Source organism: Methylobacterium sp. 142-1Y, assembly GCF_057747795.1.
On record NZ_CM173224.1, the window covers coordinates 6095107 to 6315880 of the forward strand.

The following is a 220774-nucleotide window of genomic DNA, read 5'->3' on the forward strand; positions in this document are numbered from 1 at the left end:
CCCGACGGGCCGGCGGAGGACCGCGCCGCCCCCCGCCGCCCGTCCCGCTCCGACGCCTCGCCGGGGCACGCGGGCGGCACGACCGGCGCCGCCCCATCCGGAGATGGAAGCGACCGGCGGGCCTGCCCCCGAGGCGGGGCGTAAGGGAGGGAATGGGTGAACATGGGCCCGACGCTAGGGCGCGGACGATTAAGAATTCACTGTAGCGACGACCGAAACGACTGCCCCGGCGATAGATTTATCCAACATTAACCATAACAGGATGGGCATGATCGGCGCGACCGTTAGGCTTAAGAAAGACGAAAGGCCTGTGCGGCGATGGTGACGGCGTCGTCAAAAAGACGCCTCGCCCGACGATCAAAAAGGTCGCCACCCATGTCCGACATCACCCTCTCGGCCGCCACCCGCCAGAACCTCCTGTCGCTCCAGGATACGGCCGCGCTGCTCTCCACGACGCAGACGCGCCTCTCGACCGGCAAGAAGGTCAACAGCGCGCTCGACAGCCCGGTGAACTACTTCACCGCCCAGAACCTGAATTCGCGGTCGTCGTCCCTGACGAACCTGCTCGACGGCGTGTCGAACGGCATCCAGACGATCCAGGCCGCCAATACCGGAATCACCAAGCTGCGCGGCCTGACCGACCAGCTCAAGGCCATCACCCAGCAGGCCCTCTCGGCCGCAAATGCCTTCACCGCCAAGGCCAGCATCGGCTCGACCGCCCTGAGCGGCGCCACCGCCAACAACCTCCTGTCGGTCGGTGCGACCACCGCGGTGGCCGAGGCGGCGATCGGCGGCGCCAGCGTGACGAGGCAGCAGGCGGTCAGCAACACCCTCGATTCCACCGGCATCGCGGCCATCTTCACCGCCGCCGGTGGCAGCACCGCGACCCTCTCGATCGATGGCGTCAACGTCACCCTGAACCAGGCCACCGACGGCACGAGCAGCCAGGCCGTCACCGACGCCATCAACAACCAGCTCAAGGCAGCCGGATCGGCCGTCACGGCGACCCTGGCCACGAACGTGATCACGCTCAAGGGTACCACCGACGGCGGTGCCTTCGCGCTCGGCACAGACTCGGTCACGACGTCCGCGTTCGCCACCGGCGCCAACCGGACGGCGGGTGTGTTCGTGCCGACCGCCACCAGCCTGGCCACCGGCGCCGGTTTCGTCGCCGGCGACACCTTCATGGTCAACGGCCAGGCCGTCACGGTCGGCCGCAGCGACACCCTGTCGTCTCTCGCCCAAAAGGTCAGCACCGCCACCGCCGGCGCAGTCAGCGCGACCTACGACGCCACCGCCAAGAAGTTCAGCTTCACGGCGGCGGACTCGGCGACCGGGATCGTGCTCGGCGATGGCAGCACCTCGACCGCGAAGATGTCGAACCTCGGCTTCTCGCTCATCAAGAGCTATGGCGCCGGGCAGGGCACCACGGTCGCGACGGCCGGCACCCCCCCGACCCAGACCTTCACCAAGAGTGCGCTCGACAGCAAGACGATCAGCGTCAAGGTCGCAGGCGGCAGCTTCACCAGCTTGACTTTCGGCACCGCTGCGGGCCAGATCTCGACCCTGAACCAGCTCAACGCTGCCCTGGCTCCGGCCAACGCAATGGCGAGCATCGACAGCACGACCGGTGCGCTGAAGATCAGCACCACCAACGAGGCGGGCGCCGACAACCTGATCCTGACGGCGACCGGCGCCGGCAACCCGTTCAGCTCCGGTAATTCGAGCGCGATCATCGGCGGTGACGGCGCCAATGCCCGTAACAACTTGGTCAACACCTATAACGGCCTTCTCTCCCAGATCGACCAGATGGCGGCGGATTCGGGCTTCAACGGCACGAACCTGCTGGCCGGCGACACCGTCAACGTCAGCTTCAACGAGCGCGGCACTTCCTCGCTCAAGGTGTCCGGTACGGCGGTGACGGCGTCAGGTCTGAACCTGATCGCGGTCGGCCAGACCGACTTCCAGGACAGCAACTCGATCAACGCCGTGATCGCCACGATCAACAGCGCGAACACCGCGCTCCAGAGCCAGGCCTCGACGTTGGGTGCCAACCTGGCGGTCGTGCAGAACCGGCAGGACTTCACCAAGCAGATGATCAACGTGCTCGATACGGGCGCGGCGAACCTGACGAATGCGGACCTGAACGAGGAGGCGGCGAACTCGCAGGCCCTCTCGACCCGCAACTCGCTCGGCATCTCGGCCCTGTCGCTCGCCAACCAGGCCCAGCAGGGCATCCTCCAGCTCCTGCGCGGCTGATCACGCGAGCGGAACAGGCTCAGGCTCCCCGCCTCTCGTGTGATACGAAATCCGGAAGATCACTTCCGGATTTCGTATCACCAGCCCGCGCGGCGCGTGAGCGAAGCCGATTTCCGCATCGCGAAGCGATCAGTCGGAAATCGTATGAGAGACGAGAAGCCTGAGCCTTTCGTGCATCCCGAACGGCCTCTCTACGACGGGCCACGGGACATGCGTGTCGTTGCTTCACGCCGTACGGCGCCGATTCCGAGAAATCCCAAGCAGATGCGTATGATGCGCATCTGCTTGGGATTCTTTCATTGTGCCCGAGCCCGCCCGAATCGTCGCGCCGATTACCGGCACAGGACACGACACAGCGGGTTGCGCAGTGTGGGAGAGACGGCCGAAAGCATGAACCCTCCCCCCACTGCGGGGGAGGGTTCATGCTCTCGGCCGTCGCTCTGGCACCCCGGCGGCCTCCCGCGTCGTGCAGTTCGAGTTATCTGCAGCAGACGTCGATATTTCTTCTCGCCATCCCGGGGCTCGTCGAAGATGAGAACCTGGGATGAAATGGACGGGTTGGCTTTTGTCGACCAACTCAAACAGGCCCTGACCATCTCTGTGAATGCATCCTCCGGCGATCGTGTCTCAGCGGATCGCAAAGGGTGCCGCCGAGCCTGATCTTGCAGGACGGGCAGCCAGATCGGCCAGCCACTGGAGCGGCTACGCTTGCCATGGACAGCACAGTGGCATGCTTCCAGTGGTCGCTGACGCCTGACGTGTCCTCAAGCAGCGCAACCCATTGCCACCCCTCATTCGATCCCTCGACCATTCGCTCTCAGCTGCGCGTGAATCATGGTAACTTCGGCATTAAGGTAAATCGATCAGTCGAGATGGGTACGGTCATTAACGTTCTGAAAGTCATGACCTTTGGAACCAGGGGAACGGAGGCCTTTTCAGCTTTGCGGTAAGGACCGGGCAAGGGCGACGGGGCCAATCTGACCTCGCCTTCAAAACACGAAGGTCTACCGATCAATAGGATCGCCCAATGTCTTCCGGAATCACCCTCTCGGCCGCCACCCGCCAGAACCTCCTGTCGCTCCAGGGCACCGCCGACCTACTGTCGACCACACAGTCCCGCCTTTCGACCGGCAAGAAGGTCAACACCGCCCTCGATAGCCCGAGCAATTACTTCACTGCTCAAGGCCTGTCCTCGCGTTCGTCGGCGCTGACCACCCTGCTCGACGGTGTGTCGAACGGCATCCAGACGATCCAGGCCGCCAATACCGGCATCACCAAGCTGCAGGGCCTAACCGACCAGCTCAAGTCCGTCGCTCAGCAGGCCCTCTCGGCCTCGAACGCCTTCACCGCCAAGGCCAGCGTCGGCTCGACCGCCCTGAGCGGCGCCACCGCCAACAACCTCCTGTCGGTCGGTGCGACCACCGCGGTGGCCGAGGCGGCGATCGGCGGCGCCAGCGTGACGAGGCAGCAGGCGGTCAGCAACACCCTCGATTCCACCGGCATCGCGGCCATCTTCACCGCCGCCGGTGGCAGCACCGCGACCCTCTCGATCGATGGCGTCAACGTCACCCTGAACCAGGCCACCGACGGCGCGAGCAGCCAGGCCGTCACCGACGCCATCAACAACCAGCTCAAGGCAGCCGGATCGGCCGTCACGGCGACCCTGGCCACGAACGTGATCACGCTCAAGGGTACCACCGACGGCGGTGCCTTCGCGCTCGGCACAGACTCGGTCACGACGTCCGCGTTCGCCACCGGCGCCAACCGGACGGCGGGTGTGTTCGTGCCGACCGCCACCAGCCTGGCCACCGGCGCTGGTTTCGTCGCCGGCGACACCTTCACGGTCAACGGCCAGGCCGTCACGGTCGGCCGCAGCGACACCCTGTCGTCTCTCGCCCAAAAGGTCAGCACCGCCACCGCCGGCACGGTGAGCGCCACCTACGACGCCACCGCCAAGAAGTTCAGCTTCACGGCGGCGGACTCGGCGACCGGGATCGTGCTCGGCGATGGCAGCACCTCGACCGCGAAGGTGTCGAACCTCGGCTTCTCGCTCATCAAGAGCTATGGCGCCGGGCAGGGCACCACGGTCGCGACGGCCGGCACCCCCCCGACCCAGACCTTCACCAAGAGTGCGCTCGACAGCAAGACGATCAGCGTCAAGGTCGCAGGCAGCAATACGATCAACCTGTCCTTCGGCACCGCTGCGGGCCAGATCTCGACCCTGAACCAGCTCAACGCTGCCCTGGCTCCGGGTAACGCGATGGCGAGCATCGACAGCACGACCGGCGCGATCAAGATCACCACCACCAACGAGGCGGGCGCGGATAACCTGACTCTGTCGGCGAGCGGCGCAGGCAACCCGTTCAGCTCTGCAACCTCGAGCGCGATCATCGGCGGCGACGGCGCCAACACCCGCAGCAACCTGGTGAGCACCTACAACAACCTGCTTTCCCAGATCGACCAGATGGCGGCGGATTCGGGCTTCAACGGCACGAACCTGCTGGCCGGCGACACCGTCAACGTCAGCTTCAACGAGAAGGGCACCTCCTCGCTGAAGATCGCCGGCACTCAGGTCTCGGCCTCGCTGCTCGGCATGGTCGCGGTTGGCCAGACCGACTTCCAGGACAGCAACTCGATCAACGCCGTGATCTCGACGATCAACAGCGCGTCGAGCCAGCTGAAGAACCAGGCCTCGACCCTGGGCGCCAACCTGGCGGTGGTGCAGAACCGGCAGGACTTCACCAAGCAGATGATCAACGTGCTCGATGCGGGCGCGGCGAACCTGACGAATGCGGACCTCAACGAGGAGGCAGCGAATTCGCAGGCTCTCTCGACCCGCAACTCGCTCGGCATCTCGGCCCTGTCGCTCGCCAACCAGTCGCAGCAGGGCATCCTCCAGCTCCTGCGCTGATCGGCGAACAACACCTCACGAAAGAAGCGGCCGGGGCTCACGCCCCGGCCGTTCCCGTTTCGGGGGGCTCTCAGGCGAGACCCGCCAGCCCCTCCGGCTTCTTCACCTCGATCTCCACGAAGGCGATCGGGTGGTCGGAGCCGTTCTGGACGTCGTGGCGGATGCCGGCCGGGCGGCGGTAGGACTGGCCGTGGGCGAGCGGCACCTCGGTGACGGTCGTGCCGTCGTGGACCCGCAGGGTGCCGGCGGTGATCATCACCACGAAATAGGGCCAGCCGTGCTCGTGCCAGCCGGTGACCGCGCCGGGCGAAAAGTCCCAGCGCGTGATGCGGACCGTGTCGTCGTCGTGCTGGACGGTCGGGATCGCGGGAATCGTGCAGGCGAAGGCCATCGGGCGAAAAACTCCTCAGCGGGCGGATTCGAAGCCGGCGAGGACCGCCGTCAGGTTTTCCCCGAGCAGGTCGGAGAGGTAGCCGCCCTCCTGCACCAGCACGGTCGGCAGGCCGAGACGCGCGAGCGCCGCGCCCATGCGGCGAAAGCCCGGCGTCGTGATGGCGAGGCCGGCGAGCGGATCGTGCTCCGAGGCGTCGAGGCCGAGCGCGACCACCAGCGCCGTCGGGGCGAAGGCCTTCACCGTGCGGCTCGCCACGCCCTCCAGCACGTCGAGATACGCATCGTCGCCGGTGCCGAGCGGCAGCGGCAGGTTGAGGTTGGCGCCGATCCCCTCCCCTTCCCCGCGCTCGTGGGCGTAGCCCCAGACGAAGGGGTAGAAGCCGCGCGGATCGGCATGGAGCGAGACGGTGAGCACGCTCGGATCGCGGTAGAAGATGCCTTGCGTGCCGTTCCCGTGATGCACGTCGACGTCGAGCACCGCGACCCGGGCGTGCGTCTGGCGCAAATGCGCGGCGGCGACCGCGCTGTTGTTGAAGTAGCAATGGCCCCCGGCCCGGTCGCGATAGGCGTGGTGGCCGGGCGGGCGGCAGAGCGCGTAGGCCGCGTCCTCGCCGTCGAGCACCAGTTGCGCCGCGCTCGCGGCGACGTCGGTGGCGCTCGCCGCCGCCGCGTAGGTGCCCGGGCCGATCGGGCAGGCGGTGTCGACCGTGTGCCAGCCCAGCCTGCCGACGATGTGGGTCGGGTAGGTCGCGGCCTCGCGCACCGGGTGGATGTTGGCGATCATCTCCGCCCCGTGGTCGGGCAGCGTCTCCCATTCCTCCCAGGCCTCCGCCAGGAAGGCGAGGTAATCGGGGCTGTGCACCCGCGCCCGCGCGCCCGCGCCGTGGCCTTGCGGCGCCACGATCGCGTGGTTGCCGGCCTTGAGCCCGGCGAGCAGCCGGTCGGCCCGTTCGGGCTGATCGGCGGCGGGCCTCACCTGGCCGCGCACCAGGAAGAACTTCGGGTCGTGGCGGCGGTGGTCCTCGGAATGGACGGCCTTCATGGAATCTCCCGTGTTTCTCAGGGTGTGGGGGCGAGGCTTTGCACCAGCCGGACGACCTCCCGGCGGGCGACGCCGAGATGGTGGTCGACATGGGCGACGATCCGCTCCGGGTGGCCGGCCTCGATGGCCTCCAGCACCGGCTCGTGGGTGCGGGCGATCTCGTCCGGGTCGTCGTAGAGCCGCCCGATCAGCCCGATCACGATCCGCAATTCCGAGGCCAGCCCGTCGAACAGGCGCAGCACCCGCGCATTGCCGGCGGCCTCGCAGATCAGGCGGTGGAACTGGTAATCGGCCTCGACGATGGTCGCCGGATCGTCGCGCCGGGCGAGATCCCGCATCAGGTCGAGCTGGCGGCGCAGGGCGGCGCGGATCTCCGGCGTCTGGCGCCGCGCCGCCTCCACCGCCGCGTGGCGCTCGATGCAGAGCCGCAAGGCGTAGAGCTCGTCCACGTCCTGCGCCGAGAGTTCGCGCACGAAGAAGCCGCGCCGCGGCGAGGCCCGGAGCAGGCCCTGGCTCTCGAGGAGGCGGGCCGCCTCCCGCACCGGCGCCCGGCTGATGCCGAGCTCGCGGGCGACCGCCGCCTCCGCCACCTTGGCGCCGGGAGCGAGCTGCCCCTGCACGATCGCGTCGGTGAGCCGGCGCGCGACCTGGCGCACGAGATCGCTCTCGGCCAGCAGCGGCAATCCGACGGGTGGGGACATCGCGCGCATCGCACCTCCGTCCGGGCATTGTGCAATGCGTAGGCGTCGATTGTCGACACTTTCAGCTTGATCGTCACGCAAGGCCGGGTCAGTCTAGGCTCATGCCGGGTGATGTCGTGGTCCGACCGGCCCTGCATCCGGCCGTCGTCGCGCATATCTTCGCGCCGCGCCGTCCGTAGACGTGAAGATGTCGTGGCGCACGAACCCGCCGCGAACCTGTCCGCGAGGAGGTCCGATGTCGTCATCCGCTCATCCGCAGGCCGACGAGGTGCAGCGCATCCGCGTCGACCTCGCGGCTGCCTACCGGCTGATCCATCGGCTGGGCCTCGACGACAGCATCTACACCCATATCTCGGCCCGGCTGCCGGGACCGGAACACCGCTTCCTGATCAATCCCTACGGCTTGCGGTTCGAGGAGGTGAAGGCCGGCAACCTCGTCACCGTCGATCTCGAGGGCCGCGTGGTCGACGACCCCTGCGGGCTCGGCATCAACCCGGCGGGCTTCACCATCCACAGCGCCGTCCACGCCGCCCGGGAGGATGCGCTCTGCGTGCTCCACACCCACACGGTGGCGGGCGTCGCCGTGTCGTGCCAGGAAGAGGGTCTGCTGCCGCTCAACCAGTGGTCGATGCAGTTCGCCGGCCGCCTCGCCTACCACGATTACGAAGGCATCGCCCTCGACCTCGACGAGCGCCAGCGCCTGGTGGCCGATCTCGGCGACAAGCCGGTGATGGTCCTGCGCAACCACGGCATGCTGACCTGCGGCCGCTCGGTAGCGGAGGCGTTCAAGCTGATGCACAACCTGGAGCGCTCGTGCCGGGCGCAGCTCGCGCTCCAGGCCGCCGGCGCCCCGCTGATCCGCCCGTCAGTGGCGGTGGCCACGAAGACCGCCGGGCAATACGCCTCGTTCTACGACAAGATGGAGACGGGCGGGATTCCCGACACCGAGTGGGACGCCTTCAAGCGCATGCTGGAGCGCAGCGACCCGGATTATAGAGAATAGGGCGACGCCCGACCCGCCCGCTGCCGAGACGAGCGCGGGTTTCCCCTCTCCCCGCAGGCGGGGAGAGGGGAGATGCGCGCAACCCGCGCGTTCACCGTCTCACGACGCCGCCACAGGGACCAACGGGGACACTCTCGATGCTCAAGACGCTCATGGCCGGCACCGTGCTCTCCCTGGCGCTTGCCGGCACGGCCTTCGCACAAACCCCGAAGCCCGGCGGTACCGCCAACGCGGTGATTCAGCCCGAGCCGCCCGGCCTGATGCTGGCGATGGTGCAGAACGGCCCGACCCAGATGGTGGCCGGCAACATCTACGAGGGGCTGCTGCGCTACGATTCCGCCCTCAAGCCCCTGCCCGGCCTCGCCGAGAGCTGGAGCATGAGCGACGACGGCAAGACCTACACCTTCAAGCTCGTCAGGAACGCCACCTGGCACGACGGCAAGCCGTTCACCGCCGACGACGTGGTCTTCTCGGTCGAGCTCCTGCGCCAGACCCATGCCCGCGCCCGCGGCAACCTCGCCCGCGTCGCGAGCGTGACGGCGCCCGATCCGTACACCGTGGTCTTCACCCTCTCCGAGCCGTTCGGCCCGTTCCTCGGCATCTTCGAGGTCGGCTCGCTGCCGATGGTGCCGAAGCACATCTATGCCGGCACCGACTACAAGACCAATCCGGCCAACAACACGCCGATCGGCACCGGCCCCTACATGTTCAAGGAGTGGAAGAAGGGCTCATACATCCGGCTGGTCAAGAACCCGAACTACCACGTCGCCGGAAAGCCCTATCTCGACGAGATCTACTGGCACGTGATCCCGGACGCCGCCGCCCGCTCGGTGGCGTTCGAGACCGGCAAGGTCGACATCCTGCCCGGCGGCTCGGTCGAGAATTTCGACGTGCAGCGCCTGTCCGCGCTCAAGGGGGCCTGCTCGACCACCAAGGGCTGGGAGTTCTTCAGCCCGATGTCCTGGCTCTGGCTCAACAACCGCAAGGGCCCGATGGCCAACAAGGCCTTCCGCCAGGCGGTGTCCTACGCGCTGGACCGCGACTTCGCCCGCGACGTGGTGTGGAACGGGCTCGGCAAGCCGGCCACCGGCCCGTTCGCCTCCACCGTGCGCTACCACGATCCGAAGGCCGCGAAGTATTCCTACGATCCGGCCAAGGCCAAGGCGCTCTTGAAGGAATCCGGCTACAAGGGCGAGACCGTGCGCCTCCTGCCGCTGCCCTACGGAGAGACCTGGCAGCGCTGGGCCGAGGCCGTGAAGCAGAACCTCGAGGATGTCGGCATCAAGGTCGAGCTGGTGGCGACCGACGTCGCCGGCTGGAACCAGAAGACCTCCGAGTGGGATTACGACATCGCCTTCACGTATCTCTACCAGTACGGTGACCCGGCGCTCGGGGTGGGCCGCAACTACGTCTCGTCGCAGATCGCCAAAGGCTCGCCGTTCAACAACGTCGAGGGCTACTCCAACCCGAGCGTCGACGAGGCCTTCGCCAAGGGCGCGGTCGCGGTCGGCGACGACCAGCGCCGGCCGATCTACGACGCGGTGCAGAAGATGCTCGTCGAGGACGCGCCGGTGGCCTGGCTCCTGGAGCTGCAATTCCCGACCATCACCCGCTGCAAGGTCCACGACCTCGTCACCACCGGCATCGGGGTCAATGACGGCTTCCGGGACGCCTGGATCGAGCGCTGAGGGATCGTAACGGCATGGTCGGCTTCGTCGCGCGGCGGATCGCGAAGGGCATCGTGGTGCTCCTCGCCATCGTGGTCCTGAACTTCTTCCTGATCCGCCTCGCTCCCGGCGATCCGGCCCTGGTGATGGCCGGCGAGGCGGGGGCGGGCGACGAGGCCTTCATCGCCCAGCTGCGGGAAAAATTCGCCCTCGACCAGCCGCTGCCGAGCCAGCTCGGCGCGTATCTTCGCAGCATGGCCGGGCTCGATCTCGGCTATTCGGTGCGCCAGCAGATGCCGGTGGCGACGCTGATCGGCGAGCGGCTGCCGGCGACCCTGCTGCTGACCGGCAGCGCCTTCGCGATCTCGCTCTCCCTCGGGGTGCTGCTCGGCGCGCTGGCAGCCCGGCGGGCCGGAACGCTCGCCGATACCGCGATCACCGGCGTCGCGCTCCTGTTCTATGCCACGCCGCTGTTCTGGGTGTCGCTGATGGCGATCCTGCTGTTCTCGGTCCGGCTCGACTGGCTGCCGAGCTTCGGCTTCGAGACCGTGGGGGCGGGCTATACCGGGCTCGGTCGTGCCCTCGACATCGCCCACCACCTAGTGCTGCCGGCCATGACCCTCGGGCTGTTCTTCATGGCGGTCTACGTGCGGATGACCCGCTCCTCGATGCTGGAGGTCTCGCGCCTCGACTTCGTGAAGACCGCGCGGGCCAAGGGCCTGACCGAGGGGGTGATCCAGCGCCGGCACATCCTGCGCAACGCGCTCCTGCCGGTGGTGACGCTGGCGGGCCTCCAGGCCGGCACGCTCGTCGGCGGCGCGGTGCTCACCGAGACGGTGTTCGCCTGGCCGGGGATCGGGCGGCTGATGTACGAGGCGCTGCTCCAGCGCGACTACAACCTGCTGCTGGGCGTCTTCGTGGTCTCCTCCGCGATGGTGCTGGTCTTCAACCTCGTCACCGACGTGGTCTACCGCGCGGTCGATCCCCGCATCGAGGTGGCGTGATGGAGAATGCCGTTCCGCTCGCCGCCCCGGTCCGGTCGCGCCGCCGCGGGCCGCTCGCCGCCTTCCTGCGCCATCCGGGCGCGGTGTTCGGGCTCGTGATCCTGACTCTCGTCGTCGCCGCGGCGCTGCTGGCGCCGGTCCTCTACCCGACCTCGCCCTGGCGCATGGTGCAGCGGCCCTTCGTGCCGCCCTTCACCCTGGAGCGGGTGCCGCTCGGCACCGACGCGCTCGGGCGCGACATCGCCGCCGGGCTGATGCACGGGGCCGGCGTCTCGCTGATCGTCGGCCTGGTCTCGACGCTCGCCGCCCTGCTGATCGGCGTGCCGCTCGGCGCGCTCGCCGGCTATCTCGGCGGCCGGGTCGACGACGCCTTGATGCGCTTCACCGAGCTGTTCCAGACCGTGCCGAGCTTCGCGCTCGCCATCGTGCTGGTGGCGATCCTGCAGCCCTCCCTGTCCTCGATGATCCTCGCCATCGCGCTGGTGAGCTGGCCGCCGGTGACCCGGCTGGTGCGGGGCGAGGTGCTGAGCTTGCGCTCGCGCGAATACGTCCAGGCGGCGATCGTGACCGGCCAGACCACCTTCACCATCCTGCGGCGGGAGGTGCTGCCCAACACCCTGTCGCCGATCGTGGTCCTGGCCTCGCTGATGGTGGCGACCGCGATCCTGCTCGAATCCTCGCTGTCGTTCCTCGGCCTCGGCGACCCGAACCGGATGTCCTGGGGCTTCATGGTCGGGGCCGGCCGCACGGTGATCCGGCAGGCCTGGTGGATCACCGCCTTTCCGGGCCTGCTGATCCTGCTCACCGTGCTCGCCCTCAACCTGATCGGCGAGGGGCTGAACGATGCCCTCAACCCGCGCCTGTCCCGGGAGCGCTGAGATGGATTCCGACACCCGCCGGGTCGCCGCCTCGGTTCGATCTCTAAGCCTCGCCCTGCCGGAAGGCGGCGACCGGCCGAACGCCGTCGACGGCGTGTCGTTCGATCTCGTGGCCGGCGAGATCCTGTGCCTCGTCGGCGAGTCGGGCTCCGGCAAGTCGATGTGCGCGCACGCCCTGATGGGCCTGTTGCCGAAGGCGGTGCGGCCGGTCTCCGGAGCGATCCGCCTCGGCGAGACCGACCTCTTGGGCCAGAACGAAGCCGGCTGGCGCGACACCCGCGGCCGGCGGATCGCGATGATCTTCCAGGAGCCGATGACGGCGCTGAACCCGCTGATGCGGATCGGCGACCAGATGGCCGAGATGTTCGAGGCCCATGGCCAGCTTAACCCCAAGGAGCGCCGCGCCCGGGCGGTGGCGCTCGCCGGCGAGGTCGGGCTGCCCAACCCCGAGCAGATCGTCCGCTCCTATCCCCACCAGCTCTCGGGCGGCCAGCGCCAGCGGGCGATGATCGCGATGGCGCTGGCCCTCGAACCCACCGTCCTCGTCGCCGACGAGCCGACCACGGCCCTCGACGTCACGACGCAGGCCCAGATCCTCAAGCTGATCCGCGACCTTCAGACCCGCCGCCACATGGCGGTCCTGTTCATCACCCACGATTTCGGCGTGGTGGCGGAGATCGCCGACCGGGTGCTGGTGCTGCGTCACGGCCGGGTGGTGGAGGAAGGCCCCGCGGCCGCCGTGCTCGGCCGGCCGCAGGCCGCCTATACCAGGACCCTGCTCGCCGCCGTGCCGACCATGGAGCCGCCGACCCGCCCTCCCCTTTCGGGGCCGAAGGCGATCGAGGTGACGGGCCTGCAAAAGACCTACGTCACCGGCGGCGGGCTGTGGAAGCCGAAGCGCCGCACCGCGGCGGCGCGGGACGTGGCCTTCACGCTCCACCGCGGCGAGACGCTGGGGCTCGTCGGCGAATCGGGTTCGGGGAAATCCTCGGTCGCGCGCCTCGTCATGCGGCTGATCGACCCCGATGCCGGGGCCGTGCGCCTCGGCGACACCGACCTCACGGGGCTGAAGGGCGAGGCCCTGCGCCGGGCCCGCAGCCGGATCCAGATGGTTTTTCAGGATCCCTTCGCCTCGCTCAACCCGCGCCGCAGCGTGGGTCAGATCATCGCCGACGGGCCGGTGGCGCACGGGGTCTCGGTGACGGAAGCGACGGAGCGGGCACGCCGCCTCCTCTCCCTCGTCGGCCTCGACGAGAAGGCGCTGGAGCGGTTCCCGCACGAATTCTCCGGCGGCCAGCGCCAGCGCATCGGCATCGCCCGGGCGCTCGCGCTCGAACCCGAGGTGCTGGTCGCCGACGAGGCGGTCTCGGCCCTCGATGTCTCGGTCCAGGCCCAGGTGCTGGCGCTGCTGGAAGATCTCAAGGCGCGCCTCGGCCTGTCGATGCTGTTCATCACCCACGATCTGCGGGTGGCGGCCCAGATCTGCGACCGGATCGCGGTGATGCGCCAGGGCGAGATCGTGGAGCTGAAGAGCGCGAGCGCGCTGTTCGCCAATCCCGAGCATCCCTATACGCGCGCGCTTCTCGAGGCGGTGCCTGGCCGGGTGCGGCAAGCGGCGTGAGGGTCCCGTGATCCCGTTTTTCCAATCACCGACCTCATCCTGAGAGTCTGTTTGAGCAGGATCGTCTTCCATAAAGCTGGAAACAGCAGGGCATATCCTACCCACGACCTCATCCTGAGGTGTCAGTTCATCGGAGATGGACTGACCTCGAAGGAGGGCTCCAGAACTCTCCGAGCGAGCTGGAGCCCTCCTTCGAGGCTCAGCGATCTTCGATCGCCCGCACCTCAGGATGAGGTCGTGGATGGGACATTCCACCCACTTCCCGAATTCGACCACACCTCTGCCCGAACAGATCTGACAATGGACCGCCTTCCCTGCGTGCTCTTGAGCGCGACCACCGACCTGCGCGGATTGTTCGGCGCGGCGCTCGCCGGGATTTCCGATCACGTCGAGATCGTGGATCACCCCGCACCGAACCCCGAGCGGGTGCGTCTGGCGCTCGGCTGGCGCCCGCCCGCCGACGCGCTGGCGCGCTACCCCAACCTCGCGGCCCTGTGCTCGATCGCAGCGGGGGTCGACAATCTCCTCGCCTGTCCCGGACGTCCGCCGGACCTGCCGGTGGTGCGGGTGGTCGATCCCGACCAGGCGCGGGCGATGTCGGGCTTCGTGCTCTGGCACGTCATCGGCCACCAGCGCCGCTTCGCCACTTACGCCGAGAACCAGCGCGACCGGATCTGGCGCCGCCTCTATCCGCGCGATGCGAGCGCAGTGCCGGTGGGCCTTCTCGGCTACGGCAAGATCGGCCGACGGGTCGCCAGCGACCTGGCCGCCCTCGGCTTTCCGGTCCGGGCCTGGAGCCGCAGGCCACAGGAGGCGGACCTTGGTGTCACCCACCATCACGGCCCGGACGGGCTCACGGCCATGCTCGGTGAAACGGAAGTCCTGGTGAACCTGCTGCCGCTGACGCCGGAGACCCGCGCCATTCTCGATGCGCGCCTCTTCTCGTCCCTGCGCCCCGGCGGCGTCCTGATCCAGGTCGGCCGCGGCGAGCACCTGATCGAGGCCGATCTCCTGGCGGCGCTCGAATCCGGCCGTCTCGCGGGCGCCGCCCTCGACGTGTTCGCCACCGAGCCGCTACCGCCCGAGCACCCGTTCTGGGACCATCCGGCGATCCGCATCACCCCGCACGAGGCCTGCGAGGCGAGCCCCCAGGCGGTCGCCCGCACCCTGCTCGCCGCGGCCGAGGCCGTGCGCGCGGGCCGGGTGCCGCCGGACACGGTGGATGCGGCGCGGGGCTACTGACGGCTTCCGGCCCCCACGCCCACGAGCGGCTCCCAATCCGTATAGGCCGTCGGTGGTCGCTGGCCCACGGCGCCGGGCGCAAGCTCGGGCGGCACGAGACGAAGGCCAAGCCAAGAACCGCCTGCTCTGGGAGGACTTGGCACGTCCCCCCTCGGCAGGGCGGCGGTCTGCGTCCCTGCGAGGCCGGATGTCAGGCGGGAGCGGTGAGCGCCGCGGCTCCGTTACGCATCGTTAACCATTCGGCGTGCAGGATCGCTGTGGCCGGGTTGACACGTCGCAGCGATAATTTCGAGCGGGTGGCTTCGTTTCGCCGTGTTGCGGGGATAAGCTCCGCCATGGCCCACGGCCGAAGGGGGATGGACATGCTCGGGACAGTGACGGCCTTCATGGCGATCCTGATGGTTCTGGCCCTGCGCAACCTCGCCAAGGCGGCGTTGCTGCCGGTCTATGCCGTGCGCGACATCCACCGCGGCCGCTACGTCCGCGGGCTGGTGCTGCTCTCCTGCTCGGGCCTCGCCGCCTGGTCGATCTGGGCCATGACCCACACCGCCCGCCCGAAGGCCGCCCCGGTGGCGGCAGTGATGTATACCGGCTGAGCGCCGCACCGCTCCGCATTTTCCTGCACTGCGGCATCGACGCTGGCGCTTCGCGCTGGCGTTCGGCGTCGTTCGGGCCCATATCCTCGCTCGCGTCGCGCGCCCGCCCCTTCGAGGCAGGCCCCCGGCCGAGTGCCCGAAGGACCGCCGTCACTCGATCGATCCTCCCCCTCGCGGCGCGGGCCGCATGTCAGCGTGGCCTCACGGGCCGCGTTGTCGTGCCGTGTGCCCCGCCGCCAAGAAGAGTCAACGACCATGCTGCGTTCGAAGCAGAAGCCGAAAGTGCAGGATACGGGCTACGTCCTGTTCGACGTCTACTACGAGGACGGCTCGCGCCGCTCCAACCGCCGGGTGCCCCGGACCGCCACGCTCGAGCACGACGTCGATGGCGCCGTGCGCCAGGTGATCGAGGAGCAGGACCGCGACATCGCGGAAAAGTCCGGCAAGCCCCCGCTCGCCATTACCAAGATCGTGCGCTCGGCCGATTGAGCCGCCCGCTCGACCGATCGGTGCCGGCCCCGGGCCGGCATCCGCCCCCAAGCAGACTTGCGTTGGCAGGCCAACGCTTCGTCCGCTCAGGTTCTTGTTTTGTCGCAGATTTTTGTCGCAAAACCGGTCACCACCTTTGCGAAATCTGCTCAGCGTTTCGCGCCGACCCTCGCGGCGGAGGGTTTCGACAGATCGCGGTGGAGCCGCCTCAACCCCGCATCGTCCCGGGCGCACAGGTCGTGCCGCGTCATCGCGTCGAGGTAGCGTTGCGTCCGGTCCGGCGAGCCGGCCTGGGCCGCCCCGGTGAGCCACAACGCGCCGAGCACGGCCGCCCCACCGATCCCGATCCACGCGCCCATGCCGCTCTCCGTTCGACGTGACCGAGCGTCGCCTGCGAGGCGTGAACGACTCCTCAACGGCAGGACCGGTGCGGCCGCTCAAGGCTGGAGCAGGGCGTAGACATCCCCGGAATTCGCCGCCTGCGGCAGCGCCATCAGATACGCCGCCATCGCGTCGCGGCCGACAGGATGGCCGAAGCTCAACGCCTGGCTCTCGCCGAGCGCGACATCGAATCCGTAGGCGCCGAGCGAGGCCAGCCGGTCGAGGCAGCGGAGCGCCACGTCCCGGGCGATGGTGGTGAACTCGAAGGACAGGGCGGGGAGCGGCACCGACAGGCCCGCCAGCACCCGGTCCTCGAACCCCTCGACGTCGATCTTCACGAAGGCCGGGCGCCCGTGCCCGGCCACCAGCCGGTCGAGGGTCGTGGCCGGCACCGTGATCGTCCGGTCCCAGACCTGCCCCTCCCAGCCCGGCGCGCCCGAAGCCCCGGCGACGAACTCCGCCGAGACCGAGGACACGGTCGGGTTGGCCGAGTTGAGATGGAACACGACCTCGCCCGCTTCATCGCCGACCGCCGCCGCGACCAGGATCACGCTCGCGTCGCGGCCGTGGAGCAGGCGCAAGGCTCGCATCGGCCCGGGCTGCGGCTCCAGCGCGACGACCCGGGCGCCCAGGCGCCGGAAGGCCGCGACGCGATCCCCGACATGGGCGCCGACATCGAACACCAGGTCGCCCGGCCGCACGAAGCGGGCATAGAGCGCGTCCATGGCGGCGTGGGGCGCAGCCCCGCCGCGATAGAGCCGCAGCGAGCGGCCGGTCGCGGCGGCGGTTCCCTTCGGGCGGGTCATGCTCGGGCGGATCATGGGGGTGCTCCGGGTTCTCGCCCGGAGCCCTATCATATGAAATCCGATTGATCGCTTCGCGATGCGGATTTCGACTTCGCTCAAGCGCCGCGCGGGCTTGTGACGCTCTGTCCGGAAGACTCCTTCCGAACAGAGCGTCAGTAGATCGCCGGCTCGGGCACCGGGGCGCCGTACTCGGTGCGCAGGAAGTCGAAATCGCAGCCCTCGTCGGCCTGCTGGATGTGGCGCGAGAACATCACGCCGTAGCCGCGCTCGTAGCGCGGGGCCGGCGGGGTCCAGGCGGCGCGGCGCTGCGCCAGTTCCTCGTCCGAGACCTCCATGCGGATCGCCCTGGCCTCGACGTCGATGCTGACGATGTCGCCGGTGCGCAGCAATGCCAGCGGCCCGCCGATGAAGGATTCCGGCGCGACGTGGAGCACGCAGGCGCCGTAGCTGGTGCCGCTCATCCGCGCATCCGACAGGCGCAGCATGTCGCGGTGCCCCTCCTTGAGCAGCTTCTTCGGCATCGGCAGCATGCCCCATTCGGGCATGCCCGGCCCGCCCTGCGGCCCGGCATTGCGCAGGACCAGCACGTGATCGGCGGTCACGTCGAGAGTCTCGTCGTCGATCGCCGCCTTCAACGACGGGTAATCGTCGAAGACGAGGGCCGGGCCGGAATGCTTGAGGAAGCGCTGGTCCATCGCCGCCGGCTTGATGACGCAGCCGCTCGGCGCGAGGTTGCCCTTCAGCACCGCGAGCGAGCCCTGGCCGTAGACCGGGTTCGACAGCGGCCGGATCACGTCGGCATTGTGGACACCCGCCCCCTCGATCGTCTCGCCGAGGGTCCGGCCGCTCACCGTCAGGCAGTCGAGATGCAGGTGCTCGCGGATCTCGTTCATCAGCGCGCGGATGCCGCCGGCGTAGAAGAAATCCTCCATCAGGTAGGCGTTGCCGCTCGGGCGGACGTTGCCGATCACCGGGACGATGCGGCTGTAGCGCTCGAAATCGTCGAGGCCGATGGCGTGGCCGGCCCGGCGCGCCATGGCGATCAGGTGGATGATGGCGTTGGTCGAGCAGCCCATCGCCATCGCGACCGCGATGGCGTTCTCGTAGGCCTCCCGGGTCTGGATCCGCTGCGGGGTCAGGTCCTCCCACACCATGTCGACGATGCGCCGGCCGGATTCCGAGCACAGCCGGATATGCCCGGCATCGGCCGCCGGGATCGACGAGCCGCCGGGCAGCACCATGCCGACGGCTTCCGCGATCGCCGTCATGGTCGAGGCGGTGCCCATGGTCATGCAGGTGCCGTAGGAGCGGGCGATGCCGCCCTCGATCCCGAGCCAGTCCTGGTCGGTGATCTTGCCGGCGCGCAATTCGTCCCAGTACTTCCAGCTGTCGGAGCCCGAACCCAGCACCTTGCCCTGCCAGTTGCCGCGCAGCATCGGGCCTGCGGGGATGTAGATCGCCGGCAGGTTCATGCTGGTGGCGCCGAGAAGCAGGCCCGGCGTGGACTTGTCGCAGCCGCCCATCAGCACCGCGCCGTCGACGGGGTGCGAGCGCAAGAGCTCCTCGGTCTCCATCGCCAGCATGTTGCGGTAGAGCATGGTGGTCGGCTTGACGAAGCTCTCGGAGACCGAGATCGCCGGGAGTTCGACGGGAAAGCCCCCCGCCATCAGGATCCCGCGCTTCACGTCGTCGACGCGATGCTTGAAGTGGGCGTGGCAGGGCTGGAGGTCGGACCAGGTGTTGAGGATCGCGATGACCGGTTTGCCGGTCCATTCCTCGGGGGCGTAGCCCATCTGCATCGCGCGGGAGCGGTGCCCGAAGGAGCGCAGGTCGGCCGGGCCGAACCAGCGGGCGGAGCGCAAGGAGGCGGGGTCGCGGCGCTGCCCTTGCGGGCCGTCCGGGATGGTGCCGGGTTCGAGGTCGGGCGGGGGGAGCGGGTCGCGGGCCATGAGTGAGGCTCCTGTTGGTTTCGTTCGTTCGATGAATCGCGGCGCCCGCCCCCTCCCCCCTCTGCGCTAGCGGATTCACACTTCTCGTCAGAGAGCTAACCCAACGTAAAGGTGCGCGCTTTCCCCTCCCCCTTGTGGGGAGGGGTTAGGGGTGGGGGTGGTGCCAGAAGAGCCTCGCGCTCTACGCGGCACCACCCCCACCTCCAACTCCTCCCCACAAGGGGGAGGAGAGGCGCGCTACCTTCAAAGGAAGAAGCGTTCAAACCGAGATGTGTGAACACGCTAGCCCCTCTGCGGGGGAGGGTTCAGGGCGGCGTACGCGTCAGTGCTGCAAGCCCCATTTCTGCACCGTCCGCCGCTCCAGCGTGCGGAAGATCAGGTTCTCGACCACGAGGCCGATGATGATCACGGTGAGCAGTCCCGCGAACACCGCCGGGATGTCGAGGAGGTTGCGGTTCTCGAAGATGAACCAGCCGAGGCCCCCGGCCCCCGACGACACGCCGAAGACGAGTTCGGCGGCGATGAGCGTGCGCCAGGCGAAGGCCCAGCCGATCTTGAGGCCGGTGAGGATGCTCGGGAACGCCGCCGGGATCAGGATCTTGGTGACATAAGGGAGCCCCTTGAGGCCGTAATTGCGCCCGACCATCCTGAGCGTGTTCGAGACGCCGCGGAAGCCCGAATGGGTGTTGAGCGCCACCGCCCACAGCACCGAATGGACCAGCACGAAGACCAGGCTGCCGTTGCCTAAGCCGAACCAGATCAGCGCCAGGGGCAGGAGCGCGATGGCCGGCAGGGGATTGAACATCGCCGTCATCGTCTCGAGAAAGTCGGTGCCGATGCGGGTCGAGATCGCCAGCATGGTCAGCGTCGCGGCAAGCCCGATGCCGGCGACGTAGCCCATCAGCAGCACCTTGATCGACGCGAAGGCCCGGCTCGGGATCGTGCCGTCGATCGTCTGGTCGTAGAGCGTCGTGACGGTGTCGGAGAAGGTCGGGAACAGGAGCGGGTTGTCGAGGATCCGGGCATAGATCTCCCAGACCAGCGCCAGCACGACGATGATCACGGTCTTGCGGACGAAGCCCGAGTTCCACAGGATCTCGGCGGTGCCGAGCTGGCGCTCGACCGCGCCGTCGGCGGCGGGCGCCGCCTCGCTCATGATGATGCGGGCCGGCATGGCGGGGCGCGTCATAGTGCCCGTCGTGGTGCTCGTCGTGGTGCTCATGGCTCGATTCCTCGACGATCGCTCAATGGTGGCCGGGTTCGTCGGAAAACAGCAGGTCGTGGATCTGCTGCTCGAGCTGGCCGGCGCTGCCGTCCTGGGCCGAGACCTTGTCGACATCGAGCACCTCGGCCTTGACCCGACCCGGATGGGGCGAGAGCAGGAGGATGCGGTTGCCGATCTTGATCGCCTCGGCGATCGAGTGGGTGACGAAGAGCACCGTGAACTTCGTCTCCTCCCAGAGCTGCAGGAGCTCGTCCTGGCAGGTGCGCCGGGTGAGCGCGTCGAGCGCCGCGAACGGCTCGTCCATCAGCAGGATGTCGGGCTCCATCGCCATGCCGCGGGCGATCGCCACGCGCTGCTTCATGCCGCCCGAGAGGGTGTGGGGGTAGCTGTCGATCGCCCGCGTCAGGCCGACCTTCTCGATATAGGCCCGCGCCCGCTCCTCCGCCTCGCGGCGGGACATCTTGCGCGCGTTGAGGAGCGGGAAGGTGACGTTCTCGAGCACCGACTTCCAGGGCAGGAGCTGGTCGAATTCCTGGAACACCATCATCCGGTCGGCGCCGGGCTCCTTGACCACCCGGTCCTTGATGCGGATCTCGCCCTCGCTCGGATGCAGGTAGCCGCCCACCGCCTTGAGCAGGGTGGACTTGCCGCAGCCGGACGGCCCGAGCAGCACGAAGCGGTCGGAGGTATCGACCTGGAAGCTGACGCGCTCGGTCGCGGTGACCAGCACGTTGGGGGTCTTGTAGCGGAGCGTGACCCCGCGGACGTCGAGGAGGGTACTCATAGGGCGTGTCCTCCCGTCAGCTGCCGCTGAGGTCGTGGGCGACCGGCAGGTAATAGTCGGTCCAGGCCTTCGGCTTGGTCCGCAGGGTGCCGATCCGCGCAAGATGCTCGGCGAAGCGCATCGTCCCTTGCGGCTGGAGGTTGAACTCCATCATGCCGGGCTCACGCAGATAGCCCAGCAGATCCTCGACGCTGGTCTTGTCGCCGGTCACCTCGCGGTAGATCTCGACCGCTTGGCGCGTGTCCTGGCGAATGAGATTTTGAGCCTCTTCCGAGGCCGCGCGCACGGCCTGGACGATCTTCGGGTTGGCGTCGGCGAACTTCGTGGTGGTGAAGAACTGGCCTTGCGTCAGCGGCCCACCGATGATGTCGGGCGAGCGGGCGACGATGTGGGCGCCCGGGACATTGCGCAATTCGACGTACTGGAAGGGGGGTGCCGCGAAATGGGTCTTGATCTCGTGGGTCGGGTTGGCGAGCGCGATCGCCGCGTCCGGATGGCCGAGCTGTACCGTGTTGGCGTCGAGCCGGCCGGACTGGTCGGCGCCGTAAGCCTCGCCCGCCGCCATCTGCAGGAGGATCGCCTGCGTCGAGACCTTCACGGTCGGCACCGCGATCTTGTCGCCGGCGGCGATGTCCTTGATCGTCCTGATCTTCGGGTCGCGGCTGACGAGCAGCAGCGGCAGCGCCGAGGTGGCGACGATGCCCTTCACGCCGCCCCGCGTGCGGTCCCAGAGCAGCAGCAGGTTGCCGGTGCCGGTATTGACGATGTCGACGTTGCCGGCGAGCAGCGCGTCGGTCTGGCTGCCGCCGCCGGTGAAGGTGAGCCACTTCGTCTTCACGCCCGGCACGCCCAGCCGCGCGGCGTGCTTCTCGATCAGCCCCTGCTTCTCGATGATGTGGGTCGGCAGGTAGATGATGCCGGGCTGGCGGGTGATCGCGATCTCGCTCTTCTGCTGCGCCAGGGCCGGGACCGCCCCGGACAAGCATGCACCGGCAGCGAGAAGCCCCGCCGCGAAGGCGCGGCGCGCGGGCGAGTGGATCATGAGCGTTCTCCCGAGGCCGCGAGGGGGCGGCGCATGCCGGCTTGTTGTCGAAGCACCGGTCTGGCCTCCTCACTAAAATGGTAATGCATTAGTATGTCAACCCGAGCGAGCCCGTGCTAGGCTTGTGGCCGGGCCCGCTCCGGCGGCCCGCGTCGTCTCCAGAGTGCGACCGTCATGAACGCCGTCTTCGCCGGTGCGCAGCGTCTCCGCGACCGCTCGCGTCACGCCGCTCCGCAGGTCTTCGATCTCATCCGGGAAAAGATCGTCTCGCTCGATCTCGCGCCCGGCACAGTGCTGTCGCGCCCGGAACTCCAGGCGAGCTTCGGCCTGAGCGCCACCCCGATCCGCGACGCGCTGCTGCGGCTCCAGGAAGAGGGGCTGGTCGACATCTTCCCGCAATCGTCGACGGTGGTGAGCCGCATCGACCTCGCGGCCGCCCGCCAGGCGCAGTTCCTGCGCCGCGCCGTCGAGCAGGAGGTGGTCCGCACCCTTGCGCAGGCGCCCGACCGGGCACTGTTCACCCGCCTCCAGGCCTTCGTGGCCGAGCAGGCGATCTTCGCCGACGAGGGTGATTTCGCCCGGCTCTCGGCCAGCGACGAAGCCTTTCACCGGGCGTTATGCGAGGCCGCCGTCGTCCCCGACCTGTGGGACCTGATCCGCCGCCGCAGCGGCCATATCGACCGCCTGCGCCGGCTGCACCTGCCGGTCGAGGGCAAGGCGCAACAGATCGTGGCCGATCACCGGCGGATCGTGGCGGCGCTCAGTGACGGTGCGCCCGAGGCGGCGCAGGAGGCGTTGCGCGATCACCTGTCGAAGTCGATCGCGCTCGGGGACGAGATCCGGGCGCGCTGGCCGGCCTATTTCGCCTGACCCACGCGCGCGCTTGTGCAGGGGCCTGTGCAGGGCAAGTGCCGCGACGCGGAACGCGCTTCCGGCTCTCCGTCCGCCAGGATCGATACTCGAGCGGCGCGGCCACGAGCGGGACAGTCGAGGGCGGGACGCCGGCTTTGCCGGTGCCGCCACGACCGGGCGGTCCATGATCGACCCGATGCCGCCGCCGATGGGCGCGTCACCCGCAGGTGTGAGCAGTCGTCGACGCGCGCGCGCGAAGCCGCGCATCGAAGCTTCGGGCCAGCTCGGCGAGGCTGATCGCCCCCAGCCGCGCGATCAGCAGCGCCTCGGCCTCGCGCAGCGTGCCCTCCACCGCCTCGTTGACCACCTTCTCGACGGCGCAATCGGGGTTCGGATGATCGCTGCCGATCGCAAAGATCCGCGGGCCGCCCACCGCGTGATGCACGTCGAGAAGCGACACGTCCGCCAGGTTCGCGGCGATGGTCCATCCGCCGCCGTGTCCCTTCTCCGATGTCACGTAGCCCGCCTCTCGGAGCCCCGCCATCGTCCGGCGGACGACGACGGGATTCGTTCCCAGCATCCGCCCGATCGCCTCGGACGTCATCGGCCCGTCGTGGCGTGCCATGTGAAGGAGAACGTGGAGCGTTCGTGAGAGACGGCTGTCGGTGCGCACCCGGCGATCCTCCACGCCCCGGTCGAGATTGGCAAGCGCCGGCTCTTACGATACTTATGAAGTTACATGATATCGGAGGCCAGGTGATGCGAGAGCTCGAAAACCCCGGTCGGTGGGACAAGGTCGCCCAGCATTACGAGACGACGGCCCATCCGTTCACGGTGCGCTTCGCCGAGGCGGCGCTGGCGACCGTGCCGCTGACGCCAGACAGCCGGGTCCTCGACGTCGCGACGGGGACGGGGGCGCTCGCGCATGCGGCGGCGCGGACGGGCGCACAGGTGACCGCCATCGATTTCTCGCCCGGCATGGTCGCCCGCGTGGCGGCGGCAGGGCGGCCCAACGTCGATGCGAGGGTCATGGACGGACAGGCCCTCGCCTTGCCCGACGCCCGCTTCGATGCCGTGTTCTCGATCTTCGGCGTGATCCTGTTCCCCGACTGGCGCAAGGGGCTGGCCGAGATGGCACGGGTGACACGCCCCGGCGGCGACGGGGTTGTCGCAACGTGGCAGGAGCAGGGTGCTTCGACGTTCCTGCTCCTCGGCCAGATCCGCCGAACGCTGTTCCCCGAGCGCGAGAACGCGGCCATGCCCGCAGGGGTGGTGGCCCTGGGCGATCCGGACCGGCTGGCGCGCGCAATGATCGCGGCCGGCTATCGCGCGCCGCGCATCCACGATGTGACCTTCGACTATCACCTCGACGTCGCGACTCTGGACGATCCCGAGACCGTCTTCGGCATGTCGCCCGACTGGATCGACCTGAGCGACGGGGAGAAGGCGGCCGTCATCGCCGAAGCACGGTGCATGGCCGGCGACCGGGCCGTCCTGCCGATCCCGTCGACGGCGCTGATCGGTGTCGCGAAACGCTGAGGCGCAGGCCCTCCCGAATGGACCCCGGTGCTCCCGGCACCCGGGACCGGGCGGGCTGGACGGCTACCCCCGCCCCACCACCGTCCGGATCGCGAAGCTCGACTGGATCCGCGCCACCCCCGGCAGGCGCGACAAGACCTCCTTGTGCAGGCGCTCGTAATCGCCGGCATCCGCCACCTCGATCCGCATCAGGTAATCGGACAGGCCGGTCATCAGGTAGCAGTCGCGCACCTCCGGGCAGCGGCGCACCGCGGCCTCGAAGCGGTTGAGCGATTCTTCCGTCTGCCGCTCCAGGGTGATCTGGGTCAGCACCACCATGTGGTGCTCGCGCTCGTCGGCCTCGATCAGGGCGGTGTAGCCGCGGATGGTGCCGTTCGATTCCAAGAGCCGCAGGCGGCGCAGGCAGGCCGAGGGCGACAGGCCGACCTTGGCGGCGAGATCGGCGTTGCTGATGCGCCCGTCGTCGCGCAGGACGCGCAGGATGCGCGCGTCGATCTCGTCCCGTCCCGCCATGGCGCAAGTTCCTGTCGTTCCGTCGCAGATCGTTGCGTATCGTAGCATAGTCTCGCAGAGCCTGCGACGATCCGGCGGGACATTCGGCGATCCTTGCGCGACAGTAGGGGCATCGACCGGGCGCCGGGTCGGGCATGGACGAGCAGGGCGCAACTCAAGGAATTTTTCGCGATGCGCGTTCTGATCCTCGGCGGCGGCGTGGTCGGCGTCACCTCGGCCTATTACCTCGCCAAGGCCGGCCACCAGGTCACGGTGCTCGATCGCCAGCCGGGCGCCGGCCTCGAGACCAGCTTCGCCAATGCCGGCCAGGTCTCGCCCGGCTACTCGGCGCCCTGGGCCGCCCCGGGCATCCCGGTCAAGGCGATGAAGTGGCTGATGATGCGTCACCGCCCGCTGGTGCTGTGGCCGAGCCTGGAGCCCAAGCTCTACGGCTGGCTCGCGAAGATGCTGGCGAACTGCACCGAGGATGCCTATCGCCGCAACAAGGGCCGGATGGTGCGGCTCGCTGAGTATAGCCGCGACGTGCTGCGCGACCTGCGCACCGAGACCGGCATCACCTACGATCACCGCGAGAAGGGCACGCTCCAGCTCTTCCGCACCCAGAAGCAGCTCGACCATGTCGGCGACGATACCGGCGTGCTCGACGAGTACGGCGTGCCCTACGAGGTGCTCGACCCGGCGGGCTGCATCGCCGCCGAGCCGGCGCTGGCCCGGGTCGCCGGCAGCTTCGTCGGGGGCCTGCGCCTGCCGGGCGACGAGACCGGCGACGCGCATCTCTTCACCCAGCGCCTCGCCGCGATCTGCGAGAGCATGGGCGTCACCATCCGCTACGGCGCGACGATCACCTCGCTCCGCCAGGAGGGCGGCCGGATCGCCGGCGTGGGCCTGGCCGGCGGCGAGGTGCTGACGGCGGACGCCTATGTCGCCGCCATGGGCAGCTACACCCCGATGATGCTGAAGCCGCTCGGCATCGAGATTCCGGTCTATCCGGTGAAGGGCTATTCCCTGACCCTGCCGGTCACCGACGCGGACGCCGCCCCGGTCTCGACCGTGATGGACGAGACCTTCAAGGTGGCGATCACCCGGCTCGGCGACCGCATCCGGGTCGGCGGCACGGCGGAACTCGCCGGCTTCAGCCAGGCCTTGCGCGGCCCGCGCCGGGCGACCCTGGAGCGCTCGGTCCTCGACCTCTTCCCGGCGGGCGGCGACGTCTCGCAGGCGAAGTTCTGGACGGGCCTGCGCCCGATGACCCCGGACGGCACCCCGATCGTCGGCGCCACGGCCTACGACAACCTCTACACCAATACCGGCCACGGCACGCTCGGCTGGACCATGGCCTGCGGCTCGGGCCGCCTGCTTGCCGATCTGATCGGCGGCCGGGCGCCGGAGATCGACCATCGGGATCTGGCCGAGTCGCGCTACGCCAAGGCGGCGTGACGCACTTCACTCTCCTCCACGGTTCCTGAATAGAAACTCGCGATCCAGGGTGGCATTTGCCACCCTGGATCGCGAAACTGTTTCATTCGCCAGGGACCGCGAAGCTGGTGAACGACTGATACCCTCCGGGTCGTCCCGGGGCCGCGAAGCGGAGCCCGGGATCCGTATCACTGCCGCGACCTCGACCTGAACGCATCCCACGACGGCAAGTCGTCCTCTCCAACCCGGAACCTCATCCTGAGGTGTTAGCCGACTGAAAATCGGCTGACCTCGAAGGAGGGCTCCGGAAGTCTCAGTGATGTCTGGAGCCCTCCTTCGAGGCTCAGCGATCTTCGATCGCCCGCACCTCGGGATGAGGTCGCGGGTTGGAAGAACGATCCCGGCAAAGACGCGCTTCGCGACAACCGCCCTCCCCGCCCTAGATTCCGCCCCGAGCAGGGGAATCGGCGCATGCCATGGGTCGCAGGGGTGGACGGGTGCCCGGGCGGCTGGGTCGCGGTCTTGGGGCCGAGCGACGGCGGGTCCGAACAAATCCGCATCCGGGTCCTGCCGAGCCTCGAGGCGATCTGCGACGCCCCGGAAGCTCCGATGATCGTGGCGGTCGACATCCCCGTAGGCCTGCCCGATCGCGTCGGCCCCGGCGGCCGCACGGCCGAGGTGCTGGTGCGGGCGCTGCTGGGGCCGCGGCGCGCCTCGGTCTTCCCGACCTCGGCGCGCAGCGTCGTCTACGCGCCGGACTATACCGCGGCCATCGCCCTGTCGCGCCGGCCCGAGACCCAGCCCTTCGCCCCCTCCCCGCCCGCCAACGCCATCTTCCCGCGCATCCGCGAGGCGGACGCCCTCCTGCGCGCCCGGCCCGAGCTTCAGGCGCGGGTCTACGAGGTGCATCCGGAACTTGCCTTCCAGAGCCTCAACGGCGGCACGCCCCTGCCCGAGCCGAAGCGCAAGCCCGCGGGCGCGGCCCTGCGGCGCGGCCTCCTCATCCGAGCAGGCCTGCCCGCCGACCTCGTTCCGCCGCGCGGCGCCAAGCCCGACGACCTCCTCGACGCCCTGGCGGCCTTGGCCGTGGCGCGGGCCATCGCCAAGGGGCGCGGCGTGCCCTATCCCGATCCGCCGGAGCGCGACGCCCACGGCCTGCCGGCCGCGATCTGGACGCTTCCCCTCGGCGAGGCCCACGGATGACCGATCCCATGACCGATCTGCCCACCCGCGACATCGCCCGCGCCCTGGTGCTCGACCCGGCCGGCCGCCTCCTCTTGATCGCCTACGAGGCCTCGCGCGACGTCGACCCGGGCCGGCCGGGGGACCGGACCTTCTGGTTCATGCCCGGCGGCGGGATGGAGCCCGGCGAGACGCCGGAAGAAGCCTGCCGGCGCGAACTGGAAGAGGAAATCGGCGTGAAGGACGTCCCCCTCGGCCCTCAGGTCGCGCGCTGCGACGGGCCGTTCACGCTGTTCAACAAGTCGCGCTTCGCCCGCGAGCGCTACTTCGTCGTGCGGCTGCCCGACGATAAGGTCGATACCAGCCGGCTCGCCGAGACCGAGGACAATCCCGTTTACGGCACCCGCTGGTGGCCGCTCGACGAGCTCGCCGCAACCGTCGAGCGCGTCGAGCCGCAAGGGCTCGCCGCCCTGGCCAAAAGGCTCGTGGCCGGCGAGACGATCCCGGAGGTCGTGACGTTGTCCTGGGGCCCGGGCGCAGCGTAATCCTGTCTCGGAATCTTCCTGAGGAGCGCGAAACCATGGCCGACGCGACCCCCTTCCCGCAATCGCTCACGGAGGGCTACCGCGCCTTCCTCGACGACCGGTTCGTGCGCGAGCAGGACCGCTATGCCAGCCTCGCCGAGGGGCAGAGCCCCGAGATTTTGATCATCAGCTGCTGCGACAGCCGGGTCTCGCCGGAGGTGATCTTCGACGCGCGGCCGGGCGAGTTGTTCGTGGTGCGCAACGTCGCCAACCTGGTCCCGCCCTACGAGACCGGCGGCGAGTATCACGGCACCTCGGCGGCGCTCGAATTCGCCGTGCAGGCGCTCAAGGTGAAGCACATCGTGGTGCTGGGGCATGCCCGCTGCGGCGGCGTGCGCGCCTACGCGGACGACGCCGCGCCGCTCTCGCCCGGCGACTTCATCGGCCGCTGGGTCTCGCTGATCCGCCCGGCGGCGGAAGCGCTCGGCGACGAGCCGCGGGGGCCCGACTACCTCGAGCAGCTCGAATTCGCCACGGTGACGAACAGCCTGCGCAACCTGATGACCTTCCCTTGCGTGAAGATTCTGGTCGAGCGGGGCAAGCTCCAGCTCCACGGCGCGCATTTCGGCATCGCCACCGGGCAGTTGCGCATCCGCGACCCGGAGACCGGCGAGTTCCGCCTCGCCGAGCCCGACCGGGCGGCGGGGGCGACCAAGCTGATCCGCTGCCAGGACGAGGCGGGCAGCGGCGGCTGAGATCGCCCTTCGCCTCGACCATTCCCCTCACCCTGCGTCGCGGCGGTCCCGGGCAAGCCCGGGATCGCCCGAGAGGGGATCCTGCGCCTTGTCCGGCCGTGGGACGCGTGATCGGGGCACGCATCCACCCCTCTCGTCAGCCATGCCCGATCCGCGCCGCCAGAGCCGGCGCCAACCCGGTGCTCGGCTTCGCGTCCGGCCGGCGGAAGGTGCCGGCCGTGGCCTTGCGGGGCGCCTGCGCCACCACGGCCTCGGCGAGCTTGACCGCTGCCACCACCTGATCGACCACCGGCACCGGCAGACGGTCGCGCACCCGGGCGCCGAGGCCCGACAGGGGCGCGCCGGCGAAGATCAGAACGTCGGCGCCGTCCTCCTCGACCGCCGCGTGGGCGAGATCGATCAGTTGCGCCTCCTTCTCCTCCTGGAGGCCGGAGAGCGTGGAAAAGCGCCCCTCCAGCGCCCGTACCCCGGCGCAGCGCCGGCTCAAGCCGTGGGCGGCGACGGTTTCCTCGTACCAGGGCACCAGGGCCCGGGCGAAGGTGACGAGGCCGAAGCGGCGGCCGAGCAGGCAGGCCGACAGCATCGCCGCCTCGGCGAGGCCGATCACGGGAAAATCGAACAATTCGCGGGCACCGAACAGGCCCGGATCGCCGAAGGCCGCGATGATCGCGGCATCGACCGGCGGCGCCTCGGCCAGCATCTCGAGGGCGATGGCGCCGCCGATCTGCGCCTCGGCCCGGGTCGCGATGTAGGGCACGCCCCGGGGCGCCGTCGCGGTGAGGATCTCGGTGCCGGGAGCGGCGGCGGCAGTGCCGGTGGCGCGCATCAGCTCGGTCACGTCGCGGCTGGTATTGGGGTTGAGGAGCAGCAGGCGCATCGGGATTCTCTCAAAGATCAGGCCGCCAAGGATCAGGCCGCCAAGGATCGGGCAGACAAGGATCAGGCGGCATCGGACCGGGCGAGGCCGGCGAGCAGGGCCGTGCCGGTATGGCCGACATGGTCGGCGAGCAGCCGGCCCGCGCCCGCGGCGTCGCCGGCCGCGAGGGCGGCCAGGATCGCCCGGTGCTCCGCGACCGATTCGTCCCAGCGCGCCCGGCTGTCGAGGGCGCGGCGGCGGGCGATCTCGGCCCTCGCATGCAGGACCTCGTGCGCCTCCCGCAAGGGACCGTTGCGGGCGCAAGCCACGATCAGGGCGTGGATCCGCTGGTTGAGGGCGAAATAGGGAGCGAGCGCCCCGGCGGCGTGATGCGCCTCCATCTCGGATTGCAGCCGGCGCAGCCGCTCCAGATCGGCGGGCGTGATGCGCAGCGCCGCCAGTTCCGCCGCCGCCCGCTCGATGGCGGCGATGGCCTCGAACAGCTCGGTCACGGCCTCCGCGCGCAGTTCCGCCACCCGGGGTGAGCGGTTGGGGCGCAGCTCCACCAGCCCTTCGACGGCGAGCAGCTTCAGCGCCTCGCGCAAAGGCGTGCGCGAAATGCCCAAAGCCGCCGACAGCTCGGTCTCGACCAGCGCGCTGCCGGCCGGCAGCGTGCCCGCAACGATCAGCCCGCGCAGGCGCTCCACCGCCTGGTCGTGCAGGCCGCGGCGCGGCCCGAGGGCGGCGGGCTCCAGCAGCACGGGTTTTCGCGGGCGCCCGCGGGGGCGCCGGACCGGGTCCATGCCTGTCCTCTCCATTGTCGTCCGGCGTGGACCATAGCCGCTCCGACCGGCAGCGGGCGCATCAATTCCAGGCATTTCTGCTGCCTGCCTCGGCATTTGGCATTAATTGCATGCAGAGCACGAAAAATGAATTGCACCGCGCCCGAGCCCGTCACACCCTGGCTCTGCGGCGGTTGCCCGTCGCCCGCTCACAAGACGCCGCCGCAGCGCCCGGACCGAGTCCGGCGCCCCTCTAGCGAGGTCATCGACCATGCGCCGCCATCTCGGCCCCCTGCTGGCCGCCGCCATCTGGTCCTTCTCGCCCGGGCCCCTCTCGCCGGCCTCCGCCCAGGACGCGCCGGTGAAGGTGGGTTACGCCAAATGCGCCCATTGCCTGCCGGTCGCCCTGCTGCCGGGGTTCGCCAAAGGCGCGACGATCGACGCCACCGGCTTCAATTCCGGCAACGACGTGCTGACGGCCTTGATCGCGAAAAGCCTCGACGTGGCGCAGGTCACCTATCTCCACTACGTCACCGCTCTCGACAAAGGCTTCGACATCGTGGCGGTGGCCGGCGAGGTGAATGGCGGCTCGGAATGCCTTTCCGCCAAGGCGCTGAACCTGAAGGCCGACGACTGGGCCGGGTTCAAGGCGGCGGTGGAGAAGGCGAAGGTGGCGGGCACCCCGCTCAAGGTGGCGGCCTCCCGCGGCAACGCGCAGGACATCCACATGCGCGGCGCCTTCCTCAAGCAGGGCATCAACCCGAACAAGGACGTGCAGTTCGTCAACATCCCGAACCCGTCCGACCACCTCGCGGCGATGCAGCGGGGCGAGATCGACATGGTCTGCTCTGTCGAGCCCTTCGCCTCGCAGATCCGCATGGCGGGGGCCGCCACGCATTTCGTGCTGCCCTACGACCAGGCGGCCGGCAACCTGACCAACCTGATCGTCACCCGCTCCGACGTGATCGCCAAGAACCGCGCCGGCGTGCAGGCGGTGGTCGATGCCGACGTGGCCCTGGTCGAGACGCTCAAGGCCGACAAGGGCGTCTGGATCGACGTGATCAACCAGAAGACCGGCCTGTCGAAGGAGGTCGCCGCCGCGGCGATCCAGAACGCCGAGCCGGATTACCGCATGCACCGCGCCAAGACCCAGGCGATCGCCGCGATGATGCGGGACCTGAAATACATCAGCCGCGACGTCTCGGCGGATGTCGAGACGCACATGGACTTCTCGTTCCTGGAGGCCGCCACCAAGAAGACCCGCGATGGCCTCGGCTACTGAGACCGCGCCGCTCACCCCCGCGGCCCCGGCCCCCGCCCGCCGGCTGCCCCGGCGCCTCGTCGCCTTTTTCGAGCGGGCGGCCCTGCCGCTCCTCCTCGTCGCCGGCTGGGAGGCGTTCGCCCGCTCCGGCGCACTCCCGGCGGCGCTCCTGCCGGCGCCCACCGCCGTTCTGCACGCGCTGGGCGACTGGCTCTTCGGCCTCGACGAGAGCACCCAGACCTATTCCGGCCATTGGGTGCCGGATGCGCTGGCGAGCCTCACCCGGGTCGCGGCCGGCTACGCCATCGCGGCTTTGTCGGCGATTCTGATCGGCGTCGCGATCGGCTGGTGGCGGCTCGTCGAGCGCACCGTCGAGCCGACCCTGCAGATGCTGCGGCCGATCCCGCCGGTCTCGTGGATCCCGCTCGCCATCATCTGGTTCGGCATCGCCGACAAGCCGGCGATCTTCCTGGTCTTCCTCGGTGCGTTCTTTCCCGTCCTGATGAACACCATCCACGGCGTGCGCGGGGTCGACCGCAACCTGATCCGGGCCGGCGCCATGATGGGCGCCTCCGAGCGCCAGCTCCTCACCGACATCGTCCTGCCGGCCGCCCTGCCGTCGATTTTCTCCGGATTGCGCATCGCCATCGGCTCGGCCTGGATGCTGACGGTGACCGCCGAGATGGTCGCGGTGAAGAGCGGGCTCGGCTACGTCCTGTGGGATTCCTACTACTTCCTGCGCTACGACATCGTGCTCGCCGCGATGATCTCGATCGGGCTGCTCGGCTACCTGTCCGATCTCGGCCTCAAGGCGCTGATGGCCTCGGTGCTGCACTGGCAGAAGGGCACGACGGTGCAGGGGCGGTGAGCCGCCCCTCCCCTTCCTCACGGAGATCTCCATGAGTGCGATCGACCTCGCCGACGTTCAGAAAGTGTTTCGCGACCGCGACGGGCGCGACCTCGTGGCGGTGGACCGCACCCGGGCCACGATCGAGGCGGGCGAGTTCGTCTGCCTGCTCGGGCCGTCGGGCTGCGGCAAGTCCACCCTGCTCAACATGATCGCGGGCTTCGAGGCGCCCACCTCCGGCGAGGTTCGCGTCGCGGGACGGCGGGTCGAGCGGCCGGGCGCCGATCGCGGCGTGGTGTTCCAGCAGCCGACGCTGATGCCCTGGCTCACGGTGATCGACAACGTCGCCTTCCACCTCAAGCTGAAGGGCGTGGCGAAACCTGAGCGGCACGCGCGGGCCAAGACCTATATCGACCTCGTCGGGCTCACCGGCTTCGAGCGGCATTATCCGGCGGAGCTGTCGGGAGGCATGAGCCAGCGGGTCGGCATCGCCCGGGCGCTCCTGATGAACCCGGCGGTGATCCTGATGGACGAGCCTTTCGCGGCCCTCGATGCCCAGACCAAGATCGAGATGCAGGAGGAACTGGTCACGATCTGGCAGCGGGTCGGTGCCACGGTGGTCTTCGTCACCCACTCGGTCGACGAGGCCCTGGTGCTCGGTAACCGCATCGCCGTGATGAGCCGGCGCCCCGGCCGCATCCGCGAGTTCATCCCCTTCGATCTACCCCGGCCGCGGGACGTGACGAGCCCGGAATTCAACGACATGAAGCGGCGGGTGCTCGCGATGATCCGCGAGGAATCGAGCCGGAAGGCCGCGGCATGATCCGGCTCGGGATGCTGACCCCGTCCTCGAACACCCGGCTCGAACCGGCGACCGCGGACCTGCTGCACGACACGCCCGACGTCACGGCGCATTTCGCGCGCTTTCGCGTCACCGAGATCACCCTGTCGGCGGCCGGGCTCGGGCAGTTCGACGAGGCGCCGATCCTGAACGCGGCCTCCCTCCTCGCCGACGCCAAGGTCGACGCGATCGCCTGGAACGGCACCTCGGCGGCCTGGCTGGGCTTTGCCCGCGACGAGGCCCTGTGCGCCCGGATCACCGAGGCCACCGGCATCCCGGCGGCGACGGCGGTGCTCGGCTTTCGCGAGGCCTTCACCCGCGCGCGTATCCGGCGGGTCGGGCTCGTCACGCCCTATACCGGCGACGTGCAGGCGAGGATCCAGGCGAATTGGGGCGCGGCCGGGTTCGACTGCTCGGCCGAGCGGCATTGCGGCCTGTCCGACAACTTCTCCTTCGCGGAGGTGCCGGACTCGGAGGTGGCCGCGATGGCCCGGGCGGTGGCGGCGGAGGGCGCGCAAGCCGTGGCGATCGTCTGCACCAACATGGCGGGGGCGGCGATGGTCGAAACCCTGGAAGCCGAGCTCGGCATCCCGGTCTTCGATTCGATCGCCGTCACCCTGTGGGCGTCCTTGCGGGCGGCAGGCGCCGATCCCGGCCGGATCACCGGCCGGGGCGGGCTGTTCCGGCTCTAAAAGCATGTTTCGATGTGATCGGTCGCTCGATTCCCGCCCACGACCTCATCCTGAGGTGTCAGTCGATTGAAAATCGACTGACCTAGAAGGAGGGCTTCAGAAAGCTCTGAGATCCCTGGAGCCCTCCTTCGAGGCCGCTACGCGGCACCTCAGGATGAGGTCGTGGATGGGAAAGAGGATACGAATCTGCTTATTTTTACCAATCAACAGACTTTGATCCTCAGCGATCCGCCTTGCTGCCGCTGATCGTCAATTCGAGGTAGCGCCGCGTCGTAGGCCGCACGAGGTCGGCCATCTTTTGGGCCATCGCCAGCTCTTCCCGCAGCGACATCTCGAAGGCCGGCAGCCGGGCGCTCTCGCCGGCGGCTTCCGCCAGCGTGATCAGTGCGTCGTAGGCCGCCGCCTCGTAATTCTCGAAGGCGCGGTTGGCGAAGGCGTTCTTCAGGATCTCGTCCTGGGCCGGGGTGTGGGCGAGCGCCGCCATGTTGCCCATGAAGCCGAGCACGCCTTCCTTCAAGGCCGAGGGGCTCTCGGACATCGCCGCCAGCGCTTCGTCGAGCCGGTCGCGCTGGCCGTGCGTCTCGGTGATGTGGCGGCGTAGAGCCGCTTCCATGTCGGGATAGCGCTTCAGCCGCTCGACCTGGCGCTCCATGATCTGGAGCGCCTGCAATTCGAGCGCGTGGGTGTTCTTCAGCGCGGTCACGTAGAGCGATTGGACGTCCTCGGCCATCGGGGAATCCTTCCTGTCGGGGGGTCTGCGTGGGTGTCGTGGTGTCCGGGCCAACGCCCTCCGCCATCGCCGGTTCGCCTTGAATACTCATACTATGACAAAGTATCCGAGCGGGCCGGTCCGAGGCGGAACGCCGGCAGGCAGCGGGCGTTGATCGCCCTCTTCGGCGGGGGCCTCGAACCCTTCGCCGCCGGATCAGAGGGAGATCGCCATGACCGCGTCACCGCCCCCCGTGCCGCCGGCCAACCGCTCGGACAAGGGCCCCGGCAGCGCCGAGCGCGCCCCGACCGCGACCGGGACGAAGGATGCGGGCCAGGCCAAGGATCCGGACAAGATCGGCCAGGCCGGCAACGCGAAGGTGAACACCACCCACCAGGGCCATCAGCAGGATCGGTGAGCGCATGAGCACCTCGCACAAGACCGACGCCGCCAACCGCCATCATGGCGGCCCCGGCAGCAGCCACCAGGCTCCCGACCGGCCAGACCCCACGGCGAAGGGCGGTCCGAACCCGGGCGCCGCCACCGGCGACAGCCGCTCCCACGTCTCGGGCGGCGGCGGCGAGCACGACCGGCACCACACGCACGATCCCGATCGCAAGGGGCACTCGCCGCGCTCGCATTGAGGCCGGCGGCGTCCGTCCCCGGCACCGGGAGACATCCGTTAAGGATGTTTCCCGTGAAACGAGGGGGCGGGCGCCCCGATCCGGCCACGACCCCAGCGTGTTATCGCCAAGGTCAGGTCTCACAGGAACCTCCCTGACGAACCGCGCAGGGAGCCTGCTCATGTCCGACCCCGCCCTTCTTCAGCCCGGCCTCACCCGTCGCGCCGCCCTGATCGGCGCGGCGCTCGCCGCCTGCACCGCCCGGAGCGCGCAGGCCGCGGAGGACGCGGCGGCCAAGCTCGCGCAGCTGGAGCGGCGCGACGGCGGGATGCTCGGGGTCGAGGTCCGCGACACCGCCACCGGCCGCCGCTTCGGCCACCGGGCCGACGAGCGCTTCCCGATGTGCAGCACCTTCAAGGCGATCGCCGCCGCCGCGGTGCTGGCCCGGGCCGACAAGGGCCAGGACGACCTGAACCGGCGCATCGCCTACGGCCGCGAAGCGCTCCTCAGCTACGCCCCGGTGACGTCGAAACACGTCGAGACCGGCATGACGCTGGCCGAACTCTGCGCCGCCGCCGTGGTGTGGAGCGACAACACCGCCGCCAACCTGATGCTCGACACGCTGGGCGGTCCTTCGGGCATCACCGCCTTCGCCCGCGCCCATGGCGACACCGTCACCCGGCTCGACCGCACCGAGCCGACCCTCAACACCGCGATTCCCGGCGACCCGCGGGACACGACGAGCCCGGCGGCGATGGTCGGCCTCCTCGACAACGTCCTCCTCGGCCACGCCCTGTCGGCGGAATCGCGCGCCCGGCTCACCGGCTGGATGCAGGAGAGCCCGACCGGCCTAAAGCGGGTCCGCGCCGGCCTGCCGGACGGGTGGCGCACGGCCGACAAGACCGGCACCGGCGAGAACGGCACCGCCAACGTGGTGGCGCTGATCCACCGGCCGGACGGTGCGCCGATCCTGGCGGCGGTGTATCTCACCGGATCGCCGGCCGAGCCCGCCGCGCGTGACGCCGTGCACGCCGAGGTGGGCCGGCTGATCGCCCGGAGCTTCCCGGGCGCCTGACCCCGCTCGAAGACGCCCATCGATGTCGAAGACCACCCGCGCCACCCAGGCTCTTGCCCGCGCCGGCATCCCCCACACCGTCCACACCTACGACTACGACCCGGAGGCGACCCGCATCGGCCTCCAGGCGGCGGAGGCGATGGGCGTTGCCCCGGGCGAGGTGTTCAAGACCCTGATGGCGGCGATCGACGGCAAGCCGGTCTGCGTGCTGGTGCCCTCCGACCGGGAGGTGTCGCTGAAGAAGCTCGCCGCCGCCTTCGCGGGAAAATCCGCCGCGATGATGCGCCCGGCCGAGGCGGAGCGGCTGACCGGCTATCATGTCGGCGGCATCAGCCCGCTCGGCCAGAAGCGATCGGTCCCGATCCTGGTCGATGCGGCGGCCCTCGGCTTCTCCGAAATCTTCGTCAATGGCGGCCAGCGCGGGCTGCAGGTGCGGGTGAGGCCCGACGACCTCGTGCGCGTGCTCCAGGCCCGGACCGAGGCCGTCACCTGACGGAAACGCTGCCTTAACCATGATCCGCCAAGGCTGAAGAGGAGAACGGACGAGGGGGCGGACGGATGCGGTACGGCGTGGGGCTGGTTGCGGGCGCGGTCGCCCTCGGCCTCGCGGGGCCGGCGGGAGCGGCCGACATGCCCGAGCCCGGCTATTGGCCGGTGCCGCGGGCCGCACCGGGTCCCGTCCCGCCGCCGCGCTACTTCCCCCGCGGCGACAGCGACGCCTCAGCCCCGACGCGGGGCGATCCCGGTTGCCAGGTCTTCGTGCCGACCAACACGCCGGGCGATCCCACTTACGTCGGGTCGCCCTTCGGCATCGGCAAGCCGAGCTATTACGGCTTCCCGCCCCCGCGCGGCGTCGACGACCCGTACGGGCGCCGGCTCGTCCGAGGGTGCTTCTGAGCACCAGGCTCGGATCGGATTCACCCCGACTGACCTTGTCGCCCCGGTCCCGACGGGTAAACCGGCCCCGTCGCCGCCGGACCGTCTCCCATGCCCCGCATCGCCTGCCTTCACACGATCGACAGCAATGCCGCCGTTTTCGACGCGGCGCTGCAAACCACCGGCCTGACCGGAATCCACCTGTACCACACCGTGCGCGCCGACCTGCTCGCCGCCGCCGAGCGCGAGGGCGGCCTCACGCCGGCTATCGCCGCCGAGACCGCCGCGCTTCTGCGCGACCTGTCCGCGCAAGCCGATGCGGTCCTGCTGACCTGCTCGACCCTGGGCCCGGCCGTGGAATCCGCGTCTCGCGACGTCGCGGCGCCGGTCCTGCGGGTCGATGCGGCGCTCGCCGCCGAAGCCGTCAAGGCGGGCGGCCAGGTGGTGGTGCTCTGCGCCGTCGCGACCACGGTCGAGCCGACCCGGCGCCTCTTCGAAGCCGCCGCGCGGGCGACGGGCGCGCAAATCGGCGTGGAGGTGGTCCCACAGGCCTGGGAGGCCTTCAAGGCGGGCGAGTCCGACCGCTATCGGGCACTGGTCGCCCGCGCCGCCGACGCCGCGCGAGACGCGGGTGCGAGGCAGGTCGCCCTGGCGCAGGCCTCGATGGCCGGCGCCGCCGCCCTGCTCCCCGCAGATGAGACGCCCCCTCACCAGCCCGACGGTCGGCCTCGCCGCGGCGATCGCCGCCGCCCGGGCAGGGTCGCCGATCCGCGTGACGGCGGAGAGGGCCGGTCGAGAAGGCCCTTGACCCGGCCCCTGCGGCCGGTCCGATGGAAGTCAGGTTCGACCCACCGAGGTGAGCCATGACCCCGTCGCAGAAACCGTCGTTCCGTTGCCTCACGCCCGCGCAGGCCGGCGCCACGCTCGGCGTCTCCGCCAAGGCCTTGCGCCTCTACGAGCAGCGCGGCCTGCTCGCGCCCGACCGCACCCGCACCGGATGGCGTGCTTACGACGCGGCCGCGATGGCGCGGGCCGCCGAGATCGTCGGCTTGCGCCGTCTCGGCCTGAGCCTCGCTCAAGTGGCCCGCGTGCTCGACGGGGAGCCGCGCGACCTCGATGCGGGCCTCGCGGCGCATGAGGCCCGCCTGAGCGAGGCCGGCCAGCGGACCGCCGCCGCCCTCGCCCGGGTGCGGGCGCTGCGCGCGGATCTTGCCCGCGGCAGCCTTCCGGCGCCCGCTGCGGTGACGCGCGCGCTGGTCGAGAGCGCACCCCTGGCGATCGGCTTCGTGCTGCCCTGGCCGTGGGACGGAGAATGGTTCGCCCTCCACGACCTTCCCCGGCTCTCCTTCCTCACCGGGCCGCTCGGCAGCGGCAAGACCCGCTTCGCGCGAGGCCTCGCGGCGGCCCTGCCCGATGCCGCCTTCCTCGGCCTCGACCGCCTGGGCGATCCCGACCTCGCACGACGCCTGGCGGAGGACGCGCCCCTGGCGGAGCGGGTCGAGCGCCGGTTGGCGTGGCTGGTCGAGGAGGGTGCGGAGCGATCGGAGGCACTGACCGCGCTCGTCGTCGCGCTGGAGACCGACGCCCCCGCATCGCTCGTGATCGACATGGTGGAGGAGGGCTTGAGCGCGGCGACGCAGGTCGCCCTGATGGCGCATCTGCGTCTGCGGGGCACGGACAAGCGGGCCCTCGTGCTGATGACCCGGTCCTCGTCCATCCTCGACCTCGACGCCCTCGCGCCGCAGGAGGTCGTCATCCTGTGCCCGGCCAACCACGACGTGCCCCTGCTCGCCGTGCCGCATCCGGGCGGGCGGGGCTACGAGGCCGCGGCGACCTGCCTCGCCGCTCCCGACGTCAGGGCGCGCACGGCCGGAATGATGGCCGTCCGGCCCGCCTGAAGGCGACCGTCAGCCGTCGAGGGTCGAGCCGCCAGGGTCCGGCCCCTCCACGCGCGGCGCCATGCGCGCCCGCGTGCCCTCGTCGAGCACGGCGCGGATCGCCGCCGTCAGCGGGTGGCGGGCGGTGTGCTTGGCACCGTAGGCGAGGTTGAAGGCGTAGTCGAAGCCCGGCGGGTTGCGGCCCTGGTTGTGCTGGAGGATCGTCTCCAGCTTGTCGAAGCCCTTGGCCAGGACCGCCTCCGGCGAGGTGCCGGCCTCGTACTCCTCCCACAATCCCACGATCTCGTCCCGGCGCGCCGATGGCAGCGTCGCCGTGAGGGCGAGGAGATCCCGGCGCTCCTGGAGCCCCTTGTCCGCCGCGCGGGGATCGGTCGCCGGGATGTCGCCGCCGACCGCCTCGCCGAGATCGTGGACGAGGGACATCTTGAGGAGCTTGAGCGCGTCGATCCCGTCGATGCCGTCGGTCAGGACCATCACCATCAGGCAGAGCCGCCAGGTATGCTCGGCCGTGCTCTCCTGCCGGCCGGAGGCGGTGGTGCCGTTGCGCAGGGTGCTCTTGAGTGCTTCGGCCCGTTGCAGGAAATCGAGCGTGCCGGCGAGTTCGTCCGGGGTCACGGGTGCAAGGCCTCCTCGCTGAGCGTCGCCTCGAAGGCCGTGCCCGATCCGGTTCCGCAGGGCAACATGCGTCGCCCTGTCGACGGACCGGCACGTGCGAATCCATCGACCGACCCTCGTCTTCCCGTACGTCCCCCAATCGAAAAATCTTACAATATGACTATTGCGTCCCCGCTTCCCCTGTCTCATGCTCCGGATCACGCACGCAGATGCGCCACGACAAGGATCGAGGGAGCCGCCCATGCCCGGTGCCAGCACGCATCGTCCCAAGATGCTTCGCCACAAGATGCTTCGCCCCAAGATGCATCGTCTTCTTCTCGCCGCCACGCTCCTCACGGGCTTCGCCGCCTCGACTGCGTCGGCGGCCGGCCTGACGGTGGGGTTCTCGCAGATCGGCTCCGAATCCGGCTGGCGCGCCGCCGAGACCTCGGTCACCAAGTCCGAGGCGCAGAAGCGGGGCGTCACCCTGAAGATCGCCGACGCGCAGCAGAAGCAGGAGAACCAGATCAAGGCGATCCGGTCCTTCGTGGCGCAAGGCGTCGACGCGATCTTCCTGGCGCCCGTGGTGGCGACGGGCTGGGACGCGGTGCTGAAGGAAGCGCGCGAGGCGAAGATCCCGGTCGTGCTCCTCGACCGCGACATCGACCCCTCCGGCAAGGACCTCTATCTCACCGCCGTCACCTCCGACAGCGTCCACGAGGGCAAGGTCGCGGGCGACTGGCTGGTGAAGACCGTCGGGTCGAAAACCTGCAACGTCGTCGAATTGCAGGGCACGGTGGGCGCCAGCGTCGCGACCAACCGCAAGAAGGGCTTCGAGCAGGCCATCGCCGGAACACCCACCATCAAGGTCGTACGCAGCCAGACCGGCGACTTCACCCGCTCCAAGGGCAAGGAGGTGATGGAGAGCTTCATCAAGGCCGAGGGCGGGGCTAAATCGATCTGCGCGGTCTACGCCCACAACGACGACATGATGGTCGGCGCGATCCAGGCCATGAAGGAAGCGGGACTCAAGCCCGGCAAGGACATCCTCACCGTCTCGATCGACGGCGTCCCGGACATCTTCAAGGCGATGATGGCGGGCGATGCCAATGCCACCGTCGAGCTGACCCCGAACATGGCCGGCCCGGCCTTCGACGCCGTCATCGCCTACAAGACCAAAGGCACCGTCCCGCCGAAGTGGATCCAGACCGAATCGAAGCTCTTCACCGCGGCCGACGATCCGCAGAAGGTCTACGATTCGAAGAAGGGGCTCGGGTATTGAGGCGAGTTTCGCCTGAGTCGTTCGATTAGAATTTAAGTTTATATCCGCCGTCCTGCTCGGGAAGAGCTGTCCAGGGAAAAGGATGGCACGGGTTTCTCCCTCCCCTCTCTGCGGGGGAGGGTGCCCGGCTGCGAGTGCGAAGCACTCGTGCGCCGGGCGGGAGAGGGGCAGCGCGACGCTGTTCCAGCGAGCGCCTTTCACGACGGTTCCGCCATATCCTGAAGCGGCGTCCCCTCTCCCGGCTCGCTCCGCTCGCCACCCTCCCCCGCAGAGGGGGGAGGGAGAAATCCGCGCCTTTTCCTTTCCCCGAGGAACGGGAGAGAGGGAAAAGCTGCGCTAGACTTGTCGGGATCGAGTATATGTCTTCGGCACAAACGGACGGCGCCCCCCTCCTCGCGATCCGCGGGCTCACGAAGAGCTTCGCGGGCTTCCCGGCCCTCCAAGGCGTGGACTTCACGCTGAAGGCCGGCGAGATCCACGCGCTGCTCGGGGAGAACGGCGCCGGCAAGTCGACGCTGATCAAGACGGTCACGGGCATCGTGACGCGCGATGCCGGGACGGTAACGCTCGACGGCACCGCCATCGCGCCGCGCTCCGGCGAGGCGGCACAAAGTGCGGGCATCGCCACCGTCTACCAGGAGGTGAACCTGCTGCCGAACCTCTCGGTGGCGCAGAACCTCTTCCTCGGCCGCGAGCCGACCCGGTTCGGCCTCGTGCGCCACGGCGAGATGCGGCGGCGCGCGGCCGCCATCCTCGCCGAGTTCGACCTCGCGGTCGACCCTGGCGCGCCGCTCGGCGACCATTCCGTCGCGGTGCAGCACCTCGTCGCCATCGCCCGCGCCGTCGACCTGTCGGCCCGGGTGCTGATCCTCGACGAGCCGACGGCGAGCCTCGACGCGCACGAGGTCGAGATCCTGTTTCGCGTGATGCGCCGCCTCGCCGCGCGGGGACTGGGCATCGTCTTCGTCACCCACTTCCTCGACCAGGTCTACGCCGTGACCGACCGCATCACGGTGCTGCGCAACGGCCGGCTCGTCGGCACCTGGGCAAGCGCGGACCTCCCGCGCATGACGCTGATCCAGGCGATGCTCGGGCGCGAGCTCAGCGAGGCCACCGCCGAGGCGGGGCCTGCGGACCGGCACCAATCCGGCGCCGCCGGGAGCGAGGTCGCGCACTTCGAACAATTCGGAAAACCTGGATACGTCGCGCCGTTCGACCTGACGCTCCGGCGCGGCGAGGTCGTGGGCCTCGCCGGCCTCCTCGGGTCCGGCCGCACCGAGACCGCCCGCCTCCTCTTCGGCGCCGAGATCGCACAGACGGGGCGGGCGCGCATCGACGGCACGGAGGTCCGGCTGCGCACGCCGCGCGACGCCATCCGGCACCGCTTCGGCTACTGCCCGGAGGAGCGCAAGACCGAAGGCATCATCGCCGAGTTGTCTGTTCGCGACAACATCATCCTGGCGCTCCAGGCCCGGCGCGGGCCGTTCCGCCCGATCCCGCGGCGGGAGCAGGAGGCGCTGGCGCGCCGCTACATCGCGATGCTGGACATCCGACCGCCCGATCCGGAGCGCCCGATCGGGCTGCTCTCGGGCGGCAACCAGCAGAAGGCGCTGCTCGCCCGCTGGCTCGCCACCGAGCCGCAGGTGCTGATCCTCGACGAGCCGACCCGCGGCATCGATGTCGGGGCGCATGCGGAGATCATCCGGCTGATCCGGCGGCTCTGCGACGAGGGGCTCGCCCTCGTGGTGATCTCCTCGGAGCTGGAGGAGATCGTCACTTACGCCGACCGGGTCGTGGTGATGCGCGACCGGGCCCAGATCGCCACCCTCGAGGGCGAGGCCGTCGACGTCACCGCCATCCTCAAGGCGATCGCCGGCGACGAGGCCGCGGAGGCCGCCTGACCCATGCAAGCCCTGTCCCTTCGCCTCCCCGCCCTCCGCCTTCCCCGGCGCGGCGCCCCGCAGATCCTCGCCTTCGCGACGATCCTGCTGGTCGACTGGCTCGTCTCGCCGCAATTCTTCGACCTGCGGATGCAGGGCGGCCGGCTGTTCGGCAGCCTGGTCGACGTGTTCAACCGGGGCGCGCCGGTGGCGCTCCTGTCGATCGGCATGGTCCTCGTCGTCGCGACCCGCGGCATCGATCTGTCGGTCGGCGCCGTCATGGCGATCACCGGCGCGGTCGCGGCGACGCTTGCCGACAGCCACGCCCTGCCGGTCGTGCTCGCGGCGTCGCTCGGCGCCGGCATCCTGTGCGGGGCCTGGAACGGCTTCCTCGTCGCGGTGCTCGGCATCCAGCCGATCATCGCGACGCTGATCCTGATGGTGGCGGGACGCGGCATCGCGCAGCTTCTCACCGAGGGGCGCATCGTCACCTTCAGCGCACCCGGGCTCGCCGCCTTCAGCAACGGCGCGGTTTTCGGCCTGCCCGCCCCCATCGTCCTCACCTTGGGCGTCCTTGCCGTCACGGTCCTCGTCGTGCGCGGCACGGCTTTCGGCCTCCTCATCGAGGCGACCGGCGCCAATGCCCGGGCGAGCGCGCTCGCCGGCGTCAGCACGCGCACGACGACGCTCGCGGTCTATGTCTGGAGCGGGTTCTGTGCGGCCCTCGCCGGCCTCGTCACCACCGCCGACATCCTCGGGGCGGATGCCAACAATGCTGGCCTGTGGCTCGAACTCGACGCGATCCTGGCGGTGGTGATCGCCGGGACCTCGCTCCTGGGCGGCCGCTTCAGCGTGCCGCTCGCGGTGCTCGGCGCCTTCATCATCCAGGCGATGAATACCGGCATCCTGCTCTCGGGCCTGCCCTCGGAGCTGAACCTTCTCGTCAAGGCGGTGGTGGTGCTCGCGGTGCTCCTCGTCCAGTCGCCCCGGCTCGCCGGCCTGTCCCTGCTGGTCCGGCGGAGGCCGTCGTGAACCGATATCTCCCCGTCCTGGTCACGGCGCTGGTCTTCGCGGCGGGCTACGCGCTCTGCGCCGCGCAGTTCCCGGCCTTCCTGTCGACCCGGGTCGTCGGCAACCTCCTCACCGACAGCGCCTTCCTCGGCATCGTCGCGGTCGGCATGACCGTCGTGATCGTGTCGGGCGGCATCGACCTGTCGATCGGCTCGGTGATCGCCTTCACGGGCGTGTTCCTGGCCATCGCGATCGAGCGCTGGGGCCTGCCGCCGCTCGCCGCCTTCGCCCTCGCGCTCCTGATCGCGGCCGCGTTCGGGGCGGCGATGGGCGGGATCATCGCCTTCCTCGACCTGCCCCCCTTCATCGTCACGCTCGCCGGCATGTTCCTAGCCCGCGGCGCGAGCTTTCTCCTCTCCACCGAATCGATCCCGATCACAGCGCCGTTCTACGAGGCGGTGAGCGAGGCGAGCCTGCGGCTTCCCGGCGGCGGACGGCTCACCGTGGTGGCGGCGATCATGCTGGCGGTCTTCGTCGGCGGCGGCCTCGCCCTGCACCTGACGCGCTTCGGCACCGCCGCCTACGCGCTCGGCGGCAACCGCGTCTCGGCCCGGCTGATGGGCCTGCGCGTCGGTGCGAACACGGTGGCGATCTACACCCTGTCGAGCGTGCTGGCGGGGCTCGCCGGGATCGTGTTCTCGCTCTACACCTCGTCGGGCAATTCGCTCTCCGCGGTCGGGGTCGAGCTCGACACCATCGCCGCGGTGGTGATCGGGGGCACGCTGCTCACCGGCGGGCAGGGCCTGATGGTCGGCACCTTCCTCGGGGTGATGATCCAGGCCTTGATCGGCACCTACATCACCTTCGACGGCACGCTGTCGAGCTGGTGGGCGAAGATCGCCACCGGCGCGCTGCTGTTCGCCTTCATCGCGCTCCAGCAGGGCCTGTCCGTCCTGGCGCGACGGGCCCGCCGCCCCGGCCCGGCCGCGCCCGGCCGGGCTCCGGCCTCCGCTCCCCTGCCCGCTCGTGCGCTGCCGTGAGCGCGAGCGTTCGGCGTCCTGCACGATCCGGTTGCCGAAGAGCAGCCGGGGGTCGCAAGGCGCGTGCGGTCAGAGACCCAGCTGCTGAAGCCACGCACCGAGCTGCCGGCCGGTCCCGGATTGAAGCGGCTCGGCCGCCCGGCGCATGGCCACGTCGCGCGGCAGGCTGCCGAAACGCCGCTTGAAGGCGCGGCTGAAGCTTCTCTCGTCCGAGAAGCCCGTCGCATAGGCGACGCTCGAGATCCGCGGTCGCACGCCATCGGGCGGGGCCGTCAGCAGCCGCATCGCCTGAGCCAGGCGGCAATTGCGGACGTAGTTCTGGACGCCGTCATCGGCCGCGAACTGGCGGTACAGCGTCGCCCGCGACAGGCCGAACTGGGCACAGATCATCTCCGGGCCCAGATCCTTGGCACCCAGATTGTCCTGGATGAACGTCCTGACGGCGAGGCTGATGCGGCGCTCCGTGACGGCGGCATCGCCCGAGGGGTTCGGGAGCGCGGTGGCGCAGAGCGAGGCCGCCGCCTGGGCGATGCCCGCCGCGTGCTGGGTCGTCAGGTCGTTGCAGCCGGCCACCACCTCGCACAGATAGGAGGCGAAGATCTGCGCCACCCGATCGCGCGCGGTGCTGAACACGCTGCCGTGCAGGCTGTCGATCTGCCCGCTGCGGTGGCCGAGAACAGCCCGGGGAACGAGGATGTTGGTGGCGTCCACGGCCGACGCCTCGACGGAAACCGGCTGAGCCAGGTCGTAGATGACGAAGTCGGAAGGGCCGATCCGGGCTTGCGCCCGGTCCGTCCGGATCACGCTGGTGCCGCGCCGGTAGAACTGGATCAGGACATGGTCGATGCCCTGGTGCGCCGCAGTGCGGCCGCTCCGCTCGAGCATCTGGGCGGGCGCCGACACCTCTCCGACGAGGATCGAGCCGAGATTGTAGCTTCGCATCCCGACCTCGGGGCCCGCATGCGTGTCCGGTACCGGACGCGCATCGAAGATCGGCGCGAGGTGCTCTGCCCATGATTTCCAGGCCGCCGCCGGATCGCAATCCGGCGCGAAGTGTTCGACAGGAATACCCGACATCGTGACCGCTTATCGTTGGGGCCGTAAGAACGAGGCTTCCTCGGACATTCATGACCTGACGCGATTGCTCGGGAACCCGGCCTTCAGGATCATGGAGGCGACGACTCATCTACGTCTTGCTCTATCCACCCGATTCCGCAGCGACAAGCGCGTCGGGTGACAAATTTTGCGACGATCGGGACGGTCTTTGAGACGATCGCCACCGGGAGGAGGATCGGCGGCCGCACCGGCCCTCACCGGGCTCATCGCGAGGATTTCGGCGACACGAGGCACGGGTCGCGCCGTCGCCGCCTCGGTCCGGGTCCGATCGGCAAGGGAACATGCGGGTTGCGGAGGGAAATCGTATCGCTACGGGAAGTGGACCTCCTCGCGGATACCCTTGCGGGTGACGCCATCCTGTTTGCAGGTCGGATCCGTCGAATTCTTCGCCTTGGATCGACGGCCTGTCCAACCTTGCACCTTTACCCACCACAGATGACGCAGTATGCATCAGGCGATACACGGATGCCTGAGCACATTCAGATTTGATTGCGTCATTTTAACTTTTCGTAAGCACAGCAAGGCCCGTGCATCGACCTGGTGCTCGCCTGCCCGGGGACTGGCCTGCCTGAGATGGGACACGATATGGATTCGCAAGACATGGTCGCCCATCATACAGTGGAAGAAATATTGTCGCATCCGCGATTTCAAGAAAGTCGCATGCTTTACATCAATAACTGCATCGATGTCTACAAACTGGATGGGTTTCCCGGAAATTCCGGCGCCGATGCCGGCCGCGTCACGACGCTGGCGATCATCGTCTGCCTGCATGCGCGCTACATCGAAGACGATCGCGAAACGTGGCCGACCTTGAAGCGGCTCAAGGATACCGTGGCGGATTTCGGTTTCGCCAGCCCCCGTTTCATCGACGACTTCGTCGCTCGCCTGGTCCAGACCCAGTTCCTGGAGCTTCGCCATCACCCTGCGGATAGCCGCGTCCGCCTGCTCGTCCCCACCGAGGCGTTGCTGCGATGGGACCGCGAGTGGATGGCGGCGCATTTCGAGCCGCTGTCGATCCTGTTTCCGGAGCCCGGATACGCGCTCGCCCTCGATCGCAGCCCGGCCTTCCAGAGGGCCCACGGCAGCGCCTCCGTTCCCGTGCTCGAAGGTGCCGTCAAGGTGGCGTGGCGCAACCTCGCCGTCGTCTTCTTCCTGGCCGCGACCAGTGCCCTCTCGATCCTGTTCACCCTGTGCCGCCTCGGGGGGGAAACCACGGACAGCGCCGTGCGGGAGGCCGATCTCGCGGCGCTCGCCCCCCGGTTCGGGGTGTCCCGCTCGCATATCCGGAACATGCTGCTCGCCGCGGAGCAACACGGCTTCCTCGCGCGCCACGGTGACAAGGGACAGTTCATCGTCCTGACACCGCTCTGGATCGACGCGTTCGACCGCTTCATCGCGGATTCCCTGTCTTACAGCGATCTCACATATCGCCTCGGTCGCGAGGCCTTGATGAAGCAGCAACAGCTCTGACGCCGTTCCGCTGGGGACGTGCACTATTCGACACTCTCGAGTCCCGGCAGCGGCCGGCGCAGAGGCGGGGGATCTTCCCCGCATCTCGGCGCGGCGCGACCCTGGCGCCCGGCTCCCGCCCCGATTACGGTCGCGCCGGTTCGACCGACCGGAGATCGACGATGACCCTATCACCGTCCCCTGCCCACTCCACCCCCGTTCTCCGGCTGACCGACGTCGCCGCCCTGCGGGCGCAGGTGCGGGGCTGGCGGGCGGCCGGGGAGGGCGTGGCCCTGGTGCCGACCATGGGGGCGCTGCACGAGGGGCACCTGTCCCTGGTGCGGCAAGCGCAGGCGGGAAGCCGGCGGGTCGTGGTCAGCATCTTCGTCAACCCGACGCAGTTCGGCCCCAACGAGGACTTTTCACGCTATCCGCGCGTCCTGGAGGCCGATCTCGCCCTGCTCGCCGCAATCGGGGCCGATGCCGCCTTCCTGCCCGACGTCGACACCATGTATCCGCAGGGCTTCTCCACCACCGTGACGGTGGCGGGACTGACGGAGGTCCTGTGCGGCCCCTTGCGCCCCGGGCATTTCGCCGGCGTCGCCACCGTGGTGACGAAGCTCCTGCTGCAAGGCCTGCCCGACCGGGCGATCTTCGGCGAGAAGGATTTTCAGCAGCTCCAGGTGATCCGGCGCGCCGCCCGCGACCTCGACATCCCGGTCGCGATCGAGGGCGCGCCGACCCTGCGCGAGCCGGACGGCCTCGCCCTGTCGTCGCGCAACCGCTACCTCTCGGAGGGGGAGCGGCGGGCCGCGCCGGCGATGCATGCCGTGCTGCAACGGGTGGCCGAGGCGGTGCGCAACGGGGCGGCGACGGCACCCGCCCTGGCGGAGGGCCGGGCGGCGCTGGAGGCGGCGGGCTTTGCGCCGGTGCAGTACCTGTCGGTGAACGATGCCGAGACCCTGGCGCCGCTGGAGCGGGTCGAGGGTCCGGCGCGGGTGCTGGCGGCGGCCTTCCTCGGCCGCACGCGCCTCATCGACAACGTCGCGGTCTGAAAGACGAGACCGCGACGCTGGGGAAGACTCATACCGACGGCCCAAGATGCTGACGCATCGATTCGATCTCGGGCAGGCCCCAGATCGACGGGACCGTCGACCCATCTCGAATTGTCGACACCAAGCCCAGAAGTCCGGGACCTCGGGCTTGGCGTAAATTCGAGGCTTGGCGAAAATTCGAGGCTTGGCGAAAATTCGAGACCGGAACCAAGGGTCGCTTTCAACGACCGTTGGTATCAGTCCCGCAGGAGCTCGTTGATGCCGGTCTTGGCCCGGGTGCCGGCATCGACCCGCTTGACGATGACGGCGCAGTAGAGCGACGGGCCGGGGGTGCCGTCCGGCAGCGCCTTGCCGGGTTGGGTGCCCGACACGACCACCGAGTAGGGCGGCACCCGGCCGTAGGTGACCTCGCCGGTGGCCCGGTCGATGATCTTGGTCGAGGCGCCGATATAGACGCCCATCGAGAGCACGCTGCCCTCGCCGACGATCACGCCCTCGGCCACCTCGGCGCGGGCGCCGATGAAGCAATTGTCCTCGATGATGACCGGGTTGGCCTGGAGCGGCTCGAGCACGCCGGCGATACCGGCGCCGCCGGAGATGTGGCAGTGCTTGCCGATCTGGGCGCAGGAGCCGACCGTGGCCCAGGTGTCGATCATCGAGCCCTCGCCGACATAGGCGCCGAGATTGACGAAGGACGGCATCAGCACCGCACCGGGCGCGATATGGGCGCCCCGGCGCACCACCGCACCCGGCACCGCTCGGAAACCGGCGGCGCGGAAGCGCGCGGCGTCCCAGCCCTCGAACTTCGACGGCACCTTGTCCCACCAGCCGCCGCCGCCCGGCCCGCCCTGGATCAGCGACATGTCGTTGAGGCGGAAGGAGAGCAGCACCGCCTTCTTGAGCCACTGGTTGACGTGCCAGTCACCGCCCTCGCTCTTCTCGGCGACCCGGGCCTCGCCGGAATCGAGGAGCACCAGGGCGGCCTCGACGGCCTCGCGCACCGGCCCGCGCGTATCGGCGCCGATGCCGGCGCGGTCCTCCCAGGCGGCTTCGATGGTCCGGGCGAGATCGGCGTGCGACATGGGAGGCGTCCAGGCGGGAGTTCGTTTCGTTGCGGCGTCCCCTCTACCAAAGCCCCTGCCGTGCTGTCACGTCGGGTCGGCGGCGCGGCTGTCGGCGAAGGCGCGGGTGAGCGCGGCGAGCTCGTCGGCGAGCGCATCGTGGATGACCGCGGCGGCATCGGGGAACACTTCGAGCATCCGGCGCATCACCGCCTGGGTGACGACCATGACCTCGACCGGGCCGTCGCCGGCCCGCGCGGTGGTCGGCCGCTCCAGGGTGAAGAACAGGGCGGCCTGGCCGATCAGCGCGGCGGGCCCGGCCTCGACCGGGGCGCCGCGGGGCCCGCGGGGCTCCAGCACCACCGTGCCGCGGGTCACCACGAAGCCGCCCTCGGCGGTGTCGCCGCGGGTGAACAGCACGGCGCCCGGCGCGAGTTGCCGGCGCTCGGCGGCGAACGAGATCAGCCGCAGGGCGTCCCGGTTCATCAGGCCGAACAGCGGCGCCGCTTCCAGAATCGCGATGTCGTCGTCGAGCGCCAACGGCCCCGCTCTCCCCGTGATGCGCCTCGCGCGGTCCTCACGCGTCCGTCCGGTCCGCCCGAGCGTCAAGCTCCGCGCAGACAAGCTCTAAGCAGACTCCTCTAAGCAGACTTGCGTCGGCGCGCCACCGTCAGTCTGCGCAGCGTCACGCGACCCGCACGGCCTCCGCGCCGCCGGGTCGCGCCACCACGCGGTTGCGCCCCTGGCGCTTGGCCTCGTAGAGCGCCGCGTCGGCGGCGGCGAAGGACTGCCCGGCGGTCTCGGCCAGCTGCACCTCGGCGACGCCGAGGCTCACGCTGACGACACCGCCCTCGTTGCCGACATGCGGGATCTGCAGGCGGGCCAGGGCCTGGCGGATGCGCTCGGCCCGGGCCGCGGCCTCGGCACCGGACGCCCCCGGCAGCAGCACGGCGAATTCCTCGCCGCCGATCCGGCAGGCGGTCTCGTCCGGCTCGCCGACCTGGCGCTGCAGCACACGGGAGACGGCGCGCAGCACCTCGTCCCCGGCGAGGTGGCCGTAGGTGTCGTTGTAGCGCTTGAACCGGTCGGCATCGAGCAGGACGAGGGAGAGAGGCACGCCCGTCCGCGCGACCTCCGCGCGCGCCCGCGCGAAGGCCTCGTCGAAGTGGCGCCGGTTCGGCAGGTTGGTGAGTCCGTCGGTATGGGCGAGGCGGGCGAGGTCGCGGTTGGCCGCGAGCGCTCCCTCCTCGGCGCGGGCCCGCCGTTCGAGCTCGCGCTGGAGCACCAGGGTCAGCCCGATCATGCCGCCGCACAGGAAGGCCACCACGGCCACGATCGCCATTGCCCTGGGCCGCCACAGCTCGGCGATGGCCCGCGTGGGCACCACCACCGCGGCGATGAGCGGGCGGTCGCCGATCCGGCTGTAGCTGAACAGACCCTCGATCGCCTCGGTGTAGCCGGTCGCGACGAACTGTCCCGAGCGGTGCTCGAGGAAGTTCCGGAAATGCGGCGCCGCCGTCAGGTCCTTGCCGATCGCGTCCTCCATCACCGGGCTGCGGACCAGAAGCTCGCCGCTCTCGCGGAAGAAGGCGATGCGGGTGTGGTCGCCGAGGCTGAGGCGGCCGAACAGGGCGTTGAAGTAGCCGATGTCGATCGTGCCGACGACGACGCCGGCGAAGGCCCCGTCGGCATAGGCGAGGCGGCGGCTGAGCGGGATCACCCAGCGCCCGTCCGGCTTCGTCCGGAACGGCTTGCCGATATAGAGGCCGACATCCCCCCGCTCCTTGTGGACTCGGAAGAAATCCGCGTCGGGAAAGCTCAGCCGGCGGGGCACCGGATCGGTCGAATCGGCGAAGGCCTGCCCCTGCGCGTCGAGGGCCAGGATGGCGCCGAGGCCGGTCGCCGTGGCGGCCCGGTCGAACAGCACGACCTGACGCAGGCTCGGCGCGATGCCGTCGGCCTCCGGGTTGTGCAGGCCTTCGACCACGGCCTGGAGCGACAGGTCATAGAGTTCGATGTTGCGGTCGACCATGTGCTCGACCGATTCGAGCAGGTTCTGCGACACCCGGCCGACCTGATCCCAGGCGCTCGCGCGCATCTGCATGACCGTCAGGCCGGAAACCGCACCAATCACCAGGGTGGCAACCACGATCGATCCGGCCAGCGTGCGGGACGCGGTGGAGGGTCGCCTGCGGGGTCCGGACGGCATCGACGCTCCGTTGCGCGGTGCTGGGATGTTCTCTCTCTAGTAGCGGATTTCTAACATTGGGTTGCCCGGCGGAAACGGAGGGATGCCCTCATGTGGATGGCTGACGTGCCCGAGGTGGCACAGACGGCCGCGGCCGGCGCATCCTGCGGCGGGGCACATGCCGGCTCGTCGAGGAGAAATAATCTCAATATCAAAGACATAGCCAAGATCGAAGATCCAGCATGGTACCGATTGCAACGCGATCGAGGGCTGCTCTAGGTCTTTGATTTTGCCGCATTTTCTGCGACGAACCGGCATCCACTTCGTCGGAAAATGCTCTAGGATCCGGCCCGCGAAAGAACCGCCGCCAGGAGGGACCACGATGCGTGCCGACACGATTGCGCCGACGCCCTGCCGGGATGCGCCGCGATGCTGAGCCCCGCCTTGCGCGAGGAGATCGCCCGCCGCCACGGCACGCCGGCGGTGGTGATCGACCTCGACCGGGTGGCCCGCAACATCGCCCGGCTCCAGGCCGCCTGCGACGCGGCCGGCCTCGCCAACCGCCCGCACATCAAGACGCACAAGAGCCCGGTGCTGGCCCGGATGCAGATCGAGGCCGGCGCAAGCGGCGTCACCTGCCAGAAGATCGGCGAGGCCGAGGTGATGGCCCGGGCCGGGATCGACGACATCCTGGTGAGCTACAACCTGATCGGCCCGCACGCGCTCGGGCGCCTCGGCCGGCTCCTGCGCGAGAGCGCTGCCCGGATCACCGTCGCGGCCGACAACGCGATCACGGTGGCGGGCCTGCACGAGGCCGCGCAAGCGGGCGGGCGCACTCTCGACGTGGTGGTGGAATGCGACACCGGCCGCAAGCGCGCCGGCGTCGAGACCCCGGGCGAGGCGGTGGCGCTCGCCCGCGACATCGCCGCCCGGCCCGGCCTCGCCTTCGCGGGCCTGCTCCTCTATCCCCCAGCCGGCGACGCCGACGGCGCGCAACGCTTCCTCGACGCGGCGCAAGCGGGGCTCGCCGAGCATGGTCTGACCGCCCGCATCGTCTCGACCGGCGGCACGCCGAACCTGCCGGAACTCGGCCGGGTCCGCGGCGCCACGGAGCACCGGGCCGGCACGGTGATCTTCAACGACCGCATGATGATGGCGGCGGGCGTCGCGACACTCGACGATTGCGCCCTCGCGGTGCTCGCCCGGGTGGTGAGCCGGGCAGGCCTCGAGCGCGGCATCCTGGATGCCGGTTCCAAGACGCTCACCAGCGACGCCGGCGGCGGCCTCGACGGGTTCGGCCTGCTGCCCGACCATCCCGGCGCCCGGATCGGCGCCTTCGCCGAGGAGCACGGCTTCCTCGACCTCTCGGCCTGCACCTCGCGGCCCCCGGTCGGCACCCTGGTCGAGGTGGTGCCCAACCACGTCTGCGTCGTCGTCAACATGGTCGACGAGCTGGTGGCGGTGCGGGACGGGGCGATCGTCGGGACGTTGCCGGTCGAGGCGCGCGGGATGATCGCTTGACGAATGGAGCATCCGTTCCGGCGTCGTTCCCATTCACGCCCTCATCCCGAGGTGTCATACCAACGGTCGTTGGAAACGACCTTTGGTTCCGCTCTCGAATTTTCGCCAAGCCTCTGGCTTGAAATCGAAAATTCGAGATGGATCAATGGCCCGATGCGTCAGCATCTTGGACCATTGGTATCAGTCCATCGTCGATCGCTCCACACCTCGGGATGAGGTTGCGCGTGGGATGATCCTGGGACTTTCGATGACCCACGGTCACCGACCGGCTCAGCCATCCCCCCGTGCCTATGGCAGCAGCTTGTACCCGCCGCCCTCCGTCACCAGGATCGAGGCGGTCGCCGGGTTCGGCTCGATCTTCTGGCGCAGGCGGTAGATGTGGGTCTCGAGCGTGTGGGTGGTGACCTGGGCGTTGTAGCCCCACACCTCGGCGAGCAGGGTGTCGCGCCCGACTACCTGCCGTCCGGCCCGGTAGAGGAAGCGCAGGATCGCGGTCTCCTTCTCGGTGAGCTTCAGCTTCGAGCCGCGCTCGCCGACGAGGAGCTTGGCGCCCGGACGGAAGGTATAGGGGCCGATCTGGAACACCGCGTCCTCGCTCGCCTCGTATTGGCGCAACTGGGCGCGGATGCGGGCGAGCAGCACCGCGAACTTGAACGGCTTCGTCACGTAGTCGTTGGCGCCGGCATCCAGCCCCTGCACCGTGTCGGCATCCGAGACCTGGCCGGTCAGCATGATCACCGGGCCGCGAAAGCCGCCCTGGCGCATCTGCCGCACCGCCTCGCGCCCGTCGAGATCGGGCAGGCCGACATCCATCACCACGAGATCGACGCGCTCGGCCGCGACCCGGTCCATCGCGCCCCGCGCGGTCTCGGCGGTCGCCACCTCGAAGGCGTCCGACAGGGCGAGCTGCTCGGTGAGGGTGTCGCGCAGGGTCGGATCGTCGTCGACGACGAGCAGGCGGTGGGCGTTCGACATCGAACCGGCACTCTCGAGGAAGGCGAACGGGCGACCCGCCGCCGGCCGGGGCGGCACTCCCGGACGGAGCGCAGCCTGGCAGCTTGCGGGGCAGAGTAGCGGAGCGCCAAGCCGCGGCAAGGGCCGGGGACCGGCCTGTCCACGGCCGCCGGCTCACGGACGGGGCGGCAAGGGGCCGTCCGGGCGCGGCGGAGCCGGGCGCAGGTTGCTCGGCGCGGCAAGTTCCGGGCGCGCCACCGCCACCGGGCAGGCCTGGAGCCAGAGATAGGCCCGAAGCGCCAGCCAGGCATCCTCCAGCGCACCGTGGCGGGCACCGACCCGGGCGATGCCGATGCGCCGGCACACCGCGTCGAGGGCCGCCCTCCCCTTCTCGCCCCGGCGGCGATAGGCCTCCATGGTGCAGTAGACCTTGGCGGCGACCGGCGGCAGCCCGGCGGCGGCCAGCTCGCGGTCGAGAAAGCCGAGATCGAAGGCGGCGTTGTGGGCCACGATCAGGTCGGCCCCGGCGAGGAGGTCCGCCAGGGCGCCCGCATGGGCGCCCACCGGGTCCTGGTGGCGCAGGAGCCAGTCGTCGTAACCGTGCACCGCCTCGGCCATCGGATGGCTCGCCCGCCCGGGATCGAAGATCAGGTGGTGGCAGGCGATCTCAGGCGTTCCGGTGGCCAGCGAGGCGGTGGCGAGCGCCACGGCGCCGAAGCTCACCACCCGGTCGGCTCCGGACAACCCCGTCGTCTCGACATCGACCGCGACGAGGCGCGGCGGCAGCCAGCCGAGCCAGTCCGGGACGGCATCGAGGACGGAGAGAGATTCGGGCATGGCGACGGCTCGGATACGGGGTCTCAGCGCCATTCTCCGCCGGACCCCGCCTCCTGTCACGCTCCCCTCGACGGGTCCCGCGACGGCGCCGTAAGACGGTGCTCATGAAGCGCACCACCCTCCGGCACCTGCGGGTCCGCCCCGATCCCCTCGACCGCCGCCGCGGCACGCTGATCGCCGGCCCGGTGCTGATTCCCTGCGCCCTCGGCAAGGGCGGCCAGACCCACCGGAAGCGCGAGGGCGACGGCGCCTCGCCCCGCGGGACCTTTCGCCTGCGCGGCGGCTTCTACCGGCCCGACCGGCTCGGGGGTCGGCCCGCGACCCTCCTCCCCTTGCGCCGCATCCGCCCTGGCGACGGCTGGTGCGACGAGGCCTACGACCGGCGCTACAACCGCCCGATCCCGCTCCCCGCCCCGGGCATCAGCGCCGAAGCGATGTGGCGCGACGACGGGCTCTACGACCTCGTGATCGACCTCGACTACAATCGCGGCCCGATCCGTCCCGGACGCGGCAGCGCCATCTTCCTGCACGTCGCCCGCCCCGGCTTCCGGCCGACCGAGGGCTGCGTGGCCCTGCGCCGCCCCGACCTGATCCGGCTCCTGCGCCGCCTCGGGCCCGGCACCCGCCTCACGATCTAGGCAAGCTGTTCTCCGGCAACGCGAACAATTCGACGGGATCTTCTCGTCGAATCATGCTGCGTAGCACAAAAAACTCTTTCATTTTGGTAACGCTGCCACACTCGCGCAGCGCGAAAACATCCTGTAGGGTCTGGCTTGCCACACAAAAGCCTTATCGGACGCAGGGGAGAGACGCATGCTCGACGCCTACACCGCGACCGAGATCGTTCGTGCCCGACAGATCCACGCGGCGGAGGGCGCGCGCGGTACCCTCTGGGATTTCGGCGCCCGCTATCGCGACGGGCTGCCCAACTCTCCCATCCTGCTCACGGACGAGGACCGTGTCCGCTTCCTGGAGCAGGCGCGGGAGGAGATCCGCTGCCTGCACGCCAACTGACTGAGGTTGCGCGTCAGCCCTGCGGCTGGCGCGCCCCGAAGATCGCGCTGCCGACCCGCACATGGGTCGCGCCCATCTGGATGGCCGCCGGGTAGTCGGCACTCATCCCCATCGACAGGATCGGCAGGGCATGGCGGCGGGCGATTGCCGCCAGCAAGCCGAAATGCGCCGAGGGCGGATCCGCCGCCGGCGGGATGCACATCAGCCCCGAGACGGTGAGGCCGTGCGTGTCCCGGCACTCGGCCAGGAAGGCATCGACCGCGCCCGGCGCCACGCCCCCCTTCTGCGGCTCCTCGCCGGTATTGACCTGCACCAGCAGCCTCGGGTGCCGGCCGCTGCGCTGAATCTCCTTCGCCAGGGCCGCCGCGAGCGAGGTCCGGTCGAGGGTATGGATCACGTCGAACAGCTCCACCGCCTCGCGGGCCTTGTTCGATTGCAGCGGGCCGATCAGGTGCAGCTCGGCTTGCGGATATTCCTCGCGCAAGGCGGGCCACTTCGCCTTGGCCTCCTGCACGTAGTTCTCGCCGAACAGCCGCTGGCCCGCAGCCAGGGCCGGGCGGATCCCCTCGGCGGCAATCGTCTTCGACACGGCGATGAGGGCGACGTCTGCCCGATCGCGTTCGCTGTCTTGCGCGGCGCGAGCGATCTCGCCCTGTACCTCGGTCAGGTTCGCCACGATGGTCTGCGGGTCGATCATGACCGCTATCCTTCCCGGCGGCGCGCCGCCTTGCTTGATTGTTGACCCTCGGGACCAAACCGTGTCCTAGTCCGCCGGCGCCGCGCCGAGCAAGCTCAACCGTTTGCGGCCGTGACGTTTTCCCTTCATCCCTGCCGCCGGTGCTCTCGGCGCCGGCGCCGACCGGTCGCAAAGACGCCGCCATGGCCGAACGTTACAACGCGAAGGATTCCGAGCCCCACTGGCAGCAGGTGTGGGCCGAGCGGGAGATTTTTCGCACCCGCAACGACGATCCGCGCCCGAAATACTACGTGCTCGAGATGTTCCCCTACCCGTCGGGGCGCATCCATATGGGCCACGTGCGCAACTACGCGATGGGCGACGTGGTCGCCCGCTACAAGCGCGCCAAGGGCTTCAACGTCCTGCATCCGATGGGCTGGGACGCCTTCGGCCTGCCGGCCGAGAACGCCGCGATGCAGAACAAGGTCAACCCGCGGGAGTGGACCTACGCCAACATCGCGACGATGCGGGCGCAGCTGCAATCGATGGGCCTGTCGCTGGACTGGAGCCGCGAGATCGCGACCTGCGATCCCGACTACTACAAGCACCAGCAGCGGATGTTCCTGGACTTCCTGAAGGCCGGGCTGGTCTCGCGCCGCACCGCCAAGGTGAACTGGGACCCGGTCGATCACACCGTGCTCGCCAACGAGCAGGTGATCGACGGGCGCGGCTGGCGCTCAGGTGCGCTCGTCGAGCAGCGCGAGCTGACCCAGTGGTTCTTCAAGATCACCGACTTCGCCCAGGACCTCGACGACCGGCTCGACACGCTGGAGCGCTGGCCGGAGAAGGTCCGGCTGATGCAGCGCAACTGGATCGGCCGCTCGGAAGGGCTGGAGCTGCGCTTCGCCCTGGAGGCGGTGCCGGAGGGCGCAAGCTCCGAGGTCACGGTCTACACGACGCGGCCCGATACGCTGTTCGGCGCCAAGTTCCTGGCAGTCGCCGCCGACCATCCGCTTGCCGCCGCGGTGGCGAAGGACAACCCGGCCCTGCAGGACTTCATCGCCGAGTGCCGGCGCATGGGCACCGCCCAGGCTGCGATCGATACGGCGGAAAAGCTCGGCTTCGACACCGGATTGAGGGTGCGCCACCCCCTGGACCCGTCCTGGACCCTGCCGGTCTACGTCGCGAATTTCGTGCTGATGGAGTACGGCACCGGCGCGGTGTTCGGCTGCCCGGCCCACGACCAGCGCGATCTCGACTTCGCCAACAAGTACGGTCTCGGCAACACGCCGGTCGTCTGCCCGCCGGACCAGGATCCCGCCGCCTTCACGATCACCGACACCGCCTATGACGGCGACGGCCGGATGATCAATTCGCGCTTCCTCGACGGGATGAGCACCGACGAGGCGTTCAAGACCGTCGCCGATCGCCTGGAGACCGAGACCCTCGACGGCGCTTCGGTCGGCAAGCGCCGGGTGCAGTTCCGCCTGCGCGACTGGGGCGTCTCGCGCCAGCGCTACTGGGGCTGCCCGATCCCGGTCATCCATTGCGACGCTTGCGGCGTCGTGCCGGTGCCGGTCGCCGACCTGCCGGTGCGGCTGCCGGAGGAGGTCTCGTTCGACGTGCCCGGCAACCCGCTGGAGCGCGATGCGGCCTGGCGCAACGTGCCGTGCCCGTCCTGCGGCAAGCCGGCCCGCCGCGAGACCGACACGATGGACACCTTCGTCGATTCGTCCTGGTACTTTGCCCGCTTCACCGCCCCGTGGCTCACGGACGCGCCGACCGACAAGGCGGTGGCCGATCACTGGCTGCCGGTCGACCAGTATATCGGCGGCATCGAGCACGCGATCCTGCACCTGCTCTATTCCCGCTTCTTCATGCGGGCGATGCGCCAGACCGGCTGGGCCGGGCTCGACGAGCCCTTCGCCGGCCTGTTCACGCAGGGCATGGTCGTCCACGAGACCTATCGCGACGAGGCCGGAGCGTGGGTGCAGCCGGTCGACGTCAAGCTGGTAACCGAGGATGGAACGCGCAAAGCGTTTCACGTGAAAACCGACGCGCCGATCGCCATCGGGGCGATCGAGAAGATGTCGAAGTCGAAGAAGAACGTCGTCGATCCAGACGACATCATCGCCTCCTACGGCGCCGATACCGCCCGCTGGTTCATGCTCTCCGACTCGCCGCCGGAGCGCGATGTGATCTGGACCGAGGATGGCGTGCAAGGCGCGTCGCGCTTCGTCCAGCGCGTCTGGCGCATGGTGAGCGAGATCGCGGAAGGCGGTTCCGAACCCGCTGCCGCCGGCAGCGAGGCCGCGCTGAAGGCGGCGCACAAGGCGCTGGCGGCGGTCGGCGACGACATCGAGCGCCTGCGCTTCAACCGCTGCGTCGCCCATATCTACGAATTGGCGAACAGCCTGCAGGAGGCGGTCAATGCCGAGCGCGGCCATGCCCCCTCCCCTGCCCTGCACCAAGCAACGCTGATCCTGGTGCAGCTCATCGCCCCGATGATGCCGCACCTCGCCGAGGCCTGTTGGACGGCGCTCAAGCAGGACGGCCTGGTGGCGGAGGCTTCCTGGCCGTCCGTCCGTCACGACCTGCTGGTGGAGGACAGCGTCACGATGCCGGTGCAGATCAACGGCCGCAAGCGCGCCGACGTCACCGTGCCGCGCGATGCCGATCAGGCGGCGGTGCAGGATGCGGTCCTGGCCCTCGAGCCCATTCAGCGGGCGCTCGAAGGCAAGCCGCCCCGCAAGGTGATCGTGGTGCCGTTGCGCATCGTCAACATCGTGGTCTGAGCGGGCGTGACGGATTGATAGAGACGAGGGCCCGGCGATCTCCCGATCGCCGGGCCCTTCTCGTTTTCACTCCGGTCGTCTTATGCCCGATTTCCACCATCCGACCGGCCGACGGCCCTGCTGTCGCCGCAGAGATTCTTTAGATCGCCGGCTCTATCCTGGGAGCCCGCGGGGCGTGTTCACTCCACTTGGCAGAACCCCTTGGCAGAACCTCAGCGTAGCGGTAACCGCGTCAGCGTCGCGGTGACGAATCAAGCGGTGGCAGGACGGACCTTCATGGCAGGCAGCACGGCGAAGACGGCGCGGAACCTCACTCTCGTCGCCACCCTGGCTCTCGGCCTCTCGGCCTGCTTCCGGCCGCTCTACGGGCCGACCGCCTCCGGCGCGCCCCTGAGCGCCGTGCTCGCCTCGATCCAGGTCGAGCCGGCCAAGACCGCGCAGGGCCAGGAGCGCCTCGGTCATTACCTGCGCAGCGAGCTGGTCTTCGACCTCGACGGCTCAGGGACGCCGGCGGAGAAGAAGTATCGCCTGACCCTTGCGGCGAGCGAGACGGTGCAGACGCCGATCGTCAGCTCGATCACCGGCCGGGCGGAAGCCGCGACGCTGGTCGGCACCGCCTCCTACAAGGTCCAGACGCTCTCCGGCGACCGCACCATTACCGAGGGCGTCGCGCAAGGGACCGCCACCTACGACCGCTCGGCCCAGCGCTTCGCCAGCCTGCGCGCCGCCCGGGATGCCGAAATCCGGCTGGCCAAGCTCCTTTCCGACCAGATCAAGACACGCGTCGCCGCGATCCTGGCGACCCAGCCCTGAGCGCATGATGACCGCCGGAGGCTTGTCGTGACCGCCGTGAAGGCTGGCGAGGTCGAGGGCCTGCTGCGCCGCGGCCCCGACCCGCGCATCGCCGTGATCCTGGTCTACGGCCCGGATACCGGTCTCGTGACCGAGCGTGCCCGCCTCCTGGCCGAGAAGGCGGTCGACGATCCCTCGGACCCCTTCGCGCTGGTGAAGCTCGACGGCGACGTGCTGGCGAGCGATCCCGGCCGCCTCGTCGACGAAGCCGCCACCGTCGGGCTGTTCGGCGGCAAGCGGGCTGTCTGGGTCCGTCCTGGCAGCCGCAACTACGCGCCGGCGGTCGACGCCGCCCTCAAGCACGAGAGCGCCGACACGCGGATCGTGGTCGAGGCCGGCGATCTCGCCAAGTCGGCGCCCTTGCGCGTGATCTGCGAACGTTCGCCACGGGCGCTCGCGATCCCCTGCTACCCGGACGATGCCGGCACCCTCGCCGACCTGATCGACAAAACGTTGCGGGCGGACGGCTTGCGCATCACCCGCGAGGCCCGCGACCTGCTTGCCAGCGGCCTCGGTGGTGACCGACGGGCGAGCCTCGGCGAGATCGAGAAGCTGGCGCTTTACGCTCGCGGCCAGGGCGAGATCGGCATCGACGATGTCGAGGCAATCGGCAGCGACGTTTCCGGATCGATGCTCAACGCGCTGATCGATGCAGCTTTTGCCGGACGGATCGCCGAGACCGAGCGCAGCTATCGGCGCTTCCAGATCGAGGGCATGGACGCCTCGGTGATGCTGGGCGGAGCGCTCCGCCACGCTCTCACCCTTCTCGCCACCCGCCTCGATGGCGAGGGCAAGAGCCCGAGCGCGATGGTGGCGGGATGGCGTGGCCTGCATTTCCGGCGTCAGAAGATCGTCGAGACGCAACTCGCCCGCTGGAGCCCGGCCTCGTTACGTCGGGCGGTCTCGCTGTTGCAAGACGCGGTGCTCAATGCCCGCCGGGCCGGGGGCGACTTCTCGCACGCCATCGCGGCCGATCTCTTCCTGCGCCTGGCGAGCGAAGCGGCGAGAAGGGGCTGACGCGCCCCCTCCCCTCTCATTCCAAGGCCGAGCCTGAAGCTTGGCCTTGCGATCCTTACGCTTCCAGGCGCCGGCACAGTCCGTCGAGCTGATCGAGGCTGGCATAGCGCAAGCGAACCTCGCCGCCGGCGCCCTTGGCCTCGATCGACACCACGACCCCGAGAGCCTCCTCCAGGCGCCGCTCGAGGGCGCGGGTATCCGCATCCTTCTCCACAGCCGCCTTGCGCGGACGGCCCGGGCGTGGGCCGGTACCGGTCTGCTCGCCGGCGGCCAGGGCTTCGACCTCGCGCACCGTCATCCCGTCCTCGATCACCCGGCGGGCGATTCCCTCCGGGTCCTTGACGGCGAGGAGCGCCCTTGCATGGCCGGCGGTGAGCGTGCCGGTTATCACGTGGTCCTGCACCCCGGGCGGCAATTGCAGCAGGCGCAGGGTGTTGGCGAGGTGGCTGCGGCTCTTGCCGATGATCTCGGCGAGCTCGGTCTGGGTGTAGCGGAACTCGCTCATCAGCCGCTCGTAGCCCGCCGCCTCCTCGATGGCGTTGAGATCGGCGCGCTGGACGTTCTCCAGGATCGCGTATTCGAGCGAGGTGCGGTCGTCGATCTCGACCGTGACCACCGGGACGTCGTGCAGGCCGGCCCGCTGCGCCGCCCGCCAGCGCCGCTCGCCGGCGACGATCTCGAACGCGTCGGGCACGTTGGCGAGCGCCCGGACCACGATCGGCTGGATTACACCGCGGGTGCGGATCGAGGCCGACAGCTCCTCGAGCTCGGCCTCGGCGAAATGGCGACGCGGGTTGCGTGGATTGGGCCGCAGGAACTCGATCGGCACGCGCCTCTGGCCGGCCCTCGGCTTTTCGGCGGCCGCGGGAGTCTCCTCGCCGAAATCGCCGATCAGCGCCGCGAGACCTCGCCCGAGGCGCGGCCGCGCTCCCTCCTCCGCCATACCCTTCATCCTCTCATCGACTCCATTACGCTGGTTCAGGCGGCGGCCGGAAGACGGCCCTCACGTTGGATGATCTCGGAGGCGAGCCGCAGATAGGCCTGCGAGCCGGCGCATTTGAGATCGTAGAGCAGCACCGGCTTGCCGTGCGACGGCGCCTCGGAGACGCGCACGTTGCGGGGGATCATGGTCTCGTAGACCTTGTCGCCCATGAACTCGCGCACGTCGGCGACCACCTGCGCCGACAGGTTGTTGCGCGGATCGAACATCGTCAGCACCACGCCCTGGATCGCCAGGCCCGGGTTGAGGGCGCCCTTGACCTGCTCGACGGTACGCAGGAGCTGGCTCAATCCTTCGAGGGCGAAGAACTCGCATTGCAGCGGCACCAGCACCGCATGCGCCGCCGCGAGGGCGTTGAGGGTCAGCAGGTTGAGCGAGGGGGGGCAGTCGATCAGCACGTAGGTGAAACGCTGATCCTCCGGCATGTCGCCGAGATCGAGCGGCTCGAGGGCCCGGCGGAGGCGCTGCGCCCGGTCCGGCGCGCTCGCCATCGCCATTTCGAGGCCCAGCAGGTCCATCGTGGATGGGATCAACGAGAGACGCGGCACCGCGGTGGCTTGTACGGCCTCGGTGAGGGGCGCCTCGCCGGCGAGCACGTCGTAGGTCGAGAGGCGGCGCTGGCGCCGGTCGATGCCGAGGCCGGTCGAGGCGTTGCCCTGCGGGTCGAGGTCGACGATCAGCACGTGCTCGCCGATCGCCGCCAGGGCGGTGCCGAGGTTGATTGCCGTCGTGGTCTTGCCGACGCCGCCCTTCTGGTTGGCGAGCGCGATGATGCGCAGGGGCCGCGGGCTGCCGCTCGCCTGCGACTCGGGGGGGTCCGCGATCATGGGAGAAGGCCGCTCACGCTGGAGACGCGGACGATTCTGGCATCAGAATCGGTCCGGCTCGGGATCAGATCCGCGGCAAATCTCCACCTTTCCTCGGCCTCGGTCAATTCGGTTAAGACATCACGCCCTTTCGGAAAAAGCCCGATCGCGCCATTTTTCAACAAGGGTGCGGTCCAGATGATAAGCTGCGAAAGCGGCGCGAGAGCCCGGGCAGTCACGATCTGCGAATCAGTGAAGCCCGCGATCACCGTCTCGATGCGCGCGACGTGGATTTTGGCCGGTGCGCCAGTGAGGCGCGCCGTCTCCTGCAGGAACGCGCCCTTGCGGCCGTTGCTCTCGACGAGGTCGACGCGGAAGCCGGGACGGTCGCGCCCGGCGATCGCCAGGATCAGGCCTGGGATACCGGCGCCGCTGCCGAGATCGAGCCAACGCGTCGCATCGGGGGCGAGGGCCAGGAGCTGAAGCGAATCCGCGACGTGCCGGGTCCAGACCTCGGCCAGGGTCGAGGGTCCGACGAGGTTCTTGATCGACTGCCAGCGGGTGAGCTGGGCGACGTAGAGATCGAGGGCAGCGGCTGTTTCACGTGAAACGCCGGCATCTCGCAGGACGGCGTCTCGGCCGGAAGGAGACTTCGTCAACGGGGATTTGGTCATTCGGCCGGAACCTCGGCGGTAGCGCCGCGACGGGCATGGGCAGCGAGCAGGGTGAGGGCGGCAGGAGTGACGCCCTCGATGCGGGCAGCTTGGCCGAGGGTGAGGGGACGCACTGTCCCGAGCTTCAGCCGCAACTCGTTCGAGAGCCCGGCGATGCTGCCGTAATCGAGCATGGCGGGGAGCACCACCGCCTCATCGCGCCGGAAGGCCGCGATGTCGGCCCTCTGCCGGTCGAGATAGACCGCGTAAGTCGCATCCGTGCAGACACGGTCGGCCAGGGCAGGGGGGATGTCTCGGAGCTGCGGCCAGACTGCCAGGAGCCGGTCCCAGGTGATCTCCGGATAGGAGAGCAACTGAAAGGCCGAGCGGCGAATGCCGTCACGGTTGAGGGCAATGCCGTAGCGCTGCGCCTCCGTGGGCGTGAGGCTCAAGCTCTCCAGCGTCTGGCGAGCGTCCTGAAGCGCCTCGCGGCGCGCCGCATCACGGGCAGCCCGAGCCGACGAGATACAGCCGAGGGCGAGACCGCGACCGGTCAGGCGCTCATCGGCATTGTCGACCCGCAGACTGAGTCGATATTCCGAGCGTGAGGTGAACATGCGGTACGGTTCGCTGACCCCGTGGGTCACGAGATCGTCGATCATCACGCCGATATAGGACTCGGCCCGGTCGAACACCGCGAGATCGGCGGCGCCTGCCAAACGGGCGGCGTTGAGTCCGGCCACCAGCCCTTGGCCGGCCGCCTCCTCGTAGCCGGTGGTGCCGTTGATCTGGCCGGCCAGGAACAGGCCGGCGATGCGGCGGGTCTGAAGCGTCGGGTCGAGCTCGCGCGGATCGACGTAATCGTACTCGATCGCGTAGCCCGGGCGCAGGATCACCGTTCGCTCGCAGCCCGGGAGCAGGCGGACGATGCCGGCTTGCACCTCCTCGGGAAGGGAGGTGGAGATGCCGTTCGGATAGACGGTCGGATCGTCGAGGCCTTCCGGTTCAAGGAAGATCTGGTGGCCGTCGCGGTCGCCGAAGCGAACCACTTTGTCCTCGATGGACGGGCAATAGCGCGGCCCGCGGCTGGTGATGCCGCCGGAATACATCGCCGAGCGATGCAGGTTGGCCCGGATCAGGTCGTGCGCCGCCTGGCCCGTCCGGGTCACCCCACACTCGATCTGCGGCGTGGTGATCCGCTCGGTCAGAGTCGAGAACGGCACAGGCTCGTCGTCGGCCGCCTGCTTGTCGATCCCGTGCCAATCGATGGTGCGGCCGTCGAGGCGCGGCGGCGTACCGGTCTTCAGGCGACCGAGGGCGAAGCCGTGGCGATCGAGGGTCGCGGAGAGGCCGAGCGCCGGCTTCTCGCCGATCCGTCCGGCCGGCGTCGTGACCTCGCCGATATGGATCAGCCCGCGCAGGAAGGTCCCGGTGGTGAGGACCGCGGCGCGGCAGGGGAGGGCGCGTCCATCGGCGAGCGTTGCGCCGACGACCCGACCTTCGATGACGGTGAGATCCGCGACCTCGCCCTCGACGATGGTGAGGTTCGGCGTCTCGCTCAGAAGCGTCTGCATCGCCCGGGCGTAAAGCTTTCGATCGGCCTGGGTGCGTGGTCCCCGCACCGCCGGTCCCTTGCGGCGATTGAGCAGTCGGAATTGAATCCCTGCCCGATCCGCCACCCGGCCCATCAGCCCGTCGAGGGCATCGACCTCGCGCACGAGGTGGCCCTTGCCGAGGCCGCCGATGGCCGGGTTGCAGGACATCGCCCCGAGCGTATCGCGGCGATGGGTGACCAGGGCGGTGCGGGCACCGTAACGCGCGGCGGCGGCGGCCGCTTCGGCGCCCGCATGGCCGCCGCCGACGACGATCACGTCGTAGGGGGGAGAATCGTGGGAGAGCATGAGGTGATTAGGGGATGCCCGGCGGCGGCGTCAATCACGCTCTCGGGCCGTCCCGCGTTTCACGTGAAAACACGACCCCGGGCGGCTCACTTGCCGATGCAGAAGCTGGAAAACAACCGATCGAGCATCTCCTCGACACCGATGCGCCCGGCCACCTCGCCGAGACCGCGGATGGCGAGGCGCAGATCCTCCGCCACCAGTTCGGCCGGGAGTTCGGCTCCATGAGTCACGACGCGATCGAGGTGGTGAAGACACCGTTCGAGGGCGAGTCGCTGCCGCTCGCGCGTCACCAGAGCGTCGCCGCTGCCGAGAGACGTCTCGGCAGTGCGCTCGATCTCGGCGAGGAGCCGGTCGAGCCCGGTGCCGGTCCGGGCCGAGATCGCAATCGCGCCGTCGGGCGACGAGGCGGATAGATCGTCCTTGGTGGCGACGACGAGCGTGGGCACGGAAAGGGGAGGGGGAGCATCACCGCCCGGCTCGCGCAGCCAGAGTACCAGATCGGCCTGATCGATGCGGCGACGGCTGCGCGCCACGCCCTCCACCTCGATCGCGTCGGTACCCTCGCGCAACCCAGCCGTATCGACCAGCAGCACCGGTAGTCCGCCGAGATCGCATCGCACCTCGATCGCGTCCCGCGTGGTGCCGGGGATATCCGAGACGATCGCGACGTCGCGGCGGGCGAGCGCGTTGAGAAGCGTCGATTTGCCGGCATTGGGTGCACCGGCGAGCACAACGGTGAACCCGTCTCGCAGGCGTTCGCCCCGGCGGCCATCGGCGAGGGCGGCCCGGATTGCGTCGCGTATCTCGAACGCGACAGCACGCCCGGCCTCCGTCAGAGCCTCGTCATCGACGTCGCCCTCGTCGGAGAAGTCGAGGGCAGCCTCCGTGCCGGCGAGCACGCCGAGAAGGGCGTCCCGCCACGCCTCGACGGCTCGACCGAGGGCACCGTCGAGTTGACGCACCGCTTGGCGCCGTTGCGCCTCGGTCTCGGCATCGATCAGGTCGGCCAGCCCCTCGACGCCGGTCAGGTCCATGCGGCCGTTAAGGAAGGCCCGGCGGGTAAAAGCGCCGGGCTCCGCCGGGACGAGACCCGGGATGGTGCCGAGGCTGCGCAGCACCGCCGCTCGCACAGCAGGCCCGCCATGGACGTGCAGTTCCGCCATGTCCTCGCCCGTGGCGGTGCCGGGTCCGGGCAGCCAGGCGACCAAGGCGTGATCGAGGAGGTCTCCGGAAGCCGGCTCGCGCAGGACGCGCAGCGACAGGCGGCGCGCCGGCGGAAGGGGCACCCCGATCAGCGCCGAGAGGGCAGGGCCGGCCTGCGGGCCGCTGATCCGCACGACCGCGACGGCGGTGCGGCCATGGCCGGTGGCGGGAGCGAAGATGGTGTCGAGGGGAAGCATGGAGGAGTCACGGAAGGGCCGAGGCCGGGTTACGGCACCGGGATGGCGTCGCGGACCGTGGCTAGCACGATCCGGCGATCGTGCCGATTCGGCGAATGCCGCGGAACACGCGCCTCCGATCATGTCGAACAGGGCAGGACCTCCAAGGAATTCCCTCCCGTTCGGAGCGCCTTCCCGAGTGCTGCCGGTGGATGCAGCATCGAGGAACGGCTCCAGAGGTCTCGGAGCTGCCTGGCGCCCTCCTTCGAAGCCGCTTCGCGGTAGCTCAAGATGAGGTCGCGGGGAGAAAAAGAGGTCCGGGGCGCCGCGGACCAATGGCCCTCTCGGAGACCGTGGGGCCGCGCAGACGCCGCGAGCCATCTCTCAAACAGCAACGGCGCCCCTTTCGGGGCGCCGCGCGACAACGTCCGGGAGATCGCGACCGGCGGGTCGGGTCAGGTGTTCATCGAGTCGAAGAAGTCGCCGTTGCTCTTGGTCTGGCGCAGCTTGTCGAGCAGGAACTCGATCGCGTCGGTGACGCCCATCGGGTTGAGGATGCGGCGGAGCACATAGGTCTTCTTGAGCGAGTCCGGCGGGACCAGCAGTTCTTCCTTGCGGGTGCCGGAGCGGGTGATGTCGATCGCCGGGAAGATGCGCTTGTCGGAGACCTTGCGATCCAGGATGATCTCGGAGTTGCCGGTGCCCTTGAACTCCTCGAAGATCACCTCGTCCATCCGCGATCCGGTGTCGATCAGCGCGGTGGCGATGATGGTCAGCGAGCCGCCCTCCTCGATGTTGCGGGCGGCACCGAAGAAGCGCTTGGGCCGCTGCAGGGCGTTGGCGTCGACGCCGCCGGTCAGCACCTTGCCGGAGGACGGCACCACGGTATTGTAGGCGCGGCCGAGCCGGGTGATCGAGTCGAGCAGGATGACGACGTCGCGGCCGTGCTCGACCAGACGCTTGGCCTTCTCGATCACCATCTCGGCGACCTGGACGTGGCGGGTCGCCGGCTCGTCGAAGGTCGAGGCGATCACCTCACCCTTCACCGAGCGCTGCATGTCGGTGACCTCTTCCGGCCGCTCGTCGATGAGCAGGACGATGAGGTAGCATTCCGGGTGGTTCAGGGTGATCGACTGGGCGATGTTCTGCATCAGCACCGTCTTGCCGGTCCGCGGCGGCGCCACGATCAGGGCGCGCTGGCCCTTGCCGATCGGCGCGACGATGTCGATGATCCGGGGCGAGAAGTCCTTGCGGGTCGGCTCCGACAGTTCGAGCTTGAAGCGCTGCGTGGGGAACAGCGGCGTCAGGTTGTCGAAATGGACCTTGTGCTTGATCTTGTCCGGGTTCTCGAAATTGATGGTGTTGACCTTCAGCAGCGCGAAGTAGCGCTCACCGTCCTTCGGGCCGCGGATCGGCCCCTCGACGGTGTCGCCGGTGCGCAGGCCGAAGCGGCGGATCTGCGTCGGCGAGATGTAGATGTCGTCGGGACCCGGCAGGTAGTTCGAGTCGGAGGAGCGCAGGAAGCCGAAGCCGTCCTGCAGCACCTCGACGGTGCCGGCGCCGATGATCTCGACGTCCTTGGCAGCGAGCTGCTTCAGGATCGCGAACATCAGCTCCTGCTTGCGCATGGTCGAGGCGTTCTCGACCTCGACCTCCTCGGCGAAGGTGAGGAGTTCGGTCGGCGTCTTCGACTTGAGATCCTGCAGCTTCACCTCACGCATGGCGGGGGCGGCCGGGGTCTCGATCGGGGCGAGAGTGTCTTCGATCATGGGATATCGGGGTGCGGGGGCGAAGCTGGGGGGCGTCATGTCGGGACAAGTCCGGCTGCCGCAGGATGCGGCATCGAGCGGAAGCAACGGGGTGACCGAAAAAGGGGCACCGGTCGCGAAGTCGTCGCCTGATTGTCCCGGAGGTCGCGCGGGAGAGCCGGAGGGCCCTGGATGCGACGTGACGTGACGATGGAGGAGGGAACGACTTTATGTAACGGGTCCTCGTCGTCGACTCAAGTCCCCCGTGGGGAAAAGTGGGGAAAGGCGCGGAGCGGCAGCCCCGCAGGAGACGAAGGACCCGGCGCGGATGCTCCGGCTGTGCCCTCAACAGGGCGAACTATCGGCGCAGTCGTCGCGTCGCCGCATTAACATTTGGCGGATCTAACCTCGACGCCACCACGCCGATCATCTGCCCGTCCGGCGAGCTCAAGCTTCTCCATGGTGCAAGCGACGTATTCCGCCAATACGGCGCAGTATCCCCATGAGCGGGGTGACCGGCGATGCGGTCGGAGCCACACGGATCAGCGACGACGCAGGCGGATATAGAGGGCACCACCGCCGCCGTGATGGTGGGCGGCCTCCTCGAACCCGACCACCAGGGTGCGCAACTCGGGCAGGCGCAGCCAATGCGGCACGCTGCGGCGCAGCACGCCGCGCTCGGAATACGGATCGCCCCCTCCCTTGCCCGTGACGACCAGGACCACGGCGTGGCCGGAGGCTCGGGAGCGGTGCAGGAAGCCGATCAGGGCCGCATGGGCCTCGGCCTGGCGCATCCCGTGCAGGTCGATCGACGCATCGACGCTGCGTGAACCGCGGCGCAGGGCGGTGCGCACCCGCCGTTCGAGCGGTGCCAAAGGCGGCAGGGCCGGCGCGGGAGGAGGCGGAGCCGGAGGGCTCGGGGTCTTCTTGGGGGCACCGCGCGGGGCCGGGCGGGCCGGCCGCACCAGGGCGGCCGGCGGCGCAGGCGCGAGCGGCGGCTCCGGCGGCGGGGGAGGGGAGGGGACGGACGGCAAAGCCCGGCCGCGCAGGGGCGTGACCAGGCGGGCGATCTCGCCCCAGAGCCGGCTCTCTTCCGAGGAGAGACGGCGCAGCCGGCGGGGACGGCGCGGCTCGGTCACGGCGCGCCTCCCGCGGGATTCTGCTTCGGCAGCAGCACCACGAAGCGCGCGGGATCGCGCAGCAGGCCGGCGACCGCACCGGCCCGGGCCCCGGTGCCGAGATAGAGATCGCCGCGAGCCGGGCCCAGAATCGCCGAGCCGGTATCCTGCGCCACCACGAGGCGACGCAACGGCGCGGTGCCGCCCTCCGGGTCCGGCAGCGACCCGTCGAGCCAGAACGGCAGCCCGTAGCGCCACAGGGTGGCGTCGACCGCGAGGCTGCGTCCGGCGGTCAGCGGCACCCCGGCCCCGCCGCGCGGGCCGGCGCCCTCCGGGACCCCGTCGTCGATGCGGAAGAAGATGTAGGAGGCATTGCGGCGGATCAGGTCACGGGCGAGGCCTGGGTTGTCGCGCAGCCAGCCGGTCCAGCGGGCGAGCGTCAGGCCTTCGAGCGGCAGGTGGCCGCCGGTGACGATGAGGCGGGCGACCGAAGTGTAGGGCCGGCCGTTGCGGCCGTCATAGGCCAGGCGCACCGAACGGCCGTCGGGCAGGCGCACCCGGCCGGAGCCCTGGACCTGCAGCACCAGGAGGTCGACGGCGTCGCGCAGCCAGAGCAGCGGCCGGGCGCCGGGCCCGAGCGCCCCGTCCTCGATCGCCGCCCGGTCCGGATAGGGCCGGAAGGCGTCGCCGTCGCGGCGCGCGGCGCGCAAGGTGGGGTCGAGGCCGGGCCGGGTCTCGCCGGGCTCGAGCGAGACCAGGTCGTCGGGGCGTGCGAGCGCCGGCACGATGAAGTCCGGGGTCTGCACCGGCGAGCCGGCAAGCTCGGGCTCGAAATAGCCGGTGAGGAAGCCGGCCTCGCGCTCCGCCGCGGCGTCGCGGTTCGGCCGCAGGACGCGATAGGCGGAGAAGAACTGCTGGAAGAAGTCCTTCGCGCCCTCGGGCGGCACGCCGGCGGCGGCGGCGCAAGGGCGTGCGAGATCCTGGCCCGGCGCACCCGGCGCCGCCTCGGCGAGGACCGGGCCGGCTTGGGCCGCGCAGGTCGCCCGGAAGGTCGCGAGGGCGGCCGCGAGGTCGTCGCCGGAAAAGCCCGGCAGGGCGCTGAAGGGGACGGGATCGAGCAGGGCCTCGCCGACCCGCAAGGGGGCGGATTTCGCACCATCGGCGCCGCCGATGAGGAGAGCGGCGAGGAAGAGGACGGCGGGACGAGCGGCGAATCGGGGGAAGAGGGCCGGCGGCATGGGCTTGTCGGGCTCCGGCCCCGGAATGCTGTGCTCGAGAACGTGTCGCTAGGGCACGAGGTGGCTCTGGCGACGCGCCATTGTCGTCGAGGGCCGGCGGCCGATCAAGCCGCCGGACGGTCGCGTCCGACTACCCGGCCCTCACTGTCCGGCTTCGGTGGCGACGAGCTGCCAGTTCGGATCGCGGCTGCCCAGCGTGCGGGCGAAGGTCCAGACGTCGGTCACGTCGACGACCTTCTCGGGGCTGCCGTCGACGACCTGGCCTTGCGGGCCGCGGGTGGCGGTGATCAGCTTCGAGAGGTAGCGCACGGTGACCTGAGCCACGCGGTTGCGCACGTCGACCCCGACGATCTCGGCCCGGTCGATCGACACGAAGGTGGTCTCGACGGTCTGGCCGGCGCGCTCGCGGCCCTGGATCGCCCGCTCGAACCCGTCCGCGACCTCGCGCGAGAGCAGGGTCTTGAGGGTCTTGCGGTCGCCCTTGGCGAAGGCCGTCACGATGGTCTCGTAGGCGGTCTTGGCGCCGTCGGTGAAGGCGCGGGGATCGAAGTTCGGCTCCTGCTGGAGGATCAGGTCGAGGCCGCGGGCGGCGGGCGAGTTCGGCTCGACCACGCCCTTCCAGTTGCGCGGCACCGCGGTCGCCACCGGCGCGGCGCCGCCGCGCTCCGGGCCGGCACCGGGCAGCCGCACGACGTTATCGCCGTCGCGGGGGGCGGCCGGCGGCTCCTCGCGCCGGGCCAGCGGGTTGAAGGGCGGCCGTTCGCTCCCGGTCTTCTGGCCGAGGACCGAGCGCAGCTTCCAGATCACGAAGACCGCAAGCCCGAGGAAGATGAGGGTCGTAAGGTCGAGGGAGTCCTGCATCATCGATCCGTTCATCGATCCGTTCTTGACGGCTTCCTTGGCGGCTTCACGCCGAGCATCCCTGACCGCCTCGGCACAGCTTGCGACATCGCCGGCTTTGGCACCGGGACCGGGGCAAGGCAAGCGTCCGGCCGGCGCCGCGTCGCAGGCCATTCGACGGATATGGGGCCGGGGCCTCGCGGTATCCAGGCGCCCGCGCGCGAGGAGGCGGCGTTCGTGCCGCAGAGGTCGTCGCCCGGAGGAGGTCGTCGCCCTGGATGTCGCCGCCGCCGAGGCCCCTGCTGCGTCGTCCTGGACGGAAGGCCGGCCGTCGGCACGAGGAGGCGGAGAGCCATGACGCGGGAAGGATGATCGGCGCCTCTGCTTGTTCACGCGTTACGGGCATGATAGCCGCAACGCCGCCGTCGCGCGCGCCGTTTTTCGCGCCAGCGCGCGCCGGCCCGTCGTTTACGTCCAGCCCTCGAAGGAACCCTCCGCCATGGCCGATTCCCCGGTCCCGAACGGTAACGGCGGCGCCGCGGCGCAGCCCGACGATGTCACGCCGACCCTCAACGCCCTGGCGCAATACGCCAAGGACCTGTCCTTCGAGAACCCGAACGCGCCGCGCTCGCTGCAGCCGCAGCAGCAGGGCCCGCAGATCAACATCCAGGTCAACGTCAACGCCCGGCAGCTCGCCGAGGAGGATTTCGAGGTCGACCTGCGCCTCGAGGGCGATGCCAAGATCGGCGCCGAGGTGCTGTTCGCCTTCGAGCTGACCTATTCGGGCATCTTCCGCCTGCGCAACATCCCGCAGGACCAGATGCACCCGGCGGTCATGATCGAGTGCCCGCGGCTGCTGTTCCCGTTCGCCCGCCAGATCATCGCCGACGCGGTCCGCAACGGCGGCTTCCCGCCGCTCTACATCGACCCGATCGATTTCGTCGGCCTCTACCGCCAGAAGGCCGCCGAGGCCCAGATGCAGGGCGGCAACGCGTAACGCCGGCACGCGCGCGGGCCGTCTCCCCGGCCCGCGCGTCGTCGGAAAAGTGTTTCACGGGAAACGCGGCCGTTTCCCCTTGCTCCGCCGAGGCCGGCACGAAGCGGCCTTGCGTTGGCGGACCGGCGCTTCGCCCGCCGAGATCCTTGTGTTGTCGCCGATTGTTATCGCAAAGCCGGCGGCCACTTTCGCGAAATCTGCTCAAGGCACGCCATCCGCGGCCCGGCCATGGCGAGGTCGAGAACAGCCGCAAGGCCCGCCGGGTCCTCCGCACCCGGGCATCGGGCGCTCACGCCCTTTGCTGCCGGCCCCACGATCCTCATCGTCGCGCGGGTGCTCTCGTTTCGAGCGAACCCTGGGTCAGGTGACCGCAGGACGGTCCAGTCCGTCCCCCCTGGACTCCCCCCCCGGATCGGGCGATGGGGGCGCGATCGTGTGATCGGCGTCCGGAAGATTCCTTCCGGACGCCGTATCACCAGCCCGCGCGGCGCCTGAGCGAAGCCGGTTTCCGCATCGCGACGCGATCAATCCGGAAACCGTATGAGAGGGACGAGAACGGGATGGCGTACTGGCTCTACAAATCCGAGCCCTCGGTCTGGTCGTGGGACGACCAGGTCGCGGCCGGGGAGGCGGGGACGTACTGGAACGGGGTGCGCAACCACGTCGCCCGCAAGAACCTCGAAGCGATGCGGCTCGGCGAGCAGGGCTTCTTCTATCACTCGAACGAGGGCAAGGCGGTGGTCGGCATCGTGGAGGTGATCCGCATCTATTATCCCGACCATACCGACGAGAGCGGCCGCTTCGGCATGGTCGACCTGAAGGCGGTCCAGGCCCTGCCCAGACCCGTCACCCTGGAGGCGATCAAGGCCGAGCCGGCTCTGCGCGAGATGGTTCTCGTCAACAATTCGCGCCTGTCGGTGCAGCCGGTCAGCGAGGCGGAATGGGCGCTGGTGCGCCGGATGGGCGGCCTCTGATGGGGTATCGATGAGGGGCGGCGCGTGAGGCGCGCGTTCATCGGGACCCTGGCCGAGACCGTGGCCGGAGCCTGCCCCGTCCTCGTGCTGCTGGTCTTCGTGCTTCTCGTGAGCCCGGCCTCCATGGGTCCGGCCGTCGCGCAGAAGCCGAAGGCGCTGCCCAAGCCCGCCATGCCGGCGAAGGTCCTGACCTGCGGATCCTTGGCCAACCTGCGCATCCTGCTGGCGGAGACGGCGGGCGACCCGGCCGCGATCAGGGCCCGGCTTGCGGACCCGAAGGCCGATCACCTCGGCTGCAGCCGGGTCGGCCGCGACCGGATCGAGGGCAATGCCGAGCGGGTGGTGATCGGCGGCACTGCCTACGATTGCCTGGCCGTGAAGGAGACGAGCCTGTGCCGCTGGGCCCTGTCGGGCGTGCCGGCGGAGGCGCCGTGAAGCGTCTTCCGCCGGATGCGTCAGATGCTCCAGTACGGCGTGGCGTTGAAGTAGCGGTGGACGTGCTCCTCCCATTTCCGGTCGTAGGAGGGATCGTTGCCCTCCGGCGAAGCCGGCGGCGCGGCGCGGAGCTGCTCCTCGGTGAGGTCGAGCACGTAGGCGTCCAGCTCCGGCGCGAAGCGCAGGGTCGACCACGGGATGGTGTAGTAGCCTTCGCCGATGCCGAGGAAGCCGCCGAAGCTCATCACGGCGTAGACCACCTGGCCGGTGGTCTTCTCGATCATCAGGCGCTCGATGCGGCCGATGCCGTCGCCGTTGGGACGGCGCACGGTGGTGCCCTCGACGCGGTCGCTGGCGATCAGCTTGCTGGTCTCGCTGGTGGTGGTGCTGCCCATGTCGGAGCGGTCGCCGATGGTCGGCGCGACGGTGGTCATCGGAATGCCTCCGGGTCGGAGTTTCGAAAGTCAGGGCCCCGTATGGATCGCGGTCCTTGCCCTCCGGCAACGCTTCCGCGGCGGAACCTGTTCCGGCGCCGTGCGATGCGGCGAATGGCGGAGCAGCGGGGCCATTCACACCGGGCGATCGGAGCGCTAGCCTCCGATTCATGCTCCTGCGTCCCACGCCGATCCGCCGCGCCGCCCTCCTGACGGCTCTCCTGGCTCTCGCCGCGCCCGCCTTTGCGCAGGATCGCGGCACCCTCACCCCGAAGCCGCTGCCGCCGCTCGCCAACCCGGACGATCCGTCCACGCCGGCGAAGGCCCTGTTCGGCCGCGCCACGACGCCGGCGGCCCTGCCGCCGCAATCGATCGGCGGCTATGCGCGGGGCTGCGTGGCCGGCGCCGAGGCGCTGCCGATCGACGGCGCGACCTGGCAGGTGATGCGCCTGTCGCGCAACCGGAACTGGGGCCATCCCCGGCTCGTCGCCTTCCTGGAGAAGGTCGCCGCGGAGGCGCCGCGCAAGGCGGGCTGGCCGGGGCTGCTCGTCGGCGACATGTCCCAGCCCCGGGGCGGGCCGATGCTGACCGGCCACGCCTCGCACCAGCTCGGCCTCGACGCCGACATCTGGCTGACCCCGATGCCGGACAGGCGCCTGACGCGGGCCGAGCGCGAGGAGATGTCGGCCACCAACGTGGTGCGGCCGGACCGGCGCGACATCGACCCAGAGGTCTGGCTGCCGGAGCACCTGCGGCTGATCAAGATGGTGTCGCGCGAGCCCGAGGTGGCGCGGATCTTCGTCAATCCGGCGATCAAGAAGGCCCTGTGCCGCGAGGCGGGGTCGGACCGGGGCTGGCTCACCAAGGTGCGGCCGATCTACGGCCACAACTACCACTTCCACATCCGGCTCGAATGCCCGGCGGGCGATTCGGCCTGCCACGACCAGGACCCGCCGCCCTCCGGCGACGGCTGCGGCTCGGAGCTCGATTACTGGTTCTCCGACGCGGTGCTGAACCCCAAGCCCCGCCCGCCCGGCAAGCCGCGCCCGCCGATGACCCTGGCGGGGCTGCCGGATGCCTGCCGTACGGTGCTGAAGGCGCGGTAACGACGGGACGGGACCGGCCTCGGCCGGTCCCGGGTCGCTCACTCGGCCGCGACGCCGACCCCGATCGGGCAGGACACGCCGGTGCCGCCCAAGCCGCAATAGCCGCCCGGATTCTTCGCCAGGTATTGCTGGTGATACGCCTCGGCGAAGTAGAACGGGCCGGCGTCGCGGATTTCCGTGGTGATCGGTCCGTAGCCCTGCGCCTTCAGGGCGGCGGCGTAGGTATCGCGGGACGTCTCGGCCTCGGCCCGGCGGGTCTCGTCGGGCAGGTAGATGCCCGAGCGGTACTGCGTGCCGACATCGTTGCCCTGGCGGAAGCCCTGGGTCGGGTCGTGGCTCTCCCAGAAGGTCTTGAGCAGGGCTGCGAGCGGCATCACCGCCGGGTCGTAGGCGACCAGCACGACCTCGTTGTGCCCGGTCAGCCCGGAACAGACTTCCTCGTAGGTCGGGTTCGGCGTGGTGCCGGCGGCATAGCCCACCGCCGTGACGAAGACGCCGTCGCCGAGTTGCCAGAACTTGCGCTCCGCGCCCCAGAAGCAACCGAGGCCGAACACGACCGTCTCGACTCCGTCGGGATAGGGGCCCTTGAGGGGGTGGCCGTTGACGAAGTGCCGCTCCGCCGTCGGCAGGGGCATGGGCCGCCCCGGCAGAATCTGGTCGGGGGCCGGCATCTCGGCGCGCTTGCGGAAGAACAGCATCGGGTCGCTCCGGTGTTCGGAACGGAGCCTCTCGGCTCCGGAGGCGAGGCGCCTCTGATCGCGACTGATGTGGGGTGCCGAGCCTCGTTCCTGAAGAGTACCTTGCCTGAAGAGTACCTTGCCTGAAGAGTACCTTGCCTGAAGAGTACCTGCCTGAGGAGCGCCGCTTCAGCGCAGGACCGGTGCCTGGTCCGGGGCGGATTGGGTCGAGGCCAGTTCGGTCGCTTGGGTCGAGGCGACACGGGCCGGGGCGTCGGGCCCGAAGGCGGTGCTGGGATCGAAGAAGGCGCAGCGGGCGGTGATCAGCCCGGCCGCCAGGGCCCAGAACAGCACGGCGCCGACGATCCGCCGGGTCCGGACCGGCCGGCGACGCGGCGCGGCGCACCCGGCCTGAAGGTCCAGGCGCTCGCCGAACGGATCGAAGATGGCAGGACGCATGGTCGAATCCGGATGACGCACGGCTCCGCGGATCGGAGCCGTCGAGACTGTAGATAGGTCGTGCGCAGGCTTCGCAGCAATAGATGTGGTTTTCTATTTTTCACGACAGAAGAGAAGATGTTTTCTGTCTCAAAGCCCCAAGGGAGAAATTTTATTTTGTTCCCCGTCGCGCCGACGATCCGGTGCAGCGTCGTGACGCATCCGGGCCGTCCGGTTGCCCTCGGGCCGCCCTCCGATCTCCGGCCCGAACACGACGGAGACCGGCCCCGGCGACGCAACCGGCGGCGGCAAGGCATCGTTATCGCACAAGCGTGTCGGATGCCGCACTCGCCCGCGCGAGGTTGAAATGGCGTGATTGTTTGGCGTACAATTGAATGGTGCTACGGTGTATTCGCCTGGCCGCAGCCGAGCGCACTTGCTGAATATTAGGAAGATTTGCCTTGAAGAGTGGACTTCGCACGCCTGTGGCGCGGGCGGGGCTCGGCCTGAGCCGGAGCCTCGCGCCGGGTCGGCGGGGCCGGGACCCGGCACGGGTCGGCCCCCGATGACGCCGCGCGCTCCGGACCCGCACGCGGCCCTTCGGTCGGCGGACCTGTCGTCCCGCGAGTTCATGCGGCTGATCGAGGCGTTCGGCCTCACCGGCGCGTGGCGCTGGGACTTCGTCTCCGGCCGGCAGGTGTGGTCGTCCGGGCTCTACCGCCTGGCCGGGCTGCCGGAGGGCGAGCCGGCGAGCTACGAGCGGCTGCTCGGCCTCGTCCACCCGGCCGATCGCGACGTGCTCGAGGATGCGGCCCAGATCGTCCAGGCCGGCATCCTCGGCAGCCACACGGTCCGGCTGATCCGGCCGGACGGGACGGCGCGCACGGTGGTGAGCCGCGGCGAGGTCTTCTTCAGCCCAGAGGGGCGCCCGCTCGCGGCGACCGGCGTGCTCCTCGACGTGACCGACCGCGAACGCCTGGCCGACCTGCACCGCCTGGAGCAGCAGCGGCGGTCCAGCCTGGCGCAGCAGGCGCAGGTCTTCATCCATACCGAGCCGACCCTGCCGCCGACCGAGTACGGCCCCGACTTCCTGGCCCTCGTGGGCTTGCGCCGCGAGGAGGTGCGGGCGGACTGGCTCGGGCCGATCGTGCCGGAGGAACGGCCGCGCTGGCGCGACGAACTGCCCCGCCTTGCAGCAGGGGGGCGGCCGTTCAGCATCACGCCGACGCTGCGCCGGGCCGATGGCGCGGCCGCACCGTTCCGGATGACGATGGTGCCCTTGCGTGACGATGCCTTGCGCGATGCCCCCGCCGATCCGATCTGCTGGACCGTCGTGGTCACCCCACTGGAGACCGAGGCGGATATGGTGCCGGAACGCCCCTCGCCGCGGGCCGAGCCGGCGATCAAGGGCTGCCACCTGCGGGCGGCCCGCGGCCTCCTCGACTGGACCCTGAACGACCTCGCCCGGGAGAGCGGCGTCTCGCTCTCCACCGTACGGCGCCTGGAGGAGGAATCCGAGGGAGCGGCCTCGCGCTCGCGCCCCCACGTCTTGGCGGCCCTGCGCAAGGCCGGCATCGTCTTCACCCTGGTCGAGGGCGGCACGGTGGCGGTGGCGCGGGCGGAGGGCTAAGCAGACTTGCGTTGGCAGGCCAACGCTTCGTCCGCTTAGATCCTTGTTTTATCGCAGATTTTTTCCGCAAAACCGGGGGCCACTTTTGCGAAATCTGCTTAGCGCGGTTTCCGTCGGAGCGGACACCGGTTCGTCGCAGAAAATTCCGAAAAATCAAAGATATAGAGCAGCGTCCGATGGCAACGCGATCGGGTGCCGCTCCGGATCACCCCACCCGGTACACGCTCAGGCCGACATGGTCCGGCGCCCGCGCCCCGGTGGCGAGGAACAGGCTGGTCTGCATCCAGCCGAGCGCAGGGGACGCGGTCTCGAACCGGGGCGCGGTGCGGAAATAGATCAGGCCGGGATCGACCGGCTCGCCCCGGCGCAGGCGCTCCAGTGCCTCGGGCGGGCCGAAGCGCAGGCCCGTATTCTCGACATAGACCAGGGCGCCATCCGCGGCCTCGATCACGTAGCGGGCGTGGAGCTGGGTCAGGCCGTCGCCTGCGATGGTCTGGTAATCGGCCCCGCCGGGCAGAATCCGGCCGGTGAGACCCGGGCCCGTCACGGTGCCGCCCGTGATGGCGATGACCCGCCGGCTGCCGGCCGTGGTGACGCCGACCTCGACCGGCACCGTCACCGCGATACGGGCATCGAAGACGTGGGCGAGGGTGGGGGCTGGAATGGTCACGGATCGAGAGGTCATGGCTTGCCCTTCACCAGCGGGCAGTCGCTCTCTTCGATCGGCCGGAACGCCTCCTCGCCGGGCAGCGTCGCGATCCGCTCCATCACGTCCCACTCCCCCTTCGATTCCTCCGGCCGCTTGACGCGGAACAGCGAGACCGCGCGGATCACCCGGCCGTCGGGCCGCAGGCGCCCGGCCTCGGTCATGAAATCCTCGATCGGCATCTCGCGCATCTTCGCCATCACCGGCTCGGCCGCGTCGGTGCCGGCGGCCCGCACCGCCTTGAGGTAATGCATCACCGCCGAGTAGACGCCGGCCTGGTAGCTGTTCGGCATCGCCTTCTGGCGGTCGAAGAAGCGCTTGGCGAAGGCGCGGGTGGCGTCGTCGGTGTCCCAGTAGAACGCCTCGGCCAGGTAGAGGCCGCCGGCGACGGGGAGCCCGAGCGCGTGGACGTCGACCGCCGTCATGTAGAAGCCGGCGAGCTTCTGCTTGCCGCCGAGCACCCCGAACTCGGAAGCCTGCTTGACCGCGTTGATCGCGTCGCCGCCGACGTTGAACAGGGCGATCACCCCGGCACCGGAGGCTTGCGCCTGCAGGATCTGCGACGAGAGATCGGGCGAGAGCAGGGGGTGGAAGACCTGGCCCACCACCTTGCCGCCGCCCTTCGTCACCACCCGCGTCACGTCGGCGACGAAGGATTTTCCCAGCGTGATGTCGGCCACCACGTAGAACCAGGTCGTCTCGCCGGATTCCACCAGGGGCTTGGCGATGGCGCGGGAAAGGGCGTGGGTGTCGATGACCCAGAGCGCGCCGTTCGGCGAACATTGCGCCCCGGTGATCACCGTCGAGCCCGATCCGGTGATGAGGGCGAGCCGCCCCTTCTCCCGCGCCAGCGCCTGGACGCCCAGAGCCACCGCCGAGTTGCCGAGGTCGGTGATCATGTCGACCCCCTCGACGTCGTACCAGCGGCGCGCCAGCGTGCTCGCCACGTCCGGCTTGCTCTGGTGATCGGCGGCGACGATCTCGATCGGCTTGCCCAGCACCGTCGCGCCGAAATCCTCGACCGCGAGGCGCGCCGCGGTGACGCTGCCGGTGCCGTAATTGCCGGACATCGCCGTCGACATGTCGGCGAGCACGCCGATCTTGACGCGGTCGCCGGAGACGGCGCCCTCCGCATGGCTCAAGGCCGGCGCGAGGGTCATCAGGCCCGCCAGCAGGGCGGAGCGAAGGGCGCGCATCGTCGTCCCTCCCGTCAGACGGCCTTGAGGCCGAGGATGTCACGGGCCTCGGCCGGGCTCGCCGGCTCGTGGTTCAGTTCCTTGATGATCCGCACCGTGCGGGCCACCAGCTGCTCGTTGGTCGCGAGCTGGCCGCGGGAGTAATAATTGTTGTCCTCGAGCCCGACCCGGACGTGGCCGCCGAGCAGGATCGCCTGCGTCGTCGCCGGCAGCTGCGCCGGGCCGATGCCGGAGACGCAGAAGATCGATTGCGGCGGCAGCATCCGGATCATCGCCGCCAGGATGTCGTGGGAATAGGGCATCGCGCCCTGGAAACCCTTGTCGGCGCCGAGCACCATGTTGATGTAGTAGGGCGGCTTGTCGTAGCCCTTCTCGATCAGCCGGGTCACGTCCTGCAGGATGTGCTGGGGGCCGAACACCTCCCATTCCGGCTTGATGCCGCGCTCCTGCATGCGCTTCGCCAGCGCTTCGCAGCGGCTCGGCGTCGTCACCACCAGGATCTCGCGGCCGCCATGCACGTCCGCAAAGGTCATGCCGTCGAAGGTCGCCATCTCGGCCCCGGCCTCGCAGCCCTTCAGCCGCTCCTCGAAGCTCGATTCGAACAGCCCGTCGGGGCGCGGCACCAGCATGTCGCCGCTCGACCCGCCGCCGGTCGAGTTGTTGAGGATGATGTCGCAGCGCTCGCGGATGCGCCGGTTGATGTCGCGGTAGATCTCGGCGTTGCAGGTCGCCTCGTCGTCGGGCCGGCGGGCGTGGAGCGCCGCGATGGCCGCCCCTTCCTTCCAGGACTTGTGCACCGACTCGGCGATCTCCGCCGGCTGGGTCGGCAGGTTGTGGTTCTGCGCCTTCGAGGCCATGCCGCCGGTCGGCGCCACCGTCACGATCACCTTGGCCATGTTGTCCTCCCTTGAGTTGGTTGAGACGAGGGTTACGGCAGGTCCGGCGCCGCGCGCTTCTGCCGGACGAGGTCGACGAGGAGCCGGTCGCGCTGCGCCACCATCGCGTCGCGGTCGCGTCCTTCGAGCGCCTGTTCGAGGCCCTGGACGAGGGTCTGTTTCAGCTCGGGCGTCAGGCGCGGGTCACCGAGATCGGCCCACATCGCCTCCATCAGGGGCCCGAGATGGTCGAGGGTGTGGGCGAACCCTTTCGCGCCGCCCGAGAGGTGGTTGAGCAGGCACGGCCCCATCAGGGCCCAGCGCAGGCCCGGCCCATGGGCGATGGCGGCATCGATGTCGGCCACCGTCGCGGCCCCCGTCCCGACGAGGTGGAACGCCTCGCGCCAGAGCGCCGCCTGGAGCCGGTTGGCGACGTGGCCGACGAGCTCGCGCCGCAGGCGGATCGGCCGCTTGCCGATGCTCTCGTAGAAGCCCATCGCGGCGGCGACCGCGCCCTCGTCGGTGTGTTCTCCGCCCAGAACCTCGACCAGCGGTACCAGGTGGGGCGGGTTGAAGGGATGGCCGAGCACCACCCGGCCGGGATGGCGGCAGGCGCTCTGGATCGCGCTCGGGGTGAGGCCGGAGGAACTGGTCGCCAGCACCACGTCGGGCGCGGCCGCGGCGTCGAGCCGGCGGTAGGTCTCGTGCTTGATCTCCAGGCGCTCGGGCCCGTTCTCCTGCACGAAATCGGCGTTTGCCGCTGCCTCTTCCGGCCCGGCCACGAAGGTCAGGCGCTCGGGCGCGGCGCCGGGGCTAAGTCCGATCTGTTCGAGGACCGGCCAGTGCCGAGCGACCGTCTCGCGTAAATGCGCCTCCGCGCCGGGGGCCGGATCGGTGGCGACGACATCGAGGCCGCAACTCAAGAACTGCGACACCCACGACGCCCCGATGACGCCGGTGCCGATCACCGCCACCCGTCCGATGGCCGTGCGATAGTCGCCGGCCTGTCCGCTCGCGTCATCCATCGCGGCGCCCTCCCTGGTCGGGTCTCTGTCAGGGCTTGTCGCCCGATTGACCCGTTGAGATAGTTATATCACATTACAAATCATGTTTGGCAATCCGGCGCGAACGGCCGGAGCGAGAATCGGAGGAACGCCGTATGGCGGAGGACCTGTCGGGCCTCGGCACCGAGTCCCTGGTCGTCACCCGGCGGGACGCCGTGGCGATCGTCACCTTGTCCCGCCCGCACAAGCGCAACGCCCTCGACGACGGCATGGTGCTGGGGCTGGAGCGCGTCGCCCGGAACCTGCCCGACGACGTGCGGGCGCTGGTGATCGCCGCGGAGGGCCCGCATTTCTGCGCCGGGCTCGACTTGGCGGAACTGACCGAGCGCGACGCCCCGGCCGGGATGCTGCATTCTCGGATGTGGCACCGGGCCTTCCACGAGATCGAGTTCGGCCGGGTGCCGGTGGTCGCGGCGCTCAAAGGCGCGGTGATCGGCGGCGGGCTCGAACTGGCGCTGTCGGCCCATCTGCGGGTCGCCGAGGCTTCCGCCTTCTACGCCCTGCCGGAGGGCCAGCGCGGCATCTTCGTCGGCGGCGGCGCCTCGGTGCGGCTGCCGCGGCTGATCGGGGTCTCGCGGATGCGCGACATGATGCTGACCGGCCGGGTCCACGATGCCGAGAGCGGCGAGCGGCTCGGCCTGTCGCACTACGTCACGCCGCCGGGCGAGGGGCTGGAACGGGCGATCGCGCTCGCCACCCGGGCGGCCGAGAACGCGCCGCTGACCAACTACGCCCTGATCCACGCCCTGCCGCGCATCGCCGAGGCCGACCCGGCGACCGGGTACCTCACCGAGGCCCTGATGACCGCGGTGGCGCAGAGCGACGCCGAGGCGAAGCGGCGGCTGGCGGAGTTTCTGGAGGGGCGGGCGAAGAAGGTGCGGGAGTAGGGGAGACGCCTCTCGTTCCTTCGCTCCGCCGTTGCCACCCTCCGCGTCATTCCAGGGCCGCGCAGCGGAGCCCGGAATGACCCTGAGAGAATGCTTGAGCGAGATTTTCTACTTAAGACTTGAGGAGACCGAGACTGTCCTGCCCTCCTACCTCATCCTGAGGTGCGACCAACGGGAGCCTCGAAGGAGGGCTCCAGAAATCTCTGCGTTCCCTGGAGCACTCCTTCGAGGTCATTCGATCTTCGATCGACTAACACCTCAGGATGAGGTGTGAGGGTAGGATAAATCATCCCCACCATCAGATCTTGCCAAGCAAACCCCATTAAACAGTCTTTGAGAAGGGGAAGCGCGGCGCGCAACAAGTCAAGCCTACTTCCCCTATCCCGTGTGGGAGAGAGGAGCCCGCGACTTCTCTTTATTCGCAAAGACAGAGATTTCCCGCAACTAAATCCCAGGAACCGGCATCAAGACCGGCCTCATCACCCCCGGAGGAAACCATGCCCCGTCGCCCCATCCGCCGGTTCGCCCCGGCTCTCGCCGCCCTCCTGTCCCTCCTCAGCCCGGCATTCGCCGCCGAGCGGCCGGTGAAGATCGGCGTCCTCAACGACATGTCCGGTCCTTACGCCGACTACCAGGGCCAGGGCTCGGTCATCGCGGCGCAACTCGCCATCGAGGATTTTGCAGCCAAGGCCGGGCGCCCGGTCGAGCTGGTCTCGGCCGACCACCAGAACAAGACCGATATCGGCGCCTCGATCGCCCGGCGCTGGTTCGACCAGGACGGCGTCGACCTGATCGTCGACGTGCCGAACTCGGCCGTCGCGCTGGCCGTCGCGAACCTGGCGCGGGAGAAGAACAAGGTGTTCATCGGCTCGGGCGCCGGCACCGCCGAGCTCACCGGCAAGCAATGCTCGCCCAACACCGTGCATTGGACCTACGACACCTGGTCCCTCGGCCATGCCCTGGCGAAAGCCCTGGTGCAGCAGGGGGCCAAGACCTGGTACTTCCTCACCGCCGACTACACCTTCGGCAAGGACCTCGAAGGCTCGGCCGCCGAGGAGGTGAAGGCCATGGGCGGCAGCGTGACGGGAGGCTCGCGCCATCCCCTCGGCACCGCCGACTTCTCGTCCTTCCTGCTCCAGGCGCAAGGGTCGGGCGCCGACGTGATCGGGCTGGCGAATGCCGGCGACGACACCTCGAACGCCCTCAAGCAGGCGGCGGAGTTCGGCATCGCCCCGGCCCAGCGCCTCGCCGGGCTGATCCTCAACATCACCAACATGCCGGCGCTCGGCCTCAAGGCGACGCAGGGCGTCTACATCGTCACGCCGTATTACTGGGACCTCACCGACGGCACCCGGGCCTTCGCGGCGCGCTATGCCGCCCGCCACCCGCGCCACGCCATGCCGAACGACATGCAGGCCGGCGTCTACTCGGCGGTAGAGCATTACCTGAAGAGCCTCGGCACCGTGAAGGATGCGGGCGACGGCCGAACTGTCGTGGCGGCCATGAAGGCGATGCCGACCGACGATCCGATCTTCGGCCCCGGCCGCATCCGCGAGGACGGCCGCAAGCTCCACCCGATGTACCTGCTGACCACCAAGACGCCCGCCGAGAGCAAGGGCGGCTGGGACTATTTCAAGCCGGTCCGCACCGTGCCGGCAGACGAAGCCTGGCGCCCGCTCGCCGAGGGCGGCTGCCCGCTGGTGAAAGGGTAGGGCGAATGGACACGCATCGTTTCACCGAGCGCGCCGACGGCAGCCTACTCGTCACCGCGACGGCCCCGCTGCCGCCCTACCCCGAGCGCCTGACCGCGCACCTGACCCGCCACGCCGCCGAGGCTCCGGAGAGACCGTTCCTGGCCCGGCGCGGGGAGGGGGGTGCGTTCGAGCCCCTGACCTATGGGGCGGCTCTTCATGCCGTCGAGCGGATCGCCGCCGCCCTGCTCGCCCGGAACCTCTCGGCCGAGCGGCCGGTGATGATCCTGTCCGGCAACGGCTTCGAGCACGCGCTCCTCTCGCTCGCCGCGCTGCATGTCGGCATCGCGGTGGCACCGGTCTCGCCGGCCTATTCCACCGTATCGCAGGACCATGCCCGCCTGCGGGCGATCGTGGACCTGCTCACCCCCGGCCTCGTCTTCGCGGCGGAAGGGGCCACTTACGCTCCGGCCATCGCGGCGGCCGTCCCGCCAGGAACCGAGGTGGTGATCGGCGATCGTGCGGCGATCGGCCGGGCCGCGACGCCATTCGCGGAGCTGATGCAAGCCCACGATCCCGATTCCGTGGCGGCCGCCCACGCGGCAGTGACGCTCGAGACGGTGGGAAAGCTCCTGTTCACCTCCGGCTCCACCGGCGTGCCGAAGGCGGTGGTGAATACCCACCGGATGCTGAGTTCCAACCAGGCGATGCTCCAGGCCCGGTTCCCGGCGCTCACGGCGGAGCCGCCGGTGATGGTCGACTGGCTGCCCTGGCACCACACCTTCGGGGGCAACCACAACTTCAACCTGGTGCTGGCGAATGGCGGCACCCTCCATATCGACGAGGGAAGGCCGACCCCCGGCGGCATCCGGGAGACCGTGCGGGCGTTGCGCGAGGTGGCTCCCACCCTCTACCTCACGGTGCCGAAGGGCTTCGAGGCGCTGGTACCGCACCTGCGCGACGACGAGGCGTTGCGGAAGAATTTCTTCAGCCGGCTCCAGGTCACCTTCTTCGCCGCCGCCGGCCTGCCGCAGCCGGTCTGGGACGCCATCGATGACCTCGCCCGGCAGACCATCGGCCGGACGGTGCCGATGGTGACGGGATTGGGGGCCACCGAGACCGCGCCGCTCGCCCTCGTCACCGACGACCGCCCGGCGAGGGCCGGCCAGGTCGGCCTGCCGGCGCCCGGCGTCGAGCTGAAGGTCGCGCCCGTCGGCGCCAAGCACGAGGCGCGGGTGCGCGGGCCCAACGTCACCCCGGGCTACTGGCGCCGGCCGGACCTGACCGCCTCGGCCTTCGACGAGGAGGGCTTCTACCGCCTCGGCGACGCCCTGGTGCCGGTCGATCCCGCCGACCGCAACCGCGGCTTCACCTTCGACGGGCGCCTCAACGAGGATTTCAAGCTCACCACCGGGGTCTGGGTCAGCGTCGGCCCCCTGCGGGCCGCCTTCCTCGACGCGTTCCAGCCGCTGGTGCGCGATGTCGCCATCGCGGGCGAGGCCCGGGACGAGGTCGCCGCCCTGGTCTTCCCGGATATCGCCGCCTGCCGGGCGCTCTGCGGGGAGGCGGGCGACGACGATGCCGTGCTGGCCCATCCGGCGCTCCGGCGCGACTTCGCCCGGCGCCTCGCGGCCTTCGCCCAAAGGGCCACCGGCTCGTCGAACCGCATCGCCCGGCTGCTGCTGCTGCCCGAGCCGCCCGCCCTCGACCGCGACGAGGTGACCGACAAGGGCTCGATCAACCAGCGCGGCGTGCTGCGCAACCGGGCCGACGCCGTCGCCCGCCTCTACGCCACGCCTCTCGACCCCGCCATCATCCTGCCGGAGACCGCATGACCTCAGCCCAAGAGCCGATCGCCGACCACGAGGGCTTCACCCATGCCCGCACGCTGACGGTGGAATGGGGCCATTGCGACCCCGCCGGCATCGTGTTCAACCCGCGCTTCTTCGACTTCTTCGACTGGTCGACGGCCCTGCTGTGCGAGGCCGCGACCGGATTGCCGAAGGCCGGGATGCTGGCGCGCTACGATCTCCTCGGCATCCCACTGGTCGAGACCGGGGCGCGCTTCCTCAAGCCCTCGCGCTACGGCGACCGGGTCGAGATCGTCTCGACGGTGGTGGATGTCGGCCGGTCGAGCTTCGCCGTGCGCCACCGCCTGCTCAATGCCGGCGACCTCGCCGTCGAGGGCCGCGAGCGCCGTGTCTGGGCCGGCCGCCATCCCCACGACCCGTCCCGGATGAAGGCGGCACCGATCCCGGAGGATCTGGTCAGGCGGTTTCGGGGGGAGTGACCGGCATCGGGATGCAATCCTCCGGAGATTGCCTCATCCGGTCTCCCTCGCTCCGCCTCACCACTCGGTACGACAGCCGCTCTTTGACGGTGGATACGTCGCACATCCGGCGTCTGTGATATGCGACGACAACATTTCGGATCAGCATCCGGTCGCAGCGCGACCGAATGCTGATCGTTTTGAGACTTAGTTCTTGTACTATTATTGATAATGCACCGAAACACGCTCCCGCAAAATAATATCTCTATTGTTTTCTCAATAGCCTTTTTCGGGTCGGGACTGCCATAACGTCGAATGCGCTCCGGTGTCATCCGGGGGAAACCCTTCGTCGGCGCGACCGTTGGAGTAATAATAAAGTGCGACCGATTTCCGCCACAAGTCGGGCGGACCCGCTATCGGCTCAGGCTGACCATGGTAGGAATCGCTGGTGGTCGAAAAAATTACCATCCTGTTGAAGACAGGAAGAACGCGCTGGATGCAGCCCTTCATCTCTCGATCCCACAACTCCAGCCAACCGCCATTTTCATCCGTCCAGCCTTCGTTGAGGTAGACGAGGAGATTCAGACGCCGATCGACTTTGAAAAACGGATGCTTGTTAAAATCGGCATGGATTGCAAGTTTTCCACCAGTCGCCGTGGCGTGCAACCCCCCTCCGAACATGTATGGATCGGGCATCAAGCCCCACATGCCAGTAACTTTCTCCAATGTCTTTAAGAAAGATGGGCCCGCCATCTCCGCAAAAAACTTCTGAGTGAAAGGACCGAACTTGGTTTTCCAGGTTGTTCCAAATTTTTTCTTCACATAAGTGCCGTCGTCGTGAAGCTCGGAGTCATTCCCCGACGAAGGCCACTCCTGCAAAATCATGCGCAGCATGTCGTTATTAAAAATATTGTCGATCACGAGATGTGGGAACGGGGACACCGAACGATAATTATCGATCTGCTCAAGACGGGCGATGCCATCTGGCGCGAAGATGCTCATCTCGGTTCCGGGAATGGAAGCTGCGACTTCCGGCTTGACGGTCTCAGAATTCAGCATGAGGCATCACGCAAGGCTATGAGGTGAAAGGCCATATGACGCCGCAGGTATAAGGTACGGTCGGCGGATCGTCGAGAGTTATGTCGGCTCGGTCGACTCGACCGAACACTTCCAGATAAAAATAGAAAAAATTTCTTCAACGATTTTCCCAGAAACTCACGAAAAGAATAGAGTCTGTGAGACAAAGCACTTCTTCCGAGCACCCGACGATCGCGTGCATCGCTAAACAGACGGAGGATTAGGTGACCGAAGCCTGCATCGACGCGGCCCGGCCTTGATGGCTTCCGTACATGCCGGGCGCTGGCAGGCGGCGATGGCAAGCCCGGTCGGCAGGACGGAGTGGCCGCAGTCCTCAGGACGCACGACGTAGCCGGAGTTCCGCGAGCGACCTCACTCCACGTCATCCGGTCCCGCTTCATCCCCCGCCACCTCCCGCGCCCCCTGCTCCAGCCGGCGCAGCAGGTCGAGGAGCGCGCTCCGTTCCTGCGGGTTCAGGAAGGCGGCGATGCGCTCCTCGTGGGCGGCCTCGCGGCGGTGCAGCTCGGCCATCAGGGCCTCGCCGGCCTCCGTGAGGAAGAGGGATTGCGAGCGCCGATCCGTCGGGTCGGGCTCGCGGCGCACCAGGGCGCGGGCTTCCAGCTCGTCGAGGAGCGGGCCGATATTCGCCCGCTTGATGCCGATCGCCGCGCCGACCTGGCTCGGCCGCAGGCCGGGGCTGCCCTCGATCACCGTCAGCACGCCGAGCTGGCTCTGGCGCACGTCGAGATCGGCGAACAGCTCGACGAAGCTGCGCGAGACCGCGACCTGCGCCCGCCGCAGGGTGTAGCCGATCAGGCCTTCGAGGCGGGCGAGGCCCGGGGAATCATCGCTCGGCAACGCTGGACGGGCTCTCGGTCGACCGTGGAACTGCCCGCCACCTGCCCGCGATCGGGCCCGGGCGCAAGCCGGGAGGCCGCGCCCGGGATGATCGGGTCAGCCCGCGGCGCCCTCCCGGTCCCACGCGGCCTCGACCTCCAGCGACTGCCTGTCCCGCTTGCAGGTGGCGAGCGCGGCGTCGCGGCCCTCCTCACGGTAGGTCACGGCGAAATCGCCCTTGCCGACATCGCCCTCAACCCGGACATCCTCCGCCGAGCCGGCATGGCCGACATAGCGCAGGCTGGTGCCGTAATGGCCGCTCCAGAAGAACGGCGTCTCGGTAAACGGCGCCGTCTCGCCGAGGATCACGCGGGCGACGTGCTGGCCCTGGCGCTGGGCGTGGACCCAATGCTCGACCCGCAGGCGCCGGCCGCTCCTCGGATCCGGATAGGCGGCGACGTCGCCGATGGCGTAGATTCCGGGCGCCGAGGTGGCGAGACGACGATCGACCGCGATGCCGCCGCCCTCGTCCTTGCCCGCCAGCGTCAGGCCGGCGGCCTCGGCGAGGTCGGTGCGCGGCGCCACGCCGGTGCCGAGCACCACGAGGTCGGCCTCGATCCGGCTGCCGTCGTCGAGGGCGAGCGCCGTCCCGTCGAAGCCCGTCACCTTGCGGCCGAGGCGGAAGATGACGCCCTTGTCCGCATGCAGGCCCTGGACGAAGCGGCCGACCGCCTCGCCGAGGATGGTGGCGAGCGGTATCGCCTCGGGCGCCACCACCGTCACCGCCTTGTCGCGAGCGATCATCGCGGCGGCGACTTCGAGGCCGATGAAGCTCGCGCCCACCACCGCGACCGAGCGGGCCTTCTCGGCCGCCGCGATCAGGGCGTCGGCGTCCTCAAGGCTGCGTAGGGTGTGCACGTTCGGACGCTCGAAGCCCGGCACGTCCGGCCGAAGCGGCGCGGCGCCCGTGGCGATCACCAGGGCGTCGTAAGCCAGGCGCTCGCCGCCCGCGGTCACGATCTCCTCGGCCCCGAGATCGATGGAGACCACCCGGTCGCTCAAGTAGCGGGGGCCGTCGCCGCCGTAGAAGCCTTCCGCGGCAAGCCGCGTCTTCCCGCGCGGCGCCTTGCCGGAGAGATATTGCTTCGAGCAGAAGGTGCGGTCGTAGGGCGGATCGGGATCGTCGCTCACCAGGATGACGGCGGCGCCGTGGCCGGCCCGGGCCAGCCACTCGGCGCAGGCATGTCCCCCGGCCCCGCCGCCGACGATGACGACCTTGCCGGGGGCCTTTACCCCCTTGCCGGGCGATTTGGCCGCGGCCTCGCGCCGTCCGGTCACGGTGATGCGGCCGTCGCGCTCCTCGGCGCGGTAGCAGGGCAGCGGATCGAAGGCCGGGGCACCGACCGCCTCGCCGGTCTCCAGGCTGAAGCGGGCATGGTGCCAGGGGCAGCGGATCTCGCCCTCCGCCACGATGCCCTTGGCAAGCGGTGCGCCGAGATGGGTGCAGCGGGCGCCGATCGCCGTCACCACGCCGTCGCGGCGCAGGAGCAGCACCTTGTCCTCGCCGAGGGTCCCCTCGACCATCGCCCCCTCGGGCAGGTCGCCCGACGGGATTCCGCGCGCGAAATCCGGTTTGTCCTGCTTGTCCTGTGTCTCGGCCATGGCCCGCCCTCAGCATCGTCGCTGCATCGTCGGCAGGCAACGCGCGGGTGCCGTAACGGTGCCTTCAGCCGATTCCATCGATATCGAGCAGGAGGCGCTTCGGACCGCGCAAGGACGCGCCGGGCCGGTAGGGCGGCGGGTCCTCGGCGAGGCGCGGCCCGCTGAGCCGGGCGGTCAGCGCCGTCAGAGCGGCCTCGGCCTCGATCCGGGCGAGCGGCGCGCCGACACAGTAATGCAGGGCGCCGCCGAAGCCGAAATGCTGGTTGTCGGTCCGGTCCGGATCGAACCGATCGGGATCGGGGAAGCGGGCCGGATCGCGGTTGCCGGCGGCAAACAGCAGCACCAGCGGCGCGCCCGAAGGGATCACCGTGCCGGCGATCGGGATCGGCGCCCGCGCGACCCGGGTGCGGAAATGCACCGGCGGCTCGTAGCGCAAGAGTTCCTCGATCACCCGCGGCGCCCGCTCCGGGTCGGCGCGCAGGCGCGCCAGTTCGTCGGGATGGCGCAGCAGCGTCAGCATCCCGTTGGTGATCAGGTTCACGGTGGTCTCGTGGCCGGCGATCAAGAGCAGGATCGCGGTGGCGATCAGGTCGGGATCGCTCATCCGCCCGGCCTGCGGGTCCTTGGCGGTGGCGAGCCCGGAGAGCATGTCGTCGGCCGGCGCCCGGCGCTTCTCGCGGACCAGGTCGCGCATGTAGTCGGCGATCGCGTCGAAGGTCTCGGTGTTGCGGGCGCGCAGGTCGGGGTCGTTGCGGCTCTCGGGCTCGAGCGCCGTGGCGAGCTGCGTCGCCCAGGCGTGGAAGCGCGGCTCGTCCTCGCGCGGCACGCCGAGGAGCTCGCAGATCACCGTGACGGGCAGCGGATAGGCGAGGTCGTCGACGAGGTCGAAGCGGCGGGAACCGGCACAAGCGTCCAGGCACTGCGCCACCAAGCTTTCCGTGCGCCGCTTCATGCCCCGCACCCGCGCCACCGTGAACTGCGCCATCACCTGGCGGCGCAACAGGCCGTGGTCGGGGGGATCGCGGAAGATGAAGGGGCGGTGGCGGTCGGTGATCCAGTCCTTCAGCGGGTTGACGATCCAGTCCTTGACCGGGTTGCCGGTGGCCGGATGCTCGGCCGGCGGCAGGTCCTCCGAGCTGACCCGCGGATCGGCGAGGAGGGCGCGGATCGCCTCGTAGCCGCTCGCCACGAATGTCCCGTCGTCCTGGCGCGCCACCGGATGGGCGCGCAGGCGGGCATAGAGCGGATAGGGATCGGCGCGGTGGGCGGGATCGCGGACCTGCGCGAACAGGGTACCGTCGGGGGTCTCGGTCATGATTGATCGCCTCGAGCGGTCGCGGGCGCCGGCAGGCCCGGCGATACCGGATCCGGGTCCGGCTGGTCGGCGCCGCCGGTGATCGGCGGGAAGGGCGCGCCGTCCCGGATCGGGCCCTCATAGGCGGGGAGCCAGCGCCCGGCATCGACCGAGACCGCGGCGATCGTCCGCCCGGCCCGGCCGTAGACCGCCAGGAACCGGCCGGTCCGCGGGCTGCCCTGCACGATCGCCACCGCGTCGGCCCCCTCGGTGAGGCCCAGCGACTTGATGTTGAGCCCGAACTGGCTCGACCAGAAGGCCGGCAGCTCGGCATAGGCGCCGGCCGCCTCCGGCCCGTCCAGCATCGCCCGGGCGGCGTGCGCGGCCTGCGCGACGGCGTTGCCCCAATGCTCCAGGGCGACCGGGCGGCCGCCGTAGAGCGGGTAGGGTACGCGCGCCACGTCGCCGGCGGCGAAGATGTCCGGGACCGGCCGCCCCGCCTCGTCGAGGGCGCGGCAGGCGGAATCGCAGGACAGCCCGCCCTCGTCGGCCCGGAGGCCGGACCCGGCGAGCCAGTCGGTGTTGCGCACGGCGCCCAACGCCACCACGACGCAATCGGCCTCGATCGTCCCGCCATCGTCGAGCCGGGCGCGCCGCATCACACATTCTCCTTGGCCGTCGCCCTCGAGATGCGCCACCTGCACGCCGAGGCGCAGATCGACCCCCGCCGCCTCCATCCGCCCGGCGATGAAGCCGCCGATGACGCGGCCGAGCGCCTGGGCGAGGGGCGCGGGCGCCGGATCGACCACCGTGACCGGCAGCCCGAGGGCGCGGATGCTGGAGGCGACCTCGCAGCCGATGAAGCCGGCGCCGAGAATCAGCACCCGCTTCGGCCGGGCCGCGAGCCCCGCCGCCAGGGACGCCGCATCGTCCCGGCTCCTGAGGGTGTGGATGCCGGACAATCGCGCCTCCTCGGGCTTCGGCCAGGGCCGGGCGCGGGCTCCGGTGGCGATCAGCAGACGGTCGAAGGCGAGGCGCTCGCCATTCGCCAGCAGGAGCGCCCGGCCGGCCCGGTCGAGGCCGCGCGCCTTCGCGCCGAGGCGCCACTCGGCCTCCACGGTGCCGACACCCGGCAAGGTGGTGGCGCCGGGCGCGATCTCGCCGGTGAGGACGTGCTTCGACAGGGGAGGGCGGTCGTAAGGGAGGTGGGGCTCGTCGCCGACGAGGATCAGGCGGCCGGCAAATCCGTGCGCCCGCAGGGCTTCCGCGCCGCGCAGACCCGCGAGCGAGGCGCCGGCGATCACGATCGTCCCGTCCCTCACGCCGCGCGCTCCGCCGGAGCGCGATCGTGCTCGACCCGGATGGCGCGGACCGGGCAGGCCTGCACCGCCCGGTCGACCGCCGCGCGGTCCGAGGCGGGCGGGGCCGGATCGTAGACCAGGATCTCGTCGCCCCGCAGCACGAAGCGGTCCGGCGCCGCGTAGCAGCACTGGGCATAGGCCTGGCAGCGATTCAGGTCGACGACGACGCGCATCCAGGCCTCTCCCGCACGATTCCCCGGTATCCGGCGGGAGAACCGCAGCGGCAGGACCGGGTTCCGGCCGCGGCCTCGCCCAATCGGGCAGCATGGCGATCGAACCCGCACGCGCTTGTTAGGTCGATCGATCTCTTGCTGGGGTTTTGTGATTTTTATCAACAGATAATCCTTGCCTTTTCGGGGACTGCGAACTTAAGGATAGGAAGCCGATTTTCAGTGATTCTCAGGGCGTTCCGGGATGGAAGAGACAGCCAACACTCACGAACAGATCGTCACGTTGACGGCCGATATCATCTCTGCCTATGTCAGCAGCAACCATTTGCAGAGCGCCGAGTTGCCGAAGCTGATCTCGGACGTCTATGGCGCCCTGAGCGAGATGGCCAAGGGGACCAAAGCTCCTCCCGAGCCGGTCCACCCCAAGGCGACCCCCGGGGAAATCCGCCGCTCGATCACCAACGACTTCCTGATCAGCTTCGAGGACGGCAAGTCGTACAAGACGCTGCGGCGCCACCTGACCTTGCGCGGCCTGACACCCGAAGCCTATCGCCAGAAATGGGGCCTGCCGCACGACTATCCGATGACCTCGGCGAGCTACTCCGAGCAGCGCTCCGAGCTGGCCCGCTCGCTCGGCCTCGGCCAGCAGCGCCGCCGCCCCGTACGGAGCGAGGAGGAAGAGGGGACCGAGGCGGTCGAGCCCTTTGCACCCGAGTCCTTTGCCCCCGAGACGCCGGCCGAACCGGCCGCTGCGCCCGAGGCTTCTCCTCCGGGCGAGGGCAAGCCGCGCCGCGGCCGTCGCGGCGCCTGAGGCAAGGATCGTTCCGCCGGGCGGCAGGGCGCTCTGGAGCCTCCTCCGAAAGATCAGGCGCTCAGATCGTCTCCTCCATAGGGGGCACAATGCGCCGTAGGAAGCTGTGCGGGTGCGGGAACGACGGGAAGCGCGTCTGACCCCTCCCCTCTGCGCCAGGGCTGTCCGGGGAAAGACGAGGCGCTGATCTTCCCCTCTCCCCGCGGGCGGGGAGAGGGCCGTGCCGCCGTTCAGGGGGCACGGCAAGCCCGAAGGGCGAGGGTGAGGGGGTCTCGACGAGTGAGGCTTCTCCGGCCCCCCCCTCACCCTCGCTCCGGCTTTCGCCTCCGCTCCTTTCGTCCCCGACAAGGGGGACGAAAGCCTCTCCCCGCCCGCGGGGAGAGGGGATTTCCAGCGCCTCGTCTTTCCCCGGACAGTCCTGCCCTCTGCGGAGCAGGCCGGGAGAGGGGACGCCGCTTCCGGAGGCGACCATGATGAAGGGCGCTCGCTGGATGAGCGTCGCGCTGCCCCTCTCCGGCCCGGCCCACGCGTGCTTCGCACTCGCAGCCGGGCACCCTCCCCCGCAGAGGCGAGCGGATTCACACATCTCGGTCTGACCGCCGTCCCCTTGCGAAAATTGCGCGCCTCTCCTCCCCCGTCGATCTCGGGCTTGCCCGAGATCGACGGGGCCGTTGACCCAACTCGAATTTTCGACACCAAACCCAGAAGTCCGGGACCTCGGGCTTGGCGAAAATTCGAGATCGGAACCAGAGGTCGTTTTCAACGACCGTTGGTATAAATCCGCTGGACCGCAGAGGGGGGAGGGTTCTTGCGCACGGCCGTCGCTCCCGCACCACGCGACCTGCTGTGTCGCGTACCGCGATACGAGAGCGGGGATCTTGGCGCCTCGCCTGAGCGAAGCCGGTTTCCGCATCGCGAAGCGATCAATCCGGCGACTGTATTGCCGGTCAAGGGCCAATCGGCAGTGCCGCGCTTGGTTTTAGCCGTATGGGGGTCAGATCGTTCACCGGCGCGAGCGCGTCAAGGCGGGCGCTGCGCGCCCTCGCGCTTCGCGCGACAAGGCCTTGACCCGCTCCCACCGGCGAACGCCAAGCTCGGTGAGAGGAGCGATGAAGACATCGCTCCTCTCGCTCGTCACGGATCGGATCCCGCAGGGGACGCGGCGTTCTCCTCCCCCCGACCGGCCTCTCCCTGCTGCAACTTGCTCGCCTCGAACGTCGTGTCGTCGCGCACCAGGGCGTTGGCCAGCACCACCAGGCGTCGGCCCGACGCCACGATCGCCACCTTGGCCGGCTTACCCGCCGTTCGCATCGCCCGGTACGGCTCGCGGAAGGCCGGACAGCTGCGCGCCGCCACCATCCCGGCCATGTAGAAGGCCGTGCGCAGGCAGGGACGCCCACCGGCAATCGCGTGGCGGCCCGGGTGAGCCCCGCTCTGGGTCGGATGAGGCGCCATCCCGGCCAGACTGGCCGCCGCCTTGCGGTCGAGCGTGCCGAGTTCGGGCATGTCGGTGATCACCACGCTGGCGATGCGCGAACCGATCCCGGGGATCGAGGTCAGGATCGCGCGCTTGCGCGCCAGGCCAGGCTCGGCGGCGATGCGTGCCTCGAGAGCGGCCTCGACCTCGGTGCAGGCAGCCGTCAGGGCCTTGATCACCGCCCTGTGGCTGTCGGCGATGGCCGGGTCGAGGGCCTGGGCCAGGCGGGTCTTCTCCATGGCGATCAGCTCGGTGAGCTGGCGGCGCCGGGTCGAGAGAGCCTTGAGGGTGATCTGGTCGGGGGTCGGGGCGGGGCGCAGGTGCTCGCTCATGCGCTGAGCAAAGCGGGCGATGAGGGCGGCGTCCAGCCGGTCTGTCTTGGCGATCAGCCCTTCGGCGGAGCGGAACGCCTTGACCTGGCGCGGATCGGCCAGGGCGACGTCGAGCTCGGCTTTACGCAGGGCGGCGATGAGGGGATAGGCGTAGGGGCCGATCGCCTCCAGGGCGACCGTGCGGATCCCGCGCTGCTTGAGCGTCGAGATCAGCTTGGCGATGCCGGTCTCCGTATTGTCCTGACGCACCGGCTTGGCCGCCGGGAAGAAGCCGAGATCGAGGAAGTGCTTGCCGACATCGATGCCGGCCACGGTGGGGATGGTGGCGCTGTGTGACATGGGTGATCCTGTCCTGTACGCGGACGCCTGCACGAGGCAGGGCCCGATCGACTGTCCGGAGCAGCCATCAGGACATCCGGGATCAGGCCGGAAGGCGATCGTGCGGCCATCGCCGTTGAGCGACAGGGGACGCAGACCGGGAAACCGTGAGACCGCCGGATGCCCTCGCCGTAGCAGCCTACGGCCACACATCAGGTACAGGATTCCGTATCACACGTCATTGCTCAGGCCCGCGCTGCGATGCCGGGAACGATCGGCCGGGGCCCATCGCCCGGGCTCTCGCACCGACCGTCGGCGTAGCTCAACGCCCTGCAGCCGCGGAGGCCAGGGCCTTGAAGGCACGGGCCACCGCGACCGCACCCGGATCCTCCACCCCGTCGAGGTCGGCGGCGGCGAGGTAGCTCGACCGGCCGGTGCCGGCCCGTGTCATCCGGGCGGTGGCGGCGGCTCCCGTTTCCGCCGCCCGCGCCGCCGCCGTCACGCCATCCTCGGACAGGGCCGCGAGGGCCGGCACCAGGGCGTCGAGCAGGGTGCGGTCGCCGGGCCGGGCGCCGCCATGGGCCTGGAGCCTGTCCGCCCCCCGGATCAGCGCCTCGGACCAGCCCAGCCCCTCCGCGAGGCCGGAACCGGCAGCGGCAAAGAAGATCGACATCAGTACCCCGCTCGATCCGCCGGCCACCCGGGCGAGGCGGTCGGAGAGCGCGCGGCACAGGGCGCCGGGCTCGGCCTGCGGCAGCCGGTCGAGATCGGCGAGCACGGCGCGGGCCGCCGCCGCGAAGGTGGTGCCGGTGTCGCCGTCGCCGACCCGCGCGTCGAGGGCGTTGAGGTCGGCTTCCGCCTCGATCCAGGCCGTGCAGACCGCCGTGATCGCACCTGCGACCGCGGGGTCTTGCGAGGGGGAGGCGGCCGAGCTTAGCCGCGCGACGCGATCAGGCAGGGGGCGGAGCGTCGCCGGCGTCACCGGCACCGCCAGCGGCCAGGCCGCCACCTCGGTCGCGGCTTCGAGCGCGTCCTGCGCCGCCGCGTCGAGAGGCATGACCGAGAGCGAGATGCCGTGCATGTCCAAAGCCGTCATCGCGGCGGTCGGTCCGAGGAGCAGGCGCACCCGGCGGCCGAGCGGCGTCGCCAGCACCGCGCCCGTCAGCACCTGCATCTCCAGGGCCGTGGTGCCGCCGAGGGTGTTGACGAGGAGGGCGAGCGGGCGATCGCCCGGCACGGCCTCGCCGAGGCGCGCCGTCATCAGTCGGGCGAGGTCGGCGGCCGGCGGCAGGGCGATGCGCTCGATGCCGGGCTCGCCGTGGATGCCGAGGCCGAGCTCGGCCTGGCCCGGCGCGAGGCGGGCTTCCGCCACCCCGCCCGGCATCGTGCAGCCCGAGACGGCGAGGCCGAGGGACTTGACCGCGGCGGCGGCGGCCCGCGCGGCCGCCGCGACCTCGGCGAGCGGCCGGCCGCCTTCCGCAGCGTGGCCCGCCACCTTGTGCACCAGGAGCGTGCCGGCGATGCCCCGGGCCTGCGCCGCCCCCGGGATGGCCACGTCGTCGGCGACCGTGACGGTCTCGACCGACAAGCCCATGGCCCGGGCGCGCTCGGCGGCGAGCCCGAAATTCAGCCGGTCGCCGGCATAGTTCTTGATGATGACGAGGCAGCCCGCCGGCCCGGTCACCGCCAGGATGCCCGCCAGCACCGCATCGACGGAGGGCGAGGCGAACACGTCGCCGCACACCGCCGCGGTGAGGAGGCCCCGCCCGACGAAGCCCGCATGGGCCGGCTCGTGGCCCGAGCCGCCGCCGGAGACGACCGCGACCCGGTCGGCCCGCCAGTCGGCCCGCAGCACGACCCGGATCGCCGGGTCGCCGTCGAGGCGGGCGAGCCGCCCGCCGCTGCCCGCGACGAGGCCGTCCACCGCCTCCGCCACCAGCGCGGCGCGGTCGTTGATGAAATGGGCCATCCGGTCCTCCCCTGCGGCGCGGCGCGGCGCTCGCGGCCGATCCTGCCAAAAGCGTAGGCCTCCCGCCATGGCGGGAGAGCCGCGCGGGCCGGCGCCGAACGGCTTTGCCGAATCGGTCGCTTCGGGCGATAAGACGCGACTCGTCCGGGCCGGCCTTCGCCCGGCGCCCGAACCGACTTTCGAGACCCGCCGGGCCGTGTCGCAGCGGCGTAGAGCCCGACCTTGCCCAGGTGAACCCGCCGCCCGCCGATGAGTGACCCCCTCCCATTCCTGGCCGGCGGCGGCCGCGCGGCCGCGATGATCCGTGCGCGCGACTGGTCGAGCCACCCGCTCGGGCCCCCCGAGACCTGGCCCGAGGCCCTGCGCACGGCGCTCTCGCTGGTGCTGAACTCGCCCGAGAGCATGATCCTGGCCTGGGGGCCGGACCTGCACTTCTTCTTCAACGAGACCTACTTCCCGCTGCTCGGGCCCCGGCTGGACTGGGCGATGGGCGAGCGCTTCGACCGGGTCTGGGCCGATGGCTGGGAGCAGGCCAAGCCCATCATCGCGGACGCCTTCGCGGGGAACAGCCGGCGCTTCGTCGACCTGCCCTGGACGCTCGATACCGACCGGGGCGAGGCCGAGACCTGGTGGACCTTCTCCTATTCGCGGGTCCTCGACGGGGAGGGCCGCGTCGCCGGCCTGTTCATCCTCACCAACGAAACCACCGCCCAGGTGACCGCGACCCGGCGCCTGCGCGAGAGCGAGGCGGTCGCCCGGGAGAACATCGAGCGGGTCCAGCTGGCGCTGGCGGCCGGCGCGATCATCGGCACCTGGCTCTGGGACCTGCCGAACGACCGCTTCACCGTGGACGAGGCCTTCGCCCGCAGCTTCGGCCTCGATCCGGCGCTCGGCCGCGAGGGATTGAGCCTGGAGCAGGTGATCGAGACCGTGCATCCGGACGACCGGGCCGGCCTGGTCGCGGCGATCGACGCGGTGGTGATCCGCGGCGGCGGCTATGCCCATCAGTACCGCACCCGGCGCGCCGACGGGCAGTATTACTGGCTGGAGGCCAACGGCCGGGTCGACCACGCGCCGGACGGCACGCCGCTGAGCTTTCCCGGTGTCCTCATCGACGTGAACGAGCGCCGCGCCGTCGAGGCGGAGCGCGACCGCGCCACCACGATGCTGCGGGCCCTGACCGAGACCCTGGAGCAGCAGGTGGCCGCGCGCACCGCCGAGCTGATGCGGGCCGAGGAGGCCCTGCGCCAGTCGCAGAAGATGGAGGCGGTGGGCCAGCTCACCGGGGGATTGGCCCACGATTTCAACAACCTGCTCGCCGGCATCTCGGGTGCGCTCGAGCTGATGCAGACCCGCATCGGCCAGGGCCGGCTCACGGAGGTCGACCGCTACATGGCGGCGGCGCAGGGCGCCACGAGGCGCGCCGCGGCGCTGACCCACCGGCTGCTTGCCTTCTCCCGCCGCCAGACGCTCGATCCCCGACCCACCGACGTCAACCAGCTAGTGGCCGGGATGGAGGAGCTGATCCGGCGCAGTGTCGGCCCGGCGATCGAGATCGCGGTCGACGGCGCGCCCGACCTCTGGACCGTGCTGGTCGATCCGCCGCAGCTCGAGAACGCGCTCCTCAACCTCTGCCTCAACGCCCGCGACGCGATGCCCGAGGGCGGGCACATCGCCATCGCGACCGCGAACCTGCGCCTCGACGAAGCGGCGGCCCGCGCGCAGGATCTGCCGCCCGGCGACTCCCTGCCGCCGGGCGACTACCTGTCGCTCGGCGTGACCGATACCGGGACCGGCATGGCCCCCGACGTGATCGCCCGGGTGTTCGAGCCGTTCTTCACCACGAAGCCGATCGGCCAGGGCACGGGCCTCGGCCTGTCGATGATCTACGGCTTCACCCAGCAATCCGGCGGCCAGGTGCGGATCGACTCGGAGGTCGGACGCGGCACCACCGTGCGCCTCGTCCTGCCGCGCCACCACGGCAGCTCCGAGGCGGATGCCGCACCCGCGACCCTCGCTGCGGCGCCCCGGGCCGAGCAGGGCGAGACGGTGCTGATCGTCGACGACGAGCCGACCGTGCGCATGCTGGTGACCGAGGTGCTGGAGGATCTCGGCTACACGGCGATCGAGGCGGCCGACGGCGCGGCGGGCCTCACGGTGCTGCAATCGGACGCGCGCATCGACCTCCTCGTCACCGATGTCGGACTGCCCGGCGGGATGAACGGGCGCCAGATGGCCGATGCGGGCCGCGTGCGGCGGCCGGGCCTGAAGGTGCTGTTCATCACCGGCTATGCCGAGACCGCGGCGCTCGGCACCGGCCGGCTCGGGCCCGGCATGCAGGTGCTGACCAAGCCCTTCGGGGTCGAGGCCCTGGCGTCACGCATCCGCGAGATGCTCGCCCGGTCCTGAGCGGGGTGGTCCATCGGGGCCCGCCCGACATGCGGCAGCCTGACGCGGGGTTACGCGAGGTGACATTGCGTTAAGCGCCCCGTGCTTGAACGGGACAAACGCCCACGATCGTCTGGGACAAAACATGTTCGCCTCCGCGCGCCGCTCCGGCAAGACCGCCAAGCTCGACGCCATCGAGCGCTCGCAGGCCACCGTGACCTTCGGCCTCGACGGCACCTTGATCGAGGCGAACGAGAACTTCCTCCGGCTGATGGGCTACACCCTCGGCGAGGTGCGCGGGCGCCACCACCGCCTGTTCGTCGATCCCGCCGAGGCGGCGGACCCGGCCTACGAGGCGTTCTGGGCGACCTTGCGCCGGGGCGAGTTCCAGACCGCCGAGTACCGGCGCCTGGCCAAGGGCGGGCGCGAGGTCTGGATCCGCGCGAGCTACAACCCGGTGCTCGACTTGACCGGCCGACCGTTCCGGATCGTGAAGTTCGCCCTCGACGTCACCGCCGAGAAACGGGCGGCGACCGACGCCGCCGGCCAGATCACGGCGATCAACCGCTCGCAGGCGGTGATCCACTTCGCCCCCGACGGAACCATCCTCGACGCCAACCCGCATTTCCTCGCGGCGATGGGCTACCGCGCCGACGAGATCGTCGGCCGCCATCACCGGATGTTCGTGACCGCGGACGAGGCCGAGGCGCCGGAGTACCGCGAGTTCTGGGCCCGGCTCGCCCGCGGCGAGTACCATGGGGGCGAGTTCAAGCGCCGGGGCAAGGACGGCGCCGAGATCTGGATCCAGGCGACCTACAACCCGATCCTCGACGCCGCCGGGCGCACGCTCAAGATCGTCAAGTACGCCACCGACATCACCGCCGCCAAGCAGCACGCGGCCGACACCGCCGGCAAGATCGAGGCGGCGCTCCGCTCGCAGGCGGTGATCGAGTTCGACATGGACGGCATCATCCTCGATGCCAACGGCCATTTCCTGACGGCGATGGGCTACACGCTCGACGAGATCGTCGGCCGCCACCACCGCCTGTTCGTCTCCCCCGACCAGGCCGTGAGCCGGTCCTACGCCGAGTTCTGGGAGTCCTTGCGCGCCGGACGCTACGCGTCGGCCGTGTACCAGCGCCTCGGCAAGGGCGGGCGGGAGGTCTGGATCCAGGCCACCTACACCCCCGTCCTCGACCTCAACGGGCGCCCCTCCAAGGTGATCAAGTTCGCCACCGACGTCACCCACAGCATGACTGTGCGGGCGGCGGCGATCGCGACGGCCGAGCAGACCCTGACCCGGGTCCAGGCGGTCTCGGGGGCGGCCGAGGAGCTGCACCGGACTTCCGTCTCGATCGCGACCCGGATGGGGGATTCGCGCCGGGCGGTGGACGAGATCCAGGAGCGGATGGGCACGGCCGGCGCCGCCACCGCGCGGCTCGACCAGGCCGCCCAGGCGATGAACGGGGTGGTGGAGGTCATCACGGCCATCGCCGAGCAGATCAACCTCCTGGCGCTCAACGCCACCATCGAGGCGGCGCGCGCCGGTGCCGCCGGCCGGGGCTTCGCCGTGGTGGCGGCGGAGGTGAAGAGCCTCGCCGGCCAGGCCAGCGCCGCGACCGGCCGGATCTCGGCCGAGATCGGCGCCATGCAGGGCGTGTCGCGCGAGGTCGGGGCGGCGCTCGGCTCGATCCGCGGCGCGGTCGATGCCGTCCAGGGCTTCATCGCCGACACCGCGGCGGCGAGCGAGCACCAGCGCATCACCACAGGCGAGGTCAACGCCAACGTCCAGACCAGCGCGGCGGGCGTCGCCGATATCGCCGCTACCCTCGACGAGTGGCTGGTCGGCCTCGAAGAGCGGCGGATCGACGAGCGGATGCGCACCTCGCTGCCCGGCCGGATCGCGCTGCCACCGGCGTCCGGGCCGGTGGAGTCGATGCCCTGCCTCGTACTCAATCTCTCGAAGTCCGGCGCCAAGCTCTCCCTCGAGCGCCCGGTGCGCCTGCCGGTCCGGATCATGCTGGAGATCGACGGCAAGGTCGACGGCAAGCCGGTGCGCGCGTGCGAGGTCATGCGCCAGCATGGATGCGAGATCGGGGTCCGCTTCGTGGATTGAAGCGAACACCCGATCGTTTTCCGTAAGAAAGTGTTTCGTTAGCCGGCTTTTTCCCACCCGCTCCGATCATCGAACCCTTCGCCGGTGTCGGTCGTCTCCGAAGCACGCGGCTCGGTCGTGCCGATGCCGGGCCGACCGGACGCGGCATCGCGCCGGCCTATAACCGCGGCCACCCGAGCAGCCGCCCCGGCGCGAACGGCGCCACCGGCACCGCCGGCGCCCGGCCGGTGGCGAGGTCGGCGACGAGCTGGCCGGTGATCGGGCCGGTCGAGAGGCCGATATGGCCGTGGCCGAACGCGAAGATCAGGCCGGGATGGCGCGGGGCGGGACCGATCACCGGCAGGCCGTCCGGGGTCGAGGGGCGCGAGCCGAGCCAGGGCCGGTTGTCGAGCGGCTGGCCGAGGCGCACCGTGCCGGAGGCCTCCCGCGCCGCCGCCTCGATCTGGGAATAGTCCGGCTCGGCATGGCGGTCGGCGACCTCGACGCCGGACAGCACCCGTACCCGTCCCTCGCCCATCGGCGACAGGATCGAGGCGGCACCGGTGTCGTAGATCGGGCGGGTGAGGGGCGGGCTGCCGGGGTGCAGCGCGTAATGGCGGTGATAGCCGCGCTCGGCCGCGAAGGCGAAGCGGTAGCCGAGGGGCCGGGACAGCTCGTTGGCCGCCGCTCCCGTCGCCAGCACCACCTGGCGCGCCCGGATCGCGCCGCCCGGATGGACGACGCGCCAGCCCTCCGGGCCCGGTTCGAGGCGGCTCACGGTGGTGCGGATCGCGCGCCCGCCCAAACCCGAGAACAGCCGCTCGGCCGCCTCGACGAGGCCGCCGGGATCCCCGACCGCGCCGGTCTCCGGCAGCAGCATCGCCCGGGCGAAGGGGCGGATCAGCGCCGGCTCCAGCGCCTGTACGCCCGCCCCGTCCAGGATCTCGAACGGCACGCCGTGCTGCGTCAGGATCTCGCGCTCGAGCGCCGCCCCGGCGAAGGCCTCTTCGGTGCGGTAGAGCTTCACCCAGCCGCATTCGCGCAGGAGGTGGGGCACGCCGGCCCGGTCGGCGAGGCGGCGGTGCTCCGGATAGGCGGCGTCGGTGAGCGGGGCCAGCGCGTCGGCGGCCCGGCGCCAGGCAGAGGTGCGGGCGCTCGCCAGGAAATGCGCCACCCAGGGCAGCACCCGCAGGAGGTGGAGGTGGCGCAGGCGCAAACCCGCATCGGCGTTGCGCAGGTAGGCCGGCAGCTTGCCCCACAGGGCGGGGCTCGCCATGGGCAGGATCGAGCCGCGGCTCACCACGCCGGCATTGCCGTAGGAGGTGCGCGCCCGGGCCTCGCCGGGATCGCACAGGACCACGTCCTGCCCGCGATCCTTCAGGGCGATGGCGCAGGACAGCCCCATCATCCCGCCGCCGACCACCACGATGTCGGCCGTCTGCTCGTCCTGCTGCATCGCTCTCGTCTCGTTCAATGGGGCAGGCCGGCGAGGTCGAGCACCGTGCCCAGAAGCACCCGCGTCGCCGCGTCGGCATCCTCCAGGGTGATCGATTCGGCCGGATTGTGGCTGATGCCGCCGCGGCAGCGCACGAACAGCATCGCGGAAGCGCCGAGCGCCGCCATCGCCACCGCGTCGTGGGTGGCGCCGGAGGGCAGAAGCAGGGGCGCGTGGCCGAGGCGCCGCGCCGCCCGGTCGAGGGCGGCCTGGAAGCCCGGATCGAGGGCGACCGCCGGGTTGTCCATGAAGGTCTCGGAGGAAAATCCCACCAGGCGCCGCTGCGCGATCGCCCGGCACTCGGCCTGGATCGCCTGGAACAGGCCCGCGCGGTCGGCATCGTCCGGCGCGCGCAGGTCGAGGCTGAAATCGACCCGGCCCGGGATCACGTTGACGGCGCCGGGCACCACCGTGAGGGACCCCACCGTCGCGACCGCGCCCGGCACGGCCTCGCCCAGGCGCTCGACGGCGAGCGCCATCTCGGCGGCGGCGGCGAGCGCGTCCCGGCGCAGGCCCATCGGCACGGTGCCGGCGTGGTTGGCCTCGCCCGTCACCGAGCAGCGCGCCCGGGTGAGCCCGACGATGCCGGAGACCACCCCCACCGGCTGCGCCGCCGCTTCGAGCGCCGGACCCTGCTCGATATGGATCTCGAGGTAGCCGGCGATCTCGTCGGGCCGCCGCGCGAGGGCCGGGATGCCGTCCGGGTCGCCGCCGAACGCGGCGAGCGCCTCGCGCAAGGTGGTTCCGGCGGCGTCGCGGCCCTCCAGCCACTCCATTCTATACTGCCCGGCCCAAGCCTTCGAGGTCGAGAGCGAGGTCGGAAAGCGCACGTTCTCCTCGTCGCCGAAGGCGACCACCTCCAGGGCGAAGGGGAGCGGAAGGCCGCGGGCGCGGATCTCCTGCGCCACGACCAGGCCCGCCGCGACCCCGAGCGGACCGTCGTAGCGCCCGGCATCGACCACGCTGTCGATATGCGAGCCGAGCACCAGGGCCGGCAGCCCCGGCTCGCGTCCCTCGATCCGCCCGACCACGCTGCCGGCGGCATCGATCCGGGCCGCGAACCCCGCCTCCCGCATCAGGCCGAGCACCGCCTCGGCCGTCGCCCGGTGGGCCGGCGAGAGGTAGAGCCGGGTCAGCCGGCCGGGCTCGTCGGTGTGGCGGGCGAGATCGTCGATCAGCGCCATCACGCGGGCGCCGAGGCGGGGGGTGGTCTCGGTCATGGCATCGGTCATGGCACTCGCGACCCTGCGGGCTTGGTGCCGGCGGTATGCAGGGTCGGTGCCGGTCGAGGCAACCCGCGGTGCATGCCCGCGTGATGTGGCGGGATGTCGGGGGACAGAGGCCCGGGCATCGTCCCTCCCCCGCAGAGGCAGGGCTGTTCGGGGAAAGAAAAGGCGCGGGTTTCCCCTCCCCCCGCGGGCGGGGAGAGGGCTGCTGACCCCTTGTCGGGTCAGCAGCAAGCGGAAGCGAAGCTGGAGCGGGGGTGAGGGGGCGGTGCCGGAGGAGTCTCATCCGGAAACACCCCCTCACCCCCGCCCTTCGGGCTCGCCGTGCCCCCTGAACGGCGGCACGGCCCTCTCCCCGCCCGCGGGGAGAGGAGGGAACCCGCGCTTCATCCTTCCCCGAACAGCCCTGCCGCAGAGGAGGGAGAACCCGCGCCGTTCTCGGCTCGATCAGTGTCCCGGACAGCCCCGCGCCCCGCGAGATCAGGCCTGCGCCGTGCGCTTGCCGTCCAGCGGCGCGAGCGCATCGGGAATCGCGGCGGGAACCCGGATCTTCCGGAGGTCCCGCGCAAGGCCGGCGAGGTCCGGCACCGGGGCATCGCCCTTGCCGAACAAGGCGGCATCGAGAGCGTCGAGGCGCGGAACGATCCCGGGATCGGTGCGCCACGCCGCCGCCAGGGCCGGATCGCGGCGGGCAGCCTCCGTGAGGGCAGCGTGGAAACCGCGTGCGTCGCGCCGCCGGGCAGCACGGGTCAGTGCCCGCAGGGCGGGGGCCGCCGGGGCCTCGCGGTGGCGCGAGACGCCCCAGGCACCGAGACCCAGCCCGAAGGCGGCGAGCCCCGCGGCGAGTGCGCGCCAGGGCGAGGCCGGGGGAGGGGGCGCCTCCTCGGTGACCTTGGCGGCCCTGCCGCCGACGATGCGGGCCGGGATCTCGGCCTCGCGCATCACCCGCGCCCGGGTGTCGAACCACGGGATCGCGATCGCCGAGAGCGTGATCGGCTCCGGCACGCCGGGGCGCACGTCCCAGCGATAGGTGACGCGCGCCACCGGCCCCGCCGGGGTGATGCGGGTCTGGCGCTCGACCGGGCCGGCGAAGGTGAGGACGCCGCGGGTGCGCAAGACCGGCCGCGGCGGCAGGGCATCGGCGGTGACGCCGCGGACGTCGAGCGTCACGGTGCGGCGGGCCGGCTCGCCGAGCTTGAGGGTCTCGGGCTCGGGCTCCCACTGGTCCGTCACCGTGACGTCCTGCGCCGCCAGCCACCAGGGCTCGGGGGCGTCCGGCCCGCCCGGTCCCTGCCAGGCCGCGACCTCGAGGGGCAGGGGGGAGGAGCGCACCTCGACCACCCGGCGCTCGCCGCCATCGACGATCGTCAGGCGATGCACGAAGGGATCGATGACGAAGCGGCCGGGGCCTTGCGGAAACACCGCGACGGTGCGCTCGAAGCCGCGCGCCTCCTGGCCCTGGATCGTGACGCGGGACCAGTGGTCGCGGCCGAGCTGGGTCCAGCCGAAATGCGGCAGGCTCGGCTGGCGCAGGTCTTCCAGGGCGATCTGCGCCCGGTAGGTGCCGCGGATGCGCAGCAGCACCATCTCGCGCGGGTAGGGCGTGGCGCCGCCCGGCACCTCGGCGGTGACGGTCAGGCTGAGATCGCCGTCCTCCAGGGCGAAAGCCGGTGTGACGGCCATGACCACCAGGGCGACGAGATACCCGATGGATTGCCTCACCATGGGTTGCTCCCGGGCTGGACGGCGGTGCCGGCCTCGCGCCGGCGGGTCTGCTCGGCCAGGACGCGCAAGGAGACGAAGCGCCCGGGATCGTCGGTCAGGGTCGCGAGCCAGTGCCGGTCCGGGCGGATCTCCCGGGCCTCGAAGCTCTTCGAGACCCGCCGCACCTCGCGTTCCACCACCTCGGACACGCTGGCATTGCCGCCGCCCCGGCGCCCGCCGCCCTCCGCGTCGCTGGCCGAGCCCCGGGCCTGGCCGCGGCCGGGATCGACCGCCCGCTGCTCGGCCCGGCCGGTGCGGGCAGCCTTGGAATTCCCCGGCGAATCGGCGGCCGACGAGGACTCGCGGTGGCCGGCGAGACCGTCGCCGGTGGACGCCGTGCCGGGATCGTTGGCGTCGGATTCGGTCTTGGTGGCGTAGCGGGTGGCGGCGTCGGCCTTGGCGTTCGCCTGGCCGGCGGTGCGGCCGCCGGGGGCGTCCGGCGTGTCGAGGAGGCGCGCGATGAGTTCGCGGTTCGCCTTGGCGTCCTCGTCCGACGGGTCGCGGGCGAGCGCCGCCTCGTAGGCGGCGAGCGCCCCTTTCAGCTCGCCGGCGCGCGCGAGCGCATTGCCGCGGTTGTAGGGCGACTTCGAAAAGGCTTGCGCCGCCTCGGCGTAGCGCCCGGCGGCGTAGAGGGCGGTGCCGCGCCAGTCCGGATCGTCGCTGACGCTTGCCGCCAGCCCCGGCATCCCGGCCCCGAGGAGCAGGCGGGCGAGGGCGGCGGGCTCGACCGCGAGCCCCACGAGCGCGACGACACTGGCGGCGAGGAGGAGGTGGCGCATCAGGCGCTCCGCCGGAAGAGCAGCAGGACCGGCAGCAGCGCCAGGCCGGCGAGCCAGCGGCCGAGATCCTGCCAGGCCAGCACCGTGTAGCCGCCCTCCGCGAGGTGGTGGGCGACCGTCTCGGAGACGGCCGCCAGGACCGGGCCCGGCGCGTCGAGGCTACCGGCGCTGCCGCCGCCGAGGGTCGCGAGGCGGGACAGGCCGGAGCCGTCGGGCCGCGGCGCCTCCGGCGGCAGGGCGGGATCAGGCACCAGCACGGTGTGCAGCCGGTGGCCCTCCTCCCGGAGCGCCGACGCCTCGCGGGAGGTGGCGTCGTCGACGCCGCCGCCGTCGCTCACCAGCACCACGTCGCCGGTCACCACCGCGGCCTCGGCCAGCGTCCGGCGGGCCAGCGCCAGGGCCCGGGCCGGGTGGCTGCCGCGGTCCGGCACGGTGGCGCCGTCCAGCGCGAACAGGATCGTGCTCAAGGAATCGCGGTCGGTGGTCGGCGTCGCCACGAGATAGGCGTCGCCCGCATAGGCGATGACCGCGACCGCCTTGGTGCCGGCGGCCTCGGCCAACCCTTGCGCCAGGGCCCGCGCCTCGCCGAGGCGCCCGCCCTCGGCGACGGAGCGCGACAGGTCGAGGGCGATGATCGTGGCGTCGAGGTTGCGGAACCCCGCCACGTCGCGGCGCTCCCGCGCCGGGCCGGCAAGGCCGATCGCGACGAGGGCGGCCGCGCCGACCAGCAATCCCTGCCCGACGCGCCGCCCCGGCCGCACCGCGCCGCGGGCTTGCAACGCCGCCATCAGGTGCGGCTCCACCGCCTTCACCCAGTCGCCCAGCGGCGCGGAAAGGTGGGCGGCGCGCCAGGCGAGGAGCCCGAGGAGCGGCAGGGCGAGGAGCCACCAGGGCCGCAGGAGCGTGAAGGCCTCGGTCACGCCGCCCTCCGGGTCAGCAGGAGCGCGAGCGCTGAGAGGAGCGCCACCCCGCCCGGCCACGGCCACAGGTCGCGGCGCAGGGGCACCGGCGGGGCCCGGTCGCGCCCGCCCTCCAGGGCGTCGATGCTGTCGGCCACACCTTGCAGGTCCTCGGTGGTGCGCACGCGAAAAAATCGGCCGCCGCTCGTCGCGGCCACATCGCGCAGGGCTTGCGAATCGACCACGTCCTGCTCGCCGTCGGCGTCGGCGAGGTCGCGGGGGCCGAGCGCGATGGTGTGGACCCGGATGCCGAGCTCGTGGGCGAGCACGGCCACGTCCCGCGGCGTGGTCTGGCCGGCATTGTTGGCGCCGTCGGAGAGCAGCACCACCACCTTGGACGGGCCCGGCAGGGCGTTGAGGCGCTTCAAGGCGAGGCCGAGCCCGTCGCCGATGCCGGTCGAGCGGCCGACGAGGCCGATCTGCGCCTCCTCCAGCGCCCGGGCGACCGCCCGCGTGTCGAAGGAGGGGGCGGCGGCCACGTCGGCCTGATCGGCGAAGATCACGAGGCCGACCCGGTCGCCGGCCCGGCGGCGGATGAATTCGGCCCCGACCCGCTTGACCGCCGCGAGCCGCGAGGTGGTGCGGCCGTCGAGCGAGAAATCGATCCGCTCCATGCTGCCCGACAGGTCGAGGGCGAGCACGATGTCCCGTCCCGAGGCCGGGAGCGCGGCGCCGGGCAGGACCAGGCGCGGGCCGGCGAGCGCCGCGACGAGCGAGACCCAGAGCAGCCAAGTGAACAGCCAAGCGAGCGCCGCGCGTCCGCGCACGCCGACGGTGAGCGGCCCGCCGCGCTCGCGCCCGGCGACGAGCGAGGGCGGCACCGCCAGCGCCCCGCTGCCGCCCGGCCGCGGCGGCAGGAAGCGGGCGGCCAGCAGCGGCAGCGGCAGGAGCAGGCCGGCGAGGGGTGCGGCAAAGTCGAGGGAGGCGAGACCGGCCATCGTGTTCAAGCCCGCAGGCGCGCGAGGAGCCGGGCGAGGCCCGCTTCCGCGGCGGCGAGATCGGGGGCGGGACCCGGGGCGTAGAGGTTTTCGGTGAGCGCCCGGCCGGGGCCGCTGCCGAAGAAATCGGTAGCAAGACGCCTATCGAGCCCCGCCGGCCCCTCGACCTCCAGGCTGCGGGCGAGCCGCCGGCTCAACCGCGCCAAAGCCACGCGGCGCTCCGGCGGCGGCAGGGCGCGGGCGGCGGCGAGTTCGGCGAGCGCCGCCCGACGGATCGGGCGGGCGCGCCAGCGCGGCGCGAGCCAGGCGGCGAGCGCCGCCAGCGCCAGGCCGGCCGCGGCGGCAGCCAGGATCTCGGGCCGGATCCAGCCCGGATCGGGCGGGGCGTGCAGGCCGCGAAGACCTGCCAGCGCCGCTTGAACGGACTGCACGCCCTCACAGCACGGCATCGAGCCGCTCCATCAGGGGGGCGAAGCCTTCCGGGCCCAATTCGGTGTCGAGGCGCAGACCCGCGACGCCGAGGCGGGTATAGGCCGCGAGGCGATCCTCGGGCACCGGTGGCGCCTTGCCGATCCGGGCGGTGCCGCGGCGCCCATCCGGGGTGGCGTAGGGGTAGAGGCCGGGGGGCGCGGCGCGCTCGAAGGCGTCGCTCACCAGGATCAGACTGAGGGAGACCCGCTCGGCGAGCGCCGCCACGCTCTCCGAAAAACCCTCGCCCGGGGCGTCGAGGGCGCTCGCCAGCACCAGGTGGCCGCCCGCCGGCAGCAGCGCGCGGGCCCGTTCCAGGACCGGTCCCAAGGGCGGATCGGCCTGAAGCGGGGCCGCGAGTGCGCTCTCATGCGCCCGGGCGAGGCCCTGGCACAGGGCCGCCATGCCGCGTCCGCCGGCCCGCGGCGGCAGGGCGACCGGCTCGGGCGCGGCGGCGCAGAGGCCGACCCGTCCGCCGTCGCCGGCGATGCGCCAGCCGAGCAGCACCAGGGCCTCCGCGGCGGCGACCGAGCGCAAGGAGCGGCGGGTGCCGAACAGCATCGAGGGCCGGAAATCGGCCAGCAGCACCACGGCGCGGTCGCGCTCCTCGTGGTGGGTGCGCACGTGCAGCGTGCCGGTGCGGGCGGTGGCGTTGCGGTCGATGTGGCGCACGTCGTCGCCATCAGTCCAGAGGCGCACGTCGTCGGGCTCGCTGCCGCGGCCGCGCCGCCGCGTGACGATGCCGCCGGGCAGGCCCGAGCGGGCCTTCGTCGTCGCCCCGGCGCCGCGGCGGGCGAGGTGGCGCAGGCCCATCAGCGCCCCGGCCTCGAGGGCGATGCCAGGTGCGCCGAGCGGGTCTGTGCTGGGAGGCGGCCGGGCCACGGTGGACACCATCCTCAGAGGGGGTGCACCCGGTCGAGCAGGTCGGCCACCACGGCGCGGGCGGTCTGGCCTTCCGCGGCGGCGCGCCAGGTGAGCGCGAGGCGGTGGGCCAGCGCGTCGCCGGCGAGCGCCACCACGTCGTCCGGCACCACGTGATCGCGCCCGTGCAGATAGGCCCGGGCCTTGCCGGCGAGCATCAGGGCGAGGGTGCCGCGGGGCGAGACCGGATGCTCGATGGCGCCGCGCAAATCCGCCGCCGCCGGCCCAGCCCGGGTGGCGGCGACGAGGCGGACGAGAAAGTCCTTGAGCGCCGGCGAGACGTGGGTCTTGAGGGCAGCGGTGCGGGCGGCGCGCAGTTCCTCGGCGGTCAGGCGCACCGGCATCGGCGCGGCCTCCTCAGTCATCTCGCCCTCGACGAGGTCGAGGATGCGGCGCTCGGAGGCCTCGTCCGGCATCTCGACGACGACGTGGAGCAGGAACCGGTCGAGCTGCGCCTCCGGCAGCGGGAAGGTGCCGGCATGCTCGATCGGGTTCTGGGTCGCCACCACCATGAACGGATCGGGCAGGGGGTGGGTGATGCCCGCCACCGTCACCTGCCGCTCCGCCATCGCCTCCAGCAGGGCCGACTGCACCTTGGGCGGCGCGCGGTTGACCTCGTCGACCAGCACCAGGGAGTGGAACAGGGGACCTTCCAGGAACTCGAACCGGCCGCCGTCGGGCCGCCAGACCGTGGTGCCGGTGAGGTCGGCGGGCATCAGGTCGGGGGTGCACTGGATACGGGCAAAGCCGGTGTGCAGCCCGTCGGCGAGGCGCTTGACCGCCCGGGTCTTGGCGAGGCCCGGCGCCCCCTCGATCAAGAGGTGGCCGCCGGTGAGGAGCCCGATCAGCAGCCGCTCGACGAGGCCTGACGCGCCGATCAGGCCCGCTTCGAGGCCGGTCCGCAGGGCGTGGAGCCGCGCGCGCACCGGATCGTCGGCTCCCGCGATGCTACGCATCACGGTCTGCTCCGCGCCTCGCGCCATTCAGTGTCTCTCCCCCCTCGGGCCGGTGTTTCCTGTGCCGGCTTTTGGGGGATCAGGCCGCGTCTTTGCCTGTCCGTCAATCCCGTGCGTGAGGGGGGTGGGGTATGCTTAAGTCCGCGGTGACGATGAAGATCACCGCGGCATGGCTTCAGTCGGGAAGCGCCGCGATCGGTATGGTGATGAGATTTCTCACACCGTCCAAGGCGCCGGCCGGTTCGGGCCGATCCCGTAGCGGGCCACCGCCTCCGCCACCTTCGCCCGGTCGAGCTGGCCCTCGTCGGCGAGCGCCGCGAGCGCTGCCACCACGACGTGGTGCCGGTCGACCTCGAAGAAGGCGCGCAGCGCGCTGCGGGTGTCGCTGCGGCCGAAGCCGTCGGTGCCGAGCGTCACGTAACGAGCCTGGATCGCGGTCGCGATCAGTTGCGGGTAGGCGCGAACGTAGTCGGTGGCGGCGACGACCGGTGCGGAGCCGGACAGCGCTTCCTCGACGAGGCTGCGCTTTGCCGGCAAACCGGGGTTCAGGCGGTTCGACCGCTCGATCTCGCGGGCCTCGCGGGCGAGTTCGCTGAAGCTGGTGACGCTGTGGACCTCGGCGGCGATGCCCCATTCCTCGGCGAGCAGCTTTGCCGCAGCGATGACCTCCGGCAGGATCGCCCCTGAACCGAGGAGGCGAATAGCCGGCTCACCATCTCCGTAGCCGGCAAACCGATACATTCCCCGGATGATCCCGTCGCGCACGCCGTCGGGCATCGAGGGCTGGGCGTAGTTCTCGTTCATCGCCGTGACGTAGTAGAAGGCGTCGACGTCGCGCTCCATCATATCGCGGGCGCCGTGATCGAGGATCACCGCCATCTCGTAGGCGAAGGCCGGGTCGTAGGCGCGGCAATTCGGAATCGTCGCGGCGACGAGGTGGCTCGATCCGTCCTGGTGCTGCAGGCCCTCGCCGCCGAGCGTGGTCCGGCCCGCCGTGGCGCCGATCAGGAAGCCGCGGGCGCGCTGGTCGGCCGCCGCCCAGATCAGGTCGCCGACGCGCTGGAAGCCGAACATCGAGTAGTAGATGTAGAACGGCAGCATCGCGAGGCCGTGGACGCTGTACGACGTCGCGGCCGCGGCCCAGGACGAGATCGCGCCCGCTTCCGTGATGCCCTCCTCCAGGAGCTGCCCGTCGCGGGACTCCTTGTAGTAGAGCATCGAGCCGGCATCCTCCGGCTCGTAGAGCTGGCCGAGCGGCGAGTAGATGCCGACCTGCCGAAAGAGGTTCGCCATGCCGAAGGTGCGCGCCTCGTCGGCGACGATCGGCACCACCCGCGGGCCCAGCTCCTTGTGCTTGATCAGGCTGCTGAACAGCCGCACCGCCGCGGTGGTGGTCGACATCTCCTTGCCGTCGGCCTCGAGCGCGAAGCCCGCATAGGTCGAGAGGTCCGGCACCGCGACGTGGGCGGCCGTGCGACGGCGCTTCGGCAGGAAGCCGCCGAGCCTCTCGCGGCGCTCGCGCAGGTAGCGCAATTCGCGGCTGTTCTCGTCCGGCTTGTAGAATTCCAGGCCCTCGACCTGCGCGTCGGTGAGCGGCAGGGCGAAGCGATCGCGAAACGCCTTCAGCGCGTCGGTGTCGAGCTTCTTGGCCTGGTGGGCGGTCATGCGCGATTCGCCGGCACCCCCCATGCCGTAACCCTTCTTGGTCTTGGCCAGGATCACGGTCGGGCGGCCCTTGGTCGCCTTGGCGGCGGCGAAGGCAGCAAAGAGCTTGCGGAAATCGTGGCCGCCGCGCTTGAGCTTGTCGACGTCGGCATCCGACATGTGGGAGACCAGCGCCTTCACCTCCTCGTCCTCACCGAAGAAGTGGGCGAGGTTGTAGGCGCCGTCCTTGGCGCCCAGCGTCTGGTACTTGCCGTCCACCGTGGCGGCGAAGCGGCGCAAGAGGGCGTGGTTGGTGTCGCGGGCGAAGATCGCATCCCACTCCGAGCCCCACAGCACCTTGACGACGTTCCAGCCGGCACCGCGGAAGACGCTCTCCAGCTCCTGGATGATCTGGCCATTGCCGCGCACCGGCCCGTCGAGCCGTTGCAGGTTGCAATTGATGACGAAGGTGACGTTGTCGAGCTTTTCGCGCGCCGCCAGCGTGAGCGCGCCGATCGATTCCGGCTCGTCCATCTCGCCGTCGCCGAACACGCCCCAGACGTGCTGGCCGCTCGTTTCGGCGAGGCCGCGGTCGCTGAGGTAGCGCATGAAGCGCGCCTGGTAGATCGCGTTCATCGGCCCGATGCCCATCGAGCCGGTCGGCACCTGCCAGAAGTCGGGCATCAGCCAGGGATGCGGGTACGAGCACAGGCCCTCGCCGGCGATCTCCTGGCGGTAATGCTTCAGGTTGGTCTCGGAGAGCCGCCCCTCCAGGAAGGCGCGGGCATAGACGCCGGGCGCCGAATGCGGCTGGAAGAACACGAGATCGGCGCCCGCGCCCGTGGCGTCGCCGGCCTGGAAGAAGTGGTTGAAGCCGAGCTCGAAGATCTCGGCCGCCGACGCGTAGCTCGCGACATGGCCGCCGAGTTCGCCGTAGGCCATGTTGGCCCGCACCACCATGGCGAGCGCGTTCCAGCGCATGATCGAGGTGATCCGCTCCTCGACCGCGAGGTCGCCCGGATAGGGCGGCTGCTTCTCCAGCGGAATGGTGTTGCGGTAGGGCGAGTAGGGCGGCGCCTCCTCGACGACGCCGATCTCCCGCGCCTTCTGCTCCAGCCGGTCGAGCAGGAAGCGGGCCCGGGCCGCGCCGCCGTGGCGGAGCACCGATTCGAGCGAGGCGAGCCAGTCCGCGGTCTCGGCCGGATCCGGATCGGCCACGCCGCGGGGGCCAAGGATCGCTTGATTGCTGGCCTGGTTGCTGGTGCGCTCGTTCTCGTTGACCGGCTTGGCGCTCGCGCTCATGGCGTCGTATCTCCCATCGCTGGCGCCAGGATAAGTCCCCGGTCGCGGCAGAGGCTGCTTCGTTTGCCGCTGGACGAGGAGAAAGCGCAAAACATTTTCGCGAGGTCGGTCGTTCGCGGTCGATCTTTCCGCATCGTACCGCCAAGGCCACGCATTCCGTCCCGGCGGCGACCGGAGGTGCGGCGGTGTCCGCCGGGTAGCGTCAATGGCACTTTTGTCCTAAGGTCCCGGGCAAAGTCCGGCCGTGCGGGGCCGGCCTTCCCGTCGATGAGTCCTCGCCGAACCGGCTTCGGCAAGGAACACGGGAATCGCCGATCTACCCGCGTCCGGACGCGCCCGGGAGCCTCCTGACCGATGACCGCCGACACGGCTTCCACCCTGCTCCAGACTCCCCTGCACGCGCTGCACCAGGAGGTCGGCGCCCGGATGGTGCCGTTCGCCGGCTATTTGATGCCGCTGCAATACCCGCTCGGGCTGCTCAAGGAGCACCTGCATACCCGCAAGGCGGCCGGGCTGTTCGACGTATCCCATATGGGCCAGATCGCCGTGCGGGCCCGCTCGGGCGACCTCGCGGATGCCGCCCGCGCCCTCGAGACGGTGCTGCCGATCGACGTTCTCGGGCTCAAGCCCGGGCGCCAGCGCTACGGATTCTTCACGACGCAGGGCGGCGGCATCCTCGACGACCTGATGCTCGCGAACTTGAGCGACCATTACCTGCTGGTCGTGAATGCCGCCAACAAGGCCGCCGACCTCGCCCATCTCCTCGACGCGATCGGCACTGCGTGCACGGTCGAGCCGATCGACCGGGCATTGATCGCGCTCCAGGGCCCGGGGGCGGAAGCGGCGCTCGCCCGACACGTGCCGGCGGTGGCGGAGATGCGGTTCATGGATGCGCGGCCGATCACCTTCGCGGGGGAGGAGGGCGTCGCCGTGCGCTCCGGCTATACCGGCGAGGACGGGTTCGAGATCGCGCTGCCGGCCAAGGCCGCGGTCGCCCTCGCCCGGGTGCTGCTCGCCGATCCGGAGGTGAAGCCGATCGGCCTCGGTGCCCGCGATTCGCTGCGCCTCGAAGCCGGCCTGTGCCTGCACGGCTCGGACATCGACCCCGAGACCTCGCCGGTCGAGGCCGGTCTGTCCTGGGCGATCCCGAAGGTGCGCCGCCGCGGCGGCGACCGGGCCGGCGGCTTTCCCGGCGCCGAGCGCATCCTGGCGGAACTCGCCGACGGGCCGGCGCGCCTGCGGGTGGGCCTGCGGCCGGAGGGGCGCACCCCGGTGCGGGCCGGTGCGGCGCTCTACGACTCCGCCGACGCGGCCGAACCGGTCGGCCGGGTGACCTCCGGCGGCTTCGGGCCGAGCCTGGACGGGCCGATCGCCATGGGGGTGCTGCCGAGCGCGCTCGCGGTGCCCGGCACGCCGGTCTTCGCCGAGGTGCGCGGCCAGCGCCTGCCCTGCGCGGTGGTGCCGCTGCCGTTCCGCCCCGCCGGCTTCAAGCGTTCCTGAAACAAGGGGGATTTTCATGCTGAAATACACCGACGAGCACGAGTGGCTGCGCCTGGAGGGCGACGTGGCGACGGTGGGGATCACCGACCACGCCGCCGAGCAGCTCGGCGACCTCGTCTTCGTCGAACTGCCGAAGGTCGGCGCCACGCTGACCAAGGGTGCCGCCGCCGCGGTGGTGGAATCGGTCAAGGCGGCCTCCGACGTCTACGCGCCGGTCGACGGCGAGGTGACCGAGGTCAACGAAGCCGCGGTGGCGAACCCCGAGAGCGTCGGCACCGATCCGCAGGGGGCCGGCTGGCTCTACCGCGTGCGCCTCGGCGACCCGTCGCAGCTCGACGGGCTGATGGACGAGGCGGCCTACCGCGCCTTCGTCGGCTGAACTGCGACGATCTTCGTCCGATCCGTTCCGACACCAGTCAAGCGCGGGATCCCCTCTCCCGTTTGGGAGAGGGGTAGGGGTGAGGGTGGAGACGGTGCAGCAAGAAAACTGAACCGTTCCGCCGCCGGCACGACGCTTCGAGTTTAATACTGAAGCGTGTCACCCTCACGCGGGATCTTCGATCCCCCTACCCCTCTCCCACACGGGAGAGGGGAGACGTGCTCCATCTTTCGAGCCGCCTCGCACCGGCTCCGACCAGGGCAAACTCCCATGCCGATGGACAAGTACGACCCCTACGACTTCGCCAACCGCCGCCATATCGGCCCGTCGGTGGACGAGATCGCCCGCATGCTGGAGATGGTCGGTGCCGAGAGCCTCGACGCCCTGATCGACGAGACCCTGCCGGCGGGCATCCGCCAGAAAGAAGCCACCGAGTTCGGCGCCGCCCTGTCGGAGCGCCGGGCGATCGAGCGCCTGCGCGCCACCGCCAACAAGAACAAGCTGCTGACCTCGCTGATCGGCCAGGGCTACCATGGCACCACGATGCCGCCGGCGATCCAGCGCAACATCTTCGAGAACCCGGCCTGGTACACGGCCTACTCGCCCTACCAGCCCGAGATCAGCCAGGGCCGGCTCGAGGCCTTGCTCAACTTCCAGACCTGCGTCAGCGACCTGACCGGGCTCGACATCGCCAATGCCTCGCTCCTCGACGAGGCCACCGCCGCCGCCGAGGCGATGGGCATGGCTCGCCGGATCGCCACGGCCAAGCCCGACACGTTCTTCGTGGATGCCCAATGCCTGCCGCAGACCATCGCGGTCCTGAAGACCCGGGCCGAGCCGTTCGGCTGGCGCATCGTCGTCGGCGATCCCTTCGCCGATCTCGACCCCGCCTCGGTGTTCGGCGCGATCTTTCAATATCCAGGCGTCGAGGGCGCGGCCCACGACTTCACCGACATAATCGCCAGGCTCCATGACGCGGGCGCCATCGCCGTGGTGGCGGCGGATCCACTCTCACTCACGGTCCTGAAGCCCCCGGGCGAGATGGGCGCCGACATCGCAATCGGCTCGATGCAGCGCTTTGGCGTGCCGATGGGCTATGGCGGGCCGCACGCCGCCTACATGGCGACGCGGGACGCCCACAAGCGCGCGCTCCCGGGCCGCATCGTCGGCGTCTCGGTCGATTCCCGCGGCAACCGCGCCTACCGGCTCTCGCTCCAGACCCGCGAGCAGCATATCCGGCGCGAAAAGGCGACCTCGAACATCTGCACCAGCCAGGTGCTGCTGGCGGTCATCGCCTCGATGTACGCGGTGTTCCACGGGCCGCGGGGGCTCAAGGCGATCGCGATGCGCATCCACCGCGACGCGACCCGGCTCGCCGCGGGGCTCAACCAGCTCGGCTTCGAGACCCATCCGGACGCCTTCTTCGACACGATCACCGTGACGGTCGGCCCGTTCCAGGGCGTGATCCTGAAGAACGCCGTCGCCAACGGGATCAACCTGCGCAAGGTCGGCAGCGATCGCATCGGCATCACGGTCGACGAGCGCACCCGGCCCGACATCATCGAGGCGGTGTGGCGCGCCTTCGGGGGCGACGCGCTGGCTTACGACGAGTCCTGGCCCGAGCCGCGGCTGCCGGCCGGGCTGATGCGCACCTCCGAGTACCTGACCCACCCGATCTTCCACATGAACCGGGCCGAGAGCGAGATGACGCGCTACATGCGCCGCCTCGCCGACCGCGACCTCGCCCTCGACCGTGCGATGATCCCGCTCGGGTCGTGCACGATGAAGCTCAACGCCACCGCCGAGATGCTGCCGATCTCGTGGCCGGAATTTTCGGAGCTGCACCCCTTCGCGCCGAAGGACCAGGCCGAGGGCTATGCCGAGATGATCGCCGATCTCTCCCAAAAGCTCGCCGACATCACCGGCTACGCGGCGATCTCGATGCAGCCGAATTCCGGCGCGCAGGGCGAATATGCCGGCCTGCTCGCAATCCGCGCCTATCACCTGTCGCGCGGGGAGGGGCACCGGACGATCTGCCTGATCCCGTCCTCGGCCCACGGCACCAACCCGGCCTCGGCGCAGATGTGCGGCATGACCGTGGTGGTGGTCGGCGCCGACCGCGACGGCAACGTCGACCTGGCCGATTTCCGCGCCAAGGCCGAGAAGCACGGCGAGAACCTTGCGGCCTGCATGATCACCTACCCGTCCACCCACGGGGTGTTCGAGGAGGCGGTGCGGGAGATCTGCGACATCACCCACGCCCATGGCGGCCAGGTCTATCTCGACGGCGCCAACCTCAACGCGCTGGTCGGCCTCGCCCGGCCCGGCGATATCGGGGCGGATGTCAGCCACATCAACCTGCACAAGACCTTCTGCATCCCGCATGGCGGCGGCGGGCCCGGCATGGGGCCGATCGGCGTCAAGGCGCACCTGATCCCTTTCCTGCCCGGCCACGTCGAGACCGACGGGCGCGAGTTCTCGGTCTCGGCCGCTCCTTACGGCTCGGCGGCGATCCTGCCGATCTCCTGGAGCTACTGCCTGCTGATGGGCGGGCGGGGGCTGACGCAGGCCACCCGGATCGCGATCCTCAACGCCAACTACATCGCGAAGCGCCTCGCCGGGGCCTACGAGGTGCTCTACACCGGCACCCATGGGCGCGTGGCGCATGAATGCATCATCGATGCGCGCCCGCTGATGAAGAGCGCCGGCGTCAGCGTCGAGGACATCGCCAAGCGGCTGATCGATTGCGGCTTCCACCCGCCGACGATGAGCTGGCCGGTGGCCGGCACCCTGATGATCGAGCCGACCGAATCCGAGACCAAGGGCGAGATCGACCGCTTCTGCGACGCCATGCTGGCGATCCGCGAGGAGATCCGGGCGATCGAGGAGGGCCGGATGGACCGGGCCGACAACCCGCTCAAGAACGCCCCCCACACGGTGGAAGACCTGATCGGCGCCTGGGAGCGGCCCTATTCCCGCGAGGCGGCGTGCTTCCCGGCCGGTGCCTTCCGGGTCGACAAGTACTGGCCGCCGGTCAACCGGGTGGACAATGCCTATGGCGACCGCAACCTGGTCTGTGCGTGTCCGCCGGTGGAGAGCTACATGAAGGCGGCGGAGTAGGATCGGCATTTTTCGGGCGCCCGATCACCTCGAGATCGGGCGCTGCCATCAGGTTCATCCGGGAGATTGTTCGGCCGAGCCTGACGACATGAAACCCGACCTGTCATTCCGGGGCCGCGCAGCGGAGCCCGGAATCCAGAACCGCGGAGGGTTCAGGATCGAGCGGAGAGCCTCCCGCCTCTTTCTGGACCACCTGAGCGTCTGGATTCCGGGCTCCGCTGCGCGGCCCCGGAATGACGGGGAGAATGTGACATCTACGGAGGCTCATGAGTGATGGCCCTCTTCGTCAAGGGTCCGAAGGTCGACACGCTCGCCCAAGAGCCGGCGTCCCTCGAGCGCGCCACCGGGACCGAGACGGTGCGACAAGCCCCAGGCGGCGCGCTCGAATGTGAGACGGACGATCTCGTCACCCGGTCGATCGAGTTTGCGGGCAGGCTGCGAGAGCAGGCCGGCCCGAACCCACAGCCTATCGATCAAGCCTTCCTCGATGGCCTCTACGAAGATCCGTGACTAGCGTTCGACGACAGGGGCCTCACCCCGCCTCCCCCACATAATCCCGCCAGATCGCCTTCTCGCCCATGCCCGCCGTGAAGGCCGCATGGGCCGCGAGCTCGGCCTCGGTGAGCCGGCTGCGCATCGGGCGGGGGCCGTGCTCGACGGGGGCGGCCCTTACTGAAGGACCGGCCGGGCCGGCATTCCCCTCGACGGTCAGCCCGAGCGTCGTCTGCTTGCCGCCGAGCAGCTCGATATAGACCTCGGCCAGGATCTGCGAATCGAGGAGCGCGCCGTGCTTGGTGCGGCGGGAATTGTCGATGCCGTAGCGCGAGCACAGCGCATCGAGGTTGTTGGCAGCACCCGGATGCTTGCGGCGGGCGAGCGCCAGGGTGTCGACGACGGACGTCAGGTCGATCAGGGGCGGGGCCTTGTCGCCCAGCCGCGCATATTCGGCGTTGAGGAAGCCGACATCGAAGGCGGCGTTGTGGATCACCAGCGTCGCGTCGCTGCAGAACTCCAGGAAGTCGGGCAGGATCTGCGCGAAGAGCGGCTTGTCGGCGAGGAACGCATCCGAGAGGCCGTGGACCCGGAACGCGCCCTCCGAGACCGGCCGCTGCGGGTTGATGTAGCGGTGGAACTCGCGCCCCGACGGGATGTGGTTGAGAAGCTCGATGCAGCCGATCTCGATCAGCCGGTCGGTCTTGGCCTCGGTGCCGGTGGTCTCGGTGTCGAGGACGATCTCGCGCAGCATCCTGCGGCTCCCTTGGAAAGAGGTCTTCGGACCAGTGTAGCGAGGACGCGTTAACCGGCCCGCCTCGCCGCCGCGATCACCGCGTCGACCTGCGCCTCGGCATGGGGAAAGCCCCGGTCGGTCTCGATCAGGAAGTCGGCCCGGCGACGCTTCTCGGCATCCGCCATCTGCTTGGCGAGGATCTGCGCGAAGGCCGCCTCGGTCATGCCCGGCCGGGCCAGGACCCGGGCGCGCTGCACCTCGGCCGGGGCGGTGACCACCGCGACGGCGTCGCATCCCGCCTCGCCGCCGGTCTCGAACAGCAGCGGCACGTCGAGCACCACGAGGGGCGCGGCGGCATGGGCGGCGAGGAAATCGTCGCGCGCCTGACGCACCAGGGGATGGACCAGGGATTCGAGGCGGCGCAGGCGCTCGGGGTGGCCGAGCACGACGTTGCGCAACGCCGCGCGATCGACCGAGCCGTCGGGGCCGAGCGTCCCGGGAAAGGCCTCGCCGATGGCGGAGGCCGCGGCGCCGCCCGGCCCGTAGAGCGCGTGCACGCAGGCATCGGCATCGTGGACCGGCACGCCGCGCGCACCGAACATCGCCGCGGTGGCGCTCTTGCCCATGCCGATCGAGCCGGTGAGGCCGAGGACGAACGGCCGGCTCATCCATGGCTCCCGAGATCGGCGACGATGCGGGCACGCAAACCGGGCGTCACCGCGGGCGTGCGGCCGAACCAGCGGGAGAAACCCGGCACCGCCTGGTGCAGCAGCATGCCGAGCCCGTCGACCGCCGGCAGCCCGCGGGCCCGGGCGGCGGTGAGGAGCGGGGTTTCGAGCGGCACGTAGACGATGTCGGCGACCGCCGCCGCCGCGGGCAGCGGGGCGAGGTCGAGGGCGAGCGCGTCCTGCCCGGCCATGCCGAGCGCCGTGGTGTTGATGAGGAGCCCGGTCTCCGGCAGCCGCGCCGGCACCGCGTCCCAGGACACTGCCGTGATCCGGGCCGGATCGAGGGCGGTCAGGCCCTCGGCCCGCTCGGCGCTGCGGTTCGCCACGATCAGCCGATCGAGCCCGCGTTCGAGGAGACCCACCAGGATGGCGCGAGCCGCCCCGCCGGCCCCGAGCACCAGGGCGGCGCGGCCGTGCGCGACACCCGTCGCCGCCGGCCAGCCGGCGCCGAGGCTGGCATCGAGATGGGCGAGGAAGCCCGGCGCGTCGGTGTTGTCGCCGAGGAGGCGCCCGTCCTCGAACCACAGGGTGTTGACCGCGCCGATCCGCTCGGCCCGCGGGGTCAACCCATCGACGAGGCGGAACGCCGCCTCCTTGTGCGGGATCGTGACGTTGCCGCCGACGAAGCCCGCCTCGCGCAAGCGGCGGATGAAATCCGGGAAGGCGTCGGGATGCACGTCGACGCGCTCGTAGGTGCCGGGCAGGCCGTGCTCGGCGAGCCAGTGGCCGTGGATCAGCGGCGAGCGCGAATGGCCGATCGGGTGGCCGACCACGAAGGCTCGGGGGTGCGGGGTCGTCATCGGGAAGCCAAGTCTCGGACAGTTCGAATGGTTTTCGCAGTTGGTCCCACCCGGAACCTCATCCTGAGGTGCGGGCGATCGAAGATCGCTGAGCCTCGAAGGAGGGCTCCAGAAGTCTCGGCGATCCCTGGAGCCCTCCTTCGAGGCTGCTGCAAGCAGCAGCACCTCAGGATGGGGTCGCGGGTGGGATGAAGGAAACAGGTGTCACGCTACGGCCCTGCCTCCGGGTTCTCAGAACGCCAGCAATCCCCGCGCCCGCAACCGCGCGAGCAGCGGCAGCAGCGGCAGGCCCAGGATGGTCGAGTGGTCGCCCTCGATGCGGTCGAACAGGTGGATGCCGACGCCCTCGAGCTGGTAGGCGCCGACGCTGCCGGTCACGGCGGGCCCGGCGGCATCGAGATAGGCGGCGATCCCCGTCTGATCGAGCGACCGCATGGTGAGCCGGGCGGTGACGACGAAGACCTCCGCCACCGCGCCGTCAATGGCCAGGGCTACGGCGGAATGGAGCGCGTGGGTGCGCCCCTGGAGGCGGGCGAGATGGGCGGCGGCCCCCGCCCGGTCGGAGGGCTTGTGGAAGACCGTGCCGTCGAGGTCGAGCACCTGGTCGGCGCCGATCACCACCCGGTCGGGCGCGGAGACTCCGACCGCGGCGGCCTTGGCGGCGGCCAGTCGCTCGGCGAGCCGCGCGGGCGACAGGCCTGCGGCCTCCGCCTCGACGGCGCGCTCGTCGACGCCCGGCGACCGGGTCTCGGGGTCGAGCCCCGCGGAGGCGAGCAAGGCCCGCCGCGTCGGGCTGGTCGAGGCGAGGAGGAGCGGCGCGGGGCCGCGCCACAGGGACGGAGCGTGCGACATCGGCGTCAATCCGCGATGAACTTCAGCCGGTGCTCGCGGTGGAGATCGACGATCGCCGCCGCCGTCTCCTCGATCGAGCGCCGGGTGACGTCGATCACCGGCCAGCGGTTGCGGGCGAAGAGCCGCCGCGAGGTCGCGATCTCGTTCGCCACCGCGTCGCGGTCGACGTAGGACGAGGAATCGTCGGCCTTGAGGCTGAGCAGGCGGTTCTGGCGGATCTGAACGATCCGCTCCGGCGAGGCGATCAGCCCGACGATCAGCGGCTGGCGCAGGGTCTCGAGGATGGCCGGCGGCGGCACGCCGGGGATCAGCGGGATGTTGGTGGTCTTCAAGCCCCGGTTGGCGAGGTAGATCGCCGTCGGCGTCTTCGAGGTGCGGCTCACCCCGAGCAGGATCACGTCCGCCTCGTTGAGATCGAGCGGCAGGTTGCCGTCGTCGTGGGCGAGCGTGAAGTTCATCGCGTCGATGCGCTTGAAGTACTCCGCGTTCAGCATGTGCTGCGCGCCCGGCCGCGCCGTGGAATGGGTGCCGAGATAGGATTGCAGCAGCCGGTGCACCGGCTCCAGCACCGAGAGCAGCGGCGAGCCGGTGGCCCGGCAGGCCTCCTCCAGCCGCTCGGTCAGCTCGCGTCCGACCAGGGTGTAGAGCACGATGCCGGGGGCCTGCTCGATCTCGTTGATCACCCGTTCGAGCTGGGTGCCCGAGCGCACCAGGGGATAGACGTGCTCGATCGCCGAGACCCCCTCGTACTGCGCCGCCGCGGCGCGGCCGACATTGATCAGGGTCTCGCCGGTGGAATCCGACACGAGGTGGAGGTGGAAGTAGCTGCGGACCACGCGGGCTCCCCGGGCTCGCCGCGGGCGCGGCAGACACGAAGACTCCGGGGGCCGGTGCGCCGTCCACCGATCGGCCGCGCGGAGTCGATCAGTGTGGATAATGCGCCGACGAAGGGAGGTCCAGGCGGGAGGCCTGTGGGTTAACGGCTCGACGCCTCAACAGGCCGGCCGTTAACACTCGTGGCGGGCCGCCCGTGGGAGAATCCGGGACCCGGGCCGCCCGAGTCTCGCCCAGTGGGGCCTAAGCCCCTCCTGACTCTCGCGGTCCTTCGACAATGGAGCAAATCTGTTAAAGGCCTCTTAACGCACCGGCGGTGGGGACGGGCTGTGGACGGGGCTGGAGCCCCGCGATGCCTGCCCCCAATAGAAAAAACAGATTCCTAGAATCTCTCTTTTCTTTTCAGAGGCCTGGGTGGGGATGGGCATCGTGGCGGGTCGCGACGACGCGTCGGGCTGGCGCCGGAGAGCGGTTCTCGGCATAGGGAGCTAAGCCGCCGCCGTGGCGGAATCGGGTTTTCGGGGGGACGGAGCATGGGCGGGACCGCGGGAGCCGGACGGGGAGCCGCAGAGCGGCCAATCCTGCGGGTGCTGAACGGCGAGGCGCTGTCGCCGCCTCCCGCCTGGATGATGCGCCAGGCCGGGCGCTACCTGCCGGAATACCGCGCGGTGCGGGCCGAGGCCGGCTCCTTCCTCGACCTCTGCTACAACCCCGACTTCGCCACCGAGGTCACCCTCCAGCCGATCCGCCGCTTCGCCTTCGAGGCGGCGATCCTGTTCTCCGACATCCTGGTGGTGCCCCACGCGCTCGGCCAGGACGTGCGCTTCGTGGAAGGGGAGGGGCCCCGCCTCGACCCGATGGCCGGCCGGCCGGAATTCGAGGCGCTGGTCGAGGCGGGCGATCCGCGGATCATGCGCCACCTCTCGCCCGTCTTCGAGACCGTCGGGCGCCTGCGGGCGGAATTGCCGTCCGAGACGACGCTGCTCGGCTTCTGCGGCGCACCCTGGACCGTGGCGAGCTACATGATCGGCGGGCGCGGCACACCGGATCTCGCGCCGGCCCGGGCGCTCGCCGCCCGCGATCCCGCCCTCCTCGACGCGCTGATCGACCGGCTGGTCGCGGTCTCGACCGAGTACCTGGTGCGCCAGTTCGAGGCCGGCGCCGATGCGGTGCAGATCTTCGAGAGCCATGCCGGCAGCCTGCCGGACGTGCCCGCGGGCGAGCCCGGCGACGCCCTGACGCGCTGGAGTTTTGGCCCGATCGCCCGGATGGTGTCGGGCATCCGCGCCCGGGTGCCGGGCGCCAGGATCATCGTCTTCGCCCGCGGCTCGGGGCTCGACGGCCATGCCCGCGTGGCCGAGGAGACCGGCGCCGACGCGGTCGGGGTGGACTGGGCCGTCGATCTGAAGGCTCTGCGGGCCCGCCTGCCGGCGTCCGTGGTCACGCAGGGCAATCTCCACCCCGAGACCCTGATCGCCGGCGGCGCGGCGCTCGACGCCGCCGTCGACGCCATCCGCGAGGCGACCGACGGCACGCCCCACATCTTCAACCTCGGCCACGGCATCACCCCGCAGACGCCGATCGCGCATGTCGAGCGGATGCTGGCGCGGTTGCGGGGGTGAGGGGAGGGGGCGTCGTACCTCGCACGCTCCTGCTCCTTCTCACCCACGACCTCATCCTGAGGTGCGACCGAAGGGAGCCTCGAAGGAGGCCTCCAGATGTCGCAGCGATCCCTGGAGCCCTCCTTCGAGGTCAGTCCATCTCCGATGGACCGACACCTCAGGATGAGGTCAAGGGTAGGATGAAATGGACAAAGCGATCGAACATCCCCCACAGGAATCACCCCACCGTGTATCTCTGGATCAAGGCCGCCCACATCATCTCGCTCATCGCCTGGATGGCGGCGATGCTCTACCTGCCGCGGCTGTTCGTCTATCACGCCGCGCTGCCGGCCGGTTCGCCTACGGCCGAGACCTTCAAGGTGATGGAGCGGCGCCTCGCCAAGGCGATCATGCTGCCGGGGATGATCGCCACCTGGATCTTCGGCATCGCCCTCATGGTGATGAGCGCCGCCTACACGCAGGGCTGGATGCACGCCAAGCTCGCCCTGGTGCTGGCGATGAGCGGCATCCACGGCTGGCTGTCGCGGATGGTCAAGGACTTCGCCGCCGACCGGAACACCCGCAGCCCGAAATTCTACCGGGTGCTCAACGAGGTGCCGACGCTGCTGATGATCGTCATCGTGATCCTGGTGGTGGTAAAGCCGTTCTGAGGGGAGCATCCATGGCCGGCATCGAAACGCAGGTTCTCTCCCTCACCCTGGCCGGGCGGTCCCTGACCCTGCCGGCCGACCGGATCGGCGAGGGCCCGCCGGCCCTGCTGCTGCCGGCCCTGTCCTCGATCGCGACCCGCGAGGAGATGCGGCCCCTGGCGACGCGGCTTTCCGCCCGCCACCGCTGCCTGGTGCCGGACTGGCCCGGCTTCGGTGCGCAACCGCGCGCCCGCGTGCCCCTCGCCCCCGACACCCTTCACGCCTTCCTCGACGCGCTCCTGGACCGGGAACCCGGCCCCTACGCGGTCGGGGTCGCGGCCGGGCATGCCGCCGGCTACCTCGTCGCCGCGGCGGCCCGGCACCCCGGCACCTTCGCCCGGCTGGTCCTGGTGGCGCCGACCTGGCGCGGCCCGCTGCCGACCGCGATGGGCGAGGAGCGCCGGCCGCTGTTCGGCCGGTTGCGCCGCGCGGTCGAGGCGCCGATCCTCGGCAACCTGCTCTATCGGCTGAACGTCAGCACGCCGATCGTGTCGCGGATGATGCAGGCCCACGTCTATGCCGATCCGGCCCGCGTCACCCCGGCTCTGCTCGCCGACAAGCGGCGGGTGACGCACCAGCCCCGCGCCCGCTTCGGCACCGCCGCCTTCGTCACCGGCGGCCTCGATCCGGTCCGGACCCGCGAGGATTTCTTCGCCCTGTTCGGACCCGGCCTGCCGCCGGTGACCATGCTGCAACCCAAGGACGCTCCGCGCCGCTCCGGCGCCGAGATGACGGCGCTCGCCGAATCGGGCCTCGTGCGCAGGGTCGCGATCCCGGGCGCGCTCGCCGCCCACGAGGAGTCCCCCGAGGCGGTCGCGGCCGCGATCCTCTCCGACGCGTCCGAGGCGTGAGACGATGCGGGCGCCGCTCGCCCTCTGCCTGGTGCTCGCTGCCGGCGCCGCCGCGGCCGAGCCGGCGCCCGCCCCCTACCTGACGGCCGGCGCCCTCGACGCCGCCGCAATCCTGCCCCCGCCGCCGAAGCCCGGCAGCCCCGCGCACGACGCCGATGCGGCGGCCTACGCGGCGACACGGGGGCTTGCCGGCTCGCCGCGCTGGGACCTCGCCACCGCCGACGTTCCCTCCGGCGTCGCCGCACTGCTTGCCGATTTCTCCTGCGCCGCCGGCCGGCGTCTCGATCCCGGCCGGTTGCCGGCCCTCACCGGGCTCCTCGCCCGCGCCCGCCGCGACGTGGTGGCCCTGGTGCGCGACGCGAAGGCCCGCTTCGCCCGGCCCCGGCCGCATCTCGGCAACGACGCCCCGCTCTGCGTCGACCGCAGCGAGGCGCTCGACCGGAGCTTGTCCTACCCCTCCGGCCATGCCACCGAGGGCTGGACATTCAGCCTCGTCCTCGCCGCCCTGATGCCGGAGCACGCCACCGCCCTCCTGCGCCGCGGCCGCATCTACGGCGAGAGCCGGATCGTCTGCGGTGTGCATTGGGCGAGCGACGTCGAGGCCGGCCGCCTCGCCGGCAGCGCCCTGTTCGCCACCCTCGTCGGCGATCCCGCCTTCCGGGCCGACCTCGACAGCGCCCGGACCGACCTCGCCGCCGCAAGCCCGGAACCGGGGCCCGAGCCGGCCGCCTGCGCGCGCGAAGAGGCGACGTGGCCCTGAGGCCACAGCCCGCGCAGGTACAGGATTCCTTTCCGGAATAAAGCTTCCGGACCAGGATGTTGCCGGGCCCGTGCCCCGGCCGCGGCCTCACTCCGGGCATCGATCTTCAACTTCAAGTCGATAAATCGCCCGCAATTGGATGTGATGACGATTGACGAATCGTTACCGCAGCGATAACGAGTCGTTGATTTTGATGACCGAATCGTTATCACTTGAATCCACGCCGATCGGGTGACCGGATCTGCTTTTCCAAGACTTGTGATCCGGTTGACCGGGTTGGATGACTCTTCCATGCGCGCTGTCCGACATGATGACGGATGTGGGCTCGTCCAGGCGCGCACCATCACTGCGCTTCTTCTCGAAGATGACGATGTCGATGCCAAGCTGATCGCCCTCCAGGCGGCCAGCTTCCGGATGCTCGACATGCGCGTGCTGCGCGCCCGCTCCACCGCCGAGGCGCGCGAGCATGTCGACCGGGAGCGGATCGATCTCGCGATCCTCGATTTCTGGCTCGGCTGCGAATCGAGCCTGCGCTTCCTCGCCGAGCTGGACGCGCGGCTGCCCGGCCTGCCGGCGATCGTGCTGACCGGGCTCAGCATGCCGGACGTGCGCGAGATGTGCGTGAGCGCCGGCGCCGTGCGCTTCCTCGACAAGGCCAGCCTCACCGGCGAGGCGTTCGAGGCCGCGATCGTCGGGGTGCTCGGCCCGCGCGCCTTCCGCTCACCCGCCGCCGAGCCGACCCGCTACGGGCGGCCCGGCCTCACAATCGTCCAGACCGAGAGATGCGACCGATGAACGGCCAGATCACCTATCTCAACGCCGGATCGGGCAACGAGCAGACCATGACCGAAACGGCCCAGTCCGACGCCTCCAACACGATCGAGAAGGTCCGCGAGCTCCTCTACGGCGAGGCGATGCGCTCGCAGGGGCGCCGGCACGAGGACCTGCGCGAGGCGGTGACCGACCTCGAGCAGCGCATGGTCCAGCGCTTCAACGAGATGCAGAAGTCGATCGACGCCCTCGCCCTGTCGCTGCGGATGGAGCAGAGCAACGCCGTGCGGGCGATCGGTGGTGCGGTGACCGAGATGGGCCGGCAGATCTCCGCCCTGGCCGACCGCAACCCGTAAGCCGCGGGCCGATCCGGGATGAGAGCGGCGGCGGCCCACGGTCCGGCTCAGGAGCCGATCCACGATCCAGCCCGGGATCCGACCGAAGACCCGGCTCTCCGCGACCTGAAGCGGCTGCTGCTGCGCGACGAGCACCGCGACCTCGCCGGCCTGCGGGCCGAACTGGCGCGGCTCGACCGGCGGGTCGGCACCGAGGACCGGTTCTCCCGGGCGGTCGCCGACAGCCTCGTGGTCGCCCTCAAGGTCGTCGAGGTCGAGGATCACCGCGCCCTGACCGAGGTGATCGCCCCCCTCGTCGTCGCCGGCATCCGGCGCGAGATCGCCGAATCCCGCGACCTGATGGTCGAGACCCTCTACCCCATCGCCGGCCGCATGGTGGCGGCGGCGATCGCGGCGGCCTTCCGCCAGCTCTCCGACGAGATCAACGAGACCCTCAGCCGCTCGCCGCGCCGGCTGTGGCTGCGCCTGAAGGCCGTGCTCACCGGCCGGTCCTACGCCGCCCTGGTCCTGGCCGAGCTGGCGCAAGGCCGGCTCGAGCGCCTGATCCTGATCGACCGCAGCACCGGCGCGGTGCTCGCCACCACCGGCCGCGACGGAGAGCCCGATGCCGATCCGGACGGCCAGCTCCACCTGATCGGCGGCCTCGTCACCGCCATCGTCGAATTCGCCGGCCAGGCGCTGAGCGACGTCAACGGCGAGTTGCGCTCGCTGGATTTCGGCGGCCGCACCGTGCTGCTGCGGGCCTCGCCGCTCCTGATCGTGGCGGGCCTCACCGAGGCCGGCCGCGGCGCCGGGCGGCTCGCCGGCGTGGTCGATGCCGAGTTCCTGCCCTTCCTCGACGCGGTCCGGCAGAACGACGAGACCCGGAATGACGGGACTCACGGCGAGGCCGGTCACGGCGCGCCGCTGGCCGCGCTCCACCGGGCCATCGCCGCGCGCCTCGTCCCGCCGCGCCCGCGGGTGCGGCCGGTGGCGGTCGCCGGCGGGCTGGTGGCCGTGGCGCTTGCCGCCTGGGCGAGCGTCGCGGTGCTGTCGGCCCGGCAGCGCGCCGCCGAGACGGCCGCGCTCATCGCCATCGAGGACGCGCCCGACCTGCGCGACTCTCCCCTCCACCTCGCCTTCGACCGCGAGGCCGGCCTGATCCGGGCGGTCGGCGTGCTGCCGAGCCGCGAGGCGGCCGCCGCCTTGCGCGACCGCCTCGCCGCGGCGTTCCCGGCCTGGCCGGTCGCCGCCCGGATCGCCGTGGCCTCCGACGCCGCTTCCGCGCGGGATGCGGTCGCGACCCTCGACCGGCGCACCGATGCCCTCGCGCAAAAGGCCGACGCGCTCACCGGCCGGACCGAGGCGGTTGCGCAGAAGACCGATTTCCTCGCGGGGCGCGCCGATGCCCTCGATCGCCGCACGGATGAACTGACGACGCGCGCCGAGACCGCCGTGCAACAGGCTTCGTCGCTCGCCGCGCGCACCGAGGCCGTCGGCCGGCAGGCCGCCGCGCTCGACCGGCGCACCGACGCGCTCGCCGGCCGGACCGAGGCGCTGGCGCAAGCGACCGAGGCGACGAGGGCCGAGGCGCGGGCGCGGCTCGGCACCCTCGAGACCCGCACCGCCGCCGTCGAGGCGATCGTGCCGAGCCTCGCCCCCCGGGAGGAGGTGGCGCGGCTCGAAGCCCGCACCGACACGCCGCTCCAGCGGCTCGAGGATGCGGTCAAGCGCACCGCGATCTTCTTCGGGCCCGACGCGACCTACCGCGACCCGGCCGCCGCCGAGCGCGACCTCGCGACCCTGGCCGCGGCTTTGGCGGCGGTGGAGGGCGCGCGCCTGCGCATTGTCGGTTATGCCGACGGCACCGGGACGCCGAAGGCCAACCTGGAGGCGGCGCGGCTGCGCGCCGACCGCATCACCGCCGACCTGGAACGCCGCGGCATCCCGCGCTCGCGCCTCGTCGTCGTCAATTCGCGCCCACCTTATCCGATTACGGACGAGCGGGTCACCGGCAACCGGCGCGTCGTGTTCGAGCTCGCCTACAGCGCGGAGTAAGGTGTGGCGGCGCGCAAGATCATGATCCTGGGGGCGATCGGCGTGGGCAAGACCTCGCTCGCCAACCGGCTCGCCTTCGGCCGGTTCGAGACCAGCTACAAGGCGACGATCGGGGTCGACATCTACACCACGAATGCCGCGCTCCCCGGGGGCAAGACGATGCCGCTGGTCCTGTGGGACACCGACGGCGATTTCGGCCTCAGCATCTTCCGGACCGTCTACCTCAAGGGGGCGAGCGGGGCGCTGATCGTCGCCGACGTCACCCGGCCCGCCTCCCTCGACCAGATGGCGGCGCTGATCGCGGGCTTTCGCGAGGCGCTGCCGGGCCGCCCCTGCGCCGCGGTGCTGAACAAGAGCGATCTCGTGGCCGGTGAATCCGGCGAACCCGGCTCGGGGTTGCCGCCCGATCTCCTCGCCCGGGCGCGCGGCGCCGACGTCGTCTCGCTCGCGAGCGCCCGCACCGGGCATGGCGTGACCGGCTTGTTCGCCGAACTCGCCACCACGATCGAGCGACGGAGCCTGTAAGTGCCATGCGCGCCGCCCTCGCCCTCCCGGCCGGAGCCGACCTCTCCCGCACCCTGGCCCACCTCCTCGAGGCCGGCCTCCTCGGCGTCGCGGCGCTCGCTCCCGACGGCCGCGTGCTCGCCCGCACCGGGCCGTTGAGCGACTGGCTGCCGGAGCCCGGGCGCTCCGCCTTCGACAGCCCGATCCTGTCGGGCCTGGAGGAGGATATGCGCGCCCAGCAACGGGCGACACCTGAGCCGATCGTGCTGCCCGGCATCCGCCTCGCCATGGTGCCGGGCGCCCCGCGCTGCGACATCGCGATCTCCTGGGAGGCGGGACGGGGCGAGCACGCGGTGCTCACCACCGTCGACCAGGTCGACCGGCCGATCGACCATTGGGTGCTCCAGCAGCGCCGCGAGCAGCGTCTCCTGGAGGAGAAGATCATCGCGGCCTCGCGCGAGCTGGAGCGGATGAACCGCAACCTGCGCGACTTTGCCTCCGTCGCCGCGCACGACCTGCGGGCGCCGTTGCGCCAGATCGTGGCCTTCACGGGCATCCTGCGCACCACCCTGGGGGCGGAGGCCGGTCCGGTCGTCTCCGACAGCCTCGACACGATCGAGGGCTGCGCCGCCCGGCTCAACCGGATGACCACCGGCCTCCTCGACTATGCGCGGTTGAGCGCCGAGAGCCACACCTTCGAGCCGGTCGATCTCGGCCGGGTCGTCCTCGACGCGACCCGCAACCTCGACCTCGACCTGCGCGCCGCCGCGGCCGACCTCGTCGTCGGGCCGCTCCCGACCGTGAACGGCGTGCCGGCGCTCCTGACCAACCTGTTCCAGAACCTCGTCGCCAACAGCATCCGCTACCGCGACCCGGACCGGCCTCTGCGGATCGAGATCCGGGCCTGGCCCGGCGAGCCCGGCCGGATCACCGTGCGCGACACCGGCATCGGCGTGCCGCCGGCCTTCCACGAGGCGATCTTCGAGACCTTCGCCCGGGTGCCGAACGGCCGCGCCCCGAACGGCGTCGGACTGGGCCTGAGCATCTGCCGGCGGATCGCCGAGCTGCATGGCTGGCGCATCGGCGTGGTGGCGGAGGAGGGGCCGGGTGCGTGCTTCCGGATCGATCTGGGGTAGGGATCGTCCGGTATGGGTGTCGTCATGTCGGTCTGTTCGCCGGGCGTGCCACCGGGCGGAGGGTCACGAACTTCGCCGTCCGGCCGTCCCCATCGTAATCGACCTGCCAGACGCTCCGGATGGTGGGGTTGCGACCGTCCGGGCTGCGCAAAGACGCTTCGAAATAGTGCTTGATCCCGTGTGGAGCCTCGAAGGCCGCAGCCCACGATGCCGGTGAGGGATGCCGCCCCAGGGCGTCCATCAGTTCAAGAGGCCGATCGGGCGAGAAGCCGAACCGCATGAGAAGGGCAGCCTTCGATGCCCCATCATCGCTGTCCACATTGAGAAGGTAGCCCGCGACCTTCGCTTCCGAGATCGTGAAGGCGGACGGATAGGGGTGGGCGGCGGTCAAGCAGTCGCGTGCCCCACGACCCGCAAAAGGGAAGCGTCCACAGTCGCGAGCGCGTCCACCGGTCGGGTGAACTCGACCTCGAAAGCCGCACCTCCAGCCCAGATCGCGACCACGGTCCCGATCGAGCCCGCCGGCACCGTCACCTGGTCATCCCCGAGGACGTCGGCCAGCAACTCGACACGATCGAGTTCCTCGATGCGAGAGGGGTCACCCCGGTCCCGAGTGGCGAGACGCGGGGACGTCTCAGTGACGAATGTGAGAACGCGGCTGGCCATGTCGAGAAGCTACGTTGTGCGCCGCGTTCTGCAAGCCCCGTCCATCGTTCGATGACGGATCCGGAGGGTGCCCGGTCGCAACCAACCGCTTCATACGATTCGGCGCGGCGATTGTCTGCGACAGCGGAAGACCCAAACGAAAACAGCGCCCGACCGCATCACGATCGGGCGCTGCCTCATTGCATCAGACTACCGCCGTCACGCCACCGTTCGCTTCCTCTTCTTCGCCCGCCGGCCGAGGATGTTGAGCACCTCGACGCCGGCCGAGAAGGCCATGGCGGTGTAGACGTAGCCCTTCGGCACGTGGGCGCCGAAACCCTCCGCGATCAGCGTCATGCCGATCATGATGAGGAAACCCAAAGCCAGCATCACCACCGTCGGGTTGGCGGCGATGAAGCGGGACAGCGGATCGGCGGCGAGCAGCATCACGCTCACCGCGGCCAGCACCGCGATCACCATGATCGGCACGTGCTCGGTCATGCCGACCGCCGTGATGATGCTGTCGATCGAGAATACGAGATCCAGGATCAGGATCTGGCCGATCGCCGCGGCGTAGCCGAGCGAGGCGCCGCCGCCGGTCTTCTCTTCCGGGTCGGGATCGAGGCTGTGGTGGATCTCCTTGGTGGCCTTCCACAGCAGGAACAGGCCGCCGGCGATCAGGATCATGTCGCGCCAGGACAGGCCTTTGCCGAAGATCTCGAAGACCGGCTGGGTCAGGTGGACGATGTAGGCCACGGTCCCGAGCAGGGCGAGGCGCAGGATGAGCGCGAGCCCGATGCCGATGCGCCGGGCCCGCGATTGCTGCTCCGCCGGCAGCTTGTTGGTGATGATCGAGATGAAGATCAGGTTGTCGATGCCGAGCACGACCTCCATGACGACCAGGGTCGCGAGGGCGGCCCAGGCCGTCGGGTCGGCGGCGAGCTGAACGAGCGAGTCCACGGTGGACACCCCTCCTTACGGGAAGATCGAGGGGCGGCCCCGCGCCTGGCTCGGCGCGTGGAACTCCGGCGCATGGACCTGGACGGCCTGTCGCAGCACCCGCACATGGGCGGGGGTGTAGGTCGTCAACTCGCCGTCGGTGTTGACTGGGCGCGGCTTCTTGGTGCGCAGGATCACTTCCGTCGTCTGGAAGGCGCGCACGTCGGCGGCCTTGCCTTGCGTGCCCCGGCGCAGGGCCGGCAGCAGGGCGAGCAGCCGCCACCAATGGGCGACCTCCAGGCTGTAGAAGTTGAGCAGGCCGTCATCGACGGTGGCGTTCTCCTCCACCGTCATGCCGCCGCCGTAATGGCGGCCGTTGCCGACCGAGACCTGGATGGTCTTCACGGTCTCCACCGTGCCGTCATGCTCGATATAGACCGTGAACGGCCGCGCCCGGCGCAGCAGCCGGAACGCCGCCACCGCGTAGCCGACCGTGCCGAGGCGGCGCTTGAGGTCGGCCGTCAGCTCGCCGGCGAGATCGGCCGAGAAGCCGATGCTGGCGACGTTGAAGAAGTAGTGGCCGTTGACGCAGCCGAGATCGATCGGCCGGGCCGGCACCGTGGCGATCACCTCCGCCGCCTCCAGGGGATCGGCGGGCAGGCCGAGGCTGCGGGCGAGGTCGTTGGCGGTGCCGAGCGGCAGGATGCCCAGCGGCAGCTGCGCCTCCGCCAGCGCCTGGGCCGCGGCGTTGAGGGTGCCGTCGCCGCCCCCTAAGATCACCATGTCGCAGGTGCTCGCGTGGGCGTGGATCAGCGCCTTGCAGTCGGTCTCGCTAGGCGGCGGATCGACCGGCTCGATGCCGCCGCGGCGCAGGACGTCCTTCACGGCGTCGAGATCGAGGCCGCCGTTGCGGGCCTTCTTGTTGACGACGAGCAGGGCCCGCCGCGTCGCGTCAGCGCCGGACATCGGCGCCTCCCGCGACGGCACGGGAACGGATGGGGGGAACGACGCGCATGAGTGCGGGCCCTCCAGTGCGATCGTGCCGCGTCAGCACAAAGGCAGAGAAGGGGTCCGACATCGCGGTCGACGCCTCGAACCGCCAGAGGGGCCCGGACCCGGGGAGCCCTTCAGGTGGGGTCGCGGCCGCGCTTGGCAAGGTCCCGGGGAGTTCCCTTGCGCGAGATCCGCGGCAGGCGAGATCCGCGGGGGTGTGGGCAATGGGGGTATCGGGGAGGGCAGGGTGGGGGCCATGGGCCCGCAATGGAACCGTAACCGCGGCGACGAACGTTCACTCAGCTCAAGTTCCGTGCGTGATCCCCGCCTGATCGTGCTCCTCTCCCCGGGTGCCGCCCCCATGCTTCGTTCCCTTCGGCTCCGCCCCCTCCGGCCCGGCCTCGCCACCCCGTCGGCCGCCCTGCTCGGCCTCGGCCTGACCGCGCTCCTGTCCTCGGTCGCCCTGGCCCAGGGCTGGGTCGATCCGCCCGCCCGGGGTCCCCAGAGCGCCGCGCCCAAGAGCCTTGAACCCAAAAGTAGTCTTGAACCCAAAAGTCCTGCACCGGTGACGCCCACGCCGCAGGTCGCCCCGGCCGCCCGGGCCGAGGCGCCGAAGGCCCACACCCCGCGCCGGGTCGCCGAGGAGGCGCGCCGGCCGGCCCGCAGCGGAATCCACGCGGCGACGGCGGCCCGCCGCGCCGCGCGGCTCGCCCGGACGGAGCGCCCGCTCCCGGTCCAGATCCCCGCGCCCGCCCCGGTCGCGGTGTCGGACTCGCAGATGCGCGACTGGGCCGTGGCGTCGCAGCGCCTCGCCCGCGACTACCTGGCGTCGATCTCAGGATCCAACGGCACGACGCTGGCGGCGGCGCCGGGCTTCTACGGCAGCCAGGTCGTCTTCCACGGCCGGACGATGAGCGTCGCCAGCCTGATGTCCGAGAAGCGGCGCTTCGTGCAGCGCTGGCCCGAGCGCCGCTACCGGCCGCGGCCGGATTCCCTGCGCACCGCCTGCAATGCCGGGCTCGCCGTCTGTCAGGTGCGGGCCACGGTCGATTTCTCGGCCTTCAGCCCCGATCGCGGCGTACGCTCGCAGGGTACCGTCGATCTCGAACTGGCGGTGAGCCTCGCCGGGGGGCGCCCGGTGATCATCGCCGAGAACAGCCGGGTGGTGCGCCGCGAGGCGGTGGCGAGCCGCTGACCGGACCCGGCGCCCTGTGACGGGGCGCCGATCAGGTCCCAGGAGAGTGGCATGGTATAACTCTCTTAGTTCATTGTTTTTGCATCATTTTTCGTCGAACCGGTGGCCGCTTCGGCGAATGGTGCTTAGATGAAGAGGGTGAGCGCCCGCCGGAGCGGCGGGCGGCTCGGCGAGCAGGCCCCGCGGCCGGGGGCGATGGGACGATGGCGGACATGACCTCGCGTGAGCAGTTGCAGGCGCTGATCCGGGCCGAGATCGACCGGCAGCGTCCGGTCGCGGTGGCCCGTCGCACCCTCGAACTGCTGGCGGAATCGGCGACCCGCCGGCTCGACGCAGCCCCGGGCTACCAGATCGTCGACCGGGACGGGAATCCGCGCACCCGCACGGTCGGCGGCGAGACGCGGCCCCTGACCCTGGGCGACCTCGTCGACGAGCTGCGCCGCCAGCATCCCACCATGTTCCTGGCCCCTGCCGCTCCTGCCGCCGCGCCCTCGAGCGAGGCCCCGCGGGACTGGATCGTGGTGAAGCCCGCCCCGGCGCCGCCCGAATCCCCCACCCGTCCCGCCCATGCCTCGCGCCTGCGGGAGGCCCTGGACGGGCTCGCCGCGCGCCTGCGCCGGCCGGCGCGGGAGCCGGAGGTCCCGCCGGCCGCAGCGCCGCTCGTGGGTCCGCCGGTACCGCCCGGCGAGGGGCTGAAGCCCGGCCTCGCCCGGCCGCAGAAGCTGCCCGGCAGGAGATCGTCCCGCATTCCGGCCTACGCCGTCCTCGGCGGGCTCGTCGTCCTGGGCATCGGCTACGCGGCGTTCCGCGGCGGGGGGGAACCCACCCGCGACGCCGCGGTCGCGCAGGCGCCCGGCTCCGGGATGGACCAGCCGGCGGCGGGCAAGCCCGCCGAGGCGAGACAGGCGGAGGTAAAGCCGGTGGAGACGCGCGCCGCCGAGGCGAAGCCCGCTCCGGCGCCGGACAGGCCGGCCGAGGCGAAGCGCGAGCCGGTCCAGACCGGCGCCCTGGTGCCGGACGGTCCGGTCGCCGGCGTCGCCGAGGTCCTCGACACCGCGACCCTGCGGCTCGGCGGCCGGACCCTGCGCCTCTACGGCGTCGAGGCGGCCAAGGGCGCGCAGGCGAGCGACCTCTCGGGCTATCTCGGCGGCCGGCCGGTGAACTGCCAGCCGAGCCCGGCGAAGACCGCCTGGATCTGCACCGTCGACGGGCACGACCTCTCCGAGGTGGTGCTCTACAACGGCGGCGGCCGCGCGACGCCCGAGGCGACGCCGGATCTCGTCGAGGCCGAGCGCCACGCCCGCACCGGCAAGCTCGGGGTCTGGGCCAAGCCCTGAGGCCAAGCCCTGATCGAATCCCGATCTATCGCAGCCCGGGTGCGCCGAGGAGCGCCACCAGGGCGCCCTGGCGGCCGGTGCCGGTCTTGGCGAACACCGCCTTGATCTGGCTGCGCACGGTCTCGACCGCGAGGCCGAGCCCGTCGGCGGCCTCGTCCAGGGAGACGCCGCCGGCCAGAAGTGCCGCGAGCCGCGCCTCCGCCGCGGTGAGGCCGAAGACCTGCGTGAGCAGGGCCGGATCGGGCCGCCGCTCGGCCTCGAGATCGGTGACGATGAGGAGCGCGCGGGCTCCGAGGAAGGGCGAGCGGACGCTCTCCGCCAGGGCCAAAGCGCGCAGCACCAGGGGGCGGCGGTTGCGCCGGGGCACCAGGATCGGGCCGGCGGGAGGCGGACGGTCCGGATTCAGCGCCGCGACCAGGGCGGCGACCTCGTCCCGCGCCCGCGGATCGGCGATCCGCAAACCGCCGTCGGCGACCCGGAAGGCGGCATCGAACAGGGCTTCCGCCCGCGGGTTGGCGCCGATCACCCGCCCGGCCCCGTCGAGGGCGAGGGCCGCTTGCGCGACCTGGTCGAGCCCGCGCAGGGTGCCGTCGAGGGCGGCGCGGCCGAGCGCCTCCGACAGGGCGGCGGCCTGGCCGAGCCGCCGCATCAGGCCGGCGAGCGGCCGCACCTGCGCCGCCTCGAACGGGCCGCTCCGGGTCCGGCGCTGCACCGACACCGCCCAGTGCTCAGGGCCGGCCCGGAAGCCCGCGACCGCGAACCAATGGTAGCCATGCGGCCCCAGCAACTCGTTGTAGAAGGGTGCGCGGGCCATCTCCTCGGGAGTCAGGATGTCGTGGTCGGTCACGACCTCGCCGCGCATCACCTGCGGCACGGCGCGGGTCCGCAGGTCCTTCACGTGCCAACCGTGCCCGAAATAGTCGGCGACCAGCGCGTCCACCTCGGGGGTGCAGGGCACGCCGGGGGTGCGGCGATGACTCTGCAGCAGCATCGCGCCGTCACCCCCGACCAGGGTCGAGACCTCCGCCAGCACGGCGCCCCAGCGCGAGGGATCGAGGGCCGCCTCGCCGAGCCTGTCGTCGAGGCAGCGGAGCCTGTCGTCGGTCGGGCCCATGGCTGCGCGGCTCTCGGGTTCGTCTCGGCCGACAATACGGCAGGAGACGACGACCGTCGCTAGAGCACCTCACGATCGCGTTACAATCGCGCAGCTCTCCAGGTTTTTGATTTTTCCGCATTTTCTGCGACGAACCGGCATCCGCTTCGCCGGAAAATGCTCTGGCGGCGCGAACGGATGACAGGATGTCCGCGAAAGGCCGAATGGGGGGGCCGGGGGAGGGACGCGAACGTTCCTCCCTCCCGGCGAACGGCACCGCCCCTCACGGGGGACACGATGCGCGAGATCCGATGCGTGCTTCGACGAGCCGCAAAAAAGTGACCTCGCCCTCACCCCCCGTAATGCCGCGCCAGCACCTCGCGCACCCGCGCCACCATCTCGTCCACCGGCACCGAGAACTGGGCCGGCCGGGCGGCCTTCCACTCGGCGTTGCTGGCGATGGCGTCCGCCGCCTTGGCGCCCTCGATCAGGTCCTTGATCTGGACCTCCCCCTTCGCCCGCTCGTCGCTGCCCTGGATGACGACGCACGGCGCGCCGCGGCGGTCGGCGTACTTCATCTGGGCCTTCATGCCGGAGGCGCCGAGATAGAGTTCGGAGCGAATGCCGGCCTGGCGCAAGGACGCGACCAGGGCCTGGTAGGCGGCGGTCTCCTCCCGGTCGAGCACCAGGATCACCACCGGGCCGGGCGCGCTCTTGCCCGACACGATCGGGCTGCGGACCACCTGGAGGGCGGAGAACAGGCGCGAGACGCCGACCGAGAACCCGGTCGCCGGCACCGGCTCGGAGCGGAAGCGGCCGACGAGGCCGTCATAGCGCCCGCCGCCGGCGACCGAGCCGAAGCGCACGGTCTGGCCGTCCTCGTTGACGACCGGAAAGGTCAGCTCGGCCTCGAAGACCGGGCCGGTATAGTATTCGAGGCCGCGCACCACGGAAGGATCGGCCCGCACCCGGTCGTGGCCGTAGCCCGCCGCCTCGCACAGCTTCATGATCGCGTGCAGTTCGGCGATGCCCTGGCGCCCGGTCTCGGAGGAGCCGACGACCTCGCCCCAGCCGCCGAAGAAATTTTCCCAGAAGGCGAGGCGGTCGCCGCCCTCGGTGGGAGCGGCCTGGAACGAGACGTAGCGCAGGATGCGCTCGATCGCCTCGTCGGACAGGCCGGCGCCCTTGGTGAAGTCGCCGCTCTCGTCCTTGCGGCCGGGGCCGAGCAGCAGGCGCACGCCGTCGGCACCCAGGCGATCGAGCTTGTCGATCGCCCGCAGCACCGTGAGGCGCCGCCCGGCCTGGTCGTCGCCGCCGAGACCGATGGCCTCCATCACGCCGTCGAGGACCTTGCGGTTGTTGACCTTCACCACGTAGTCGCCGCGGCCGATGCCGACCTTCTCCAGGGTGTCGGCGGCCATCATGCAGATCTCGGCATCCGCCGCGACGGTGGGCGCGCCGACGATGTCGGCGTCGAACTGCATGAACTGGCGGAAGCGCCCCGGGCCCGGCTTCTCGTTACGGAAGACATAGCCGGCGCGGTAGCTGCGATAGGGTTTGGGGAGCGCGTCGAAATTCTCGGCGACGTAGCGGGCGAGCGGTGCCGTCAGGTCGTAGCGCAGGGACAGCCAGGATTCGTCGTCGTCCTGGAACGAGAACACGCCCTCGTTCGGCCGGTCGAGGTCGGGCAGGAATTTTCCCAGTGCCTCGGTATACTCGATGAACGGGGTCTCGACCGCCTCGAAGCCGTAGAGCTCGAAGCTCTCGCGGATCTTGTCCAGCATCCGGTTCGTCGCGGCGATCTCGGCCGGCCCGCGGTCGACGAGGCCGCGCGGCAGGCGGGGCTTGAGGGTGGCGGCCTTCTCGGCCTTCGCGGGCTTGGACATCGGGTCTCGCACAAGAAGCGGTCGGCGCGGCCTCGGGCGCCCGTCGCGGAGACGGGCCCGGGCGGGAGGCCGGCGCGGGGTTCGCCGGGCTCTAGCCCATTTGCCGGCGCCTGCAAACCGAGGCCCAGCCCTTGGCACTGTCTCAATTCGATGCCCGAGTCCGGTTTGGCCTGCCGCGAGTTCACGTTTGCAATCGGGTCAAGCAATTGGGGCGGCCATGAGTTTTGCGACACAGAATTAATCGGTTAGATCTTTAGTTGCACCCTTAACGTTGAGAAGGGCGTGTTTTCCAAGAAATTTGATCAAGATTTTTTCGATTTTTATACACAAATCAGCATCCGGAACTGCCAAGAAGGCGCCACGCACAACCAGTGGATCTTTGAACCAGAAGCGAGTCGAATGATCTTTCACCCTAGATCTAACGTTTATTTTTGACATTCCGACATAAACCGGCCTATCTGTTGTATCGTAAAAAACGTATACTCCGCTTGTTTCAGGAATTGTCTGAAGGTCGCTGGGGGTAAAATCCACCCACTCCAAGCCCGGTATCTCGGAGGCATTTTCGTCTATCTGCTTTTGTATTTTGACTGGGACTTTTCTTTTTAACGCCTTGGCGAGCTTATCTCTTGTTTCTTGTCTGGGAGAAATAGTAACACCATTTCTGATATTCCATATTCCTGCATAGCTAATATTTGTTTTGGCCACGAGATCGGGTATACTAACACCTTGTTCATCCATTTCTTGCTTAAGCCAATCACCAAATGTTGGCTCTTCTTCTTCTAAAATCTCCTCCTCAAAATCATCAGAATTTAACATCCGTTTCGCTCCTGCTCACACTCAAGCGAAAGTTATCACGCCTATCGAGACAGCCAAGTCATTTTAGACCGCGACACAGTTTCGTTCTCACGCCTCCCCGCCGGCGAGCCACCGCACCCGCGCCGCCTCGAGCCCCCAGACCATGCCGAGCATCATGTAGACGTGACGCCACTTCTCCATGTCGATCTGCATCGCCTGGAGGAAGAACATCAGGAGCGCCGGCACCACGATCTGGGCGTGGCGCCGGTAGGGCGTGTCCTGGCTCATCAGCCGGAAGCCCACCCGGGTGGTCATCAGCACCAGGAACACGAAGGCGACGCCGGCGACCCAGCCGCCATTGGCGAAGGCGCCGATATAGGAATTGTGCGGCTCGAGGTTGAAGGTGCGGCGCCAGCGCAGGGGGCCCATCCCGAGCGGATCCTCGATCAGCATGCCGATGCCGCGCAGCTGGTTGCCGAAGCGGCCGGTCTCGCCCTCGTCGTAATCCTGCGTGACGGCGGCGCGCTTCGAGAACGTCTCGCCGACGTCGCCGACGGAGAGGAGGCCGACGAGCGCCACCGCCCCGAACCCCGCCGTGAGGCCGGCCAGCAGCACGATGCGGCGGCGCAAGACGGGGGCGCTGGTGCGGTAGAGCATCACGACCATCAGGGCGCCCATCGCCAGGGTGCCGCCCCAGGAGCCGCGGGAGAACGACAGGAACACGCCGGCGAGCACGATGAACAGGCTCAAGGCCGACAGGAGCGGCCGCCGGGCGCGGCCGGTGAGGAGATCGTGCAGCAGGTAGAAGGCGCCCAGCGTCAGGAACGAGCCGAACACGTTCGGGTCCTGGAAGGTGCCGGACGCCCGGCCGTACTTGCTGAACAGCTCCTCGTTACCGATCAGCCCGAGATAGCCGCCGATGCCGAGGCCGGCGCTGAGCAGCGTGCTGGCGGTGTAGACCTTCAGGGCGAGCTCGATCCGCCGGTCGCTCTCGTCGGAGAAGAACATCGCGAAGAAGATGCCGGTGACGGCGAGGTAGCACAGCTGCACCGTCCAGACCGGCGGCAGCTCCTCGTCGAGATAGGGCATCAGGGCCACCACGGTGGCGCCGACATAGACGAGCAGCACCAGGACGAGGGGCACCGCGCCCCGGTACAGCCGCACGCCGAGCAGGACCCAGAGCACGATCGCCGGGATCGCCACGATGTCGTAGGGCGACGTGTCCGAGAAGGCGAAGCAGGCGAAGAAGATGAACGCCGCCATCAGGACGTGGCCGAAGCCGCGCAGCAGCGACAGGAACGGCACCGCCGCGAGGTCGCGGCGCGGCAGGACGAACGTGGCCATCGGGCGCCTCTCGGAGTGACGACGCCCGGGAGGTTAGCGGCGGGATGGTGTGCGGCGGCTGAAGCGACAGGGTTAATGAAGCATGAAAGATCGAGGTAAAACGTATTCCGTCCGCGACCTCATCCTGAGGTGCGAACGCAGTGAGCCTCGAAGGAGGGCTCCGGGGATCGCCGGGGCTTCTGGAGCCCTCCTTCGAGGCCAGTCGACCGTCGATCGACCAACACCTCAGGATGAGGTGGGTGGATGAGATATATCCATGCTGGCTGCTCGTTTTCGGCAGATCGATCCGCTCGAACAGACTCTCAGGATAAGATCGTGAGTTGGAACGATCGCGAACAGGTCGATCGGACCCATCGAACGGCGCGGCCCCGCCGCGGAACGCGCGACGGGGCCGGATATCCAGAAGAGCCGGTACGCAACTTGGCTCCCCGTGAGAATGGCGCGACGCGATGAATCTTTCGTCAACGCGCCGCGAGCTTCTCAACGCGCCGCGAGCCTCCTCTCAACGCGCCGCGAGCTTCGCCGCGACAGGCGCCACGCCGGCCCGGTCCGGGCCCTCGGCGGCGAGCGCGGCTTGCGCGCGGGCGGCGTAGCGGCGGGCCAGCGTCGCGCAGGCCATGAGCTGGACCTGATGGAACAGCATCAAGGGCAGCAGGATGCCGCCGACATCCTGGCCGGCGAAGATCACGTTCGCCATCGGCACGCCCGAGGCCAGGCTCTTCTTCGAGCCGCAGAACACGATGGTGATCTCGTCCTCCCGCGAGAAGCCGAGGAGGCGGCTCGCGGTGGTGGTGATCGTCAGCACCAGGGCGAGCAGGACGAGGTCGACGACCAGCATGGTGGCGAGCGCCGGCAGGGGCGTGCGGCTCCACAGGCCCGTCGCCACCGCGTGGCTGAAGGCGATGTAGACGATGAGCAGGATCGAGCCGCGATCCACCACCATGGTCAGGGGCTTGTGCCGGGTCAGCCAGGGCCCGAGCCGCGGTTGCAGCAATTGGCCGACCGCGAAGGGCAGGAGCAGCTGGGCCATGATCTTGCCCACCGCCCCCCAGTCGAAGCTGTGGTGGCTGCCTTGCGTGTTCAGCAGCACCGCGACGAGGAGCGGGGTGATGAGCATGCCGAGGATGTTCGAGGCCGAGGCCGAGCAGATCGCCGCCGGCACGTTGCCCCCCGCCACCGACGTGAAGGCGATGGAGGATTGCACGGTGGAGGGCAGGACGCACAGGAACAGCACGCCCGCAGCGAGCGCCGGGGTCAGCAGGGCCGGGCTGAGCAGGCCGGCGGCCAGCCCGAGGATCGGGAACAGCACGAAGGTCGAGGCGAAGACCACGAGGTGCAGGCGCCAATGCACCAGGCCGGCGATCGCCGTCTGGCGGTCGATGCGCGCGCCGTGCAGGAAGAACAGGAGCGCGATCATGCCGTCGGCGAAGACGCCGAGCCACTCGGCCGCCCGGTCCTGCACCGGCAGGACGCTGCCGAGGATCAGGGCGCCGACGATCATCAGCGTGAAGTTGTCGGGGCGAAAGCGCGAGAGCATGGCGGGCCGGCGGGTCTGGGAGGAATTGTCGAGAGGGGTCCCGGTCTTCCTAACCGGCGGGCGCCCGGATGGGTACGCGGGGCGCGAGGATTACAGTTATCGTGAAATGCGATAGCCTGCGCGTCGTTCATGCAGGATGCCGAGAGCCGCCGTGACCCGCCTGATCGACCCCGTGCTGCTGCGCACCCTGGCGGCGGTGGTGCGCAGCCGCAGCTTCAGCCGGGCGGCCGAGCAGCTCGGCCTCGGCCAGTCGACGGTGAGCCAGCACGTCCAGCGCCTGGAGGCGCAGACCGGCCACCGGCTGGTGGCGCGCGACACCCATTCGGTGGCGCTGACCCCGGAGGGCGAGACGGTCTTGGGCTTCGCCCGCACGGTGCTCGACGCCCACGAGCGGCTGGAGCGGGCGCTCTCCGGCGGCCCGGTGCGGGGCAAGGTCCGCTTCGGCGCCTCGGAGGATTTCGTGCAGAGCCGGCTGTCGGAGGTCCTGCGCGATTTCCGCGAGGCCTATCCGTCGGTCGACCTCGAACTGAGCGTGGCGCTCACGGGCTTCCTCCACGACGCGCTGGCGCGGGGCGAACTCGACCTCGTGCTCGGCAAGCGCCATGTCGGCGAGACGCAAGGCATGCTGGTGCGGCGCGACCGGCTGGTCTGGGTCGGGATCCCGACTGCCCTGCCGGAGCGGGGCGAGCCGGTGGCGCTGGCGAGCTTCCCGGCGCCCAGCATCACCCGGGCGGTGGCGCTCGCCGCGCTCACGCAGGAGGGCCGGCCTTTTCGCATCACCTGCACCTGCGCCAGCCTCAGCGGGTTGCGCGCCGCGGCGCTCGCCGGTGTCGGCGTGATGGCGCAGCCCCGCAGCCTGATCCCGGACGGCTTGCAGGAACTGGCCCACCCGGACCTGCCGCGGCTGGCCGATGTCGAGTTCGTGCTGTCCGGACCGGGGCTCCACCGCGAGCCGAGCCGGGCCCTGGCGCACGAGATCCTGAACGCGGATATCTGGGATTGAGGCCGCGTCCAGGTGACGATCCGATCGGGCCGATCGGGGTTCAGTACCCGATGGCGCCGCGCTTGAAGCCGAAGCCCGGGACCTCGCAGCCGCAGGAGCTGTTGAGGGGCGCCGGCCGGGTCGGGCAGTTGCCGCGGGCGGTGACGCAGATCCGGCCGATGCGGCCGCCATACTCGCGATAGCCCGGCCGGTCGTAATCGTCGCGGCGGTAGCGCGGGCGGTCGTAGTCGTAGCGCTCCTCGTAGCGGCGGCGCGGGCGATAATCCTCGTCGTAGCCGTACTGCGCGAAGGCAGGCGCGACGCCGAGGCCGAGGGTCAGGGCGGCCAGGGCCGCAATCGTCACGGTTCTCACGGATCTCTTCTCCCTGTCGGCGAGTTGCCGCATCGTGTCCATGGGTCACGCTTAAGCGTCCACACATGAACGCCGGCTGAGGCGATTCGGTGCCGTTGCGACAGCCGGAACGGTGACGAATCGCCGTCCCCTGTCGATCGGGCAAAGGTTGTCGTGGGCGCAGGGCGTCGCCACTTAATCCCAGCATCATTCCGATAGAGCGGGCCGGCCGCACGACGGACCGGCCGCAAAGCACAGGGACGCCGACAGTGAAGGACGCGGAGATGGAGCTCCTGAAGCTCGCTGCCCTCGACGCCGACGATCTCGCGGTCATCTCGACCCACCTCCAGGATGCGGTCCTGCGGACCGGAGACCTCGCCTACCTGCCCCGGGAGCGGCGCTTTGCCCTGGTGGCGCGGCGCTTCGACTGGGAATGCCCCGACGGCGTCCCGCCCCGGCGGCGGCTGACCGGCCTGCACTTCGAGCGGGTGCTCTCCGTCCGCTGCCGCAACATTTCTCGCGAGGAGCCCGACAGCCCGCTCGAGCTTTTGGCCGTCACCTTCGAGCCCAGCGAGGCGCCGTCCGGCATCGCCACCCTGGTCTTCTCCGGCGGGGCTGCGATCCGGCTCGAGCTCGAATGCATCGAGGCGGCGATGCGCGATCTCGGCCCGGTCTGGCAGGCCGAGAGCAAGCCGGTCCACGCCCCCCTCGACGCGGCCTGAAATTTTTGGCAGTCGGCGGGTCTTGGCGGGATCCCCCGACGGGATCCCTTGCCCGCCGACCACGAGACCGGACACAGCATGCAGCGCCTCGATTCCCGCGATCCCGATTTCGAGTCGCACTTCGCCCGCCTGCTCTCGGTCAAGCGCGAGGTGGCGGAGGATGTCGACAATGCGGTGCGCGACATCATCCGCGACGTGGTCGAGCGCGGCGACGCCGCGCTGATCGACTACACGACGCGCTTCGACCGGCTCGCCCTCACGCCGGAGACCATCCGGGTCTCTGTCGCGGAGATCGACGCCGCGACCGCCGCCTGCTCGAAGGAAGCCCTCGACGCCCTGGCTCTGGCGAAGGACCGGATCGAGACCTACCACCGCGCCCAGGTGCCGGCCGACCACCGCGAGACCGACGCGCTGGGCGTGACGCTGGGCTGGCGCTGGACCGCGCTCGAATCGGTCGGCCTCTACGTGCCGGGCGGCACCGCGAGCTATCCCTCCTCGGTGCTGATGAACGCGGTGCCGGCCAAGGTCGCGGGCGTGCCGCGCCTCGCCATGGTGGTGCCGACGCCGGACGGGGTCACCAACCCGCTGGTGCTGGCCGCCGCCAGGCTCGCCGGGGTCGACGAGGTCTTTCGGGTCGGCGGCGCGCAAGCCGTGGCGGCGCTCGCCTACGGCACGGCGACAATCCGCCCGGTCGCCAAGATCGTCGGGCCGGGCAACGCCTACGTGGCGGCGGCCAAGCGCCGGGTCTTCGGCCAGGTCGGCATCGACATGATCGCCGGCCCGTCCGAGGTGCTGATCCTCGCCGATGCTTCCGCCAACCCGGACTGGGTCGCCGCCGACCTGCTCGCCCAGGCCGAGCACGACACGGCCGCGCAAGCCATCCTGGTCACCGACAGCGACGCCCTGGCCGAGGCGGTCGCGGCGGCGGTGGAGGGGCAGTTGAAGACCCTGCCGCGCAGCGAGATCGCCACCGCGAGCTGGCGCGATTACGGCGCCATCGTGCGGGTCGCGCGCCTGTCCGACGCGATCCCGCTCGTCGACCGCCTGGCGCCGGAGCACCTGGAAATCGAATCGTCGGAGGCCGAGGACCTGGCGGCGCGGGTGCGCAATGCCGGGGCGATCTTCCTCGGCGCGCACACGCCGGAGGCGATCGGCGACTATGTCGGCGGCCCCAACCACGTCCTGCCGACCGCCCGCTCGGCCCGGTTCTCCTCCGGCCTCGGCGTCCTCGACTTCATGAAGCGGACCTCGCTTCTCTCCTGCACGCCCGAGGCCCTGCGGGCGCTCGGCCCCGCCGCTTTGGCGCTCGGCCGCTCGGAGGGGCTGGAGGGTCATGCCCGCTCGGTGGCGATCCGCCTGAACCTTTAACCGGTCCCGTCCCATCCTACGTCCGGCTTGCGCGGGCGGCGGCACTCGCGTCTTTTGCACGCCCTGACAAGACCCCGCGAGACGGGGGAGGAGATCCGATGGCGAGCGAGGCTCCCGATCCGCGACAGCGCCTGGCGGCGGTGACGCTCGACGAGGATTCGATCGGGCGCGGCAACCCCGACCAGGAGCACGAGCGCGCCATCGCGATCTACGACATCCTGGAATCGAACAGTTTTCGCGTGGCCAATCACGATGGCGGGCCCTACGCGCTGGCGCTGGGCCTCGTCGAGAACAAGCTGTCCTTCGCGATCTCGACCGCCGACGGCCAGCCGGTGATGACCCATCTCCTGTCGCTGACGCCGTTCCGCGGCGTGATCCGCGACTACGAGATGATCTGCGACAGCTACTTCAAGGCGATCCGCACCGCCTCGCCGAGCCAGATCGAGGCGATCGACATGGGCCGGCGCGGGGTCCACAATGAGGCCTCGGACCTTCTTCTCCAGCGCCTGGACGGCAAGGTGGAGATCGACCACGACACCGCCCGCCGGCTGTTCACCCTGATCTTCGCCCTGCACTGGAAGGGCTGAGCCGGTGTCCGGAAGCCCCCTTCCGGACAGCGCCGCTCCCGCGGGACCCGACCCGTCGAAGCCGGATTCCGCGAGACCGGGCAGGCGGGTGCAGTCGGTGCTGTTCGTCTGCAACTTCAACGCCGTGCGCTCGGCTTGCGCCGAGGCGCTGGCCCGGCACTATTTCGGGAAGTCGGTCTACGTGCAGTCCGCCGGCGTGCGCAGCGGCGAGCCCACCGACCCGTTCATGATCTCCGCCCTCGACGAGATCGGCATCGACGCCTCGCGCCACCGCCCCCGCACCCTGGAGGAGCTGGAGGAGTGGGAGGGCCTGAACTTCGACCTGATCGTCTCGCTCTCGCCGGAGGCCCACCACGCCGCCCTGGAACTGACCCGGACGGTCGCGGCCGACGTCGAGTACTGGCCGACCCCGGACCCGACCGTGTCGCAGGGCTCCCGCGAGCAGCGCCTCGACGCCTATCGCGACGTGCGGGACGGGTTGGGGTTCCGCATAAGGCAGCGGTTGCGGTGAGGGCGTCGGCTTCCCTCAAGCCATCTTTATCGTTCGATTTTTCCCTTCCGCAGCCTCATCCTGAGGGTCAGTCGATCGAAGATCGACTGACCTCGAAGGAGGGCTCCGGAGAGCGCATAGACGTCTTGAGCCCGCCTTCGAGGCTCAGCGATCTTCGATCGCCCGCACCTCAGGATGAGGTCGCGGATGGGACAACGCCGGTTGCTGCTGTGCTGGCCTACAATCCCACCAGCCGCCCCAACGCCACCACCCCCATCCCGGCCAGCACCGCCGCCAGCTCGAACCGGGTCAGCGCCATCACGCCGGCCGCCGTCACGAGGCCGAGAAGGCCCGGCAGGCCGGCGGCGAGGCCGGTGGGCACGGCGGTCGCCACCACGATCGAGCCCGGCAGGGCGCGCAATCCCCGCTCGACCCGGGGGGTGAGGCGCACCCGGCTCATCAGCACCACGCCGGAGGCGCGGCAGAGATAGGTGACGAGGGCGAGCGCCAGGATGGCGATCCAGGGCCCGGCGGGTCCGGCGAGCAGCGCATCGATCATCGCGCCGCCCCGTCGTCGACGAGGAGGCCGGTGACGAGGCCGGCCGCCGCGCCCGCCGCGATGAAGGCGTAGCCCGGCACCAGCCGCTGCACCACCAGCGCCACCAGGCCCGAGGCGAGCCAGGGCAGGGCCGGCCGCACCCCGCGCCAGAGCGGCGCCAGCATGGCGGCGAAGAAGATCGGCAGGATCATGTCGAGGGCGTAGGCCCGGGGCTGGGTGACGAGGGCGCCCGCCAGGTGGCCGGCCGCCGTCGAGGCGACCCAGAGCGGCCACAGGCCGATGCCGGCGCCGAACAGCACGCCGAGATCGCGGCCGCCCTCGGAACGGTGGCGCACGCCGATGAGCCAGCTCGCATCGACGAGGACGAACAGCGTCATCGCCGTACGCCAGAGCGGCGTGCCGCGCATCCAGGGCTGGATCGTCGCGCCCATCAGGATCATGCGGGCGTTGATGAGCCCGGTCACCGTCATGGCGGCCAAGAGCGCGCTCACCGTCCAGGGCTGGCCCCAGACCTCGAGGGTGACCATCTGGGCCGAGCCGGCATAGACCAGGGCGCTGGCGCCCGCGGCCTCCGCCAGGCTCAGGCCCCGCTGGGCCGCCGCCGCCCCGAAGGCGGCGCCGAACACCGCGATGCTGGGCCAGAGCGGCAGGCTGAGCCGGATGCCCGTGAGGATGCCGGCCCGGGTGAACGGCGCGGCGGACGCGTGGGACATGGGAGCAGGAAACCGGGAGCGGGAGGCCCGTTCTGTCGCGCAAGCCTGCGGCAGCCGTCAATCCGGTCCGCGTGCCTGCCTGGGTTGCGGGCTCCGCGCCCGTCACGGGCGTTGTCAAGGTTGACGAACCCTCAACACGGCAGTCCGGCCGACGTTTCCACGTGAAACAGCCCCGCTTCAGTGCGGCAGCGGCAGCACGATGACGACCTGGCGCTCGCGGCCGGTCTCGGTCACGGTCGTGACGGCGCGGAGGTCGTAGGCGAGCATCCGCTCCAGCATCTCGCCGCTCAGGATCCTGGCGCCGCCGGCCGGCGCGCCGGGCCGGGCCCGCATGCGCCAGGTCAGGACGAGGTGGGTCGTCGCCACGGTCCAGGTCGCGGCGATCCGGTCGTCGCCGTCGAGGACGGCGCTCAGCACCAGTTCGTGCAGGGCGAGACCGAGTTTCTCAGCCATCTCGGCCGGCAGCCGCACCGGCGGGCCGGCGAGCTCGCTCGGATCCGGCAGGGCATGGGCGGAGAGCTCGTCCCGGATCAGCACGTCCAGGGCGACGCCGGCCAGGGGCTCGCGCGACACCTCGGCCTGGATGCGCGCCATCGCGCCGAGGCGATCGCCGATATGGGCCACCACGTCCTCCGCCGTCGCCGCCGTGTCGGCGACGCGGCGCACGATCCCGCGCATGACCGCGAGGGTGTTGCGGCCCTGGCGTTGCAGCTCGCGGACCAGGCGCTCCTGCGTCTCGCGCATCGTGTGCAGGTCGTGGATGTCGGTCGAGGTGCCGAACCAGGTCGTCGGCCGGCCGTCGTCGCCGCGCCGGGGCGTGGCCTGGGTGGAGAACCAGAAGTAGGGATCGCTCTCCCCCGCCATCGCCGGCCGGCGGCACAGGCGGTGCTCGACGGCGAGGTGGCCCCGCCGGGACGCCACCCGCCAGGCCTCCCGCGTGCGCTCGCGATCCTCCGGATGCACGGCGTCGAGCCAGCCGTAACCGCAGCTGCGGCCCGGGGCCTGGCTGGTGAAGGCGGCCCATTGGGGGCTGGCCCAGGTCCAGTCGCCCAGCGGGTTCGATTGCCAGACGAGATGCGGGATGGTCTCGACCATCCGGCGGAAGTCGGGGCCTTCCGCCATTTCCGTTGCCGCGTCGGCCTCATGCCTCATTGGCGTCGAGGTGCCGCCCTTCGCGGGCTAGATGGAGGTAGTTCGGGTTGAACTGTACCGCCCGCTGCAACGCCTCGAGCCGATGGATGATGAGCTCGCGGCCGCGCAGCGAGATCAGCCCGATGTTGCGCAACTCCTGCAGCGTCCGGTTCACGTGCACCACCGACAGCCCGATCGTATCGGCGATCTCGGCCTGGGTCAGGGGCAGCTCGCAGGTATTGCCCTGGGTGAGCCCGACCGCGCGCAGCCGCACGAAGAGCTCGCAGAGCAGGTGGCCCAGGCGCTCGAAGGCGGTGCGCTGGCCGATATTCACGGTCCATTCGCGCTGGATCGCCGCCGCCACCAGGGATTCCCACGTCAGGGCCTGCGACAGCCGGGCCTGGCCGTGGGTGAGCTGGCGCATGGTCTCGGTCGGGATCTCGGCCAGGGTCACGGCGGTGACGGTGCCGATGGAATGGTCCATCTCGCGCAGGATCGAGACGTTCTGGTCGCACAGGTCGCCGGGCAGCAGATAGGCGATGATCTGGCGGCGCCCGTCCTCGAGGGTCTTGTACCGGCAGGCCCAGCCGTCGAGGATCAGGCTGACACCCTGGGGCAGGTCGCCCTCGTGGACGATGTCGTCCCGCGACCGGACGCGGCGCGTGCGCTGGCGCGACGCGTGATCGAGCGCAAGTTTGTCGTCGGTGGACAAGCTCGTGAAGTGCTCGAGCTTGCGGATGAGAAACTCAGCCAAAATGCCCCGCCATCGCGCTTTACCTGCGAGATTAACACATTTCTGCTCACAATCCTCATAACAAAAGTTAATTATGGTAGAAAGGTGATGTAATTTATGCATTATTGTTAGTTTTCATACGTTCGGTACCGTTCGACGCTGTGGATACGCCGAATGAGGGTGCCGGTCTCACCTGCGAGCCGGCCGCCGGACGATGCCGGAATCGGGGTGCCGGGCGCTGGGAACAGTGTTGCGGTCCGACAACATCGGGTTTGGAAGTGGAAGCTCGGCCACAGAGCGGGGATTGTGATCCGCGCCGGGATCGGCAGTTTTGGCGGCGAGGGCGGCTCCCGACCATGAGGCTGCGATGACGTCACGGGCGATGCACGATCGACCCGGCGGGCCGGCACCCGCCACCTTCGGTGCGGTTCGGCAGGCCGGCGATGCCGGCCAGTTGGCCGCATTCCTGGCGCCCGGCCTTCAGGCGGCGTTCGACGGCTGCCTGGCCGAGGCGCTGCCGGCGGATCTCGCCGCTCTCCTGGGGCGGCTCGACCGGCCTGGCGCCTCACGGACCCCGCGCGTCCGCGATGCGGCCGCGCGCTGCCCCCGCACATCCGATTCCTTCCAGCGTTCGTAGAGTCCCATGAGCGAAATCGCCGCCGAAACCAACCGCATCGTCGCCTTCCCGCAGGCCGTGGCCGCGGCTCCGGTCGATGAGAACACCGCCTCGATGATCGACGTGCTGCAGGAGCAGCTGCGCCTCGCACGCGAGGGCAAGCTGCGCTCCGTCGCGGTGGTGTCGGTCTCCTCCGACGGCGGGGCGATCGGCACGCAATGGTCCTGTACCCATGGCGACATCACCAGCCTGATCGGCAAGCTGACGGTGCTGACCCACGACATGATGGCCGCCCGCAAGTGATCCGCAAGTGATCGGCAAGTGATCCGCAACCGGTTCATCGTCTGAGGGTGATGGTCGCCTGCGCGCGACGGCGATCCCGTGACGGTTTTCCGGGACGGGAGGATGCCCGTCCCGCCGATCGAAACTTCGGCGACCGGGCGCGTCAGCCGCGGCTGAGCCTGCGGGCATTGGCCCGCACCTTGCGGCGATAATCCTGCACCACCCGCTCGGCCGTGCCGCCGGTGGCGAGCGTCATCGCGGCCTCCGCTGCGGCCTCCAGCTTCTCCGTCACCATGCGCTGCGCCTCGTCCTGCGCCGCCGCGCCGCCGAGCGAGAGCTTGGCCAGCCGCAGGGTGACGACCGTCTGGGCCTCCAGCCCCAAGCGAACGGTGTCGAAGCCGAGGCGCAGCCAGGAATCGTACATCGCGAGACGTCTCCGAGATCGGATCGTGAGAGGGAGCGACCGCCCGGCGGACGAACGCCGGAACGGCCCAGGTGTTTCATGCTGACGTGTTTCACGCCGAAGCGTTTCCGGCCGATGCCCGGGACCGCGTCAGGGAATCGCACCCTGCGGCAGCATGAGGCCGCCGGGCGTCCGGGCGGGCGCGGCATCGGGCGCAGCGGCCTTCTCGCGCCGGGGCTTCGCGGCCCGTCTGGGCGCCGGCTTCGGCGCATCGGCGGCCGGATCGGCCGCGTCCGGCGGTGCGCCCTCCGCCTCGGGGGACGCCGCCTTCGCCGCCTTGGCCTTCGCCGCCGCCTTCGGCGCGCCCTTGCGGGCGGTGGGGACGGGCTTCGGCTCCGCCACCTTCGGGGGATCGCCGCAGGACTGGAACGTCAGCTCGGCCAGGACCTGGCCGCCATCGTCGGCCAGGATGCGCAGGGTCTGCGGCAGGGTGTCCGGCGTGCCGGCCCACTGGATCGTCGCGCCGTTCTGCGCCTCCAGGGCGGCCGGCGAGGGGCCGCGGCGCAGGCCCGACAGGTCGGGGCCGTAGGCGGTCGCGAGCTTGTTGCGGATCACCACCTGCAGCACCTGCACGGTCTCGGGCGAGAGCGGCCGCAGAGGGTTGCTCCAGGTCATGCTCCCCTGCCGGGTGACCCAGAGGCGAAACCCCTTCCCGCCCGCGAACTCGGCCGCCTGCGGCGCCGGGCAGGCGGGCGCCGTGCCGCCGGAAGCCGCCTCCCTCGGAGCAACCTCCCTCGGAGCCGTCTCCCCTGGAGCCGCCCGGGCCGGACCGACCAGAGGAACAGCCGAGAGGGCGGCCAGAAGGACCGCCTGCACCGCGGCACGCATCACCGGGATTCTCCGTCACGCTGATGGGGGTCGGACCCGGAAGGGGGGCCCCTGCGGTCCCCGGGCTCGGGCAGGCCGGGCTCCGCCGGATCGTGATCGATGGTCATGCCGCCCCGCGGCCGGGATCTCGGCGCGTCGGGCGCCTCCAGGCCGTTCGGATAGGCGCGCTGCTGGAGTTCCGGATGACGGGCCGCCTCCTCGAGCAGGCCGGCGAGGTCCTGGTCGAAATCGCGAAACAGCTCGTCGCCCCGGTCCTCCAGCTCCTGCTCGTGGGGCAGGCGCAGGGTCGGATTGCGGGCGCGGCCCTGCGCGAACACGAGCACCAGGCCGGCGAATACCAGGGCTGCCGCCGCAGCCAGAATCACGATCATCTCCATCGTGATGCCAGCCTTAGAGCATTTCCCGCGGCCTGTCCGGTCGCAAGCGCCGCCCCCGCATGCGACCGGGGTCTGCGCCCCGGCGCCCGGATCCCGGGCCGGGAAGCCTCTCCGCGGCCGCATGCGGCCCTATGGCCGGCTCGCCACCCGGAAGGCGCCCGCAACCCGGCAGAGTTGCCGAGCGCGACTCTGCCGGGTTCCCTGTCCTGCATCATTCTCACCGCCGAACCGGCGACCGTTCCGGCGAATGATGCGGAGAGCATTGTGCGACGAAGCGGATGCCGGTTCGTCGAAGAAAATGCGGCAAGATCAAAGGCCTAGAGAGCTTCACGATTGCAACGCGGTCGTGAAGTGCTCTAGAGCGTGGGCTCGGCGGAACGCTCCTTGCGTCACGGCCCCTGGCGCGCGCCCGCGCGCCACGCGAACCGGACGGTGATCCGGCCACAGGACGAAGCGACCCGATGGACAGGCTGAGAGGCTCCCACATCCAAGGTTCCGACGACCACGGCTCCGATGGCCGAGGCTCCGGTTCGCAGGACGCTGCGACCCTCGAGGCGGACCTGCTCGGTCTGGTCGAGGAGGCGCGCCACCAGGCGAGCCAGGACCCGTTCCGCAACCCGGTCCTGACCGTGGCGCTGGCGATCAGCCGTCTGTTCGACCGGGAGGAGATCCGCGAGGAGGATCTGGCCGGCCTGTTCGTGCGCCTGCGCGCCCAGGCGCTGGAGGCCCGGGCGGCGCGGCTGCGGGCCTATCTCGGCCTCGGGACGGAGGCGGATTCGCACGCCGCGACGCAGGCCGTGGCGGCCGCCGCCCTCGGCGACCCGGAGATGGGCTTCGAGACCGCCCGGACCCGGGTCGAGCGCACGCGCTTTGCCGCCGTGTTCACCGCCCACCCGACCTTCGGGATGCCGAAGGCGGTGGCGAGGCTTTTGGCCGAGGCCGCCTCCGAGCCCGATCCGGCGGCGCGGCACGCCCCGATCGAGGAAGCGGCGGCGCTCTCGGCGCGAGCCGACCCGGTCATCACCCTCAACGACGAGTTCGACCAGGCCCGGCACGCGGTCCAGCACGGCCGCGCCGCCCTCGACGGGCTGAACGAGGCGCTCCTGCGCGCCGCCCGCGAGCGCTGGCCCGATCGCTGGAGCGAGCTCGTCCCGATGCCGGTGGTGCTGGCCTCCTGGGTCGGCTGCGACACCGACGGGCGCACCGATATCGGCTGGTGGGACACCCTGCGCTACCGGCTCGAATCGAAGCGCACCCAGTTCGACCGGGTGCTGGCCCAGCTCCCCGACGATCCCGCCTCAGGAGCCGCCCGGCGGCTCGCCGAGGAGGCGAAGGCCGCCGTCCTGCGCCAGCTCGCCGTGGCGCCGAAGCTCGGCGAGCAGCCGAGCCTCGAGGCGGTGCATCGCTTCGCGCTGGCCCTCATCATCGAGCGCGACCGGGCCCAGACCGAGGCCGGCCCGCTGCTGTCCCTCCTCGACCGGGCGGTGGCGGAGGCGGCCGACGACGCGGCGCGGCTCGCGCTCTGCACCTTACGGGCGGGCGTCGCCGCGCACGGGCTCCAGAACGGCCTGCCGCATTTCCGGCTCAACGCCAGCCAGGTCCACAACGCGGTGCGCCGCGAGCTCGACCAGGACGGCGACCCGACCGATCCGGCCCAGCGCCGCTCCCACCTCGCCTCGATCAACGCGCTTCTCGGCGCGGTCGCGGCGGTGCCGGTGGATTTCGGGGCGCTCGCCGCAGAGCGGGCCTCCGCCGCCCGGCTGATGATGACGATCGCCCAGATCCTCAAGCACATCGACGGCACCCACCCGGTCCGCTTCCTGATCGCCGAGACCGAGACCGGCTACACCCTGCTCGCCGCGCTCTGGCTCGCCCAGCATTTCGGCATCGGCGACCGGGTCGAGATCACGCCGCTGTTCGAGACGGCCTCGGCGCTGGAACAGGGCGTCCACGTCATCGAGGACGCGCTGCGCTCTCCCCACTGGCGTGCCTACCTGAAGCGCACCGGGCGCCTGGTGGTGCAGTTCGGCTACTCGGATTCGGGGCGCTATGTCGGCCAGCTCGCGGCGACCTTCTGGATCGAGCGGCTGCGCTTCCGCATCACCGAGTTGATGGCGGCGCACGACCTCACCGACATCGAGCTCGTCATCTTCGACACCCACGGCGAGTCGATCGGCCGGGGCGCCCATCCGACCAGCCTCGCGGATCGCCTCGCCTACCTCGCCCCCGACCATGCGCGGCGGCGCAACCGCGAGGCCGGAATCCGCACCAGCCTCGAATCGAGCTTCCAGGGCAGCGACGGCTACCTGATGTTCGGCACGAAGACCCTGGCCGAGGCGACGGTGGCGCGCATCGGCGAGCACATCTACAGCCGGCTCCAGCCCGCCCCCGATCCGATCTACGCGGAAGGCGATTTCGCCACCGAGTTCTTCACCGGCGTGCGCCAGGACATGGAGCGGCTGGTCGACGATCCGGGCTACGCGGCCTTGCTCGGCACCTTCGGGCCGAACCTGATCGACCGCACCGGCTCGCGCCCGGTGGCTCGGCAATCCGACGGCGGCGGGCCGGTCGCCATCACCCATCCGCGCCAGATGCGGGCGATCCCCAACAACGCGATCCTCCAGCAGCTCGGCTTCCTGGCCAATTCGCTGCACGGGGTCGGGCGGGCGGCAGGGCGCGCGCCGGACCTGTTCGTCGAGATGCGCGAGCGCTCGGAGCGCTTCGCCCGCGCCTTCCGGCTGGTGCAGGAGGCCACCGCGGTCGGCGACCTCGACGTGCTGCGCGCCTATATCGACACCCTCGACCCCTCGGTCTGGCTGGAGCGGGCGCGCCGGGCCACACGGGACGGGCGGCGGGAAGAGATCGTGGCGGTCGCCGCCGCCCTCGATCGGCTCAACCTCGCCCCGCACCTGCGCCGCCTGTTCGGCCGGCTGACGCAGGACCACCTGATGCTGCACTCCGTGGCTCCGGACCTGCCCGGGATGACGCCGCGGCTCGCGCTCCTGCATGCCCTGCGCCTGGCGCTGATCCACCGGATCTGGTTCCTGGCGGTGCACATCCCGGGCTTCCGGCCGCAGAACGGCATCACCCGCGAGGCCCTGATCGAGCGCATCCTGCGCCTCGACGTCGAGAGCTGCCTCAAGCTCCTCGACGACATCTTCCCGGTCACGGAGGACCCGACCTTGGGCCTCAATTTCGGCGAGCCGGCGGGCCCCCGCGGCGCCGGCACCTACGAGGCCGAGCACCGCACCCTGTTCGCCCCGATCCGCCGCCTGTTCGGCCTCGTGCGCGAGATCAGCGGCATGATCCAGCACGAGGTGGGGGCGTTCGGGTGAGGGGGGCGGAGGGATCCCGCTCCTCGATGAACGTCCGGTGACGGAAAACGGCGCGCGCATCGCCCCCGGCCCGGCGGGGCACGCGCCCAGCTTGAAGATTCCCCCGGGCAGCCCTGCCGCCCGCGGGGAGGGGGCAAGCCTGCGCGTCATCCGATGATCGTCGACGGCAGCCGTACTCCGCAGAGAGCCGCGCGGGTCCCACTGTCGCCAAGCCCGCCTCCGGCTGCTACAGGGCCGTCCGAGATTTGCAGGTGTTGTGACCAATGACGGGTAACGGAGCCGCGGCCCCCCGGCCGGCGGCGGCGCACGAGGCGCTTCTGGCGCTGTTCGAGGACCGGGGCTACGCGCGGGTCGAGCCGCCGGTGCTGCAGCCGGTCGAGCCCTTCCTGGAACTGTCCGGCGAGGACATCCGGCGGCGCATCTTCATCACCCAGGACGGGGCCGGGGCGGAACTCTGCCTGCGGCCCGAATACACGATTCCGGTCGGGCGCCACCACCGCGCCGTCGCCGACGGGCAGGCGGCGGATTACAGCTATCTCGGCCCGGTCTTCCGCCTGCGGGCGGCCGAGCCCGACGAGTTCCACCAGGCCGGCATCGAGTCGATCGGCCGGACCGACGTTCCGGCGGCCGATGCCGAGATCCTCGGGCTCGCCCTCGACGGGCTCGACCGGCTCGGGCGCCGCGACGATCAGGTGCGCCTCGGCGACATGGGGCTGATCACCGCGCTCCTCGACGCCCTCGCCGTCCAGCCGGCGGCCAAGCGCCGGACGCTCCGGGCGGTGGCCTCGGGCCGCTCCCTCGACGCGGTCGCCGCCCCCGTCGCGGTCGATGCCGCCCATGCCGGCCTGCTCTCGGCCATCCAGGGCCAGGACCCGCAAGGGGTGCGCGCTTTCGTCGAGGACGTGCTCGCCATCGCCGGGATCAGCCGGGTCGGCGGCCGCACGGCCGGCGAGATCGCCGAGCGCTTCCTCGCCAAGGCCGCGGCCCATGCCGAAGGCGGCGCCGGCCTCGGCGCCCGCGCCCGCGATGTGCTGGACGCCTATCTGGCGCTGACCGGCGATCCCGATGCCGCGGCGCTCGCCGCCCGCGACCTCGCCCGCCGGGCCGGGCTCGACGATCCCCGGTTGGAGGCGGCGCTCGCCCTGTTCGAGGAGCGCAACGGCTTCATCGCCGCCCGCGGCCTGCCGCTGGAGCGCTTCGTGTTCACCGGGAGCTTCGCCCGCAACCTCGACTATTATACCGGCTTCATCTTCGAGGTCGCGGAGGAGGGACAAAAGCCCCTCGTCGGCGGCGGGCGCTACGACGGCCTGCTCCAGCATCTCGGCAGCACGGACGCCCTGCCCGCCGTGGGCTGCTCGTTCTGGCTCGAACGCCTCGGGGGTGAGCGCTGATGAGCGACACGATGATGGATGGCCCTCTCGACGGTCCTCTGGTTCTGGCGGTGCCCTCGAAGGGCCGCCTGCAGGAGAACGCCGCCGCCTTCTTCGGCCGCGCCGGCCTGACGCTCGCCCAGACCAGCGGCGCCCGCGACTATCGCGGCCGGCTGAAAGGGGTGGACGGGGTCGAGGTGCGCTTCCTCTCGGCCTCCGAGATCGCCGGCCAGCTCGCCAGCGGTGCGGCCCATCTCGGCATCACCGGCGAGGACCTGATCCGCGAGACCCTGCCGGACGCCGCCGGCCAGGTCGAGCTCCTGACGCCGCTCGGTTTCGGCCAGGCTACCGTGGTGGTGGCGGTGCCCCAGGCCTGGATCGACGTGCGCTCGATGAGCGACCTCGACGAGGTGGCGAGCGACATGCGGGTGCGCCACGGCAAGCGCCTGCGCATCGCCACCAAATACGTCAACCTGACCCGCCGCTTCTTCGCCGAGCACGGCGTCGCCGATTACCGCATCGTCGAGAGCTTGGGGGCCACCGAGGGCGCGCCGGCCTCCGGCAGCGCCGAGATCATCGTCGACATCACGACGACGGGCGCCACGCTCGCCGCCAACGCGCTGAAGATCCTCGACGACGGGGTGATCCTGCGCTCGGAGGCGAACCTCGTCGCCTCGCTCGCCGCCTCCTGGAGCGAGACCCCGCGCCGCGCCGTCCAGGCGGTGCTGGGCCGGATCAGCGCCGAGGAGCGGGCCCGCACCACCCGCGAGGTCCGGGCCGGGATGCCGGCCTCCGGCGAGATCGATCTCGCAGCGCTGGCCGCCCTGCACGAGGCCGAGCTGCCCTACGGCGCGCCGGAAGGGCGTGGCGAGATCGTGCTGCGCTGCCCGGCCGACGCGGTATTCGGCCTCGCCGAGGCCCTGGTCCAGGCCGGTGCCCAGGCGGTGAGCGTGCGGCGGATCGACTACGCCTTCGCGGCGGAGAACCCGCTGGTGGAGCGGTTGCTGGTGCGGTTGTCGTAAAGAGGCCCGGGTGCCATCCGTGCTACGATCCGCGGGATCGGAGACGGAGGGCATCCGGCGATGACGGAATTGCTTCGGCAAGCGGCGGCGGCACTGGAGCGGTTGCCGCCCGATCGGCAGGACGCGATCGCCCGCGTGATCCTCCTGCTCGTCCGGAACGATGCCTGGGCCGAGATCGCACCGGAGGATCTGCCCTTCGTGCTGCAAGGCTTGGCCGAGATCGCACGCGGCGAGTTTGCGACCGACGAAGATATGGAGGCGGCGTTCCGCAGCTTCGTGCAGTGATGCGATCGAACCGTCACGCCTTCACAAAGTAAAGCGCGGTTTTCCTCGTCCCGCGGGCGGCAGGGCTTTCCGGAGAAGGAAACGGCTCGGCGCCCAACCCTCCCCCCTCTGCGGGCTATCGCATTCACACATCTCGGTTCGAGCGTTCTCCCTCTCGAAGGTAGCGCGCCTCTCCTCCCCCGGCGATCCCGGGCTTGCCCGGTATCGCTGCAAGTTGTGGGGAGGAGCTGGATGTGGGGGTGGTGCCGCATAGAGCGCAAGGCTCTTCCGACACCACCCCCACCCCTAGCCCCTCCCCACGAGGGGGAGGGGAAAGCGCGCACATTTACAAAGGGTTGGCTCTCAGAGGAGTTGTGTGAATCCGATAGCCCACACGGGAGAGGGGAGGCGCGCCATTCCTTTCCCCGGACAGCCCTGACTACAAGTGGGAGGAGAGCGGACTTCCGCGCTACTCCGCCGCCTCGACGAACACCGTCCCGGCCCGCGGCAGGTCGAGCGCGTCCCACACCTCCACCAGCGCCTCCCGCAACGCCCCGATATGCCCCTCGCCGTGGAACGGCGACGGCGTGATGCGCAGGCGCTCGGTGCCGCGCGGCACGGTGGGGTAGTTGATCGGCTGGATGTAGATGCCGTGGCGCTCCAGCAGCCGGTCGGCCGCCGCCTTGCACAGTTCCGCGTCGCCGACCATCACCGGCACGATGTGGGTGTCGGTGGCCAGCACCGGCAGGCCGGCATCGAGGAGGGCGGCCTTGGTGCGGGCGGCCTGGCGCTGATGCGCCTCGCGCTCGGCACCCGATTGCTTGAGGTGGCGGATCGACGCGATGGCCGCCGCCGCGATGGCCGGCGGCAGGGCGGTCGTGAAGATGAAGCCGGCGGCGTGGCTGCGCACCGCGTCGCAGAGCGCCGCCGAGCCGGTGATGTAGCCGCCGACGCAGCCGAAGCCCTTGGCGAGCGTGCCCTCGATCACGTCGACCCGGTGCATCACCCGGTCGCGCTCGGCGATGCCGGCGCCGCGGGGGCCGTAGAGGCCGACCGCGTGGACCTCGTCGAGATAGGTCATGGCGCCGTAACGGTCGGCGAGGTCGCAGATCCGGCCGATCGGCGCCACGTCGCCGTCCATCGAGTAGACGCTCTCGAAGGCGATCAGCTTCGGCCGGTCGCCGGCCTCGATCAGGAGTTCCTCGAGATGGGCGAGATCGTTGTGGCGGAAGATGCGCTTGTCGCAGCCCGACTGGCGCACGCCCTCGATCATCGAGTTGTGGTTGAAGGCGTCCGACAGGATCAGGCAGTTCGGGATCAGCCTGGCGATCGTCGAGATGCCGGCCTGGTTCGAGACGTAGCCGGAGGTGAAGACGAGGCCCGCCTCCTTGCCGTGCAGGTCGGCGAGCTCGCGCTCCAGGTCGACCAGCGGTGAGTTGTTGCCGGCGATGTTGCGGGTGCCGCCGGCGCCGACGCCGCAGCGCTGCGCGGTCTCGGTCAGGGCGTTTACCACGGCCGGGTGCTGGCCCATGCCGAGATAGTCGTTCGAGCACCACACGGTGATCTCGCGGGTCGAGCCGTCGGGGCGGCGCCACTGGGCGGCGGGAAAGCGGCCGTTGATGCGCTCGATATCGGCGAAGACGCGGTAGCGGCGCTCGCCGTGCAGGCGCTCCAGGGCGCCGCGGAAGAGAGCCTGGTAATCGGTCGCGCCCTCAGCGGTGGCGGGGCGGCGGGTCTCGGGCCGGGTCTCGGGCATCGTGGTCCTTCGCGGTCTGGCCGGATGGAGAATCCGGGGGCGGGACCGGGCCTGACCCCGGGGAGGAGCCGGTCCGCGCGGCGGATGGCCGAATCGCCGATCCACCGCTGGTCGCGCCTTGATCTCGCTCAAATGCGACGGCTTTGTCTTTTGAAAAAGTCGAGGGCGAGGGCTGCGTTCTGCCGCCTCACGCACGGGCACGGAAGCTGGAAATTGGTCATGGCGACGAAGGGTCGCGCGCGATGAGCGGGCAGGGTGACGGCAAGTCTGGTGCAGGCAAGTCCGGGGACGGAACCCGGGAGGAGCGGCTGAAGGCGGCGTTGCGCGAGAACCTGCGCCGCCGCAAGGCGCAAGTCCGGGGCCGCGAGGCGACCGAGCCGGTTCAAGCGCCGCCGGTGGATCGAACCGCCGAGGATGAGCGTTGACGCGCAAGCGTAGCGGTTGCATCGCTGCGGTGCAATAAGCGGGTTTTCGGAATCGAGGCGCGCTGTCGACAGCGCGCGGGACGCGCCGCAGAGGCGCGAGGGACGTTGTCACCATGGATCGCATCCACATCGTCGGCGGCAAGCCGCTTCACGGCATCATCCCGATCTCGGGCGCCAAGAACGCGGCCCTGCCGCTGATGATCGCCAGCCTGCTCACCGGCGAGACGCTGGAACTGTCGAACGTGCCCCGGCTCGCCGACGTCGCCTCGCTGCTGCGCATCCTGGGCAATCACGGCGTCGACCACATGGTGGTGGGCAAGCGCCCGGGCCAGACCACCGAGGCCGGCCAGACCATCCGGCTCACCGCCTCGAACGTCATCGACACCACGGCGCCCTACGACCTCGTCTCGACCATGCGGGCGAGCTTCTGGGTGATCGCACCCCTTCTCGCCCGCTTCGGCGAGGCGCGGGTGTCGCTGCCGGGCGGCTGCGCCATCGGCACGCGCCCGGTCGACCTCCTGCTGATGGCGCTCGAGACGCTCGGCGCCACGATCGAGATCGACGGCGGCTACGCGGTGGCCCGCACCAGGAACGGCTTGCGCGGCGGCGAGATCAAGTTCCCCAAGGTCACGGTCGGCGGCACCCACGTCGCCCTGATGGCGGCGGTGCTGGCCCACGGCACCACGGTGATCGAGAACGCCGCCCGCGAGCCGGAGGTGGTCGATCTCGCCGCCTGCCTGTCGCGGATGGGCGCGCGGATCGAGGGCGCCGGCACGCCCCGCATCGTGATCGAGGGCGTGTCGCGCCTCTCGGGCGCCCGGCACGCCGTGCTGCCCGACCGGATCGAGACCGGCACCTACGCCATGGCGGTGGCGATGACCGGCGGCGACGTGACCCTGGAGAACACCCGGGCCGACCTGCTGCACAGCGCGCTCGACATCCTGGGCACCACCGGCACCGAGGTGACGCCCCTCGACCACGGCATCCGGGTGCGCCGCAACGGCCACGGCATCGCGGCGGTCGACATCACCACCGATCCGTTCCCGGGCTTCCCGACCGATCTCCAGGCCCAGTTCATGGCCCTGATGACCAAGGCCCGGGGTCAGTCGCGCATCCGCGAGACGATCTTCGAGAACCGCTTCATGCACGTGCAGGAGCTGGCGCGGCTGGGCGCCAGGATCCGGCTCGAGGGCGACGTGGCGGTGGTCGAGGGCGTCGAGCGCCTGAAGGGCGCGCCCGTGATGGCGACCGACCTGCGCGCCTCGGTCTCGCTGGTGATTGCGGGCCTTGCCGCCGAGGGCGAGACCCAGATCAACCGGGTCTACCATCTGGATCGCGGCTTCGAGGCGCTGGAGGCCAAACTCGTGCGCTGCGGCGCCGAGATCCGGCGCGAGCGGGTGTAAGTCCATTTCCAGACGATCGAACCGGGAATCCTAATAGAAACTTGAACAAGAGGGCCCGGCGGATGCGTCCGTCGGGCTCAAGGCCCCGTTAGGCTTGAATCGCGTCAATCGTTGTCCGGCCGGCCGGGTCCCGGCATCGTGCGGCCACTCTCGGTCGATCGCGGGCGAGAGCGGTCCCCACCGGAGCGAACCCGTGCCCTCCCTCTCGACCAAGCTGATCCCGCCCGGGATGCTGAACGTCATCAAGCGCTCGCCGACCCTCTACGCGGTCGGGCGCAAGGCCCGCTTCGCCCTCGGCTCGCGCCTCGGGGCGCGGCCGGTCGCCGGCATCGGCCGGGCCCACTACAACGACTTCATGCTGACCTCGACCGCCCCCGACCGGGTGGCGAGCTACACGACCGGCGCGCGCCAGTTCGTCGACATCCTGGAGACTGCCCTGAAGGAGGCCGGGCGCGACTGGGATTCGGTCGGCCGGGCGCTGGAGATCGGCTGCGGCTACGGCCGCATCGTGCGCGAGCTGTCGCGGCGCCTGCCGGGCGAGCGCATCGCGGTCTGCGACGTGATCGACGAGGGCGCCCGCTTCACGGCCGCCGAGTTCGGTGCCTCCAAGGTCCCGGTGATGGAGCAGGCCGCGGTCAAGCCGTCCGAGGCCTACGACCTGATTTATTTGCTCTCGGTCTACACCCACCTGCCGCGGGACTTCGTGGTCTCGAACCTGCGCGACGTGGCCCGGGCGCTGAAGCCCGGCGGCGTCGCGGTGTTCACCATCCACGGCCAGGGCTCGGCCGAGACGGCGGAGCGCTACGAGCAGTACTGGCTCGACAAGCCGGCCGTGCTCTCCGCGATGGCGCGGGACGGTTATTACTACGCCCGCTACCCCTACTACACCGACGAGTACGGCCTGACCTGGTTCACCAAGGACGCGGTCGAGCGCCTGGTGGCCGAGGCGGCGCCGGATCTCGAACCCGTCTCCTATCGGCCGATGCAGCTCGACGCGCATCAGGACGTGTTCGTCTATCGCAAGCGCTGATTCCTCGACGGCCGGGCGTTCGAGCGCCCGGCCACCCGACGATGACGACCGGGGCCGCCTTGTGCGACCCCGGTGCTCCGGTTTTTTCGAAGGGCGGCGACGTGATCGGCCGCGCCTCGCCGGTGCCTGCCCATGGTCCGTCATCGCCGCATGGCCGACCTACCTGAGCGTGTGCGAGTGCAACGCCTGGATGGCAGGTTGCGCGGCCTGCCGTGCCGGCTCCCGAACTCGCAATTTTATGCCGCCAAGCTCGGCCGATTCAGCGCGAGCCGCGAGCGCCGAGGATTGACCTTATCGCAACCGGCGCCGTGACCGACCCTCCTTCGCGGACAGGCGGCGAGGGGCGAAGCCAAGACCCCATACGGTTCCGGATTGATCGCATCGCGATGCGGAAAGCAGCTTCGCTCAGGCGTGTGAAGCCTACGGCTTCACCGCGCGGGCTGGTGATACGGCGTCCGGAAGGAATCTTCCGGACGCCGTATCACCCATCCAAGTCCGGCCGCCGGCTTTTGGCATGTCGACGCCCGAGGCCTCTACCCTCCGCCGATCGATCCCGCGCGGATGGGTGGTACGGATGTTGCGATCAGTTTTTGTCCCGGAGCGCCTGCGGACGATCGACCGGCGTCTTCGAGCCGGAAAGCGCCCGTCTTCTTACGCGATGGTCTTTGCGGATCTCGCCTGGGTCGCGCGTCACGTCGGCACTCCCGTCCGTCGGGCAGGATTTGCTGCCTGAACGCCGTCCGATCTCTTCGACCGATCTTTTGGGGATACCCGATGCGCGACACCATCCCGAACTGGACGCCCCGTGACGATGCGCGGATCGAGACTGCGCTGCGGCGAGGGGCCGACCGGCGCGAGTTGCTGCAGATGCTGCTCGGGGGCGGAATCGGCCTCGCCTCCGGGGCCGCCCTGCTCGGGCGGGCCGACGGGGCGCTCGCCGCCCAGCCGGTGAGGGGCGGCCATCTCAAGGCGGCGGGCTTCTCCGCCTCCACGGCCGATACGCTCGACCCGGCCAAGGCGTCGAACATCACCGACTACGTGCGCTGCTGCGCCCTCTACAACCGCCTGACCACGATGGACGGCGCCGGCCGGATCACGATGGAACTGGCCGAGAGCGTGGACAGCCGCGACGCCAAGGTCTGGACGGTGACCTTGCGCAAGGGCGTCACCTTCCACGACGGCAAGAGCCTGACTGCGGAGGACGTCGTCTTCTCGCTCAAGCGCCACCTCGACCCCGCCACCGGGTCGAAGGTCAACGCGATCACCCGGCAGATCGCGGCCGTGACGGCCCTCGATCCGCAGACGGTCCGGATCACGCTCGCGGCGCCCAATGCCGACCTGCCGACCATCTTGGGCCTGCACCACTTCATGATCGTGGCCGACGGCACGACGGACTTTTCGAAGGGCAACGGCACCGGCGCCTTCGTCCTCAAGGAGTTCAAGCCGGGCGTCCGCTCGGTGATGGCGCGCAATGCCAATTACTGGAAGAGCGGCGGGCCGTTCGTCGACTCGTTCGAATTCTTCGCGATCTCGGATGAGTCCGCCCGGCTCAACGCGATCCTGTCGGGCGACATCCATCTCGCGGCCAACCTCCATCCGCGCTCGATGCGGATCATGGAGGGCAACCCGTCCGTGGTGCCCTTCGTCAGCAAGCTCGGCACCTATACCGGGCTCAACCTGCGGCTCGACCTCGCGCCGGGCGACAAGGCCGGGGTGGTCGAGGGCTTCAAGTACCTCGTCAACCGGCCGGTGATCCAGAAGTCGGTCCTGCGGGGCCTGGCCGAGATCGCCAACGATCACCCGATCCCGCCCTGGGACCCGAGCTTCAACGCCGAGCTCAAGCAGCGCGAGTTCGATCCGGAGCGCGCCAAGTCGCTGTTCCAGAAGGCCGGGATCTTCGGCCAGGACCTCCACATCGTCGCCTCCGAAGGTGCGAACAACTCGCTCGACTACGCCGCGATCATCCAGCAGGCGGCGGGCAAGATCGGCCAGAGCGTGGTGATCGACCGGGTTCCGGCGGACGGCTACTGGTCGAACCACTGGCTCAAGGACCCGGTGCATTTCGGCACCGTCAATCCGCGGCCGACGCCCGACATCCTGTTCTCGCTGTTCTACCAGTCCCAGGCGGCGTGGAACGAGAGCCGGTACAAGTCGCCGACGTTCGACGCGATGCTGCTGGAGGCGCGCGGCCTCCTCGACCAGGGCAAGCGCAAGCAGATCTACGGCGAGATGCAGGCGATGGTGTCGAACGAGGCCGGCACCGTCATCCCGGTCTTCCAGTCGAATGTCGACGCGGCGTCGCCGAAGCTGAAGGGACTGGCCTCGAACCCGCTCGGCGGCATGATGGGGTCGGCCTTCGCCGAACATACCTGGCTGGAGGCTTGAGAGTCCGGCCGCCGGGTCCCTGCAAGGACCCGGCGACGAGGGTGTCCGGGATAGGCGGTCAGGCCGCCACCTCCGCCGGCTTGGTCCGCTCGGCGGCGAGCCGGGTCACGGCGGCGAAATCGACCTTGCCGGAGCCGAGCTGCGGCAGCGTGTCGACGGTCACGATCTCGGCCGGCACGGCGAGTTCGCTGAGGCCGCTCGCGCGGGCCCGCGCCTGGAAGGCGGCGCGGGTCGCGTCGGCCTTCTCGGTCACCAGTACCAGGCGCTCGCCCTTGCGGGCATCGGGGAGCGCCGCGACGGCGCTCGCCGCGTCCGGGTAGAGCTCGGCGGCGACCGCCTCGACCGCGGCGAGCGAGATCATCTCGCCGCCGACCTTGGCGAAGCGCTTGGCCCGGCCGCGGATGGTGACGAAGCCGTCGTGGTCGATCGTCACGATGTCGCCGGTATCGTGCCAGCCTTGCCCCGGCGCCTCCAGCACGCCGGGCTTCTCGGCGCGGAGATACCCCAGCATCACGTTGGGGCCGCGCACGAACAGGCGCCCGCCTTCCGCGACGCCCGGCACCGGCTCCAGCCGCGCCTCCATGCCGGGCATGATCCGTCCGACCGTGCCGAAGCGGTTGAACATCGGGGTGTTCAGCGCCAGCACCGGCGCCGTCTCGGTGACGCCGTAACCCTCGAGGATGCGCAGGCCGAACTTTTCCGCATAGGTCTTGCGGGTGGCGGGCTTCACCGGCTCGGCCCCGGCCAGGATGTAGCGGAGAGACCGGAAATCGTAGGCGTGGGCCACCCGGGCATAGCCGGCGAGGAACGTGTCGGTGCCGAACAGGATGGTGGCGTTCGAGCCGTAGACCAGCTCGGGCACGATCCGGTAGTGCAGCGGCGAAGGGTAGAGGTAGACCGGCACGCCGGAGACCAGCGGCAGCACCAGCCCGACCGTCAACCCGAACGAGTGGAACACCGGCAGGACGTTGAACACCTTGTCGGTGCGGCCGAAATCGATCCGCGCCTGGGCCTGGGCGGCGTTGGCCAGCATGTTGCGGTGGGACAGCACCACGCCCTTCGGCGTGCCCTCGCTGCCCGAGGTGAACAGGATCGCGGCCGGATCGTCGGGCTTCCGGGGGTGGAGCGCGTGGCGCCAACCGAGGAGGCCACGCAGCGTGTCGAGCCGGCCGACCTGGGCCCGGACATCCTCCAGGTAGACGATCCTCAGGCTCTCGCCGAGCGTCTCCACCAGGGCATCCAGGCGGCCCTTCTGCACGAAGGCCCGGGAGGTGACGATGGTCCCGACCTCCGCCGCCTTGCAGGCGTTGAGGATGTTGGTCGGGCCGGCGGTGAAGTTGATCATCGCCGGCACCCGGCCGGACGACATCAGCCCCAGCACCGTGACGGCGGCCGCGTTGGCGTTCGGCAGCATCACGCCGATCGCCCGGCCCTGCGGGGCGAGGCTCCCGAGTTTCCCCCCCAGCACCCGGGCGCCCATGAGCAGGCGGCGATACGAGAGTTTCCCCGAGACCGGGTCCTCGACCGCGACCCGGGCCCCGCCCTCGCGCTCGGCCGCCTCGACCACCGCGTCGAACACCGTGCGGTCGATCGGCGCGGTGCGGAAGATCAGGTCCGACATCACCCCGTAGAGCGCGGCCCCCGCGGCCTGGCGGCGGGCCTTGCCCTTCAGCGCCGGGTCGACGTCGAGCCGCACCGGCTCCAGCACCGTCACGGTGAATTTCGGCCACCAGCGCCGGCGCACCTGGGCGCGGGACAGGCGCGAGAAGAATGTCTGCTCCGGCCCCTCGATCTTCACCGGCACCACCGGCACGCCGGACTTGTCGGCGATGAGGCCGGCGCCGTCATAGACCTTCATCAGGCTGCCGGTGACGGTGAGCCGCCCCTCGGGGAAGATGATCAGCGTCTCGCCGCCCTTGACGGCGTTGATGAGGGTCCGCGTCGCCATCGGCTTCGTCGGGTCCAGCGGCAGCGCCCGGGTCAGCCACAGGAAGGGGCGCACCCACCATTTCTGCGCGATGGTGTGGTCGATGGCGAAGGTCGGGTCGCGCTCGGTCAGCGAGAGGGCGAGGCCGGCATCCAGGAAGCTGACGTGGTTGAGGGCGATGATGGCGTTCGGCCCCGCCTTCTCGATGTTCTCGAGGCCGCGCACCTCGAGCCGGTAGAAGGCCCGGAACACGATCGACAGGAAATCGCGGAAGCCGCTGGTCGGCAGGACCGCCAGGATCGCGACGCCCGCGACGAGGTTGGCGATGCCGACGATCACGAACTGGCCGGCCGAGGCGAGCCCGGCCTTCTGCAGCACCGCGAGGCCGACCGCGCCGAGCACGATGAAGGCGGCGGCGAGCACGTTCGAGGCGGCGATGACGCGGGCGCGGCGCTCCTTCGGGGTCCAGGCCTGGAGCGCGGCGAAGGAGGGCACGATGAACAGGCCGGCGGCGGCGGCGAGCACCACGAAATCGACCGCGATGCGGGCGCCGCGCCAGGAGCCGAGGAAATCGAGGGCGCCGATGGGGGAGGGGGGCGGCACGCTGGTGGCGGCGACATGCGCCAGGTCGAGGGAGACGAGGCCCATGATCAGCGCCGCGATCGGCGTCGGCAGCATCACGATCCGCCCGGCGCAGAGCCAGGAGGCGAGGCCCGAGCCGAGCGCCACGCCGATCGAGAACAGGGCGAGCAACGCCGTCACCACGGTCTCGTCGCCGCCGAAGGTGCCCTTCACCAGCGCCGGCAGCAGGGCGAGCACCACGGCGCCGACGAGCCAGAACCAGCTGGTGATGATCCCGGTGCGCCACAGCCGCGTATCCTCGTAGAGGTCGCGCATCAGGCCGCCCGTCGAGCGCAGCACGTTGCGGTTCACCTGGAGATACGGCGCCGCCTCGCCGGTCTTCGGGATGGCGAGGCTGGACAGCCAGCAGAGACCCGCGAATCCCATCACCAGCAGCCCGAAGGCATGCGCCCCGCCATGGGTGACGGCGAGCCCGCCCGCGATGGTGCCGGTGAGGATGGCGAGGAAGGTCGCGGCCTCGATGAGCGCATTGCCGGCCGGCAGCTCGGCACGGGCGAGGTGATCGGGCAGGATGCCGTACTTGATCGGCCCGAACAGGGCCGCCACGATCCCGAACAGGATCAGCGCCAGGAACAGGATCGGCACCGAGGCGAGCCAGAAGCCGAGCACCGCGACGCCCGCCGCCAGGATCTCCGCCGCCTTGAGGCGCCGCGCGATGAAGGCCTTGTCGTAGCGGTCGGCGAGTTCGCCCCCTAACCCCGAGAGGAAGAAGAACGGCGCGATGAAGGCCGCGCCGGCCAGCGTCACGAGGGCCGCCGAGCCGCCATCCGCGCCGCCCCCGGCCCCGCCCGCCCCGAACATGATCAGGAACACCAGGGCGTTCTTGAGGAAGTTATCGTTGAAGGCAGAGAAGAACTGGCACCAGAACAGGGGCGCGAAGCGCCGGCTGGCCATCAGCGATCCGGACATGAGGGGCGTTCCTCGCTCGGTGACGGGTGTGCGGAGGGGCCGGGCGCCGCCGCGGCAGGTGGGCGCTCCTTAGCCGGTAAACCCTAACCGGCTTTGGTGCCGCGGTCTCGTGGCGATCCGATGTCCGGGACGGGCGGCCTGCCGGCTGGAGCAACACCCGATCGCGCGGCAACACGGGACACGACGGTAGCCTGAAGCCTGCCGGCCTTTGGGCTCTCCCACCCTCATCCTCATCCTGAGGTGTCAGTCGATCTTCGATCGACCGACCTCGAAGGAGGGCTCCAGATGCCGCCGCGGTCCCTGGAGCCCTCCTTCGAGGTCAGTCCATCTCCGATGGACTGACACCTCAGGATGAGGTCACGGGTGGGAAGGGTCGCAGCCGCACGCGAACGGTCCTGTCGCGTACCGTGACGCTACCATCGAGTCATGATATAAGTGATTGGATTTTCATAGTTTTCTGCGACGAACCGGTGTCCGCTTCGTCGGACGATGCTCTACTCCTTGCCCATCTCCATCAGCAGGCGCTCGGCCCTGGCATCCTCGATGCGGTTGACGAGGCGCTTGCCCTCGTGGACGTCGCGCACGGTCTTCACCATCGTGATGCAGGACTGGACCAGCATCGTCACGCCCATGGCGAGGTAGGCCTTGGTCCAGAGATCGAGCGGCAGGAACAGGATGCCGCCCGCCACCATGGTGGCGGCACCGATGAAGGAGGCGTAGGTGAACGCCACCCAGGCGGAGGTGTGCGGCGTGGTCTGCGGGGTCATGATGGGGTCTCCTCGACAACGGGTTGCGGGTTCGGTGCGGTCAGGCGGCGTTCGCGTTGGCCTGCGCCTTGGCGCGCAGGCGCTCCATCACGCTGCCGGCGCTCGGCCGGGCGCGGGGGCCGAAGCCGGCCTCCTCCAGCCGCTCGCACAGGGATTCGGGCGCCGCCGCCTCGATGATCGTCAGGGCCTCGTCGGAGGCGGCATCCGCCGCTTGCGCCTCGCGCAGGCGCCGCAGGGTGGCCTGCGCCTCGGCGAGCGCCGCCGGGCTTCCCATGCCCTGGCCGCGCCGCGCCCGCAGGCGGCGCACGGCGTCCGTCGCCCGGGCGATGCGCTGGCCGCGCTCCAGCTCGGCGAAGTGCCGGGTGCCCTTGCGCACGGCGCGGCGCAGGGCGGCGACCTCGGTCCCGTAGGCCGCCCGGGTCGTCGCGAGGGCCTGGGCCTCCTCCTCCATCTCGGCCAGGGCCTCCGCGGCCTCCTGCGCCAGATCCTCGCGCCCGCCGGCGAGGGCCGCGACGGCGCTGGCCTCCAGCTCGGCCATCCGGGTGGCGAGCGCGTCCTGCTTCCTCGCGTCGGCGGCCTCCTGGGCGATGGCCCGCCCCAGCGTCCGGCGGCTGTCGTCGAGAGCGGCGGCCGCGTCGCGCAGCTGCTGCTCCAGGATCAGGAAGGCGTGCTGGTCGTGCAGGTCCTCGGCGGCGCGGGCGGCGGCGCCCCGGACGAGGGTGGAGAGGAGGTTGAGCATCGTCGGCTCCGGTTCCGTGAACGTCGTTCACGAGCGGAGATTTCCACAGCCTTGAACGATGTTCAAGCGCAAATTTGAACGTTGTTCACGCACGTGCGGAAACGCACCTGGTGCGTGGGAGCGAGCACGCACCGGAGAGGCGGAGACGGCATGCGGAGCGACGAGAGGCGGGAGCGGCTGCGGACGGCCCTCATCGACGCGGCCGAGGCTGCGATCGCGGCGGACGGCCTGTCGGCCCTGAAGGCGCGCGATCTCGCCAAGGAGGTCGGCTGCGCAGTCGGCGCGATCTACACGGCGTTTCCCGACCTCGACGCCCTGATCCTGATGGTCAACCTGCGCACGCTGGCCCTGTTCGAGCGGGCGATCACGGCGGTGCCGATCGCGCCGGCGCCGGAAGGGGCGGCGACGTCGGCCGAGAGGGACGCGGCGGTGGAGACCCTGATCCGGCTGGCGGTCGCCTACCTGCACTTCGCCGCCGGTAATCGGCCGCGCTGGCGCGCCCTGTTCCAGCACCGGGTCACGCATGCCCTGCCCGACTGGTACCTCGTCGAGCAGGTGCGGCTGTTCCGCTACATCGAGGCCCCGTTGCGGGTGCTGCGGCCGGATCTCCGGGACCGCGAGCGGGCGCTGCTCGCCCGGTCCCTGTTCTCCGCCACCCACGGCCTCGTCAGCCTCGGCCTCGACGAGAAGCTGATGGTGCTGAGCGAGCCGGTCCTGCGCGGGCAGATCGAGATCGTCGTGGGGGCGCTGGGGCGGGGGTTGGCGGGGGAGTGAGGAGCGCTATCGGTGCGGCGGAAGCCCGTTCGACAACGAGCGGGCAATCAACAGAAGTCCGATCCTAATCTCGAGATGAGGACGACCCACTATCCGCAGGCATGTTGGCTTCAAGCCGGCGGATCTCCTCCGGGTGACGCTCCATGACGCGCAGGAGATTCGTCATGGCGCGGCTCGGCGTGACCTCGCCACTCTCATACTTCTGAAATGAACGGGGCCCGCCGCCCAGAACCTCGCTGGCCTTCACCTGCGAAAGGCCGAGCTTCTTGCGAACGCGAGCGACTTCGCTCGGTGTTGCAAGGCCATCGACCTCGGCTTTGAGCGTCATCAGCGCGCGATCTGAAACCTTGAGGTCCTCACGCGAATGGATGCTTTCGCCGCTGGTATCACAGTACCAGCCCGGCAAGGCGACATCGTGCCTGCGGCCTTTATAAGAGACCACGAAAGGACGGGTGTCCCGCACCATCGGCTCGCCGGTGACAGGACAGACAGGTGCGTCATCCATCGTTCTTCTCCTTGAACGACAGCAGCAAGAATTCTGTGACGGCGTCGGCTCTAAATTTGATGTACAATGTGCCAACTTCCGAAGGAACGTGATAAACGTCTTGCCACTCGCGCGGATTGTGATGCGAGGTAACCGATTTGTTAAAATGCCGCTTTTTCATGCTCTGAATGGTTTCGATCATGTCAGCTGCGCCAAAGCCAATCTCTGCCGCGGTCCGGACGGCCGATCCTGCTACACGGAAATGTGTGCTCGTCGCCCAGGTTTGGAAGCTGTCGAGGTCATAAGTCGGCTTCCGCTTCTCTGACATGCTCCATCATACACCATCATGGTGCATCGACCAGCCAGTTCCAACGACGTCAGCGCGACTGGCCGGTGCAGTCTGTTCCGGCGTGGCGGAGAGCCCTACCACGCCACCGTCTCCCCCCGATAATCCAGGTACACGCAGCCCCGCTGCCCGAGCCGCCCCTCGACCACCTCCGCCATCCCCCCGGCGCTGGTGGCGACGTCGATGTCGGCGTCGGGCCCGCCCATGTCGGTGCGCACCCAGCCCGGATGCATCAGCACCGTGCCGAAGGGCGCGTCGCGGTGGCGGGTGGCGAAGCTGCGGGCCAGCGTGTTGAGGGCGGCCTTGCTCGCCCGGTAGCTCTCCCAGCCGCCGCTCTCGTTGAGCGCGACGCTGCCGAGGACCGAGCTCATCAGCACCATCAGGCCGCCGGGGGCGATCCGGTCGGCGAAGGTCTCGGCGAAGCGGATCGGGCTCACCGCGTTGGTTTCGTAGACCTTCAAGGCCGTCGCCCGGTCGCCCTGCGGCAGCGGCACATGGGCGCCATCGGCGATGCCCGCCACCACGAACACCACGTCGAAGCTGGTCCCGGCGAGGTCGTCGTGCAGGCGTGCCACCGCCGCGTCGTCGTCGATGTCGACCCGGGCAAGCGCAGGCGCGGCGGGGCTCAAGGACGCGAGCGCGGGCGCCTCGCCCCGTGCCGTGGCGGTGACGTCCCAGCCGCGGGCGAGGAAGGCCCGCACCAAGCCGAGCCCCAAGCCCCGCGAGGCCCCGACGATCAACGCGCTGCGTTCCTTGGCCATGACGGACTCCTCCGGTGTCGGTTGCGGCGCAAAAGATCGAGCGGAGAGATGGAGGTCTCGCGCCGCCGCGGCAAGCGGGGAGATCAGGCGGCGTCGGCCGTCCGCTTCGCGGTCCAGCGTTCCACCGCCGCCAGCAATTCGTCGGGCCGGAACGGCTTGCCGACATGGTCGTCCATGCCGGCGGCGCGGAACTGGGCGACCTGCTGCGGCAGCACGTTGGCGGTGAGCGCGACGATCGGCAGGCGGCTCGCCGGGGAGCCGAGGGCGCGGATGTGGCGCGTCGCCGTCAGCCCGTCGGTGCCGGGCATCTGCACGTCCATCAGCACCACGTCGTAGGTGTCGGCCTGCACGGCCGAGATCGCCTCGGCGCCGTCGCTCGCCAGGCTGACCCGGTGGCCGCTTCGCTCCAGGATCGCGCGGGCGAGGTCCTGGTTGATCGGGCTGTCCTCGACGAGGAGGATCCGGGCCGGCCGGGCGCACGGCGCGGGGATGGGCCGCTCCCGGGCCGCCTCTCCCTCCGCCGCCGCCAGGGGCACGGTGAACCGGAAGGTCGAGCCCGCGCCCGGCCGGCTCTCGACTCCGATCTCGCCGCCCATGGCCTCGATCAGCCGACGGCTGATCGCCAGGCCGAGGCCGGTGCCGCCGAAGCGGCGCTGGATCGAGCCGTCGACCTGGCTGAAGCGCTGGAACAGGCGATCGAGCCGGTCGGCCGGGATGCCGATCCCGGTATCGCCGACCGCGACCCGCAGGGCGTGGCGCCCGTCCGCCAGCGGCGTGCTCGACAGGTGCAGGGTCACGCGCCCCGCCGGCGTGAACTTGATCGCGTTGTTGAGGAGGTTGAGCAGCACCTGGCGCAGCCGGTCGGGATCGCCCACCAGGCGGGGAGCCAAGCCTGCGGCAATCGTGACATCCAGCGCCAGGCCCTTGGCGTCGGCGGCGATCCGGACGATCGAGACCGCGTCGTCGGCGAGCGCCGCCGGTACGAAGGGCTGTGGGTCGAGGTCGATCTGCCCCGCCTCGATCTTCGAGAAGTCGAGGACGTCGTTGACCACGGTCAGCAGGGCCTGGCCCGCCGCCTGGATCCGCTCGGCGCGGCTGGCCTGTTCCGGCGGCAGGTCGCCCGCGCGGACGAGGAGCTCGGCGTAGCCGATCACGCCGTTGAGCGGCGTGCGGATCTCGTGCGACATGGTGGCGAGGAACTCGGTCTTGGCCGCGCTCGCCGTTTCCGCCTGGAGCCGCGCCGCCTCCGCGACGCGGTTGGCCTCCAGGACCGCGAGTTCGCGCCGCTTGCGCTCGGTCACGTCCGAGAAGGTGCGGATCGCCCCGCCCTCGGCGAGGCGCACGGTGCGCACCTCGAGCACGGTGCCGTTCGGGCGCGTGCGCTCGTAGACCGGCGGGGCGCCGAGGAGGTCGCAGGAGAGCCTGAGCCACGGTTCGCCCGCCGCCGCGGCGTCGAACTCGCCGCTCGCGGCCTGCCAGGCGACGAGGTCGGCAAGGGACGGCCGGCCGTGGCGGAAGGCCTGCGGCAGGCCGAGGAGATCGATCGCCCGCTCGTTGCAGAGCTGGACGACCCCCGCGGCGTCGATCAGCAGCACCCCCTGGTCCATGTTGGCGAGCGTCGCGTCGAGCAGCGCCTTCTTGTGCCGCAGGGCCGCCTCGGCGCCGCGCCGCGCCGTGATGTCCGTGACGGTGCGCAGGACCCCGCCCGACGCGGTCGGCGCGTTGTGGACCTCCAGGATCGTGCCGTTCGGCCGCCTGCGCTCGTAGCACCCGCCGATGACCGAGAGATCCCCGACCGCGATCGCGTGGTCGAAGGCCGGATCGAGTTCCGCATACTCGCCCGCCGCCCTCAGGACCTGCCGCATCTCGGCCCGGGACGGGGAGGCGGCCAGAAAGGCCGGGTCGAGGTCGAGGAGTTCGGCGAACCGCCGGTTGGCGACCGCGACCCGGCCCTGCGCGTCGACCATGATCAGGCCCTGGTCCATCGCATCGAGGGTGGTCTTGAGGACGGCCTCCTTCTCGACGAGTTCCCGGGTGCGCTCCGTGATGCGGTCCTCCAGGTCGGCGTTGCTCTCGCGCAGGGCGTCCGCCTGCCGGTGCAGGATCGCGGAGGTCTGGGCCAGCACCGCCCCGACCTCGTTCATCTCCCGGATCGGCGTCACCGGCATCCGCAGCCGGACGCCCCGGCTGAGCTCGTCCGCCGCCTGGGACAGGAGGGCCTTGCCGCGCATGATCCGGCGCCCGACGAGCAGCGAGGCGACCAGCGCGATCAGCGAGAGGCCGAGGATCACCGGCGCCAGGAGCAGGACGGAGGTGACGAGGGGCGCCCGCATGGCCGCCTGCGCGATGCCGATCGTCACCACCCAGCCCGAGAGCGTCGAGTGGTGATGGGTGCCGAAGACCGGGATGCCGCTCAGGTTGCGGCCCCGCCATTGCCCCGACGACCCGGCGATCGACCGGAAGCCCGGCAGGGGCTGGCCGGCCGCGGCCTCGGTGTCGACGGAGCGGCCGATGATGACGCCCTGCCGGTCGGTGACCGAGCCGGAATAGGGGGCGGCGACGCCGGCGGCCCGCAGGACCTCGCCGAACAGGGCGGCCGGCAGGGTGGCGTGCAGGAGATGGGTCACGGCCCCGTAGCGCCGGACCGGCACCGTGACGGCCACGATCGGCCGTCCGGTGGCGGTGCCCGGAAACAGGTCCGAGACGACCGGCGCGCCGGTCGCCATCACGATCCGGTCATGGGCGAGGACGGAGCGGGGCAGGACGGCGCCCCGGGGCAGCCGGGTGTTCACCCGCTGCTGCCCGTCGAGGTCGCGCAGCACGATGTTGAGGCCCTGCAGCCGCACCAGTTCCCGCGCCTGGCGGTCGAACCGGGCGAAATCCCCGGTCTCCAGGGCCGGCGAGGTGGCGAGCGCCTGCAGCATCGCGATCTGGCCGCTGAGGAAGCGGTCGATCTGCTCCACCGCATGCGCGTTGAGCGTCGCGGTCCGCTCCTCCATCCGCGCCTGCTCGGCCTGGACCCAGCGCTGAGCGATCAACCCGATGATGACGAGCGCCGGCACCAGCAGGGCGACGGCGAGGGCCGCGATATGGGTCCGGAGCGGGCGCGCGCGGATGACCGGCGATCCCGCCTCGATTCCGCTGTCGTCGATGTGTTCGGACACTCGTCTGTACCGGCCCAACGACCTTGCGCCCGCCGCAAGCTGGTCGTCCGGACAGCAGAAGACGGAAGGGTGGTGCCTTTGGTAAGGCAATAACCGTTATACGGCGCCTGATCTTTCGAGATAGGCCGTCGCGCGTTCGACGTCGTCCATCCGGCGGACCGGGACGGGCTTGCCCGTCCGGTCCATTTGTTAGTTCATATCTTGTCAGTCCATGTCCCGGCCGGAATCGCCGTCGAGCCCGCCGTCAAGATCGTCCTCCGCCTCGGCGTCGGATTCGTGCGCCTCGAGGCCGGCGGCCTCGGCGAGGTTGCGGGTGGCGCGGCGCAGGAGCTTGCGCAGGCGCCGGCGCTCCTTGTTGTCGAAGCCGCCCAGCATCTCGGCCTCGACCTCGTCCCACAGGCCTTCGATCGCCGCGGCCTTGGCGAGGCCCGCCTCGGTCAGGCGCACCCGGACGATGCGGCCGTCCCCGGCCTCGGTCCGGCGCTCGACCACCCCCATGGCGGCGAGCCGCGTGATGGTCTTCGAGGCGGTGGGCGGGCGCACCCGCAGGGTGGCGGCGAGGTCGCCCATGGTCATGGTGCCGGCGGCGGCCAGGGCCTGCACCACCTGCTCCTGACCGGCGAAGAGGTCGAGTTCCGCCAGGCGGTCGCCGATGCGGCCGCGATGGAGGCGCGCCGCCTGCATCAGGGCCCAGCCGACGCTCTTGGCGCCCGGAGGCCGGAGGCGCTTGGCCGCCCGGCGCGGCACGTCCACGGCCAAAGCCTGCTCGCTCGCTGCCATGGCGTGTCGCCCTTGTTCTCGAGACAATCCTGCCGCGCAGGCGCCATGAGCGCAAGCGCAGCGGGTCGAGCGCCCCGTGGCGCCCCAAGGGCGCACATGCCAGCCCGCCTGTGACGCCTGGATGACGGACGATCCGCATAACGCTCGCCGGTTTCGGCCGATCCGTCCGCGGCTTATGATGCGGGCTCCGATCGGAGGAGCGACGCGATGCCGGCCCGGCCCTGGGGCGACCTGACCACCGAAGAGTGCCGCGACGGCGGTTTAAGCGCCACCGTGGCTGTGCTGCCGGTCGCAGCCGTGGAGCAGCACGGGCCGCACCTGCCGCTCTCGACCGACGTCGTCATCGCCGAGGGCTACCTGGCGCGGGTCGCGGAGCTCGTCCCCGACGGCCTCGACGTGCGGGTGCTGCCGGTCCAGAGCGTCGGCCTGTCGCCCGAGCACACGGATTTTCCCGGCACCCTGACGCTGGCGCCCGAGACGGCGCTCCGGGCCTGGGGCGAGATCGGCGACGGGGTCGCGCGGGCGGGCTGCCGCCGGCTCGTCATCGTGTCGTCGCATGGCGGCAACAGCGCGCTCATGGACCTCGTGGCCTTGGGGTTGCGCGGCCGGCACGGGATGGTGGCGGTCACCACCGCCTGGAGCCGCTTCGGCACCCCGCCGGGGCTGTTTCCCGACGACGAGGTGCGCCACGGCATCCATGGCGGCGGGATCGAGACCGCCCTGATGCTGGCGCTCCGGCCCGACCTGGTGCGGCGCGCCGCGATCCGCGATTTCGTGCCGGCGACGCGGGAGATCGAGCGGGCCTACACTCACCTGCGCGCCGGCCGCCCGGCCGCCTTCGCCTGGCACGCCCAGGACCTCAACCCGGACGGCGCCATCGGCGATGCCCGCCTCGGGACGGCGGAGGCCGGGCGCGCTCTCCTCGATCACGGCGCCCGCGCCTTCGTGGACCTGCTGCGCGACGTCGCCCGTTTCAGCCTGCCGGATGCGGCCTCGCGCCGGACGGAGTGACACACTATATCACCCGTCGCGGCGCCCCCCGGCGCCCCGAACCTTCGCGAACAGACGGCCCCGCATGTCCGACAAGATCCCCGTCACGGTGCTCACCGGCTATCTCGGCGCCGGCAAGACCACGCTCCTCAACCGCATCCTCACCGAGCCGCACGGCAAGCGCTACGCCGTGATCGTCAACGAGTTCGGCGAGATCGGCATCGACAACGACCTCGTCGTCGGCGCCGACGAGGAAGTGTTCGAGATGAACAACGGCTGCATCTGCTGCACCGTGCGCGGCGACCTGATCCGCATCATGGACGGGCTGATGAAGCGCAAGGGCAAGTTCGACGCCATCATCGTCGAGACGACCGGCCTCGCCGACCCGGCGCCGGTGGCCCAGACCTTCTTCGTCGACCAGGATGTCGGCGAGGCCGCCACCCTCGACGCGGTGGTGACGGTGGTGGACGCCAAGTGGCTGTCCGAGCGCCTGAAGGACGCCCCCGAGGCCAAGAATCAGGTCGCCTTCGCCGACGTGATCCTGCTCAACAAGTCGGACCTCGTCGACGAGGCCGGCCTCGATGCCGTCGAGCGCCAGATCCGTGCCCTCAACCCGTCCGCCGAGATCCACCGCACGCAGCATTGCGCCGTGCCGCTCGACCGGGTGCTCGGCCGCAGCGCCTTCGACCTCGCCCGCATCATCGAGATCGAGCCGGAATTCCTGGAGGAGGGCCACCACCACCACCATTCCGACGAGATCCAGTCGATCTCGGCCCGGCTCCCGGGCGCAGTCGATCCCAACAAGTTCATGCCGTGGATCTCCGACCTGACCCAGGTCCAGGGACCGGACATCCTGCGCTGCAAGGGCATCGTCAGCTTCCCCGACGAGCCGCGCCGCTTCGTGTTCCAGGGCGTCCACATGATCCTGGACGGCGACCTCCAGGACGAGTGGAAGCCGGGCGACCCACGGGAATCCCGCGTCGTCTTCATCGGCCGCCACCTCGACCCGGAGCAGATCCGCAAGGGGTTCGAGGCCTGCCGCGCCTGAGGCGGCGGGATCGGTCCGCCCTCTTGAGCGGCAGCGACCGATTCTTGCGCTTTTGCGACTGGGCCCTTTTGCGATCCGGACGGCCGTGCTACAGGCTTGGCCGTCCGTTGATGGTCGCGGGAGAGACCGGCTTCGAGCCGGCACCGAAGGGGAAAGGCGTGCCAGCCGTGCTGCGCGCCGAAGCTCTCAGGTGAAAGGACCGCGATCGAGAGGACACTCTGGAGAGGGCGCCACGACGCCCGCCGATGGAGCAAGCCGGGTCGCGAACCCGGCGAATCTCTCAGGCCACCCGAACAGAGTTCCAAACCCGTGACCTGCCTCGACGAGGCGGGAAGGATGGAACGCGTGTCGGGACAACAGACCTCCTTCGATCTCATCGTGCTCGGCGCCGGCGTCGTCGGCACCGCCACCGCCTATTGGGCGGCACGAGCGGGCCTGTCGGTCTGCGTGGTCGACCGCCAGGGTGGCGCCGGCCTTGAGACCAGCTACGCCAATGGCGGCCAGATCTCGGTGAGCCATGCCGAGCCCTGGGCCAATCCGGGCGCGCCGCTCAAGGTGATGAAGTGGCTGTTCGACGCGAAGGCGCCGCTGCTCTTCACCCCCCGCCTCGACCGGCACCAATGGTCGTGGATCGCCGGCTTCCTGCGTAACTGCACCCCCGAGCGGGCGCGCCGCAACACCGTCGAGATCGTGCGCCTCGGCGCCTATAGCCGGGCCAAGCTGCAGGAGATCCGCGCCACCGAGAGCCTGGCCTACTCGGAGAAGACGCTGGGCATCCTGCATTTCTACCGTGACCTGAAGGAGTTCGAGGCCGCCAAGCCCGTCGCCGAGCTGATGCGCCGGCACGGCTGCGAGCGCCGGGTGGTCTCGCGCGACGAGGTGCTGGCGATCGAGCCCGCCTTCGCCGACAGCATCCGGGACGTCGTCGGCGCCACCTACACGGCGGAGGACGAGAGCGGCGACGCCCGCGCCTTCACCCAGGCGCTCGCCGCCCGCACCGCCGCGATGGGGGCGACCTTCCTGTACGGCTCGGAGGCGACGCGGCTGCTGCTCTCCCCCTCGGGCGACCGGATCACCGGGGTCGAGGTGATGGTGGAGGGCGGGCACCAGCGGCTCGCCGCCCCGAACGTCGTCGTGTCGCTCGGCTCCTGGTCGGCGCCGTTCCTGCGCCGCTACGGCGTGAACCTCGCGATCTACCCGGCCAAGGGCTACTCGGTCTCGATCCCGATCGAGGGGCATAACGGCGCGCCGCAGGTCAGCCTGACCGACGACGAGTACAAGCTCGTCTATTCCAACCTCGGCAGCCACCTGCGCGTCGCCGGCACCGCCGAGTTGTCGGGCTATACCCGCCACCTCGACGCCGCCCGGGTCGCGGCGATCCTGGAGAATGCCCGCCGCACCTTCCCGAGTGCCGGGAACTTCTCTGCCGCCACCGCCTGGAGCGGCCTGCGCCCGACCACGCCCTCGAACGTGCCCTATCTCGGCCGCACCCCGATCCGCGGCCTCGTGCTCAATACCGGCCACGGCACGCTGGGCTGGACCATGGCGGCGGGCTCCGGCCGCATCGCCGCGGATCTCGTGACCGAGCGCGAGACCGAGATCCCGGCGCCGCTGGCGGCGTGATCGGGTCGGCCCTCGATGCCGAGCACATCGGGGGCCGACGATCGATGTCTCGTCATCGATCGAGGGCGCTGCTCGACAGGCGGCCCGATAGATCGGCATACTCCTCCTCGCCGAGACGGCCGGTGATCGCCAGGTCATCGAGCCGGCGCTGGACCCTGCCCAACTCGACCTCGCGCTCGTCCTCGCCAAGCCCGGCGAGGACCGCCGTCGCGACCAGACGAAAGCCATTCCAGCCGGTTTGGCGCCCTCGGCGATCGAGGATGGGCTGGGCCCAGCTCGGGCATTCGCCTGCCGGGCGGCCCTCCCGCTGCTTGACGGCCTGCAACACCTCCAGGCCGTCTTCCCGCGCCGCCGCTCTCGCCCGGTCGCGGTCCTCGTCGTTCTCCGTGCGCCAGCCGAGGCGTGCGAGATGGCCGCGCAGGACTTCGTACACGTCACGGTTCGGTTGCCGCTCGATCTCGGCGAGGGCGGCGCGCGCGCTGGAAGCGAAACTGTCTCGCATGTCCTTCGCGGCCTGCCATTGCTGCTCGGCTTGCCCGCGCCAATCCGAATCGGCCACTCCTGCATGCGCCTCGTCGCGGATCGCCTCGCGCGATCCGTCGGGGTTCAGGACCGGTCTCGCCGCGGGTTTGATGTCGGGGATGGGAAGCGAGCCTCCAAGAAGGGACATCATGCCCTGGAGCGACGTCACGCGGGCTGCCTCATCGTCCGGCCACGTGCCTTCGAACTCGGTCAGGAAATAGTCGTGGTAGCTCTCCCCCAGTCCGCGAAGGTTTGCGACCAGGTGAGCGGCCTGCCGGTCGCCGCACATCCACGTCCGGCCGCTGCGGGTTTCGATGAAGGTCCGATTCTGGAAGACGGCGTAGATCGCCTGCGCGAAGCGATCGTCCGCCAGGGCCGCCAGGAAGCCGGGATCGCGCGCCAGCACGGCTTCCAGGTCGAACGGATCCGGTGCGGGCGGCGCGTAAACGGGCTGAACGCCGTCGTGGAAAGCGACGTCGTTCTCCTCGATGTCCATCGTCCCGTAGGTCCATCGTCGCGGCCCCGACGCGCGCCGCCTCGGCCCGTGGTCCAGCGTATTGACGATCATGCCCCTGGAGCCGTCCGGATATCGCGCGTTGAGCGCACCATCGGGCCTACCGAACGACCAGAGCACGAAGGCCGGACCGCGCCGCGTTCGCCAGTGGAACTCTCCGACCCACTGGTCAGCCCCAGGGATGCTCGTGCTCGGTATGCTCCGTCCCGGAGCCTCGGCGCCATCCTCCAGCAGGGGATGCATCGCCTCCAGGCGCTGCTCGTGGGTATCCATCGTCACTGCGCGCCGCTCGTCCAGATGAGCGTTCCTCGATATCGATGATCGGCGGCACTTTCCAGCGTGCTTTGGCTGTCCGCCCGTTCCCGACGCAGCGACATGTTCGGCTCGATACTGAAGCAGGAGGGAGGCGGCCCTTTACCTGCGTGCTCGCTCGTTCGATCGTGTCGGCCAACTCAATCAGGCGTCGGGCCGGCCGGATCGACGATCGGCTGTCCTACCGCACCGTCACCTGATCCTTGATCTTCTCGTACGTCGCCCGGCTCAGCACCCGCTTCGACAGGAGCTCGCCCGGCGATGCGTAGGGCCGCCTGGCGATGATCGCCTTGCCGATCATGCCGCCGCCCAATCCGTTCAGTTCCGCCACGCTGGCGGTGTTGAGGTCGACCGTGCCGGTCGAGGGCGTCGCGTCGGCGGTCGTGTCGGCCTGCGGCAGCGGTGCGGACGGGGCGGCCGGGGTGAAGACCGGGGGAGGGGAGGGCGCAGGAGCCGGGATCGGAGCCGGAGCGGGGACCGGCGCCGGGGCGGGCGCCTCCGCCACGACCGGCGGGCGCTGCGCCGGCGGGTCGGCCGGGCGCGGGCCGGGATAGACCGAGCGCACCGGATCGCCGGCCTCGCTCGTCGGTGCGGGCGGGGGCGGAGCGCTCCGGCTCGCCTCGGCGCGCTTGGGCGACTCCGATACCTTGGGCGACTCCGACACCTTGGGCGGCTCGGAGAGGTGCGGGCCGGCCGCGCGCGGCATGAAGAACTGCCACAGCCCGGCGAGGCCGGCCGCCAGCACGACGATGACGAGGGCGCGGGTGATGGCCGAACCGGTCAGCATCGGGGGCGGGTGTCCTCAGGGCTCGAGACGGGAGCGTCTGCGCCATTCTACAACGGGTTATGGCCGGCGCGAGGCGGCCACAATCGCGCAACGTCAAGATTCCGCCAGATGTCCACGGATTCGCGCGGGGATTCTCCGTCCCGCCGGGTGGGATTGCCCGAAGGTTACCGGGGCCGAAGGATTGGGCCGAAGGATCGCCGGGACCCGTGAAGGAGAATGTCGTTCTCCGGGGAGCATCGTCAGGCGGCCTGTGTCAGGCGCTTGACCGCGCGGATCGCCCCGTCGCCCGTGCCCGGCCCGGTCCGGCCGGCGCGGATGCGCGCTTCCGCCTCGGCCAGGGGCTCGATCGCCACCGCCATGTGGTGGCCGTTGGCGTGGATCAGGCGGGTCTCGTCCAGCATCATCCCGACATGGCCGCGCCAGAACACCAGGTCGCCCCGCCGCAGGCCGGCGAGATCGGGCCCGATCGCTACCGCCTCGCCGAGGGCGGCCTCCTGCTGGTCGCTGTCGCGGGGGGCCGGGAGGCCGGCTGCGGCGAGCGCCGTCTGCACCAGCCCGGAGCAGTCGAGGCCGAGGCTGCTGCGCCCGCCCCAGAGATAGGGCGTACCGAGGAAGCGCAGGGCCGTCGCGGCGACGTCCGGCTCGGCCGCGTCGAGGGGCGCGAGGTGTCCGGCCCAGACGAAGCGATCATCGGAGAGGCGCGCATAGGCGCCCTCCCGGGCCGCCACCGCGACCTGCGCGCCGAGGCCGAGCGCGCCGAGGACCGGGCGCTTCAGGTCGGCGGCGGGGTAGAGGAAGGTGCGCAGGGCCGAGACCCGGTGGGTCGGAGCCGGATCGACCGGCCCCAAAGCCTCGGCCGGGAGGTAGCCGACATAGCCGTCGGCGGCGAGTTGCGCAAAGGCCCAGCCGTCGCGGATGTCGTAGACCGTCGCGGCCTCGCCGAACAAAGCCTCGCTGTCGAGGCCGGCGGCCGGGTCTGGCGCGCGCCGCAGGGGCGCGACGGGGACAGTGATCCGGTGCGGAAGGCCGGGCACGTAAGCCGCCGCCTCGACCCGCCCGCGCAGACGCTCGTCGGCGAGATCGGGCCGGGCCGGAGTCAGGCGCGGGTCGAGGCGGGGAAGATCGGTCATGGTGATTCCAGTGTCTCAGGACGGTCCGGCCCGGGCAAGCCGGCCTCCCACACGGGTGCGACCTTATGCCCGATATCCCGTCGAGGCCTTGCGGGCGGGTCGGATTCTCCTGCGGCCAGCGCGGGCTAACCGTGAGACCGGCGCAACCATTCGAGCGGCGCAGGGTTGGACATGCGCGTGTTGCACTGCAACAATCGCGACGCCTGCGCTATGCTCAGCCGCATGATGATGAGCCGCCCCGTGAAGAAGCCGACCGACAAGCCCCGCAACCTGCCGCCGATCCGGGTGCGCAAGGAGCCCCCCACCATCTCCGAGGCGGTGGCCGCGGCGCAGGACCTCGCCGACGACGTCGAGCAGCAGGTCGAGATCGCCGCGGGCCTGATCGGCCTGCCCCCCGAGGAGGTGCGCCCGCACGTGCTCCAGGCGGCCCAGGCCCAGGCGGCCAAGAAGACGGAGCGCGCGCCGGAGCGGATCATCAGCACCGGCGGCGGCCTGCGCGGCCCGCGCACGGTGATCGTCGAGCGCCGGGCCGGCCGGCCCCTGGTGGTCGAGCGCCGCACCCGTCCGCCGCTGGATGGCCGGCGGTAGGATCCGGGCCGGCGGTAGGATCCGGGCCGGCGGTGAGATTCGGGCGGCCGCGATACGGTCGCCCATCTTATGCTGTTGCGGACGGAGCCCCATTCGAGAGATGATTGTTCACCATCGAACCCATTGGTGTGGATTTCGGTGGTCCGTCCGGCGTGTTACGCTGGCGAGATGAGGATCCTGCGGCGAGGGCGGCGCCCGGGTGCCGTTGGAATGGTGTGCACATGAACTCTCTCGAGCCTGTCCTGTCAGGCGTGGAAGCGTTGCGGCTCGACAATCAGCTCTGCTACGCGCTCTACGCCGCCTCCCATCGGATGACGAAGTGCTACCGGCCGCTCCTCGAGCGGCTGGGCCTCACCTATCCGCAATACCTCGTGCTGATCGTGCTGTGGGAGAGCGACGGGCTGACGGTCTCGGATATCGGCCGGCGCCTGCGCCTCGATTCAGGCACGCTGACCCCGGTGCTCAAGCGCCTCGAGGCGGCCGGTTACGTGCGCCGCACCCGGCGGCAGGCCGACGAGCGCGAGGTCGAGATCAGCCTGACCGAGGAGGGCCAGGCCCTTCAGGAGGAGGCGGTGGCGGTGCGCCGTTCCGTGGTCGAGACCCTGAAGATGTCCGAGGGCGAGATCGCCGATCTGCGCCAGCGACTCGACGCCCTCATCGCCACCCTCGGCGGCGACGCCTGACGCCGGCCACCGGCGCAGCGATTGTTTTGCCGGTTAACAATTCCTTCTTGAGTGCCACGGCCGACCCCGCTTAAAGGGACGGGAGAGGTGCGCCGTCCGCCGCGAGGAAATCCGGGCCGCGGAATGCGTCCTCGACGGATCTGTCCCGAAGCAAGGCGATGTCTCGCAAGAGAGTCCTGCGCGAGGGAACTCTCCCACTGAGTCCTCGGGTTCTTGGCCCCGAGACCGGACCAGCGAGTGCGCCGCGACGTGAGACCCGTGACCTGCCCAGGCCTTCGCGCAAGGCGTCACCCGAGCCGTCCTTGTCGCCCGGGGTGCCGTTCCGCCGCGGATCGCGCCGGATCATGAAGAGCCTGAGGTCCCTGGCGGGTTTCCTGACCGGCTTTGCGGAGCGCAACGGCGAGCCGCGCCGGCAGGTCGCCGTGCTGCCGGTCCGGCCCGGGCCCGGCGGTGCCTTGCAGGTCATGCTCATCACCTCCCGCGAGACCCGGCGCTGGGTGGTGCCGAAGGGCTGGCCGATGAAGGGCCTGAAGAACTACGAGGCCGCCGCCCGCGAGGCCTACGAGGAGGCGGGCCTGATCGGCCGGGTCGGCCGGCGGGCGCTCGGCAGCTATTTCTACAACAAGCGCCTGAAGAGCCGCGACACGGTGCTGTGCCAGGTCCAGGTCTTCCGCCTGGAGGTGCGCAAGCAGCTCAAGACCTGGCCCGAGCAGCACGAGCGCGAGTGCCGCTGGTTCACCGTGCAGGAGGCGGCCGAGGCGGTGACCGAGGCCGGGCTCGCCGCCCTGATCCGCGCGGCCGGTGCCGAGGGCGCGAAGGCCCGCAAAGCCAAGGTGAAGGCGGCGGCAGGCAAGATCCCGGATTCCAAAAGTCCGGACCCCAAGAGCCCGGATTCGAAGAATTCGGATTCCAAGCCTGCGGCCTCCAAGTCTCCCGTCTCCAAGGCGAAGGCTGCGGGCAAGGCTTCGGACCCGAAGGCCGCGCCCTGACCGCTCCGCTATCCGGCCGTCACACGGCCCCGCTATAGGCTCGGGGTTCCGGTGCGGGCGCTCAGCGCGCACCTCCCTCACCAGCGGCACGGACGCGATGGCGATCATCCAGGCCTTCCAGGCCGGCGAATTCCTCAACTCGGTCTTGAGCCTCGTCTGCGCCTTCGTGCTCGGCACCATGATCGGGGCGGAGCGCCAGTACCGGCAGCGCACCGCGGGCCTGCGCACCAACGTGCTGGTCGCGGTGGGCGCGGCGGCCTTCACCGATCTCGGCATGCGCATCGGGCACGCCGACGGGGCGATCCGCATCGTCGCCTACGTGGTCTCGGGCGTCGGCTTCCTCGGCGCCGGCGTGATCATGAAGGAGGGGATGAACGTCCGCGGCCTCAACACCGCCGCGACCTTGTGGTGCTCGGCCGCGGTCGGGGCCCTGTCGGGGGTCGATCTCGCGGCGGAAGCGGCGCTGGTCACCGCGGCGGTGCTCGCCGGCAACACCCTGCTGCGGCCGCTCGTCAACGCCATCAACCGCATTCCGATCGACGAGCGCGATTCGGAGGCGACCTACGAGGTCCGCGCGACCACGGATACCGGTCGCCTCTCGGAGGTGCGCGACCTCCTGGTCGAGCGCCTGGAGGCGGCGCACTATCCCGTCAGCGAGGTCGATGTCGAGGAGCGCGGCGAGGACGACGTCGAGGTGGTCGCCACCCTGGTCAGCACCGCGATCGAGCCGGAGGAGATCGAGGCGGTGATCGCGCGCTTAGGCGCCGCCGAGGGCATCCGCCGGGCGACCTGGACGGTCCGCACGACGGATTGAGGGGGTCAGGTCCCCGGCAGCGTCACCCGCCTGGCGCGGCGGCGCTGGATCGCCAGGAAGCTGCCGAAGGCGAGCCCGATGACGAGGAGCGAGACGCCCGTCGTCACGGTGCCCAGCGCGTAGATCTCCGGCGTCGTCACCGTGGTGGTGAGGCCCTGCAGCTCCAGCGGCAGGGTGTTGCGCCCGCCGATCGCCTGGCTGGTGCGGGCGAGCTCGTCCCAGGACAGGGTGAAGCCGAACAGCGCGACGCCGACGAGGGACGGCAGGATGATCGGCACCACGACGTGGCGCAAGCTTTGCGGACCGGTGGCGCCGAGGTCGCGCGCCGCCTCCTCGTAGGCCGGGTTGAAGCGGTTGAACACCGCGAACATGATGAGGAGGCCGAAGGGCAGGGTCCAGGTCAGGTGGGCGCCGAGCGCGGAGGTGAACAGCCCCATCACCGTGCCGTGGTCCTGGAGGAAGCCCCAGCCGGTCCAGGCGGCGAGCGCCTTGATGCCCTCGTCGATCAGCCGGAATTCGAGGCCGATGCCGAGCGAGACCACGATCGAGGGCACGATCAGGCTCGCCACCGCGACGTAGAACAGCGGCGTCTGGCCGAAGAAGCCCTTGCGGAAGGCCAATCCTGCGAAGAACGCGATGGTGACGCTGAGCGCCATCACCACGAGGCCGAGCGCCAGCGAGCGCCGGAACGCCGCCCAGATGTCGACCACCCCGAGCCCGGCCCAGAGGCGCGAGAACCAGAAGGTCGAGACCCCGTTCATCGGGAAGGTGAGGCCGCCCTGCGGGCCCTGGAAGCTGAGCGCCAGGATCGTCAGGGTCGGCCCGTAGAGGAAGAGCACGAACAGCCCGAAGAAGGCGGCGAGCACGTAGAACGAGAAGGAGCGGGGCCCGTCGCGGCGCATGTCTCTCAAAGCTCCCGGCGCAGGTCGATCAGGCGGGTGAGCGCGGCGATCAGCACCATCACGGCGCCGAGCAGCACCACCGCGTTGGCGGCAGCTGCGGGGAATTGCAGATAGGCCATCTGCACCTGGATCACCTTGCCGACCGAGGCGATCTGCTGGCCGCCCATGACGCCCACGGTCACGAAGTCGCCCATGATGAGGGTCAGCACGAAGATCGACCCGATGGCGATGCCCGGCTTGCAGAGCGGCACGATGACGTTCCACAGGGTCTGCCAGGGCGTGGCGCCGGCATCCGTGGCGGCCTCGATCAGCGAGCGGTCGATCCGCATCATCGAGTTGAAGATCGGCACGATCATGAACACCGTATCGAGGTGGATGAAGGCCAGCACCACCGAGAAGTCGGAATAGAGCAGCCCCTCGATCGGGGTGCGGATCAACCCGAGACCCATCAGCGTGTCGTTGACGAGGCCGTTGCGCCCGAGCAGCGGCACCCAGGCGATCATCCGGATCACGTTCGAGGTCCAGAACGGGATGGTGCAGATGAGAAACAGCACCGTCTGCATCGCCGTCGAGCGGACGTGGAAGGCGACGAAGTAGGCCACCGTGAAGCCGATCGACAGGGTCGCGGCCCAGCCGAGCAGGCAGAACTTCAGCGTCGACAGGTAGGTCCGGAAGGTGGTGCAGAGATCGCCCCCCGACAGGCAGCCCTCGAACACGTCCTTGTAGTTCTGGAACGTGAAGGCCGGGATGATCTCGTACTCGTTGTACTCCCAGAAGCTGACGATCAGGGTCAGCGCCAGCGGCACCAGGAAGAACACGAGGAAGACCAGCCCGAGCGGCATCGCCTGCCAGTAGGCGAGCCGACGCTGGCGCCGCGTCGCCGCGGCGAGGCCCGTGGGGGTGGAGGCGGCGGGCGCCGCCTCCGGGAGAGGGTGAGCGGGAGCCGTCGCCGTGCTCATGCGGCGATGAACTCGTTCCACTTGCGCACCATGTAGGTGTTCTCGTCCATCACCGAGTTCCAGCAGGCGACGGCGCCCATCCGCTGCTCGAACGAGCCGCCGTCACGCACCGCGCCGGCCTTCTCCATGATGGTGCCGTCCGGGGCCTTGATGTCCTTCTCGGCCGGCTTGCCCTCCATCCAGAATGCCCATTCGTAGGGCTCCATGTTGGCTTTTGCCGTCTCCAGCACCGCCGAATAGTAGCCCTGGCGATTCAAATAGGCACCGGCCCAGCCGGACAGGAACCAGTTGATGAAATCATAGGCAGCATCGAGCTTCTTGCCGCTCAGGGTCTTGGGCAGGCCGAAGCCGGTGGCCCAGGCGCGGTAGCCTTCCTTCAGCGGCTGGTAGGTGCAGGCGACGCCCTGCGAGCGCACCTTGGTGACGGCGGGCGACCACATCGACTGGATCACCGTCTCGCCCGACGCCATCAGGTTCACGGATTCGTTGAAGTCCTGCCAGAAGGCGCGGAACTGGCCGGCGCGCTTGGCCTCGATCAGCACCTTCATGGTGCGGTCGATCTCCGCCTTCGTCATGTTGCCCTTGTCGGGATAGGTGTAGTCGCCGGTGGCCTCCACCACCATCGCGGCATCCATGATGCCGATCGACGGGATGTTGAGGATCGAGGCCTTGCCCTTGAATTCGGGGTTCAGGAGTTCCTTCCACGAGGTGATCGGGCGCTTGATCAGGTCGGGCCGGATGCCCAGCGTGTCGGCGTTGTAGGTGGTCGGGATCAGGGTGATCCACTCGGTCGGCGAGGCGGCGAACTTGGTCGAGTTCTGGCCTTCGAGGTAAAAAACCTTCTTGGGCGCCGTGCCCTGGTCGCCGATCTTTTTGCCCCCGACCTCGCCCTTGGTGAAGACCGGGGTGATCTTGTCGGCGTTCTTGATCCGGCGCGCATCCATGCCGACGAGGTTGCCCGACGGCATCAGCTTCTTGAGGCTGAAATACTCGGAATCGACGATGTCGAACGAGTTCGGCTGGGTGACGACGCGCTTCGACACCTCGTCGGTCACGACCGGGATGTACTCGATCGTGATGCCGAGATCCTCCTTCACCTTGCGGGCGATGTCGCCGCTCTGGTTCACGGCGGTGCCGAGGTAGCGCAGGGTCACCGGCTCGGCGGCGATGATCGCCGGAAAGCCCGTGATGACACCGGAGCCGGCGGCGAGGCCGGCCGCGGCGCCGGCCCCTTGCAGCAGCGTGCGGCGCGACAGGCGGGGTGTCTTGGTGTCGGTCATGGTGGACTCTCCCTTTTTTGAAAGTCGTCGTCAGGCGTCGAGGCGATGGGCCTCGCCCGCCGGCCAGCCCACCCGCACGTTGTCTCCGAGGGCGAGGGGGTGAGTGGCGTAGGCGTGGTCGCTCAGGATCGCGGTGAGCGGCGCCCCGGCCTCGGCGGCGAGGTCCGGCGCCTCGAGGCTGACATGCACGGTGCTGCCCTGGTACTCGACCGCGACCACCCGGGCGCTCATCCCCTCGGGGCCGGCCTCGGGACCGAGCCGCATCCGGTCGGCCCGCACGGCGATGCGCCGGTCAGGGAGCGCGATGACGTTGTGGCCGCCGATGAAGCGGGCGACGAAGGCGGTGGCCGGGCGCTCGAACACCGTGCGGGGATCGGCCGCCTGCTCGATGCGGCCACCATTCATCACCACCACGAGGTCGGACAGCGCCATCGCCTCCTCCTGGCTGTGGGTGACGTGCACGAAGGTGATGCCGAGCTCGGATTGCAGCCGCTTCAGCTCGGTGCGCATCCGCACCCGCAGGAACGGATCGAGGGCCGAGAGCGGCTCGTCGAGGAGCAGCACCTTCGGCCCGGTGACGAGGGCCCGGGCGAGCGCGACGCGCTGCTGCTGGCCGCCGGAGAGCTGCGCCGGCAGGCGGCCGGCGAGGTGGTCCATCTGGACCAGCGCCAGCATCGCCTCGGCGCGCTTGAGGCGCTCGTCCTTCGCGACGCCCCGCATCTTGAGCCCGAAGGCGACGTTGTCGCGGCAGGTGAGGTGGGGAAACAGCGCGTAGCTCTGGAACATCATCGCGGTGCCGCGCTGCGCTGGCGGCAGGTCGCCGACGGCCTTCGGGCCGACCACCACGTCGCCCGACGAGACGGTCTCGTGCCCGGCGATCATCCGGAGCGTCGTGGTCTTGCCGCAGCCGGACGGCCCGAGCAGGCAGCAATACGAGCCGGACCGGATCTTCAGGTTGATCCCATCGACCGCGACGGTGTCGCCGTAGCGCTTGGTCAGGCTGACGAGTTCGATGTCCACGCGCTCTCCCCTCGGCGGCTCCCGTTGCGAGAGGGCAAAGCAAGGGGCGGGCCAGGGGGCCGGCCCGGCCCGGGCGACACGGCCGGCCGGGGCCGCGATTCCTGATTCCGATTCCTGCCCGCGCGCCTGTTGCAATGCGCCGGGCGATCCGCTATCCCCCGCTCGTCTTCGGCGCACCACGCACCACCCGGTCACGGGCGGGACGGGCAGCGCCGACGGGCCGTTGTAGCTCAGTGGTAGAGCGCGTCATTGGTAATGACGAGGTCGGGAGTTCAATCCTCCCCAGCGGCACCATCCACCACAGTGGAAGTCTTCAAGATTTCGCTCGGTGTGTCTGAAGGCTGTCCGATCCCGACCGGGAGGGCAGCGCGGCACCGGCGCGCCGTTGTAGCTCAGTGGTAGAGCGCGTCATTGGTAATGACGAGGTCGGGAGTTCAATCCTCCCCAGCGGCACCATTCTCCCGACGACCCGAGGCCTGAGCCGGCAGTCCGATCGACCCTTTCGAACCGCTTCGTGCATCGAGAGCCTCGTCCGACGGGGAGAATTCCGGCTCTTCACTGACAATGCTGCAAGATCGGTGGCCAAGATCGGTGGCATGGAATCAAGATCCGGTCGGCTTGACCGTTTGGGGACCCGCCCGCGCCCTCGTCCAGACCTTCATCCTGTCTCACGCCCGACACGCCGTTGACCCCGCCCTTGTCCGCGACACACCGGCGTAAAAACAGTGAGTGGCCCGATCGTCCGGCTTGACCGGCTCGGAAGCGTCGCCGTACTCGGGTCCATGCAGAGGGAGTGGACAAGCGGGATGGCCCTCCGTGCGGTGCTCGCCTTCGCCGCACTGTATGCGCTTGCCTGGCAGGCGATCCTCTCCGGCGCTCTGGTCACGGTCCACCCGGGTCTCCCGCACATCCTGTGTGCTCCGGATGCAGGTTCGGCATCCGACGATCCGGCCAAGACCCCTCCCGCTCATCACCATCTGGCATGCTGTACGGCGGCGCATGGCCCGGATGCCCTGACGGCTCCCGTCCTGGCCTCGACAACCATCGCCTGGCCCGTCCGCAGGACGGTCGGCGTCTCGTGGCGCCCGGAGGTCGTTGCCCATCCCCGCGCACCGCCTGGGGGCCGGGCCAGCGCGAGAGCACCCCCCATCGTCTGAACGATCGTCTCTCGGATCACTCAGATGATGGATGTCAGTCATGTCCCATGTGCCGCGGGTCGCGCGTCCTGCCGCCCTGCTTCTCACCCTGCTCGCCACCACCTCGGTCTTCGCGCAGACGGCCGGTTCGGGCACGATCCCCCTCGACGAGATCACGGTCGCGGGCGCCGCGCCGCCGGGTTCGGGCGCAGGCACGAGTCCCGGCGAGACCGCCGGGTCCGTGACGGTGCCGAGCGTGGCCCGGCAACGGGCCGCCGTGAACGCAACCGTCGGCTCCGTGGCGTTCATCGATGCCGGCGACTTCCAGAACCGCTACGCCAACACGCTGCGCGACGTCCTCAAGGACACGCCCGGCGTCTACGTGCAGGAGCGCTACGGCCAGGAACTGCGCTTGTCCGTCCGGGGGTCGGGCATTGCCCGCGGCTTCCACCTGCGCGGGATCGAGCTGCTGCAGGATGGCATTCCGCTCAACCTCGCCGATGGCAGCGGCGATTTCTACCAGATCGATCCGCTCGCCCTGCGCTCGGTCGAGGTCTACAAGGGCGGGAATGCCCTCACCTTCGGGGCGACGACGCTCGGCGGTGCCGTCAACTTCGTCACGCCGACCGCCTACACGGCCTTCGCGCCCAACATCCTGCGCATCGACGGCGGCAGCTTCAACACCATCCGCGAGAACTTCCAGGTCTCACGGATCTCCGGACCCGCCGACATCATGATCAACGGCACGATCACGAATTCGGACGGCTACCGCATCCACGAGACGCAGCGCACCCGGAATTTCAACGCCAATATCGGCTACCGGCTCGCGCCGGGCGTCGAAACCCGGTTCTACATCGGCGCCTACCTCACCGACCAGAAGCTGCCGGGCACCCTGACGCTGTTCAACGCCCTCGACAATCCGCGCGCGGCGAACCCGACGGCGCTCGGCGGCAACCAGTCCCGGCAGGTCGCGACCGAGCGGGTCGCCAACCGGACCTCGTTCCTGCTCGACGTCGGCAAGCTCGACATCGACACCTGGGCCATTCACAAGAGCCTCTACCACCCGATCTTCCAGGCCATCGACCAGGACGGCTGGACCTACGGCATCTCCCCCCGCTGGACCGGCACGTTCGACATCGGCGGCTATCGCAACGACACGGTCCTGGGCCTGCGCGCCTTCGCCGGCCAGAACGCCGCCCTGCAATTCGTCAACGTCGCCGGCCAGCGGGGCGCGCAGACCCTGAATGCCCTCCAGAGCGCGTCCAACTACGAGGCCTACGGCGAGAACCGCTTCTGGTTCCTGCCCGAGGTCGCGCTGATGACCGGCGCCAAGGCGTTCTCGTCGAACCGCACCTACAGCAACAAGGGCGGCCTGCCGGCGAGCCCAGCGGTCCAGTTCGGCACCGTCACCTATGACGGCGTCAACCCCAAGATCGGCCTGCTCTGGCAGCCGTTGCCGGACATCCAGGTCTTCGGCGACGTCACCCGCTCGCGCGACGTGCCGGACTTCTCGGACCTGGCGCAGCAGAACACCCTGAGGACTACCTTCGTGCCGCTGCAGGCGCAGCGCGCCTGGACCTACGAGGCAGGGACCCGCGGCCGCATCGATCGGCTGACCTGGGACGTCACGCTGTTCCGGTCGACCGTGCGGGACGAGTTGATCAACTTCTCGACCAACCCCGGGCTCGGCATCCCGGCCGCCACCTTCAACGCGCCGCGGACCGTGCATCAGGGCGTCGAGGCAGCCGTGTCGCTCGATGTCGCCCGTGACCTGACGGGGGTAGGGGACACGCTGAGCGTCACGCAGATCTGGACGCATAACGACTTCCGCTTCGTCCATGATCCGGTGTTCGGCAACAACCGGATCGCCGGCATCCCGGACGACGTCCTGCGCACGGTGGTCAGCTACGTGCACCCGAGCGGGTTCTACCTTTCGCCCTCGGTCGACTGGGTGCCGCGCGGGGCGTTCGCCGACCACGCCAACACGCTGCGGGTCCCGGGCTACGCCGTGTTCAACATCCAGACCGGGATCGACTTCAAGAACGGTGTCTCGGTCTTCGTCGATGCCCGCAATCTGACGGACGAGCGCTACATCTCGGACATCTCCGTGGTGACCAATGCCGCGGCAACGGCAGGCGGGGCGGCGGCGCTCGCGGCATTCTACCCCGGCAATGGTCGCAGCGTGTTTGCCGGAGTGCGGGCGGCATTCTGAGCCTGTGCCTCGGGCTCGTTCTCGCCTTGCCTGTCGGCTGACCCGCCGGCAGGCGCCCGCCCGCGGGCTCGCCGACCCATCCCGAGAATCCGCCCTCCATCCTCGGCAGCCCCTCGCAGGGTCGGGCTGGCGAGGTTCGGATTCCAGGGTCTTGCCTGATCGGCAACGTGGCCGGGCAGGACATCGCCAGCCACCGCGCAGCCGATCGGCGCGCAAGATGGTCGGCTCCGATCACCCGCCCCCAAGGGCGCAGGGGCCGGGGCCCGCGTGCTGCGGGATCCTGCCACAACGGCGCGGTCGCACGCTGCCACCCCCCTATATCCGCCCCATGGACATCCCCGCCGACAGCCGCTTCTCCGCCTGGCGCCGTGCCGCCGCCGCCCGGCTCGGGCCGTTGCGCCATCTCCCCGCCCTGTTCCGCCTCGCCGTCGCGACCGATCCGCGTCTCACCCTCGCCAGCCTGACCTTGCGCCTCCTGCGCGCCGGGCTGCCGGCCCTGATGCTCTATGTGGCCAAGCTCGTGGTCGATGCCGTGGTGGCGGGCCGGGCCGGGCCGCCGCCCTCGGGCGGCTGGCTGACCGATCCGCGGCTCCATCATGTCGGGCTCCTCGTCGGAATCGAGCTCGGGCTCGCGGTGGTCTCGGACCTGCTCGGGCGAGCCACGTCCTACGTCGACGGGGTGCTGGCGGAGAAAGTCGGCAACGCCACGACCTTGCGCCTGATGGCGCACGCCGCCGCCCTCGACCTCGAGCAGTTCGAGGACAGCGCGGTGCAGGACCAGCTGGAGCGCGCCCGGCGCCAGGTCGCCTGGCGCTCGAACCTGATCGGCCAGCTGCTCGGCCAGCTCCAGGATCTCGTCACCGCGATGACGCTCGCGGTGGCGGTCGGCACGATGCTGCCGGGGCTGGTGCTGCTCCTGGTGCTCGCCCTGATCCCGGCCTTCCTCAACGAGTTGCACTTCAACGCCCGCGGCTACCGCCTCGCCTTCCGCCGCAGCCCGGACCGGCGCGAGACCGATTACCTGCGCTATCTCGGCGCCGACGCGCACAGCGCCAAGGAGGTGAAGCTGTTCGGCCTCGCCGCCCACCTCGCCGAGCGGTTCCGCGAACTCGCCTCCCGGCTGCTCGCCGAGAACCGGGAACTCGCCCGGCACCGGGCGCTCGCCGGCGGCGCCTTCGCGACGCTCGGCACGCTCGCCTATTACGCCGCCTATCTCGTCATCGCCGGAGAGGCTTTGTCCGGCACCCTCACCGTCGGCGACCTCACCTTCCTGGGCGGTGCTTTCCTGCGCCTGCGCGGCCTCGTCGAGGGGCTGCTGCTCGGCGCCTCGCAGCTGCTCGGCCAGGCGCAGTATCTCGACGACCTGTTCTCGTTCTTCACCATCGCGCCGACCATCCGCTCCGGGACCCTGCCGATCCCCGAGCGCCTGCGCGAGGGCTTCGTGTTCGAGGATGTCGGCTACCGCTATCCGGGCGAGAGCCGGTGGGCTTTGCGCCACCTGTCGCTCGCCATCGGGGCCGGCGAGGTGGTGGCGCTGGTGGGCGAGAACGGCGCCGGCAAGACCACGATCGTCAAGCTGCTCGCCCGCCTCTACGCGCCCACGGAGGGGCGCATCCTGCTCGATGGCCGCGACCTCGCCGAGTACGACATCGATTCCTTGCGCGCCCGGATCGGCGTGATCTTCCAGGACTTCATGCGGTTCGACTTCACGGCCGGCGACAACATCGCGGTCGGCCGCATCGAGGCGCGGGCGGACCGGGACGGGATCGCGCTCGCGGCCCGGCGGGCGCTGGCCGACGCGGTGATCGAGCGGCTGCCGGGCACGTACGACCAGCGCCTCGGCCGGCGCTTCGAGGACGGGGTCGAGCTGTCCGGCGGCGAGTGGCAGAAGGTGGCGATCGCCCGGGCCTACCGGCGCGACGCGGCCGTGCTCGTCCTCGACGAGCCGACGGCGGCCCTCGATGCCGGAGCCGAGGCCGAGGTGTTCCGCCGCTTCGCCGATCTCGCGGCGGGGCGCACGGCGCTCCTCATCTCGCACCGCTTCTCCACCGTGCGCCGGGCCGACCGGATCGTGGTGCTGGCCGAAGGCCGGGTGCTGGAGGAGGGGACCCACGCCGCGCTGGTGGCGCGGGGCGGGCGCTACGCCGAGCTGTTCGAGCTCCAGGCCGCCGGCTACCGGTGAGCCGCCTCATAGTCGGCGAGGTCGCCGGCATCGGCGATCGTGCCGCGGGCGGCCCGGTCCAGTCGCGCGATCACGCGCGCGACGGAGGGCGCCGCGTAGGGCCGTGCGGCGCGCAGGGCGTGAAGCGTCTTGGCCAGCCGGATCGTCACCTCGATCTCCGCCGTTCCCTCGCGGATCAACGGCCGGAAGGCGTCGGTGAGCATGTCGTCGAGCGTCGGGCGCGGCACGTGGACCGGCGGCCGCTCCGCCAGGGCCTCCCCCTCCGGCTCGTCGGGCGGCAGGTGCAGCAGCACCCGCAGCAGGGCGTTCAGCACCTCGATGGCAGTGCCGGGATCGTTGGTGGCCGGCGACAGCGCCCGGCTGGCGATCTCCGAGAGCGCGATCAGGCCGAGGCGCGGATCCTGGTCGAAGCGCCGGTGGCGCTCGATCGCGAAGGCGTTCGCCAGGGTTGTCTCCAGGGTCTCGCGATCCTCGCCCGGATCGCCCTCGACATGCAGCAGCGGCCGCGTCGGGTGGACCAGCGTGCCCGGCAGGGCCGCGACGTGGATCACGAGGTCGCGTTGCCGGGCGACCGCCCCAAGGGAGGCGACGTCGATATGGGTGACGTAGCCCGTCGCCTCGGGCAAGACCGGGGTCGCGCCCGCCGGCACCGGGACCGCCGGCCGGCCGCCGAGGCGCGGATCGACGGAAAACGCCTGCATCGCCTCGGCGGCGGCGTCCTCGACGCGGTCGATCACGTCGCCCATCCGGCCGAAGCCCGTGATGTGGCCGATCCAGCGCAGGAGCGTGACCACCACCACCGCGACGACCAGCACCGTGCCGGAGAACAGGACGACGCGCCCGCTATCGCCGTAGACGCTCGATTGCAGCCCGATGATGCCGACGACCGAGAACACGAAGGCGCCCAGGAAGGTCGACAGGGCGTTCTGCGAGGTCGGGTCGCCGATCAGGAGCTGCGTCGCCCGCGGCGTCGCGAGCTGGGTCGCCGAGCCGTAGGCGCTGACCATCGCGGTGAGCGAGAAGGTCGTCACCGCCAGCATGCTCGACGCCATGATCTGGAGGATCGTCCCGACCGCGTCCTGCCCGAGCCGGCCATGCACGTTCGCCGGCAGGTACGGCCCGACGAAGGCGGCGACGAGGGCGAGGCCGACGCCGAACAGGCTGATCAGCGCCGCCCGGAACCAGATCTGCCGGACGACCTGCCGCCCCATCCATGCCCAGCGACCCATCCGCCCTCGCCCGCCCAGGAACCCAAGGCAGGGGATTCTAAGCAGACTTGCGTTGGCAAGCCAACGCTTCGTCCGCTTAGGTTGTTGAATTATCGCAGATTTTTGTCGCAAAACCGGCCGCCACTTTTGCGAAATCTGCTTAGGGCGGCCCTACCCGAGCGGCAGGGCCGCCCTTGACGGAGCAAGCGGCAGGGCCGCCCTGCATGGTCCGGCCTGAGCGTTCAGGACTCGCCTTCCCGCTCGGCCCGGTCGCGGTCGAGCTGGTGGAGCAACTCGGCGAGGCGCGGGTCGAGCCCTTCGTCGAGGACGGGTTCGTAGAGGGCCTGGAGGTAGCGGCCGAGCCGCTCCCGGCTCGCCGCGTCGAGGGTCGGGCTGCCGCCCTGCGGCTCGCGGGACCCGGACGTATCGGATTCGGATGCGATCATCGGTCCTACATTTGGCATGCAGCGGCGGCCGGCAAGCCTTCGCGCGTTCAAGTTGTCGCGGATCAACACGGAAACATCGCCGATGGTGCCGGATCACGTTCCTTGCCGGTCCGGGGTCAAGCGGGACGGTTCGACGCAAGACGGAACTGGGCTTTTGCAGTACCGTTGGCCGGGGGCAACGAAGGGATCAGACCGATGCGCTTCGCCATTCCGCTCGTCCTCGCCTGCGGCTTCGCCGTGCCCGCTCTCGCGCAATCCGGCCGTCCGCCGGCGCTCCTCATCCACGGCAATTACTGCGGCCCGGGCAACAACGCACCCCTGCCGCCGATCGACGCCCTCGACGCGGCCTGCGCCCGGCACGATGCCTGCACGCCCCGCGGCGGCCTGGCCTCGGCGGCCTGCAACGCCCGCCTGCAGCGCGAGGCGACGCTGATCTCCCGCGATCCGCGCCAGCCCCGGGACCTGCGCGACGCGGCGGGCTTCGTCGCCTTCGCGGCCGGCATGATGCCCGCCCGGTCGCAGATGGCGGCGGCCCCGCATATCCGGGTTCCTTCCATCGAAACGCCCTCCATCGAGGTTCCGTCCATCGACGTGCCCGCCACCGGTTCCGTCGCGCCGTCGATCGGCGAGGACGACGACGAGTAGCGGTCGCCGTCGGAGAGGGGGCTCACACCGGGTACGTCACGTCCGTCAGCGCCTCGGACAGGGCCCAGAGCCGCGCCGCCGCCGCGGGATCGGCGGCATGGGGCTCGATCTTCGCCGGTCCCGGGTCGCCACGGATCTCCCATAGCCCGTCCGGGCCGTAATACTGCCCGCCTTCCGCCTCCGGTGCCGTCGCGGCGTAGAGCAGGGGCAGGGCGCCGCGCGCCGCCGACTGGCCGATCAGCCCGAGCAGGCCGGCGCCGATGCGTTCGGCGAGCCACCCCGCCCGGTCGCCGCGCCGGGCGATGGCGGTCGCCGCGATTCCCGGATGGGCCGCGATCGCGCGGATCGGGGAGCCCGCCGCGCGCAGGCGCCGGTCGAGTTCGAGAGCGAAGATCAGCATCGCGAGCTTGGTCTGCCGATAGGCGCTCTGCGGCCCGTAGGCGCGGCGCACCTGCAGGTCGTCGAAGGCGATGTGGCCTGAGCGATGGGCGATGCTCGCCACGGCGACGACCCGGGTGCCGGCCCCATCAGTGCCGGGTTCCTGCCGCAGGCTCGGCCAGAGCAGCCCGGTCAGGGCGAAATGGCCGAGATAGTTGGTGGCGAGCTGGCGCTCGAACCCGTCCTCGGTCTCCTCGCGCCGGGGCAAAGCGGCGATGCCGGCATTCAGGAGCAGGATGTCGACCGGCCGCCCCTCCGCCCGCCAGGCCGACGCGAAGGCCCGCACCGAGGCGAGGCGTGCGGTATCCAGCGGGCGGCATTCCACGACCGCCGCCGGATGCGCCCGGCGGATCGCCTCCGCCACCGCCTCGGCTTTGCCTGAGTCCCGGGCGGCGATCACGATCTCGGCCCCGGCCCCGGCGAGCGCCAGGGCCGCCTCGTAACCGATGCCGCTCGTCGCGCCGGTGACGAGCGCCCGGCGCCCGGCCTGGGGCGGGATCAAGGCTGCGGTCCAGGGCATCCGGCGCTCCTTCGCTCTCGGGAGAGTTCCGAGATGGGAGCCCGACCCCCGAGGTGAAGAGGGCAGGGGGCGGGCGTGGATCGAAACCGGTGCCGCGCACGTTCCTTGCGTGCATGCCTTGCGTGGCCGCTTCAGCATCCTTGCCTTCACTGGCATCGCACGCTTGGCTTGCATAATGATTGTCGGTAAACCGGAGGACGTGAGGGACCCTGCATGATCGGCCGGCTGATCTCCACCTTGCGTCCGCACAGGCTGCCCGAGGACCACGACGCGGCGCCGGACGAGGCGGTCCTGGCCGCCCTGCCGGAGGAATTCGCGCAGTTCCCGCCGATGGCGCCGCTCACGCCACCTCAGGCGGTCAACGACGGTCCCGAGGAAGCTTTGTGCGATGCCGTCGAGACGGCGTTGCGGGAGGCCGGATATCTGCGGGAGCCGCCGGTGGAGTGAGGCTTGGGCTGCCCATGTGCACGACACGGGACGCTGCGCGGGTGCGAGAGCGACGGTCGAGAGCATGAACCCTCCCCCCTCTGCGGGCGAGGGTGGCCTGCGGCGAGTGCGTAGCACTCGTGCCAGGCCGGGGAAGGAGCAGCCGTCGCTATCGTACCGCTCGATCGGCTCTGTGTCGGTTACCGTGTAGAGCCTGCCGATCCAAGTCCGCTGAGAGAATGGGCCCTCACCGCGGCTCCCCCTCCAGCCAGCGCCGGGTCGATTGCTCCAGATGCGCATGCATCGCCGCCTGCGCCCGGAGCGGATCGCGGGCCTCGAGGGCCGCCAGCACCGCCTCGTGCTCGGCCAGCGCCAGGGCCCAGGTGGCGGGAGAATCGAAGCGGCTGCGCAGCCGGGCGGCGATCGGGCTGTGGCGGGTGTCGAACAGGCCCGCGACGAGGCGGGCCAGCACGCTGTTGCCGGTCGCCTCGGCGAGGGTCAGGTGAAACAGCCGGTCGCTGTCGAGCGGCGCGCGGCCTTCCGCGATGTCGGCGCCCATCCGGTCGAGCGTCCGGCGTAAGGAGTGCAGGGCCTCCGGCGTGATCCGGGCGGCGGCGAGGGCCGCGACCGCGCCTTCGAGCGCGGCCCGGGCCTGCATCAGTTCCTCCGGACTGTCGCCGGCCGGCGCCGTGCGGCCCGCGCCCTTGCCCGCGTCCTTGGCCGCCTGCACGTAGATGCCCGACCCCATCCGGATCTCGACCGTGCCGTCGATCTCCAGCGCGATCAGCGCCTCGCGCAGCGAGGGGCGCGAGACGCCGAGCTGCTGGGCCAATTCGCGCTCGGCCGGCAGGCGGTCGCCGGCCCGGAGGCTGCCGGCCTCGATCAGCGCCCGGATCCGGTCGGCCACCTGCTGGTAGAGCCGGCCCTCGACAGGGCTGCCCGCGCTCATCGCCCGCCTCCGAACTGGCCTGACCAATATGCCCGGCCATTCTGCTTGCTGGCGTAGACCGTAGCAAGACGCTGTCGCAGCGTCATGAAAGTGGCTTTACCAATTTTCCGAACCTGATAACGATTGCAGGCAGAATGAAACGAATCGCCCTGGGGAGGGCTGCTGCCGTGCTCGACGGCGCAGATGACGCGGCCGCGTCGGACGGCCTCGCGACCGTGCCCGGCCGGGCGCCGGAGCGCTTGCTCCTGTCGCTGTCCGGCATCGTCAAGGAATTTCCGGGCGTGCGGGCGCTGTCGGGCGTCGATTTCGACCTGCGCCGCGGCGAGGTCCATGCCGTCTGCGGCGAGAACGGCGCCGGCAAGTCGACGCTGATGAAGATCATCAGCGGCGTCCACGCTCCGAGCGCGGGCCGCCTCCTCTACAAGGGCGCCGAACGCCGCTTCGCCTCGCCGCTGGAGGCCGAGGCCGCCGGCATCGCGATGATTCATCAGGAACTGAACCTGGTGGCCCACCTCACGGTGGCCGAAAACATCTTCCTCGGCCGCGAGCCGACGCGCGGGTTCCTGGTCGACCGGCGCGCCCTGCGGGCCGGCGCCAGGACCTGCCTCGACCGCCTTGCGGCTGACATCGATCCCGACGCGCTGGTGCGCGACCTCTCGGTGGCGCAGTGCCAGCTCGTCGAGATCGCCAAGGCCCTGTCGCTCGACGCCGAATTGCTCATCATGGACGAGCCGACCTCGTCCCTGACCGAGCAGGAGGCGCGCCGGCTGTTTGCCGTCATCCGCGACCTGAAGGCGGCGGGCGTCGGCATCGTCTACATCTCGCACCGGCTCGACGAGATGCGCGAGATCGTCGACCGGGTGACGGTCCTGCGCGACGGGCGCCACGTCTCGACCGACGACCTCGCCGCCACCACCATCGATCAGATCGTCGCCCGGATGGTCGGCCGCGCCCTCGACGAGAAATTCCCGGAGCGGACCTCCGTCCCGACCGATCACGTGATCCTGGAGGCCGCCGGTCTCACCCGGGCCGGGTTCTTTCGGGACGTGAGCTTCACCTTGCGCCGCGGCGAGATCCTCGGCTTTGCCGGGCTGATGGGGGCCGGCCGGACCGAGGTCGCCCGCGCCCTGTTCGGGGCCGATCCGCTCGATGCCGGCACGATCGCCCTGGAGGGCCGGCCGCTCGCGATCCGCAATCCCCGCGACGCGATCGCGGCCGGCATCGCCTACCTGTCGGAGGACCGCAAGGCGCAAGGCCTGGCGGTCAAGATGCCGGTCGACGCCAACCTGACGCTCGCCAATCTCGGCGCGGTGGCGAACCGGTTCGGGCTGATCGATGCGGATCGCCACGCGGCGACCGCGCGGGAGTATATCGACCGGCTCGGCATCAAGACGCCGTCCCTGCACCAGCCGGTGCGGCTTTTGTCGGGCGGCAACCAGCAGAAGATCATCATCGGCAAGTGGCTGTTTCGCGACGCCAGGGTGATGCTGTTCGACGAGCCGACCCGCGGCATCGATGTCGGCGCGAAGCTCGCGATCTACACGATCATGGATGGGCTCGCCGCCCGCGGCATCGGCGTGGTGCTGATCAGTTCCGAGCTGCCCGAGATCTTGGGGCTGACCGACCGCGTCGCGGTGTTCCACCGCGGCCGCCTCGTGCGCATCCTCGACACCGCCCGCACCGACCAGGAGGAGATCATGCATTACGCCTCGGGCCTCGGCGGGACGGAGCCTTAAACCATGTCGGCGAGCCTGAATCCTCCCGTCGCGCCTGCCCGCGGGCGCCTGTCCGACCGGCAGAAGGACCTGATCCAGAAATTCGCGGCCTTGGGCAGCCTCGTCGCCCTGGTGGCGGCGTTCTCGCTCACCAGCAACGCCTTCCTGTCGCTCGGCAACGGGATGAGCATCGGCCTCCAGGTCACCTCGATCGCACTCCTGGGGCTCGGCGCCACCGTCGTCATCATCGCGGGCGGCATCGACCTGTCGGTCGGCTCGGTCCTGGCGCTGTCCGGCGTCGTCGCGGCGCTCTGCGTCAAGGAGGTGGGTCTCCCGGTGCCGCTCGCCATGCTGGTCGGGATCAGCGTCGGCGGGGTCTGCGGCCTCGTCAACGGGCTCGTGGTCACGCGGCTCAAGCTGCCGCCCTTCATCGCGACGCTGGGCATGATGCTGATCGCCCGCGGCCTCGCGCTCCAGATCACCGGGGCGCGGGCGGTCTCGGGCCTCGGCGAGAGTTTTGGCGAACTCGGCAACGGCGCGCTCCTGCGCATCGTGCGGGTCGGCGACGACGGATTCCCCGACGTGGTGTTTCCGGGCATCCCCTATCCGGTGCTGCTGATGGCCGGCCTCGCCCTCGTGGTGGCGTTTCTGCTGCGGCGCTCGGTGCTGGGCCGCCATGTCTACGCGGTCGGCTCGAATGCCGAGGCGGCGCGGCTGTCGGGCGTCGCCGTCACCTCGGTCGTCACCCTGACCTACGTGCTCTCGGGGCTGCTCGCCGGGCTCACCGGCTGCGTGCTGATGTCCCGCCTCGTCACCGCCCAGCCGAACGAGGGCGTGATGTACGAACTCGACGCCATCGCCAGCGCGGTCATCGGCGGCACCTCGCTCGCCGGCGGGGTCGGCACGATCTCCGGCACGGTGATCGGCGCCTTCGTGATCGGCATCCTGCGCAACGGCCTCAACATGAACGGGGTCTCGGCCTTCACCCAGCAGATCATCATCGGCCTCGTCATCCTGCTCACCGTCTGGATCGACCAGCTCCGCAACCGCCGCTGACAATCGCGACCGGGAGAACCCGGCGCCGACCTTGGAGGGGACCCCATGAAAGCATTCGCCGCCGCCCTGCTCGTCTCCAGCCTGCTTGCCGCCGTCCCGGCGCGGGCCGGCGAGATCGCCGTGATCGTCAAGACGGTGAACTCGACCTTCTGGCAGAACGTCCAGAAGGGCGCCGAGACCGCCATGAAGGGCGTGCAGGGCCACACCCTGACCTTCCAGGGCCCGGCCGCCGAATCGGCCATCGCCGACCAGGTCAACATGGTGGAGAACGCGGTCAACCGCCGCGTCGCCGGCATCGTGCTGGCGCCCTCCGATCCCGACGCCCTGGTGCCGGCGGTCAAGAAGGCCTGGGAGGCGCGGATCCCGGTGGTGATCCTCGATTCCGGCCTCGCGAAGGGGGCGGAGGCCACCTACCAGTCCTTCCTCGCCACCGACAACCGCAAGGCCGGGGAACTGGCCGCCCGGGCGCTCATCGACCGGACCGGTCCGGAGGGCAAGATCGCAGTGATGTCCTACGTCGCCGGCACCGGCTCGGAGGTCGGCCGCGTCGGCGGCTTCACCGATTACGTGAAGGCGCATTCGAAGCTGCAGATTATCGGCCCGTACTACTCGCAATCCCAGATGGCGACGGCGCTGAACCAGACCGCCGACGTGCTCGCCGCCCATCCCGACCTCAAGGGCCTCTTCGGCGCCAACGAGCCCACCGCCATCGGCATGGGCCGGGCCCTCAAGCAGGCCGGCCGGGCCGACAAGGTCGCGGCCGTCGGCTTCGACGGCAACCAGGACCTCCAGGACTTCGTCAAGGACGGCACGCTGGCGGCGATCGTCGTCCAGGGCTCGTTCCGGATGGGGGAACTGGGAGTGGCAACGATCGCCAAGGTGCTGGCGAAGCAGAAGGTGGAGAAGTCCATCGATACCGGCGTGGTGCTGGTGACGAAGGAGAATATCGGGACGGAGGAAGCGAAGAACGTTCTGTATTGAACGCGTCGCTCGAGCGCATGAACCCTCCCCCCTCTGCGGGGGAGGGTGGTCCCTGCGTCAGCAGGGGCCGGGAGAGGGGCAGCGCGACGATGCCGGGTTGGCGCCCGTCACCATGGTCGCGACTTCTCCGGAAGCGTCGTCCCCTCTCCCGCCCCAGCGCGAGTGCTTCGCACTCGCCGTGGGGCACCCTCCCCCGCAGAGGGGGGAGGGTTCGCGGCCGTCGCCATCGCTCGGCTGTCCGGCCGAATCCGCTGCCCCCACCTCCGAGGCCCCCATGCACCCCGCCACCCCCCGCCGCCACGCCCGCACCGGCCTGACCCTCACCGCCCTCGGGCTCGGCGGCGCGCAGATGGGCGGCCTGTTCCAGGCGACGCGCCTCGACGAGGCCGCCGGCGCGTTCCGGGCGGCCTGGGACCGGGGCGTACGCACCTACGACACCGCGCCGTTCTACGGCTTCACCCGCGCGGAGCGCCGCCTCGGCACGCTCCTCACCGAGGAGCCGCGGGACGCCTACGTCGTCAGCACCAAGGTCGGCCGCGTGATGGTGCCCGACCCGAGCGTCGGCCCGATGGAGGAGGGCTATGCCGAGCCGCTGCCCTTCCGCCCGACCTTCGACTACAGCCATGACGGCGTGCTGCGCTCCTTCGAGGCAAGTCAACAACGTCTCGGCATCCTCGACCCCGACATCCTCTACGTCCACGATATCGGCCGCGTCACCCATGGCGAGCGCCACGCCGAGACCTGGGAGCAGCTGACCGCGGGCGGCGGATTCCGGGCCCTGACGCGGCTGCGCGAGGAGGGCGCCGTGCGGGCGATCGGGCTCGGCGTCAACGAGTGGGAGATCGTCGCCGAGGCCATCCGGGTGGCCGATCTCGACCTCTGCATGCTGGCCGGCCGCTACACGCTGCTGGAGCAGGACAGCCTGGGGCTGATGGACGAATGCGCCCGCCGCGGCATCGGGATCGCGGTGGCCGGCGCGTTCAATTCCGGGCTGCTCGCCGGGCAGACCACCTACAACTACGCCGAGGCGCCGCCCGCCCTCGTGGCCCGGACGGAAGCCCTGCGGGCGGCCTGCGCCGAGGAGGGCGTGCGGCTGGAGGCGGCGGCGCTGCAATTCCCGCTGCTGCACCCGGCCGCCGTCACCGTCGTGACCGGAGCCCGCAACGCCGCGCAGGTCGAGGCCAACGCCGCCTGGTTCGCGGACCCGATCCCGGACGGGTTCTGGGCCCGGCTGAAGGCCCGCGGCCTCATCCACGACGCAGCCCCGATCTGAGTCTCCCATGCCGATCGACGCCCATCACCATCTCTGGCGCATCGCCGACCGGGCCGGCCACTGGCCGCCGCCCGACCTCGCGGCGATCCACCGCGACTTCACCCTCGACGACCTGGCGCCGCTGCTCACTGCGGGCGGCATCGACGGCACCGTGCTGGTCCAGACCCTGGAGGACGAGGCCGAGACGGACGCGATGCTGGCGCTCGCCGCCCGCGCGCCCGTCATCCGCGGCGTCGTCGGCTGGACCGACCTGAAGGCGCCGGACGCGCCGGCCACCATCGCCCGGCTCGCCCGCGACCCGCACCTGAAGGGTTTGCGCCCGATGCTCCAGGACCATCCGGACGATGCCTGGATCGCCGACCCGGTCCTCGCCCCGGCCGCCGACACGATGGTGGCGCACGGCCTCGCCTTCGACGCCCTGGTGCGGCCGCGCCAGCTCGACGCCCTGCTGACCTTCGCCACACGCCATCCGAACTTACGCATCGTCGTCGATCACGGCGCGAAGCCGGAGATCGCGGCGGGCGGCACGCCCGGGTGGCGCGAGGCGATGGCGGCACTCGCCGCCCGGCCGAACGTCCGGTGCAAGCTCTCCGGCCTCCTGACCCAGGCGGGGGAGGGCGGGGCGGAGGCCGTGCGCCCCTATGCCGAGGCGATTCTGGACCTGTTCGGGCCCGCCCGGGTGCTCTGGGGCAGCGACTGGCCGGTGCTGAACCTCGCCGGGACCTACGAAGCCTGGCTCCGGCACTGCCGGGCGCTCGTGTCGCCCGCCGATCACGACGCGGTGTTCGGCGGCAACGCCATCGCCTTCTACCAACTCGATCGCGCGTGAGGAGCAGCTGAGATGCAACGCATGGGCATGGTCATCGGCGTGAACCCGGACCAGATCGCGACCTACAAGCGCCTGCACGAGGCGGTGTGGCCGGAGGTCCTGGACCTGATCAGCCGCTGCAACATCCGCAACTACACGATCTTCCTGCGCGAGCCGGAGAACTTGCTGTTCGGCACCTGGGAGTACCACGGCACCGATTTCGAGGCCGACATGGCCAGGATGGCGGCTGACGCCAAGAACCAGGAATGGTGGACCCTGACCATCCCGTGCCAGCGCCCCTTCGAGAGCCGGGCCGAGGGCGAGTGGTGGGCGATGATGGAAGAGGTGTTCCACCACGATTGAGCGGCCGCGCTCACCCGTCGCCGCGCGCGAGCCCCGCTTGGATCGCGGCGGCGAGGTCGGCATCCGGCGTCGCCTGCCAATCCTCGGCGAGGGACAGCCGCACCGATTGCGCGCCGCCCGACGGCGTGCACACCACCGCCCGGCGTCCCGCACCGGCGAGCTTGTCCTTCGCCGCCTCCGGCAGGTCGGCAAGCGCCTCGATGCAGGTCCAGGCGGTGCCGTCCGGGGTGGTCACGTCGCGCTGTTCGCTCATGGGGTCGAGTCGCTCCGATCGAGGCGCCGGCATTGCGGGCCAGCCGGTGGGCAACCTCGAACCTGAGCCAGGGTTTCCACGGCGGGGCTTCGTCACCGCCCCCCACCCCGCCGCCTCACCCCCACCCCCTCCACCACCCCGAACATCCCCGGCTGCGCCGCCGCGGCGAGCCCGCGTAGCGCCAGCCCCAGGGCCTCCAGCCGCTCGTCAGTCAACTGCCCCTGGAACAGGTGCGCCGCCACCACGAGGCGCGGGCGCCGGTTATGGTCGCACAGGGCCGCGGCCGCCGTGGTCACGCCGCGGATGAGCTGGCCGATATCGACGGCATAGCCCCGCTCGGCGGCGGCCGCGACCTCCTCCAGGAAGGTGTCGAAGGGCACCGGCACGTGCCAGCGGATCGCCCCGAACCGGGCCCGCAGGGTGGCGCGCGGCAGCGCCCCGGCGCTCTGGCCCGCCGCCGCCACGGCGCGGCCGATCGCGCCGGCATAGGCCGGGATGCGGGTGGCGAGACGGAACTCGATGTGGATGCCGCTCGCCGGGACGATCCGCCCGAGGAGCAGCGCCTTGTCGTCGGGCGCCACCTGCCAGACCGTCGTCGTCGCCTCGAACTCCGTCGCGACCTGCTGCAGGCCGGGTTGCAGCAGCTCCACGTCCGAGCGGTTGAGGAGCGGGCGCGCCACCTCCAGGAGGCCGAGGCCGAGCCGGTAGGTCTTGGTCTCCGGCACGAGCGCGACGAAGCCCTCGTGCACCAGGGTGCGCAGGATGTTGAGCGTGGTCGAGGGGCTGACCCCCGCCGCGCGGGCGATCGCCGTGACCCCCAGCGCCTCCCGCGAGCCCGCGATCGCCCGCAGGATCGCCGCGGCCTGCGTCACCGCCCCGACCTCGCGGCCGACCTCCATCACCGCCGTCCGCTCGCCCGCCTCCTCCATCCCGCCGCCCCCCTTGCCGCCTCGATCGTTTACGGTACAGAATAGCGTTCAGCGGATGGAATGAAAACGCCGATCCGCGCGCGGCCCGGGACAAGGGCCGGACATCATGGGAGGACCAGGATGGCACGGACCCGACGGGCTCCGGTGGCGCGTTGCGCCGTGGCGATGCTGCGGGCGCTCTGCGCCGCGACCGCTTTCCTCGCGCCGGCCGCGGCCCGCGCCGACGGCGACGTGCTGCGGATCGGCATCATCACCGATATGAGCGGGCAGTACAGCGAGGGCAACGGCGAGGGCTCGGTCGCCGCCGCGCGGCTCGCGGTCGAGGATTTCGGCCCGACGGTGCTCGGCAAGCGGATCGAGATCATCTCGGCCGATCACCAGAACAAGCCCGACATCGCCTCGACCATCGTGCGCAACTGGATCGACACGAAGGGCGTCGACGTGGTGGCGGAGGGGGTGAATTCCGCGGTCGCGCTGGCGGTCCAGGCGGTGACGCGGGAGCGGGGCAAGATCTTCCTGATCTCGGGCGCCGGCTCGTCGGACCTCACCGGCAAGTCGTGCTCGCCGACCAGCGTGCAATGGACCTACGACACCTACGCCTCGTCGAACGCCACGGCGAAGACGCTGGTCGGCCGGGGTGAAAAATCCTGGTACTTCCTCACCGCCGATTACGCCTTCGGCCACGCGCTGGAGCGCGACGCGGCCCGGGCGGTCGAGGCCGCGGGCGGGCAGGTCCTCGGCAAGGTCCGCCACCCGTTCAACAATCCCGACTTCTCGTCCTTCCTGCTCCAGGCGCAAAGCTCGCCCGCCAAGGTGATCGCGCTCGCCAATGCGGGCAGCGACTTCGCCAATGCGGTCAAGCAGGCGCATGAATTCGGCCTGACCCAGTCGAACAAGACCATCGCGGCGTTGCAGGTGACCCTGACCGACGTCGCTTCCCTCGGCCTCGAGGTGGTGCAAGGCGCGCTGTTCACCGACAGCTTCTACTGGGACCGCACGCCGGAGACCCGGGCCTATGCCAAGCGCTTCTTTGCCCTGCGCAAGGCGATGCCGACCGCCTACCAGGCCGGCGTGACCTCGGCCCTCACCCATTACCTGAAGGCGGTGCAGGCCGCCGGCACCACCGATGCGGCCGCCGTGATGGCGAAGATGCGCGAGACGCCGGTCAACGACTTCTTCGCGCAAGGCGGCAAGGTCCGGGCCGACGGCCGCATGGTCCACGACATGTACCTGATGCGCTTCAAGAAGCCGTCCCAGTCGACGGGCAAGTGGGACCTCTACGAGCTCGTCACCACGGTCCCGGGCGACGAGGCGTTCCGGCCGCTCAGCGAAGGCGGGTGCCCCTATGTCAAGAACTGACGCCGCCGACCTCGCCGCCCTGGTCCGGCCCGGCGCCGTCGCGATCGTCGGCGCCTCCGCCGACCCGACCCGCATCGGCGGCCGGCCGATCGCCTACATGCTGCGCGCCGGCTTCCAGGGCGCGATCCTGCCGGTGAACCCGAACCGGGCCGAGGTGCAGGGCCTTCCCTGCTTCCCCTCCGTCGCCGCCCTGCCCCAGGCGCCCGACGTGGCGGTGATCGCGGTGCCCGGCGCGGCGGCGCTCCAGGCAGTCGAGGAACTGGGCGCGCGGGGCACGCGCTTCGCCATCCTGTTCACGGCGGGCTACGCCGAGATCGGCGAGGCGGGGGCGGAGGCGCAAGGAGCCCTCGTCGCGGCGGCGCGGCGTCACGGGATGCGGCTGCTGGGGCCGAACTGCCTCGGCCTGTTCAACGCGGCGACCGGCTTCTACCCGATCTTCTCCGCCTCGCTCGAAGGCGGCCTGCCGCTGCCGGGGCGGATCGGCATCGCCAGCCAGTCGGGCGCCTACGGCACCCACCTCTTCACCGCCTGCCGCAACCGCCATATCGGCACCGCGATGCTGGTCACCACCGGCAACGAGGCCGACCTGTCGGTCGCCGACGCGATCGGCTGGATGGCGCAGGACGACGGCATCGACGTCATCATGGCCTATGCCGAGGGCGTGCAGGACGGGCCGGCCTTCGCCGGCGCGCTTGCCGAGGCGCGGCGGGCGAAGAAGCCCGTGGTGATGATGAAGGTCGGCCGCAGCGCGATCGGCAGCGCGGCGGCGCGGTCGCACACCGCCTCGATCGCCGGCAACGACGCGGTGTTCTCCGCGGTGCTCGCCGAGCACGGCGTGATCCGGGCCCGCTCGACGGAAGAGCTGATCGACATCGCCTATGCGGCGACGCGGCGGATCTACCCGGTGCCGAACAGCTTGGGCGTCATCACCATCTCGGGCGGCGCCGGGGTGCTGATCTCGGATGCCGCCGAGGCCGTCGGCCTGCCGATGCCGGCGATGCCGGAGGACGCGCAGGCCCGCCTGAAGGCGATCCTGCCGATCGCCGCGCCGCGCAACCCGGTCGATTGCACCGCGCAGGCCTTCAACGACCTGTCGCTGATCGGCCGCTTCACCGAGGCGATGATCGCCGAGGGCGGTTATGCCTCGATCCTGGCCTTCTTCACCCAGATCGGCGGCGCTCCCAGCATGGCGCCGGCGATCCGCGCCCAGCTCAACGCCGTCAAGGCGCGCCATCCGGACCGGCTCTACGCCCTCTCGGTCCTCGCCTCGGAGGAGCGCAACCGGGACTACGAGGCCGACGGCTACCTGCTCTACGAGGATCCGGCCCGCGCCGTCGTCGCCCTCGACGCGATGGGCCGCCTCGGCGCGAGTTTTTCGGAGATCGAGCCGGTGCCGCCGCCGGCAGGCGCGCCCGTCCGGCTGCCGGACGAGAACCCGAGCGAGGCCGAGGCCAAACGCCTGCTCTCGGCCGCCGGCATCGCGACGGTGCCGGAGGCGGCGTGCGCCGACGCGGCGGCGGCGGTCGCGGCGGCCGAATCCTTCGGCTTTCCGGTGGTGATGAAGATCCTGTCGCCGGACATCCTGCACAAGACCGAGATCGGCGGGGTCCTGCTCGACATCGGCGATGCCGAGGCGGTCCGGCGCGGCTACGCTATCCTGATCGAACGCGCCGCCCGCCACGCGCCTGACGCCCGGATCGACGGCGTGCTGGTGGCGTGCCAGGTCAGGGGGGCGGTCGAGTGCATCATGGGCATCCAGCGCGATCCGGTCTTCGGCCCGGTGGCGATGGTCGGCCTCGGCGGGGTCTTCGTCGAGGTGATGCGCGACGTGGTGTTCCGGCGCTGCCCGTTCGGCGAGGACGTGGCCGAGGCGATGATCCGCTCGATCAAGGCCGCGCCGCTCCTCACCGGCGCCCGCGGTCGGCCGCCCTGCGACATCGCCGCGCTCGCCCGGATGCTGTCGCGGCTCTCGGTCTTCGCCGTGGCGGCGGGGCCGCGGCTGGCCTCCATCGACCTCAACCCGGTCTTCGCCCTGCCCGAGGGGGCGTTCGCGGCGGATGCGGTGATCGAGGTGGGGGAGGCGGGGTGATGAGAATGGGATTGGAGGTCTCGCGCGTGAACCCTCCCCCGCAGAGGCTATCGCATTCACGCATTTCGGTCCGCGTGCTTCCGCCTTTGAAGGTAGCGCGCCTCCCCTCCCCCTTGTGGGGAGGGGTTAGGGGTGGGGGTGGTGCCGGAGAATCCGCGCGCTCTACGCGGCACCACCCCCACCCCTTAACCCCTGCCCACAAGGGGGAGGGGAAAGCGCCTGATTATACAAAGGGTTGGATATCAGGGGCGTTGTGTGGATCTGCAAGCCCGCAGAGGGGGGAGGGTTCGGGCCGGCGCATCTCCCGATGCATGAGGCCGGCGAGATGACCGACCCCGCCCGCATCCCCGTCATCATCGGCATCGGCGAGGTCGCCGACCGGCCCGACACCCCCGGCCGTGGCCCGATCGGCCCCGAGCCCGCCGCCCTGATGGCCGAGGCCCTGGCCCGCGCCGACGCGGATGCCGGCGGCGGCTGGCTCTCGCGGATCGGCTCCCTCGACGTCGTCAACGCGGTGTCGTGGCCCTATGCCGACCTGCCGGCCCGCCTCGCCGACCTCCTCGGCCATCGCCCGGCCCGCCTCGCCTACGGTCCTGTCGGCGGCGAGACGCCGGTCCGCTTCCTGCACGAGGCGGCGCGGCGGATCGCGCGCGGCGAGGCCGCGGTGGCGGCCCTGTGCAGCGGCGAGGCGGAGCACAGCGCTGCGGCGGCGCGCCGCGCCGGCCTGACGCCCGACCGCGACGCGACCCCGCCCTGGACCGCGCCGGACCCGGCCTGGACCAACCCGCGGGCGCGCGACTACCTCCACCCCCAGGCCCTGCGCCACGGCCTGTCGCAGCCGGTCGCCGTCTATCCCCTCTACGAGACCGCGCTCCAGGCCGCCTGGGGCCAGACCCCGCGCCAGGGCCGCGACGAATCGGCGGCACTCGGGGCGGCCTTCTCCCGGGTCGCGGCCGACAATCCGCATGGATGGCTGCGTCGGTCCTTCACCCCCGACGAGATCGCCACGCCGACGCCCGCCAACCGGCCGATCGCCTGGCCCTACACCAAGCTGATGGTGGCCAACCCCGTGGTGAACCAGGCCGCCGCCGTGATCGTGACGAGCTTGGGCCTTGCCCGCGCCGCCGGCCTCCCCGAGCATCGCCTGGTCCCGATCGGCCCCGGCGCCGCCGCGAACGAGCCACGGGACTGGCTGTCGCGCGACCGCTTCGACCACGCCCCGGCGCAGGATGCGGTGCTGGCGGCGGCGCTCCGCCGGGCCGGCCTCGCCGCCTCGGACCTCACCGCGCTCGAACTCTACAGCTGCTTCCCTTGCGTGCCCAAGATGGCGCGCCGCCGCCTCCTCCTGCCCGACGAGGCCGTGCCGACGGTGGCGGGCGGGCTGACCTTCTTCGGCGCGCCCCTCAACGGCTACATGGCGCATGCCGCCTGCGCGATGGTGCGGCTTCTGCGCGAGGCGCCCGGCCGTGCCGGTCTGCTCTACGGCCAGGGCGAGTTCGTCACCAAGCACCACGCCCTGGTGCTGGGCGGCGGGTTCGACGGGCTCGACGACGCGCCGGTCTCGGTCCAGGACGCGGCGGAGAGCCGCCGCGGGCCGGTGCCGCCGGTGGTGGAGGACGCCGCGGGCCGCGCCGTCGTCGAGACCCATACGGTGCTGTTCGACCGCGAGGGCGCGCCGGAGCGCGGCGTCGTGGTCCTGCGCCAGGGCGAGACCCGCCTGCTCGCCCGGGTGCCGGCCGCCGACCGCGCCACCCTGGCGGCGCTGACCGATCTCGACCGCTCTCCCGTCGGCCTCGACGGCACCTTGCGGACGGCCCGCGACGGGCTCCTCGAGTGGGAGGCCGCCTGATGCCGGATCCCCTCCGCCTCGACCGCATCGGCGATCACGTCGCTCTCCTGACGTTGAACCGCCCGCAGGCGCGCAACGCCGTCGACCCGGCGCTCGCCCGCGCCCTCGGCGACGCCGTGGCGGCGACGGAGGCCGACGACGCGATCCGCGCCGTGGTCCTGGCCGGCGAGGGCCCGGTCTTCTGCGCCGGGGCCGACCTGAAGGCGGTCGCGGCTGGCCGCGCCGACGATCTCTGGACCGAAGGGGGCGGGTTCGCCGGCTTCGTCCACGCCGTGCGGGCCAAGCCCTGGATCGCCGCCGTGGAGGGCCCGGCTTTGGCCGGTGGTTGCGAGATCGCGCTCGCCTGCGATCTGATCGTGGCGGGGGAGGGGGCCAGCTTCGGCCTACCGGAGGTGACCCGCGGCCTCGTCGCCGCGGCGGGCGGGCTCTACCGGCTGCCGCGGGCGCTGCCCCGGGCGGTCGCGCTCGAGATGATCCTGACCGGCGCGCCCCTCGACGCCGCCCGCGCCCACGCGCTCGGCCTCGTCGGCCGGCTGGCGCCGCGGGGATCGGCCCGGGACGCGGCCGTGGCGCTCGCGACGGTGATCGCCGGCAACGCCCCGCTCGCCGTGCGCGAGAGCCTGGCGGTGGCGCGCCTGGCCACGGCGGCCGACGAGGCGGCCTTGCGGGCGGCGAGCGCCGCGGCCCGGGCCCGCGTCCAGGCCTCGGAGGATTTTCGCGAAGGGCCCCGCGCCTTCATCGAGAAGCGCCCGCCGCGCTGGACGGGACGGTGATGGGGAGCCTGTTCGATTGATCGCCATAGATCTCAAATCCACGGCGTCATTCCGGGGCCGCGCAGCGGAGCCCGGAATCCAGAGCCGCAGGTATGAAAGGATCAAGCGGAACGCGATCCGCCTTGTTCTGAACGATCGGCAGTTCTGGATTCCGGGCTCCGCTTTCGCGGCCCCGGAATGACGCGGAGGGTATCGAGAGTGTCGGGCAAATCGAACGAGCGCTCAGGATGAGGTCGTGTTTGGGAAAAACTGTCAGAGACTGTTTGACTTGAAGGGTAAGTTCTTCCCATTCTCGACCTCATCCTGAGGTGTCAGTCCATCAACGATGGACTGACCTCGAAGGAGGCCTCCAGAAGCCTGCGCGATCCCTGGAGCCCTCCTTCGAGGTCAGCCGATCTTCGATCGGCTAACACCTCAGGATGAGGTTGTGGGCTGGAAGAAAAAGTCCTCTGCAGCATTCACATCATAGTCAAACAAGCTCTCAGACCAGCCAAACAGACCATCGAAGGAGGAACCCCATGGGCCTACTGGACGGAAAGGTCGCCCTCGTCACCGGAGCGGGCGGCGGCATCGGGCGGGAGATCGCGCTCGCCATGGCGCTCGCCGGCGCCCGGGTGGTGGTCAACGACGTCGGCGCCTCGTTGAGCGGCCTCGGCGAGACCTCGGCGACGCCGGGCGAGCAGACCCGCGCCATCATCGAGCAGCGCGGCGGCCAGGCGGTGGTCGATACCGGCAGCGTCGCCGAATGGGCGGCGGCGCAACGCATGGTGGCGACCGCGCTGGATGCCTTCGGCCGCCTCGACATCGTGGTCAACAATGCCGGCATCCTGCGCGACCAGATCTTCCACAAGATGACGCCGGAGGAATGGCTGTCGGTCATCAACGTCCACCTCAACGGCAGCTTCTTCGTCTCCCGCGCCGCCGCCGAAACCTTCCGCAAGCAAGGGGCCGGCGCCTATGTCCACATGACCTCGACCTCGGGCCTGATCGGCAACATCGGCCAGGCGAATTATTCCGCCGCCAAGCTCGGCGTCGCCGCCCTGTCGAAGTCGATCGCCCTCGACATGGGCCGGTTCGGCGTGCGCTCGAACTGCATCGCCCCCTTCGCCTGGAGCCGGATGACCAGCTCGATCCCGGCCGAGACCCCGGAGCAGAAGGCCCGCGTCGCCAAGCTCCAGGCGATGGGGCCGGAGAAGAACGCGCCGCTCGCGGTCTTCCTCGCCTCCGATCAGGCAAGCACCGTCACCGGCCAGATCTTCGCCGCCCGCCACAACGAGCTGTTCGTCTTCAACCACCCCCGCCCGGTGCGCGGCGTGCACCGCTCCGAGGGCTGGACGCCGGAGACCATCGCCGAGCACGGGATGCCGGCGCTGTCGGGCCACCTCGCCCCCCTCGACCGCAGCCCCGACGTGTTCTCCTGGGACCCGGTGTGACCATGACGATCAACGGACGCGCCCACATCGTCGGGGCCTACGAGCACCCGACCCGCAAGGCCCCGGACAAGTCGGTGGCCCAGCTCCACGCCGAATCCGCCGCCGGCGCGCTCGCCGATGCCGGGCTGACCAAGGACGACGTCGACGGCTATTTCTGCGCCGGCGACGCGCCGGGCCTCGGGCCGCTGGCAATGGCCGACTACATGAACCTGTCCTTGCGCCACCTCGACAGCACCGATATCGGCGGCGCCTCCTACATCGCCCATGTGGCGCATGCGGCTGAGGCCATCGCGATGGGGAAGTGCAATGTCGCGCTGATCACGCTGGCCGGCCGGCCGCGCAGCGCCGGCCATTCCGGCACCGCGGCCCGCCCCGTCATCGCCGACGCCCCGGACAGCCCGTGGGAGACGCCGTTCGGCCCGACCACGGTCAACCTCTACGCGCTCTGTGCGCGCCGCCATATGCACGAGTTCGGCACGACGTCCGAGCAGCTCGCCTGGATCAAGGTCGCGGCCTCGCACCATGCGCAGCACAATCCGCACGCGATGCTGCGCGACGTGGTGAGCGTCGCGGATGTCGTGGCCTCGCCGATGGTCGCCGATCCGCTGCACCGGCTCGATTGCTGCGTCGTCAGCGACGGCGGCGGGGCGCTGGTGGTGGCGCGGCCCGAGATCGCCCGCAGCCTGAAGCACCCGCTGGTGCGCGTGATGGGGGCGGGCGAGGCCCACAAGGGCCAGCTCGGCGGCGAGGTCGACCTGACCTGGTCGGCGGCGCGGATCTCGGGTCCGGCCGCCTTCGCGGAGGCCGGGGTGAGCCCGGCCGACATCGATTACGCCTCGATCTACGACAGCTTCACCATCACGGTGCTGATGCAGCTCGAGGATCTCGGCTTCTGCGAGAAGGGGCAGGGCGGCCGCTTCGTCGCCGACGGCAACCTGATCTCCGGCACCGGACGATTGCCGTTCAACACCGATGGCGGCGGCCTGTGCAACAACCACCCGGCCAACCGGGGCGGCATCACCAAGGTGATCGAGGCGGTGCGCCAGCTGCGCGGCGAGGCCCATCCGGCGGTGCAGGTGAGGAACTGCGAGCTGGCCGTCGCGACCGGGATCGGCGGCCTGCTCGGCAGCCGCCACGGCGCCGCGACCCTGATCCTCGGGAGGGAGTGAGACAGATGACGAAAGCGTCCTCGACCCGCATCCCGCTGCGCGACGGCGACTGGCCCGACCCGCCGGCAAGCCCCGATTCCGCGCCCTTCGTGGCGGCGGCCCG

205 protein-coding genes, 2 tRNA genes, 1 pseudogene and 1 riboswitch (1 of these 209 cut by a window edge) are annotated in these 220774 nt (G+C 70.5%); of the genes and pseudogenes, 108 read left to right on the forward strand and 100 right to left on the reverse strand.

What is annotated here, in order from left to right; all coding sequences use genetic code 11:
* Positions 1 to 375 precede the first annotated feature (375 nt).
* Positions 376 to 2259, forward strand: a complete 1884-nt coding sequence (locus AC3AOF_RS27920) for a flagellin N-terminal helical domain-containing protein (RefSeq protein ID WP_488347102.1) — start codon at positions 376 to 378, stop codon at positions 2257 to 2259.
* 1027 nt (positions 2260 to 3286) lie between these two features.
* Complete coding sequence (locus AC3AOF_RS27925; RefSeq protein WP_488347103.1) at positions 3287 to 5170, forward strand: flagellin N-terminal helical domain-containing protein; 1884 nt, start codon at positions 3287 to 3289, stop codon at positions 5168 to 5170.
* Between the two features lie 70 nt (positions 5171 to 5240).
* Here the strand turns inward: AC3AOF_RS27925 and AC3AOF_RS27930 are convergent, their stop codons facing one another.
* Genes AC3AOF_RS27930 through AC3AOF_RS27940 form a run of 3 tightly spaced genes read right to left on the reverse strand, consistent with a single transcriptional unit; the run spans position 5241 to position 7306 of the window.
* A complete protein-coding gene (locus AC3AOF_RS27930) occupies positions 5241 to 5561 on the reverse strand; it encodes a cupin domain-containing protein (RefSeq protein ID WP_236987804.1) in 321 nt (106 codons plus the stop codon).
* Between the two features lie 15 nt (positions 5562 to 5576).
* Positions 5577 to 6605, reverse strand: coding sequence for a histone deacetylase family protein (locus tag AC3AOF_RS27935; RefSeq protein WP_488347104.1), 1029 nt, complete (start codon positions 6603 to 6605; stop codon positions 5577 to 5579).
* Positions 6606 to 6622: 17 nt separating this feature from the next.
* Entirely contained in the window at positions 6623 to 7306 is a 684-nt protein-coding gene (locus AC3AOF_RS27940) for a GntR family transcriptional regulator (RefSeq protein WP_488347105.1), read from the reverse strand.
* A 235-nt stretch (positions 7307 to 7541) separates the two neighbouring features.
* Here AC3AOF_RS27940 and AC3AOF_RS27945 point away from each other — a divergent pair, with 235 nt between their 5' ends.
* From AC3AOF_RS27945 to AC3AOF_RS27980, 8 genes are all read left to right on the forward strand, one after another.
* The gene (locus tag AC3AOF_RS27945; RefSeq protein WP_488347106.1) at positions 7542 to 8309 is read left to right on the forward strand and encodes a class II aldolase/adducin family protein; all 768 of its coding nucleotides are present in this window, start codon (positions 7542 to 7544) and stop codon (positions 8307 to 8309) included.
* Positions 8310 to 8446: 137 nt separating this feature from the next.
* Entirely contained in the window at positions 8447 to 9997 is a 1551-nt protein-coding gene (locus tag AC3AOF_RS27950) for an ABC transporter substrate-binding protein (protein ID WP_488347107.1), read from the forward strand.
* Positions 9998 to 10011: 14 nt separating this feature from the next.
* Positions 10012 to 10980, forward strand: a complete 969-nt coding sequence (locus tag AC3AOF_RS27955) for an ABC transporter permease (RefSeq protein ID WP_488347108.1) — start codon at positions 10012 to 10014, stop codon at positions 10978 to 10980.
* A complete protein-coding gene (locus AC3AOF_RS27960) occupies positions 10980 to 11858 on the forward strand; it encodes an ABC transporter permease (protein ID WP_236987798.1) in 879 nt (292 codons plus the stop codon). The genes AC3AOF_RS27955 and AC3AOF_RS27960 overlap by 1 nt, the downstream gene beginning before the upstream one ends.
* Position 11859: 1 nt before the next feature.
* Positions 11860 to 13479, forward strand: coding sequence for an ABC transporter ATP-binding protein (locus tag AC3AOF_RS27965; RefSeq protein ID WP_488347109.1), 1620 nt, complete (start codon positions 11860 to 11862; stop codon positions 13477 to 13479).
* A gap of 300 nt (positions 13480 to 13779) precedes the next feature.
* Positions 13780 to 14721, forward strand: a complete 942-nt coding sequence (locus AC3AOF_RS27970) for a 2-hydroxyacid dehydrogenase (protein ID WP_488347110.1) — start codon at positions 13780 to 13782, stop codon at positions 14719 to 14721.
* Between the two features lie 362 nt (positions 14722 to 15083).
* On the forward strand, positions 15084 to 15317 hold the full coding sequence (locus AC3AOF_RS27975) for a hypothetical protein (RefSeq protein ID WP_488347111.1): 234 nt from the start codon (positions 15084 to 15086) through the stop codon (positions 15315 to 15317).
* A gap of 255 nt (positions 15318 to 15572) precedes the next feature.
* Positions 15573 to 15806 (forward strand): hypothetical protein, encoded by a 234-nt coding sequence (locus tag AC3AOF_RS27980; RefSeq protein ID WP_165085980.1) that lies wholly within the window; start codon positions 15573 to 15575, stop codon positions 15804 to 15806.
* Positions 15807 to 15955: 149 nt separating this feature from the next.
* On the opposite strand, the gene AC3AOF_RS27985 is transcribed toward AC3AOF_RS27980, so the two are convergent.
* From AC3AOF_RS27985 to AC3AOF_RS28010, 6 genes are all read right to left on the reverse strand, one after another.
* The gene (locus AC3AOF_RS27985; protein ID WP_236987794.1) at positions 15956 to 16165 is read right to left on the reverse strand and encodes a hypothetical protein; all 210 of its coding nucleotides are present in this window, start codon (positions 16163 to 16165) and stop codon (positions 15956 to 15958) included.
* Between the two features lie 78 nt (positions 16166 to 16243).
* Positions 16244 to 17008 (reverse strand): FkbM family methyltransferase, encoded by a 765-nt coding sequence (locus AC3AOF_RS27990; protein ID WP_488347112.1) that lies wholly within the window; start codon positions 17006 to 17008, stop codon positions 16244 to 16246.
* Between the two features lie 137 nt (positions 17009 to 17145).
* A complete protein-coding gene (araD, locus tag AC3AOF_RS27995) occupies positions 17146 to 18942 on the reverse strand; it encodes an L-arabinonate dehydratase (RefSeq protein ID WP_488347113.1) in 1797 nt (598 codons plus the stop codon).
* Positions 18943 to 19264: 322 nt separating this feature from the next.
* Positions 19265 to 20116: an ABC transporter permease gene (locus tag AC3AOF_RS28000; protein ID WP_488349068.1), complete on the reverse strand. Its 852-nt coding sequence runs from the start codon at positions 20114 to 20116 to the stop codon at positions 19265 to 19267.
* Between the two features lie 70 nt (positions 20117 to 20186).
* Positions 20187 to 20951, reverse strand: coding sequence for an ABC transporter ATP-binding protein (locus tag AC3AOF_RS28005; RefSeq protein ID WP_236987791.1), 765 nt, complete (start codon positions 20949 to 20951; stop codon positions 20187 to 20189).
* Positions 20952 to 20967: 16 nt separating this feature from the next.
* Positions 20968 to 21993 (reverse strand): ABC transporter substrate-binding protein, encoded by a 1026-nt coding sequence (locus AC3AOF_RS28010; RefSeq protein ID WP_488347114.1) that lies wholly within the window; start codon positions 21991 to 21993, stop codon positions 20968 to 20970.
* A gap of 174 nt (positions 21994 to 22167) precedes the next feature.
* On the opposite strand from AC3AOF_RS28010, the gene AC3AOF_RS28015 reads away from it, so the two are divergent.
* Positions 22168 to 22863, forward strand: coding sequence for a GntR family transcriptional regulator (locus tag AC3AOF_RS28015; protein WP_488347115.1), 696 nt, complete (start codon positions 22168 to 22170; stop codon positions 22861 to 22863).
* A 199-nt stretch (positions 22864 to 23062) separates the two neighbouring features.
* Here the strand turns inward: AC3AOF_RS28015 and AC3AOF_RS28020 are convergent, their stop codons facing one another.
* Positions 23063 to 23518, reverse strand: coding sequence for an Rrf2 family transcriptional regulator (locus AC3AOF_RS28020; RefSeq protein ID WP_048427170.1), 456 nt, complete (start codon positions 23516 to 23518; stop codon positions 23063 to 23065).
* Positions 23519 to 23604: 86 nt separating this feature from the next.
* On the opposite strand from AC3AOF_RS28020, the gene AC3AOF_RS28025 reads away from it, so the two are divergent.
* Positions 23605 to 24384 (forward strand): class I SAM-dependent methyltransferase, encoded by a 780-nt coding sequence (locus AC3AOF_RS28025; protein ID WP_488347116.1) that lies wholly within the window; start codon positions 23605 to 23607, stop codon positions 24382 to 24384.
* 63 nt (positions 24385 to 24447) lie between these two features.
* On the opposite strand, the gene AC3AOF_RS28030 is transcribed toward AC3AOF_RS28025, so the two are convergent.
* On the reverse strand, positions 24448 to 24897 hold the full coding sequence (locus AC3AOF_RS28030; RefSeq protein ID WP_279356526.1) for an Lrp/AsnC family transcriptional regulator: 450 nt from the start codon (positions 24895 to 24897) through the stop codon (positions 24448 to 24450).
* A gap of 171 nt (positions 24898 to 25068) precedes the next feature.
* On the opposite strand from AC3AOF_RS28030, the gene AC3AOF_RS28035 reads away from it, so the two are divergent.
* The 4 genes from AC3AOF_RS28035 (at position 25069) to AC3AOF_RS28050 (ending at position 28774) form a co-directional block, all read left to right on the forward strand.
* Entirely contained in the window at positions 25069 to 26334 is a 1266-nt protein-coding gene (locus AC3AOF_RS28035; protein ID WP_236987786.1) for a D-amino acid dehydrogenase, read from the forward strand.
* A gap of 450 nt (positions 26335 to 26784) precedes the next feature.
* Positions 26785 to 27516 carry a DUF429 domain-containing protein gene (locus tag AC3AOF_RS28040; RefSeq protein WP_236987785.1) on the forward strand — a complete coding sequence of 244 codons (732 nt, stop codon included), beginning with the start codon at positions 26785 to 26787 and terminating at the stop codon, positions 27514 to 27516.
* A complete protein-coding gene (locus tag AC3AOF_RS28045; protein ID WP_442919214.1) occupies positions 27513 to 28040 on the forward strand; it encodes an NUDIX hydrolase in 528 nt (175 codons plus the stop codon). The genes AC3AOF_RS28040 and AC3AOF_RS28045 overlap by 4 nt, the downstream gene beginning before the upstream one ends.
* A gap of 35 nt (positions 28041 to 28075) precedes the next feature.
* On the forward strand, positions 28076 to 28774 hold the full coding sequence (locus AC3AOF_RS28050; protein ID WP_488347117.1) for a carbonic anhydrase: 699 nt from the start codon (positions 28076 to 28078) through the stop codon (positions 28772 to 28774).
* Between the two features lie 136 nt (positions 28775 to 28910).
* Here the strand turns inward: AC3AOF_RS28050 and AC3AOF_RS28055 are convergent, their stop codons facing one another.
* Both AC3AOF_RS28055 and AC3AOF_RS28060 read right to left on the reverse strand, forming a co-directional pair.
* Positions 28911 to 29651 (reverse strand): aspartate/glutamate racemase family protein, encoded by a 741-nt coding sequence (locus AC3AOF_RS28055; protein ID WP_236987782.1) that lies wholly within the window; start codon positions 29649 to 29651, stop codon positions 28911 to 28913.
* A gap of 62 nt (positions 29652 to 29713) precedes the next feature.
* Positions 29714 to 30433: a GntR family transcriptional regulator gene (locus tag AC3AOF_RS28060; RefSeq protein ID WP_236987781.1), complete on the reverse strand. Its 720-nt coding sequence runs from the start codon at positions 30431 to 30433 to the stop codon at positions 29714 to 29716.
* 250 nt (positions 30434 to 30683) lie between these two features.
* Here AC3AOF_RS28060 and AC3AOF_RS28065 point away from each other — a divergent pair, with 250 nt between their 5' ends.
* The 4 genes from AC3AOF_RS28065 to AC3AOF_RS28080 are packed head-to-tail and all read left to right on the forward strand — an operon-like array spanning position 30684 to position 34053.
* On the forward strand, positions 30684 to 31694 hold the full coding sequence (locus tag AC3AOF_RS28065) for an ABC transporter substrate-binding protein (protein ID WP_236987780.1): 1011 nt from the start codon (positions 30684 to 30686) through the stop codon (positions 31692 to 31694).
* Entirely contained in the window at positions 31678 to 32541 is an 864-nt protein-coding gene (locus tag AC3AOF_RS28070; protein ID WP_488347118.1) for an ABC transporter permease, read from the forward strand. The genes AC3AOF_RS28065 and AC3AOF_RS28070 overlap by 17 nt, the downstream gene beginning before the upstream one ends.
* Positions 32542 to 32572: 31 nt before the next feature.
* Complete coding sequence (locus AC3AOF_RS28075) at positions 32573 to 33343, forward strand: ABC transporter ATP-binding protein (protein ID WP_236987778.1); 771 nt, start codon at positions 32573 to 32575, stop codon at positions 33341 to 33343.
* Positions 33340 to 34053: a maleate cis-trans isomerase family protein gene (locus AC3AOF_RS28080; protein ID WP_488347119.1), complete on the forward strand. Its 714-nt coding sequence runs from the start codon at positions 33340 to 33342 to the stop codon at positions 34051 to 34053. The genes AC3AOF_RS28075 and AC3AOF_RS28080 overlap by 4 nt, the downstream gene beginning before the upstream one ends.
* 220 nt (positions 34054 to 34273) lie before the next feature.
* Here AC3AOF_RS28080 and AC3AOF_RS28085 read toward each other — a convergent pair whose 3' ends face one another.
* Positions 34274 to 34783, reverse strand: coding sequence for a ferritin-like domain-containing protein (locus AC3AOF_RS28085; RefSeq protein WP_488347120.1), 510 nt, complete (start codon positions 34781 to 34783; stop codon positions 34274 to 34276).
* Between the two features lie 211 nt (positions 34784 to 34994).
* Between AC3AOF_RS28085 and AC3AOF_RS28090 the strand changes: the two genes are divergently transcribed.
* The 7 genes from AC3AOF_RS28090 (at position 34995) to AC3AOF_RS28120 (ending at position 39234) form a co-directional block, all read left to right on the forward strand.
* A complete protein-coding gene (locus AC3AOF_RS28090) occupies positions 34995 to 35180 on the forward strand; it encodes a hypothetical protein (protein ID WP_236987774.1) in 186 nt (61 codons plus the stop codon).
* Between the two features lie 4 nt (positions 35181 to 35184).
* Positions 35185 to 35406: a hypothetical protein gene (locus tag AC3AOF_RS28095; RefSeq protein ID WP_236987773.1), complete on the forward strand. Its 222-nt coding sequence runs from the start codon at positions 35185 to 35187 to the stop codon at positions 35404 to 35406.
* Positions 35407 to 35566: 160 nt separating this feature from the next.
* Positions 35567 to 36460 (forward strand): class A beta-lactamase, encoded by an 894-nt coding sequence (gene bla, locus AC3AOF_RS28100; RefSeq protein ID WP_236987772.1) that lies wholly within the window; start codon positions 35567 to 35569, stop codon positions 36458 to 36460.
* 22 nt (positions 36461 to 36482) lie between these two features.
* On the forward strand, positions 36483 to 36953 hold the full coding sequence (ybaK, locus tag AC3AOF_RS28105) for a Cys-tRNA(Pro) deacylase (RefSeq protein ID WP_236987770.1): 471 nt from the start codon (positions 36483 to 36485) through the stop codon (positions 36951 to 36953).
* A gap of 65 nt (positions 36954 to 37018) precedes the next feature.
* The gene (locus AC3AOF_RS28110) at positions 37019 to 37357 is read left to right on the forward strand and encodes a hypothetical protein (RefSeq protein ID WP_236987769.1); all 339 of its coding nucleotides are present in this window, start codon (positions 37019 to 37021) and stop codon (positions 37355 to 37357) included.
* 90 nt (positions 37358 to 37447) lie between these two features.
* Positions 37448 to 38203, forward strand: a complete 756-nt coding sequence (locus AC3AOF_RS28115; RefSeq protein ID WP_236987768.1) for an aspartate/glutamate racemase family protein — start codon at positions 37448 to 37450, stop codon at positions 38201 to 38203.
* Positions 38200 to 39234 carry a MerR family transcriptional regulator gene (locus AC3AOF_RS28120; protein WP_488347121.1) on the forward strand — a complete coding sequence of 345 codons (1035 nt, stop codon included), beginning with the start codon at positions 38200 to 38202 and terminating at the stop codon, positions 39232 to 39234. The genes AC3AOF_RS28115 and AC3AOF_RS28120 overlap by 4 nt, the downstream gene beginning before the upstream one ends.
* Positions 39235 to 39243: 9 nt before the next feature.
* Here AC3AOF_RS28120 and AC3AOF_RS28125 read toward each other — a convergent pair whose 3' ends face one another.
* Positions 39244 to 39849: an HD domain-containing protein gene (locus tag AC3AOF_RS28125; RefSeq protein ID WP_488347122.1), complete on the reverse strand. Its 606-nt coding sequence runs from the start codon at positions 39847 to 39849 to the stop codon at positions 39244 to 39246.
* A 301-nt stretch (positions 39850 to 40150) separates the two neighbouring features.
* Between AC3AOF_RS28125 and ytfQ the strand changes: the two genes are divergently transcribed.
* The 4 genes from ytfQ to yjfF all read left to right on the forward strand — a co-directional run bounded on the left by ytfQ (position 40151) and on the right by yjfF (position 45041).
* The gene (gene ytfQ / locus AC3AOF_RS28130) at positions 40151 to 41110 is read left to right on the forward strand and encodes a galactofuranose ABC transporter, galactofuranose-binding protein YtfQ (RefSeq protein ID WP_488347123.1); all 960 of its coding nucleotides are present in this window, start codon (positions 40151 to 40153) and stop codon (positions 41108 to 41110) included.
* 359 nt (positions 41111 to 41469) lie between these two features.
* The gene (locus tag AC3AOF_RS28135; RefSeq protein ID WP_236987764.1) at positions 41470 to 43011 is read left to right on the forward strand and encodes a sugar ABC transporter ATP-binding protein; all 1542 of its coding nucleotides are present in this window, start codon (positions 41470 to 41472) and stop codon (positions 43009 to 43011) included.
* 3 nt (positions 43012 to 43014) lie between these two features.
* Entirely contained in the window at positions 43015 to 44022 is a 1008-nt protein-coding gene (locus AC3AOF_RS28140; protein WP_488347124.1) for an ABC transporter permease, read from the forward strand.
* Positions 44019 to 45041 carry a galactofuranose ABC transporter, permease protein YjfF gene (gene yjfF, locus AC3AOF_RS28145; protein ID WP_236987762.1) on the forward strand — a complete coding sequence of 341 codons (1023 nt, stop codon included), beginning with the start codon at positions 44019 to 44021 and terminating at the stop codon, positions 45039 to 45041. Before AC3AOF_RS28140 ends, yjfF begins: the two co-directional genes overlap by 4 nt.
* Before the next feature lie 69 nt (positions 45042 to 45110).
* On the opposite strand, the gene AC3AOF_RS28150 is transcribed toward yjfF, so the two are convergent.
* A complete protein-coding gene (locus AC3AOF_RS28150) occupies positions 45111 to 45983 on the reverse strand; it encodes a helix-turn-helix domain-containing protein (RefSeq protein WP_488347125.1) in 873 nt (290 codons plus the stop codon).
* Between the two features lie 834 nt (positions 45984 to 46817).
* Here AC3AOF_RS28150 and AC3AOF_RS28155 point away from each other — a divergent pair.
* Both AC3AOF_RS28155 and panC read left to right on the forward strand, forming a co-directional pair.
* Complete coding sequence (locus AC3AOF_RS28155; RefSeq protein WP_488347126.1) at positions 46818 to 47627, forward strand: hypothetical protein; 810 nt, start codon at positions 46818 to 46820, stop codon at positions 47625 to 47627.
* Between the two features lie 161 nt (positions 47628 to 47788).
* On the forward strand, positions 47789 to 48661 hold the full coding sequence (gene panC / locus AC3AOF_RS28160) for a pantoate--beta-alanine ligase (RefSeq protein WP_488347127.1): 873 nt from the start codon (positions 47789 to 47791) through the stop codon (positions 48659 to 48661).
* Positions 48662 to 48897: 236 nt separating this feature from the next.
* Here panC and dapD read toward each other — a convergent pair whose 3' ends face one another.
* From dapD to AC3AOF_RS28175, 3 genes are all read right to left on the reverse strand, one after another.
* A complete protein-coding gene (gene dapD / locus AC3AOF_RS28165; protein ID WP_488347128.1) occupies positions 48898 to 49743 on the reverse strand; it encodes a 2,3,4,5-tetrahydropyridine-2,6-dicarboxylate N-succinyltransferase in 846 nt (281 codons plus the stop codon).
* Between the two features lie 66 nt (positions 49744 to 49809).
* On the reverse strand, positions 49810 to 50262 hold the full coding sequence (locus AC3AOF_RS28170) for a cyclic nucleotide-binding domain-containing protein (RefSeq protein ID WP_488347129.1): 453 nt from the start codon (positions 50260 to 50262) through the stop codon (positions 49810 to 49812).
* 145 nt (positions 50263 to 50407) lie between these two features.
* Positions 50408 to 51931, reverse strand: a complete 1524-nt coding sequence (locus tag AC3AOF_RS28175) for a sensor domain-containing diguanylate cyclase (RefSeq protein ID WP_488347130.1) — start codon at positions 51929 to 51931, stop codon at positions 50408 to 50410.
* Between the two features lie 411 nt (positions 51932 to 52342).
* Here AC3AOF_RS28175 and AC3AOF_RS28180 point away from each other — a divergent pair, with 411 nt between their 5' ends.
* Positions 52343 to 53431 (forward strand): alanine racemase, encoded by a 1089-nt coding sequence (locus AC3AOF_RS28180; protein WP_442919336.1) that lies wholly within the window; start codon positions 52343 to 52345, stop codon positions 53429 to 53431.
* Positions 53432 to 53719: 288 nt separating this feature from the next.
* On the opposite strand, the gene AC3AOF_RS28185 is transcribed toward AC3AOF_RS28180, so the two are convergent.
* Both AC3AOF_RS28185 and AC3AOF_RS28190 read right to left on the reverse strand, forming a co-directional pair.
* The gene (locus AC3AOF_RS28185) at positions 53720 to 54406 is read right to left on the reverse strand and encodes a response regulator transcription factor (protein WP_236987752.1); all 687 of its coding nucleotides are present in this window, start codon (positions 54404 to 54406) and stop codon (positions 53720 to 53722) included.
* 153 nt (positions 54407 to 54559) lie between these two features.
* Complete coding sequence (locus tag AC3AOF_RS28190) at positions 54560 to 55222, reverse strand: 3'-5' exonuclease (RefSeq protein ID WP_236987751.1); 663 nt, start codon at positions 55220 to 55222, stop codon at positions 54560 to 54562.
* 104 nt (positions 55223 to 55326) lie between these two features.
* Here AC3AOF_RS28190 and AC3AOF_RS28195 point away from each other — a divergent pair, with 104 nt between their 5' ends.
* Together AC3AOF_RS28195 and AC3AOF_RS28200 are read left to right on the forward strand one after the other, a co-directional pair.
* On the forward strand, positions 55327 to 55860 hold the full coding sequence (locus AC3AOF_RS28195; protein WP_488347131.1) for a L,D-transpeptidase family protein: 534 nt from the start codon (positions 55327 to 55329) through the stop codon (positions 55858 to 55860).
* Positions 55861 to 56035: 175 nt separating this feature from the next.
* Positions 56036 to 56236: a hypothetical protein gene (locus AC3AOF_RS28200; RefSeq protein ID WP_236987749.1), complete on the forward strand. Its 201-nt coding sequence runs from the start codon at positions 56036 to 56038 to the stop codon at positions 56234 to 56236.
* A 13-nt stretch (positions 56237 to 56249) separates the two neighbouring features.
* On the opposite strand, the gene AC3AOF_RS28205 is transcribed toward AC3AOF_RS28200, so the two are convergent.
* Positions 56250 to 56933: a YggS family pyridoxal phosphate-dependent enzyme gene (locus tag AC3AOF_RS28205; RefSeq protein WP_488347132.1), complete on the reverse strand. Its 684-nt coding sequence runs from the start codon at positions 56931 to 56933 to the stop codon at positions 56250 to 56252.
* A gap of 182 nt (positions 56934 to 57115) precedes the next feature.
* Between AC3AOF_RS28205 and leuS the strand changes: the two genes are divergently transcribed.
* From leuS to holA, 3 genes are all read left to right on the forward strand, one after another.
* Positions 57116 to 59707: a leucine--tRNA ligase gene (leuS, locus tag AC3AOF_RS28210; protein WP_236987747.1), complete on the forward strand. Its 2592-nt coding sequence runs from the start codon at positions 57116 to 57118 to the stop codon at positions 59705 to 59707.
* Between the two features lie 276 nt (positions 59708 to 59983).
* Positions 59984 to 60520: an LPS assembly lipoprotein LptE gene (locus AC3AOF_RS28215; RefSeq protein ID WP_236987746.1), complete on the forward strand. Its 537-nt coding sequence runs from the start codon at positions 59984 to 59986 to the stop codon at positions 60518 to 60520.
* 27 nt (positions 60521 to 60547) lie between these two features.
* Positions 60548 to 61576 (forward strand): DNA polymerase III subunit delta, encoded by a 1029-nt coding sequence (holA, locus tag AC3AOF_RS28220; protein WP_236987745.1) that lies wholly within the window; start codon positions 60548 to 60550, stop codon positions 61574 to 61576.
* Between the two features lie 55 nt (positions 61577 to 61631).
* On the opposite strand, the gene AC3AOF_RS28225 is transcribed toward holA, so the two are convergent.
* From AC3AOF_RS28225 to AC3AOF_RS28265, 9 genes are all read right to left on the reverse strand, one after another.
* Positions 61632 to 62519 (reverse strand): ParB/RepB/Spo0J family partition protein, encoded by an 888-nt coding sequence (locus tag AC3AOF_RS28225; RefSeq protein ID WP_488347133.1) that lies wholly within the window; start codon positions 62517 to 62519, stop codon positions 61632 to 61634.
* 35 nt (positions 62520 to 62554) lie between these two features.
* A complete protein-coding gene (locus AC3AOF_RS28230; protein WP_488347134.1) occupies positions 62555 to 63403 on the reverse strand; it encodes a ParA family protein in 849 nt (282 codons plus the stop codon).
* Complete coding sequence (gene rsmG / locus AC3AOF_RS28235; RefSeq protein ID WP_488347135.1) at positions 63400 to 64056, reverse strand: 16S rRNA (guanine(527)-N(7))-methyltransferase RsmG; 657 nt, start codon at positions 64054 to 64056, stop codon at positions 63400 to 63402. The genes AC3AOF_RS28230 and rsmG overlap by 4 nt, the downstream gene beginning before the upstream one ends.
* Positions 64053 to 65936, reverse strand: a complete 1884-nt coding sequence (gene mnmG / locus AC3AOF_RS28240) for a tRNA uridine-5-carboxymethylaminomethyl(34) synthesis enzyme MnmG (protein WP_488347136.1) — start codon at positions 65934 to 65936, stop codon at positions 64053 to 64055. The genes rsmG and mnmG overlap by 4 nt, the downstream gene beginning before the upstream one ends.
* An 86-nt stretch (positions 65937 to 66022) precedes the next feature.
* Positions 66023 to 67336, reverse strand: coding sequence for a tRNA uridine-5-carboxymethylaminomethyl(34) synthesis GTPase MnmE (mnmE, locus tag AC3AOF_RS28245; protein WP_488347137.1), 1314 nt, complete (start codon positions 67334 to 67336; stop codon positions 66023 to 66025).
* 434 nt (positions 67337 to 67770) lie between these two features.
* Positions 67771 to 69084 (reverse strand): transcription termination factor Rho, encoded by a 1314-nt coding sequence (rho, locus tag AC3AOF_RS28250; protein ID WP_093568657.1) that lies wholly within the window; start codon positions 69082 to 69084, stop codon positions 67771 to 67773.
* Between the two features lie 521 nt (positions 69085 to 69605).
* The gene (locus AC3AOF_RS28255; RefSeq protein ID WP_236987738.1) at positions 69606 to 70202 is read right to left on the reverse strand and encodes a Smr/MutS family protein; all 597 of its coding nucleotides are present in this window, start codon (positions 70200 to 70202) and stop codon (positions 69606 to 69608) included.
* Positions 70199 to 71419, reverse strand: a complete 1221-nt coding sequence (mltA, locus tag AC3AOF_RS28260; protein ID WP_488347138.1) for a murein transglycosylase A — start codon at positions 71417 to 71419, stop codon at positions 70199 to 70201. The genes AC3AOF_RS28255 and mltA overlap by 4 nt, the downstream gene beginning before the upstream one ends.
* Positions 71420 to 71560: 141 nt before the next feature.
* Positions 71561 to 72280 (reverse strand): Tim44/TimA family putative adaptor protein, encoded by a 720-nt coding sequence (locus AC3AOF_RS28265; RefSeq protein WP_236992629.1) that lies wholly within the window; start codon positions 72278 to 72280, stop codon positions 71561 to 71563.
* 478 nt (positions 72281 to 72758) lie between these two features.
* On the opposite strand from AC3AOF_RS28265, the gene secB reads away from it, so the two are divergent.
* The 3 genes from secB (at position 72759) to AC3AOF_RS28280 (ending at position 74665) form a co-directional block, all read left to right on the forward strand.
* Positions 72759 to 73256: a protein-export chaperone SecB gene (gene secB, locus AC3AOF_RS28270; protein WP_236987736.1), complete on the forward strand. Its 498-nt coding sequence runs from the start codon at positions 72759 to 72761 to the stop codon at positions 73254 to 73256.
* 560 nt (positions 73257 to 73816) lie between these two features.
* Complete coding sequence (locus AC3AOF_RS28275) at positions 73817 to 74230, forward strand: EVE domain-containing protein (protein WP_488347139.1); 414 nt, start codon at positions 73817 to 73819, stop codon at positions 74228 to 74230.
* 24 nt (positions 74231 to 74254) lie between these two features.
* Complete coding sequence (locus AC3AOF_RS28280; protein ID WP_236987734.1) at positions 74255 to 74665, forward strand: hypothetical protein; 411 nt, start codon at positions 74255 to 74257, stop codon at positions 74663 to 74665.
* A 20-nt stretch (positions 74666 to 74685) separates the two neighbouring features.
* On the opposite strand, the gene AC3AOF_RS28285 is transcribed toward AC3AOF_RS28280, so the two are convergent.
* On the reverse strand, positions 74686 to 75060 hold the full coding sequence (locus tag AC3AOF_RS28285; RefSeq protein ID WP_236992628.1) for a PRC-barrel domain-containing protein: 375 nt from the start codon (positions 75058 to 75060) through the stop codon (positions 74686 to 74688).
* Between the two features lie 209 nt (positions 75061 to 75269).
* Between AC3AOF_RS28285 and mepA the strand changes: the two genes are divergently transcribed.
* Positions 75270 to 76205, forward strand: coding sequence for a penicillin-insensitive murein endopeptidase (gene mepA, locus AC3AOF_RS28290; protein ID WP_236987732.1), 936 nt, complete (start codon positions 75270 to 75272; stop codon positions 76203 to 76205).
* 38 nt (positions 76206 to 76243) lie between these two features.
* Here mepA and msrA read toward each other — a convergent pair whose 3' ends face one another.
* Both msrA and AC3AOF_RS28300 read right to left on the reverse strand, forming a co-directional pair.
* The gene (gene msrA / locus AC3AOF_RS28295) at positions 76244 to 76903 is read right to left on the reverse strand and encodes a peptide-methionine (S)-S-oxide reductase MsrA (RefSeq protein WP_488347140.1); all 660 of its coding nucleotides are present in this window, start codon (positions 76901 to 76903) and stop codon (positions 76244 to 76246) included.
* Between the two features lie 168 nt (positions 76904 to 77071).
* On the reverse strand, positions 77072 to 77341 hold the full coding sequence (locus AC3AOF_RS28300) for a hypothetical protein (RefSeq protein ID WP_236987730.1): 270 nt from the start codon (positions 77339 to 77341) through the stop codon (positions 77072 to 77074).
* A gap of 544 nt (positions 77342 to 77885) precedes the next feature.
* Between AC3AOF_RS28300 and AC3AOF_RS28305 the strand changes: the two genes are divergently transcribed.
* Complete coding sequence (locus AC3AOF_RS28305) at positions 77886 to 78950, forward strand: PAS domain-containing protein (protein ID WP_488347141.1); 1065 nt, start codon at positions 77886 to 77888, stop codon at positions 78948 to 78950.
* 205 nt (positions 78951 to 79155) lie between these two features.
* On the opposite strand, the gene AC3AOF_RS28310 is transcribed toward AC3AOF_RS28305, so the two are convergent.
* Genes AC3AOF_RS28310 through AC3AOF_RS28325 form a run of 4 tightly spaced genes read right to left on the reverse strand, consistent with a single transcriptional unit; the run spans position 79156 to position 82752 of the window.
* Positions 79156 to 79635 (reverse strand): DUF3237 domain-containing protein, encoded by a 480-nt coding sequence (locus tag AC3AOF_RS28310; protein WP_488347142.1) that lies wholly within the window; start codon positions 79633 to 79635, stop codon positions 79156 to 79158.
* Positions 79632 to 80852, reverse strand: a complete 1221-nt coding sequence (locus AC3AOF_RS28315; RefSeq protein WP_488347143.1) for an ABC transporter substrate-binding protein — start codon at positions 80850 to 80852, stop codon at positions 79632 to 79634. The genes AC3AOF_RS28310 and AC3AOF_RS28315 overlap by 4 nt, the downstream gene beginning before the upstream one ends.
* A 14-nt stretch (positions 80853 to 80866) precedes the next feature.
* The gene (locus AC3AOF_RS28320; protein ID WP_236987725.1) at positions 80867 to 81748 is read right to left on the reverse strand and encodes a beta-keto acid cleavage family enzyme; all 882 of its coding nucleotides are present in this window, start codon (positions 81746 to 81748) and stop codon (positions 80867 to 80869) included.
* Between the two features lie 32 nt (positions 81749 to 81780).
* Positions 81781 to 82752 carry a 3-hydroxyacyl-CoA dehydrogenase NAD-binding domain-containing protein gene (locus AC3AOF_RS28325; protein ID WP_488347144.1) on the reverse strand — a complete coding sequence of 324 codons (972 nt, stop codon included), beginning with the start codon at positions 82750 to 82752 and terminating at the stop codon, positions 81781 to 81783.
* Between the two features lie 134 nt (positions 82753 to 82886).
* Between AC3AOF_RS28325 and AC3AOF_RS28330 the strand changes: the two genes are divergently transcribed.
* From AC3AOF_RS28330 to AC3AOF_RS28345, 4 genes are all read left to right on the forward strand, one after another.
* Entirely contained in the window at positions 82887 to 83678 is a 792-nt protein-coding gene (locus AC3AOF_RS28330; RefSeq protein WP_488347145.1) for a crotonase/enoyl-CoA hydratase family protein, read from the forward strand.
* 497 nt (positions 83679 to 84175) lie between these two features.
* Positions 84176 to 85390: an ABC transporter substrate-binding protein gene (locus AC3AOF_RS28335; protein WP_236987722.1), complete on the forward strand. Its 1215-nt coding sequence runs from the start codon at positions 84176 to 84178 to the stop codon at positions 85388 to 85390.
* A gap of 5 nt (positions 85391 to 85395) precedes the next feature.
* A complete protein-coding gene (locus AC3AOF_RS28340) occupies positions 85396 to 87204 on the forward strand; it encodes a feruloyl-CoA synthase (RefSeq protein ID WP_236987721.1) in 1809 nt (602 codons plus the stop codon).
* Positions 87201 to 87659 (forward strand): acyl-CoA thioesterase, encoded by a 459-nt coding sequence (locus AC3AOF_RS28345; protein ID WP_236987720.1) that lies wholly within the window; start codon positions 87201 to 87203, stop codon positions 87657 to 87659. The genes AC3AOF_RS28340 and AC3AOF_RS28345 overlap by 4 nt, the downstream gene beginning before the upstream one ends.
* 255 nt (positions 87660 to 87914) lie before the next feature.
* On the opposite strand, the gene AC3AOF_RS28350 is transcribed toward AC3AOF_RS28345, so the two are convergent.
* The 6 genes from AC3AOF_RS28350 to AC3AOF_RS28375 all read right to left on the reverse strand — a co-directional run bounded on the left by AC3AOF_RS28350 (position 87915) and on the right by AC3AOF_RS28375 (position 94042).
* On the reverse strand, positions 87915 to 88697 hold the full coding sequence (locus AC3AOF_RS28350; protein ID WP_236987719.1) for a 2OG-Fe(II) oxygenase: 783 nt from the start codon (positions 88695 to 88697) through the stop codon (positions 87915 to 87917).
* 390 nt (positions 88698 to 89087) lie between these two features.
* Complete coding sequence (locus AC3AOF_RS28355; RefSeq protein WP_488347146.1) at positions 89088 to 89573, reverse strand: MarR family winged helix-turn-helix transcriptional regulator; 486 nt, start codon at positions 89571 to 89573, stop codon at positions 89088 to 89090.
* A gap of 96 nt (positions 89574 to 89669) precedes the next feature.
* Positions 89670 to 91214, reverse strand: a complete 1545-nt coding sequence (locus AC3AOF_RS28360) for an FAD-dependent oxidoreductase (RefSeq protein ID WP_488347147.1) — start codon at positions 91212 to 91214, stop codon at positions 89670 to 89672.
* Between the two features lie 64 nt (positions 91215 to 91278).
* On the reverse strand, positions 91279 to 92529 hold the full coding sequence (locus AC3AOF_RS28365; protein ID WP_488347148.1) for a cytochrome P450: 1251 nt from the start codon (positions 92527 to 92529) through the stop codon (positions 91279 to 91281).
* Positions 92526 to 93830, reverse strand: a complete 1305-nt coding sequence (locus AC3AOF_RS28370; protein ID WP_488347149.1) for an NAD(P)/FAD-dependent oxidoreductase — start codon at positions 93828 to 93830, stop codon at positions 92526 to 92528. The genes AC3AOF_RS28365 and AC3AOF_RS28370 overlap by 4 nt, the downstream gene beginning before the upstream one ends.
* The gene (locus tag AC3AOF_RS28375) at positions 93827 to 94042 is read right to left on the reverse strand and encodes a ferredoxin (RefSeq protein ID WP_236987714.1); all 216 of its coding nucleotides are present in this window, start codon (positions 94040 to 94042) and stop codon (positions 93827 to 93829) included. Before AC3AOF_RS28375 ends, AC3AOF_RS28370 begins: the two co-directional genes overlap by 4 nt.
* 241 nt (positions 94043 to 94283) lie before the next feature.
* Here AC3AOF_RS28375 and AC3AOF_RS28380 point away from each other — a divergent pair, with 241 nt between their 5' ends.
* Positions 94284 to 94850 carry a Ros/MucR family transcriptional regulator gene (locus AC3AOF_RS28380; RefSeq protein WP_236987713.1) on the forward strand — a complete coding sequence of 189 codons (567 nt, stop codon included), beginning with the start codon at positions 94284 to 94286 and terminating at the stop codon, positions 94848 to 94850.
* 1134 nt (positions 94851 to 95984) lie between these two features.
* Here the strand turns inward: AC3AOF_RS28380 and AC3AOF_RS28385 are convergent.
* Both AC3AOF_RS28385 and AC3AOF_RS28390 read right to left on the reverse strand, forming a co-directional pair.
* Entirely contained in the window at positions 95985 to 96998 is a 1014-nt protein-coding gene (locus tag AC3AOF_RS28385; protein WP_236988020.1) for an IS110 family RNA-guided transposase, read from the reverse strand.
* Between the two features lie 301 nt (positions 96999 to 97299).
* Positions 97300 to 98946, reverse strand: a complete 1647-nt coding sequence (locus AC3AOF_RS28390) for a dihydroxyacetone kinase subunit DhaK (RefSeq protein ID WP_488347150.1) — start codon at positions 98944 to 98946, stop codon at positions 97300 to 97302.
* A 249-nt stretch (positions 98947 to 99195) separates the two neighbouring features.
* Here AC3AOF_RS28390 and AC3AOF_RS28395 point away from each other — a divergent pair, with 249 nt between their 5' ends.
* Together AC3AOF_RS28395 and AC3AOF_RS28400 are read left to right on the forward strand one after the other, a co-directional pair.
* Entirely contained in the window at positions 99196 to 101355 is a 2160-nt protein-coding gene (locus AC3AOF_RS28395; protein ID WP_488347151.1) for an ATP-binding protein, read from the forward strand.
* A 124-nt stretch (positions 101356 to 101479) separates the two neighbouring features.
* A complete protein-coding gene (locus tag AC3AOF_RS28400; protein ID WP_488347152.1) occupies positions 101480 to 103450 on the forward strand; it encodes a PAS domain-containing protein in 1971 nt (656 codons plus the stop codon).
* A 157-nt stretch (positions 103451 to 103607) separates the two neighbouring features.
* Here AC3AOF_RS28400 and AC3AOF_RS28405 read toward each other — a convergent pair whose 3' ends face one another.
* The 10 genes from AC3AOF_RS28405 to mdeB all read right to left on the reverse strand — a co-directional run bounded on the left by AC3AOF_RS28405 (position 103608) and on the right by mdeB (position 115881).
* Positions 103608 to 104885, reverse strand: coding sequence for an NAD(P)/FAD-dependent oxidoreductase (locus AC3AOF_RS28405; protein ID WP_488347153.1), 1278 nt, complete (start codon positions 104883 to 104885; stop codon positions 103608 to 103610).
* Between the two features lie 14 nt (positions 104886 to 104899).
* The gene (locus tag AC3AOF_RS28410) at positions 104900 to 106144 is read right to left on the reverse strand and encodes an allantoate amidohydrolase (RefSeq protein WP_236987708.1); all 1245 of its coding nucleotides are present in this window, start codon (positions 106142 to 106144) and stop codon (positions 104900 to 104902) included.
* A gap of 486 nt (positions 106145 to 106630) precedes the next feature.
* Positions 106631 to 107875, reverse strand: coding sequence for a hypothetical protein (locus AC3AOF_RS28415; protein WP_488347154.1), 1245 nt, complete (start codon positions 107873 to 107875; stop codon positions 106631 to 106633).
* Positions 107869 to 108693 carry a tetratricopeptide repeat protein gene (locus AC3AOF_RS28420; RefSeq protein WP_488347155.1) on the reverse strand — a complete coding sequence of 275 codons (825 nt, stop codon included), beginning with the start codon at positions 108691 to 108693 and terminating at the stop codon, positions 107869 to 107871. The genes AC3AOF_RS28415 and AC3AOF_RS28420 overlap by 7 nt, the downstream gene beginning before the upstream one ends.
* Positions 108693 to 109613, reverse strand: a complete 921-nt coding sequence (locus AC3AOF_RS28425; RefSeq protein ID WP_488347156.1) for a vWA domain-containing protein — start codon at positions 109611 to 109613, stop codon at positions 108693 to 108695. The genes AC3AOF_RS28420 and AC3AOF_RS28425 overlap by 1 nt, the downstream gene beginning before the upstream one ends.
* Positions 109610 to 110590 carry a VWA domain-containing protein gene (locus AC3AOF_RS28430; protein WP_236987704.1) on the reverse strand — a complete coding sequence of 327 codons (981 nt, stop codon included), beginning with the start codon at positions 110588 to 110590 and terminating at the stop codon, positions 109610 to 109612. Before AC3AOF_RS28430 ends, AC3AOF_RS28425 begins: the two co-directional genes overlap by 4 nt.
* 5 nt (positions 110591 to 110595) lie before the next feature.
* Entirely contained in the window at positions 110596 to 111039 is a 444-nt protein-coding gene (locus tag AC3AOF_RS28435) for a DUF4381 family protein (protein ID WP_236987703.1), read from the reverse strand.
* Entirely contained in the window at positions 111026 to 111952 is a 927-nt protein-coding gene (locus tag AC3AOF_RS28440) for a DUF58 domain-containing protein (protein WP_236987702.1), read from the reverse strand. Before AC3AOF_RS28440 ends, AC3AOF_RS28435 begins: the two co-directional genes overlap by 14 nt.
* Before the next feature lie 2 nt (positions 111953 to 111954).
* Positions 111955 to 112935: an AAA family ATPase gene (locus AC3AOF_RS28445; RefSeq protein WP_236992627.1), complete on the reverse strand. Its 981-nt coding sequence runs from the start codon at positions 112933 to 112935 to the stop codon at positions 111955 to 111957.
* A gap of 216 nt (positions 112936 to 113151) precedes the next feature.
* Positions 113152 to 115881: an alpha-ketoglutarate dehydrogenase gene (gene mdeB / locus AC3AOF_RS28450; RefSeq protein ID WP_488347157.1), complete on the reverse strand. Its 2730-nt coding sequence runs from the start codon at positions 115879 to 115881 to the stop codon at positions 113152 to 113154.
* Between the two features lie 354 nt (positions 115882 to 116235).
* On the opposite strand from mdeB, the gene gcvT reads away from it, so the two are divergent.
* From gcvT to AC3AOF_RS28470, 4 genes are all read left to right on the forward strand, one after another.
* Positions 116236 to 117381, forward strand: coding sequence for a glycine cleavage system aminomethyltransferase GcvT (gene gcvT / locus AC3AOF_RS28455; RefSeq protein ID WP_488347158.1), 1146 nt, complete (start codon positions 116236 to 116238; stop codon positions 117379 to 117381).
* Positions 117382 to 117397: 16 nt separating this feature from the next.
* Positions 117398 to 117760 (forward strand): glycine cleavage system protein GcvH, encoded by a 363-nt coding sequence (gcvH, locus tag AC3AOF_RS28460; RefSeq protein WP_236987699.1) that lies wholly within the window; start codon positions 117398 to 117400, stop codon positions 117758 to 117760.
* A gap of 270 nt (positions 117761 to 118030) precedes the next feature.
* Positions 118031 to 120880 carry an aminomethyl-transferring glycine dehydrogenase gene (gcvP, locus tag AC3AOF_RS28465; RefSeq protein WP_488347159.1) on the forward strand — a complete coding sequence of 950 codons (2850 nt, stop codon included), beginning with the start codon at positions 118031 to 118033 and terminating at the stop codon, positions 120878 to 120880.
* A 273-nt stretch (positions 120881 to 121153) separates the two neighbouring features.
* Positions 121154 to 121390, forward strand: coding sequence for a type II toxin-antitoxin system VapB family antitoxin (locus AC3AOF_RS28470; RefSeq protein ID WP_048425507.1), 237 nt, complete (start codon positions 121154 to 121156; stop codon positions 121388 to 121390).
* A gap of 22 nt (positions 121391 to 121412) precedes the next feature.
* Here the strand turns inward: AC3AOF_RS28470 and dnaQ are convergent, their stop codons facing one another.
* The 5 genes from dnaQ to AC3AOF_RS28495 form a co-directional block, all read right to left on the reverse strand.
* The gene (dnaQ, locus tag AC3AOF_RS28475; protein ID WP_236987697.1) at positions 121413 to 122126 is read right to left on the reverse strand and encodes a DNA polymerase III subunit epsilon; all 714 of its coding nucleotides are present in this window, start codon (positions 122124 to 122126) and stop codon (positions 121413 to 121415) included.
* A 50-nt stretch (positions 122127 to 122176) separates the two neighbouring features.
* A complete protein-coding gene (gene coaE, locus AC3AOF_RS28480; protein ID WP_236987696.1) occupies positions 122177 to 122776 on the reverse strand; it encodes a dephospho-CoA kinase in 600 nt (199 codons plus the stop codon).
* On the reverse strand, positions 122773 to 123636 hold the full coding sequence (locus AC3AOF_RS28485; protein ID WP_488347160.1) for a shikimate dehydrogenase: 864 nt from the start codon (positions 123634 to 123636) through the stop codon (positions 122773 to 122775). The genes coaE and AC3AOF_RS28485 overlap by 4 nt, the downstream gene beginning before the upstream one ends.
* 231 nt (positions 123637 to 123867) lie before the next feature.
* The gene (locus AC3AOF_RS28490; RefSeq protein WP_488347161.1) at positions 123868 to 124488 is read right to left on the reverse strand and encodes a Maf family protein; all 621 of its coding nucleotides are present in this window, start codon (positions 124486 to 124488) and stop codon (positions 123868 to 123870) included.
* Between the two features lie 5 nt (positions 124489 to 124493).
* Complete coding sequence (locus tag AC3AOF_RS28495; protein WP_236987693.1) at positions 124494 to 125324, reverse strand: pyruvate, water dikinase regulatory protein; 831 nt, start codon at positions 125322 to 125324, stop codon at positions 124494 to 124496.
* 531 nt (positions 125325 to 125855) lie between these two features.
* Here AC3AOF_RS28495 and hemE point away from each other — a divergent pair.
* From hemE to AC3AOF_RS28540, 9 genes are all read left to right on the forward strand, one after another.
* Positions 125856 to 126944 (forward strand): uroporphyrinogen decarboxylase, encoded by a 1089-nt coding sequence (gene hemE / locus AC3AOF_RS28500; protein ID WP_488347162.1) that lies wholly within the window; start codon positions 125856 to 125858, stop codon positions 126942 to 126944.
* Between the two features lie 179 nt (positions 126945 to 127123).
* Positions 127124 to 127594: a protoporphyrinogen oxidase HemJ gene (gene hemJ / locus AC3AOF_RS28505; RefSeq protein ID WP_236987691.1), complete on the forward strand. Its 471-nt coding sequence runs from the start codon at positions 127124 to 127126 to the stop codon at positions 127592 to 127594.
* 20 nt (positions 127595 to 127614) lie between these two features.
* Positions 127615 to 128484 carry an alpha/beta fold hydrolase gene (locus AC3AOF_RS28510; RefSeq protein ID WP_488349069.1) on the forward strand — a complete coding sequence of 290 codons (870 nt, stop codon included), beginning with the start codon at positions 127615 to 127617 and terminating at the stop codon, positions 128482 to 128484.
* Positions 128485 to 128488: 4 nt separating this feature from the next.
* Positions 128489 to 129244 carry an acid phosphatase gene (locus AC3AOF_RS28515; RefSeq protein WP_488347163.1) on the forward strand — a complete coding sequence of 252 codons (756 nt, stop codon included), beginning with the start codon at positions 128489 to 128491 and terminating at the stop codon, positions 129242 to 129244.
* 291 nt (positions 129245 to 129535) lie between these two features.
* Complete coding sequence (locus tag AC3AOF_RS28520; protein ID WP_236987689.1) at positions 129536 to 130039, forward strand: response regulator; 504 nt, start codon at positions 129536 to 129538, stop codon at positions 130037 to 130039.
* The gene (locus AC3AOF_RS28525) at positions 130036 to 130371 is read left to right on the forward strand and encodes a hypothetical protein (protein ID WP_236987688.1); all 336 of its coding nucleotides are present in this window, start codon (positions 130036 to 130038) and stop codon (positions 130369 to 130371) included. Before AC3AOF_RS28520 ends, AC3AOF_RS28525 begins: the two co-directional genes overlap by 4 nt.
* 18 nt (positions 130372 to 130389) lie before the next feature.
* On the forward strand, positions 130390 to 132408 hold the full coding sequence (locus AC3AOF_RS28530; RefSeq protein WP_488347164.1) for an OmpA family protein: 2019 nt from the start codon (positions 130390 to 130392) through the stop codon (positions 132406 to 132408).
* A gap of 3 nt (positions 132409 to 132411) precedes the next feature.
* Positions 132412 to 132933, forward strand: a complete 522-nt coding sequence (locus AC3AOF_RS28535) for a Rab family GTPase (protein ID WP_236987686.1) — start codon at positions 132412 to 132414, stop codon at positions 132931 to 132933.
* 5 nt (positions 132934 to 132938) lie between these two features.
* Positions 132939 to 134048 (forward strand): sensor histidine kinase, encoded by a 1110-nt coding sequence (locus tag AC3AOF_RS28540; protein WP_236987685.1) that lies wholly within the window; start codon positions 132939 to 132941, stop codon positions 134046 to 134048.
* Between the two features lie 22 nt (positions 134049 to 134070).
* On the opposite strand, the gene AC3AOF_RS28545 is transcribed toward AC3AOF_RS28540, so the two are convergent.
* From AC3AOF_RS28545 to AC3AOF_RS28560, 4 genes are all read right to left on the reverse strand, one after another.
* The gene (locus tag AC3AOF_RS28545; protein WP_488347165.1) at positions 134071 to 134439 is read right to left on the reverse strand and encodes a DUF6883 domain-containing protein; all 369 of its coding nucleotides are present in this window, start codon (positions 134437 to 134439) and stop codon (positions 134071 to 134073) included.
* Complete coding sequence (locus AC3AOF_RS28550) at positions 134436 to 134612, reverse strand: hypothetical protein (RefSeq protein ID WP_488347166.1); 177 nt, start codon at positions 134610 to 134612, stop codon at positions 134436 to 134438. The genes AC3AOF_RS28545 and AC3AOF_RS28550 overlap by 4 nt, the downstream gene beginning before the upstream one ends.
* A gap of 300 nt (positions 134613 to 134912) precedes the next feature.
* Positions 134913 to 135653, reverse strand: a complete 741-nt coding sequence (locus AC3AOF_RS28555) for a TerC family protein (RefSeq protein WP_488347167.1) — start codon at positions 135651 to 135653, stop codon at positions 134913 to 134915.
* A 15-nt stretch (positions 135654 to 135668) separates the two neighbouring features.
* Entirely contained in the window at positions 135669 to 136598 is a 930-nt protein-coding gene (locus AC3AOF_RS28560) for a lipid kinase (protein ID WP_236987681.1), read from the reverse strand.
* A gap of 388 nt (positions 136599 to 136986) precedes the next feature.
* Between AC3AOF_RS28560 and AC3AOF_RS28565 the strand changes: the two genes are divergently transcribed.
* Positions 136987 to 137820: a flagellar biosynthesis protein FlhF gene (locus AC3AOF_RS28565; protein WP_272913239.1), complete on the forward strand. Its 834-nt coding sequence runs from the start codon at positions 136987 to 136989 to the stop codon at positions 137818 to 137820.
* A 212-nt stretch (positions 137821 to 138032) separates the two neighbouring features.
* Positions 138033 to 139157: a thermonuclease family protein gene (locus AC3AOF_RS28570; RefSeq protein WP_236987680.1), complete on the forward strand. Its 1125-nt coding sequence runs from the start codon at positions 138033 to 138035 to the stop codon at positions 139155 to 139157.
* Positions 139158 to 139182: 25 nt separating this feature from the next.
* On the opposite strand, the gene AC3AOF_RS28575 is transcribed toward AC3AOF_RS28570, so the two are convergent.
* From AC3AOF_RS28575 to AC3AOF_RS28595, 5 genes are all read right to left on the reverse strand, one after another.
* On the reverse strand, positions 139183 to 140271 hold the full coding sequence (locus AC3AOF_RS28575) for a helix-turn-helix transcriptional regulator (RefSeq protein ID WP_488347168.1): 1089 nt from the start codon (positions 140269 to 140271) through the stop codon (positions 139183 to 139185).
* Positions 140272 to 140600: 329 nt separating this feature from the next.
* Complete coding sequence (gene hisS / locus AC3AOF_RS28580) at positions 140601 to 142136, reverse strand: histidine--tRNA ligase (protein WP_236987678.1); 1536 nt, start codon at positions 142134 to 142136, stop codon at positions 140601 to 140603.
* 237 nt (positions 142137 to 142373) lie between these two features.
* Entirely contained in the window at positions 142374 to 142952 is a 579-nt protein-coding gene (locus tag AC3AOF_RS28585) for a hypothetical protein (protein WP_488347169.1), read from the reverse strand.
* 87 nt (positions 142953 to 143039) lie between these two features.
* Positions 143040 to 144275 (reverse strand): O-antigen ligase family protein, encoded by a 1236-nt coding sequence (locus AC3AOF_RS28590; protein ID WP_236987677.1) that lies wholly within the window; start codon positions 144273 to 144275, stop codon positions 143040 to 143042.
* 502 nt (positions 144276 to 144777) lie between these two features.
* A complete protein-coding gene (locus AC3AOF_RS28595) occupies positions 144778 to 145812 on the reverse strand; it encodes a bile acid:sodium symporter family protein (RefSeq protein WP_236987676.1) in 1035 nt (344 codons plus the stop codon).
* A gap of 151 nt (positions 145813 to 145963) precedes the next feature.
* Between AC3AOF_RS28595 and AC3AOF_RS28600 the strand changes: the two genes are divergently transcribed.
* Positions 145964 to 146815, forward strand: coding sequence for a LysR substrate-binding domain-containing protein (locus AC3AOF_RS28600; RefSeq protein WP_236987675.1), 852 nt, complete (start codon positions 145964 to 145966; stop codon positions 146813 to 146815).
* Between the two features lie 40 nt (positions 146816 to 146855).
* Here AC3AOF_RS28600 and AC3AOF_RS28605 read toward each other — a convergent pair whose 3' ends face one another.
* The gene (locus tag AC3AOF_RS28605; protein WP_236987674.1) at positions 146856 to 147167 is read right to left on the reverse strand and encodes a hypothetical protein; all 312 of its coding nucleotides are present in this window, start codon (positions 147165 to 147167) and stop codon (positions 146856 to 146858) included.
* Positions 147168 to 147430: 263 nt separating this feature from the next.
* Here AC3AOF_RS28605 and AC3AOF_RS28610 point away from each other — a divergent pair, with 263 nt between their 5' ends.
* From AC3AOF_RS28610 to AC3AOF_RS28625, 4 genes are all read left to right on the forward strand, one after another.
* On the forward strand, positions 147431 to 147868 hold the full coding sequence (locus AC3AOF_RS28610; RefSeq protein WP_488347170.1) for a DUF2948 family protein: 438 nt from the start codon (positions 147431 to 147433) through the stop codon (positions 147866 to 147868).
* A 78-nt stretch (positions 147869 to 147946) separates the two neighbouring features.
* Positions 147947 to 149236, forward strand: a complete 1290-nt coding sequence (gene hisD, locus AC3AOF_RS28615; RefSeq protein WP_488347171.1) for a histidinol dehydrogenase — start codon at positions 147947 to 147949, stop codon at positions 149234 to 149236.
* 98 nt (positions 149237 to 149334) lie between these two features.
* Positions 149335 to 149823, forward strand: a complete 489-nt coding sequence (locus AC3AOF_RS28620; protein WP_236987671.1) for a UPF0262 family protein — start codon at positions 149335 to 149337, stop codon at positions 149821 to 149823.
* An 88-nt stretch (positions 149824 to 149911) separates the two neighbouring features.
* The gene (locus AC3AOF_RS28625; protein ID WP_048465878.1) at positions 149912 to 150334 is read left to right on the forward strand and encodes an arsenate-mycothiol transferase ArsC; all 423 of its coding nucleotides are present in this window, start codon (positions 149912 to 149914) and stop codon (positions 150332 to 150334) included.
* 217 nt (positions 150335 to 150551) lie between these two features.
* On the opposite strand, the gene AC3AOF_RS28630 is transcribed toward AC3AOF_RS28625, so the two are convergent.
* From AC3AOF_RS28630 to AC3AOF_RS28645, 4 genes are all read right to left on the reverse strand, one after another.
* On the reverse strand, positions 150552 to 150872 hold the full coding sequence (locus AC3AOF_RS28630; RefSeq protein WP_236987670.1) for an AzlD family protein: 321 nt from the start codon (positions 150870 to 150872) through the stop codon (positions 150552 to 150554).
* On the reverse strand, positions 150869 to 151585 hold the full coding sequence (locus AC3AOF_RS28635) for an AzlC family ABC transporter permease (protein ID WP_236987669.1): 717 nt from the start codon (positions 151583 to 151585) through the stop codon (positions 150869 to 150871). Before AC3AOF_RS28635 ends, AC3AOF_RS28630 begins: the two co-directional genes overlap by 4 nt.
* Positions 151586 to 151762: 177 nt before the next feature.
* Positions 151763 to 152707, reverse strand: coding sequence for an HWE histidine kinase domain-containing protein (locus tag AC3AOF_RS28640; protein WP_488347172.1), 945 nt, complete (start codon positions 152705 to 152707; stop codon positions 151763 to 151765).
* A gap of 19 nt (positions 152708 to 152726) precedes the next feature.
* Positions 152727 to 153470, reverse strand: coding sequence for a Crp/Fnr family transcriptional regulator (locus tag AC3AOF_RS28645; protein WP_488347173.1), 744 nt, complete (start codon positions 153468 to 153470; stop codon positions 152727 to 152729).
* A gap of 346 nt (positions 153471 to 153816) precedes the next feature.
* On the opposite strand from AC3AOF_RS28645, the gene AC3AOF_RS28650 reads away from it, so the two are divergent.
* Both AC3AOF_RS28650 and AC3AOF_RS28655 read left to right on the forward strand, forming a co-directional pair.
* On the forward strand, positions 153817 to 154086 hold the full coding sequence (locus AC3AOF_RS28650; protein WP_236987666.1) for a hypothetical protein: 270 nt from the start codon (positions 153817 to 153819) through the stop codon (positions 154084 to 154086).
* Between the two features lie 6 nt (positions 154087 to 154092).
* A complete protein-coding gene (locus tag AC3AOF_RS28655) occupies positions 154093 to 154368 on the forward strand; it encodes a hypothetical protein (RefSeq protein WP_236987665.1) in 276 nt (91 codons plus the stop codon).
* Positions 154369 to 154510: 142 nt separating this feature from the next.
* Here AC3AOF_RS28655 and AC3AOF_RS28660 read toward each other — a convergent pair whose 3' ends face one another.
* From AC3AOF_RS28660 to AC3AOF_RS28670, 3 genes are all read right to left on the reverse strand, one after another.
* Complete coding sequence (locus AC3AOF_RS28660; protein ID WP_236987664.1) at positions 154511 to 154771, reverse strand: hypothetical protein; 261 nt, start codon at positions 154769 to 154771, stop codon at positions 154511 to 154513.
* A gap of 129 nt (positions 154772 to 154900) precedes the next feature.
* Entirely contained in the window at positions 154901 to 155638 is a 738-nt protein-coding gene (locus AC3AOF_RS28665; RefSeq protein WP_236987663.1) for a hypothetical protein, read from the reverse strand.
* Entirely contained in the window at positions 155638 to 156003 is a 366-nt protein-coding gene (locus AC3AOF_RS28670) for a hypothetical protein (RefSeq protein ID WP_488347174.1), read from the reverse strand. The genes AC3AOF_RS28665 and AC3AOF_RS28670 overlap by 1 nt, the downstream gene beginning before the upstream one ends.
* Positions 156004 to 156476: 473 nt before the next feature.
* Here AC3AOF_RS28670 and AC3AOF_RS28675 point away from each other — a divergent pair, with 473 nt between their 5' ends.
* The 4 genes from AC3AOF_RS28675 (at position 156477) to AC3AOF_RS28690 (ending at position 162027) form a co-directional block, all read left to right on the forward strand.
* Complete coding sequence (locus tag AC3AOF_RS28675) at positions 156477 to 159350, forward strand: phosphoenolpyruvate carboxylase (protein ID WP_236987661.1); 2874 nt, start codon at positions 156477 to 156479, stop codon at positions 159348 to 159350.
* A 263-nt stretch (positions 159351 to 159613) separates the two neighbouring features.
* Positions 159614 to 160741, forward strand: a complete 1128-nt coding sequence (locus AC3AOF_RS28680) for an ATP phosphoribosyltransferase regulatory subunit (RefSeq protein WP_236987660.1) — start codon at positions 159614 to 159616, stop codon at positions 160739 to 160741.
* Positions 160741 to 161742: an ATP phosphoribosyltransferase gene (gene hisG, locus AC3AOF_RS28685; protein ID WP_488347175.1), complete on the forward strand. Its 1002-nt coding sequence runs from the start codon at positions 160741 to 160743 to the stop codon at positions 161740 to 161742. The genes AC3AOF_RS28680 and hisG overlap by 1 nt, the downstream gene beginning before the upstream one ends.
* A 60-nt stretch (positions 161743 to 161802) precedes the next feature.
* Positions 161803 to 162027 carry a hypothetical protein gene (locus tag AC3AOF_RS28690; RefSeq protein ID WP_236987658.1) on the forward strand — a complete coding sequence of 75 codons (225 nt, stop codon included), beginning with the start codon at positions 161803 to 161805 and terminating at the stop codon, positions 162025 to 162027.
* Between the two features lie 448 nt (positions 162028 to 162475).
* Here the strand turns inward: AC3AOF_RS28690 and hemA are convergent, their stop codons facing one another.
* Positions 162476 to 163762 (reverse strand): 5-aminolevulinate synthase, encoded by a 1287-nt coding sequence (hemA, locus tag AC3AOF_RS28695; RefSeq protein ID WP_488347176.1) that lies wholly within the window; start codon positions 163760 to 163762, stop codon positions 162476 to 162478.
* Positions 163763 to 164004: 242 nt separating this feature from the next.
* Here hemA and AC3AOF_RS28700 point away from each other — a divergent pair, with 242 nt between their 5' ends.
* The 4 genes from AC3AOF_RS28700 to AC3AOF_RS28715 all read left to right on the forward strand — a co-directional run bounded on the left by AC3AOF_RS28700 (position 164005) and on the right by AC3AOF_RS28715 (position 169005).
* Entirely contained in the window at positions 164005 to 164187 is a 183-nt protein-coding gene (locus tag AC3AOF_RS28700; protein ID WP_236987656.1) for a hypothetical protein, read from the forward strand.
* Between the two features lie 113 nt (positions 164188 to 164300).
* Positions 164301 to 165590 carry a UDP-N-acetylglucosamine 1-carboxyvinyltransferase gene (murA, locus tag AC3AOF_RS28705; RefSeq protein ID WP_236987655.1) on the forward strand — a complete coding sequence of 430 codons (1290 nt, stop codon included), beginning with the start codon at positions 164301 to 164303 and terminating at the stop codon, positions 165588 to 165590.
* Positions 165591 to 165783: 193 nt separating this feature from the next.
* Positions 165784 to 166620, forward strand: a complete 837-nt coding sequence (locus tag AC3AOF_RS28710) for a class I SAM-dependent methyltransferase (protein ID WP_488347177.1) — start codon at positions 165784 to 165786, stop codon at positions 166618 to 166620.
* 774 nt (positions 166621 to 167394) lie between these two features.
* The gene (locus AC3AOF_RS28715; RefSeq protein WP_236987653.1) at positions 167395 to 169005 is read left to right on the forward strand and encodes an ABC transporter substrate-binding protein; all 1611 of its coding nucleotides are present in this window, start codon (positions 167395 to 167397) and stop codon (positions 169003 to 169005) included.
* 58 nt (positions 169006 to 169063) lie between these two features.
* On the opposite strand, the gene AC3AOF_RS28720 is transcribed toward AC3AOF_RS28715, so the two are convergent.
* From AC3AOF_RS28720 to AC3AOF_RS28730, 3 genes are all read right to left on the reverse strand, one after another.
* Complete coding sequence (locus AC3AOF_RS28720) at positions 169064 to 172483, reverse strand: acyl-[ACP]--phospholipid O-acyltransferase (protein ID WP_488347178.1); 3420 nt, start codon at positions 172481 to 172483, stop codon at positions 169064 to 169066.
* A 494-nt stretch (positions 172484 to 172977) separates the two neighbouring features.
* The gene (locus AC3AOF_RS28725; RefSeq protein WP_488347179.1) at positions 172978 to 173250 is read right to left on the reverse strand and encodes a YiaA/YiaB family inner membrane protein; all 273 of its coding nucleotides are present in this window, start codon (positions 173248 to 173250) and stop codon (positions 172978 to 172980) included.
* A 40-nt stretch (positions 173251 to 173290) separates the two neighbouring features.
* On the reverse strand, positions 173291 to 173989 hold the full coding sequence (locus AC3AOF_RS28730; RefSeq protein ID WP_488347180.1) for a PspA/IM30 family protein: 699 nt from the start codon (positions 173987 to 173989) through the stop codon (positions 173291 to 173293).
* A gap of 150 nt (positions 173990 to 174139) precedes the next feature.
* Between AC3AOF_RS28730 and AC3AOF_RS28735 the strand changes: the two genes are divergently transcribed.
* Positions 174140 to 174763, forward strand: coding sequence for a TetR/AcrR family transcriptional regulator (locus AC3AOF_RS28735; RefSeq protein WP_236987649.1), 624 nt, complete (start codon positions 174140 to 174142; stop codon positions 174761 to 174763).
* A gap of 64 nt (positions 174764 to 174827) precedes the next feature.
* On the opposite strand, the gene AC3AOF_RS28740 is transcribed toward AC3AOF_RS28735, so the two are convergent.
* The 5 genes from AC3AOF_RS28740 to AC3AOF_RS28760 all read right to left on the reverse strand — a co-directional run bounded on the left by AC3AOF_RS28740 (position 174828) and on the right by AC3AOF_RS28760 (position 180298).
* The gene (locus AC3AOF_RS28740) at positions 174828 to 175268 is read right to left on the reverse strand and encodes a type II toxin-antitoxin system MqsA family antitoxin (protein ID WP_236987648.1); all 441 of its coding nucleotides are present in this window, start codon (positions 175266 to 175268) and stop codon (positions 174828 to 174830) included.
* A complete protein-coding gene (locus AC3AOF_RS28745; RefSeq protein ID WP_236987647.1) occupies positions 175261 to 175575 on the reverse strand; it encodes a type II toxin-antitoxin system MqsR family toxin in 315 nt (104 codons plus the stop codon). Before AC3AOF_RS28745 ends, AC3AOF_RS28740 begins: the two co-directional genes overlap by 8 nt.
* A gap of 95 nt (positions 175576 to 175670) precedes the next feature.
* Complete coding sequence (locus AC3AOF_RS28750) at positions 175671 to 176354, reverse strand: SDR family NAD(P)-dependent oxidoreductase (protein ID WP_488347181.1); 684 nt, start codon at positions 176352 to 176354, stop codon at positions 175671 to 175673.
* An 83-nt stretch (positions 176355 to 176437) separates the two neighbouring features.
* On the reverse strand, positions 176438 to 179518 hold the full coding sequence (locus tag AC3AOF_RS28755) for a PAS-domain containing protein (protein ID WP_488347182.1): 3081 nt from the start codon (positions 179516 to 179518) through the stop codon (positions 176438 to 176440).
* A gap of 204 nt (positions 179519 to 179722) precedes the next feature.
* The gene (locus AC3AOF_RS28760) at positions 179723 to 180298 is read right to left on the reverse strand and encodes a MarR family winged helix-turn-helix transcriptional regulator (protein WP_236987644.1); all 576 of its coding nucleotides are present in this window, start codon (positions 180296 to 180298) and stop codon (positions 179723 to 179725) included.
* Positions 180299 to 180505: 207 nt separating this feature from the next.
* Here AC3AOF_RS28760 and AC3AOF_RS28765 point away from each other — a divergent pair, with 207 nt between their 5' ends.
* The 3 genes from AC3AOF_RS28765 to AC3AOF_RS28775 all read left to right on the forward strand — a co-directional run bounded on the left by AC3AOF_RS28765 (position 180506) and on the right by AC3AOF_RS28775 (position 183959).
* A complete protein-coding gene (locus AC3AOF_RS28765; RefSeq protein ID WP_488347183.1) occupies positions 180506 to 181309 on the forward strand; it encodes a creatininase family protein in 804 nt (267 codons plus the stop codon).
* A 64-nt stretch (positions 181310 to 181373) separates the two neighbouring features.
* A complete protein-coding gene (locus AC3AOF_RS28770) occupies positions 181374 to 182336 on the forward strand; it encodes a CobW family GTP-binding protein (protein ID WP_236987642.1) in 963 nt (320 codons plus the stop codon).
* A 107-nt stretch (positions 182337 to 182443) separates the two neighbouring features.
* A riboswitch (glycine riboswitch) is annotated at positions 182444 to 182548 on the forward strand.
* Between the two features lie 133 nt (positions 182549 to 182681).
* Positions 182682 to 183959: a D-amino acid dehydrogenase gene (locus AC3AOF_RS28775; RefSeq protein WP_488347184.1), complete on the forward strand. Its 1278-nt coding sequence runs from the start codon at positions 182682 to 182684 to the stop codon at positions 183957 to 183959.
* 52 nt (positions 183960 to 184011) lie between these two features.
* Here the strand turns inward: AC3AOF_RS28775 and AC3AOF_RS28780 are convergent, their stop codons facing one another.
* From AC3AOF_RS28780 to AC3AOF_RS28790, 3 genes are all read right to left on the reverse strand, one after another.
* Positions 184012 to 185274: a hypothetical protein gene (locus tag AC3AOF_RS28780; RefSeq protein WP_488347185.1), complete on the reverse strand. Its 1263-nt coding sequence runs from the start codon at positions 185272 to 185274 to the stop codon at positions 184012 to 184014.
* Between the two features lie 214 nt (positions 185275 to 185488).
* Entirely contained in the window at positions 185489 to 186094 is a 606-nt protein-coding gene (locus AC3AOF_RS28785; RefSeq protein ID WP_236987639.1) for a ComEA family DNA-binding protein, read from the reverse strand.
* A 239-nt stretch (positions 186095 to 186333) separates the two neighbouring features.
* Positions 186334 to 187224, reverse strand: a complete 891-nt coding sequence (locus AC3AOF_RS28790; RefSeq protein WP_236987638.1) for a C40 family peptidase — start codon at positions 187222 to 187224, stop codon at positions 186334 to 186336.
* A 222-nt stretch (positions 187225 to 187446) separates the two neighbouring features.
* On the opposite strand from AC3AOF_RS28790, the gene AC3AOF_RS28795 reads away from it, so the two are divergent.
* The 4 genes and pseudogenes from AC3AOF_RS28795 (at position 187447) to AC3AOF_RS28810 (ending at position 190298) form a co-directional block, all read left to right on the forward strand.
* Complete coding sequence (locus tag AC3AOF_RS28795; RefSeq protein ID WP_236992624.1) at positions 187447 to 187812, forward strand: hypothetical protein; 366 nt, start codon at positions 187447 to 187449, stop codon at positions 187810 to 187812.
* A gap of 221 nt (positions 187813 to 188033) precedes the next feature.
* Positions 188034 to 188495 (forward strand): MarR family winged helix-turn-helix transcriptional regulator, encoded by a 462-nt coding sequence (locus tag AC3AOF_RS28800; RefSeq protein WP_236987637.1) that lies wholly within the window; start codon positions 188034 to 188036, stop codon positions 188493 to 188495.
* A gap of 344 nt (positions 188496 to 188839) precedes the next feature.
* Positions 188840 to 189319 (forward strand): annotated as a pseudogene (locus AC3AOF_RS28805) (NUDIX hydrolase); the annotation flags it as partial.
* Positions 189320 to 189581: 262 nt separating this feature from the next.
* Positions 189582 to 190298 carry an MgtC/SapB family protein gene (locus AC3AOF_RS28810; RefSeq protein ID WP_236987636.1) on the forward strand — a complete coding sequence of 239 codons (717 nt, stop codon included), beginning with the start codon at positions 189582 to 189584 and terminating at the stop codon, positions 190296 to 190298.
* 5 nt (positions 190299 to 190303) lie between these two features.
* Here AC3AOF_RS28810 and AC3AOF_RS28815 read toward each other — a convergent pair whose 3' ends face one another.
* From AC3AOF_RS28815 to AC3AOF_RS28830, 4 genes are read right to left on the reverse strand one after another with little or no spacing between them, the layout of a single operon-like run.
* The gene (locus AC3AOF_RS28815) at positions 190304 to 191200 is read right to left on the reverse strand and encodes an ABC transporter permease (protein ID WP_488347186.1); all 897 of its coding nucleotides are present in this window, start codon (positions 191198 to 191200) and stop codon (positions 190304 to 190306) included.
* Positions 191201 to 191205: 5 nt separating this feature from the next.
* Positions 191206 to 192159, reverse strand: coding sequence for an ABC transporter permease (locus AC3AOF_RS28820; protein ID WP_236987634.1), 954 nt, complete (start codon positions 192157 to 192159; stop codon positions 191206 to 191208).
* Positions 192156 to 193439, reverse strand: a complete 1284-nt coding sequence (locus AC3AOF_RS28825) for an ABC transporter substrate-binding protein (protein ID WP_236987633.1) — start codon at positions 193437 to 193439, stop codon at positions 192156 to 192158. The genes AC3AOF_RS28820 and AC3AOF_RS28825 overlap by 4 nt, the downstream gene beginning before the upstream one ends.
* A gap of 30 nt (positions 193440 to 193469) precedes the next feature.
* Positions 193470 to 194459 carry an ABC transporter ATP-binding protein gene (locus AC3AOF_RS28830; protein ID WP_488347187.1) on the reverse strand — a complete coding sequence of 330 codons (990 nt, stop codon included), beginning with the start codon at positions 194457 to 194459 and terminating at the stop codon, positions 193470 to 193472.
* Positions 194460 to 194678: 219 nt separating this feature from the next.
* On the opposite strand from AC3AOF_RS28830, the gene AC3AOF_RS28835 reads away from it, so the two are divergent.
* From AC3AOF_RS28835 to AC3AOF_RS28850, 4 genes are all read left to right on the forward strand, one after another.
* Positions 194679 to 194753, forward strand: a tRNA-Thr gene (locus AC3AOF_RS28835).
* 87 nt (positions 194754 to 194840) lie between these two features.
* Positions 194841 to 194915 (forward strand) — tRNA-Thr (locus AC3AOF_RS28840).
* Between the two features lie 741 nt (positions 194916 to 195656).
* On the forward strand, positions 195657 to 197807 hold the full coding sequence (locus AC3AOF_RS28845) for a TonB-dependent receptor family protein (protein ID WP_488347188.1): 2151 nt from the start codon (positions 195657 to 195659) through the stop codon (positions 197805 to 197807).
* Between the two features lie 328 nt (positions 197808 to 198135).
* Positions 198136 to 199989 (forward strand): ABC transporter ATP-binding protein, encoded by a 1854-nt coding sequence (locus tag AC3AOF_RS28850; protein ID WP_488347189.1) that lies wholly within the window; start codon positions 198136 to 198138, stop codon positions 199987 to 199989.
* Here the strand turns inward: AC3AOF_RS28850 and AC3AOF_RS28855 are convergent.
* Together AC3AOF_RS28855 and AC3AOF_RS28860 are read right to left on the reverse strand one after the other, a co-directional pair.
* Entirely contained in the window at positions 199980 to 201218 is a 1239-nt protein-coding gene (locus tag AC3AOF_RS28855; RefSeq protein ID WP_488347190.1) for a DUF2254 domain-containing protein, read from the reverse strand. The genes AC3AOF_RS28850 and AC3AOF_RS28855 overlap by 10 nt on opposite strands.
* Positions 201219 to 201439: 221 nt before the next feature.
* A complete protein-coding gene (locus AC3AOF_RS28860; RefSeq protein WP_236987627.1) occupies positions 201440 to 201643 on the reverse strand; it encodes a hypothetical protein in 204 nt (67 codons plus the stop codon).
* Positions 201644 to 201838: 195 nt separating this feature from the next.
* On the opposite strand from AC3AOF_RS28860, the gene AC3AOF_RS28865 reads away from it, so the two are divergent.
* Positions 201839 to 202288 (forward strand): phospholipase A2 family protein, encoded by a 450-nt coding sequence (locus AC3AOF_RS28865; RefSeq protein ID WP_236987626.1) that lies wholly within the window; start codon positions 201839 to 201841, stop codon positions 202286 to 202288.
* 22 nt (positions 202289 to 202310) lie between these two features.
* Here the strand turns inward: AC3AOF_RS28865 and AC3AOF_RS28870 are convergent, their stop codons facing one another.
* Positions 202311 to 203246, reverse strand: a complete 936-nt coding sequence (locus tag AC3AOF_RS28870) for an oxidoreductase (protein ID WP_236987625.1) — start codon at positions 203244 to 203246, stop codon at positions 202311 to 202313.
* A 213-nt stretch (positions 203247 to 203459) separates the two neighbouring features.
* Between AC3AOF_RS28870 and AC3AOF_RS28875 the strand changes: the two genes are divergently transcribed.
* Positions 203460 to 203693 carry a hypothetical protein gene (locus tag AC3AOF_RS28875; protein ID WP_236987624.1) on the forward strand — a complete coding sequence of 78 codons (234 nt, stop codon included), beginning with the start codon at positions 203460 to 203462 and terminating at the stop codon, positions 203691 to 203693.
* Between the two features lie 226 nt (positions 203694 to 203919).
* Here AC3AOF_RS28875 and AC3AOF_RS28880 read toward each other — a convergent pair whose 3' ends face one another.
* Positions 203920 to 204621 carry a FadR/GntR family transcriptional regulator gene (locus AC3AOF_RS28880; protein WP_488347191.1) on the reverse strand — a complete coding sequence of 234 codons (702 nt, stop codon included), beginning with the start codon at positions 204619 to 204621 and terminating at the stop codon, positions 203920 to 203922.
* A gap of 134 nt (positions 204622 to 204755) precedes the next feature.
* On the opposite strand from AC3AOF_RS28880, the gene AC3AOF_RS28885 reads away from it, so the two are divergent.
* From AC3AOF_RS28885 to AC3AOF_RS28910, 6 genes are all read left to right on the forward strand, one after another.
* A complete protein-coding gene (locus tag AC3AOF_RS28885) occupies positions 204756 to 206357 on the forward strand; it encodes a sugar ABC transporter ATP-binding protein (protein WP_488347192.1) in 1602 nt (533 codons plus the stop codon).
* Between the two features lie 3 nt (positions 206358 to 206360).
* Positions 206361 to 207392 (forward strand): ABC transporter permease, encoded by a 1032-nt coding sequence (locus AC3AOF_RS28890; RefSeq protein WP_488347193.1) that lies wholly within the window; start codon positions 206361 to 206363, stop codon positions 207390 to 207392.
* A 45-nt stretch (positions 207393 to 207437) separates the two neighbouring features.
* The gene (locus tag AC3AOF_RS28895) at positions 207438 to 208373 is read left to right on the forward strand and encodes a substrate-binding domain-containing protein (protein ID WP_488347194.1); all 936 of its coding nucleotides are present in this window, start codon (positions 207438 to 207440) and stop codon (positions 208371 to 208373) included.
* Positions 208374 to 208647: 274 nt separating this feature from the next.
* Complete coding sequence (locus AC3AOF_RS28900; RefSeq protein ID WP_488347195.1) at positions 208648 to 209646, forward strand: aldo/keto reductase; 999 nt, start codon at positions 208648 to 208650, stop codon at positions 209644 to 209646.
* A gap of 7 nt (positions 209647 to 209653) precedes the next feature.
* Positions 209654 to 210475 carry an amidohydrolase family protein gene (locus AC3AOF_RS28905; protein ID WP_488347196.1) on the forward strand — a complete coding sequence of 274 codons (822 nt, stop codon included), beginning with the start codon at positions 209654 to 209656 and terminating at the stop codon, positions 210473 to 210475.
* Positions 210476 to 210487: 12 nt separating this feature from the next.
* Complete coding sequence (locus AC3AOF_RS28910) at positions 210488 to 210817, forward strand: L-rhamnose mutarotase (protein ID WP_488347197.1); 330 nt, start codon at positions 210488 to 210490, stop codon at positions 210815 to 210817.
* Positions 210818 to 210827: 10 nt separating this feature from the next.
* Here AC3AOF_RS28910 and AC3AOF_RS28915 read toward each other — a convergent pair whose 3' ends face one another.
* Both AC3AOF_RS28915 and AC3AOF_RS28920 read right to left on the reverse strand, forming a co-directional pair.
* On the reverse strand, positions 210828 to 211070 hold the full coding sequence (locus AC3AOF_RS28915; protein WP_488347198.1) for a hypothetical protein: 243 nt from the start codon (positions 211068 to 211070) through the stop codon (positions 210828 to 210830).
* Between the two features lie 92 nt (positions 211071 to 211162).
* Complete coding sequence (locus tag AC3AOF_RS28920) at positions 211163 to 211999, reverse strand: IclR family transcriptional regulator (protein ID WP_488347199.1); 837 nt, start codon at positions 211997 to 211999, stop codon at positions 211163 to 211165.
* A gap of 120 nt (positions 212000 to 212119) precedes the next feature.
* Between AC3AOF_RS28920 and AC3AOF_RS28925 the strand changes: the two genes are divergently transcribed.
* The 7 genes from AC3AOF_RS28925 to AC3AOF_RS28955 form a co-directional block, all read left to right on the forward strand.
* A complete protein-coding gene (locus tag AC3AOF_RS28925; protein WP_236987614.1) occupies positions 212120 to 213358 on the forward strand; it encodes an ABC transporter substrate-binding protein in 1239 nt (412 codons plus the stop codon).
* Positions 213345 to 215447, forward strand: a complete 2103-nt coding sequence (locus AC3AOF_RS28930) for an acetate--CoA ligase family protein (RefSeq protein WP_488347200.1) — start codon at positions 213345 to 213347, stop codon at positions 215445 to 215447. The genes AC3AOF_RS28925 and AC3AOF_RS28930 overlap by 14 nt, the downstream gene beginning before the upstream one ends.
* Before the next feature lie 325 nt (positions 215448 to 215772).
* Positions 215773 to 217296, forward strand: coding sequence for an acetyl-CoA acetyltransferase (locus AC3AOF_RS28935; RefSeq protein WP_488347201.1), 1524 nt, complete (start codon positions 215773 to 215775; stop codon positions 217294 to 217296).
* Positions 217296 to 218069 (forward strand): enoyl-CoA hydratase-related protein, encoded by a 774-nt coding sequence (locus AC3AOF_RS28940; protein WP_236987611.1) that lies wholly within the window; start codon positions 217296 to 217298, stop codon positions 218067 to 218069. The genes AC3AOF_RS28935 and AC3AOF_RS28940 overlap by 1 nt, the downstream gene beginning before the upstream one ends.
* A 518-nt stretch (positions 218070 to 218587) precedes the next feature.
* Positions 218588 to 219502: an SDR family NAD(P)-dependent oxidoreductase gene (locus tag AC3AOF_RS28945; RefSeq protein WP_488347202.1), complete on the forward strand. Its 915-nt coding sequence runs from the start codon at positions 218588 to 218590 to the stop codon at positions 219500 to 219502.
* 2 nt (positions 219503 to 219504) lie between these two features.
* Positions 219505 to 220671 (forward strand): thiolase domain-containing protein, encoded by a 1167-nt coding sequence (locus AC3AOF_RS28950; protein WP_236987609.1) that lies wholly within the window; start codon positions 219505 to 219507, stop codon positions 220669 to 220671.
* 5 nt (positions 220672 to 220676) lie between these two features.
* A protein-coding gene (locus AC3AOF_RS28955; RefSeq protein WP_488347203.1) for a Zn-ribbon domain-containing OB-fold protein crosses the window boundary here: on the forward strand, positions 220677 to 220774 show its start. The gene runs 352 nt beyond the window's last position; the window shows 98 of its 450 coding nt (coding positions 1-98); the start codon lies at positions 220677 to 220679; the stop codon falls past the right edge of the window.

What these genes read in the sequence shown, in the direction of transcription:
- AC3AOF_RS28825 (WP_236987633.1), bottom strand. Translation starts at nt 193,439, where the DNA reads ATGACCGACACCAAGACACCCCGCCTGTCGCGCCGCACGCTGCTGCAA.
- AC3AOF_RS28040 (WP_236987785.1), top strand. Translation starts at nt 26,785, where the DNA reads ATGCCATGGGTCGCAGGGGTGGACGGGTGCCCGGGCGGCTGGGTCGCG.
- AC3AOF_RS28410 (WP_236987708.1), bottom strand. Translation starts at nt 106,144, where the DNA reads ATGACCGAGACCACCCCCCGCCTCGGCGCCCGCGTGATGGCGCTGATC.
- AC3AOF_RS28340 (WP_236987721.1), top strand. Translation starts at nt 85,396, where the DNA reads ATGGACACGCATCGTTTCACCGAGCGCGCCGACGGCAGCCTACTCGTC.
- AC3AOF_RS28915 (WP_488347198.1), bottom strand. Translation starts at nt 211,070, where the DNA reads ATGAGCGAACAGCGCGACGTGACCACCCCGGACGGCACCGCCTGGACC.
- AC3AOF_RS28530 (WP_488347164.1), top strand. Translation starts at nt 130,390, where the DNA reads ATGAGAGCGGCGGCGGCCCACGGTCCGGCTCAGGAGCCGATCCACGAT.
- AC3AOF_RS28785 (WP_236987639.1), bottom strand. Translation starts at nt 186,094, where the DNA reads ATGCTGACCGGTTCGGCCATCACCCGCGCCCTCGTCATCGTCGTGCTG.
- AC3AOF_RS28120 (WP_488347121.1), top strand. Translation starts at nt 38,200, where the DNA reads ATGACCCCGTCGCAGAAACCGTCGTTCCGTTGCCTCACGCCCGCGCAG.
- AC3AOF_RS28515 (WP_488347163.1), top strand. Translation starts at nt 128,489, where the DNA reads ATGCGGGCGCCGCTCGCCCTCTGCCTGGTGCTCGCTGCCGGCGCCGCC.
- AC3AOF_RS28305 (WP_488347141.1), top strand. Translation starts at nt 77,886, where the DNA reads ATGACGCCGCGCGCTCCGGACCCGCACGCGGCCCTTCGGTCGGCGGAC.
- mnmE (WP_488347137.1), bottom strand. Translation starts at nt 67,336, where the DNA reads ATGCTTCCCCTCGACACCATCTTCGCTCCCGCCACCGGCCATGGCCGC.
- AC3AOF_RS28490 (WP_488347161.1), bottom strand. Translation starts at nt 124,488, where the DNA reads ATGTCGCACGCTCCGTCCCTGTGGCGCGGCCCCGCGCCGCTCCTCCTC.
- AC3AOF_RS28080 (WP_488347119.1), top strand. Translation starts at nt 33,340, where the DNA reads ATGATCCGGCTCGGGATGCTGACCCCGTCCTCGAACACCCGGCTCGAA.
- ybaK (WP_236987770.1), top strand. Translation starts at nt 36,483, where the DNA reads ATGTCGAAGACCACCCGCGCCACCCAGGCTCTTGCCCGCGCCGGCATC.
- AC3AOF_RS28215 (WP_236987746.1), top strand. Translation starts at nt 59,984, where the DNA reads ATGGCAGGCAGCACGGCGAAGACGGCGCGGAACCTCACTCTCGTCGCC.
- AC3AOF_RS27975 (WP_488347111.1), top strand. Translation starts at nt 15,084, where the DNA reads ATGCTCGGGACAGTGACGGCCTTCATGGCGATCCTGATGGTTCTGGCC.
- AC3AOF_RS28895 (WP_488347194.1), top strand. Translation starts at nt 207,438, where the DNA reads ATGAAAGCATTCGCCGCCGCCCTGCTCGTCTCCAGCCTGCTTGCCGCC.
- AC3AOF_RS28360 (WP_488347147.1), bottom strand. Translation starts at nt 91,214, where the DNA reads ATGGCCGAGACACAGGACAAGCAGGACAAACCGGATTTCGCGCGCGGA.
- secB (WP_236987736.1), top strand. Translation starts at nt 72,759, where the DNA reads ATGGCCGATTCCCCGGTCCCGAACGGTAACGGCGGCGCCGCGGCGCAG.
- AC3AOF_RS27935 (WP_488347104.1), bottom strand. Translation starts at nt 6,605, where the DNA reads ATGAAGGCCGTCCATTCCGAGGACCACCGCCGCCACGACCCGAAGTTC.
- AC3AOF_RS28085 (WP_488347120.1), bottom strand. Translation starts at nt 34,783, where the DNA reads ATGGCCGAGGACGTCCAATCGCTCTACGTGACCGCGCTGAAGAACACC.
- coaE (WP_236987696.1), bottom strand. Translation starts at nt 122,776, where the DNA reads ATGAGCCGGCCGTTCGTCCTCGGCCTCACCGGCTCGATCGGCATGGGC.
- AC3AOF_RS28650 (WP_236987666.1), top strand. Translation starts at nt 153,817, where the DNA reads ATGACGTCACGGGCGATGCACGATCGACCCGGCGGGCCGGCACCCGCC.
- AC3AOF_RS28900 (WP_488347195.1), top strand. Translation starts at nt 208,648, where the DNA reads ATGCACCCCGCCACCCCCCGCCGCCACGCCCGCACCGGCCTGACCCTC.
- AC3AOF_RS28065 (WP_236987780.1), top strand. Translation starts at nt 30,684, where the DNA reads ATGCGCCGCCATCTCGGCCCCCTGCTGGCCGCCGCCATCTGGTCCTTC.
- AC3AOF_RS28185 (WP_236987752.1), bottom strand. Translation starts at nt 54,406, where the DNA reads ATGTCGAACGCCCACCGCCTGCTCGTCGTCGACGACGATCCGACCCTG.
- AC3AOF_RS28740 (WP_236987648.1), bottom strand. Translation starts at nt 175,268, where the DNA reads ATGGATGACGCACCTGTCTGTCCTGTCACCGGCGAGCCGATGGTGCGG.
- bla (WP_236987772.1), top strand. Translation starts at nt 35,567, where the DNA reads ATGTCCGACCCCGCCCTTCTTCAGCCCGGCCTCACCCGTCGCGCCGCC.
- AC3AOF_RS28590 (WP_236987677.1), bottom strand. Translation starts at nt 144,275, where the DNA reads ATGGCCACGTTCGTCCTGCCGCGCCGCGACCTCGCGGCGGTGCCGTTC.
- AC3AOF_RS28760 (WP_236987644.1), bottom strand. Translation starts at nt 180,298, where the DNA reads ATGGCAGCGAGCGAGCAGGCTTTGGCCGTGGACGTGCCGCGCCGGGCG.
- AC3AOF_RS28405 (WP_488347153.1), bottom strand. Translation starts at nt 104,885, where the DNA reads ATGCAGCAGGACGAGCAGACGGCCGACATCGTGGTGGTCGGCGGCGGG.
- AC3AOF_RS28200 (WP_236987749.1), top strand. Translation starts at nt 56,036, where the DNA reads ATGCTCGACGCCTACACCGCGACCGAGATCGTTCGTGCCCGACAGATC.
- AC3AOF_RS28845 (WP_488347188.1), top strand. Translation starts at nt 195,657, where the DNA reads ATGTCCCATGTGCCGCGGGTCGCGCGTCCTGCCGCCCTGCTTCTCACC.
- AC3AOF_RS28195 (WP_488347131.1), top strand. Translation starts at nt 55,327, where the DNA reads ATGAAGCGCACCACCCTCCGGCACCTGCGGGTCCGCCCCGATCCCCTC.
- AC3AOF_RS28380 (WP_236987713.1), top strand. Translation starts at nt 94,284, where the DNA reads ATGGAAGAGACAGCCAACACTCACGAACAGATCGTCACGTTGACGGCC.
- AC3AOF_RS27950 (WP_488347107.1), top strand. Translation starts at nt 8,447, where the DNA reads ATGCTCAAGACGCTCATGGCCGGCACCGTGCTCTCCCTGGCGCTTGCC.
- AC3AOF_RS28680 (WP_236987660.1), top strand. Translation starts at nt 159,614, where the DNA reads ATGACGGGTAACGGAGCCGCGGCCCCCCGGCCGGCGGCGGCGCACGAG.
- hemJ (WP_236987691.1), top strand. Translation starts at nt 127,124, where the DNA reads ATGAAATGGACAAAGCGATCGAACATCCCCCACAGGAATCACCCCACC.
- AC3AOF_RS28905 (WP_488347196.1), top strand. Translation starts at nt 209,654, where the DNA reads ATGCCGATCGACGCCCATCACCATCTCTGGCGCATCGCCGACCGGGCC.
- AC3AOF_RS28385 (WP_236988020.1), bottom strand. Translation starts at nt 96,998, where the DNA reads ATGTCACACAGCGCCACCATCCCCACCGTGGCCGGCATCGATGTCGGC.
- AC3AOF_RS28395 (WP_488347151.1), top strand. Translation starts at nt 99,196, where the DNA reads ATGAGTGACCCCCTCCCATTCCTGGCCGGCGGCGGCCGCGCGGCCGCG.
- AC3AOF_RS28855 (WP_488347190.1), bottom strand. Translation starts at nt 201,218, where the DNA reads ATGGGTCGCTGGGCATGGATGGGGCGGCAGGTCGTCCGGCAGATCTGG.
- AC3AOF_RS28565 (WP_272913239.1), top strand. Translation starts at nt 136,987, where the DNA reads ATGCTTCGTTCCCTTCGGCTCCGCCCCCTCCGGCCCGGCCTCGCCACC.
- AC3AOF_RS28575 (WP_488347168.1), bottom strand. Translation starts at nt 140,271, where the DNA reads ATGGGCCCGACCGACGACAGGCTCCGCTGCCTCGACGACAGGCTCGGC.
- AC3AOF_RS28420 (WP_488347155.1), bottom strand. Translation starts at nt 108,693, where the DNA reads ATGCGCCACCTCCTCCTCGCCGCCAGTGTCGTCGCGCTCGTGGGGCTC.
- leuS (WP_236987747.1), top strand. Translation starts at nt 57,116, where the DNA reads ATGGCCGAACGTTACAACGCGAAGGATTCCGAGCCCCACTGGCAGCAG.
- AC3AOF_RS28880 (WP_488347191.1), bottom strand. Translation starts at nt 204,621, where the DNA reads ATGAGCGCGGGCAGCCCTGTCGAGGGCCGGCTCTACCAGCAGGTGGCC.
- AC3AOF_RS28175 (WP_488347130.1), bottom strand. Translation starts at nt 51,931, where the DNA reads ATGCCGTCCGGACCCCGCAGGCGACCCTCCACCGCGTCCCGCACGCTG.
- AC3AOF_RS28640 (WP_488347172.1), bottom strand. Translation starts at nt 152,707, where the DNA reads ATGGCGGAAGGCCCCGACTTCCGCCGGATGGTCGAGACCATCCCGCAT.
- hisD (WP_488347171.1), top strand. Translation starts at nt 147,947, where the DNA reads ATGCAGCGCCTCGATTCCCGCGATCCCGATTTCGAGTCGCACTTCGCC.
- AC3AOF_RS28390 (WP_488347150.1), bottom strand. Translation starts at nt 98,946, where the DNA reads ATGGCCCATTTCATCAACGACCGCGCCGCGCTGGTGGCGGAGGCGGTG.
- AC3AOF_RS28445 (WP_236992627.1), bottom strand. Translation starts at nt 112,935, where the DNA reads ATGCGTAGCATCGCGGGAGCCGACGATCCGGTGCGCGCGCGGCTCCAC.
- AC3AOF_RS28325 (WP_488347144.1), bottom strand. Translation starts at nt 82,752, where the DNA reads ATGGATGACGCGAGCGGACAGGCCGGCGACTATCGCACGGCCATCGGA.
- AC3AOF_RS28540 (WP_236987685.1), top strand. Translation starts at nt 132,939, where the DNA reads ATGCGCGCCGCCCTCGCCCTCCCGGCCGGAGCCGACCTCTCCCGCACC.
- AC3AOF_RS28520 (WP_236987689.1), top strand. Translation starts at nt 129,536, where the DNA reads ATGCGCGCTGTCCGACATGATGACGGATGTGGGCTCGTCCAGGCGCGC.
- AC3AOF_RS28735 (WP_236987649.1), top strand. Translation starts at nt 174,140, where the DNA reads ATGCGGAGCGACGAGAGGCGGGAGCGGCTGCGGACGGCCCTCATCGAC.
- AC3AOF_RS28940 (WP_236987611.1), top strand. Translation starts at nt 217,296, where the DNA reads ATGCCGGATCCCCTCCGCCTCGACCGCATCGGCGATCACGTCGCTCTC.
- AC3AOF_RS28665 (WP_236987663.1), bottom strand. Translation starts at nt 155,638, where the DNA reads ATGCGTGCCGCGGTGCAGGCGGTCCTTCTGGCCGCCCTCTCGGCTGTT.
- hemA (WP_488347176.1), bottom strand. Translation starts at nt 163,762, where the DNA reads ATGCCCGAGACCCGGCCCGAGACCCGCCGCCCCGCCACCGCTGAGGGC.
- AC3AOF_RS28400 (WP_488347152.1), top strand. Translation starts at nt 101,480, where the DNA reads ATGTTCGCCTCCGCGCGCCGCTCCGGCAAGACCGCCAAGCTCGACGCC.
- AC3AOF_RS28700 (WP_236987656.1), top strand. Translation starts at nt 164,005, where the DNA reads ATGAGCGGGCAGGGTGACGGCAAGTCTGGTGCAGGCAAGTCCGGGGAC.
- AC3AOF_RS27965 (WP_488347109.1), top strand. Translation starts at nt 11,860, where the DNA reads ATGGATTCCGACACCCGCCGGGTCGCCGCCTCGGTTCGATCTCTAAGC.
- AC3AOF_RS28525 (WP_236987688.1), top strand. Translation starts at nt 130,036, where the DNA reads ATGAACGGCCAGATCACCTATCTCAACGCCGGATCGGGCAACGAGCAG.
- AC3AOF_RS28225 (WP_488347133.1), bottom strand. Translation starts at nt 62,519, where the DNA reads ATGGCGGAGGAGGGAGCGCGGCCGCGCCTCGGGCGAGGTCTCGCGGCG.
- AC3AOF_RS28925 (WP_236987614.1), top strand. Translation starts at nt 212,120, where the DNA reads ATGGCACGGACCCGACGGGCTCCGGTGGCGCGTTGCGCCGTGGCGATG.
- AC3AOF_RS28335 (WP_236987722.1), top strand. Translation starts at nt 84,176, where the DNA reads ATGCCCCGTCGCCCCATCCGCCGGTTCGCCCCGGCTCTCGCCGCCCTC.
- AC3AOF_RS28635 (WP_236987669.1), bottom strand. Translation starts at nt 151,585, where the DNA reads ATGTCCCACGCGTCCGCCGCGCCGTTCACCCGGGCCGGCATCCTCACG.
- hisG (WP_488347175.1), top strand. Translation starts at nt 160,741, where the DNA reads ATGAGCGACACGATGATGGATGGCCCTCTCGACGGTCCTCTGGTTCTG.
- AC3AOF_RS28770 (WP_236987642.1), top strand. Translation starts at nt 181,374, where the DNA reads ATGTCCGACAAGATCCCCGTCACGGTGCTCACCGGCTATCTCGGCGCC.
- AC3AOF_RS28730 (WP_488347180.1), bottom strand. Translation starts at nt 173,989, where the DNA reads ATGCTCAACCTCCTCTCCACCCTCGTCCGGGGCGCCGCCGCCCGCGCC.
- AC3AOF_RS28315 (WP_488347143.1), bottom strand. Translation starts at nt 80,852, where the DNA reads ATGCGCGCCCTTCGCTCCGCCCTGCTGGCGGGCCTGATGACCCTCGCG.
- rsmG (WP_488347135.1), bottom strand. Translation starts at nt 64,056, where the DNA reads ATGACCAAATCCCCGTTGACGAAGTCTCCTTCCGGCCGAGACGCCGTC.
- AC3AOF_RS28750 (WP_488347181.1), bottom strand. Translation starts at nt 176,354, where the DNA reads ATGGCCAAGGAACGCAGCGCGTTGATCGTCGGGGCCTCGCGGGGCTTG.
- AC3AOF_RS28945 (WP_488347202.1), top strand. Translation starts at nt 218,588, where the DNA reads ATGGGCCTACTGGACGGAAAGGTCGCCCTCGTCACCGGAGCGGGCGGC.
- AC3AOF_RS28950 (WP_236987609.1), top strand. Translation starts at nt 219,505, where the DNA reads ATGACGATCAACGGACGCGCCCACATCGTCGGGGCCTACGAGCACCCG.
- AC3AOF_RS28030 (WP_279356526.1), bottom strand. Translation starts at nt 24,897, where the DNA reads ATGGCGGGACGGGACGAGATCGACGCGCGCATCCTGCGCGTCCTGCGC.
- dnaQ (WP_236987697.1), bottom strand. Translation starts at nt 122,126, where the DNA reads ATGCTGCGCGAGATCGTCCTCGACACCGAGACCACCGGCACCGAGGCC.
- AC3AOF_RS28090 (WP_236987774.1), top strand. Translation starts at nt 34,995, where the DNA reads ATGACCGCGTCACCGCCCCCCGTGCCGCCGGCCAACCGCTCGGACAAG.
- AC3AOF_RS28720 (WP_488347178.1), bottom strand. Translation starts at nt 172,483, where the DNA reads ATGTCCGGATCGCTGATGGCCAGCCGGCGCTTCGCGCCCCTGTTCTGG.
- AC3AOF_RS28000 (WP_488349068.1), bottom strand. Translation starts at nt 20,116, where the DNA reads ATGCCGGCCCGCATCATCATGAGCGAGGCGGCGCCCGCCGCCGACGGC.
- AC3AOF_RS27920 (WP_488347102.1), top strand. Translation starts at nt 376, where the DNA reads ATGTCCGACATCACCCTCTCGGCCGCCACCCGCCAGAACCTCCTGTCG.
- dapD (WP_488347128.1), bottom strand. Translation starts at nt 49,743, where the DNA reads ATGTCGCACGCCGATCTCGCCCGGACCATCGAAGCCGCCTGGGAGGAC.
- AC3AOF_RS28190 (WP_236987751.1), bottom strand. Translation starts at nt 55,222, where the DNA reads ATGCCCGAATCTCTCTCCGTCCTCGATGCCGTCCCGGACTGGCTCGGC.
- AC3AOF_RS28485 (WP_488347160.1), bottom strand. Translation starts at nt 123,636, where the DNA reads ATGACGACCCCGCACCCCCGAGCCTTCGTGGTCGGCCACCCGATCGGC.
- AC3AOF_RS28330 (WP_488347145.1), top strand. Translation starts at nt 82,887, where the DNA reads ATGGCGGAGGACCTGTCGGGCCTCGGCACCGAGTCCCTGGTCGTCACC.
- AC3AOF_RS28060 (WP_236987781.1), bottom strand. Translation starts at nt 30,433, where the DNA reads ATGGACCCGGTCCGGCGCCCCCGCGGGCGCCCGCGAAAACCCGTGCTG.
- AC3AOF_RS28050 (WP_488347117.1), top strand. Translation starts at nt 28,076, where the DNA reads ATGGCCGACGCGACCCCCTTCCCGCAATCGCTCACGGAGGGCTACCGC.
- AC3AOF_RS27990 (WP_488347112.1), bottom strand. Translation starts at nt 17,008, where the DNA reads ATGATCCGCCCGAGCATGACCCGCCCGAAGGGAACCGCCGCCGCGACC.
- AC3AOF_RS28285 (WP_236992628.1), bottom strand. Translation starts at nt 75,060, where the DNA reads ATGGGCAGCACCACCACCAGCGAGACCAGCAAGCTGATCGCCAGCGAC.
- AC3AOF_RS28800 (WP_236987637.1), top strand. Translation starts at nt 188,034, where the DNA reads ATGAACTCTCTCGAGCCTGTCCTGTCAGGCGTGGAAGCGTTGCGGCTC.
- AC3AOF_RS28320 (WP_236987725.1), bottom strand. Translation starts at nt 81,748, where the DNA reads ATGGCCAAGGTGATCGTGACGGTGGCGCCGACCGGCGGCATGGCCTCG.
- AC3AOF_RS28345 (WP_236987720.1), top strand. Translation starts at nt 87,201, where the DNA reads ATGACCTCAGCCCAAGAGCCGATCGCCGACCACGAGGGCTTCACCCAT.
- AC3AOF_RS27940 (WP_488347105.1), bottom strand. Translation starts at nt 7,306, where the DNA reads ATGTCCCCACCCGTCGGATTGCCGCTGCTGGCCGAGAGCGATCTCGTG.
- AC3AOF_RS28920 (WP_488347199.1), bottom strand. Translation starts at nt 211,999, where the DNA reads ATGGAGGAGGCGGGCGAGCGGACGGCGGTGATGGAGGTCGGCCGCGAG.
- AC3AOF_RS28415 (WP_488347154.1), bottom strand. Translation starts at nt 107,875, where the DNA reads ATGGTGAGGCAATCCATCGGGTATCTCGTCGCCCTGGTGGTCATGGCC.
- AC3AOF_RS28820 (WP_236987634.1), bottom strand. Translation starts at nt 192,159, where the DNA reads ATGAGCACGGCGACGGCTCCCGCTCACCCTCTCCCGGAGGCGGCGCCC.
- gcvT (WP_488347158.1), top strand. Translation starts at nt 116,236, where the DNA reads ATGACCGCCGACACGGCTTCCACCCTGCTCCAGACTCCCCTGCACGCG.
- AC3AOF_RS28350 (WP_236987719.1), bottom strand. Translation starts at nt 88,697, where the DNA reads ATGCTGAATTCTGAGACCGTCAAGCCGGAAGTCGCAGCTTCCATTCCC.
- msrA (WP_488347140.1), bottom strand. Translation starts at nt 76,903, where the DNA reads ATGCTGTTCTTCCGCAAGCGCGCCGAGATGCCGGCCCCCGACCAGATT.
- hisS (WP_236987678.1), bottom strand. Translation starts at nt 142,136, where the DNA reads ATGTCCAAGCCCGCGAAGGCCGAGAAGGCCGCCACCCTCAAGCCCCGC.
- AC3AOF_RS28205 (WP_488347132.1), bottom strand. Translation starts at nt 56,933, where the DNA reads ATGATCGACCCGCAGACCATCGTGGCGAACCTGACCGAGGTACAGGGC.
- AC3AOF_RS28055 (WP_236987782.1), bottom strand. Translation starts at nt 29,651, where the DNA reads ATGCGCCTGCTGCTCCTCAACCCCAATACCAGCCGCGACGTGACCGAG.
- AC3AOF_RS28375 (WP_236987714.1), bottom strand. Translation starts at nt 94,042, where the DNA reads ATGCGCGTCGTCGTCGACCTGAATCGCTGCCAGGCCTATGCCCAGTGC.
- gcvP (WP_488347159.1), top strand. Translation starts at nt 118,031, where the DNA reads ATGCCGATGGACAAGTACGACCCCTACGACTTCGCCAACCGCCGCCAT.
- mnmG (WP_488347136.1), bottom strand. Translation starts at nt 65,936, where the DNA reads ATGCTCTCCCACGATTCTCCCCCCTACGACGTGATCGTCGTCGGCGGC.
- AC3AOF_RS27955 (WP_488347108.1), top strand. Translation starts at nt 10,012, where the DNA reads ATGGTCGGCTTCGTCGCGCGGCGGATCGCGAAGGGCATCGTGGTGCTC.
- AC3AOF_RS28310 (WP_488347142.1), bottom strand. Translation starts at nt 79,635, where the DNA reads ATGACCTCTCGATCCGTGACCATTCCAGCCCCCACCCTCGCCCACGTC.
- AC3AOF_RS28815 (WP_488347186.1), bottom strand. Translation starts at nt 191,200, where the DNA reads ATGCGCCGCGACGGGCCCCGCTCCTTCTCGTTCTACGTGCTCGCCGCC.
- AC3AOF_RS28595 (WP_236987676.1), bottom strand. Translation starts at nt 145,812, where the DNA reads ATGCTCTCGCGCTTTCGCCCCGACAACTTCACGCTGATGATCGTCGGC.
- AC3AOF_RS28110 (WP_236987769.1), top strand. Translation starts at nt 37,019, where the DNA reads ATGCGGTACGGCGTGGGGCTGGTTGCGGGCGCGGTCGCCCTCGGCCTC.
- AC3AOF_RS28275 (WP_488347139.1), top strand. Translation starts at nt 73,817, where the DNA reads ATGGCGTACTGGCTCTACAAATCCGAGCCCTCGGTCTGGTCGTGGGAC.
- AC3AOF_RS27985 (WP_236987794.1), bottom strand. Translation starts at nt 16,165, where the DNA reads ATGGGCGCGTGGATCGGGATCGGTGGGGCGGCCGTGCTCGGCGCGTTG.
- AC3AOF_RS28230 (WP_488347134.1), bottom strand. Translation starts at nt 63,403, where the DNA reads ATGATCGCGGACCCCCCCGAGTCGCAGGCGAGCGGCAGCCCGCGGCCC.
- AC3AOF_RS28865 (WP_236987626.1), top strand. Translation starts at nt 201,839, where the DNA reads ATGCGCTTCGCCATTCCGCTCGTCCTCGCCTGCGGCTTCGCCGTGCCC.
- AC3AOF_RS27960 (WP_236987798.1), top strand. Translation starts at nt 10,980, where the DNA reads ATGGAGAATGCCGTTCCGCTCGCCGCCCCGGTCCGGTCGCGCCGCCGC.
- ytfQ (WP_488347123.1), top strand. Translation starts at nt 40,151, where the DNA reads ATGCATCGTCTTCTTCTCGCCGCCACGCTCCTCACGGGCTTCGCCGCC.
- AC3AOF_RS28015 (WP_488347115.1), top strand. Translation starts at nt 22,168, where the DNA reads ATGAACGCCGTCTTCGCCGGTGCGCAGCGTCTCCGCGACCGCTCGCGT.
- AC3AOF_RS28795 (WP_236992624.1), top strand. Translation starts at nt 187,447, where the DNA reads ATGATGATGAGCCGCCCCGTGAAGAAGCCGACCGACAAGCCCCGCAAC.
- AC3AOF_RS28365 (WP_488347148.1), bottom strand. Translation starts at nt 92,529, where the DNA reads ATGACCGAGACCCCCGACGGTACCCTGTTCGCGCAGGTCCGCGATCCC.
- AC3AOF_RS28610 (WP_488347170.1), top strand. Translation starts at nt 147,431, where the DNA reads ATGGAGCTCCTGAAGCTCGCTGCCCTCGACGCCGACGATCTCGCGGTC.
- AC3AOF_RS28910 (WP_488347197.1), top strand. Translation starts at nt 210,488, where the DNA reads ATGCAACGCATGGGCATGGTCATCGGCGTGAACCCGGACCAGATCGCG.
- AC3AOF_RS27945 (WP_488347106.1), top strand. Translation starts at nt 7,542, where the DNA reads ATGTCGTCATCCGCTCATCCGCAGGCCGACGAGGTGCAGCGCATCCGC.
- AC3AOF_RS27980 (WP_165085980.1), top strand. Translation starts at nt 15,573, where the DNA reads ATGCTGCGTTCGAAGCAGAAGCCGAAAGTGCAGGATACGGGCTACGTC.
- AC3AOF_RS28440 (WP_236987702.1), bottom strand. Translation starts at nt 111,952, where the DNA reads ATGGTGTCCACCGTGGCCCGGCCGCCTCCCAGCACAGACCCGCTCGGC.
- AC3AOF_RS27925 (WP_488347103.1), top strand. Translation starts at nt 3,287, where the DNA reads ATGTCTTCCGGAATCACCCTCTCGGCCGCCACCCGCCAGAACCTCCTG.
- AC3AOF_RS28660 (WP_236987664.1), bottom strand. Translation starts at nt 154,771, where the DNA reads ATGTACGATTCCTGGCTGCGCCTCGGCTTCGACACCGTTCGCTTGGGG.
- AC3AOF_RS27970 (WP_488347110.1), top strand. Translation starts at nt 13,780, where the DNA reads ATGGACCGCCTTCCCTGCGTGCTCTTGAGCGCGACCACCGACCTGCGC.
- AC3AOF_RS28430 (WP_236987704.1), bottom strand. Translation starts at nt 110,590, where the DNA reads ATGGCCGGTCTCGCCTCCCTCGACTTTGCCGCACCCCTCGCCGGCCTG.
- AC3AOF_RS28075 (WP_236987778.1), top strand. Translation starts at nt 32,573, where the DNA reads ATGAGTGCGATCGACCTCGCCGACGTTCAGAAAGTGTTTCGCGACCGC.
- AC3AOF_RS28035 (WP_236987786.1), top strand. Translation starts at nt 25,069, where the DNA reads ATGCGCGTTCTGATCCTCGGCGGCGGCGTGGTCGGCGTCACCTCGGCC.
- AC3AOF_RS28790 (WP_236987638.1), bottom strand. Translation starts at nt 187,224, where the DNA reads ATGACCGATCTTCCCCGCCTCGACCCGCGCCTGACTCCGGCCCGGCCC.
- AC3AOF_RS28045 (WP_442919214.1), top strand. Translation starts at nt 27,513, where the DNA reads ATGACCGATCCCATGACCGATCTGCCCACCCGCGACATCGCCCGCGCC.
- AC3AOF_RS28725 (WP_488347179.1), bottom strand. Translation starts at nt 173,250, where the DNA reads ATGACCCCGCAGACCACGCCGCACACCTCCGCCTGGGTGGCGTTCACC.
- AC3AOF_RS28005 (WP_236987791.1), bottom strand. Translation starts at nt 20,951, where the DNA reads ATGAGTACCCTCCTCGACGTCCGCGGGGTCACGCTCCGCTACAAGACC.
- AC3AOF_RS28630 (WP_236987670.1), bottom strand. Translation starts at nt 150,872, where the DNA reads ATGATCGATGCGCTGCTCGCCGGACCCGCCGGGCCCTGGATCGCCATC.
- araD (WP_488347113.1), bottom strand. Translation starts at nt 18,942, where the DNA reads ATGGCCCGCGACCCGCTCCCCCCGCCCGACCTCGAACCCGGCACCATC.
- AC3AOF_RS28155 (WP_488347126.1), top strand. Translation starts at nt 46,818, where the DNA reads ATGCTTTACATCAATAACTGCATCGATGTCTACAAACTGGATGGGTTT.
- AC3AOF_RS28930 (WP_488347200.1), top strand. Translation starts at nt 213,345, where the DNA reads ATGTCAAGAACTGACGCCGCCGACCTCGCCGCCCTGGTCCGGCCCGGC.
- AC3AOF_RS27930 (WP_236987804.1), bottom strand. Translation starts at nt 5,561, where the DNA reads ATGGCCTTCGCCTGCACGATTCCCGCGATCCCGACCGTCCAGCACGAC.
- AC3AOF_RS28095 (WP_236987773.1), top strand. Translation starts at nt 35,185, where the DNA reads ATGAGCACCTCGCACAAGACCGACGCCGCCAACCGCCATCATGGCGGC.
- AC3AOF_RS28570 (WP_236987680.1), top strand. Translation starts at nt 138,033, where the DNA reads ATGACCTCGCGTGAGCAGTTGCAGGCGCTGATCCGGGCCGAGATCGAC.
- AC3AOF_RS28810 (WP_236987636.1), top strand. Translation starts at nt 189,582, where the DNA reads ATGGCGATCATCCAGGCCTTCCAGGCCGGCGAATTCCTCAACTCGGTC.
- hemE (WP_488347162.1), top strand. Translation starts at nt 125,856, where the DNA reads ATGGGCGGGACCGCGGGAGCCGGACGGGGAGCCGCAGAGCGGCCAATC.
- AC3AOF_RS28620 (WP_236987671.1), top strand. Translation starts at nt 149,335, where the DNA reads ATGGCGAGCGAGGCTCCCGATCCGCGACAGCGCCTGGCGGCGGTGACG.
- AC3AOF_RS28745 (WP_236987647.1), bottom strand. Translation starts at nt 175,575, where the DNA reads ATGTCAGAGAAGCGGAAGCCGACTTATGACCTCGACAGCTTCCAAACC.
- rho (WP_093568657.1), bottom strand. Translation starts at nt 69,084, where the DNA reads ATGATCGAAGACACTCTCGCCCCGATCGAGACCCCGGCCGCCCCCGCC.
- AC3AOF_RS28560 (WP_236987681.1), bottom strand. Translation starts at nt 136,598, where the DNA reads ATGTCCGGCGCTGACGCGACGCGGCGGGCCCTGCTCGTCGTCAACAAG.
- AC3AOF_RS28850 (WP_488347189.1), top strand. Translation starts at nt 198,136, where the DNA reads ATGGACATCCCCGCCGACAGCCGCTTCTCCGCCTGGCGCCGTGCCGCC.
- AC3AOF_RS28010 (WP_488347114.1), bottom strand. Translation starts at nt 21,993, where the DNA reads ATGATCCACTCGCCCGCGCGCCGCGCCTTCGCGGCGGGGCTTCTCGCT.
- AC3AOF_RS28860 (WP_236987627.1), bottom strand. Translation starts at nt 201,643, where the DNA reads ATGATCGCATCCGAATCCGATACGTCCGGGTCCCGCGAGCCGCAGGGC.
- AC3AOF_RS28140 (WP_488347124.1), top strand. Translation starts at nt 43,015, where the DNA reads ATGCAAGCCCTGTCCCTTCGCCTCCCCGCCCTCCGCCTTCCCCGGCGC.
- murA (WP_236987655.1), top strand. Translation starts at nt 164,301, where the DNA reads ATGGATCGCATCCACATCGTCGGCGGCAAGCCGCTTCACGGCATCATC.
- AC3AOF_RS28715 (WP_236987653.1), top strand. Translation starts at nt 167,395, where the DNA reads ATGCGCGACACCATCCCGAACTGGACGCCCCGTGACGATGCGCGGATC.
- mltA (WP_488347138.1), bottom strand. Translation starts at nt 71,419, where the DNA reads ATGCCGCCGGCCCTCTTCCCCCGATTCGCCGCTCGTCCCGCCGTCCTC.
- AC3AOF_RS28690 (WP_236987658.1), top strand. Translation starts at nt 161,803, where the DNA reads ATGACGGAATTGCTTCGGCAAGCGGCGGCGGCACTGGAGCGGTTGCCG.
- panC (WP_488347127.1), top strand. Translation starts at nt 47,789, where the DNA reads ATGACCCTATCACCGTCCCCTGCCCACTCCACCCCCGTTCTCCGGCTG.
- AC3AOF_RS28675 (WP_236987661.1), top strand. Translation starts at nt 156,477, where the DNA reads ATGGACAGGCTGAGAGGCTCCCACATCCAAGGTTCCGACGACCACGGC.
- gcvH (WP_236987699.1), top strand. Translation starts at nt 117,398, where the DNA reads ATGCTGAAATACACCGACGAGCACGAGTGGCTGCGCCTGGAGGGCGAC.
- AC3AOF_RS28470 (WP_048425507.1), top strand. Translation starts at nt 121,154, where the DNA reads ATGGCCCTCTTCGTCAAGGGTCCGAAGGTCGACACGCTCGCCCAAGAG.
- AC3AOF_RS28025 (WP_488347116.1), top strand. Translation starts at nt 23,605, where the DNA reads ATGCGAGAGCTCGAAAACCCCGGTCGGTGGGACAAGGTCGCCCAGCAT.
- mepA (WP_236987732.1), top strand. Translation starts at nt 75,270, where the DNA reads ATGCTCCTGCGTCCCACGCCGATCCGCCGCGCCGCCCTCCTGACGGCT.
- AC3AOF_RS28435 (WP_236987703.1), bottom strand. Translation starts at nt 111,039, where the DNA reads ATGCCGTGCTGTGAGGGCGTGCAGTCCGTTCAAGCGGCGCTGGCAGGT.
- AC3AOF_RS28115 (WP_236987768.1), top strand. Translation starts at nt 37,448, where the DNA reads ATGCCCCGCATCGCCTGCCTTCACACGATCGACAGCAATGCCGCCGTT.
- AC3AOF_RS28765 (WP_488347183.1), top strand. Translation starts at nt 180,506, where the DNA reads ATGCCGGCCCGGCCCTGGGGCGACCTGACCACCGAAGAGTGCCGCGAC.
- mdeB (WP_488347157.1), bottom strand. Translation starts at nt 115,881, where the DNA reads ATGAGCGCGAGCGCCAAGCCGGTCAACGAGAACGAGCGCACCAGCAAC.
- AC3AOF_RS28300 (WP_236987730.1), bottom strand. Translation starts at nt 77,341, where the DNA reads ATGCGTCCTGCCATCTTCGATCCGTTCGGCGAGCGCCTGGACCTTCAG.
- AC3AOF_RS28150 (WP_488347125.1), bottom strand. Translation starts at nt 45,983, where the DNA reads ATGCGAAGCTACAATCTCGGCTCGATCCTCGTCGGAGAGGTGTCGGCG.
- AC3AOF_RS28135 (WP_236987764.1), top strand. Translation starts at nt 41,470, where the DNA reads ATGTCTTCGGCACAAACGGACGGCGCCCCCCTCCTCGCGATCCGCGGG.
- AC3AOF_RS28265 (WP_236992629.1), bottom strand. Translation starts at nt 72,280, where the DNA reads ATGCAGGACTCCCTCGACCTTACGACCCTCATCTTCCTCGGGCTTGCG.
- AC3AOF_RS28890 (WP_488347193.1), top strand. Translation starts at nt 206,361, where the DNA reads ATGTCGGCGAGCCTGAATCCTCCCGTCGCGCCTGCCCGCGGGCGCCTG.
- AC3AOF_RS28070 (WP_488347118.1), top strand. Translation starts at nt 31,678, where the DNA reads ATGGCCTCGGCTACTGAGACCGCGCCGCTCACCCCCGCGGCCCCGGCC.
- AC3AOF_RS28870 (WP_236987625.1), bottom strand. Translation starts at nt 203,246, where the DNA reads ATGCCCTGGACCGCAGCCTTGATCCCGCCCCAGGCCGGGCGCCGGGCG.
- AC3AOF_RS28885 (WP_488347192.1), top strand. Translation starts at nt 204,756, where the DNA reads ATGAAACGAATCGCCCTGGGGAGGGCTGCTGCCGTGCTCGACGGCGCA.
- AC3AOF_RS28655 (WP_236987665.1), top strand. Translation starts at nt 154,093, where the DNA reads ATGAGCGAAATCGCCGCCGAAACCAACCGCATCGTCGCCTTCCCGCAG.
- AC3AOF_RS28935 (WP_488347201.1), top strand. Translation starts at nt 215,773, where the DNA reads ATGACCGACCCCGCCCGCATCCCCGTCATCATCGGCATCGGCGAGGTC.
- AC3AOF_RS28585 (WP_488347169.1), bottom strand. Translation starts at nt 142,952, where the DNA reads ATGTTAAATTCTGATGATTTTGAGGAGGAGATTTTAGAAGAAGAAGAG.
- AC3AOF_RS28875 (WP_236987624.1), top strand. Translation starts at nt 203,460, where the DNA reads ATGATCGGCCGGCTGATCTCCACCTTGCGTCCGCACAGGCTGCCCGAG.